General features: G+C 50.3%; 211 protein-coding genes and 5 tRNA genes (2 of these 216 cut by a window edge). 75 read left to right on the top strand and 141 right to left on the bottom strand.

What is annotated here, in order from left to right; translation table 11 throughout:
• Both CBR65_RS03145 and CBR65_RS03140 read left to right on the top strand, forming a co-directional pair.
• Positions 1 to 1331 carry the 3' portion of a DUF4118 domain-containing protein gene (locus CBR65_RS03145; protein ID WP_232461338.1) on the top strand. 187 nt of this gene lie to the left of the window's left edge, so only the last 1331 of its 1518 coding nucleotides appear in the window; its start codon lies beyond the left edge, outside the window; the stop codon is at positions 1329 to 1331.
• Positions 1328 to 2014, top strand: a complete 687-nt coding sequence (locus CBR65_RS03140) for a response regulator (protein WP_087465494.1) — start codon at positions 1328 to 1330, stop codon at positions 2012 to 2014. Before CBR65_RS03145 ends, CBR65_RS03140 begins: the two co-directional genes overlap by 4 nt.
• Positions 2015 to 2025: 11 nt before the next feature.
• On the opposite strand, the gene CBR65_RS03135 is transcribed toward CBR65_RS03140, so the two are convergent.
• Positions 2026 to 3012 (bottom strand): right-handed parallel beta-helix repeat-containing protein, encoded by a 987-nt coding sequence (locus tag CBR65_RS03135; protein ID WP_087465493.1) that lies wholly within the window; start codon positions 3010 to 3012, stop codon positions 2026 to 2028.
• A gap of 281 nt (positions 3013 to 3293) precedes the next feature.
• Here CBR65_RS03135 and CBR65_RS03130 point away from each other — a divergent pair, with 281 nt between their 5' ends.
• Positions 3294 to 3719, top strand: coding sequence for a Dabb family protein (locus CBR65_RS03130; RefSeq protein ID WP_232461337.1), 426 nt, complete (start codon positions 3294 to 3296; stop codon positions 3717 to 3719).
• Positions 3720 to 3768: 49 nt separating this feature from the next.
• On the opposite strand, the gene CBR65_RS03125 is transcribed toward CBR65_RS03130, so the two are convergent.
• From CBR65_RS03125 to CBR65_RS03115, 3 genes are all read right to left on the bottom strand, one after another.
• On the bottom strand, positions 3769 to 4170 hold the full coding sequence (locus CBR65_RS03125; RefSeq protein ID WP_087465492.1) for a hypothetical protein: 402 nt from the start codon (positions 4168 to 4170) through the stop codon (positions 3769 to 3771).
• A 37-nt stretch (positions 4171 to 4207) separates the two neighbouring features.
• Positions 4208 to 5023 carry a peptidylprolyl isomerase gene (locus CBR65_RS03120; RefSeq protein WP_087465491.1) on the bottom strand — a complete coding sequence of 272 codons (816 nt, stop codon included), beginning with the start codon at positions 5021 to 5023 and terminating at the stop codon, positions 4208 to 4210.
• A gap of 153 nt (positions 5024 to 5176) precedes the next feature.
• Entirely contained in the window at positions 5177 to 6154 is a 978-nt protein-coding gene (locus tag CBR65_RS03115; protein WP_087465490.1) for an HPP family protein, read from the bottom strand.
• Between the two features lie 182 nt (positions 6155 to 6336).
• On the opposite strand from CBR65_RS03115, the gene CBR65_RS03110 reads away from it, so the two are divergent.
• The 3 genes from CBR65_RS03110 to CBR65_RS03100 all read left to right on the top strand — a co-directional run bounded on the left by CBR65_RS03110 (position 6337) and on the right by CBR65_RS03100 (position 9536).
• Positions 6337 to 6705 carry a hypothetical protein gene (locus CBR65_RS03110; protein WP_157671954.1) on the top strand — a complete coding sequence of 123 codons (369 nt, stop codon included), beginning with the start codon at positions 6337 to 6339 and terminating at the stop codon, positions 6703 to 6705.
• A 94-nt stretch (positions 6706 to 6799) separates the two neighbouring features.
• Positions 6800 to 8212 carry a TolC family protein gene (locus tag CBR65_RS03105; protein WP_198300864.1) on the top strand — a complete coding sequence of 471 codons (1413 nt, stop codon included), beginning with the start codon at positions 6800 to 6802 and terminating at the stop codon, positions 8210 to 8212.
• The gene (locus CBR65_RS03100) at positions 8205 to 9536 is read left to right on the top strand and encodes a multicopper oxidase family protein (protein ID WP_087465487.1); all 1332 of its coding nucleotides are present in this window, start codon (positions 8205 to 8207) and stop codon (positions 9534 to 9536) included. Before CBR65_RS03105 ends, CBR65_RS03100 begins: the two co-directional genes overlap by 8 nt.
• Positions 9537 to 9605: 69 nt before the next feature.
• Here CBR65_RS03100 and CBR65_RS03095 read toward each other — a convergent pair whose 3' ends face one another.
• From CBR65_RS03095 to CBR65_RS03060, 8 genes are all read right to left on the bottom strand, one after another.
• Complete coding sequence (locus CBR65_RS03095) at positions 9606 to 10325, bottom strand: DUF6445 family protein (RefSeq protein ID WP_087465486.1); 720 nt, start codon at positions 10323 to 10325, stop codon at positions 9606 to 9608.
• A 40-nt stretch (positions 10326 to 10365) separates the two neighbouring features.
• Positions 10366 to 13134, bottom strand: a complete 2769-nt coding sequence (locus tag CBR65_RS03090) for a DUF2339 domain-containing protein (RefSeq protein WP_087465485.1) — start codon at positions 13132 to 13134, stop codon at positions 10366 to 10368.
• A gap of 108 nt (positions 13135 to 13242) precedes the next feature.
• On the bottom strand, positions 13243 to 14742 hold the full coding sequence (locus tag CBR65_RS03085) for a sensor domain-containing diguanylate cyclase (RefSeq protein ID WP_232461336.1): 1500 nt from the start codon (positions 14740 to 14742) through the stop codon (positions 13243 to 13245).
• Between the two features lie 36 nt (positions 14743 to 14778).
• Positions 14779 to 21240, bottom strand: a complete 6462-nt coding sequence (locus CBR65_RS03080; RefSeq protein WP_087465483.1) for a putative Ig domain-containing protein — start codon at positions 21238 to 21240, stop codon at positions 14779 to 14781.
• 227 nt (positions 21241 to 21467) lie between these two features.
• The gene (locus tag CBR65_RS03075) at positions 21468 to 22313 is read right to left on the bottom strand and encodes an efflux RND transporter periplasmic adaptor subunit (RefSeq protein ID WP_087465482.1); all 846 of its coding nucleotides are present in this window, start codon (positions 22311 to 22313) and stop codon (positions 21468 to 21470) included.
• Between the two features lie 73 nt (positions 22314 to 22386).
• Positions 22387 to 24537, bottom strand: a complete 2151-nt coding sequence (locus CBR65_RS03070) for a biotin/lipoyl-binding protein (protein WP_087465481.1) — start codon at positions 24535 to 24537, stop codon at positions 22387 to 22389.
• Positions 24538 to 24541: 4 nt separating this feature from the next.
• The gene (locus CBR65_RS03065; protein ID WP_087465480.1) at positions 24542 to 26296 is read right to left on the bottom strand and encodes an efflux RND transporter periplasmic adaptor subunit; all 1755 of its coding nucleotides are present in this window, start codon (positions 26294 to 26296) and stop codon (positions 24542 to 24544) included.
• Between the two features lie 255 nt (positions 26297 to 26551).
• Positions 26552 to 27433: a hypothetical protein gene (locus CBR65_RS03060; RefSeq protein WP_087465479.1), complete on the bottom strand. Its 882-nt coding sequence runs from the start codon at positions 27431 to 27433 to the stop codon at positions 26552 to 26554.
• A 348-nt stretch (positions 27434 to 27781) separates the two neighbouring features.
• On the opposite strand from CBR65_RS03060, the gene pabB reads away from it, so the two are divergent.
• On the top strand, positions 27782 to 29164 hold the full coding sequence (gene pabB, locus CBR65_RS03055) for an aminodeoxychorismate synthase component I (RefSeq protein WP_087465478.1): 1383 nt from the start codon (positions 27782 to 27784) through the stop codon (positions 29162 to 29164).
• Between the two features lie 59 nt (positions 29165 to 29223).
• Complete coding sequence (locus CBR65_RS03050) at positions 29224 to 29976, top strand: dienelactone hydrolase family protein (RefSeq protein WP_087465477.1); 753 nt, start codon at positions 29224 to 29226, stop codon at positions 29974 to 29976.
• An 87-nt stretch (positions 29977 to 30063) separates the two neighbouring features.
• Here CBR65_RS03050 and CBR65_RS03045 read toward each other — a convergent pair whose 3' ends face one another.
• The 4 genes from CBR65_RS03045 to thrH all read right to left on the bottom strand — a co-directional run bounded on the left by CBR65_RS03045 (position 30064) and on the right by thrH (position 35877).
• Positions 30064 to 30465 carry a PRC-barrel domain-containing protein gene (locus CBR65_RS03045; protein ID WP_087465476.1) on the bottom strand — a complete coding sequence of 134 codons (402 nt, stop codon included), beginning with the start codon at positions 30463 to 30465 and terminating at the stop codon, positions 30064 to 30066.
• A gap of 144 nt (positions 30466 to 30609) precedes the next feature.
• Positions 30610 to 33774, bottom strand: a complete 3165-nt coding sequence (locus CBR65_RS03040; RefSeq protein WP_087465475.1) for an efflux RND transporter permease subunit — start codon at positions 33772 to 33774, stop codon at positions 30610 to 30612.
• Positions 33775 to 33779: 5 nt separating this feature from the next.
• On the bottom strand, positions 33780 to 34889 hold the full coding sequence (locus CBR65_RS03035; protein ID WP_087465474.1) for an efflux RND transporter periplasmic adaptor subunit: 1110 nt from the start codon (positions 34887 to 34889) through the stop codon (positions 33780 to 33782).
• Between the two features lie 370 nt (positions 34890 to 35259).
• Positions 35260 to 35877, bottom strand: a complete 618-nt coding sequence (thrH, locus tag CBR65_RS03030; RefSeq protein WP_087465473.1) for a bifunctional phosphoserine phosphatase/homoserine phosphotransferase ThrH — start codon at positions 35875 to 35877, stop codon at positions 35260 to 35262.
• Between the two features lie 486 nt (positions 35878 to 36363).
• Here thrH and CBR65_RS03025 point away from each other — a divergent pair, with 486 nt between their 5' ends.
• Entirely contained in the window at positions 36364 to 37092 is a 729-nt protein-coding gene (locus tag CBR65_RS03025) for a phosphoadenylyl-sulfate reductase (RefSeq protein ID WP_087465472.1), read from the top strand.
• Between the two features lie 46 nt (positions 37093 to 37138).
• Here the strand turns inward: CBR65_RS03025 and CBR65_RS03020 are convergent, their stop codons facing one another.
• From CBR65_RS03020 to gyrA, 11 genes are all read right to left on the bottom strand, one after another.
• Positions 37139 to 38557, bottom strand: coding sequence for a mannose-1-phosphate guanylyltransferase/mannose-6-phosphate isomerase (locus tag CBR65_RS03020; RefSeq protein WP_087465471.1), 1419 nt, complete (start codon positions 38555 to 38557; stop codon positions 37139 to 37141).
• A gap of 82 nt (positions 38558 to 38639) precedes the next feature.
• Positions 38640 to 39533: a UTP--glucose-1-phosphate uridylyltransferase GalU gene (gene galU, locus CBR65_RS03015; RefSeq protein WP_087465470.1), complete on the bottom strand. Its 894-nt coding sequence runs from the start codon at positions 39531 to 39533 to the stop codon at positions 38640 to 38642.
• 60 nt (positions 39534 to 39593) lie between these two features.
• Positions 39594 to 40943, bottom strand: a complete 1350-nt coding sequence (locus CBR65_RS03010) for a phosphomannomutase (protein WP_087465469.1) — start codon at positions 40941 to 40943, stop codon at positions 39594 to 39596.
• Positions 40944 to 41077: 134 nt separating this feature from the next.
• The gene (gene cmk, locus CBR65_RS03005; protein ID WP_087468905.1) at positions 41078 to 41755 is read right to left on the bottom strand and encodes a (d)CMP kinase; all 678 of its coding nucleotides are present in this window, start codon (positions 41753 to 41755) and stop codon (positions 41078 to 41080) included.
• 30 nt (positions 41756 to 41785) lie between these two features.
• On the bottom strand, positions 41786 to 42490 hold the full coding sequence (gene pyrF / locus CBR65_RS03000; RefSeq protein WP_198300946.1) for an orotidine-5'-phosphate decarboxylase: 705 nt from the start codon (positions 42488 to 42490) through the stop codon (positions 41786 to 41788).
• A gap of 110 nt (positions 42491 to 42600) precedes the next feature.
• Entirely contained in the window at positions 42601 to 42912 is a 312-nt protein-coding gene (locus CBR65_RS22570; protein ID WP_087465467.1) for a helix-hairpin-helix domain-containing protein, read from the bottom strand.
• Positions 42913 to 43098: 186 nt separating this feature from the next.
• Positions 43099 to 44517 carry a sulfate adenylyltransferase subunit CysN gene (cysN, locus tag CBR65_RS02990; protein ID WP_087465466.1) on the bottom strand — a complete coding sequence of 473 codons (1419 nt, stop codon included), beginning with the start codon at positions 44515 to 44517 and terminating at the stop codon, positions 43099 to 43101.
• Positions 44518 to 44640: 123 nt separating this feature from the next.
• Complete coding sequence (cysD, locus tag CBR65_RS02985; RefSeq protein ID WP_087465465.1) at positions 44641 to 45549, bottom strand: sulfate adenylyltransferase subunit CysD; 909 nt, start codon at positions 45547 to 45549, stop codon at positions 44641 to 44643.
• A 214-nt stretch (positions 45550 to 45763) separates the two neighbouring features.
• A complete protein-coding gene (locus tag CBR65_RS02980) occupies positions 45764 to 46753 on the bottom strand; it encodes a prephenate dehydrogenase/arogenate dehydrogenase family protein (RefSeq protein WP_087465464.1) in 990 nt (329 codons plus the stop codon).
• Between the two features lie 7 nt (positions 46754 to 46760).
• On the bottom strand, positions 46761 to 47870 hold the full coding sequence (pheA, locus tag CBR65_RS02975; protein WP_087465463.1) for a prephenate dehydratase: 1110 nt from the start codon (positions 47868 to 47870) through the stop codon (positions 46761 to 46763).
• Positions 47871 to 47944: 74 nt separating this feature from the next.
• Positions 47945 to 50611, bottom strand: coding sequence for a DNA gyrase subunit A (gene gyrA, locus CBR65_RS02970; RefSeq protein ID WP_087465462.1), 2667 nt, complete (start codon positions 50609 to 50611; stop codon positions 47945 to 47947).
• Between the two features lie 318 nt (positions 50612 to 50929).
• Here gyrA and CBR65_RS02965 point away from each other — a divergent pair, with 318 nt between their 5' ends.
• From CBR65_RS02965 to CBR65_RS02950, 4 genes are all read left to right on the top strand, one after another.
• The gene (locus CBR65_RS02965; RefSeq protein ID WP_087465461.1) at positions 50930 to 52252 is read left to right on the top strand and encodes a TRZ/ATZ family hydrolase; all 1323 of its coding nucleotides are present in this window, start codon (positions 50930 to 50932) and stop codon (positions 52250 to 52252) included.
• 101 nt (positions 52253 to 52353) lie between these two features.
• On the top strand, positions 52354 to 53052 hold the full coding sequence (gene ubiG, locus CBR65_RS02960; protein WP_087465460.1) for a bifunctional 2-polyprenyl-6-hydroxyphenol methylase/3-demethylubiquinol 3-O-methyltransferase UbiG: 699 nt from the start codon (positions 52354 to 52356) through the stop codon (positions 53050 to 53052).
• Positions 53053 to 53086: 34 nt separating this feature from the next.
• A complete protein-coding gene (locus tag CBR65_RS02955; protein ID WP_232461334.1) occupies positions 53087 to 53827 on the top strand; it encodes an HAD family hydrolase in 741 nt (246 codons plus the stop codon).
• An 18-nt stretch (positions 53828 to 53845) separates the two neighbouring features.
• Positions 53846 to 54613, top strand: coding sequence for a YciK family oxidoreductase (locus CBR65_RS02950; protein ID WP_369825646.1), 768 nt, complete (start codon positions 53846 to 53848; stop codon positions 54611 to 54613).
• A 40-nt stretch (positions 54614 to 54653) separates the two neighbouring features.
• On the opposite strand, the gene msrA is transcribed toward CBR65_RS02950, so the two are convergent.
• The 8 genes from msrA to CBR65_RS02910 all read right to left on the bottom strand — a co-directional run bounded on the left by msrA (position 54654) and on the right by CBR65_RS02910 (position 61932).
• On the bottom strand, positions 54654 to 55295 hold the full coding sequence (msrA, locus tag CBR65_RS02945) for a peptide-methionine (S)-S-oxide reductase MsrA (protein ID WP_198300863.1): 642 nt from the start codon (positions 55293 to 55295) through the stop codon (positions 54654 to 54656).
• Between the two features lie 70 nt (positions 55296 to 55365).
• Entirely contained in the window at positions 55366 to 56463 is a 1098-nt protein-coding gene (gene sohB / locus CBR65_RS02940; RefSeq protein WP_087465459.1) for a protease SohB, read from the bottom strand.
• A 35-nt stretch (positions 56464 to 56498) separates the two neighbouring features.
• Positions 56499 to 57152: a cation/multidrug efflux pump gene (locus tag CBR65_RS02935; protein ID WP_087465458.1), complete on the bottom strand. Its 654-nt coding sequence runs from the start codon at positions 57150 to 57152 to the stop codon at positions 56499 to 56501.
• 16 nt (positions 57153 to 57168) lie between these two features.
• On the bottom strand, positions 57169 to 57984 hold the full coding sequence (gene nudC, locus CBR65_RS02930) for an NAD(+) diphosphatase (RefSeq protein ID WP_087465457.1): 816 nt from the start codon (positions 57982 to 57984) through the stop codon (positions 57169 to 57171).
• A gap of 2 nt (positions 57985 to 57986) precedes the next feature.
• Positions 57987 to 59690, bottom strand: coding sequence for a pilus assembly protein (locus tag CBR65_RS02925; RefSeq protein ID WP_087465456.1), 1704 nt, complete (start codon positions 59688 to 59690; stop codon positions 57987 to 57989).
• 219 nt (positions 59691 to 59909) lie between these two features.
• Positions 59910 to 60632, bottom strand: coding sequence for a DNA polymerase III subunit epsilon (gene dnaQ / locus CBR65_RS02920; RefSeq protein WP_087465455.1), 723 nt, complete (start codon positions 60630 to 60632; stop codon positions 59910 to 59912).
• A gap of 11 nt (positions 60633 to 60643) precedes the next feature.
• On the bottom strand, positions 60644 to 61081 hold the full coding sequence (gene rnhA, locus CBR65_RS02915) for a ribonuclease HI (RefSeq protein WP_087465454.1): 438 nt from the start codon (positions 61079 to 61081) through the stop codon (positions 60644 to 60646).
• A 2-nt stretch (positions 61082 to 61083) separates the two neighbouring features.
• Positions 61084 to 61932, bottom strand: a complete 849-nt coding sequence (locus CBR65_RS02910; protein WP_087465453.1) for a methyltransferase domain-containing protein — start codon at positions 61930 to 61932, stop codon at positions 61084 to 61086.
• Between the two features lie 88 nt (positions 61933 to 62020).
• Between CBR65_RS02910 and gloB the strand changes: the two genes are divergently transcribed.
• From gloB to CBR65_RS02880, 6 genes are all read left to right on the top strand, one after another.
• Entirely contained in the window at positions 62021 to 62800 is a 780-nt protein-coding gene (gene gloB / locus CBR65_RS02905) for a hydroxyacylglutathione hydrolase (RefSeq protein WP_087468901.1), read from the top strand.
• 130 nt (positions 62801 to 62930) lie between these two features.
• Positions 62931 to 64553, top strand: coding sequence for a LysM peptidoglycan-binding domain-containing protein (locus tag CBR65_RS02900; RefSeq protein ID WP_087465452.1), 1623 nt, complete (start codon positions 62931 to 62933; stop codon positions 64551 to 64553).
• 33 nt (positions 64554 to 64586) lie between these two features.
• Positions 64587 to 66473 carry an extracellular solute-binding protein gene (locus tag CBR65_RS02895; RefSeq protein ID WP_198300862.1) on the top strand — a complete coding sequence of 629 codons (1887 nt, stop codon included), beginning with the start codon at positions 64587 to 64589 and terminating at the stop codon, positions 66471 to 66473.
• Positions 66474 to 66495: 22 nt separating this feature from the next.
• Complete coding sequence (locus CBR65_RS02890; RefSeq protein ID WP_087465451.1) at positions 66496 to 67542, top strand: microcin C ABC transporter permease YejB; 1047 nt, start codon at positions 66496 to 66498, stop codon at positions 67540 to 67542.
• A 2-nt stretch (positions 67543 to 67544) separates the two neighbouring features.
• On the top strand, positions 67545 to 68585 hold the full coding sequence (locus tag CBR65_RS02885; protein WP_087465450.1) for an ABC transporter permease: 1041 nt from the start codon (positions 67545 to 67547) through the stop codon (positions 68583 to 68585).
• Positions 68586 to 68588: 3 nt separating this feature from the next.
• A complete protein-coding gene (locus tag CBR65_RS02880; RefSeq protein WP_087465449.1) occupies positions 68589 to 70184 on the top strand; it encodes an ABC transporter ATP-binding protein in 1596 nt (531 codons plus the stop codon).
• On the opposite strand, the gene CBR65_RS02875 is transcribed toward CBR65_RS02880, so the two are convergent.
• From CBR65_RS02875 to CBR65_RS02860, 4 genes are read right to left on the bottom strand one after another with little or no spacing between them, the layout of a single operon-like run.
• Positions 70165 to 71787, bottom strand: a complete 1623-nt coding sequence (locus tag CBR65_RS02875) for an ABC transporter ATP-binding protein (protein ID WP_087465448.1) — start codon at positions 71785 to 71787, stop codon at positions 70165 to 70167. The genes CBR65_RS02880 and CBR65_RS02875 overlap by 20 nt on opposite strands.
• Before the next feature lie 3 nt (positions 71788 to 71790).
• Positions 71791 to 72654: an ABC transporter permease gene (locus CBR65_RS02870; RefSeq protein WP_087465447.1), complete on the bottom strand. Its 864-nt coding sequence runs from the start codon at positions 72652 to 72654 to the stop codon at positions 71791 to 71793.
• Positions 72654 to 73589, bottom strand: coding sequence for an ABC transporter permease (locus tag CBR65_RS02865; RefSeq protein WP_087465446.1), 936 nt, complete (start codon positions 73587 to 73589; stop codon positions 72654 to 72656). The genes CBR65_RS02870 and CBR65_RS02865 overlap by 1 nt, the downstream gene beginning before the upstream one ends.
• 3 nt (positions 73590 to 73592) lie before the next feature.
• Positions 73593 to 75230, bottom strand: coding sequence for a peptide ABC transporter substrate-binding protein (locus CBR65_RS02860; protein WP_087465445.1), 1638 nt, complete (start codon positions 75228 to 75230; stop codon positions 73593 to 73595).
• Positions 75231 to 75512: 282 nt separating this feature from the next.
• Between CBR65_RS02860 and CBR65_RS02855 the strand changes: the two genes are divergently transcribed.
• Positions 75513 to 76133, top strand: a complete 621-nt coding sequence (locus tag CBR65_RS02855) for a histidine kinase (RefSeq protein WP_232461333.1) — start codon at positions 75513 to 75515, stop codon at positions 76131 to 76133.
• Between the two features lie 20 nt (positions 76134 to 76153).
• Complete coding sequence (locus CBR65_RS02850) at positions 76154 to 77116, top strand: GGDEF domain-containing protein (RefSeq protein WP_232461332.1); 963 nt, start codon at positions 76154 to 76156, stop codon at positions 77114 to 77116.
• A gap of 42 nt (positions 77117 to 77158) precedes the next feature.
• Here CBR65_RS02850 and CBR65_RS02845 read toward each other — a convergent pair whose 3' ends face one another.
• The 9 genes from CBR65_RS02845 to topA form a co-directional block, all read right to left on the bottom strand.
• Complete coding sequence (locus CBR65_RS02845; RefSeq protein WP_087465444.1) at positions 77159 to 79024, bottom strand: SurA N-terminal domain-containing protein; 1866 nt, start codon at positions 79022 to 79024, stop codon at positions 77159 to 77161.
• A 181-nt stretch (positions 79025 to 79205) separates the two neighbouring features.
• A complete protein-coding gene (locus CBR65_RS02840; RefSeq protein WP_087465443.1) occupies positions 79206 to 79478 on the bottom strand; it encodes an HU family DNA-binding protein in 273 nt (90 codons plus the stop codon).
• A 285-nt stretch (positions 79479 to 79763) separates the two neighbouring features.
• Positions 79764 to 82181 carry an endopeptidase La gene (gene lon, locus CBR65_RS02835; protein WP_087465442.1) on the bottom strand — a complete coding sequence of 806 codons (2418 nt, stop codon included), beginning with the start codon at positions 82179 to 82181 and terminating at the stop codon, positions 79764 to 79766.
• 168 nt (positions 82182 to 82349) lie between these two features.
• A complete protein-coding gene (gene clpX, locus CBR65_RS02830) occupies positions 82350 to 83645 on the bottom strand; it encodes an ATP-dependent Clp protease ATP-binding subunit ClpX (RefSeq protein WP_087465441.1) in 1296 nt (431 codons plus the stop codon).
• Between the two features lie 92 nt (positions 83646 to 83737).
• Positions 83738 to 84373, bottom strand: a complete 636-nt coding sequence (gene clpP / locus CBR65_RS02825; protein ID WP_087465440.1) for an ATP-dependent Clp endopeptidase proteolytic subunit ClpP — start codon at positions 84371 to 84373, stop codon at positions 83738 to 83740.
• Between the two features lie 181 nt (positions 84374 to 84554).
• Positions 84555 to 85871 (bottom strand): trigger factor, encoded by a 1317-nt coding sequence (tig, locus tag CBR65_RS02820; protein ID WP_087465439.1) that lies wholly within the window; start codon positions 85869 to 85871, stop codon positions 84555 to 84557.
• A gap of 79 nt (positions 85872 to 85950) precedes the next feature.
• Positions 85951 to 86035: transfer RNA gene (locus CBR65_RS02815), tRNA-Leu, on the bottom strand.
• Positions 86036 to 86210: 175 nt separating this feature from the next.
• Complete coding sequence (locus tag CBR65_RS02810; protein WP_087465438.1) at positions 86211 to 86744, bottom strand: DUF6586 family protein; 534 nt, start codon at positions 86742 to 86744, stop codon at positions 86211 to 86213.
• Between the two features lie 75 nt (positions 86745 to 86819).
• Positions 86820 to 89438, bottom strand: coding sequence for a type I DNA topoisomerase (gene topA / locus CBR65_RS02805; RefSeq protein ID WP_087465437.1), 2619 nt, complete (start codon positions 89436 to 89438; stop codon positions 86820 to 86822).
• A gap of 351 nt (positions 89439 to 89789) precedes the next feature.
• Between topA and CBR65_RS02800 the strand changes: the two genes are divergently transcribed.
• Positions 89790 to 90497 carry a hypothetical protein gene (locus CBR65_RS02800; protein ID WP_232461331.1) on the top strand — a complete coding sequence of 236 codons (708 nt, stop codon included), beginning with the start codon at positions 89790 to 89792 and terminating at the stop codon, positions 90495 to 90497.
• A gap of 9 nt (positions 90498 to 90506) precedes the next feature.
• On the opposite strand, the gene CBR65_RS02795 is transcribed toward CBR65_RS02800, so the two are convergent.
• Entirely contained in the window at positions 90507 to 91010 is a 504-nt protein-coding gene (locus tag CBR65_RS02795) for a hypothetical protein (protein WP_087465435.1), read from the bottom strand.
• 151 nt (positions 91011 to 91161) lie between these two features.
• Here CBR65_RS02795 and CBR65_RS02790 point away from each other — a divergent pair, with 151 nt between their 5' ends.
• Entirely contained in the window at positions 91162 to 91620 is a 459-nt protein-coding gene (locus CBR65_RS02790; protein WP_087465434.1) for a universal stress protein, read from the top strand.
• A gap of 27 nt (positions 91621 to 91647) precedes the next feature.
• Here CBR65_RS02790 and CBR65_RS02785 read toward each other — a convergent pair whose 3' ends face one another.
• The gene (locus CBR65_RS02785) at positions 91648 to 93582 is read right to left on the bottom strand and encodes an ATP-binding cassette domain-containing protein (RefSeq protein ID WP_087468897.1); all 1935 of its coding nucleotides are present in this window, start codon (positions 93580 to 93582) and stop codon (positions 91648 to 91650) included.
• A 416-nt stretch (positions 93583 to 93998) separates the two neighbouring features.
• Between CBR65_RS02785 and CBR65_RS02780 the strand changes: the two genes are divergently transcribed.
• Together CBR65_RS02780 and CBR65_RS02775 are read left to right on the top strand one after the other, a co-directional pair.
• The gene (locus CBR65_RS02780; protein WP_232461330.1) at positions 93999 to 96032 is read left to right on the top strand and encodes a transglycosylase SLT domain-containing protein; all 2034 of its coding nucleotides are present in this window, start codon (positions 93999 to 94001) and stop codon (positions 96030 to 96032) included.
• Between the two features lie 298 nt (positions 96033 to 96330).
• Positions 96331 to 97563, top strand: coding sequence for an EAL and HDOD domain-containing protein (locus tag CBR65_RS02775; RefSeq protein WP_087465433.1), 1233 nt, complete (start codon positions 96331 to 96333; stop codon positions 97561 to 97563).
• Here the strand turns inward: CBR65_RS02775 and CBR65_RS02770 are convergent.
• From CBR65_RS02770 to CBR65_RS02745, 6 genes are all read right to left on the bottom strand, one after another.
• Entirely contained in the window at positions 97560 to 97811 is a 252-nt protein-coding gene (locus CBR65_RS02770; RefSeq protein ID WP_087465432.1) for a glutaredoxin family protein, read from the bottom strand. The two genes, CBR65_RS02775 and CBR65_RS02770, sit on opposite strands and share 4 nt — an antisense overlap.
• A 71-nt stretch (positions 97812 to 97882) precedes the next feature.
• The gene (locus CBR65_RS02765) at positions 97883 to 99109 is read right to left on the bottom strand and encodes a DUF5610 domain-containing protein (RefSeq protein ID WP_087465431.1); all 1227 of its coding nucleotides are present in this window, start codon (positions 99107 to 99109) and stop codon (positions 97883 to 97885) included.
• Between the two features lie 77 nt (positions 99110 to 99186).
• Complete coding sequence (locus CBR65_RS02760) at positions 99187 to 100095, bottom strand: FHA domain-containing protein (protein ID WP_087465430.1); 909 nt, start codon at positions 100093 to 100095, stop codon at positions 99187 to 99189.
• Positions 100096 to 100229: 134 nt separating this feature from the next.
• A complete protein-coding gene (locus CBR65_RS02755; RefSeq protein ID WP_232461329.1) occupies positions 100230 to 100943 on the bottom strand; it encodes a sensor histidine kinase KdpD in 714 nt (237 codons plus the stop codon).
• Between the two features lie 22 nt (positions 100944 to 100965).
• Positions 100966 to 102597 (bottom strand): tetratricopeptide repeat-containing response regulator, encoded by a 1632-nt coding sequence (locus CBR65_RS02750; protein WP_087465429.1) that lies wholly within the window; start codon positions 102595 to 102597, stop codon positions 100966 to 100968.
• A 90-nt stretch (positions 102598 to 102687) separates the two neighbouring features.
• Positions 102688 to 104481, bottom strand: coding sequence for a bifunctional diguanylate cyclase/phosphodiesterase (locus CBR65_RS02745; RefSeq protein WP_087468894.1), 1794 nt, complete (start codon positions 104479 to 104481; stop codon positions 102688 to 102690).
• A gap of 136 nt (positions 104482 to 104617) precedes the next feature.
• Between CBR65_RS02745 and cmoA the strand changes: the two genes are divergently transcribed.
• The gene (cmoA, locus tag CBR65_RS02740; protein WP_087465428.1) at positions 104618 to 105355 is read left to right on the top strand and encodes a carboxy-S-adenosyl-L-methionine synthase CmoA; all 738 of its coding nucleotides are present in this window, start codon (positions 104618 to 104620) and stop codon (positions 105353 to 105355) included.
• Positions 105355 to 106326 carry a tRNA 5-methoxyuridine(34)/uridine 5-oxyacetic acid(34) synthase CmoB gene (gene cmoB, locus CBR65_RS02735; RefSeq protein ID WP_087468893.1) on the top strand — a complete coding sequence of 324 codons (972 nt, stop codon included), beginning with the start codon at positions 105355 to 105357 and terminating at the stop codon, positions 106324 to 106326. The genes cmoA and cmoB overlap by 1 nt, the downstream gene beginning before the upstream one ends.
• Before the next feature lie 4 nt (positions 106327 to 106330).
• Here cmoB and CBR65_RS02730 read toward each other — a convergent pair whose 3' ends face one another.
• Both CBR65_RS02730 and CBR65_RS02725 read right to left on the bottom strand, forming a co-directional pair.
• Entirely contained in the window at positions 106331 to 106873 is a 543-nt protein-coding gene (locus CBR65_RS02730) for a flavodoxin (RefSeq protein WP_087468892.1), read from the bottom strand.
• Between the two features lie 295 nt (positions 106874 to 107168).
• A complete protein-coding gene (locus CBR65_RS02725; protein WP_087465427.1) occupies positions 107169 to 107669 on the bottom strand; it encodes a Spy/CpxP family protein refolding chaperone in 501 nt (166 codons plus the stop codon).
• A 252-nt stretch (positions 107670 to 107921) separates the two neighbouring features.
• On the opposite strand from CBR65_RS02725, the gene CBR65_RS02720 reads away from it, so the two are divergent.
• The 3 genes from CBR65_RS02720 (at position 107922) to CBR65_RS02710 (ending at position 111262) form a co-directional block, all read left to right on the top strand.
• The gene (locus tag CBR65_RS02720) at positions 107922 to 108620 is read left to right on the top strand and encodes a response regulator transcription factor (RefSeq protein ID WP_087465426.1); all 699 of its coding nucleotides are present in this window, start codon (positions 107922 to 107924) and stop codon (positions 108618 to 108620) included.
• 6 nt (positions 108621 to 108626) lie between these two features.
• Entirely contained in the window at positions 108627 to 110021 is a 1395-nt protein-coding gene (locus tag CBR65_RS02715; RefSeq protein ID WP_087465425.1) for an ATP-binding protein, read from the top strand.
• A 323-nt stretch (positions 110022 to 110344) separates the two neighbouring features.
• Positions 110345 to 111262 (top strand): GGDEF domain-containing protein, encoded by a 918-nt coding sequence (locus tag CBR65_RS02710; RefSeq protein WP_087468891.1) that lies wholly within the window; start codon positions 110345 to 110347, stop codon positions 111260 to 111262.
• Between the two features lie 112 nt (positions 111263 to 111374).
• Here the strand turns inward: CBR65_RS02710 and CBR65_RS02705 are convergent, their stop codons facing one another.
• The 5 genes from CBR65_RS02705 to CBR65_RS02685 form a co-directional block, all read right to left on the bottom strand.
• On the bottom strand, positions 111375 to 112289 hold the full coding sequence (locus CBR65_RS02705) for a pseudouridine synthase (protein WP_087468890.1): 915 nt from the start codon (positions 112287 to 112289) through the stop codon (positions 111375 to 111377).
• A gap of 176 nt (positions 112290 to 112465) precedes the next feature.
• Positions 112466 to 113425, bottom strand: coding sequence for an SMC-Scp complex subunit ScpB (gene scpB / locus CBR65_RS02700; RefSeq protein ID WP_087465424.1), 960 nt, complete (start codon positions 113423 to 113425; stop codon positions 112466 to 112468).
• Positions 113422 to 114282, bottom strand: coding sequence for a ScpA family protein (locus CBR65_RS02695; protein ID WP_369825657.1), 861 nt, complete (start codon positions 114280 to 114282; stop codon positions 113422 to 113424). The genes scpB and CBR65_RS02695 overlap by 4 nt, the downstream gene beginning before the upstream one ends.
• Positions 114283 to 114466: 184 nt before the next feature.
• Positions 114467 to 115093: an L-threonylcarbamoyladenylate synthase gene (locus CBR65_RS02690; protein WP_087465422.1), complete on the bottom strand. Its 627-nt coding sequence runs from the start codon at positions 115091 to 115093 to the stop codon at positions 114467 to 114469.
• Between the two features lie 55 nt (positions 115094 to 115148).
• Positions 115149 to 115985 carry a PHP domain-containing protein gene (locus CBR65_RS02685; protein ID WP_087465421.1) on the bottom strand — a complete coding sequence of 279 codons (837 nt, stop codon included), beginning with the start codon at positions 115983 to 115985 and terminating at the stop codon, positions 115149 to 115151.
• Positions 115986 to 116067: 82 nt separating this feature from the next.
• Here CBR65_RS02685 and CBR65_RS02680 point away from each other — a divergent pair, with 82 nt between their 5' ends.
• The 7 genes from CBR65_RS02680 (at position 116068) to CBR65_RS02650 (ending at position 120791) form a co-directional block, all read left to right on the top strand.
• Positions 116068 to 116892: a VC0807 family protein gene (locus tag CBR65_RS02680; RefSeq protein WP_232461328.1), complete on the top strand. Its 825-nt coding sequence runs from the start codon at positions 116068 to 116070 to the stop codon at positions 116890 to 116892.
• A gap of 39 nt (positions 116893 to 116931) precedes the next feature.
• Positions 116932 to 117231, top strand: a complete 300-nt coding sequence (locus CBR65_RS02675) for a YciI family protein (protein ID WP_087465420.1) — start codon at positions 116932 to 116934, stop codon at positions 117229 to 117231.
• Positions 117232 to 117272: 41 nt separating this feature from the next.
• A complete protein-coding gene (locus CBR65_RS02670) occupies positions 117273 to 117974 on the top strand; it encodes a TIGR04211 family SH3 domain-containing protein (protein WP_232461327.1) in 702 nt (233 codons plus the stop codon).
• A 36-nt stretch (positions 117975 to 118010) separates the two neighbouring features.
• On the top strand, positions 118011 to 118652 hold the full coding sequence (locus CBR65_RS02665; RefSeq protein WP_087468887.1) for a peptidylprolyl isomerase: 642 nt from the start codon (positions 118011 to 118013) through the stop codon (positions 118650 to 118652).
• Positions 118649 to 119413, top strand: coding sequence for a pyridoxine 5'-phosphate synthase (locus tag CBR65_RS02660; RefSeq protein ID WP_087465419.1), 765 nt, complete (start codon positions 118649 to 118651; stop codon positions 119411 to 119413). The genes CBR65_RS02665 and CBR65_RS02660 overlap by 4 nt, the downstream gene beginning before the upstream one ends.
• Before the next feature lie 78 nt (positions 119414 to 119491).
• A complete protein-coding gene (locus CBR65_RS02655; RefSeq protein WP_087465418.1) occupies positions 119492 to 119905 on the top strand; it encodes a CBS domain-containing protein in 414 nt (137 codons plus the stop codon).
• A 118-nt stretch (positions 119906 to 120023) separates the two neighbouring features.
• Positions 120024 to 120791 carry an RNA methyltransferase gene (locus tag CBR65_RS02650; RefSeq protein WP_087465417.1) on the top strand — a complete coding sequence of 256 codons (768 nt, stop codon included), beginning with the start codon at positions 120024 to 120026 and terminating at the stop codon, positions 120789 to 120791.
• A gap of 74 nt (positions 120792 to 120865) precedes the next feature.
• Here the strand turns inward: CBR65_RS02650 and CBR65_RS02645 are convergent, their stop codons facing one another.
• The 19 genes from CBR65_RS02645 to leuC all read right to left on the bottom strand — a co-directional run bounded on the left by CBR65_RS02645 (position 120866) and on the right by leuC (position 144279).
• Positions 120866 to 122179 (bottom strand): ammonium transporter, encoded by a 1314-nt coding sequence (locus CBR65_RS02645; RefSeq protein ID WP_369825645.1) that lies wholly within the window; start codon positions 122177 to 122179, stop codon positions 120866 to 120868.
• A gap of 403 nt (positions 122180 to 122582) precedes the next feature.
• A complete protein-coding gene (locus tag CBR65_RS02640) occupies positions 122583 to 124589 on the bottom strand; it encodes a DUF3488 and transglutaminase-like domain-containing protein (RefSeq protein ID WP_198300861.1) in 2007 nt (668 codons plus the stop codon).
• Positions 124582 to 125580: a DUF58 domain-containing protein gene (locus tag CBR65_RS02635; RefSeq protein WP_087465415.1), complete on the bottom strand. Its 999-nt coding sequence runs from the start codon at positions 125578 to 125580 to the stop codon at positions 124582 to 124584. Before CBR65_RS02635 ends, CBR65_RS02640 begins: the two co-directional genes overlap by 8 nt.
• Positions 125581 to 125608: 28 nt before the next feature.
• On the bottom strand, positions 125609 to 126532 hold the full coding sequence (locus CBR65_RS02630; protein ID WP_087465414.1) for a MoxR family ATPase: 924 nt from the start codon (positions 126530 to 126532) through the stop codon (positions 125609 to 125611).
• Between the two features lie 28 nt (positions 126533 to 126560).
• Positions 126561 to 127754: an O-succinylhomoserine sulfhydrylase gene (locus CBR65_RS02625; RefSeq protein WP_087465413.1), complete on the bottom strand. Its 1194-nt coding sequence runs from the start codon at positions 127752 to 127754 to the stop codon at positions 126561 to 126563.
• 23 nt (positions 127755 to 127777) lie between these two features.
• On the bottom strand, positions 127778 to 129310 hold the full coding sequence (purF, locus tag CBR65_RS02620; protein ID WP_087465412.1) for an amidophosphoribosyltransferase: 1533 nt from the start codon (positions 129308 to 129310) through the stop codon (positions 127778 to 127780).
• A gap of 30 nt (positions 129311 to 129340) precedes the next feature.
• Entirely contained in the window at positions 129341 to 129841 is a 501-nt protein-coding gene (locus tag CBR65_RS02615) for a CvpA family protein (RefSeq protein WP_087465411.1), read from the bottom strand.
• Between the two features lie 103 nt (positions 129842 to 129944).
• Positions 129945 to 130520, bottom strand: coding sequence for an SPOR domain-containing protein (locus CBR65_RS02610; RefSeq protein ID WP_087465410.1), 576 nt, complete (start codon positions 130518 to 130520; stop codon positions 129945 to 129947).
• On the bottom strand, positions 130517 to 131806 hold the full coding sequence (gene folC, locus CBR65_RS02605; RefSeq protein WP_087465409.1) for a bifunctional tetrahydrofolate synthase/dihydrofolate synthase: 1290 nt from the start codon (positions 131804 to 131806) through the stop codon (positions 130517 to 130519). The genes CBR65_RS02610 and folC overlap by 4 nt, the downstream gene beginning before the upstream one ends.
• 20 nt (positions 131807 to 131826) lie before the next feature.
• On the bottom strand, positions 131827 to 132687 hold the full coding sequence (gene accD / locus CBR65_RS02600) for an acetyl-CoA carboxylase, carboxyltransferase subunit beta (protein WP_087465408.1): 861 nt from the start codon (positions 132685 to 132687) through the stop codon (positions 131827 to 131829).
• Between the two features lie 44 nt (positions 132688 to 132731).
• Positions 132732 to 133541: a tryptophan synthase subunit alpha gene (trpA, locus tag CBR65_RS02595; protein WP_087465407.1), complete on the bottom strand. Its 810-nt coding sequence runs from the start codon at positions 133539 to 133541 to the stop codon at positions 132732 to 132734.
• 40 nt (positions 133542 to 133581) lie between these two features.
• Positions 133582 to 134799 (bottom strand): tryptophan synthase subunit beta, encoded by a 1218-nt coding sequence (gene trpB / locus CBR65_RS02590; RefSeq protein WP_369825656.1) that lies wholly within the window; start codon positions 134797 to 134799, stop codon positions 133582 to 133584.
• Positions 134800 to 134815: 16 nt separating this feature from the next.
• Positions 134816 to 135445 (bottom strand): phosphoribosylanthranilate isomerase, encoded by a 630-nt coding sequence (locus tag CBR65_RS02585; RefSeq protein WP_087465406.1) that lies wholly within the window; start codon positions 135443 to 135445, stop codon positions 134816 to 134818.
• 95 nt (positions 135446 to 135540) lie between these two features.
• The gene (gene truA, locus CBR65_RS02580; protein WP_087468884.1) at positions 135541 to 136437 is read right to left on the bottom strand and encodes a tRNA pseudouridine(38-40) synthase TruA; all 897 of its coding nucleotides are present in this window, start codon (positions 136435 to 136437) and stop codon (positions 135541 to 135543) included.
• An 89-nt stretch (positions 136438 to 136526) separates the two neighbouring features.
• Complete coding sequence (locus CBR65_RS02575) at positions 136527 to 139505, bottom strand: FimV/HubP family polar landmark protein (protein ID WP_087465405.1); 2979 nt, start codon at positions 139503 to 139505, stop codon at positions 136527 to 136529.
• A gap of 354 nt (positions 139506 to 139859) precedes the next feature.
• A complete protein-coding gene (asd, locus tag CBR65_RS02570; RefSeq protein ID WP_087465404.1) occupies positions 139860 to 140969 on the bottom strand; it encodes an aspartate-semialdehyde dehydrogenase in 1110 nt (369 codons plus the stop codon).
• 51 nt (positions 140970 to 141020) lie between these two features.
• Entirely contained in the window at positions 141021 to 142100 is a 1080-nt protein-coding gene (leuB, locus tag CBR65_RS02565; RefSeq protein WP_087465403.1) for a 3-isopropylmalate dehydrogenase, read from the bottom strand.
• Between the two features lie 104 nt (positions 142101 to 142204).
• Positions 142205 to 142852, bottom strand: a complete 648-nt coding sequence (leuD, locus tag CBR65_RS02560; RefSeq protein ID WP_087465402.1) for a 3-isopropylmalate dehydratase small subunit — start codon at positions 142850 to 142852, stop codon at positions 142205 to 142207.
• On the bottom strand, positions 142852 to 144279 hold the full coding sequence (leuC, locus tag CBR65_RS02555; protein ID WP_087465401.1) for a 3-isopropylmalate dehydratase large subunit: 1428 nt from the start codon (positions 144277 to 144279) through the stop codon (positions 142852 to 142854). The genes leuD and leuC overlap by 1 nt, the downstream gene beginning before the upstream one ends.
• Before the next feature lie 163 nt (positions 144280 to 144442).
• Between leuC and CBR65_RS02550 the strand changes: the two genes are divergently transcribed.
• Positions 144443 to 145324, top strand: a complete 882-nt coding sequence (locus CBR65_RS02550) for a LysR family transcriptional regulator (protein ID WP_087465400.1) — start codon at positions 144443 to 144445, stop codon at positions 145322 to 145324.
• Between the two features lie 187 nt (positions 145325 to 145511).
• Complete coding sequence (locus CBR65_RS02545; protein ID WP_087465399.1) at positions 145512 to 146243, top strand: TIGR04219 family outer membrane beta-barrel protein; 732 nt, start codon at positions 145512 to 145514, stop codon at positions 146241 to 146243.
• A 55-nt stretch (positions 146244 to 146298) separates the two neighbouring features.
• Here CBR65_RS02545 and CBR65_RS02540 read toward each other — a convergent pair whose 3' ends face one another.
• The 4 genes from CBR65_RS02540 to prmB form a co-directional block, all read right to left on the bottom strand.
• Positions 146299 to 147072, bottom strand: a complete 774-nt coding sequence (locus CBR65_RS02540) for an amidohydrolase (protein WP_087465398.1) — start codon at positions 147070 to 147072, stop codon at positions 146299 to 146301.
• A gap of 11 nt (positions 147073 to 147083) precedes the next feature.
• Complete coding sequence (locus CBR65_RS02535) at positions 147084 to 148280, bottom strand: MFS transporter (RefSeq protein ID WP_087465397.1); 1197 nt, start codon at positions 148278 to 148280, stop codon at positions 147084 to 147086.
• A 77-nt stretch (positions 148281 to 148357) separates the two neighbouring features.
• Positions 148358 to 149458 carry a chorismate synthase gene (gene aroC, locus CBR65_RS02530; RefSeq protein WP_087465396.1) on the bottom strand — a complete coding sequence of 367 codons (1101 nt, stop codon included), beginning with the start codon at positions 149456 to 149458 and terminating at the stop codon, positions 148358 to 148360.
• 96 nt (positions 149459 to 149554) lie between these two features.
• A complete protein-coding gene (gene prmB / locus CBR65_RS02525) occupies positions 149555 to 150472 on the bottom strand; it encodes a 50S ribosomal protein L3 N(5)-glutamine methyltransferase (protein WP_087468883.1) in 918 nt (305 codons plus the stop codon).
• A 263-nt stretch (positions 150473 to 150735) separates the two neighbouring features.
• Here prmB and folE point away from each other — a divergent pair, with 263 nt between their 5' ends.
• Positions 150736 to 151275, top strand: coding sequence for a GTP cyclohydrolase I FolE (gene folE / locus CBR65_RS02520; RefSeq protein ID WP_087465395.1), 540 nt, complete (start codon positions 150736 to 150738; stop codon positions 151273 to 151275).
• Positions 151276 to 151336: 61 nt separating this feature from the next.
• Here the strand turns inward: folE and CBR65_RS02515 are convergent, their stop codons facing one another.
• The 6 genes from CBR65_RS02515 to CBR65_RS02490 all read right to left on the bottom strand — a co-directional run bounded on the left by CBR65_RS02515 (position 151337) and on the right by CBR65_RS02490 (position 156123).
• On the bottom strand, positions 151337 to 152281 hold the full coding sequence (locus CBR65_RS02515) for a DUF4892 domain-containing protein (RefSeq protein ID WP_087465394.1): 945 nt from the start codon (positions 152279 to 152281) through the stop codon (positions 151337 to 151339).
• A gap of 19 nt (positions 152282 to 152300) precedes the next feature.
• Entirely contained in the window at positions 152301 to 153158 is an 858-nt protein-coding gene (locus CBR65_RS02510; protein ID WP_232461325.1) for an alpha/beta fold hydrolase, read from the bottom strand.
• 54 nt (positions 153159 to 153212) lie between these two features.
• Positions 153213 to 153674, bottom strand: coding sequence for a phosphohistidine phosphatase SixA (gene sixA / locus CBR65_RS02505; protein WP_087465393.1), 462 nt, complete (start codon positions 153672 to 153674; stop codon positions 153213 to 153215).
• Positions 153675 to 153697: 23 nt separating this feature from the next.
• On the bottom strand, positions 153698 to 154087 hold the full coding sequence (locus CBR65_RS02500; RefSeq protein ID WP_087465392.1) for a DUF4389 domain-containing protein: 390 nt from the start codon (positions 154085 to 154087) through the stop codon (positions 153698 to 153700).
• A complete protein-coding gene (locus CBR65_RS02495) occupies positions 154084 to 155106 on the bottom strand; it encodes an NAD(P)H-dependent glycerol-3-phosphate dehydrogenase (RefSeq protein ID WP_087465391.1) in 1023 nt (340 codons plus the stop codon). Before CBR65_RS02495 ends, CBR65_RS02500 begins: the two co-directional genes overlap by 4 nt.
• 513 nt (positions 155107 to 155619) lie before the next feature.
• Positions 155620 to 156123, bottom strand: coding sequence for a flavin reductase family protein (locus tag CBR65_RS02490; protein ID WP_087465390.1), 504 nt, complete (start codon positions 156121 to 156123; stop codon positions 155620 to 155622).
• 212 nt (positions 156124 to 156335) lie between these two features.
• Here CBR65_RS02490 and CBR65_RS02485 point away from each other — a divergent pair.
• The 5 genes from CBR65_RS02485 to CBR65_RS02465 all read left to right on the top strand — a co-directional run bounded on the left by CBR65_RS02485 (position 156336) and on the right by CBR65_RS02465 (position 157497).
• Positions 156336 to 156412, top strand: a tRNA-Pro gene (locus tag CBR65_RS02485).
• 47 nt (positions 156413 to 156459) lie between these two features.
• Positions 156460 to 156536: transfer RNA gene (locus CBR65_RS02480), tRNA-Arg, on the top strand.
• 71 nt (positions 156537 to 156607) lie between these two features.
• Positions 156608 to 156683 (top strand) — tRNA-His (locus tag CBR65_RS02475).
• A 302-nt stretch (positions 156684 to 156985) separates the two neighbouring features.
• Positions 156986 to 157204 (top strand): hypothetical protein, encoded by a 219-nt coding sequence (locus CBR65_RS02470; protein WP_157671953.1) that lies wholly within the window; start codon positions 156986 to 156988, stop codon positions 157202 to 157204.
• A complete protein-coding gene (locus tag CBR65_RS02465; protein ID WP_087465388.1) occupies positions 157201 to 157497 on the top strand; it encodes a hypothetical protein in 297 nt (98 codons plus the stop codon). Before CBR65_RS02470 ends, CBR65_RS02465 begins: the two co-directional genes overlap by 4 nt.
• A 654-nt stretch (positions 157498 to 158151) precedes the next feature.
• Here the strand turns inward: CBR65_RS02465 and CBR65_RS02455 are convergent.
• Both CBR65_RS02455 and CBR65_RS02450 read right to left on the bottom strand, forming a co-directional pair.
• A complete protein-coding gene (locus tag CBR65_RS02455; protein WP_087465386.1) occupies positions 158152 to 158922 on the bottom strand; it encodes a hypothetical protein in 771 nt (256 codons plus the stop codon).
• Positions 158923 to 158960: 38 nt separating this feature from the next.
• Complete coding sequence (locus CBR65_RS02450) at positions 158961 to 159374, bottom strand: hypothetical protein (RefSeq protein WP_087465385.1); 414 nt, start codon at positions 159372 to 159374, stop codon at positions 158961 to 158963.
• Between the two features lie 167 nt (positions 159375 to 159541).
• On the opposite strand from CBR65_RS02450, the gene folD reads away from it, so the two are divergent.
• The 7 genes from folD (at position 159542) to CBR65_RS02415 (ending at position 164106) form a co-directional block, all read left to right on the top strand.
• Complete coding sequence (gene folD, locus CBR65_RS02445; protein WP_087465384.1) at positions 159542 to 160396, top strand: bifunctional methylenetetrahydrofolate dehydrogenase/methenyltetrahydrofolate cyclohydrolase FolD; 855 nt, start codon at positions 159542 to 159544, stop codon at positions 160394 to 160396.
• An 80-nt stretch (positions 160397 to 160476) separates the two neighbouring features.
• A complete protein-coding gene (locus CBR65_RS02440) occupies positions 160477 to 160788 on the top strand; it encodes a hypothetical protein (protein WP_198300859.1) in 312 nt (103 codons plus the stop codon).
• Between the two features lie 75 nt (positions 160789 to 160863).
• Positions 160864 to 161616, top strand: coding sequence for a tRNA pseudouridine(65) synthase TruC (gene truC / locus CBR65_RS02435; protein WP_087465383.1), 753 nt, complete (start codon positions 160864 to 160866; stop codon positions 161614 to 161616).
• Between the two features lie 2 nt (positions 161617 to 161618).
• A complete protein-coding gene (gene rsuA, locus CBR65_RS02430) occupies positions 161619 to 162308 on the top strand; it encodes a 16S rRNA pseudouridine(516) synthase RsuA (protein WP_087465382.1) in 690 nt (229 codons plus the stop codon).
• 1 nt (position 162309) lies between these two features.
• Complete coding sequence (locus CBR65_RS02425) at positions 162310 to 163359, top strand: methyltransferase (protein WP_087465381.1); 1050 nt, start codon at positions 162310 to 162312, stop codon at positions 163357 to 163359.
• Between the two features lie 231 nt (positions 163360 to 163590).
• Positions 163591 to 163666 (top strand) — tRNA-Asn (locus tag CBR65_RS02420).
• A 158-nt stretch (positions 163667 to 163824) separates the two neighbouring features.
• Entirely contained in the window at positions 163825 to 164106 is a 282-nt protein-coding gene (locus CBR65_RS02415; protein WP_087465380.1) for a pyrimidine/purine nucleoside phosphorylase, read from the top strand.
• A gap of 222 nt (positions 164107 to 164328) precedes the next feature.
• On the opposite strand, the gene CBR65_RS02410 is transcribed toward CBR65_RS02415, so the two are convergent.
• Both CBR65_RS02410 and CBR65_RS02405 read right to left on the bottom strand, forming a co-directional pair.
• Positions 164329 to 165780: an alpha/beta hydrolase gene (locus CBR65_RS02410; protein WP_157671952.1), complete on the bottom strand. Its 1452-nt coding sequence runs from the start codon at positions 165778 to 165780 to the stop codon at positions 164329 to 164331.
• A gap of 53 nt (positions 165781 to 165833) precedes the next feature.
• Complete coding sequence (locus CBR65_RS02405; protein WP_232461324.1) at positions 165834 to 166568, bottom strand: TIGR01621 family pseudouridine synthase; 735 nt, start codon at positions 166566 to 166568, stop codon at positions 165834 to 165836.
• A gap of 320 nt (positions 166569 to 166888) precedes the next feature.
• On the opposite strand from CBR65_RS02405, the gene CBR65_RS02400 reads away from it, so the two are divergent.
• A complete protein-coding gene (locus CBR65_RS02400; RefSeq protein WP_087465378.1) occupies positions 166889 to 167539 on the top strand; it encodes a DapH/DapD/GlmU-related protein in 651 nt (216 codons plus the stop codon).
• A 287-nt stretch (positions 167540 to 167826) separates the two neighbouring features.
• Here CBR65_RS02400 and CBR65_RS02395 read toward each other — a convergent pair whose 3' ends face one another.
• Positions 167827 to 168588 (bottom strand): hypothetical protein, encoded by a 762-nt coding sequence (locus tag CBR65_RS02395; protein WP_087465377.1) that lies wholly within the window; start codon positions 168586 to 168588, stop codon positions 167827 to 167829.
• Between the two features lie 172 nt (positions 168589 to 168760).
• On the opposite strand from CBR65_RS02395, the gene CBR65_RS02390 reads away from it, so the two are divergent.
• The 3 genes from CBR65_RS02390 (at position 168761) to CBR65_RS02380 (ending at position 171677) form a co-directional block, all read left to right on the top strand.
• On the top strand, positions 168761 to 170329 hold the full coding sequence (locus CBR65_RS02390) for an FMN-binding glutamate synthase family protein (RefSeq protein WP_087465376.1): 1569 nt from the start codon (positions 168761 to 168763) through the stop codon (positions 170327 to 170329).
• Complete coding sequence (locus CBR65_RS02385; protein ID WP_087465375.1) at positions 170322 to 170870, top strand: DUF3806 domain-containing protein; 549 nt, start codon at positions 170322 to 170324, stop codon at positions 170868 to 170870. Before CBR65_RS02390 ends, CBR65_RS02385 begins: the two co-directional genes overlap by 8 nt.
• Positions 170871 to 171029: 159 nt before the next feature.
• The gene (locus tag CBR65_RS02380; RefSeq protein ID WP_232461323.1) at positions 171030 to 171677 is read left to right on the top strand and encodes a TMEM165/GDT1 family protein; all 648 of its coding nucleotides are present in this window, start codon (positions 171030 to 171032) and stop codon (positions 171675 to 171677) included.
• 91 nt (positions 171678 to 171768) lie between these two features.
• Here CBR65_RS02380 and CBR65_RS02375 read toward each other — a convergent pair whose 3' ends face one another.
• Complete coding sequence (locus CBR65_RS02375; RefSeq protein WP_087465374.1) at positions 171769 to 172167, bottom strand: HIT family protein; 399 nt, start codon at positions 172165 to 172167, stop codon at positions 171769 to 171771.
• A 16-nt stretch (positions 172168 to 172183) separates the two neighbouring features.
• Complete coding sequence (locus CBR65_RS02370) at positions 172184 to 173020, bottom strand: 4-alpha-glucanotransferase (RefSeq protein ID WP_087465373.1); 837 nt, start codon at positions 173018 to 173020, stop codon at positions 172184 to 172186.
• Between the two features lie 103 nt (positions 173021 to 173123).
• Here CBR65_RS02370 and CBR65_RS02365 point away from each other — a divergent pair, with 103 nt between their 5' ends.
• Together CBR65_RS02365 and CBR65_RS02360 are read left to right on the top strand one after the other, a co-directional pair.
• Positions 173124 to 173570, top strand: a complete 447-nt coding sequence (locus CBR65_RS02365; RefSeq protein ID WP_087468878.1) for a YaiI/YqxD family protein — start codon at positions 173124 to 173126, stop codon at positions 173568 to 173570.
• A 517-nt stretch (positions 173571 to 174087) separates the two neighbouring features.
• The gene (locus CBR65_RS02360; protein ID WP_087465372.1) at positions 174088 to 175923 is read left to right on the top strand and encodes a DEAD/DEAH box helicase; all 1836 of its coding nucleotides are present in this window, start codon (positions 174088 to 174090) and stop codon (positions 175921 to 175923) included.
• A gap of 39 nt (positions 175924 to 175962) precedes the next feature.
• Here CBR65_RS02360 and CBR65_RS02355 read toward each other — a convergent pair whose 3' ends face one another.
• The 3 genes from CBR65_RS02355 to rapA all read right to left on the bottom strand — a co-directional run bounded on the left by CBR65_RS02355 (position 175963) and on the right by rapA (position 180087).
• Entirely contained in the window at positions 175963 to 176670 is a 708-nt protein-coding gene (locus CBR65_RS02355; RefSeq protein WP_087465371.1) for a hypothetical protein, read from the bottom strand.
• 87 nt (positions 176671 to 176757) lie between these two features.
• Positions 176758 to 177039 carry a hypothetical protein gene (locus tag CBR65_RS02350; RefSeq protein WP_087465370.1) on the bottom strand — a complete coding sequence of 94 codons (282 nt, stop codon included), beginning with the start codon at positions 177037 to 177039 and terminating at the stop codon, positions 176758 to 176760.
• A 111-nt stretch (positions 177040 to 177150) separates the two neighbouring features.
• Entirely contained in the window at positions 177151 to 180087 is a 2937-nt protein-coding gene (rapA, locus tag CBR65_RS02345) for an RNA polymerase-associated protein RapA (RefSeq protein ID WP_087465369.1), read from the bottom strand.
• 157 nt (positions 180088 to 180244) lie between these two features.
• Here rapA and CBR65_RS02340 point away from each other — a divergent pair, with 157 nt between their 5' ends.
• Entirely contained in the window at positions 180245 to 181171 is a 927-nt protein-coding gene (locus CBR65_RS02340; protein ID WP_087465368.1) for a D-hexose-6-phosphate mutarotase, read from the top strand.
• Between the two features lie 174 nt (positions 181172 to 181345).
• On the opposite strand, the gene CBR65_RS02335 is transcribed toward CBR65_RS02340, so the two are convergent.
• A complete protein-coding gene (locus tag CBR65_RS02335) occupies positions 181346 to 182329 on the bottom strand; it encodes a malate dehydrogenase (RefSeq protein WP_087468877.1) in 984 nt (327 codons plus the stop codon).
• 332 nt (positions 182330 to 182661) lie between these two features.
• On the opposite strand from CBR65_RS02335, the gene CBR65_RS02330 reads away from it, so the two are divergent.
• A complete protein-coding gene (locus tag CBR65_RS02330; protein ID WP_087465367.1) occupies positions 182662 to 183519 on the top strand; it encodes an AraC family transcriptional regulator in 858 nt (285 codons plus the stop codon).
• Positions 183520 to 183652: 133 nt separating this feature from the next.
• Complete coding sequence (locus CBR65_RS02325) at positions 183653 to 184336, top strand: hypothetical protein (protein ID WP_087465366.1); 684 nt, start codon at positions 183653 to 183655, stop codon at positions 184334 to 184336.
• A 789-nt stretch (positions 184337 to 185125) separates the two neighbouring features.
• Here the strand turns inward: CBR65_RS02325 and CBR65_RS02320 are convergent.
• The 4 genes from CBR65_RS02320 to CBR65_RS02305 all read right to left on the bottom strand — a co-directional run bounded on the left by CBR65_RS02320 (position 185126) and on the right by CBR65_RS02305 (position 188088).
• Positions 185126 to 185755, bottom strand: a complete 630-nt coding sequence (locus CBR65_RS02320; RefSeq protein ID WP_087465365.1) for a dUTP diphosphatase — start codon at positions 185753 to 185755, stop codon at positions 185126 to 185128.
• Positions 185756 to 185773: 18 nt separating this feature from the next.
• Positions 185774 to 186565, bottom strand: coding sequence for a TatD family hydrolase (locus tag CBR65_RS02315; protein ID WP_087465364.1), 792 nt, complete (start codon positions 186563 to 186565; stop codon positions 185774 to 185776).
• 91 nt (positions 186566 to 186656) lie between these two features.
• A complete protein-coding gene (locus CBR65_RS02310) occupies positions 186657 to 187010 on the bottom strand; it encodes a PilZ domain-containing protein (protein WP_087465363.1) in 354 nt (117 codons plus the stop codon).
• 52 nt (positions 187011 to 187062) lie between these two features.
• Positions 187063 to 188088: a DNA polymerase III subunit delta' gene (locus CBR65_RS02305; protein WP_087465362.1), complete on the bottom strand. Its 1026-nt coding sequence runs from the start codon at positions 188086 to 188088 to the stop codon at positions 187063 to 187065.
• A 102-nt stretch (positions 188089 to 188190) separates the two neighbouring features.
• Between CBR65_RS02305 and CBR65_RS02300 the strand changes: the two genes are divergently transcribed.
• Positions 188191 to 188829 (top strand): pseudouridine synthase, encoded by a 639-nt coding sequence (locus CBR65_RS02300; RefSeq protein WP_087465361.1) that lies wholly within the window; start codon positions 188191 to 188193, stop codon positions 188827 to 188829.
• 14 nt (positions 188830 to 188843) lie between these two features.
• Here CBR65_RS02300 and tmk read toward each other — a convergent pair whose 3' ends face one another.
• A complete protein-coding gene (tmk, locus tag CBR65_RS02295; RefSeq protein ID WP_087465360.1) occupies positions 188844 to 189467 on the bottom strand; it encodes a dTMP kinase in 624 nt (207 codons plus the stop codon).
• Between the two features lie 104 nt (positions 189468 to 189571).
• Between tmk and CBR65_RS02290 the strand changes: the two genes are divergently transcribed.
• Together CBR65_RS02290 and lpxH are read left to right on the top strand one after the other, a co-directional pair.
• Complete coding sequence (locus CBR65_RS02290) at positions 189572 to 190063, top strand: peptidylprolyl isomerase (protein ID WP_087465359.1); 492 nt, start codon at positions 189572 to 189574, stop codon at positions 190061 to 190063.
• Positions 190064 to 190159: 96 nt separating this feature from the next.
• Positions 190160 to 190888, top strand: coding sequence for a UDP-2,3-diacylglucosamine diphosphatase (gene lpxH / locus CBR65_RS02285; protein WP_087465358.1), 729 nt, complete (start codon positions 190160 to 190162; stop codon positions 190886 to 190888).
• 17 nt (positions 190889 to 190905) lie between these two features.
• Here lpxH and CBR65_RS02280 read toward each other — a convergent pair whose 3' ends face one another.
• The 4 genes from CBR65_RS02280 to CBR65_RS02265 all read right to left on the bottom strand — a co-directional run bounded on the left by CBR65_RS02280 (position 190906) and on the right by CBR65_RS02265 (position 193568).
• Positions 190906 to 191277, bottom strand: coding sequence for a hypothetical protein (locus tag CBR65_RS02280; RefSeq protein ID WP_087465357.1), 372 nt, complete (start codon positions 191275 to 191277; stop codon positions 190906 to 190908).
• A gap of 39 nt (positions 191278 to 191316) precedes the next feature.
• Positions 191317 to 191925 carry a tRNA-(ms[2]io[6]A)-hydroxylase gene (locus tag CBR65_RS02275; RefSeq protein WP_087465356.1) on the bottom strand — a complete coding sequence of 203 codons (609 nt, stop codon included), beginning with the start codon at positions 191923 to 191925 and terminating at the stop codon, positions 191317 to 191319.
• A gap of 55 nt (positions 191926 to 191980) precedes the next feature.
• Positions 191981 to 192448 (bottom strand): DUF1289 domain-containing protein, encoded by a 468-nt coding sequence (locus CBR65_RS02270; RefSeq protein WP_087465355.1) that lies wholly within the window; start codon positions 192446 to 192448, stop codon positions 191981 to 191983.
• 79 nt (positions 192449 to 192527) lie between these two features.
• Complete coding sequence (locus CBR65_RS02265; RefSeq protein WP_232461322.1) at positions 192528 to 193568, bottom strand: SMP-30/gluconolactonase/LRE family protein; 1041 nt, start codon at positions 193566 to 193568, stop codon at positions 192528 to 192530.
• A 435-nt stretch (positions 193569 to 194003) separates the two neighbouring features.
• Between CBR65_RS02265 and acnB the strand changes: the two genes are divergently transcribed.
• Entirely contained in the window at positions 194004 to 196622 is a 2619-nt protein-coding gene (acnB, locus tag CBR65_RS02260) for a bifunctional aconitate hydratase 2/2-methylisocitrate dehydratase (protein ID WP_087465354.1), read from the top strand.
• Between the two features lie 71 nt (positions 196623 to 196693).
• On the opposite strand, the gene CBR65_RS02255 is transcribed toward acnB, so the two are convergent.
• Entirely contained in the window at positions 196694 to 197860 is a 1167-nt protein-coding gene (locus CBR65_RS02255; RefSeq protein WP_087465353.1) for a glycoside hydrolase family 18 protein, read from the bottom strand.
• A 187-nt stretch (positions 197861 to 198047) separates the two neighbouring features.
• On the opposite strand from CBR65_RS02255, the gene CBR65_RS02250 reads away from it, so the two are divergent.
• The 4 genes from CBR65_RS02250 to CBR65_RS02235 all read left to right on the top strand — a co-directional run bounded on the left by CBR65_RS02250 (position 198048) and on the right by CBR65_RS02235 (position 200460).
• On the top strand, positions 198048 to 198884 hold the full coding sequence (locus tag CBR65_RS02250; RefSeq protein WP_087465352.1) for an SDR family oxidoreductase: 837 nt from the start codon (positions 198048 to 198050) through the stop codon (positions 198882 to 198884).
• A 140-nt stretch (positions 198885 to 199024) separates the two neighbouring features.
• Entirely contained in the window at positions 199025 to 199345 is a 321-nt protein-coding gene (locus tag CBR65_RS02245; protein ID WP_157671951.1) for a DUF2845 domain-containing protein, read from the top strand.
• A gap of 112 nt (positions 199346 to 199457) precedes the next feature.
• Entirely contained in the window at positions 199458 to 200060 is a 603-nt protein-coding gene (gene lexA, locus CBR65_RS02240) for a transcriptional repressor LexA (RefSeq protein WP_087465350.1), read from the top strand.
• On the top strand, positions 200053 to 200460 hold the full coding sequence (locus CBR65_RS02235) for a cell division inhibitor SulA (RefSeq protein WP_087465349.1): 408 nt from the start codon (positions 200053 to 200055) through the stop codon (positions 200458 to 200460). The genes lexA and CBR65_RS02235 overlap by 8 nt, the downstream gene beginning before the upstream one ends.
• 62 nt (positions 200461 to 200522) lie before the next feature.
• Here the strand turns inward: CBR65_RS02235 and CBR65_RS02230 are convergent, their stop codons facing one another.
• From CBR65_RS02230 to CBR65_RS02190, 9 genes are all read right to left on the bottom strand, one after another.
• A complete protein-coding gene (locus CBR65_RS02230; protein ID WP_087465348.1) occupies positions 200523 to 200783 on the bottom strand; it encodes a hypothetical protein in 261 nt (86 codons plus the stop codon).
• 74 nt (positions 200784 to 200857) lie between these two features.
• Positions 200858 to 201703 (bottom strand): TraB/GumN family protein, encoded by an 846-nt coding sequence (locus tag CBR65_RS02225; RefSeq protein WP_157671950.1) that lies wholly within the window; start codon positions 201701 to 201703, stop codon positions 200858 to 200860.
• Between the two features lie 85 nt (positions 201704 to 201788).
• The gene (locus tag CBR65_RS02220) at positions 201789 to 203216 is read right to left on the bottom strand and encodes a hypothetical protein (protein WP_157671949.1); all 1428 of its coding nucleotides are present in this window, start codon (positions 203214 to 203216) and stop codon (positions 201789 to 201791) included.
• Between the two features lie 137 nt (positions 203217 to 203353).
• A complete protein-coding gene (gene fadA, locus CBR65_RS02215) occupies positions 203354 to 204532 on the bottom strand; it encodes an acetyl-CoA C-acyltransferase FadA (protein ID WP_087465345.1) in 1179 nt (392 codons plus the stop codon).
• A 44-nt stretch (positions 204533 to 204576) separates the two neighbouring features.
• Entirely contained in the window at positions 204577 to 206724 is a 2148-nt protein-coding gene (fadB, locus tag CBR65_RS02210; RefSeq protein WP_087465344.1) for a fatty acid oxidation complex subunit alpha FadB, read from the bottom strand.
• A 210-nt stretch (positions 206725 to 206934) separates the two neighbouring features.
• The gene (locus CBR65_RS02205; protein WP_198300858.1) at positions 206935 to 207585 is read right to left on the bottom strand and encodes a helix-turn-helix domain-containing protein; all 651 of its coding nucleotides are present in this window, start codon (positions 207583 to 207585) and stop codon (positions 206935 to 206937) included.
• A gap of 69 nt (positions 207586 to 207654) precedes the next feature.
• Positions 207655 to 208326, bottom strand: coding sequence for an SDR family oxidoreductase (locus CBR65_RS02200; RefSeq protein ID WP_198300857.1), 672 nt, complete (start codon positions 208324 to 208326; stop codon positions 207655 to 207657).
• 30 nt (positions 208327 to 208356) lie between these two features.
• The gene (locus CBR65_RS02195; RefSeq protein WP_087465342.1) at positions 208357 to 208719 is read right to left on the bottom strand and encodes an MmcQ/YjbR family DNA-binding protein; all 363 of its coding nucleotides are present in this window, start codon (positions 208717 to 208719) and stop codon (positions 208357 to 208359) included.
• A gap of 543 nt (positions 208720 to 209262) precedes the next feature.
• The gene (locus CBR65_RS02190) at positions 209263 to 211011 is read right to left on the bottom strand and encodes an NAD-dependent malic enzyme (protein WP_087465341.1); all 1749 of its coding nucleotides are present in this window, start codon (positions 211009 to 211011) and stop codon (positions 209263 to 209265) included.
• Between the two features lie 308 nt (positions 211012 to 211319).
• On the opposite strand from CBR65_RS02190, the gene CBR65_RS02185 reads away from it, so the two are divergent.
• Genes CBR65_RS02185 through CBR65_RS02175 form a run of 3 tightly spaced genes read left to right on the top strand, consistent with a single transcriptional unit; the run spans position 211320 to position 212500 of the window.
• Entirely contained in the window at positions 211320 to 211688 is a 369-nt protein-coding gene (locus CBR65_RS02185) for a HopJ type III effector protein (RefSeq protein ID WP_087465340.1), read from the top strand.
• The gene (locus tag CBR65_RS02180; RefSeq protein ID WP_087465339.1) at positions 211685 to 212032 is read left to right on the top strand and encodes a hypothetical protein; all 348 of its coding nucleotides are present in this window, start codon (positions 211685 to 211687) and stop codon (positions 212030 to 212032) included. Before CBR65_RS02185 ends, CBR65_RS02180 begins: the two co-directional genes overlap by 4 nt.
• 33 nt (positions 212033 to 212065) lie before the next feature.
• Positions 212066 to 212500, top strand: coding sequence for a secondary thiamine-phosphate synthase enzyme YjbQ (locus CBR65_RS02175; protein WP_087465338.1), 435 nt, complete (start codon positions 212066 to 212068; stop codon positions 212498 to 212500).
• Between the two features lie 20 nt (positions 212501 to 212520).
• On the opposite strand, the gene CBR65_RS21970 is transcribed toward CBR65_RS02175, so the two are convergent.
• From CBR65_RS21970 to ffh, 4 genes are all read right to left on the bottom strand, one after another.
• Entirely contained in the window at positions 212521 to 212688 is a 168-nt protein-coding gene (locus CBR65_RS21970) for a hypothetical protein (RefSeq protein WP_157671948.1), read from the bottom strand.
• A gap of 193 nt (positions 212689 to 212881) precedes the next feature.
• A complete protein-coding gene (locus CBR65_RS02170) occupies positions 212882 to 213247 on the bottom strand; it encodes a DUF2956 domain-containing protein (RefSeq protein ID WP_087465337.1) in 366 nt (121 codons plus the stop codon).
• A 2-nt stretch (positions 213248 to 213249) separates the two neighbouring features.
• Positions 213250 to 213741, bottom strand: coding sequence for an META domain-containing protein (locus CBR65_RS02165; RefSeq protein ID WP_087465336.1), 492 nt, complete (start codon positions 213739 to 213741; stop codon positions 213250 to 213252).
• A gap of 221 nt (positions 213742 to 213962) precedes the next feature.
• Positions 213963 to 215351, bottom strand: coding sequence for a signal recognition particle protein (gene ffh, locus CBR65_RS02160; RefSeq protein WP_087465335.1), 1389 nt, complete (start codon positions 215349 to 215351; stop codon positions 213963 to 213965).
• Between the two features lie 262 nt (positions 215352 to 215613).
• Here ffh and CBR65_RS02155 point away from each other — a divergent pair, with 262 nt between their 5' ends.
• Both CBR65_RS02155 and CBR65_RS02150 read left to right on the top strand, forming a co-directional pair.
• Positions 215614 to 216423 carry an inner membrane protein YpjD gene (locus CBR65_RS02155; RefSeq protein ID WP_087465334.1) on the top strand — a complete coding sequence of 270 codons (810 nt, stop codon included), beginning with the start codon at positions 215614 to 215616 and terminating at the stop codon, positions 216421 to 216423.
• A 100-nt stretch (positions 216424 to 216523) separates the two neighbouring features.
• Positions 216524 to 217792, top strand: coding sequence for an HlyC/CorC family transporter (locus CBR65_RS02150; RefSeq protein ID WP_232461318.1), 1269 nt, complete (start codon positions 216524 to 216526; stop codon positions 217790 to 217792).
• A gap of 7 nt (positions 217793 to 217799) precedes the next feature.
• Here CBR65_RS02150 and CBR65_RS02145 read toward each other — a convergent pair whose 3' ends face one another.
• The 13 genes from CBR65_RS02145 to CBR65_RS02085 all read right to left on the bottom strand — a co-directional run bounded on the left by CBR65_RS02145 (position 217800) and on the right by CBR65_RS02085 (position 229241).
• Positions 217800 to 218018, bottom strand: coding sequence for a hypothetical protein (locus CBR65_RS02145; RefSeq protein WP_087465333.1), 219 nt, complete (start codon positions 218016 to 218018; stop codon positions 217800 to 217802).
• A 53-nt stretch (positions 218019 to 218071) separates the two neighbouring features.
• A complete protein-coding gene (locus CBR65_RS02140; protein ID WP_087465332.1) occupies positions 218072 to 218356 on the bottom strand; it encodes a rhodanese-like domain-containing protein in 285 nt (94 codons plus the stop codon).
• A gap of 165 nt (positions 218357 to 218521) precedes the next feature.
• Positions 218522 to 219919: a cysteine--tRNA ligase gene (gene cysS / locus CBR65_RS02135; RefSeq protein WP_087465331.1), complete on the bottom strand. Its 1398-nt coding sequence runs from the start codon at positions 219917 to 219919 to the stop codon at positions 218522 to 218524.
• 30 nt (positions 219920 to 219949) lie between these two features.
• Positions 219950 to 221671, bottom strand: coding sequence for a glutamine--tRNA ligase/YqeY domain fusion protein (locus CBR65_RS02130; protein ID WP_087465330.1), 1722 nt, complete (start codon positions 221669 to 221671; stop codon positions 219950 to 219952).
• 115 nt (positions 221672 to 221786) lie between these two features.
• A complete protein-coding gene (gene mltG / locus CBR65_RS02125) occupies positions 221787 to 222860 on the bottom strand; it encodes an endolytic transglycosylase MltG (RefSeq protein ID WP_087465329.1) in 1074 nt (357 codons plus the stop codon).
• A gap of 5 nt (positions 222861 to 222865) precedes the next feature.
• Positions 222866 to 223726, bottom strand: coding sequence for an aminodeoxychorismate lyase (gene pabC, locus CBR65_RS02120; RefSeq protein ID WP_087465328.1), 861 nt, complete (start codon positions 223724 to 223726; stop codon positions 222866 to 222868).
• Between the two features lie 95 nt (positions 223727 to 223821).
• The gene (gene fabF, locus CBR65_RS02115) at positions 223822 to 225063 is read right to left on the bottom strand and encodes a beta-ketoacyl-ACP synthase II (protein ID WP_087465327.1); all 1242 of its coding nucleotides are present in this window, start codon (positions 225061 to 225063) and stop codon (positions 223822 to 223824) included.
• A gap of 195 nt (positions 225064 to 225258) precedes the next feature.
• On the bottom strand, positions 225259 to 225495 hold the full coding sequence (gene acpP / locus CBR65_RS02110) for an acyl carrier protein (RefSeq protein ID WP_012487300.1): 237 nt from the start codon (positions 225493 to 225495) through the stop codon (positions 225259 to 225261).
• Between the two features lie 194 nt (positions 225496 to 225689).
• Positions 225690 to 226436, bottom strand: a complete 747-nt coding sequence (gene fabG, locus CBR65_RS02105; RefSeq protein WP_369825642.1) for a 3-oxoacyl-ACP reductase FabG — start codon at positions 226434 to 226436, stop codon at positions 225690 to 225692.
• A gap of 12 nt (positions 226437 to 226448) precedes the next feature.
• A complete protein-coding gene (gene fabD / locus CBR65_RS02100) occupies positions 226449 to 227390 on the bottom strand; it encodes an ACP S-malonyltransferase (protein ID WP_087468872.1) in 942 nt (313 codons plus the stop codon).
• Between the two features lie 43 nt (positions 227391 to 227433).
• On the bottom strand, positions 227434 to 228456 hold the full coding sequence (gene plsX / locus CBR65_RS02095; RefSeq protein ID WP_087465326.1) for a phosphate acyltransferase PlsX: 1023 nt from the start codon (positions 228454 to 228456) through the stop codon (positions 227434 to 227436).
• A gap of 27 nt (positions 228457 to 228483) precedes the next feature.
• Positions 228484 to 228666 (bottom strand): 50S ribosomal protein L32, encoded by a 183-nt coding sequence (gene rpmF, locus CBR65_RS02090; RefSeq protein WP_087465325.1) that lies wholly within the window; start codon positions 228664 to 228666, stop codon positions 228484 to 228486.
• A 41-nt stretch (positions 228667 to 228707) separates the two neighbouring features.
• Positions 228708 to 229241: a YceD family protein gene (locus tag CBR65_RS02085; protein WP_087465324.1), complete on the bottom strand. Its 534-nt coding sequence runs from the start codon at positions 229239 to 229241 to the stop codon at positions 228708 to 228710.
• A 114-nt stretch (positions 229242 to 229355) separates the two neighbouring features.
• On the opposite strand from CBR65_RS02085, the gene CBR65_RS02080 reads away from it, so the two are divergent.
• Positions 229356 to 229958 carry a nucleoside triphosphate pyrophosphatase gene (locus tag CBR65_RS02080; RefSeq protein WP_087465323.1) on the top strand — a complete coding sequence of 201 codons (603 nt, stop codon included), beginning with the start codon at positions 229356 to 229358 and terminating at the stop codon, positions 229956 to 229958.
• On the opposite strand, the gene CBR65_RS02075 is transcribed toward CBR65_RS02080, so the two are convergent.
• Positions 229936 to 230580 (bottom strand): HAD-IA family hydrolase, encoded by a 645-nt coding sequence (locus tag CBR65_RS02075; RefSeq protein WP_087465322.1) that lies wholly within the window; start codon positions 230578 to 230580, stop codon positions 229936 to 229938. The two genes, CBR65_RS02080 and CBR65_RS02075, sit on opposite strands and share 23 nt — an antisense overlap.
• 33 nt (positions 230581 to 230613) lie before the next feature.
• Positions 230614 to 230686 carry the 3' end of a 23S rRNA pseudouridine(955/2504/2580) synthase RluC gene (gene rluC, locus CBR65_RS02070; RefSeq protein WP_087465321.1) on the bottom strand. Its footprint extends 917 nt past the window's final position, so 73 of the gene's 990 nt are visible here — the last part of the coding sequence; its start codon lies beyond the right edge, outside the window — the gene reads right to left on this strand; its stop codon occupies positions 230614 to 230616.

The following is a 230686-nucleotide window of genomic DNA, read 5'->3' as shown; positions in this document are numbered from 1 at the left end:
CATTGATCAGTGCTGTTTCAGGATTCCTGGCATTTAATTACTTTTTTACCGAACCCTATGGTTCCCTGCTCATCACCCATCGTGAAGACATACTGAGTGTCACCTTCTTTCTGGTTACAGCCTTGGTCGTCGGCCACCTGGCGGCAAAGCTCAAGCTAAATACCGACGAAATACAGCGCCGTGAAGCCATGAGCCGCATTGAACTCGATATGCTTGAACATTTGTCCAAAGCCATTGATGTTGAGCAAGTCATGGCAGCGCTCGAACATGCGGTTAACGCATGGAATACCCGGTATCACATTGTTTACGCCGAGCATTTACAGCAAAACAGTTCACCTTTTCATGTCGATGATACGCAAACTGCAAAGCTTATTGCGTTGTTCAAGGCAAAAATGTCGCGCGATATTCAGGATCAATTGATCAACCTGGAGCGTGAGCTGGGCGGGTATTTTCTGCATAACACGAAACGGATTTTAGCGTTTATACAACTGCCGGAATGGAAGGAGACGCCGTTGGAGCGTGAGTTCTTTACACTGCTGCAACGCCAGGTAAACCAGTCCCTTGAGCGCATTCGCCTGGTGAGCGACCTGGCACAGGAACGCATGGCTAAAGAGAATGAATTATTACGTTCTGCATTGTTATCGTCGGTATCCCATGATTTTCGCACACCGCTGACAGCCATGATCGGTGCAGCATCCACCCTGCTTGAAATGGGTGATGACTTAACTAAATCCCAGACGCGCGAGTTACTTGCTACGGTCCTGGAAGAGGCTCAACGTCTGAACCGTTACACCCAAAATTTATTGGACATGACGCGACTGGGTTTTGGTGAACTCCGGCTGGAGCGGCATTGGATCAGCGTTGCAGAAATTGTGAGTGTTGTTAAAAAGCGTTTAACTCCCCTGCTGCAAGAACACACGTTGTCGATCAACCTGGCACCACAACTGCCGTTGCTTTACGTACACGCCGCGCTGATTGAGCAGGCTCTGTTCAACGTACTCGATAACGCGGTAAAGTTTTCTCCCCAAGGCTCAGCTGTTAAGCTGAATGGCATCCTGGAAGCGCACCGAATTGTGATCAGTGTTTGTGATTCTGGTTCAGGTATCGACGATTTGGAAAAAGAAAAAGTCTTTGAGCGTTTTCATACCGCAGGGCAAGGTGACCGACGCAAATCAGGTAGCGGCCTCGGTTTGACAATCTGCCGCGGGATGATCGCCGCACACGGTGGCAAGGTGTCGATCCATGACAATCCGAATATGACAAATACTCTTCAACGGGGTTGCTGTGTGAGGATTGAACTTCCTGTGGAAGAGGCAAAGGAAAAGACATGAGCAAGATTTTAATTATTGATGATGAACCGCAGATACGCCGTTTTCTTCACATCGGATTGAGCGCGCAAGGGTATCAGATCATCGAAGCAGAGTCAGGCCAACAGGGACTGGCTTTAGCTGCTCTGGAGGCGCCGCAACTGGTGATTCTTGACCTCGGTTTGCCGGACATGGATGGCCAGGAGGTATTACTGCAACTGAGGGATTTTTATCAACAACCTGTCATAGTGTTGTCTGTGCGCAGTCGCGAATCTGAAAAAGTACATGCGCTGGATAATGGTGCCAATGATTACGTAGTGAAACCTTTCGGCATACAGGAATTACTTGCGCGTATGCGCTCGCTGCTTAAGCTCTACGGCAAACAGATAACACCTACCGCGATTTATCAAGATGAACGTGTTTACATCAATTTGCAGGAACGAAAACTCGTTATCCAGAATGAACAAGTTAAATTATCGCGTAAGGAATTCGATGTACTCAGAATGTTGATGAATCACGCCGGACATATCGTGACTCAACAACAATTACTGAAAGAAATTTGGGGGAAATCCCATGTGGAAGATACGCATTATCTGCGTATCTTTATCGGACGTTTACGTACCAAGCTGGGCGATGATCCCAGCGCGCCGCGCTACATCGAAACTGAACCCGGCGTGGGTTACCGGTTTCTGCCGCTGATGGATTAACCCCATTCGACTTAACGACAAATCGTCCCCAGGTTGGCAACCAATGCCGGCGTAGCTTCGTAAATACAACCGGCGTTGTTATCAATCAGCTGCGCACCGGTTAATAAGGTATTGGTGCAGGATGCGTCATTGGCCACGACACCGTAACCACCGGCGCGCGCGACAACCAACCCGGTAAAGCTATTACCCGCTGCCGGTTTGGATGCATCATCGTCTACCTGAGCCAAAAAAATACCGTGCTGTTTGCTGTTGAGTATCTGTACGTTGCTAAACAGGTTGTCAAACGAGTCGCGCATAAAGATGCCCACGCTGCCGCTGTTGGTAATCAGTACATCGTTAAAGACATTATTGTTGAACTGGATATCAAACGAAAAACCAGCGGCCTCATTATCATAAAGATGAATCCCGCTGAATAAACTCTCTTCCGTCTCGTAACCGGCCAAGCCATCGAATTCGTTATTGTAGGAGGTGTAATCCCGGATGGTCAGTCGGCGACTGGTCAGTTCAGTGACGAGACCACCAGAGCTGGCACTGTGTACGGTCACACGCTCCACGCGGCAATCAAAACAATGGCGAATTGAGATGCCATTGTTGCGCAGAGGGAAAGCTTCGCTACAAGGTCCACCCATACATTCAGATGTCTGGTTTTGACGGTTACCGTCGATCAACAAATCACTGATCACAATATTCCGTCGCCTGGTATCAGGAATGGCGATGGACTGCCCCATAACGATAACCGGTGCATTGGCACCATCGGCCAGGCGCAGTACCGTACCAGCACCTTCACCGCGCAGGCTGACATTATCGCGATCAATCACAATCGGTTTATGACAGAGATAAATCCCATCCGGTATACGAACTTCACCGCCCACGGCGGGTAATTGATTGATGGTCTTTTGTATTGCGGCGCAATGTTTACCTTTTACTATCGCCGCCTGGGTGGTGCCGACAAAGGCACCGATAACACAGGCAAGGGCTAGCCATGAATAGCGAATCACGTTGTTACTCTCCTATTATTCTTACTGCTGGTCTATTATTCTTACTGCTGGTGTAAGCATAGTGCGAAAAAATAACCGTGATGAATAAATGCGCGCGATAGAAAAAAATGTTCCAGCGAATGGCTGATGCTGCCATTTGGGTTATTTGCAATAAGGGGTCTGGTACCCTGACTCAACCTACTCCCGGAACCGTAATTTTCCGTAAAAATGATTGCTTGTTAGCACTATCACTGTAATTTTACGAAGCTTCACTTATTTCTGATCAATACCACAGGGGAATCATGGCTATGGATCATAGCAATCGTCGACAATTTCTGGCCGGCACAGCACTCTTGGGTGTGGCGGCGACCGCTTCGCTTAATCTCAAGGCGGAAAAACCCAAGGCCCAACCTGAATTACCCAAGCTTATTCACAAAGTATTTTTCTGGTTAAAGAATCCGGATTCCAAAGAGGACCAGGCAAAACTGATTGCCGGTATCAAAGCGCTGGGCGCCATCGAAACGGTACGAGCGATCCATGTCGGTATACCGGCATCCACCGAAAAGCGCGATGTGGTAGACAACAGTTATCAGGTATCAGAGATGTTGTGTTTTGATGATGTGGAGGGCCAGAACATTTATCAGGCCCATCCTCTGCATCAAAAATTTATTGATGAGCATGCACACCTGTGGCGCAAGGTGGTGGTCTACGATTCTATTGCGGTGTAAATAATTTGCTAAAAAATAAAGCGAGGCGGGAAACCACCTCGCTTTATTTTTATTCGCTGATGACCGGCACGGCGGAACCGGCCTGGTTTTGAGCCTGGATACGGAAAGGATTGCAGTTTTTGATTACCACCTTGCCCTGCAACAAATTTCCCTTGGAATATTCATTGAAATGGCAGGTATTGGTTTGGGGATCGTAATTTTCGATCCAGAGGTTGTCATCTTTCCAGGTCGCGGTGATATGCATCTGGCCATCCGGCACGTTGATGGACATAACACCGCCGTAGCGTTTAACAAAGACTTGTTCAAAGTGGAAAAAGTACGCTGCCCATCCGACAAGCAGTATGATCAATGCGGCAATGAATCCCGCTTTCCATTTATTCAATCGGCCCAGCAACCACAAAACACCCATTGCTAACGCGATGACAACAGCCCAATAGAAATACGTAATCATTACCGCTCCTGTTCCTGTGTCGCTTTATGAAAGCGTGCTATGAAACCTGACGCCTCCGCACAAGCATCTTGCGAGCTGCCGCCAGGAAGCCAAGCAGTAGTATAGTCAAAAAGCCGATGCTGCCACCACCACCGCCGGAATCATTGTCGTCGTCATCATCTGATGACGTATTTTTTACCGGATTCAAACCGTCCGCAGTATCGGGGCTTTCATCGAGTACGACGATATTCTGAATCATCACAAAGTGCTCGTCTGTTACTTTGACATCATCTTCATGATCCTCGGTGGTGTAATTACGCAAGGGTATTTCATTTAATGCACCGCCTTTATTAAAGCGGCTCACGGCGGCCATCGCATCAATAATAGCCATGCCGTTACCGGTTACCTGACCGAAAACGGTGAAACCGCCGTTCTGACGATCCAGGTTACCGCTATTATCCTTGAGATTAAAAAACCATTGGTTGGTGGCACTGTTCGGATTATTACCGACTTTGGCCATGGCGATAGTGCCACGACGGTTGGAATAAACAGGTTCATTAACAACAGCAGCATGTGAAGTCACTGCTTTCAGCGGCAGAGTACCCGGGTAGTTATAACCACCACCTTGCACAATAAAATCCGGAACCGAACGATGGATAATGGTGTCTTCAAACGCACCTTCCTCGACGTATTTGAGGAAATTTTCAACGGTCTTGGGTGTGGTTTTGTCAAACAGGTTAACTTCAAAATCACCCATGACAGTTTGAAATTGCACGGTAGTGGCATGGGCACATACAGCCCCCATAAGGCCGATGGCCAATACACTTATCGTTGAATAGTGTTTAAAACCTGCACTGAAAATTTTCCCGTTCATTATTCGCTTTAGACCTCGTGTTATGCTGGGCATTGGCAGCTTGTTGAAACACGGGCATGGTAGCGTGGAAAATTTTCTCTCCCCAGAATAAATTTGTAGTAATTTGTAACAGCGGTGCAACAAAAAAATTAACGTCTTTACTGCGGATATTCATCAATCTTCATCTATTTTTACCCAGCGCCCCTGTTGCTGGACAACCTCGAATCGCGCCCACTGCTGAAATTCATCGCGCCGACAAATACCGGTTTCATAGGAGCCAGCGCCAGCTAATACCTTGTAAATAACCTGATCTTTGGCCGCATTTTTTTGTTCGCCCGATGCGTCGATCACTTGTCGTACACTCCACAGGTTGCCCAGTTTTCCGTTGCTGTAAAAATGGCCGGCGATAATTTCATCGGGGTGCGTAATATTTTTCTCGGCATGTTGTTTGGCCAACTCCAGGAGTTCGGTCAAACCTTCCGCAGTTACGTCCACGTAAGAATCCAGTTCCTGCATGGCAGCGGCAAAGTCTTCATGCGTTAGTTCAAATTGCCGCTCGGCGGGCTTGGTGGAGATCGCCGCTTTGTGCTTGCGCGCAAGATGCGCGGGGTAACGACGCCAGGCAAATAACCCGTTAAACACCAGCGCCATACCGATGATCGCTACCACATTGATCAATATCGGCATCACCAGATAGTGATAGCCCAAGGCATAGACTTCCGCACCGCCGATCACTGCCGCCAGGGCGGTAGCACCACCGGGCGGATGGATACAACGCAAATAATGCATGGCACCCACGGCCAAACCCACAGCCAACGCGCCAGTCCAGGCTTGATAGGGAAATAGTTGATGGCAGGTTACACCGATCAACGCCGAAATCAGGTGGCCACCGACAACCGCCCAGGGCTGGGACAAGGCGCCGTGAGGTACCGCAAACAACAACACCGCACTGGCTCCCATAGACGTCACCATCAGAAAATTCCCGGCGGAACTCATGTACCCATGGGGAAAGGTCCAGCGCGTAATCCAGTAGACCGCGAGGATACCCAGTACCGCGCCCAACGCCGATATCAATTTTTCGCCGTGACTGGTGGTATTGCGTTCGACGCCCAGCAATAGCCGACATTCATGGAGCAGTGATTTAAAAGTCATGCAGGATCTTCCACATCTGTTTGCACCAACAAGGGGCAGCATCCTAAGGGCTGGCGGCGCCAACTGCAATCCTGGCCAACATGATTCTTGACCATCACAATCTTTAAGGCTGCGGGGGTTGACCTTTCCCCGAGGGCAAGGTTTATGATGAGCGCGTCTTTCAGTGAGCAACCCGGCATAACATGAAATCCCTATCGCGACCTCATACACTGCTCGTGGCACTCTTGTGCCTGTGGCTGCCTATGCAAGCCGCCGCCGGGCTGTGGCTGCCCTGTCATTGGCTGGATAACGCCACTGCACCGCAAGGCAAGCAAGCTGTTCACCAGGGCTGTGGCGGTGCGGAGCAAACATCTGAAGACCTCGCCTCTGCAGCGGACAGCCAGAATACGTGTTACCACTGCCAGATCTCCTGTCACTTCAACAGCGCCGTCCTGTTGCCGCAAAGCTTGCCGGCGCCGACGGTCTTACCGACACATTACAACCGCCTCCCTACCCCTTCCTTGCATTCTGTCCTGCTCGACAATCCACATCGCCCACCCAGATTCACCTGATCACCCACAACTCATTACCGACGTCCAGCGTCGGCATGTTCGTGTGACTTTCCGGCCGGATGACCTTCGGCCGGCAGACTGACAGGCAATGAAAATGAACAATCTGATCCACAAAGCCGCCCTGGTGATGGCGGCCATGACGTTGGGCGCCTGCGCAAGCTGGGCGCCGTCAAATGAAAGTGCGGTGAACCTTGAACACCAACTGGCAAGCCGCCATCCGGATTTGCAGTTACGTGTTGCGCAACGCGATGCGGTGGTTGAACAGTTGCTACATCAGCCATTAACGCCGCAGACCGCCACGCAATTGATGTTATTAAACGCCCCGCGCATTGAAATGCTACTGGCCGAGCTGGGCATCGCCAATGCCCGACGGGCGCAGGCCGAGTTGATTGCCAATCCACATTTTGCAGTGGGCGCCCTGCGCCCGGAAGGCGGCGGACGCTGGCAACTGGACCTGGGGCTGAGCCAATCCCTGCTCGACCTGCTGACCCGCTCGTTACGCATAGACCTGGCGGATGCGGAGCTGGCTCAGCAACAATTGACATTGCAAGGGCGTCTCGATGAGGCAATCCACGAACTTCAGTCTGCGTACTTTGCCGCAGTTGCCGCACAGGAACAGCTGGCGATCGCCGAGCAATATCAACAAGCCAATGATGCTGCCTACGCTCTCGCGCAAGCGATGCGCACTGCCGGCAATTTGTCGCCAGCCAGTTTTCTGCAACATCAAGGTTCCATGCAGCAGATCAGCCAGGAGATCCGGCAAGCCCGGTTAGCAGCGGACACCAGCCGTTTACAACTGGCCTACCTGTTGGGATTGCAACCACAGCAGGCGTTTGATTTGCCAGAGCAATTGCCGAACATTCCTGAGGAGCACTTTGTCGCAACAGACTTGCTGATCCAGGCTCAACAACACCGTCCCGAGTTAGCACTCATTCGTCGGCAGCAGGATTTTCTCGCCGGTCAGCGCCCGCTGATTACTCGCAGCCGCTGGGCCGATATTACTGCCGGGATAAACGTCGAACGGGAATTTGATGGGACTATCAATGCCGGGCCGGAAGTGGAGTTTGGCTTACCGCTGTTTGATCGCGGTCAGGCAAAACTCGATCGGCTCAGTGCCGAGAGCGATGCAGCTCGCGCGCAAGAAGCGCATCTACTACGCAAGACCGAATACGAGATCGCCCTCGCATTGCGCCAACTGGACGATGCCCGCCAGGCTCATCAGGAGGTAATAGCCTTGCAAAAAACCGCCCACGAACAGGTAAAGGAAAGCCAGCGAGAGGTGAACTTCATGTTGGCCAGCCCGTTTGATTTATTGGCGCTCAAACAGCAGCAAATCCGCTTGGCCGCCGAGGATATCGAAGCGACCAAACACTATTGGCAAGCACGCACAGCCTTGATACTCGCCGTTGGCAAGAACCTGCCATTTGCCGAGCCAGCGGGCGATACGCCCCCCGCCAGACCGAGTGAGCCTCAGAACGAACACCACGGAGACCATCATCATGATTAATCGACGCGACTTATTAGTTGGCAGCGCCGCCGGGCTGCTGGTGGGAAGCCTCACCCGCCCAGGCTCAGCTCAGGCCGTTGAAGATCACAGTCACCATCAACACCACAACCAGCAGGCCACCGCAAAACCCGAACAGTTGGCTAGTGTGGCAACAACCAAAGCAGACGTGACTGCCCAGGGTTATCGGCCGGTCATTACACCGAATGCCCGCACCTTGCCCTACCGACTAAATAACGGGGTAAAGGAATTTCATTTGATTGCTGAGGAAGTGGAGCACGAGTTTGCGCCGGGTACGACCATCAAAGCCTGGGGTTACAACGGCAGCACCCCCGGCCCGACGCTGGAGGCGGTGGAAGGTGACCGGGTGCGAATTTATGTCACCAACAAATTACCGGAACACACCAGCGTGCACTGGCACGGCATCTTGTTGCCCTGGGGCATGGACGGTATCAGCGGCCTGACGCAACCGCCGATCAAACCCGGCGAAACCTTTATGTACGAATTTACCCTGCAACAGCACGGCACTCATATGTACCATCCCCACGCCGATGAAATGGTACAGATGGCGCTGGGCATGATGGGCATGTTTATCATCCACCCCAAGACGCCGACCGAACCGGCGGTGGATCGCGACTACGCCATCCTGCTGCACAACTGGGCTGTGCACCCTGGCACCTATCGCCCCGACCCCAGTGTCATGACCGAATTTGATTTGTGGACCATGAACAGCAAAGTGTTTCCGTTTATTGACGCCATGGTGGCGCAAACCGGGGAGCGTGTGCGTATTCGGGTGGGCAATTTATCGATGTGGAATCACCCGATTCACCTGCACGGTGTGCAGTTCGATGTGACCGGTTCCGACGGCGGTCGTTGGCCGGAGAACCAATGGCGCAAGGAAGTCACCGAGATCGTCGGCGTCGGCCAGACCCGCGACCTGGAATTTACCGCCGTTCCCGGCGACTGGGCGTTTCACTGCCACATGAGCCACCACACTATGAACGCGATGGGTCACGGCGTGCCGAATATGCTCGGCGTTAAGCAGCCGGAAGCGTTATTAAAAAAAGTACTGCCCGATTATATGCCCATGGGCGAACACGGCATGGCAGAACATCAGGTGCATACAGACATGGGCCATATGCCCGGACCGGAAAATACCCTGCCGATGATGATGGGCGAAGGCCGTTACGGCAAACTGGAGATGGGCGGCATGTTCACCCTGGTCAAAGTGCGCGACCAACTGGATGGCGATCCGGGTTGGTATTCGCCGCCGGAAGGAACGCTCGCGCAAAAAGTGGATGATGTGCCGGGGGATATTCCGGTGTAAAACCCAGTAGCCGAGTTTTGTGCCGTGTAGGTTTTGCGTCGTTTTTTAACGGGAATATCAGCGGTGCAACTATCGCGGTAAAAAATTTAAAAAAATATTTGCCGTTAATCTGCCAGTACGCGGATTTTTGTCGATATCGGCTGCAGGATTAATCAAGCCTGAATGCAAGAGATTACCGGGATAAATAATCATGCGATTGGGCCGGTATTCGACACTGCCCATCAACTCGAATTGGTCATTGCTTGCGGTGATGTAACTTTGCGGCGGATTGCCATGCAGCTGATCAAACTCCGCCACCGATTGACTGTATTGATTTTTTCGCTCTGGCGTTATGCGCTCAAAACCGGTTTGTTTATGTTTAAAAAAACCGGTACCGCCGTGCTCACCTGGCGACAGATACTGCATGATCGCCAGATAATAAGGCATAGCGGTATCACAATGGGGCCGGCACTGGGCGGGTAATAATTGCTCCGGCGGCGTCGCTACCAACGAGTAGTAAGCGCCGTCCAGAACCAGGCGGTGATGTTCAGGAACAGCAAAGACTTTGAACAAATGCCTCCCCAGGGTATTGACCACCAGCCGACAATAATCCTCACCGATTTTCGCCCTGAAACCGGGATAGTAGGTTTGCTTCTCCGCATCGAAATCAACATGTGCGCAAACTGAATCAACAAACGCGTCAAGATTGGCGAGAAAATTATCGATGATAATCACCGGCGTTTTCTCATCACCCACGTTCAGCACCAGGTTGGTGATATCCGGATGTAGTTGTAAAGTGTTCGATTGCATAAATATTTAAAACAAATTAATGAAAAATGTATTACCCGCTCTATGCCGAGGGATGGTCGGGTGCATTCGTGGTGGTTTTTGCCGGTATCGGCGATAGGTAGCCGATCAGCAACATCACTGCACCGACCACCATAAACGACACAACCCGTGCGAGTGTTCCGCTATCGGTAAGGTCCTTGGTGAATAACTTCAATACCACCAGTCCCAGCAGTGCAGCACCGGCAATCCACCAGTGGCGATCCTGCATGCGCCGCGACAGGTTCATCACAATCAACGCGCAAATAACCCATAAAATAGAGAGCGCCATCTGCACCTTGGCGGAATCCCATAAAGCCGGAATTTCGTAGGCAACTTCACCATAATGGTGAATTGCACGCAAGAGCACAAGATTAACCCAGACAAACCCGGCGCCTGCGATCAAGCCATGGCGAATATCAGCGGTGGCTTGGGCAAGATTAACCAGATTGGCTTTGAATGACCAGAAGAGCAGCAGGATAGCGGCCAACTGCGCCAGGTCAACTGGATTCAGGATGGGCACATACACAAACGGCACAGTGCCCGCAAAGGTACTGACTTTGATAAACCACAACAGCAATAAAAATAATAACGGCGCGGGAATGATATGGCGGTAATCATTGGCGTAAGTCGTAAACGGCCAGATGGTTTTTCCATTCAGTTTTATCAGCACAACCACCGGCAAGGCAAAACAGACGAACCATAAAACCGCGGCCGCAGTATCCTGCCAATTGTTTTGCTGCTGCAACCAACTTGCTTCCCAAAACAATAAACACAACAGAAACCACGCCGTCGCCACATGGTAAATACTGAGTAAGCTTGAGCGTGAATCCGCCCTGCTCCGCCAGAGAAAACGATACTGTACTGCAACAAATACCAACAATGCCATCCAGCCAAAACCTTGCGCAGGATGAAATGCCATTGATTCCAGTACCGACCAGCCATGGTAAACACCGGCCGAGAGTGCAGTTAGCGGCAACAACCAAAAACCTGTTCGCGTGAGTGATTGCCAGTGCACCAGGCGACTGAGCAATAACATGGCTAAGGTTGACAGCGCGAAAAATAAAATAGTCGTCGCAAATAAATATGGCTCGCTAACGTGTGCCGCTATTTCGTTGATACCTGCGATCAACCACCAACCCCAGCCGATCAACATGGCGATTAATTCCAGATACTTCTCATCTTTCAACAGAGCATCAAGGTGGCGATATAACAACCAGGCAATCAACAACGCCGAGGCAGCGAGTACAAACAGATTAATAAAATCGCCGATCAACAATGGAATGTACCCGGTTGTCAATTCACCTCGGCTCAGCAAGGTAACCGCCGCTGCTATATGCAACAGGTAACCTGCAACCCGCGACAACAACCGACCTTGTCGCAACCCAATCCAGATTAATCCGATCGCTTCAAGCGCCCAGGATGCCGAGGTCCAGGCGGCACCCATCGCCAAGGGAATGGCAAGGGTTGCAAAACCCACCGCCAGCGCAGTAAATGAATCAATCAATAATTGCTGTGTGGATTTATGTTTAACCCACAGCCAGCGCGCAACCACACCGTAAATCATTGCCAATATCACCGCGCTGATGGCCAAACCATATTCTGTGTGATGCAACAATTCCGCCTGCAAACCAAAGGCAACCAGCGGTAAACCAAAGATCAGCGTGCCGTCCACCAGGCCGGTAAGTTTCGGCGGTTGCTTGAGTGAAAACAAAACAGACAGTGCCAAATAAAGCAGAAAGAAAGCCAACAGAAACGGCTGGGTACTGGCGTAGAGCTGCGGTTCATAACGCAATACACCCCACACCACAGAAATCATAAACGTAAATATAAAGCCCACCCAATTCAGGGTCCGCCAGGTTTTAAACCAGGCCACCGCCAGAATGCCCAGGTTTAAGATTAAATAAAATGTAAACAAGGCAACATGATTGCCGGAACCGTCAGAGGTGAGAATGGGCGCGAGAAATCCACCAGCGGTTGCCATCAGGGCAAGAATCTGGGCGTTTTGCAGCACCGACAAAAATACCCCAAAGATCACCACGACTAACATCAGAGCAAAGGCAAACGCCGATGGCATCAAGGTATAAATTTTGGTCGCTGCAAAGATCGTCAGATAAAGCGCAGCCACACCGCCGCCTTGCAATACCAAACCATAGCCCCCTGCCCGGTTGCGGGTTTTCCAACCCAAAACAATTAAAGCGATGGCCACCGCAGCAACGGCGGTCAATCGCAATTCAATGGGCAGCAATCCCTGGTTGGAAGCGTACTTGACCAAAAAACTTAGCCCGAAAAACATGACCACCATACCAATGCGCACAATGACATTGCCTTCGGTAAAAAACCGGCGAATCGCGTGCGCCACTTTATCGAACGGATCTGGTTTTGCCGGGTGTGTTTGCTGCCGAGCTTGAGCCAGAGCGGCCACAGTTTGCGGTGGAGTATCCGTTTGTGGCGACGCAGCCAGAGGCGATGGCGAGTTCGGTACCACTGCTGTGTTGGATTGAGCAGGCGCTTTTTGCGTTGTTGCAACCAGCGGTTTTTCTGCTGCGGTTGTTGATGCCGGGAATGGTGTTTGAACCGGTTCGGCAAGGGGTTGCACCGGCACAGAGGTAGCCGGCGTTGAAGATTGTTTGAGCTGCACCACCTCGCGTTCGAGCTGTTTATGCCGATCAGATAAATTTTTGAGTTGGCCCGCAAGATAACCGATCACACCACCGGCAAGCCAACCGCCGTAACCGAGGCTAATCGCCCCCAGGATGATTCCAACCAGCGTCAGCACAATGGTGATGTTCATGAAAATAGCTTCCCTTATCGTTATTCATCGCTTGTCGCAAGATTCAGAGCGCAGAATAATCGGCTACAGGACCATTGTCCATGAACAGCAAGGCGTTTGTGCAGCGCGTCAAAATGCTTGTTGATTATCGGCAGTTTTATTGACAATGCGCATCGTCGGTTGCCAGTTGCTCACGCAATTACGCCCTTGTTCCTTGGAGTGGTACAAGGCTTCGTCAGCCTGGTGAATCAGCTCATTAGGCGTTTGCGCGCCCAGCCGAACAGATGAAATACCGAAGCTGGAGGTCACCTTGATTCCCTGACACAACTGCGCCGCAATTTTTTCCCGGCAGCGATTAGCAATCAAATTCGCCTGGGATATGGGCGCGCCCGGCAGGATAATGCAGAACTCCTCACCACCAAATCGCGCCAGAATATCGCCTTCGCGAATCACCTCGCGAATGGTATTGGCAACCATCTTGATGACTTCATCGCCCACACCGTGACCGTGGGTATCGTTGACCCGTTTGAAGTGATCAATGTCAGTCATGATGCAAGCATATTCAGCGTGACTTGAGCGCGCTTTATCAAAGGAGGCTGCCAGATAGTCAAACAACGAACGACGGTTATAACAATCGGTTAGCGGATCGCGCGACGCAAGGTATTTAAGTTCGCGGTTTTTGTTTTCAATCGACAGTTGCGTGGCTGCCAATGCCTTAACCATGTCTTCCAATTGGTGATTCTTTGCTTCCAGTTCAGAGATATCGTCAAAGCTGGCGATAGTCCCCTGGCTGTTGCCCTTGTCATCCAGAATCGGAACAGCGTTCACGCGGAAGATTTGTTTTTCCTGCTCATGGGTTTTCAGCTCTAACCGGACACCTACCTGTTTTTGGCCCGATGACAACGCCTGCAACCAGGGTAAGGCGGCGGCACTATCAGATTCATCCTGCTGCCAGCCTAACGAACTTGCTTTGCGTCCGATCAGGCTTTTTTCATCGCGTTGCAATTTTTCTGCGAGCGAGTGATTCACCAACACAATCTGTTCACGCTTATCGAGGATCAACACACCTTCTGCCAGAATATTTAATGCATTCCTCACCCGCGCCGGCACGACCGCACTTGGATCAAGGTGATGAAGCGCACGTTTGATATACAACCAGAAACCGACAAATCCTGTTACCGATACAAAAATAATTAATAAAACAAAACTCGGCAGACCGAGGAATGGGCTGTCTTCGTGGGTTAGTGGATGAAAAGTAATTTCAAAGTTGCCGCGCTTTTCACCGTTGATCAATAGCGGCAAGCGAATGTGTGTCGGCGTTGAATTTTCAGCGGAAGCATCATCCCAGAATTCCTCGTGTTGCGCCGTTTGCGCTACCACACCTTGATCATTGCGCCGAATACCGATCGACCTGACGTCCGGATTGCGCTCGATCACATTCTCCAGCATCGCCTGCAACAACAGCATGTCACCGCGTTTGATGGCCATGATGGTCTGCACCGCCAGGGTTTCTGCCAGCGATTGCCTGACCTTTAATTGTTGCCGCTCGGTGCCCGGCGCCAACCCTAGCGCCTGGGCAAGAATCAGGATGGACAAGGTGAGAATCACCAATCCGATGCTTAATCTCACTGCGGGTGTTATACGAAATTTTCCCACCGCTAACCTCTAGCTTTCTTTGTTGTCGTGATCGAACAGGTAGCCGACTTCACCGGCACGTCGGTCTTCTTTTGCTTTGTCCTTACGTTGTTGCTCCAGTTCTTTCTTGCGCTTATTGACCTCGTCCAGAATTGGCAAGGGATCAATGCCTTTCCATAAAGGCAGCATGGAAAAGAGTGTTAACAGCAAACTACTCGCCCGTAATGACCAGATTAAAATGCCCGTGGTAATAGAGAGCGTAACGCCGGCAATCATGGCGTGTTGTTGCTGTTCTTCTTCGAGCACACGATTCATGTCAGCGCGCGCACGATCAATTTCCTGATTGAACTCAATCAATTCCTGGGTATTAAGGTAGCCACTTTCCAGCGCAATTAAACTAGTAAGGCTTGCATAAGGGTTGGCCGCCTGACGCTGTTGCTCGTCAAATTCACGGCGTGAATCGGTCCACGTCGGACGGTTGCGATCATCTTCATCGTAACCTTGCGGAATGTCTGCCGGCGCAATAAAAACCGGTGGCTGGCCCAGATTATTGGTGAGAACACTGTCGGTGTTGTCCTTACTATTGATCGGTTCATCAACAGCGATGACATCACCCGGTGTTGCGATCGGCGTGCCGCCTTGATTAAGCGGTGGCGTGACGGGCGGTGACTCAATAACCGGCTCTTCCGTGGGCGACTTTGGTTGCTCTGGTACCGGATTTATCGGTACAGGTGTATCAACGGGTTCTTCCACGGGTGGCTCTATTGGCGGATCGATCGGTTCCTCGACAGGTTGCTCGACAGGCTCTTCAACAACGGGCTCTTCTTCAACCGGTTCTTCAACAGGGCTATTGCCAAGCGGCGCGCTAATGATTACATCAAAGGTTGTTTCAACCCAGGCGCCTTGTGCATCGGTAGCGCGAATCGTTAATGTTGTTTCTCCCGGTGAACCATTGGAAAACTCTAACGTCAGTGTGCCGCTGCTACTATCCAGTGCGGCAAGATCCGCTAATGCCGGATTGGTATTGGCCATCAAGGCGTATTGTAAATCTGTGCCATCTTCCGCATCGTCAAAGAAGTCATGTAGATTAATTTGCGTTGCCGGCGTCTCTGTTGTTGCAGAAACATTCTCCAGCCCACTGCTGGTGGGTGCGGTATTCAGCGGTACGATAGTAATGGTAAAACTGGTTTCAACACTGGCACCATCACGGTCAGTTGCGCGCAAGGTAATAACACTACTACCGCTTTGATCAGCAGCGTAATCCAGTTGCAAGCTGCCGCTGACGGGATCAATGTTTACATTGGAAAATAATGCGTTATTGGAATTCTCAACCACATTAAATATTAATTGCGCATCGCTGTCTTCTTCATCAGCAAATGCCTGGAATAAATCAATGGTATCGCTGCCACTGTTGGCATCGCGTGTAATATCCGCCACACCGGTTGTAGTGGGAGCACTATTAACTCGTTCAATCGTGAGATCAAAGCTATCACTGGTGAGTGCACCGCTGGCATCCGTGGCCGTCACCTCAATTGATAACGTACCCGTATCGAGATGTGTTGCTGTGCCACTGAAAGTGCGCGTCGCGGCATCAAAACTCAACCACGCGGGCAAGGCTCCACCACCCACGAGTTGCGCGCTGTATGTCAGCGTATCGCCATCCGGGTCCGCAAAGGTATCGGCCGGAATAATAAAATTAAATGGAATATCTTCGGTGGCCATTTGATCCGGCAACGGATTGCTTACCACCGGTGTGTTGTTGATACCCGACACTTCAAAAGCCAGGTCGCGACTCGGATCGGGAATACCGTTGTGATTGTGATACTCACCGCCACCATACACATTGGTATCGTGGATGCCGACATACACCAGAGGATCGGCATTATTACCGGTGGAACTGACTTTGATGAAATAGGTTTGACCGTAGGTCAACGCCAGGTTATTTACATCAAATGAATGCCAGGCTAATGCAGTTCCGAGTTCAGTGGAGGACAAGGTATTACTGGCAAGCGCAGTGCCATTAAAACTATCCAACACCGATACAGTAATCGTTTGCGGTGTTTGATCGGCGTCGGCGTTGCGGCGCAGCTGGACCGAAATATTATCCACCACATAAGTGCCGTTACCATTGGCTTCCACAAAACTTTGATACGCATCCTGCGCATCAGCTAAACCTGTGCCGGTCAACGCGGGCGGTGAAGATTCATACACAATATCCGCAGCAGCCGGCGCGGCATAAACCACTAACGAAAAATTATCGCTGGCCGCTGTACCACCCTGTCCATCATCCGCAGTGATTTCGATATCCAGTGTGCCGACATCCCCTGCCCCCGGCGTTCCACTGAAGGTACGTGTGACTGCATCAAAATTTAACCACGCCGGTATGGCACCACCACCGACAAGTTGCGCACTGTAAGTCAATGTCGCATCGCTATCGTCATCACCAAAGGCGTCGTTGGGAAGGGTATAACTGAACGCATTGTTTTCCGTAACGGCCTGGTCCACGAGCGGAAAACGAACAAAAGGATCATCGTTGGTGTTAACAATGGTGATGGTGAAAAACTCGGAGACAGATGCACCGTGATTATCGGTAGCGATAACTTCCACGTTGAGTGTGCCGATATCGTCGTTGCGAGGAATGCCGCTAAATGTGCGGGTGATCTCGTTAAATACCAGCCAGTCGAGGCTGCCACCGCCGGCCAATTGCGCGCGATAGGTTAATGTATCGTTCACATCCGCGTCGGAGAAAGTATTGGCAGGAATTGTATAAGTGAAGTTGTCGTCTTCATTAACCGTATGGTCCGGCAGTGGATTATCAACAACGGGTGCGCTGCTAGCGCCGTCTTCCTGACTGACTTTAAAAGCCAGATCCCAACCGGCACCATCCACAACACCATTTTGAATCATGGCGCCGTCTGGAAATAAATCTACATCGTGATGACGAATCAACACCGCATCATCGCTTGCATCGGTGCGGACACGAATCACGTAACTTTGATTGTCGTTAAGGGCCAGGTCAGTAAAACTGAATGAATGCCACTCAAAACCAATAGCACTAATCGCGTCGGATGAAATCGAGTCAGAAGCCAACACCGTACCGTTCCATGCATCGCGCACTTCTACAATAATCGTTTGCGGAACCGCAGCGGCATATTTTGCCAGTTCAATGCTGATTTCGTTAACGTTGTAAGTCGCACCGGGGCTATCGTAAAGAAAACTCTGGCCAACCTGGTTTACGGATGAGATCGGTGTCTCCCGGTTGCCACTCCCGGTATCAACGTAATGAGTATCGCCTGTCGTTATGACAGTTAAGTAAAATGTTTCTGTTGCAACGCCGCCATTGCTGTCATCAGCATTGACGGTAATGGATACGGTACCCACATCGCTGTTGGTGGGTGTGCCGGAAAATGTTCGTGTTGCTGCATCAAAACTGATCCACGCGGGTAACGCACCGCCACCGGCCAAGGTGGCCGAATAGGTGAGACTATCACCATCGATATCATTGAAGGTGTTCACATCAAACGCGAAATTAAATGCAGCGTCTTCGGTAGCAACCTGATCATCAATCGGGTTGGCAACGGTCGGGGCATCGTTGGTATTGGCAACGACGATATCAAAAGTATCACTGGCTAGTGTGCCGCCCTGCCCGTCATCGGCGTTGACGGTAATGGATACGGTACCTACATCGCTGTTAGTCGGCGTGCCAGAAAACGTGCGTGTCGCTGCATCAAAACTGAGCCACGCCGGTAATGCGCCACCGCCGGCCAACTCGGCGGAGTATGTCAACGTATTACCGGCATCTGGATCGGTGAATGCATTGGCGGGAAAGGTAAAATTAAACGCGCTGTCTTCCGCAGCAACCTGATCATTAATTGGATTACTAACGACGGGTGTATCGTTGGTATTGGCAACAACAATATCAAAGGTATCGCTCGCTAAACCACCCTGACCATCATCCGCGTTAACCGTGATTGATACCGTGCCCACATCGCTGTTGGTTGGTGTGCCGGAAAATGTCCGCGTCGCTGCATCGAAACCAAGCCACGCAGGTAATGCGCCACCACCGGCCAACTGCGCGGAATATGCCAAGCTATCACCATCGGCATCATCGAAAGCATCGGCTGCAAACGTAAAATTGAATGCCGTATCTTCAATTGCATTTTGATTAAGAATAGGATTGGGAACGAATGGATCATTGTTGACTCCCGCAACCTCAAAAGCCAGGTCACGCGACGGATCGGCAACACCATTGTTATTGAGATATTGGCCATTGTTATACACATTGGTATCATGAATGCCTACATATACCAATGGATCAAGGTTACTACCTGAAGCACTAACCTTAATAAAATAAGTCTGGCCGTAGGTTAAAGCGAGATTTCCCACATCAAATGAATACCAGGCTAATGTGCTATCCAACTCAGTAGACGACATCGTATTACTGGCGAGGATGGTACCGCCATAGTTATCCAAAACAGCGACGGTGACGATTTGAGGAGTTTGATCAGCAGCGGGATTGCTGCGCAGTTGCACTGACACATGATCAACAGTGTAATTTCCTACACCATCAAGATCAGCAAAACTCTGATAGGCATCTTGTCCACTCGCAACCCCCGTGCCGCCCAGTGTTGCACCCGACGTTTCATAGATAATATCGGCACTGGCTGCAGCATCATAAATCACCAGATCAAAAGTATCCGTTGCAGATGTTCCACCGTTACCATCATCGGCGGTGACTTCAATAGCAACCGTGCCAACATCACTTGCCGTGGGTGTACCACTGAAAGTGCGTGTTGCGGAATCAAAATTCAACCAAGTGGGCAATGCACCGCCACCGGATAATTGTGCGGTGTAAGTTAATTGATCACCCGGATCGACTTCACCAAATGCATTGGCTGGAAAGGTAAAATTGAATGCGACATCTTCCGTCGCGGCTTGATCCGCGATGGGGTTCGCCACAAAGGGGTCATCGTTTGTATTAATAATCGTTAAATCAAAATTGTCCGAAATACTCGCGCCGTGATCATCGGTGGCAGTGACCTCAATAGTGATAACGCCGACATCACCATTGTCAGGCATTCCCCAAAAGGTGCGGTTGGCTGCATCGAAATTTAACCAGGGCGGCAAGTTGCCACCACCGGCAAGTTGGGCGGTATACACCAGCGTATCGCCTTCATCACTGTCGCTGAAGGTGTTCGCAGGAAAGGCGTAATTAAAAGCAACCTGCTCAGTGGCAGATTGGTTGGTTATGGGGTTGGCTACGATGGGGGTTGCGTTAGTGCCATCGTCGTCAGTGACTTTAAAGGCGAGATCCCAACTGTCCGGATTATCTATGCCGTTTTCAATTAAGGTAGCGTTGTTATAGCGATCTTCCTGATGGTAAGAGACCATCACCAAATCATCATCAACATCGGAAGAAATGCGAATGAAATAGGTTTGATTGTCATTCAGCTCCAGATCGCCAAAATCAAATGTCTTCCATTCAAATTCGGCGCTGCTCAGGGAGTTGGATGATTTGGTATCCACACCCAATACTGTTCCGTTCCAGGCATCCAACAATTGAACGGTAATGGTTTGTTCCGCAGCGCCCACATCTTTCATCAACTGGATGCTGAGTTGATTAACGATATACGTGGGAGTGCTGCTGTCGTAGACAAAACTCTGCCCCACATTGTGGGAAGAAGAAAATGACAGCTCGTTAACGGCATCGTCTACGTGGATGTGATTCACATCCGCCAACACACCTTGCCAGTTTTGTTGCAGGTTCAGACTAAAAAGTGGCGCCGTTTCTATGTTGCCGGTGTTGATCTCCAGTTGCCAATCGCCGCCTTGTTGGGCATGGCCGGTCAAATCATTACTCGCGGCTACATCCGCCTGAGTCAGTGCCGCTAACTGCTCAATCAGTTGCACACCCTCGGCATTACCGGCGAGGTTACAGCCATAAATCATTAGATCCGCCGATTCACCCAGCGCATTACCCCAGGCCGTGACGTCTTCCTGGTATTCGCTGAGGCTGTGTTGGTTGAGCAGTGTATTGCCCAATTGCAACGCGCCGGCAGTGCCGTGCGAAATAATATGGATAGCGCCAACACCGGCGTAACTTTTTAATGCCTCAGTGATCTGCCCTACGCCGTCGCTGTCGGGCTCCAGCAAAACCACTGCAACATCTTCAGCGGATTTGTTCTGCAAAATGTCGTCGAGCAGTGATTGGTAATCGTCAACGCGGGTGTCAATAAAAACCACGTCTTGCGGGGTATTCTGCGGCGCGTCGATCTGGAGAATATCGGTAGAGGTATCAGCAAATCCAACAGGATCATGCGCCGTGTGATAAATCGCGTCCAAATCAGTGTTGGCCGCGGCCTGAATCAGGTAAGCCGTATCGGAATTGGCATCGTCCAGCACGGCAATATCCGCCGTAGCCGAAAAGAGTAATCTCGGCTCCAGGGGTTCAATGGTTGGACGGCGGTTACGCGGCGACTTTCGGTTGGGCATTGGGCGATGTAATCATTGTGATCGAGTGTTCGATGCAAATTAGGACACTGGTAAAAAGACCGGCAACACTCCCTGCCTTCTTAGTGTAGCCGGAGACGATGCTTATTGCGCCAGATATGCCTATTTGCTCTATCCCCTGTTTAAATCATTTTTATCTAACAAAATGGAAAGATGTCTTTATTGTTATGAGTGCATGGCTTTTATCGCGACCAAAAGCCAAGCGGCGATCAGAGTCCGCCGCTCAATAAATTATTTGGACTTTTTACGCCGGAGAACCGGACGGTGCACTTCAAACCGCTGGGTAATTGATAGTCGGGATTGGGGAAAGACAAACGAATACCAAAGGTGTTACTGGGCGCATCAATCACCTGATCAACCAGCACTACTTCAGCGATGTAGGTTTTTCTGGCGATAGCCAGTTCAGGGGTCACTGTGGCTTCCATGCCTTCTTTAATCAGCCCATACAAACTGGCCGGCGCAAATACTTCAACGCGGAGGGGATCGAGCTGTGCCAGTTGCAGCACCGGCTCGTAATCAATGTGTTCGCCGGGTTGTTTGTAGCGATCCACCACAATGCCGTCGATAGGGCTGCGAATCGTGCGGCGTTGTAAATCAGCCAGTGCGCGATTATGTTCCAGCGCGGCTTGCCGCTTGCGGTCATTGGCCTGCTGTAATTGTTGTGCGGCCAGGGCGTGTTCAGTCTTGGCTTTATCCAGCTCCGCAAAAGACGCCGCTTTTTTCTCATACAAGTTAGTAACACGGGTCAAGGCCCGTTGGCTGAAATCAAACGCCAGTTGCTGCGCGTCGACGTCGCTTTCCAACTCGGCCTGCACTTTGCGCAGCTCTGCGGTTGCGGTTTCAAGTCCTGCTTCCAGACGTGCCAGAACATCGCCCTGCTTCACGCGATGATTTTTATCAACCAGCACTTCGCTGATCAAGCCTTCCACGGCGCTGCTCACGTTAACGGTAACGTGGGGTTCAATGCGGCAATTCAGTTCGGTTCCTTCAGGTGTTTGTGCTACAGCCACAGTCGCAGATAGCGCCAGTAAAACAGCGGTAAAGATAAGGTGCATAGTCAATCTCTAATCATTGTTATTCAGCCTTACTATAGATCATGCTGTCGGAAGTCACAGGATTTCTCCCTCATCAATAATCAATGCGGGTGATAAACAATTGGCGCAAGCGACGCTGGAGCTGCGTCGCCAAAGGTTCGGCGGGGTGGCGGAATAACAGATAGGCCCGCTCGCCGTAGCGGCTGCCCTGGGCCAGTTGTGGCAGATGCACATCGAGCAGAAAAACCATCTGCGTTGCCTTGGTGCCGGCTTTGTCTCCACTGTCCACGGGCAACCGGCCCCCGCCAGCGGCACCCAATACCGGGCTGGGCAAATTGAAGGTAGCTGCCGGAACCTCACCGCTCACGTTACCCTGCAGCAAGTGCCCGATATCACCGGCCATGCGCACCTCCACAGCGGATGTCGACTGACGGACCAGGCCGACTTCCTGCTGCGTCAGGGCAGCGCGGATACGCGGCGGCTCATCCTGGATAATCAACCCGACAACATCGCCCTGCTCCAGGTACTGCCCCACCAGTGAACGGTGTTGAGTCAGGGCAAAACGACCTTCGGTTGCACTGCGAATCACCAGATTGTTTACCCGGTTTTGCAGGTGCTCAAGCTCGGCCTGTATCGCGCGGATATCTTCCTCGTAGAGTTGCGCTTGCACCCGATCCTCGTTCCACGCCTGCTGATAGCGCGCCCGATACTCATCGAGGTGCGCCTGCTTGAACGCCAATTCTGCCAGCAAGGACGGGTTGTGCAGTTGTATCAATACCTGCCCGGCGTCCACCAGATCACCGGGCTTGACCAATAGGTCTGCAACCTGCCCCGCTGTTTCCGCGCGCACCTGGGCATCATCGGGTAGCCAGAGCACGCCTTCGGTGTGGGTCGACAAGGGAAGCGGGACAAAGAAAAATCCGGCGAGCAAACACACCACCACACCCAGGGTGACACCGATTGATCGCCGACGTGTGGGTGCCAGTTTCTGGTCCTTGAGTAAAAAGCGCAGGTGTTTGCCGAGCGGCAGCAACAACTGGAAAAAAACCAGCCAACAACCCAATACCAGACCGGCGCGGGGAAAATGTTCGGCAACCAATAAAATAATGAAAGCCAGCACCAGTAACCGATAGAGAAATGCCGCACCGGCATAAAAGACCAGCCCGGCACTTTCCCGCCGCGTTGCTGCTGGTGAATGCAGACCTTGTACACCGTAGCCCCAGGTTTGCAGCAGATACGTCATCTGTTGATTGGCCCGGGTGGCAAGGTTGGGCGTATCAATGGCATCGCAAAGGATGTGGTAACCATCAAAGCGCATTAACGGATTACCGTTAAAAAACACGGTCGATACGCTGCCGATAATGATGACGTTGTACAGAAGATCGCGCAGTAATCCCGGCTCAATCGCCAACCAGACCAGCAAGGCGACAGCGGCCAGAAAAAGCTCCACTGCCATACCTGCTGCACCGACCATCATGCGCCGGGATTTTTCCGGAAAAGCCGTGGCGGCGGTGGCATCGACATAAGGCAGCGGCGTTGCGAGGACAAATACCACACCGTATTCATGTACATCGCCGCCCCAGGCTTTGGTGAACAGGCCGTGGCCGATTTCGTGAAGCACCTTGAGTAACGGATAGGTTAGCCACAGCAAGAGCAAATTGGCGGGGGACAACAATCGGTCCAGTTGCCCGCGCGTCAACTCCGACCAATGACTCCCCGCTTGCAGCAGTGCATAGCCCACCACCAACAGCCACACCAGGCCCATTGCCGGGCTCGTTAACAATCGGCCCAGCGGCAACAAACGGGTGAGGAATTTATCGGGATTGCCCAAGGGAAAGCGCCAGGTCAATGGATTGAGCAGCAAACGCATCCAGGTCTGGCGGGACTTTTGTTGTCGTCGGGCAAAGAGCTCGCGGGTATTGGGCGGAATATCGCAAATCAACAGATCCGCGACGTGCAGGTATTGCAGCAGTTCAATTAACTCTGCGCGTGTCGGTAATTCATCGGGTGATTCACAGCGGTCGGGCCGGGATGCGGTCTGCAAAATCTGATGCAGGCTGCGCCGGCCATCCATCAGGGCGATCAACCCATAGGCGGAAGGACTGAGACGGTGAAAACGGCCGGTGCTTTTATCGTGCAATACATACCAGAGTTCATCGCCGTAATGGCGACGCTGGATGTCGATATGACGCGGCAAGGAGGGTCGCAGGTGTTCCAGCCGTTGCCACAACAGGGATTCGCTCATGACATCAGAACCACAGGGTTAATCTGAGCCAGTGCCAGATATCGTGAAACCAGATCCATCCCAACAAGTGACGCCCCGCGAGAATACGGCCGGAGCCGGTCATCCCCGGTCGCACAGATAAGTTTTCGCCATCCAGTGAGGCTTCTACCCGAAAATAATTACGCCCGTCGCGCACCTCGCTCACCGGTGTGACATGGGTAACGGTGAAGGTGAGTGTGTCGCCGGGCAGGCTGGTGAGTTTCAGGTTGCCGGTCTGTCCCGGCGCGATGGCGGTGATATCCCGCTCATCCACATACAGTTGCACGAGATAACCGGCATCCGCCGCAATTTCAAATAACACCTCGCCCTGCTTTACGGGGGCGCCGAGGGACTGTCGAATATCGTCCGAGACAATCGTCCCGTCGATGGGAGCCGTCAGTTTGGTCTGGGCCAGTTGTTGCTCGATCAAACGCAGTTGCACGCTCGCCTGCTCCACCTGAGCGGCGGCAATAGCGGCCTGGGAACGATTAGCGGTGGCCAATGCGTTGTCATACTCCTGGCGATATTGCTGCAATTGGCTGGCGAGCTTGCGCCGCTCCAGGGTCAACTCCGCATCATTCAATTCCGCCAATAACTGCTGCTTCGTTACCCGCTCGCCGGGGCGCGCATTGATAAGCCCCAGATAACCGTCTTGCGGTGCGACCAGTACGTGCTGGTCAATATTTTCTACCACCGCATCGCTGTGCACGCGGTAATCCGCCGGAATCAAAAGCACCAACAGAAAGACAAAGAGTCCGCCGCTGACCAGCTTGCCTTTGAGATGCTGCGGCCCGAACCAGCGTTGCAGAAAACCGGTAGCCCCGGCACGCACGGCTTGCATGCTGCTGATGGATGCAGATTTCCTGAAATACAGCAACGGCGCCACCAGAGACAACAGCTGCTCAATCCACTGCTGGTCGGTGGCACTCAAGGGTGCAGCAGTCGGAACCTCCATCAACAAGGCACCGATAACCTGCTGTTTATGACGCAACAAAAAGGTATGAATCTCTACCGCCGGATTGGATTGTTGCAACGCCCGATGACAGCGCAACAGCTGAGCCGGATGGTCGGCGGCCTCCTCCTGCGCGGTGACGTGGATATCCTGTCGTTGCTCCACCGCCTCCTGCATCGCCGCCGTTAACGCTTGCATGACCTGGGTACGCCGATCGAAGTTGGCCGAAAAAGACACAGCCATCAACTCCACGCCGCGTTTGTCACACAACCCCAGACTGACGCGCTCACCCTGTTGACGTGTTGCCAGGCGGTTTACCAGGGTGATGGCGGCTTCTTCCAATGACGGTTCGCGCAGCACGCCAGCCAATAATTCCAGATGCTCCTGCCCGGCAGTTGACGAATCGCGTTGTTCACTGCCTTGTTGAAACAACAGAAACTGCAACCAGGTCATACCCCACTGCAACAATTTGAGCGTGGCCTGCAGATCAAGCTTTTCGCGCTTGCCAATGCGCAGCACCACCGCCCCCCAGAACGCGCCATCGACAACAACCGGCTGCCCCAGCAGCAATGCCTCACCGTCCGGCTGCAACTGTAAACGCTGCTTCGCGATGACCTGGCTGGCCAGCGCCAACAATGCCGGCTGCACCGACTCCTGCTCCGGCCAACGCACAACCCGATGATCGCTACCGGCGTCATCCTGACTGATCAACACGCCCGCTGACGTTGTCGCAACCATCTGGCACTGCAAACGCAGCCAATGTTTTAGTAAGGCGTTGATTAAGGGCATTGATGACTATTTGGTAAATTGAATCGGAGGTTTTATAACGAAATCGATTTAAGGATAGTTGAAACAATGAGAGAAGAACAAAAGAGTGTTGATAGGCAGCTATGAACTAGTGAGCTGAAGCTGGCACACAGGGAGTTTGTCATGAGGGTTTTTGTTTCGAAACCCTCAAGTCACGGACGACTTGAGGGAGCTACAGGGAGGTATCTATGCGCTTTCGAAACAAAAACCCTCATGACAAACGTATTACGAAGCAATTCATAAAGCCTTGATAATCACATCAACCTCAACGCGGTTAGGTTCAATGCGCGTAGCCAATCCGGTGATATCACCAAACAAGGGTGGCTGGGAATTTCCGCTGAGAGAATAGGATAAGGTTAACCGGTCTTTTTCCCCCGCCCACTGCAATCCGGGACGTAACTCACCGATCAGGGTGACGCCCGCTGCCGCATCTTGCAGCGCTCGAAAGGTATCCATCGCCACGTCTCTGGGCGAGCTTGTATCGCTGGGGGATGAGGTGGGTAAAGCAAAAGGATAGGACTCAAGTACATGCAGGTCCGGCGCCGGAAAGAGGTGCATGACCAGACTCTCCTCTACCGGCAATTCTTCCTCCACATGTGTCGCCGCACCGTTTACCGGTTGCGCGACCTTGGTGCTGTTCATCAGCATGTTGTAGCTGAGCAGGAGTTCAAATTCATATCCCTGCCCATAAAATGAGGGGCGCAGATTGGCAATACGCAGACTCTGGATGTCCCCCTGCCCTTGAGTTGTTTCCTGCAAATGGCTGTAGTTATCCGAGCCAGGTGAATCGATAGAGAGCTGTTTGCTGTAGCTGGCCTGTCCGCGCGGTATTGGCTGGGCAACCAGTGGTTTCATATAAACCGGTGAACGATTGAAGGCAGTACGGCGGTCATTGTCCGACGTGGTTGCCGGGATAAGTTGAGATAAATCCGGCGCTACGAGCACCTCCAGCAGACGCTGTGCACTCAGGTTAAACGACCACGCTATCGAGGTTTCGGTGCCGCCGCCAGCGGTCGTCTCTTCGCGCAGAGTTCCACCCTGCTCCACCATAACCCGGATTTCCAGAGTGCCGCGACGCCAGCCTTGCTCCAGCAACTCCGCCTCGGTCACATCCATCATCGTGCTGGAAATGGGTCCAGGACGAGGTTGATCATTTGGGGAGGGTGAACAAGCGGTCAATAACAGAAGTATCCCACTAACTGTCAGCCTGATATCGCCTAAGCGCATGGGATGCAACTCCTGAAAATCAATTAGCTACGCGAGGAGGCGATAATTTTAAAGCGATCAAAGGCTGCGTGGGTGGTACCAGTCGACGAAAACACATCCTAACCAGGCAGGAGATTGCGCACAAAATCACCTACGATTTCTAAAAAAGTGTTTATACGTCATGAGCAGGCTCAGGGTTCCCATCAGCTCCGCTGGTTGTATCTGCTAGAATGGCCACCTTTTTCAGGTCCTGATTTCTCCATGCCAGCCTCACCTGCTTTTCGTCGTATCCCTTATCTTGCTGACAGCGCGCTCTGGTACCGCGCCCTGCGCCATTTGCCCATGCCGATCTGGCTGGACAGCGGGCGCCCGCAAAGTAGTTACGGGCGTTATGACATCCTCAGTGCGGCACCCATCCGGCATCTGGAGACTACTGGCGATATCACCCGCATCGTTCAGGCAGACGGGCATTTCAGTGAGTCAACGGATGACCCCTTCGCGCTCCTCCAGGCACAGTTGCCTGCGCCGGTCTTGCCACTTCCGGGTATCCCTTTCTGCGGCGGGGCTTTGGGCTACTTTGGCTACGATCTTGGACGCCGGCTGGAAAAACTCCCCACCCAGGCTGTTCAGGATATTGAACTGCCGGACCTGTTTGTCGGGATCTACCTGTGGGCCATTGTGCAGGATCACGAACAGCAACAGGCATGGCTGGTCAGCCTGCCGGAGGCCAACAACCTCGATGAAATTCTCCGGATTATTGAGTTTCACGACTTAATGCAAAACCTTAAGAGTTATAAATTTTCCTTTGAAATCAATAAATTCCAGCGAGAAGTTAATGCAAAAAAATACGCCACTTCCGTTGAGCGTATTCAGGATTACATCCGTGCCGGCGATTGCTATCAGGTAAATTTCGCCCAGCGTTTCACTGCCGCCTATGAGGGCGATCCGCTCATAGCCTACCTAACCTTGCGTTCCGTGCTGCCCTCGCCGTTTTCCGGTTTTATGGAATTGCCGGGCGGGGCCATCCTGAGCCTGTCACCCGAGCGCTTCATCCGCATCGATGGCAACAGACAAGTGGAAACCCAGCCAATCAAAGGCACCATCGCCCGCGGCTCCGATTCGTTAACAGACCAAGCCAATGCCGCCGCTCTGCTGGCGAGCGAGAAAGATCGAGCAGAAAACCTGATGATCGTGGACTTGTTGCGCAATGACCTCAGCAAACATTGCACCCAGGTCAAGGTACCTGCCCTATTCAGCTTGCAAAGCTTCGCCAACGTGCACCACCTGGTCAGTACGATTACGGCCCACATGCAGCCTGATGTCAGCGCACTGGATGTCTTGCGCGATTGCTTTCCCGGCGGCAGCATCACCGGCGCACCCAAGATCCGCGCCATGGAAATCATTGATGAACTGGAGCCGGTGCGCCGCTCAGTCTATTGCGGCAGCCTCGGCTATATCGGTGCCGACGGGCAGATGGACACCAGCATCGCCATACGCAGCCTGGTATGCAGCCAAGGCCAAATCCACTGCTGGGGCGGCGGCGGCATCACAGCAGATTCTGATGTAGAGCGGGAATATCAGGAAAGCATCACCAAAGTGCAGTTATTGATGGACACACTGGAAACACATTTTTCAACCCGATAACCAGCGCACCTCAGCCTATTGTCGCGCGGGTTTTTACCACTCACCGAGGGAGATATGTCATGTTAATTCAAAACCACCAGGTGGACCTGGAGACGCCGACGGGGACCATGCGCGTTTATGTATACCGGCCGGTCAGCAACGGCAGTGCGGATGAGAAAAAATACCCCGCCATTTTGCTCTACTCCGAAATTTTCCAGCAGACCGGACCGATTCGGCGCAGTGCGCAGATCATGGCCGGCCACGGCTTTGTGGTTCTCGTCCCCGAAGTCTTTCACGAACTGAATCCTATCGGCACTGTGTTGGGTTATGACGATGCCGGGCGCGACAAAGGCAATGCCGACAAGGTGGCGAAGACGCTGGAAGCCCATGACACTGATACACAAACCATGATCGACTACCTGGGCACCCAAGCCTATTGCTCGGGCAAGATTGGTGCGATGGGGTTTTGTCTGGGTGGCGGCCTGGCTTATCGCGCCGCTATCAATCCGGCCATTTCTGCTACCAGCTGTTTTTATGCAACCGATATCCATTCCGGCCTGACACCCTCACAACCGGGCAATGAAAGCCTGACACGCACCGGGGAAATCCGGGGCGAACTGCAAATGATTTGGGGCAAACAGGACCCGCATATTCCGGCGGAAGGTCGCGCGCGCGTTTACAGCAACCTTGTCGAAAAAAATGTGAATTTTACCTGGCATGAATTTAACGGCGTCCACGCTTTTATGCGCGATGAAGGCGAGCGTTATGATGCGGAATTACAATTGCTGGGTTACCAAATGGCTATCGGTTTGTTTAAGCGTTGCCTGTATTAATGCAGATGATGTGAAGTGAATTTTTGCAAGGATACAGCATGCTCAACGCATGCTGTATCTGCCAACTTCCGTTTCGTTAACATTCAATCAATGCGGGCGAGTGCCATAGTAGGCATGAATATCCTGCGTCCATGAACGGTCCGCCATATCCGGCCAATCATCCTTATCAAAACCCGGCGCACTTTTCAGGCGATCTTTTTCAACATTCAAGATAAAACGCTTGTTGATGGTATCCAGCGTTAACGCACTCCAGGGTACTGCAAACAATTTTTCGCCCATACCGAGGAAGGAACCGAAGGACAACACCGCATAGGCAACTTGTCCCGATGACATATCCAACATAATTTCCTTGATATCACCAAGGTCTTCATCCTTGTGATTGTAAACATCGTTTCCGATCAAGGTGTCCGCACCCATCAAACGTGGACCTGGACCCTGGTTGTCATGACTTTTGTACATGCCGTAGGTATCACGTGTTTCGTAATTCATCGTTGTTCTCCTGTAATGCATTAATAAAATCCGTTCAACGGAAATTGATTTGCATCCTCAGAGTATGACTCGCCTCTCAGCGGGTCTGTTCGACGAAACACAGTAAATTCGTGCACGGAAAACCCTGATGCCAAAACCGTAAGTTTATTTTTCGGTAGCCGTTTCGCTGTGTTTTTTTGAGCGTTTCGCACGCCACTCCAACACCGCAACCAGGAGCGCCGGCAACATGGTTAAGGTAACCAGTGCCGCACCGATAATACCGGACATCACAATGACACCGACACCGCGATACAACTCACTGCCCGCACCGGGCAAAAATACCAGCGGAGCCAAACCGCAAATGGTGGTAATTGTTGAGATAGCAATCGGCCGCAAACGTGACTCAACCGCTTCGCGTGTCGCTTCTACCGGCGACAAGTTTTCTTCCATCATATTACTGATGGCACGATCCACAATCAGGATGGGATTATTAACCACCGTACCCATCAAGATTAAAAAACCCAACATGGAAATCATGTCGAAGGGTTGATGAAAACCACCCAGCCCCACAACGCCAAACAAAGCGCCGAAGAGATTAAAAATAGCCAGTCCAGCGATGCCGCCGGCAACCCCCAAGGGAATGGTGGTCATAATCAGTACCGGATAACCCCAATGACTGAAGATGGCCACCATCAACAAATAAATAATGGTTAATGCCACCAAATAATTACTGCTTAATGCAGCGCGCGTTGCATCCAGCTGATCGGCTGCACCGGAAATATTCATGCTCACACCCAGCGGCACCTGCCCGGTGTCACGCAGATGCTTAACCAGATCGGTACGCACGCGTTCTACACCGGTTTCCAGTGCAACGGAACGCGGCGGAATAATGTTTAACGTTACTGTGCGTCGACCATCAACGCGACGCACCGTACTGGTATCGACGGTTTCTTCAACCGTTACCAATTCGGACAGCGGCAACACACTACCAACCGGCGTGTGAATAAGAATACGCGATAAGGTTTCTACGCTCGCACCGGGACCGTCCTGGTTGTACAAGTACATATCGATCTTGCTGTCGTCGAGAAAAAATTCATTGACGTAAGCACCGTCAGTCAATGCCGCGATGGTAAAACCGATATCTTCAGCACTCAGCCCAACCTCCGCAGCCCGCTGCCAGTTTGGTCGCACCGCCAACAAGGGTTGCGCCAATGACAGACTGGATGGCTGCGACTGAATACTGGGTTCGTCAAAAATTTCTTCGGCCCGGTTGTAAGCAAGCTGCGCCACTTCATACAGCTTTGCCAAATCGGGGCCGGAAATATCGAGATTGACACTGCGAGTCCCGCCATCGTTACTGCTGATGATGGACCCGCGCGCGGCGAAGGCGCGCATGCCGGGATAGGTTTCATATTTGCGCACCAGCGCCGCCATCAAGGCGTCTATATGAGCTGGGTCTTTGGGTTCCGTAATAATGCGCAACCCTTGCGGCGATATGCGCATATTGACGTATTGCATGGCGGGCACATCGGCTTCACCGCGATCAAATGCTTCCGGCTCATCATCCACAAACGGCAGGAAATATGCTTGCACTTCGCGCCCGATTTCTTCCATGGTCGCCAGGTTATAACCCGGCGGCGCATTCATGGAGGCAAAAGTTTTTGCTTCCTCCCCTTCGGGTAAATATTCCGCCGGCGGCGTCAGGAACAGCGCAATAGCGCCACTGAGCAATACGGTAATGCCGATACAGGCACCCCGCCGAGCGGGCGTTTCAATTAACCAATTTACGCGGTTAGTGATTCCGCGATGCAATCGCTTACCCAATTCATAGTCTGGTGTTTCCCCGGAAAACGACATGCGCGCACTGGCCGTGGGAATGACCGTAATCGCCACCAGCATCGACACCAGAATGGATGCGGAAATGGCAATCGCCACATCGGAATATAATTGCCCGGCTTCTTCGGCAATAAACATGACCGGCAAAAATACCATCACCGTCGTCAGCGTAGACGCCAGCACTGCTGGCCAGACCTTCTGAACACCAACAATCGCGGCGCGTATGCGATCCAATCCTCGCCGCCGTTCAAGTTCAATACTTTCCAACACCACAATGCTGTTATCGAGCGTCATGCCGATAGCAAAAGCGACACCGGCCAACGAAATCACATTCACCGTGCGCCCCGCGATTAATAAACCGAGAAACGCCGCGATGGTACAAATAGGAATACCGACAACACCCAGTGCGGTCACCTTCAATGAGCGCATAAAGACATACATGATCATGGTCGCCAGCAGTGCACCAAGGATCAGATTTTTCCACACATTAATCACTGAAGCCTGGACATACACCACGTCATCGGCCGTTCGCTGTAACACCATCCCTTCGGGATTCAGTAATTCGCGGTTGATCAAATCAATTTCGCGCATCATGGCTTCTTTGATCGCGATCACATTGGAACCGCTTTCGCGCCGCACCGACATACTGATAACCGGCAGGCCGTCCACGTAAGACGTTTCGCGAATTTTAAAATGGTCCAGTTTGATTTCGGCTACGTCGCCTAACCGGATCAGGCTGTCGCCTTCACGACGGAGGATCAGGTTTTCAAGTTCTTCCACATCGCGAAATCGCCCGACAGTGCGCAATAGATATAAACGTTTGCCGCTCTCCAGTTCACCGCCGGAAATATCCCGATTGCGCGCCGCGATAGCCGCACGCACATCAGTCAAACTCAATCCGCGCGCAGCCAGGTGATCCGGGTTCACGCGAATATGAATTTGCCGCTCAGCACCGCCGCCCACATCCACCTGAGCAACACCAGCCACGCTCGACATACGCGGCCGAACATTGTCTTCGATGTAATCGCGCATCATGTCCATGTCGAGGCCACGTGGATTATCCGGCAGCGGCGAGACACGAAAATACATAAAAGCATTGGCGGAAAAAGAGGTGGCGAAGACTTGCGGCTCATCCACATTTTCCGGATAAGACGGCACCTGCGTCAGTGCATTGTTAACGCGAATGAGTGTTTCCGTGATATCGACACCGAAGGGAAATTCCAACTCGATCTCCGCCGAACCGGTGTTGGCAGTCGCAGTGAGTTCTTCCAGATAGGGAATATTACGCAGGTATTCTTCCTGCTCGATCAGGATTTCTTTTTCGATATCCTGCGGCGTCGCGCCGGACCAGCGCGTCTGGATACTGATAGTGCGCACGTCCAAATCAGGAATCATCTGCACGGGAATTCGCAACGCCGCCAGCGCGCCCAGCACACAAATAATCAGGACAGTGACGGTAACGAGGATGCCATGGCGAACGATATTATCAAACATGGCCGTTACTCATCGGTGAGGTTATCAAGCGTAACTGTCTGGTTCGCCTGCAATGATTCATTGCCCCGCACGACCACTTGCTGACCAACCTCAAGACCGGAGCGAATCTCTATCAGGTTGTTAAACGCTAAACCCAGCGTGACCTGCTGTTCGCGTACCTTCGCGGTTTTATCGGATGGATTAACATCTTCTACGATCCAGACACTCACGCGCCCATCAGGATAACGCAGCAACGCATCGCGCGGCGCAACAATCCCCTCACCATCCACCAGAAGATTCAAGGTGGCCCGCACCGACATGCCGGGAATTAATGCCGGCTGCTCTGTTTCATCCACCAGTACGCGCAATAAAAATGTGCGTGCACTGTTATCACTTAAGGGGACTTTGCGATGCACGCGCCCTTGAAATGTCTGCTCGGGATAGGCATCAAAACCCAATTGAATTGCCGTGTCATCGTTGATACGCGGATAAAAACGTTGCGGCACCTGAAAATCAATACGCAGATTGTTCGTTGCCACCAGTTCTACGACTTCGGCTCCCGGCGCTAACCACTCACCGACTTCAACCAATTTGCGACTGACCACCCCCGAGAAAGGTGCGTTGAGATGATGCCGTTGAAATTCTGCCGCCTGACGGCGTGCTTCGGCATCAGCGGCTTGCCAGCTTGCATTGTCAATCTCTACTTGGGCTTCAAGTGCGCGCACCTCACTGGCCGCGATATTTTTTTGGGCCACCAACGCCTGGGCATCTTCCAGTCGCTTTTTGGTTTCTTCCCAGGCTGCTCGTGCGCCCCGCGCAGCCGCACGGGCGCTGTCGCGATCTATCGCACTTAATTCACTATCCAATTCCAACAACAAATCACCAGCAGAAACCTGATCGCCAGCATCCACGTGCACGTTACTCACCAGTCCGGCCACTTCACTCGACAGCACGGAAATTTTTGGTGACGACACGGTTCCGGTAAGCGGAACTTCTTCTATTAACTCGCGCTGCTCGACCCTGGTCACAGCCACTTTTAACGTGTCATCAGCAGAAGATTCATGTGCGAGGAAGATCCCGCACATCATTAACCAGACAGGCGCGCGCAGCTGCGCCAGATAGTCTTTCGTCGACATAGAAGTCCCTTGAGATTAGGTAGTGGCGCACACGATGATTTCTCTGGCGAATATGCGTAGCACCAACTTATGGCAAGTATCAGCGAATGATTACGCATATCGGTGGTGTTTGGTTTTATATGCACCGCAAAAGTTTCGCTAAAAATTCCAGCAGAGCTACCTTAGCCACTTTCCGAGGTTAACCCTACACATCCTTACGGTTTTTTACAGTTCAGGAAATCGTGTTACCGAATCGGCAATTGTTTGATAGCAAACGAATTAAAAGCAGGAGCGTGGACAGGTGCAGGGAAAGGAGAGAAGTAGCACAACGGAAGGAAATGACAGACCAACGTCACGCGGCCCCATATCCAAGGATATGGGGCCTCATCACTTAAAGACTCAGATTGCGATTGCTGGCCTTGATGAATTCTTTTTTCAAATCTTCATAAGTATGCACAGCGGGGAATTGAGGAAATTGTTCAATAACATTTTGCGGTGCATGAAACAGAATACCCACATCTGCTTCGCCCAGCATGGTGGTGTCATTGTAGGAATCACCGGCAGCAATGATGCGGTAGTAAAGCGTCTTCAATGCCAATACCGACTGGCGCTTGGGGTCTTTCTGGCGCAAGGTATAGCCCACCACGCGGTCACGCTCATCCACATTCAAGCGGTGGCAAAACAGCGTGGGAAAGCCCAGCTGGCGCATCAGGGGTTGGGAAAATTCATAAAAAGTGTCTGACAGGATGATGACCTGGAAACGCTCGCGCAGCCAATCCACAAACTCTACTGCACCATCGAGGGGTTTGAGCGTCGCGATAACGTCCTGAATTTCTTTCAAGCCCAGGTTATTCTCCTCCAGAATACGCAGGCGTTGCTTCATCAGCACGTCATAATCCGGGATGTCGCGGGTGGTGGCTTTGAGTGATTCAATGCCTGTCGCCTTGGCAAATTCAATCCAGATTTCCGGAACCAATACACCCTCAAGATCAAGACATGCAATTTCCACATCAACCTCCAGTTAAAGAAGATAAATAAGGTGCGATAACGCGCACCAGACAAAAGTTGGCGGCAATCTACCCGTTTCTCCCATCGAAAGCAAACCTGAACGAACCTCCACCTTTTCACGTGGAACATATTCAAATAAGAGCTAATCAAATAATTATTTATTTCTATAAACAACAATAAATATCCCCTACAATATGCTGATTTTCCAGTAATTTAATCAACAATTTGTGCTTTGCTTGTTTATTAACCACCATATAATGTGTATTTTTTGCTCTCAATGTCTTTTAAATAGACATTGTTTCACGCTTATCTGTCTGATGAAAAATACCCATCCATTAGCGTTGCCTGCCTGAAAAGAAGGGTGTGTTAGGAAGTTAATCCGGCCTCTGGTATCCTTCGCGACCCGTGTTCAGGCTCGTTAATCGTAACTACATAGAATTGACAGCCGTAAAAACCTGCCGAAAAGTCCAGCAAGAGAAGATGAATTATGGCCAGCGAACTGATTAATCTGGTTGACCTGGATGCCGAACTGCAAGCCCAGTCACCACGCAAGATCCTCAAGCACGCCCTCGCCCATTTTGACAATATCGCCATTTCCTTCAGCGGCGCTGAAGACGTGGTGTTGGTTGATATGGCGGTCAGTATGAAACCGGATATCCAGGTGTTTACCCTTGATACCGGCCGGCTGCACCCCGAAACCTATCGTTTTATCGACAAAGTCCGCGAGCATTACGGCATCAGGATCGATGTACTGTCACCCGACGGAGAAGCCTTGCGTCGCTTTGTGGGTGAAAAAGGCTTGTTCAGCTTCTATCAGGATGGCCATCAGGAATGCTGCGGCATTCGCAAGATCGAGCCCTTACGCCGCAAGCTGCACACCGTGGATGCCTGGATTACCGGCCAGCGCAAGGACCAGAGTCCCGGCACCCGTGCCGGTATTCCGGTTATCCAGAACGACACCACCTTTGCCCGTCCGGGCGCCACCCTGACCAAGTTCAACCCCTTGGCTAACTGGAGCTCTCAAGACGTGTGGGATTATATTCGCGGTAATAACCTGCCCTACAACGAGCTGCATGATCGCGGGTTTATTTCTATCGGTTGTGAGCCTTGCACTAAGCCAGTGGGGCCCGGCCAGCATGAACGCGAAGGTCGTTGGTGGTGGGAAGAGGCCACCAAGAAAGAATGTGGCCTGCATGGGGAAAATATAAAGGCGTAAAGCATGATGCCGGACTGCCTGAGCTTGGCAATCCGGCATCTGTGCATCAGGAGCGACCGTAACTGTCCTCGTAACGAATAACATCGTCCTCTTGCAAATACGGACCAGACTGCACTTCAACAATTTCCAGCGGAATCTTACCCGGATTGCTCAAGCGGTGGCGGGTCCCGATCGGGATAAACGTAGATTCGTTTTCCGATAGTAACGTCACCTCATCACCCTTCTGCACCAGCGCCGTTCCTTTCACCACAATCCAGTGCTCTGCACGATGGTGGTGAAGTTGCAACGACAAGCTCGCGCCCGGTTTAACACGGATACGATTGACCTGGTAACGCTCTCCTGTATCAATGGCGTCATAACAACCCCAGGGGCGGTATATCTCACGGTGCTGCAGATGCTCACTGCGCTTCTGCTGGATAATATGTGCAATAACCGCTTTTACCTGTTGCGCCTGGGACTTATCAGCAACCAGCACGGCATCGGGGGTGTTGATGATCATCAGGTTTTTTACCCCGACGGTTGCCACCAATTTGTCCTGCGAGAACACCAGAGTATCCGTCGAGCCGATATCGATGGTATCGCCGATAAAACTGTTATTCGCTCCATCTTTGTCCGACAGGTCAGAGAAGGATTTCCAATCACCCACATCACTCCAGCCGGCATCCAGAGGCACACAGACAACCTTCTGGCTTTTTTCCATCAAGGCATAGTCGATAGAAATATTGGGCGCTTCGGCGAAAGCGTCACGATCGATACGAATAAAGTCGAGATCATGGACTGCCAGGGTTCTGGCCTGCTCGGTGGCAGCGATTACATCGGGGCTGTAATGCTCCATCTCGCTCAAAAACACGTCCGTGTTAAACACGAACATACCACTGTTCCAGTAGTAACAACCTGCGTCTAGATAAGCTTCTGCTGTCGGCAGATCAGGCTTCTCCACAAACTGTTCAACTGGAAAATAAAAGCCATCATCAGCGCCCTTCCCTGTCTCGGTTTTGATGTAGCCATAACCGGTTTCAGGATGCGTCGGTTGCACGCCGAAGGTTGCAATCCGCCCCTCGCCCGCCGCTTGCACAGCGAGACTCACCACCCGTTGAAATTCTTGTACGTCGCGGATCATATGGTCAGCAGCCAATACCAATAAAGTTGGATTGCTTTCCATTGAGCGGGCTTGCAGTGCGGCAAGCGCAATGGCCGGTGCGGTATTGCGTGCTACCGGCTCCAGAATAATGACGGCATCGCGTTGCCCGATTTCCTGCAACTGCTCGGCCACCATAAAACGATGCTCTTCGTTACAGACAACAATCGGCGATGCAACATCCGGTAAACCGGCAAGGCGCAACAAGGTTTGCTGAAGCATGGTTTTATCACCGAACAGCTTCAACAGTTGTTTGGGGTAATGCTGCCGGGAAAGAGGCCACAAGCGTGTGCCGGACCCTCCTGCCATGATAACGGGTATTATCAAGAGATCTCTCCACTGCTGTGTAAATGAAGGGAACCGCCCCTGCGTTGTTCCTGACGCTCAGGGGGCGGTCATAGAATAAAGATTACTTGCAGTAACGCTGACGAACAAATTCTTCGAACTCTTTGCCAATGGCATCGTGACGCGCGGCATAAATCACATTGGCCATCATGTAGCCTATCTTGGTACCGCAATCGTGACTGCGTCCGATTAGTTGATAGGCTTCCATGGTTTCCTGCTCCAATAATTCATCCATGGCGTCAGTCAGCTGAATTTCACCGCCGGCACCAGGCTGGGTTTTGGCCAACAATTCCCAGGTTTTCTTGGACAAGACATAGCGTCCGACGATAGCCATATCTGATGGTGCTTCATCAACCGGCGGCTTTTCAACCATCGCCTTGATGGCAGCGCACTCGCCCGGCCCGATCTCCACACCGGAACAATCCACTACACCGTATTTATCGATCTGATCGCGTGGCACGCGCTCGACCAACACCTGGCTGTTGCCAGTTTCCATAAAGCGCTTGGTCATGCCCGCTAGGTTATCTTGCCGCAGATTGCACTCAGCCCTATCGATCAAGACATCAGGTAGAAGCACCGCAAAGGGCTCATCACCCACCACCGGCCGAGCGCACAAAATCGCATGCCCCAAACCTTTAGCCTCTGCCTGACGGACAGAGATAACGGTCAAACCCGGCGGTGTAATGGAACGAATTTCCTGCAGTAGAGAACGCTTCAAGCGCGCCTCTAACTGCGCTTCCAATTCAAAGCTGGTATCAAAATGGTTTTCGATGGCATTCTTACTGGCGTGAGTCACCAGAACGATTTCTTTAATCCCGGCCGCTGCCGCTTCTTCAATCACATATTGAATCAGCGGCTTATCAACCACCGGCAACATTTCTTTGGGGATTGCCTTGGTCGCTGGCAACATACGGGTACCCAGACCCGCAACAGGAATTACCGCTTTTTTGATTTGCATTCAAAACTCCTTGGTTTTTAATTTGGTTGTCTCTCACGCGAATGATTCGACGCGAAGCAATTATGCGAGTAACGCCAGTACTTCGTCTGTCTTGCGCTTAACCAACTCGGCATCACCACGGCTTTCAACGTTCAGGCGCACCACCGGTTCAGTATTGGACATACGCAGATTGAATCGCCAGGTATCGAATTCAAGGCTGATACCGTCTGTGCGGTCAACCGACTTGGGTTGATCACCATAATGCGCGAGTACGCGTTCGATGGCTTCTTTAGGGTTTTCCACATGGCTGTTGATTTCACCCGGCGATGGGAAACGCGCAATGCAATCTTCGAGCATGGAGGACAAGGGCTGGCTTTTACGGCATAACAACTCCGCGACCAGCAACCAGGGAATCATACCGCTGTCGCAATAGAAGAAATCGCGGAAATAATGGTGCGCACTCATCTCACCGCCGTAGATCGCATCTTCTTCGCGCATACGCTCTTTGATGAACGAGTGGCCGGTTTTGGATTGAATCGCGGTGCCGCCGTTACGTTTTGCGATATCGATGGTATTCCACACCAGACGCGGATCATGAATGACTTTTTCGCCAGGGCTTTTAATCAAAAAGGCTTCCGCCAGTAACCCGACGATGTAGTACCCTTCGGTGAATTGGCCTTGCTCATCAAACAGAAAACAGCGATCAAAATCACCATCCCAGGCAATACCCATATCAGCGCCGTGCTTCAGGACAGCCTCGCTGGTGACTGGACGATTTTCAGGCAGCAAGGGGTTGGGAATACCATTCGGAAAATTGCCGTCGGGCTCGTGATTGATCTTGATAAATTCAAATGGCAAATGTTTTTCAAGCGCGTCGATAACATGACCCGCCGCACCATTGCCGGCATTGACGACCAGCTTCAGTGGTTTTAACTGAGTTACATCAATATACCCGAGCAGGTGTTGCACGTAAGCATCCAGCGTACTTTCCTGACGATAGCTACCGCGCTTTCCTGCATCAACCGGGGCAAAATCATTCGCTTCTGCAAGGCGTTTGATATCACTTAAACCCGTGTCATTACTGATTGGCTTCGAACCTTCGCGCACCATCTTCATGCCGTTGTAGTCAATCGGATTGTGACTGGCCGTAATAACGATGCCGCCGTCTCTTTTGAGATGACTGGTGGCAAAATAAATTTCTTCAGTGCCACACATACCGATATCGATGACGTCTACACCTTCATCGCGCAAACCATTACTTAATGCATTTTTTAATGCATTACTGGTCAAGCGCACATCGCCACCAACCACGACAGTTTTTGGACGTAAAAAAACCGCATAAGCACGGCCGATGCGGTAGACGATGTCCTCGTTTAATTCTTCTCCCAATTTGCCTCGAATGTCGTAGGCTTTAAAGCAAGTCAATGTCATGTCGAATATTCCATCTTTACACTGAAACAATCCGTCGGCAAACAACTACCGACATTATTTAATACTGCGGAGCAACATAGCTGCGCATTCTTACCGTTTGTTGACATCTCTCCATACAAACTATGATGTAGATATCAAGAATGCTTAGCGCCTTTCACCAAACTCAGCATAGCTTCCAATACTTCTTCGATAGTCATCTGTGTGCTATCCAACAATATCGCATCAGCTGCCGGTTTTAATGGCGAAACTGTGCGTTTGCTATCACGTTCATCACGTTCCTGAATATCTTTTATCAAGGCATTCATGTCGACACTCTCGCCTTTTTCGACGAGTTGTTTGTAGCGACGCTGCGCGCGCGCTTCTGCACTGGCAGTTAAAAATATTTTAATATCTGCATCAGGAAAAACGGTGGTGCCCATATCGCGACCGTCTGCTACCAGACCGGGCAACTGACGAAAATCCCGCTGACGCTTGAGCAGCGCTTCGCGCACACCGGGATAAGCGGCCACAACGGATGCATTCATACTGATAATTTCATTGCGAATAGCGCTGGTGACATCTTCACCGCTCAATAAAATGCGTGTGCTTTCATCGGTAATATCAAAACGAACATCAAGCTGTGCAGCAACCTGCTCGACTTGTCGCTCATCCTGAATATTAACGTCTTGTTTGAGCGCTGCCAGTGCAACCAATCGATAGAGTGCTCCACTATCGAGCAAATGAAAGCCAGTTTTTTTTGCGAGCAGCTGACTCAATGTTCCTTTGCCGGAACCACTGGGGCCATCGATCGCGATGACAGTAGGTGTGCCAATAGTAGTCAAATCCAGATTCCTTACATCCAATTAAACATTCAGCGAACGATTGATGGATTCACACACGGCAACCGGGTCAATAGCCTGGGTAATAGGACGGCCAATCACCAGATAACTGCTGCCCGCTTGTATGGCTTCCCCAGGGGTAAGCGTACGGCGTTGATCATCCTTTACTGAATCCGGCAAACGGATGCCAGGTGTTACCAGGCAAAATTCATTTCCCAAAGAAATACGCAAATCCCGTGCCTCCTGCGCCGAACAGACGATACCGTCAAGCCCGCATTGTTGGGTCAACCGCGCGAGGCGCGCTACTTGCTGCTGTGCTGATTCCTGAATACCGATAGCCTGCAAATCACTATCATCGAGGCTGGTCAGAACAGTGACGCCGATCAATAAAGGGCGCTTGCCTGATGCTTGTTCCAAAATTTCGCGGGATGCGCTCATCATACGCTCACCGCCCGAGGCATGCACATTGACCATCCAGACGCCGAGATTGGCGGCAGCCTTCACAGCTTTGGCTGTCGTATTGGGGATATCGTGAAATTTCAGATCCAGAAAGATTTCAAAGCCCATCGCCATCAATTGTTCAACAATGGCGGGGCCCGCAGTGGTAAACAGCTCTTTACCGACTTTTAATCGACAGTCCCGGGGGGATAAACGTCTGGCCAGTGCCAGACAATCGTTCACGTTGTCAAAGTCCATAGCGACAATTATTCGCGGCCCTTGCACTGGTATCATCACCACCTCACCTTTCTCCAGCTGTAAAAAAAGCCCGATCCTTGCGGATTCGGGCCGTCATTAAAGCAAATCTTACGGGTTTTCGCAGCAATTCTCGCTGTCAGATGTTACTGGAGGCGGAGATTATCGCGGTTCGCATCCAGAATCGCGACGCCAATACCTTTAACTTCCAACAGTTGCTCTACTGAAGTAAACCCTCCATTAGCCTCACGCCACGCAATAATGGCCTCCGCCTTTTTCGCACCAATCCCTTTCAGAGTTGATAGGGTATCAGCGTCCGCCGTATTGATATTGACAGCTTGTTGCAGCTGAGAAGCTTCCGCTGCCTTTTGAGCAGGTTTATTTTCTACAGCCAGAGCAAAGGAAGAGGAAAGGAGAACAAGTGCAGCAGCAAAAACACAGGAGACAAACGCTTTCATAGGAAAAATCCTTTTCTATTTAATAGATGATTGGAGTATGCATGCGATTCCTGCATGCGGCGCGTAGGTTATAAAGCGAGACGGGTTATGGCCAGAGGAAATGACTGAAAGTCGTGTAGGAGATGTCTTACAAGAAATATGTTCCACCACCGCCGGATATTCAGCGGTGGTGGATAGAAAATGGAATCAACGCAATAATTTACTTAAATCACGTGCGTCCCAATGGGGAAAATGTTTGCGAATCAGCGCATTTAATTCCAACTCAAACTCGCTGTAATTGACGGCAGTTGTCGTTGTTGCTTCCAAACGATCAATCACCATGCCAGCGCCCACCGTGAGGTTAGTCAGTCGATCAATAACGATGAAAGCACCAGTAGCACGATTCACCGGGTATTGATCCACAATAACTGCCTGATTCAACGAAACATCCACCACAGCAATATCGTTTAGTTGCAGGTTATCCACATGGGTGTGTTCCTGCGTATTAACATCGACGCGATAATCAATCTTTTCAACACTGCCGCTGACGACCTTGCTGGCGAATTTGAATAAATACTCTGTGTGTGTGCGGCAGGCTTTTTCGTTCATCCACACCACATGTGCTTTAAGATGATTGGTTTGCGGCACCTCATCTTTGGCCAACACAATCATATCGCCGCGACTGATATCAATTTCGTCTTCCAGCGTCAGCGTAACTGCCTGACCGGCAAAGGCTTCCGGCAGATCTCCGTCATAGGTGACTATCGCTTTTACCTTGCTGGTTTTGCCTGAAGGCAGCGCTTTAATCGCATCGCCGACACGTACCACACCGGAAGCAACATTGCCGCAGAAACCGCGGAAGTTAAGGTTGGGACGATTGACGTATTGCACCGGAAAACGGAAATCATCGAAATTTTTATCCGCTGCTACCGGAACCGATTCCAGAATCTCCATCAAAGTCTGGCCCTGATACCACGGGGATTTTTCGGAACGGTTAACGACGTTATCTCCCTCAAGTGCAGAGATGGGCACAAAACTGATGCCGTTCATACCGAGCTTTTCAGCAAAAACCAGATAATCTGCTTTGATTTTTTCAAATACCGATTCGCTGAAATCCAGTAGATCCATCTTGTTGATGGCGACCACGATGTGGCGAATACCCAGGAGTGAAGCGATATAACTGTGGCGACGTGTCTGCGTCATCACACCGTGACGCGCATCGATAAGGATAATGGCCAAGTCACAGGTTGATGCACCGGTTGCCATATTACGCGTGTACTGTTCGTGCCCCGGTGTATCAGCAATGATAAATTTACGTTTGGCCGTAGAGAAATAACGATAAGCCACATCGATGGTAATGCCCTGCTCGCGCTCGGCCTGCAAACCATCCACCAACAATGCCAGGTCAATTTTTTCGCCGGTGGTGCCGTGCTTGGTGCTGTCGGAACGCACCGCTTCCAGCTGATCTTCATAGATCATCTTGGAGTCGTGTAGCAGCCGCCCGATCAAGGTGCTTTTACCATCATCCACGCTACCGCAAGTCAAAAAGCGCAACAGCTCTTTTTGTTCATGCTGCGCGAGGTAGGCATCGATGTCCGTTGCAATTAAATCTGATTGGTGTGACATATTGGGTCTCTAGTCGCTAGTCGTGAGTAACTAGTATGTATTCGTTAAATGATTTCAAAATGCGGCGGATTAGTGGACGTAGTGCATGAGGCAAATCCACTAACCTTGCTTGCTCGCCCACTGCTAGAAATAACCTTCCTGTTTTTTCTTTTCCATTGAGCCAGAGCTGTCGTGGTCGATCACTCGCCCCTGGCGCTCGGACGTCGTGGTAAGGAGCATTTCCTGGATAATTTCCGGGAGCGTTGCCGCTTCGGATTCCACTGCACCGGTTAAGGGGTAACAACCAAGGGTGCGGAAGCGAACCATTCTTTCTTCCACTTTGTCATTCGGGCCAATAGGCATACGATCATCGTCTACCATGATCAGCGTTCCATCACGCTTGACCACCGGACGCTTGGCCGCGAAATACAAAGGAACAATCGGGATGTTTTCCAGATGGATATATTGCCAGATATCCAGCTCCGTCCAGTTGGACAGGGGGAATACACGAATGCTTTCACCTTTGTCGACACGACCGTTATAGATATCCCACAATTCCGGGCGCTGGTTTTTCGGGTCCCAACGATGGTTTTTATCGCGGAAAGAATAGACCCGCTCTTTCGCACGGGATTTTTCCTCGTCACGACGGGCACCGCCGAACGCTGCATCAAAACCGTATTTATTCAGCGCCTGCTTCAGACTCTGGGTTTTCATAATATCCGTGTGTTTGGCACTGCCGTGAACAAAGGGGCTGATGCCCATATCAACACCTTCCTGGTTGATATGCACAATCAAATCCCAACCCAGCTCTTTGACACGCTTATCGCGAAATTCAATCATCTCGCGGAATTTCCAGGTGGTATCAACGTGCATTAAGGGAAATGGCGGTTTTCCCGGGTGAAAGGCTTTCATGGTCAGGTGCATCATCACCGCCGAGTCCTTACCCACGGAATACAGCATAACCGGCTTATCAAACTCCGCCGCCACTTCACGAATGATGTGGATACTTTCCGCTTCCAGTTGTTTCAAGTGAGTCAGGTTGTAGTTGGACATTAACGACTACCAAATAAAAAGTGATTACTGACAGGCAGCAGGCTCGCTGGTCGCGAATTATAAATAACCGTCCGCCAATTGCTAATGATTAATTACTTCTATGTTTATGCCTGTTTGTTTGGCCAATTGAACAAGTGTCGGAAAAGACATAGCGACATTTGTCGTATTTTGCGCATGAGTCGGCCCTGTAGCACTCAAGCCGTAGCAGCATTGATCATGGTGAATTTCCAGGTATCTTGCTGTCCGGCTGTGCCGGAGTATCCACCGGCGAGTGATTATCTCGATCAAGGTCAGCTTTTTTAGCCAAGACGTTGGTGAAATGGTCACGCGCCGATTTTGCCCGGGTAAAAACCTCAAGCAGATATTCGCTGTTCTCCTGCTCAATACCACTACGCAGGCGCATCAGATTATCAATAAATAAATCCAGCGCATGCAGCACACTGGTTTTGTTGGCGCGCATAATATCGTGCCACATAACCGGATCACTGGATGCGATGCGGGTAAAGTCACGGAAGCCGCCAGCGGCATAGCGAAAGATATTGGGGTTACCAATGTCTTTCGCCAGGGTATCCACAAGAGAATAAGCAATCGCATGAGGCAGGTGGCTCGTAGCCGCCAATACATCATCATGCTCCGCCACCGACATACTTAACACTTCTGCACCCACGGCCTGCCACATGTGGGTGACCAGCTCAAGGTGTTGTGCGCCCGTGTTCTCCAGCGGGGTCAGGATGACGCGATGCTTTTCATATAAATCAGGATTTGCTGCGGTTACGCCACTTTTTTCCGAGCCGGCAATCGGATGGCCTAAAACCAATTGTGCAGGCACCTCGCCATAAACTGCTTCGGCTGCCTGCTGCACACTACCCTTAACACTGGCGCCATCGGTGACGGTTACCGAAGGCGAGACGGTATCTTTTATCTGTTGAAATACGGCGGCCACCGATAACGTCGGCACGGCAATAAAGATGACATCGCCCGCACTCAATTCGCTCGCTATCTCGGCGAGCTCAACATAAGCGCGATCAACAATACCCAAGGCTACAGCCTCTTCACAGATTTGTTGGCGACGAGCAATGCCGATCACTTCTTTGCAGACACCACGGGCCTTCAAACCGGTTGCCAAACTGCCGCCGATCAGACCGATACCGACCACGACGAGCTTGTTAATACCCTGCCAGCGAGACGTTGAAGAGAGAGTCATAACGGAATCAAAGAACCGCTTTGGGATAAGAGCCCAGCAATTTCAAATCCGCAGCGCGTTGCGCCACTTCTTTAAGAACCTTGCTGATCAGAGGATCATCAACATGACCGACAAAATCAATAAAGAACACATAGGTCCAGGCGCCGGTACGTGATGGACGGGTCTCCACGCGAGTGAGGTCGATATTGTGACGGTGGAACGGCTCCAGCAAATTATGCAACGCGCCCGGCTCGTTACGCATAGCAACGACGACCGACGTTTTATCCACGCCGCTGGCGGGAACGGTTTGCGTACCAATAATTAAAAAACGCGTGGAGTTGTCTGGCTGATCTTCAATTTTTTCGGCCAGTACTTTCAAGCCATAGAGCTCCGCCGCCATGCTACCGGCGATAGCCGCCGCGTTCCATTCACCCTTCAGGCGTTTGGCTGCTTCAGCATTGCTATTCACAGCGATACGTTCCGCTTTGGGATAATGCGCATCGAGCCATTTGCGACATTGAGCCAGGGATTGGGAGTGCGAATAAATACGGCTGATGCTGCCGACATTGGTGACATCGGACACCAATAAATTTTGGTGGATACGCAACTCTACTTCACCGCAAATTTTCAGGTTGGAGCCCATAAAATTATCGAGAGTATGATTAACCACCCCCTCGGTAGAATTCTCAACAGGTACCACACCGTAATTCACGGCACCGGCTTCCACCTCACGAAATACTTCATCAATAGCAGAAAACGGCAGAGCCACGGCTGAATGGCCAAAATGTTTCAAGGCTGCCTGCTGCGTGAAAGTACCTTCCGGCCCGAGATAGGCCACCTTGATAGGATTTTCCAACGCAAGGCAGGCCGACATAATTTCCCGAAACAGGCGTGCCATTTCTTCGTTACTTAACGGCCCGACATTCCGCTCCATGGCCTTACGCAACACCTGCGCTTCACGCTCGGGGCGATAGAAGAGTACTTGCGCTTCCGGTGGTAAGGTGGCCTTTTTCACTTCCGCCACGTCTTGCGCACATTTGGCACGGGCTGAGATCAAGCGACCGATTTCTTCATCAATCGCATCGATTTCGTTGCGCAGGGCCAGGAGTTTTTGCTCTTCGTTCTGTTCGGCTGACATGAGTTAACTACAGCGTGTTGTAGTGAAAAGAGAGACAAATAAAAACACAGCCTGATTGATCAGGCTGCGCTAATTTATTCATCGTTATCTGACGCCTCAGTTGAGTTGTCATCGGTTGGTGCGCCATCCGGTACTCCTTCATCACCAGCGTCATCAACGAGGTCATCACCAGAGGATTCAGCGGTTGCCAGCGCACGATTTGCGGTTTCATCAGCACTTTCTTCAATGCGCTCAAGCCCCTGCATACGCTCACCGGTTTTGAGCTTGATCAAGCGTACACCTTGCGTGTTGCGGCTCAACAATGACACTTCATCAACCCGCGTGCGTACCATGGTGCCCTGATCCGAGATCAACATAATCTCTTCACCATCAAACACTTGCACGGCACCCACAAGTTGACCGTTACGCTCAGTGGTCTGCATACCAATAACGCCTTGCGAACCACGACCTTTCGCCGGGAACTCGCTGACATCTGTGCGCTTTCCATAACCATGTTCACTCACGGTCAGCACATGACCGTTTTCCATGGGAATAACCATCCCTACAACACGCTGACCTTCAGCCAGGCGAATACCGCGCACACCACGTGACGTGCGTCCCATCGCCCGAACCTGCTCTTCGCGGAAGCGTGCGGCCTTACCGCTGCTGGAGAACAGGATGACATCACAGGAACCGTTGGTAATCGCTGTGCCGACAAGCGTATCGCCTTCGTCCAACTCAATCGCCCGCAAACCGACACTGCGCGGACGGGAGAACTGCGTCAACACGGTTTTCTTCACGGTACCGTTAGCGGTAGCCATAAAAATAAAGTGGTCGTCATCGTAGGTTCTCACCGGCAGGATAGAGGTAATACGTTCGCCCTCTTCCAGCGGCAATAAATTCACCACCGGGCGGCCACGTGACTGACGCCCCGCAACAGGAATCATATATACCTTCAACCAATAAACCTTACCGGCATTGGTGAAACACAAAATCGTATCGTGGGTACTGGCGATCAGCAGATGCTCGATAAAGTCTTCATCTTTAACGGCTGTGGCAGATTTACCCATACCACCGCGACGCTGTGCCTGGTAATCATCCAGCGGTTGACTCTTGGCGTAGCCACCATGAGAAATCGTTACTACGCGGTCTTCTTCATTGATCAGATCTTCGGTGGTCAAATCCAGCGTCGACGCAACAATTTCGGTGCGGCGGGCATCGCCGTAATCCACAATCACCTGCTCAAGCTCTTCGCGGATTACCGTCATCAAGCGTATGGGATTGCCGAGGATTTCGAGGTATCCGGCAATTTGCACCAGCTTTTCATCGTATTCGGCAAGCAACTTGTCGTGCTCCATGCCAGTCAAACGATGCAGGCGCAATTCCAGGATGGCTTGTGCCTGCGCAGCGGACAAATAGTATTTACCGTCACGCACGCCAAATTCTTCACCCAGATCTTCCGGACGACAGGCATCTTCACCGGCACGCTCCAGGAACGGCGCCATTTCGCGCGCATCCCAACCCCGTGCCATCAAGCCATCTTTTGCTTCGGCAGGACTGGGTGAGCGCTTGATCAGCTCAATAACTTCATCGATATTGGCAATGGCAACCGCCAGACCTTCCAGAATATGGCCGCGCTCACGCGCTTTGCGCAACAGGTAAACGGTGCGGCGGGTGACCACTTCGCGACGGTGACGAATGAACGCGTCGATCAAATCCCACAGATTTAAAATCTTGGGCTGGCCGTCATCCAGAGCCACCATGTTGATACCAAACACGTTTTGCAATTGTGTTTGGGCGTAAAGGTTGTTCAACAAAACATCGGCAGATTCGGTGCGCTTGACCTCGATAACGATACGCAAACCATCTTTGTCCGACTCGTCACGCAGTTCGCTGATGCCTTCGATTTTCTTTTCTTTTACCAGCTCGGCGATACGCTCAATCAAGCGCGCCTTGTTTAACTGGTAAGGGATCTCGGTCACGATGATGGTTTCGCGGCCGGTTTTTTCATCCACTTCGATATTCGCTTTGGCGCGCACGTAAATACGGCCGCGACCGGTACGATAAGCCTCCACAATACCTGCGCGGCCATTGATGATCGCGCCAGTGGGGAAATCCGGACCGGGAATATATTCCATCAGTTCATCGACGGTGATATCGGGGTTATCAATCATCGCCAGACAGCCCTGCACCACTTCCTTCAGGTTATGCGGCGGGATATTGGTGGCCATACCCACAGCAATACCGGAGGAGCCATTGACCAGCAGATTAGGAATACGGGTGGGTAATACAACGGGGATTTGTTCGGAACCATCATAGTTGGGCGCAAAATCGACGGTTTCTTTGTCGAGATCGGCCAACAGGTCATGGGCCAGCTTGGCCATCCGGATTTCGGTATAACGCATAGCTGCTGCGTTATCGCCATCAATGGAACCGAAGTTCCCCTGACCGTCCACCAGCATGTAGCGCAATGAAAACGGCTGCGCCATACGCACGATGGTGTCATAAACCGCTGAGTCACCGTGGGGATGGTATTTACCGATAACGTCACCCACGACACGAGCCGACTTTTTATAAGGCTTGTTCCAGTCGTTGTTCAACTCGCTCATGGCAAAGAGCACACGGCGATGCACTGGTTTCAAACCGTCGCGCACATCCGGCAATGCACGGCCTACAATAACGCTCATAGCGTAATCGAGATAGGACTGCTTGAGTTCGTCTTCGATATTTACGGGTAAAACTTCTTTTGCAAATTCGCCCATGGGTTTACAGCATTCCTTATTATGGTGACTGCTTGGGTTAATTGATCATTTTGTCAGCACTGGCGAGTGATCGACCGGCTTTTAACGACACACTGAACGGCCTTTTTAAAAACGGGTTTGGCTGCCACAGAAAGGCGGGAATACTACCACAAAATCAATTCGATAGGCATTTTTTAGGCCAGCTCGTGGAGCGCCTGAGCATTCATTGATCAACCCCCGATAGACCCGGTCGCTGCGCTGTGGATCACTGCCCATCAACACGCTTTGGGTTATACTGCGCGGCTCTCAATCTCGGGACGTTTTAACCCAGGAAAGACCATGCCTGCACCAGAAAGCATTCGTTTATTGATTAAAGCGCGGTGGATTGTCCCGGTTATACCGGAGGACCGCGTGCTTGAAAATTGTGCCCTGGCGGTTCACAACGGCGCTATCGTTGCTATTGTTCCCCAGGACGAAGCGGATAAACGCTTCAACGCCGAACAAACCATCAACCTGACTAACCACCTGGTTATACCTGGCCTTATCAATGCCCACGGTCACGCAGCTATGAGCCTGCTGCGTGGCTTTGCGGACGACAAACCCTTGCGCGATTGGCTCAACAATCACATCTGGCCTGCCGAGGATCAGTGGGTTAGCGAAGAATTTGTGCGCGATGGCACTGAGTTAGCCATGGCCGAGATGATCAAAAGCGGCACGACCTGTTTTGCCGACATGTATTTCTATCCCGAGCAAGCCGCCCAGGCTGCCCAACAAGCCCACATGCGGGCGCAAATAGCCTTTCCGATCTTCGATTTTCCTTCTGCCTGGGGCCAGGGGCCGGAGGATTATTTCGCCAAAGGTCTCGCACTGCATGATGACTTCCGCTCCAGTCATCTGGTGAATGTTGGTTTCGGACCCCATGCTCCTTATACCGTCTCCGACGATGTATTGGAGAAGGTGGCTGTGCTGGCCCAGGAAATGGATTCGCCGATTCATATCCACCTCCACGAAACACGTTTTGAGGTAGAGGAATCCCTGAGGAAACATATGAAACGTCCGGCTCAGCGCTTGATGGATTTGGGCGTGCTCACTCCACTGACACAATGCGTGCATATGACGCAAGTGGATGAGAGCGATATCGATTTGCTGCTCGAAAGTGGCGCCCATGTCATTCACTGCCCTGAATCAAATCTCAAATTGGCCAGTGGTTTTTGCCCGGTGCAGAAACTTTGGAATGCCGGCGTCAATATCGCCATAGGCACGGATGGCGCCGCCAGCAACAACGACCTGAATCTCTTGTCCGAACTTAAGACTGCTGCCCTTCTCGCCAAGGCCGTTGCCGATGATGCCGCGGCCCTGGATGCGCATCAGGCGTTACGCATGGCAACGATCAATGGCGCCAGGGCATTGGGAATGGAAGACCGCATAGGTAGCCTTGAAGTCGGCAAAGCGGCAGATATTACCGCAATTGATCTGGGCGAACTGGAAGCGCAGCCGCTGTACAACCCGGTATCTCAATTGATTTATACCGGTTGCAGCCATCGCGTCAGCCATGTCTGGGTAGGCGGTCGCGCGCTGATGCTCAGCCGCCAGCTGCAAACACTCAACGAGCGCGAGCTTATCGGCAAAGCCCGCTGGTGGCGCCAACAAATCGCAAAATAGAAAGCAAGCGGGCCGGAATAGCACCGCGTAATACGCCAAAACAATCAAGTGATACCGCTGCCAAAGATCACACCTAAAAACCTTTTAATGGGCAATGTTTTATGAGCAATGTAGACGCCGCCGAAATTGCTAAATTTGAAGCACTCGCCAGTCGATGGTGGGACAGAAACAGTGAATTCAAGCCGTTGCACGACATTAATCCCTTACGTGCTAACTACATCGATCAACGTTCTCCCGTTGCGCAACGCAAGCTGTTGGATGTTGGTTGTGGCGGCGGCATTCTGGCGGAATCCCTGGCGCAACGAGGCGCCGATGTGACCGGCATTGATATGGGCGAAGCGCCTTTGTCGGTGGCGCGACTGCACGCACTGGAAACCGGTGTGAATGTCGATTACCGAAAAATTGCTGCTGAAACACTGGCCACCGAAGCGGCTGGCCAGTTTGACATTGTCACCTGCCTTGAGATGCTTGAGCACGTGCCTGATCCCAGCTCCATCGTCAATGCGTGCGCACAATTGGTAAAACCGGGCGGCGATGTGTATTTCTCAACGATTAACCGCAATCCCAAGGCTTATGCCTTCGCCATTCTCGGCGCAGAATATCTATTAAAGCTGCTCCCCAAAGGTACGCACGAATACAGCAAATTTATTCGACCTTCGGAGCTGGCAAAATGGTTACGCCAGAGCGGTTTGGAATTGCAGGACATCACCGGCATGACTTATAACCCGCTAACTAAAAACTACAAGCTTGACCCACAAGATGTTAGCGTGAATTATTTGTTGCACGCCAAGAAAATCTAGCAAGCTACTGCGCTTTTCAACTCAGGATTTTTGCATGTCACCCAGCAAACCGATTCGTGCCGTCATGTTTGACCTTGATGGTACCTTACTGGATACCGCGCCCGATTTTATCGTGGTGTTAAATCAATTATTGGAAGAGAACCAACGCCCTGCTCTGCCCGCTGATCTGATTCGCGCGTCTGTATCCAATGGTGCGCGCGCACTGGTCAGTCTCGGTTTCGGCATTGACGATCAGGACCCGCATTTTGAGCGGTTACGTGTACGTTTACTTGAGCTTTATGCGTTGCACATTGCAGTACATACACAATTATTTCCCGGCATTAACGAATTACTCTCCAAATTACAGCAACACAATATTGCCTGGGGTATTGCCACCAACAAACCCTCGGCCTATACCCACCAACTGTTGAAAGCCTTGCCAATACAACCGCCTCCCATCAGCATCATCTGCCCGGAAGATGTTAAGCAACGCAAACCGCATCCGGAATCCATGTTTCTCGCCAGCCAACATGTCGGCTGCCAGCCTGATGAGATTGTGTATATTGGCGATCACAAACGCGATATCGATTGCGGCAGAGAGGCGGGGGCAATTACCATTGCAGCAGCCTACGGTTACATTGAAGCCGAGGATAACATCGACAACTGGCAAGCCGATTATTGTGTCAATCACGCCGATGAAATCTGGCCCATCCTTGAAAACCTGATGATTGCCTCCAGACAATTAGTCAGAAGCGATAGCGGAACGTCGGAAACTGCAGGTCATATGGAAAACTGATTGTCGGGACGCAAATTTATGATGCACATACCAAAAGATTACACTGCTGCGGCAAACGTATTACAGGATAAAATTATCCTGGTTACCGGTGCCGGCGACGGTATCGGGCGCGTAGCCGCAAAGACGTTTGCCGCACATGGTGCGACCGTTGTTTTATTGGGCCGCACCATGGCCAAACTTGAAATGGTTTACGACGAAATCGAAGCAGCTGGTCATCCTCAACCTGCTATTTATCCGATCAACTTTGAAGGTGCTGTTGAGAAAGATTACGTGGATTTGGGTAATGCCATTAACGATGCTTTTGGACGCGTAGATGGCATCCTGCACAATGCCGCTGAACTGGGCGAACGTACGCCCATCAGCAATTACAGCAGCACAACCTGGATGCGCGCCATGCAGGTGAATGTGAACGCACCTTTTATGCTGACGCGTGCACTACTACCCTTGCTCGATAAAGCACCCAACGCTTCTATCTTATTTACAGGCTCTACCGTGGGTATACAAGGCCGTGCGTTTTGGGGTGGATATGCCGCATCCAAAGCTGCTGCCGAAAATTTGATGCAAACTCTGGCTGACGAACTTCAGGAAACTTCGCGTATTCGCGTGAACAGTATTAACCCTGGCGCCACTCGCACCCGCATGCGGGCGGCGGCTTATCCAGCCGAAAATCCCACCAGCATTAAACCTCCGGAAGATTTAATGCCAGCTTATTTATATTTGATGGGCGATGATTCGATTGGAATATCCGGCCAGCAATTCGAATATGCTGAGGAAATATCGGAGTAGAATTATTGATAATGTATCGTCGGATTACGTCGCGTTGCGACTAATCCGACCTACTGCAACTCACACCAGTACCGCCGAGGCCGCAATAGCCATCGGGATTTTTCGCGAGGTATTGTTGATGATAATCCTCGGCATAGTAAAACGCGGTAGCCATTAAAATTTCGGTCGTAATGTCTCCAAAACCCGCTTCCGACAAGGCACCTTGATAAGCCGCTCGACTCACTTCCGCCGTCTGCTTTTGCATCTCATCGAGCGTATAAATACCAGAGCGGTATTGTGTGCCCCGATCATTCCCCTGCCGCATTCCCTGAGTTGGGTTATGAGATTCCCAAAACACCATCAGGATTTTTTCAAGCGAAATGATCGCCGGATCAAATACGACCAACACCACCTCGTTGTGGCCCGTCAAACCGCTGCACACTTCCTCGTAAGTCGGGTTGGGGGTGTAACCGGCCGAGTAACCTACCGCCGTGGTGTACACACCCTCTTGCCGCCAAAACCGACGCTCCGCTCCCCAAAAGCAACCTAACCCTAAAATAATTTGCTGCATATTTTCCGGGAAGGGTGGCTGGATAGTATGGCCGTTGACGTAATGGTTGTTTTTGACGGGCATGGGTTGAGAGCGCCCCGGCAAAGCTTGTTCGGGGCTCGGCATGTGGAGTTTTTGTGTACCGTATAACATCAGACGGCCTCCATTATCAGGAACAGAGCAATAAGGCATCGCGCCTGGATTTTTTAGCGCGATGTACCAATTAAAACCAACGGTTGTAGTTCAGTCGCTCCCACCAGGTCAACAGCAGGCGATCCACGGCGCCTTGCGCGGCGATACCCAATTTTTCCGGTAAGGATTTTTTGAAACTGTAACTCACTTCGTAGATGTCGGCATTGTCAGCTTGTGTGAGCAGATATTCATCACTGGTGTGCAAGCCATCCACCAGATTAACCTCCATTGCACGACGCCCGAACCAAACCTCACCCGTGGCAACCTTTGCGATATCTACCTGGGGACGATGTTCACTGACAAACTCTTTAAATAACACATGAGTGTCTTCCAGGTCTTCCTTGAATTTCTCGCGCCCCTTGTCGGTATTTTCACCGAACATGGTAACAGTGCGTTTGTACTCACCCGCCGTAAACATCTCGTAATCAATATTATTTTTCTTGAGCAGTTTGTGGAAATTGGGCAGCTGGGCAATGACACCGATAGACCCCAGAACAGCAAAAGGTGCAGCAATAATTTTATCTGCAACACACGCCATCATGTAACCGCCACTGGCGGCGACTTTATCCACACAAACCGTCAGGGGAATTTTTTTATTGCTGATACGTGCTAACTGACTGGCAGCCAAGCCATAGCTGTGCACCATTCCGCCACCGCTTTCCAGCTTTACAACGACCTCATCGGTCGCTGTAGCCAAACTGAGTACTGCGCTGATTTCTTCGCGCAGGTTATCGCAGGCAGATGCTTTTATATCCCCGTGGAAATCGAGGACAAACACACGTTTTTTATCCGTTGCCTTTGCGCTTGCATCGGCTTCGTCAGTGGTGCTTTCCGGTTTGGCTTTCGCAGCAAGCTTAGCGGCTTTTTTCTTTTCTGAACGCTCTGCTTTTTCACGCTTTTTCTCTTCCTTCATCAGCGTTTTTAGCTGCTCAGAATCAAGTGTTGCTTCTTTAAGCACATCGCGCATATGCTCAAATTTTTCATTGAGCTTATTGACTTCAATGTGGCCTTTATCGGTTTTTTTATGGCGCTGTCCCGCCGAAAAGACCAAGCCCACAATAACGCCAATCGCCACTACAATCGTGACTGTTTTAGCAAGAAACAACCCGTATTCCGTTAAAAATTCCAACTGACTACCCCATTTACCTTATTGAATAATAATTGCTATCGCCAGGCGCCTATCGCATCTTCAGCTGGCGCATTAAGTGGACGTGCCAGTAGCCCCGTATTGGACAGGGAAACTTCATAAAGTGCCCCGTCAGCCATAGGCAGATAAGTTGCGCTACCGTAAATCGCATCCACCACCGGAACCCATTCCGGATATTTATTAATCCAGTTCCAAACGTCCAGGTTGTACAGGCTTTCATTTAATGCATATACCGTGCGGCTGGCGGTGCGCTCCTGTTCAAGATCGTAATAGCGTCCGTTAATTCGATCCAGGCGATAGGCCGGACGCAGGCCAAAGGTTCCCAGATAACCCTTCCATTTGACGACCCGTGCATCCAGTTGCCATTGATCGCCGCGCAAGGTGTAGCGATGTTCATTGCCCTTGCTATCCACCAGCACCGCATCAAAATGCTGATCTTCTATCTTTTCAAAATTGATCGTGGCGATCACTTGCTCTTGCATAATCTGTTTATAACGAAAGATATCGTATGCAATCAGCCCGACCGCCAGGGCGACCGTTAACAGGATCAACCCGAACATGCCTCGCAGCCATCCCATGATCCAACTGCCGCGGAGCAGGATACTCAACGCCTTGTACGCGATTAAGCCACCTATCGTAATCACCACTAATGCTATGAGGGTGTATAACATGTTGCTCCCGGTCGGATTATTTTTGATTGGTTTGCTGTTGGACAAAATGCGCGATCAATTGACCCGCTAGAGTAGCGATTGGCGGCACCTGAGGCAACTGATCGTAGCGCCACCAACGTGCATCCACAATTTCATCGTTGTCGATCTGAATATCGCCGGAGGCATACTCAGCGTGAAAGCCAAGCATTAACTGATGGGGAAATGGCCAGGGTTGGCTATGAAAATAACGTGGCGAATGAACAGCGACTCCGACTTCCTCAAGGATCTCGCGGTGAATGGTATCTTCCAGGCGTTCACCCGCCTCTACAAAACCGGCGAGCGCGGTATAGATGGCCTGTTTTGAGCGGGCATGCTGCGCCAGCAAACATTCATCTCCGCGCGTTATCAATACGATAACGCAGGGGGACAAGCGGGGATAAAAGTGGATTTCGCATTGATGGCAGACTTTAGCGCGCTCATCATCATTGCTGACGGTAGGACGGCCGCAGCGTCCGCAGAACTGGTGATCCAGATGCCACTGGACTACCTGCAATGCACGACCGGCCAGCAGGAAGTACTCTTCATTTACCATCCCCAACAGGCTGCGCAAGCCCTGCCACTGCCATGTAGCCGTATCTGTTGGCTTTTCCACATCCACAGCCCAGCAGGCCGCGCGATCGAGATAGCCCATAAAGTGTTGGCTATTGATAACAAGATGGGTTGCAGCAAATTCAGCCTGAGAAAAAGGTCGCCAGGTGCTCCCGACAGGATTCACTAATTGACCGTTTGCGACGGGAATGTAGCAGGTCGCCGTGGCGACCTGGGCTGGCTGTGTGGCGGGAATAAAAACCATGGTTACACCCGATAACCTAATGCCTCCAGGCTCTCTTCGGCAATTTCCAGCACGCTGGTATCAGCATTTTTATCGATCTTGATACTGTCGAGGTAATATTCAAGGCTGATGATGGCGTCGGCAAAGGTTTCCAGCATATGTTGCACAGCCGCCATTTGCTCGTTGCGCAGCAGCGACACCTCGATAAATTCAATGCATTTTGCCAGCACCTTGGCTGCCCGGGATAAACCCAGCACAAACATACCGCCACGCACGCTGTCGAGCGTACCGACAATATTGTGGATATGCGCTTTGTCGTAATTGGATTCTATAAAAGAACTCAAGGCGCGTTTGACCATAGCCAGCCCGGACTCAGCCTCTTCGATAACCAGGCGCTCAGCCTCAGCGATCTGGCTGTGGGCCATGGCATCATCGCGGGATAACGCATTGATCTGCGCGAGCTTTTCGTCGGAAAGATTGACCTTGCCCAGACCTGAAATCGTACTTTCAACGTACAGCAAGGTGTCCGCTACACCCAATAATTCGTCCGGGCTCACCGGCTTTTTGGTTTTTTGCCAATGGGCAATCTTTTCGATTTCCTGTTTCAGACTGGTGCTGGGTGCAACCAAGCCGACTACCGACAGGATATCGGCCACCTTTTTCAGCGTATCCACCAGCTCGGGCGTTTCACTCAACAGTTCAGCACCGCCTTGGGCTGCCCGCTCCAGGATATTTTTTGTGCTGCGCAATTCATCGCTCAACACGGCCGCCATGGAATTTAAGGTATTGGCGCTCGGTCCTTTGAGGAACTCCATCTCACGAGCCAGCTCGGCATCGGTATAACGAACCGGTTTAATATCGTAAGCCGTCGCAACAGCCCTGACTTTGTCATCTGTCGCCCGGGACAGCGCCACAATGTACAACAGGTCTTTCAATAAATTCTTGTCCGGCTGACGCGCGAGAGACTGCTTCCCTTCCATCTGTAACCGTTTTATCTCGCGATCCAGGGCACTGAACAGCAACTTGCGCCCCTTGGTCAGCTGCATATCTTTGTCCGAGATCGCTGTAAAAGCCGCTGAGGCTACCCACCAGAGATTACCGAAAGGTGCTGTACCACTGGCAGCGTCCAAACGATCCATGGCGCGACACATCATGCCCAGAGAGGGTTTAACCTGTACACCCTGGAGCACCTTCAACAGACCGGTTTGGTACATGTGACGCAAACGGCGCACCAACGCCATTAAGTCTTCGTTCAATGGCGCAGCGGATGCCGGGCGTGCAACACCAGTCGGCGGCTCGTATTGGTAGAAATGGCTTTCGGGTACCAGAGGGGCTTTACGCGCCTGGCGCAACTCATTGATATGGGGGATCAGCAGCATGGCCATACTGCGGGAGGTTTGCGTGCAGTATTCAAGGTAGCGCGGCAGGATAAAAAAAGCCGAGGTCAACAACTCCAATTTACGATTGGTTTTGGTTTCCTCACCCAGGGTAATCTCGGTGATATGTTCCACCAACTCCTCCGCCAGCAGGTCTACACCTTTGAGCTGAATCAGACTCAATGTGCCGCGAATCTGCTTAATACCGTCGATACAATTTTGCAGCAATTCACCGTTATTGCGGTCATTGGCGAATTGCTCAAGCCCCACGGCAGATTGTTCAATAGTGGCAACCAATTCATCCTGAACCATCTTCAGGGAGGCTAGATTGAGAGTTTCGCTATTGCTCACGAGTACTTCCTTAACTGACAGTAAAAAGGCGCGATCGACAACCACACCGGGCTTGATTAGCTTAGCGCAAGATATTCCCTGTTGCTTACTTTGGGCTGGCGAATGATGGCAGCAATGTATACCAGGTCACGCCGCTTTTTGATGTTAAGTTAACAATTCTAATATGGATTTTATAAAAAGCCGCTAAGTCATTGTCATTATTGCTAATTATTTCGCAAATCACGCATCGGCAACTTGCAGCCAAACGCAATTGCCACCGCTGCTTTTGTCGATAGCCGCCAGTTTTTCTTCATGAGCCGTCAACTCGTCAAGAGTCGCGGCGATGACGGGCAAAGGCCGACGGCCGGGGTTCAGGCGGCGAATTTCGCTGACGGCAGCGGCGCCATCCCCCTTGGACTGGTTACCACTCAATGACAGCGCCGTTTGGCCGCCTGTCATTAGCAGATACACGTCGGCCAGAATCTCGGCATCCAGCAACGCGCCGTGGAGCTCGCGCTGGGAATTGTCTACGCCATAGCGTTTGCACAGGGCATCCAGATTATTTTTCTGCCCGGGGTGCTTACTTCGTGCCAACAGAAGGCTGTCGACCACATTGCAGCGGCGGGTTATGGATTGGTGGGCAGGATTAAGCTTGCGCAGTTCGTGGTCGATAAAGCCGATATCAAAGGGCGCGTTATGGATAACCAGTTCGGCATCACCGATAAAGTCCAGAAAATCCTCGGCAATTTTCGCAAATACCGGTTTGTCTGCGAGCATCTCATTGCTGATACCGTGCACTTCAAAGGCCCCTGCGTCCACCTCGCGTTCCGGGTTGATGTACTGGTGATAATGCCGCCCCGTCAGGCGGCGGTTGAAGAGTTCAACACAACCAATCTCAATGATCCTGTGATCCTGAGCGGTTTCAAGACCTGTGGTTTCGGTATCCAGTACAACCTGACGCATGCTTACCCCTGTTAATGTGAAAATTCATCAATGCCGCGATTGGCCAGCAGATCGGCCAGTTCATTCTCGCGATGTCCGCTGTGGCCCTTGACCCAGTGCCATTCCACTTTATGACGCTGGTTAAGTTCATCAAGCCGTTGCCACAGATCGGCATTTTTTACCGGTTGCTTGCTCGCAGTGCGCCAGCCATTGCGCTTCCAGCCAGCCAGCCATTCGGTTATTCCCTTGCGCACATATTGGGAGTCAGTGGTGATCACGACCTCGCAGGGCTCTTTCAAGGCTGAAAGCCCTTCAATGGCTGCCATCAGCTCCATACGATTATTGGTCGTCAGTTTCTCACCCCCGTGCAGGGATTTTTCTATCGTGCCAAAGCGCAATAACGCACCCCAGCCACCGGGACCAGGGTTACCCCGACAGGCACCATCGGTGAATATCTCAACATGTTTCAAACTTACTCTTCCCTATCGTTTTGATTGGTCTTCGCGACCTTGATGGAAGGACTTTTGACCCGCCCGTGAAGCTTGGTAATACCTAACCCCGGTACCGGTTTTAGCGTGCGCCATGCAGGCTTCAGGGGTGTCAACGCAATACGCTCCTTACGCGCCACAATCATGTAATAGCCACCCCAAGGCAGACGCAGCCTTTTACCCCAGCGCTCAAGCCAATGCAAATGTTTGATGGCGCCTGGATGCTGCAAGGGTAAACGATAGAAACCTTGCTGGATATCCACTGACTCGAAATCCAACAACGTCAGCCAGTCCAGAATCCGCCCCAGCCGCAAGGACTGATGGCGCCAGCGCGGCTTGCGGCTGAAGAAGCGGGCAAACCAACGGCAGGTGCCGAACACACTCCAGGGATTGAACCCCAGAATAACGAGATGCCCCCGCGGAATAAGCACACGGGCCGATTCCCTTAATAACTGATGGGGGCTTTGGCTGTAATCCAGGACATGATGCAGGAGTACGACATCAATCGACTCCTCCGGAAGCGGCAATTCGGCGAAGTCGCACAAGGCAGATAGACTGGGGTTTTCATCGGACACCGGGCTCAAGGAAAAGCGGTGGGTAATGCGACTGGAATGCCCCAGATCCAGTCGAGGACTAATGCTCATTTGCAATAGATGGTATCCAAACAAGCAATGCAAGGCTTGTTCGATAGATTCCCCCTCCTCACTCAACAGGGCTTCACCGAGCGGTGTTTCAAACCAGCTGACCATATCCCGGATTGACTCTTCTTCAGGCAAAACACCGAAGTGCTTTCGCCAGAACTGGCGCAGTGGCCCCAATGACTGATGCGACATGGTATGTCCCCGGTAACTTGTATTTTGAACTCGGAGAAGGCTAGGCTTGTCCCTTGCGGTACACCATCACCCTGCGAGCGATCCAATTGTGTTAACTGTTTACTCTATCCCGGCCCTTGAGAGCAATTATTTCTGGTTGCTGCAACCGGTGCCGGAAAAGCCGGACGCCTATATTCTCGATCCGGGCGATGCGCAGCCGGTTCTGGATTGTCTGCGACGGCACCAGTTGAATCTGGCTGGAATTATTATCACCCACCATCACTGGGATCACACGGATGGTATCAATGATTTATTGGCCCAGTTCCCCGTGTCGGTTTACGGCCCCGATTCCCAGCGAATTCCGCAAGTAACTCATAAACTGCATGGCGGCGATACCCTCGAATTGCCTGACCTGCAACTGGATGTATTGGCCGTACCCGGCCATACACTGGATCACCTGGCCTACCTTCACACCGACAGCGAACCGACAAAGCTCTTTTGCGGAGACAGTCTGTTCGCCGGGGGCTGCGGACGAATGTTTGAAGGCCAGCCAGAACAAATGCTCGCGTCACTTAACAAGCTCGCCGCCTTACCTGAGAACACGCTGATTTACTGCTCCCATGAATACACCCTCGCTAACCTGCAGTTCGCCCTCAAGATTGAGCCTGACAACAAAGCGCTTACGGACCGTTTGCAACAAACACAGCAGCTGCGCCAACAACACCTGAGCACCCTGCCCTCCACCATTGCACTTGAACGACGCACCAATCCTTTTTTGCGTTGTCATTTACCGACCGTCAAGGCCGCCGCCGAGCGCCATGCCGGCACCCTGTTAACCTCGGATGCAGACGTTTTTGGGGCAATCCGGCGCTGGAAAGATCAAGCCTGAACAGGCTACGCATGTCTCATCGCCCAGTATGCTTGATTGACCACTCTGGATGTTGCACATAGAATCACTTTCAACCAGTCGATTCCAGGGAGGGCGGCGCCGATAAATCCAACAAAATCAACGTGACTTAATGATAATGTTTAACCGCCACCCAAGCTTGCGACTATTTACCCTGTCCCTGGTTTTATTTTCGCTCTCCGCCTGTAACCTGCTCAAGCCCCAATCAACCACCGATACCAGCGGATTAACAGACTCCCTGCCCGATTTTGAATCTGACGAATACCACTTGGAACAACGAGCCAATCTCGAAGACAAGATCGTTGAGGAGGTCAATAAAGTTACCGAAATAGAGTATGTCGATATCTGGGCTCGTATCCGCAGTGGCTATGGATTACCGACTGTCAGTAATGCGAAAGTTGATGCCCATTTGAAATGGTATGCCAACAATCAAACCCATCTTGATCGGGTTACCGAGCGCAGCCAGCGTTACCTGCATTACGTCGTTTCCGAGATGGAAAGCAATAATATGCCCCTGGAATTGGCCCTCTTGCCGATGATTGAGAGCACCTACAATCCGTTTGCCTATTCACGTGCCAAAGCAGCAGGCATCTGGCAATTCGTGTCCGGCACCGGAAAAAGCTTTGGTTTGAAACAAAACTGGTGGTATGACGGCCGCCGCGACGTTGTTGCCTCAACGGACGCCGCCATTCGTTACCTGCAACGCCTTCACGCCATGTTCGACAACGACTGGTTATTAGCCCTGGCAGCTTACAACTCCGGGGAAGGACGCGTGCGACGCGCCATCGAAAAAAATCGCCGAGCGGGCAAACCCACTGACTTCTGGTCGCTCTCTTTACCCAAGGAAACCCGCTCCTATATTCCCCACCTGCTCGCACTCTCACAAATTATCCGTACGCCCGAAATCTACAATGTCAGTCTGCACGACATACCTAATGATCCTTACTTCACCATGATCAATCTCGATGCGCAGATCGATCTCATGCAGGCCGCCCGTCTGGCAGATATTGATTTAACCGAGTTGCAGCATCTTAATGCCGGCTATAACCGTTGGCTCACGTCACCGTCCGGTGAGCATGTTCTACTGGTACCCGTCGCCGATGCCGAAAACTTCACCAACCAACTTGATAACATGCCCAAGCTTCCGCCGATCAGCTGGAGCGAACATAAAGTGGTTAAAGGCGATGTCCTCGGCACCATCGCACGCCGCCATAAAACAACGGTAGATGCCATCAAATCCGTCAATCGTTTGAAAAACAACAATATCCGTATCGGCCAGGTTCTGTTGGTTCCCAGTGCCGCGATAACCATGCCCGAATACACCAGCTCTGAAGATCTGATGTATGGCTACGGCAAAAAGAAACCGGGCGCCGGAGCCCAATACCACAACGTGCGTTCGGGTGATAATTTGTGGACTATCGCCCGTCGCTATGACACAAGTGTTAAAAGCCTGACAAGGCTGAATAACATCAGCGCAAAGACCTTACTCAAACCCGGGCAAAAACTTTTGGTATCGAACAAGTCCAATGCCATTGTCGATAAAACTGTTGTTGCAGAGAATGGTCTACATAAACTCGTTTATCAGATTCAGAGCGGCGACACGCTGTACAGTATTGCCAACCGCTTTCGTTTATCGACCAAAGATATTCTCAGTTGGAATTCCGTGAAAGATGCGAGCTACATTCATCCAGGGCAATCGCTGACCTTGTATGTGCATGAGCAGCATATTAATTAAATATGAACGGTTAATTTATTTAGTGGAGCAAGTATGAAGCACACCCGGTTTTTCAACGCTCGTGTTGTTAACTATCTATCATCCTGCTTCTTGTTGATTTCCAGCGCTGTGATGGCCGCTGATGCTGCGGATAAAAAAGCTGACAAGGAATCCAGAATTGTCGAAGCTCACGCTATCGCCATGCATGGAGAACCCAAATACCCCGCCAATTTTACCCATTTCGAATACGCGTCGCCCAAGGCATTAAAAGGTGGCAGCCTCAGAGAACTTGCGATAGGCACTTTCGACAGTCTCAATTCGTTTATCACCAAGGGAACGCCGGCCAGCAATATTGCGCTGATCTATGACACACTCACGACGGCATCAATGGATGAGCCGTTCACGCAATATGGCTTGGTCGCCGAAAAAATTGAATATCCGGAAGACCGCAGCTGGGTGATTTACCATCTGAACCCCAAGGCCAGATTTCACGACGGCACAAAAATAACTGCTGATGATGTGGTGTTTTCGTTCAATACCTTAACAACCAAAGGCGCCCCACTTTACAGTTATTATTATGCCGATATCAAAACGGCTGAGGCGCTCGACAAGCAGCGGGTAAAATTCAGTTTTAAAAATACGACCAACAAGGAACTGGCACTGATTATCGGCCAGCTACCCGTATTACCGGCTCACTATTGGAAAGACAAACCTTTTGACCAGAGCAGCCTCGATATTCCATTAGGCAGCGGCCCCTATAAAGTCAAGCGTATAGACGCCGGACGCTCGATTGTTTTTGAGCGGGTCAAAGATTATTGGGGCAAGGACCTTGCGGTGAATGTAGGTCATTATAATTTTGATGAAATTATTGTCGATTATTACCGCGATGACACAGTAGCGATTGAAGCCCTAAAAGCGGGACAGCTGGATTTTCGGTACGAACGCATCGCCAAATCCTGGTTTACTAACTATGATATACCGGCAGCGAAAGAAGGTTTGTTAAAAAAACAAACTATTCGTGATTACAGCCCGCGCGGCATGCAAGCGTTTATCATGAATCTACGTCGCGCGCCGTTCGACAATATCAAATTCCGCGAAGCGCTTAATTATGCGTTCGATTATGAATGGACCAATCGCAATCTTTTTTACGACTCTTACACAAGAACCGACAGCTACTTTTTTAACTCTGACCTGGCCTCCAGCGGTGTACCAGAAGGACGGGAACTGGAGATACTCGCGCCGCACAAAAAAGAATTGCCTGCCAGTGTATTTAATGAGCCCTATAAAAATCCCGTCACCGATGGCAGCGGCAACAATCGCGCAAACTTACGCAAAGCTCAGCAACTGTTGGAAGATGCCGGTTACAAAATTGCCCAGGGTAAATTAATTGATCCCAAGACGCAGAAGCCGGTGGTTATTGAGTACCTTGAACGCGACCCTTCTTTCGAGCGGGTATTAAATCCTTATGTCCAAAACCTGAAGCGCCTTGGTATTGAGATGAATGTGCGAGTCGTTGACATGTCGCAATTTATTAATCGCGTACAGGGACATGATTTTGATATGACCAGCCTGACCATGGGGCAGTCGCAATCGCCGGGTAACGAACAGCGCGATTACTGGTCATCCAGCGCAGCCGACACGCAAGGCTCCAGCAATTACATGGGAATTAAAAACCCGGCAATTGATGCGTTGATTGAACTTGTTATCAATGCGCCTGATCGCGAAGAGCTTGTCGTTCGCACGCGCGCCCTTGATCGAGCGCTGTTACACCACCATTTCGTCGTGCCTCACTGGAATCTGATTGAACATCGCCTGGTTTATTGGGATAAGTTCGGGCAGCCAGAAATCGCGCCGGCTTTTGATCGAGTCTTCAGTACCGGTATTCTCACATGGTGGGTAGACCCGGAAAAAGCCAAGCGTATTAATGCCCGCAAAAAGTAATATACGGTCTTAACGGGCAATTATGGGCAATTATATTCTCCGCCGTCTGGCGTTAATGCTGCCAACATTGTTTGGCATCATGCTGATTAATTTTGTCGTCGTGCAGGCTGCTCCAGGCGGCCCGGTAGAACAAATGATCTATCGAATGCAGCATGCGAATATTGCCGGCGTACCTGCAGCACAATCTGACAATCACTCTGCGCGCGGCATTCCATCAGAAATCATAGAACGCATCCAAGTCATGTACGGCTTTGACAAACCGGCCCATGAACGCTTCTGGATCATGCTAAAAAATTATGTAACGCTGGATTTTGGCGAAAGCTTTTATCGAAATGCCAGTGTTCTGGATTTGATCATCGAAAAACTGCCAGTCTCCATCTCGCTGGGTTTGTGGAGTACTTTACTGATTTATTTGATCTCCATTCCCTTGGGCATTCGCAAGGCCATTAGCCACGGCAGTCATTTTGATGTGCTGAGCAGCACTATCGTCTCCATCCTCTATGCCATTCCCGGCTTTTTGTTGGGTATTTTATTGATCGTGATGTTCGCTGGCGGCACCTACTTTGACTGGTTTCCTTTGCGCGGCCTTACGTCAAGCAATTTTGATGAATTAAGTCTACTGGGAAAAATCGGCGATTACTTCTGGCACCTTGCCCTACCCTTAACGGCTTATACCATCAGCGGCTTCGCCACGCTGAGTATGTTGACCAAAAATTCATTTCTGGACGAGATAAACAAGCAGTACGTAGTAACTGCACAAGCCAAAGGTTTAAGCAAAAACCAGGTGTTGTATCGCCATGTTTTTCGCAATGCAATGCTCATTATTATTTCCGGCTTTCCCGCTGCTTTTATCAGTATTTTCTTTGCCGGTTCGCTATTGATTGAAGTTATCTTCTCCCTGGATGGCCTCGGCTTACTGAGTTTCGAGGCAGTGACAAATCGCGATTACCCGGTATTTTTCGGCACCCTGTTTATCTTTACCCTGCTTGGTTTGTTTATCAAATTAATCTCCGATCTGGTGTATGTGTGGGTTGACCCGCGCATCGATTTCCAAAGCAGGGAACATTGACGATGAGCTGGATTAATCGCTTGAGTCCTATCAGCCAGCGTCGGCTATTGACGTTTTATAAGAACCGGCGCGCCTATTGGAGCCTGATTGTTTTTGCAATCCTGTTTGTCATCAGTATGGGTGCGGAGCTTATCGCTAACGACAAACCGATACTTATCAGCTATCAGGATGAATTTTATTTTCCTGCATTTAAATACTATCCGGAAACCACATTCGGCGGAGATTTTGATACGGCTGCAGATTATCGCGACCCTTATATCAAAGATCTTATTGAAGCCGATGGTTGGATATTGTGGCCACTTATTCCCTACAGCTACAGCACCCATATTCACAACCTGCCGGAGCCCGCGCCGTCTCCGCCCAGCGCAAATAATTGGCTGGGTACTGACGACCAGGCACGCGACGTGGTTGCCCGCATTATTTACGGCTTTCGCATCTCGATTTTATTTGCCTTGATCCTGGCCTTTGGCAGTGCCTTGATTGGTGTAACAGTCGGAGCAATCCAGGGTTATTATGGTGGCAAGATTGATTTGCTCGGTCAGCGCTTCCTGGAAATCTGGAGTTCGTTGCCGGTGTTATTTTTATTGATTATTTTGGCTAGCATCATCACGCCTAATTTCTGGTGGCTGCTGGGGATTATGTTGTTGTTCAGCTGGACATCTCTGGTCGATGTTGTGCGCGCAGAATTTTTACGCGGCCGTAACCTGGACTATGTCCGTGCTGCTCGCGCATTGGGCGTCAGCAATCCCAAGATTATTATGCGCCACGTCTTACCCAACGCCATGGTCGCCACCATGACCTTTATGCCGTTCCTGCTAACTGGCGCCATTACCACGCTTACGTCATTAGACTTTCTGGGTTTTGGTTTGCCGCCGGGATCACCTTCGCTGGGTGAATTGGTAGCACAAGGCAAGAACAACCTTCATGCGCCCTGGTTAGCCTTAAGTGCCTTCGGCGTGTTATCGCTAATGCTCACCCTGCTGGTTTTTATCGGCGAAGGTGTGCGCGATGCCTTTGATCCACGATTGATCAACAAGCAGTAAAAAATGACTGAACCTATCTTAAATATAGAAAACCTGGATGTGACTTTTGGTCACGGCGCCCAAGCCCGTCGTGTTGTGGAAAAGGTCAATATCGCCCTGAACAAAGGTGAAACCTTTGCGCTGGTGGGTGAATCCGGTTCAGGAAAGTCAGTCACCGCCCATAGCATCCTGCAATTACTGCCCTATCCTTACGCATCTCATTCCGATGAAAGCGCGGTTTATTTCGAGGGAAAAAACATATTGCAGCTGAATGAAAGCGCCATGAATAAAATTCGTGGCCGGCGCATCGGTATGATTTTTCAAGAACCGATGACCGCACTGAACCCTTTGCATAGCGTTGAAAAACAGATAGGCGAAATTATAGGCCTGCATCGCGGTTTGCGCGGCGATGCATTACGTAACGAAGTATTGCATCAGCTTGAGCGCGTCAAAATTCCACAAGCATCCAACAAGTTGAAAGCCTATCCACACCAGCTCTCCGGCGGCCAACGCCAGAGAGTCATGATTGCCATGGCGCTGGCCAACCAGCCTGACGTGCTTGTTGCGGATGAGCCCACCACTGCCCTGGATGTTACGGTACAAAAGCAGATCATGATTTTGCTGAAGGAATTGCAACAGGAAATGGGGATGACGCTGTTGTTGATCACTCATGACCTTGGCGTTGTGCGTCACTTTAGCGATCGAATGGCTGTTATGCAAAATGGCAAGATTGTAGAGCAAGGTGCGTGCGAAAATATTTTCTCCGGACCTACAGAAGCCTACACCAAACTGTTATTGGAAAGCGAGCCTACCGGTAGCGCCATCGCAACACCACCAGATTCTGAAATCGTGTTAACGGCCCGTAACCTTTCAGTGCGCTTCCCGCTGCATAAACCTTTTCTGAGAAAGCCATCTGAATTTCTGGTCGCCGTTGATAACGCGCAACTGCAAATTACCAAAGGACAAACCCTGGGTATTGTGGGTGAAAGTGGTTCTGGAAAGTCGACATTGGCTATGGCATTGCTGCGTCTGATTAATGCAGAAGGCTCAATCATCTTTTGCGGAAAGCCGCTGCAAGAATTGAATCAAAAGGCTTTGCGCCCCGTGCGCCGGCAAATGCAAGTTGTCTTTCAAGATCCGTTTGCGAGCTTAAGTCCGCGAATGACAGTGCAACAGATTATTGCTGAAGGACTGGTTGTACATACCGACATGTCGCGGCAAGCCATTGAAGCGGCAGTGATAAAAAGCATGGAAGATGTGGGGCTTGAACCCGAATTGCGCCATCGGTATCCCCATGAGTTCTCTGGCGGACAGCGCCAGCGTATTGCCATTGCTCGTGCATTGATTCTGAACCCCGATATTATTTTCCTCGACGAACCGACTTCAGCACTGGATCGAGCGGTGCAAGTGCAAGTTATTCATTTATTGCGCAAGCTCCAGGAGCAGTATCATTTAACCTATGTGTTTATCAGTCATGACTTGAAAGTTATCCGCGCTATCAGTCACCAGGTTGTGGTAATGAAAAGTGGAAAGATTGTCGAGCAAGGGAGTACTGAGAAAATTTTTACCCAACCGGAACAGGACTACACACGCGAATTACTCAGTGCGACCTTGAGTTAGCCAGCGTCGGTATCGCGCTCAGCAAGGCGCGGGTATAAGGATGGCGCGGAGCAGCGAATAAGGCCTCGGTTTCACCCTCTTCCACGATTTTGCCTTTGTGCATCACAATAACCCTGTCACACAGATAGCGCACCACTGACATATCATGGGAAATAAATAACATCGTCAATCCATGCTTCTGGGTTAAGGTCAGCAGTAACTCCAATATTTGTGCGCGAATGGTGACATCCAGTGCGGATACCGGCTCATCGGCAATAATCAGTTTAGGCTTCAGCGCCAATGCGCGAGCAATGGCAATGCGCTGGCGCTGCCCACCGGAAAATTCGTGGGGATATTTACGGATAAATCGCCGTTCCAGTCCCACATCGTCCATCAGTTGGTTAACCTGCTCAAGCAAGGTTGTTTTATTCGCAACGCCATGTAACAGCAAGGGCTCTGCCAGCGTATCAAATACCGTCATGCGCGGATTGAGTGACGCATAAGGGTCCTGGAAAATCATCTGAAAGTGGCGTCGCTCCATTTTTAACGCATTCCCGGAAAGCTGACGTAGGTCTTTTCCCTGTAACAAAATTTCACCGGACTGACTATCCACCAAACGCATGATGCTACGGCCAAGGGTGGACTTGCCCGAACCGGACTCGCCCACCAAGCCTAAAATTTCACCTTGCTGGAGCGTAAGGGAAATGTCATCGACGCCTTTAATGAATTGAACTGTTTTCCGAAATAGATGACCCGCCCGCATAGTAAAACCAGTGTGCAGGTGATTCACTTGCAGAAAGGGAGGCTCCGTTGGCTGTACCGCACTGGGCACGGGCTTGGCTGTTGTCAGCACCGCGCCAAAAAGTTTTTTGGTGTAGGGATGTGTATGATGGTAAACGACGTGTTCTCTTGTACCCTGCTCGACCACCCTGCCTTTTTGCATCACGAGAATGTCATCCGCCATCATCGCAGCTACACCAAGGTCGTGGGTAATAAAAATAACGGCCAGGTTGCGTGTCTGTTGTAGTTGTTTAATCAACGCCAGAATTTGAGCCTGCACTGTTACATCCAAAGCCGTGGTGGGTTCATCAGCAATAAGTAATTCAGGTTCAGAAATCAATGCCATGGCAATCATGACCCGCTGACGCATACCTCCGGAAAACTGGTGCGGGTAATCATTAATGCGCGTTACTGCATCATGAATACCCACCTCTTCAAGTGCCGTTATAGCTTTGGCTTTTGCGTCTTTCCTTGACAGTTTCTTTTGAACAATTAACGGTTCAACCAGCTGGTCTGCAATACGCATATAAGGGTTTAATGCCGTCATAGGGTCCTGAAAGATCATGCTGATCCGATGGCCCCGGATCTTGCGCAAGGATTTTTCATTCATGCTCAGCAAATCATCACCGGCAAATAACGCGCGTCCGCTTTCAACTTTCCCCGGCGGAGAAGGGATCAAGCCTAATAAGCTGTAACAGGCCACGGATTTTCCTGACCCTGATTCACCGACAATACCCAATACTTTTCCCGACGCGAGAGAAAAATTCATGTTATCTACTGCGATTGTTATACCATTGCGGGTATGAAAACAAATGCGCAGGTTTTCCACTTGCAATAAGGTCATGAATTAATCTCCCGAGGCGCGCGGGTCCAGCGCGTCACGCAAACCATCGCCCAGAAAATTCAGCGAAAATAACGTAATAGACAAAGTCAATGCCGGGAAAACCAGCAACCAGGGATATTCCTCCATAGACTCAACCCCATCAGAAATCAGAGAGCCCCAGGAGCTTTCCGGCGGCTGAATACCCAGCCCTAAAAAGCTGAGAAAAGATTCAAGCAAGATCACACTGGGTATGGTCAATGTTGTGTACACAATCACTGGGCTCAGGGTATTAGGAATTAGATGACGCACGATAATTTTCCAGGGCGAAAGGCCCAAAGCCACTGCAGCTTCAACAAATTCCTGCTGTTTTAGTGTCAGCACCTGCCCGCGTACAATGCGCGCCATGGTTAACCATTCAACTGCACCAATGGCGAGAAACAACAGCAACATGCTGCTGCCAAAGATTACCGTTAACAAAATAATAAAAATGGTAAAGGGCAAGGCGTAGAGCACATCAACTGTACGCATCATAAATGCATCAGTACGCCCGCCGATATAGCCTGCTGTTGCACCCCACAAAACACCGATCAACAACGCTACGGTTGTTGCAATAAACCCCACCATCAATGAAATGCGGCTGCCGTACATAATGCGGGTTAATTGGTCGCGCCCAAAAACATCGGTACCCAACCAGTGCGCTACCGATGGTGGGCTGGCACCGAGATCAAGGTTCTGTGCATCATATTCATAAGGTGCAATTAAGGGGGTCAGCAAAGCGACAACAATCATACAAACCAGTATGCTCAAACCTGCCATGGCCATTTTATTTTTACGCAAACGACGAAAAGCGTCTTGCGTTAGCGACGTGCCTTTTTCAATTCCTTCCATCAGGCGTTACTCGCAAGTTGATGACGCAGTTTCGGGTTAAGCCATACGAGCAAAATGTCAGCCAGTAAGTTGAAAACAACAATCAACCCTGCATAAAAAATCGTAAAACCGAGAATCATGGTGTAATCGCGATTAAAAGCTGCCTGGATGTAATAACGTCCCAAGCCGGGGATTTGAAAGATGCTCTCTACCACAAAGGAGCCTGCCAGCAAGCCGGCCATGGCCGGCCCCAGGAACGAAACTACCGGCGCCAATCCACCGCGCAATGCATGAACCCATACAATCCGAAAGGACGACAAGCCTTTGGCTCGGGCAGTGCGAATATAATCCTGTGATAATACATCCAACATACCACCGCGGCTGATGCGCGCAATATATGCCGCGTAGGTAAAGCCTAAGGTTACCGAGGGTAAAATTTTATCGCTGGGTGTATAGCCCCAGCCGGAGACTGGAAGGTATTCAAGCCAGATACCAAATATGAGAACAAGCAGCGGCCCCAGAACAAATGACGGCAAACAAATACCCAACATGGCCGTCGACATGGGAACGTAGTCCTGCCAGCTATTCGGCTTCAACGCAGAAATAATGCCTGCCATCAAGCCCACACACATGGCAAACAACAACGCATAAAAAGACAATTCAAGTGTGACGGGGAAACCGAATGCAATCATCTCGTTGATGGTTCGGTTAGTAAATTTAAATGAAGGACCAAAATCACCGCGTAGCAAATTGCCAAGATAGTCAGTGTACTGCTGCCATACCGGTGCATCCAGGTTGTAACGGGCATTAAGATTTTTTAATACTTCCGGCGGAACATCGCGCTCATCATCGAAAGGGCCGCCGGGCGCTGCGCGCACCATAAAAAAAGTAACCGTGACAACGACCAACATAACCGGTATCGCTTGTAGGATACGTTTTATAATAAACATCCACATGATCTAGGGTTTCCTTGCAGCTGACGTGGCACCCGAGTCGAGATATACGTGTTTGTAAGACCAATAGTCCATAATGTTGTTATGCCACTCTTGCACGGATTCTGCTACCAATGCATTACTGGTGTAAGTGTAAATAGGCATGATCGGCGCGTCTGCTAACAAGATAGCCTCCGCCTGTTGGAATAACGCAAAGCGTTCGGCCTGGTTACTGGTTTGCTCAGCCTGCTGTATTAATGCTTCGTACTCGGCGTTCGCCCAGCCAGTGCGATTGTTGCCATTGTCTGGGCGAAACACATCCATAAAATTTTTCGGATCATAAAAATCGCCAGACCAGGAGCCTCGCACAATATCGTAGTTACCGGTTCGCTGGGAGGCAAAGAAAACCTTCCATTCCTGATTCTCCAGTTTCACCTGAATGTTCAGGGCTTTCTTCCACATCTGTTGAATAACCAACGCAATTTTTTGATGATCTTCGTCGGTGTTATACAAAATTGTTAGCGTCGGAAAGTTTTTCCCATCCGGATAACCAGCCTCCACTAACAACTCTCGCGCCCTTTCGATATCCTCCGGCATGGAAGCAGAAGAACGGTAGCCAGTTTGCATGGGGGGAATGAAAGACCTGGCCGCAGGCTGACCACCACGTGTCACCCGCTCCACAATTTGTTGCCGATCAATCGCATAAGCCAGCGCCTGACGTACTCGTCTATCATCCAGAGGCGGGCGACGGGTATTGAAGCGGTAAAAATACGTCGTGAAGTTGGGGTAAAACCGGTATACCTCCGGATGATTAGTCTGATAATGCGCTATTTTATCTGTCGGTAACTGACGAATAATATGTAATTGGCCCGCACGAAACATTCGCTCTTCCGTTGCCGCTTTATCAATGGGATAAAAATGAACTTCCTGTAACTTAACGGATTGTTCATCCCAATAGAAAGTATTCTTCTTCACAGCCACAACTTTATTGGGTACCCACTCTTTCATCATGAAAGGCCCATTTCCCACAAAGTTTTCCGGCTTGGTCCACGCGGTTCCACGATCGCCCGGAGCGCCAAATTTTTCAATGGTCGCTCTATGAACGGGGTCCATCGAATGATGATCAAGCAACTCAAGAAAGTAAGGCACCGGCCGCACAAGCTCAACTGCCAGCGTGTGATTATCCAGGGCCTTGACCCCAACGAGATTGAAGTCTGTTATTTCACCTTTGTTAAACCGTTCAGCATTTTTAATCCCAAAAAAAGCGTAGGCATATTGATTACCCAAACTGGGCAGCAACGCGCGGTACCACGACCAGACAAAATCTTCAGCAACAAGCGCATCGCCATTCGACCATCGGGCATCTTTACGCAAATGGAATGTGTAGCGCAGACCATCATCTGAAACCAGCCAGGATTCGGCAACCCCGGGAACAATGTCGAGAGTAGCTGAGCTTTTGGATACCAGCCCTTCAAACAACGCCAATTGAATATGGTTTTCCGGAACACCGGTTGTAATATGCGGATCGATATCGGAGGGCTCACTGCCGTTACCGATATGAAGAATCTGCCGCTCGTTTCCGATTTCCACCGCGCTACGATTGTCGTGAAAACACCCTGCCAATAATCCCAGGGCCACAATCCAGTAGGTTAACTTTATCTTCATCGGTGTGATTTCGCTTTTATCAAAAGATCAAACAGTGTTTGCGCGTATGCTCGCAAAAATTCACGGGTGTGTATGCGTGAAAGAACCCATAGTATCAATCACCTGTCGGGTCTGCATAACCTGTTTCAAAATTTGCCCCGGTTCCCCTTGTTCTTGTAACAAGCTCCCGTTGCTCTTGTAACAAGTCTCACTGCTCTTATAAAAAGTAGCCAGCGGACCAGACACTCCAGAGGATAGCTGCTAAGCTTCTTATACCCACCTCGGACATAACAAAGATAGCCAATGACCATGCTCGGAAACTTGCTAACTGAAGATCAACGCGATTGCCTGCAAGAAATCACCAATGTGGCAATGGGGCAAGCGGGTGATCGTCTGGCACGACTGTTAGATGTCTTTGTCGTTCTCTCCATACCCCATGTGAGTGTACTCAAGCCCACCGACATCGCTATGGCTCTTCAGTCACTTAACCGACAGTCAGACGAAGCCGTCTTTGGTGTTTGCCAGGGCTTCATCGGGGGCGGATTGGCAGGCGAAACCATGCTGATCTTCAATGACACAGATTATGACGACCTGGCCAGATTGCTGAAGTACGATAGTAATCCGGATGAAAAAGCGCGTTATGAGCTTTTAATGGATACCGCCAATGTGCTGAACGGCGCTTGCCTGAAAGGTCTGGCAGAACAGCTCGACATCCATTTCAGCTTCGGGCCACCCATGTTGTTAGGCCAACATTGCAATATTACCGACCTACTACAAAGTACCAACATGCGCTGGAAGCAGGCGCTGGTTGTAGAAATCAACTACGCTATTGAAAATCATCGGATTAATTGTGATCTTTTATTAGTAATCGCTGAAAACTCAGTTCCCGGACTGGTGGAAAAGCTGAATTACCTTCTGGATTAATTGGCGACGTTACCTGACGCATGGCTATCAGAGAAGATTTAAGTGCCTTTTTCAAGGATGTCCATTGGCTGATGGACATCCTGCAGAACATTGACGCCGGCCTGATAGTGATGGATAAAAACTATACTATCGAACTGTGGAATAGCTTTATGCAAAACCACAGCGGCAAACAGCCGGAAGATGTGCTGGGGAAAAACATCTTTGCTGTCTTTCCGGAACTCTCCGAGCGTTGGTTTCACCATAAAGCACAATCTGTTTTCGTTCTCCAAAATGCGGCGTTCACCACATGGGAGCAACGCCCTTACCTTTTCCGCTTCCCTCATTACCGCCCCATCACCGGCACCGCCGAGTACATGTACCAAAACAGCACTATCATCCCGTTAATTGACACTAAGGGACGCGTCGAGCACATCTGTCTGATTATCTATGACGTTACTGATACTGCCGTTAACAAGCTGGCCCAGCAAACCGCAAACCGACAACTTCAGGAGCTTAGCCGGATTGATCATCTGACCGGCTTGTACAATCGGGGATACTGGGAAAGTCGGCTGATTCAGGAGTTCAAACGCTTCGATCGCTATGAATTACCATGCAGCCTGATAATGCTGGATATCGATCACTTCAAACGGGTGAACGACACTTATGGGCATACCGTAGGGGACGATGTTATTCGCCAGGTCAGTCGAGCCATGCGCGCCCAGATACGGGATCTTGATATCGCGGGCCGTTATGGTGGAGAGGAATTTGGCATTATTTTGACGGGTACCAATGCCGAGGGTGCCTGTGTGTTTGCTGAGCGGCTTCGGCAAACAGTAGAAAACATGGTGGTTTACGCGGAAGGCCAGCAGGTTCAGTTCACCATTAGCCTGGGTATTAGCCAACTGACAGACCACGTAGAGGATTATCGCGCCTGGATCGAGAAAGCAGACCATGCGCTATACAACTCAAAGGAAGGCGGGCGTAATCGCTTTACCGTTATCTAATCCCGGAAGTAAAAAGCCCATCTTGCGATGGGCTTTTTTGTTTTAACGCTTGATGCTCGCATTCTCGCGAAGTAAATCCTGATAGCTCGCGTATTCGCCTTGGCCAGTCATATTCTTCAATTGTGCTGCGATAGCCGTTTTCTGCTCTTCGGGCAACTCCTGCCCACCCAGATTGACTGCGGTCAATGAAATCACCGCGTAATCCCCGGTCGAAGTTCGGGTTGAAGCCGTTACCGGGGTATCGCCCTGTGGTTTCGCCAAGCTGAAAGCCTGACGCAAAATATCCCGGTCTACATTGACATCATTCCGTTCCGCATCTTCAGCGGTTTTCACTTCATAGCCAGCGTCAGCCACAGCTGACTCAAGGGTCTGCCCTGCTGCCACTGCAGATTCAATTTCCTCGGCGCGAGCGGCCAATAAGGTTTGAATCTTATTGTTGCGAACAATCGTTGTAATCTGCTCTTTCACTTCTTCAAGAGGCTTGATATAGCTTTGCTTGTGCTCGGTCTTTTTCAGCACAACCACACGATTGGGCGCAAGCTCAATCACATCACTACTGTTGTTTTCCACCAGTACTTCATCAGAAAACGCTGCCGTAACAAACTGCGTTTCTGCGGTTATGCCCTCACCGGCACCTCGACCAAACAGACCTGTGTTCTTGTTTTCCAGCCCCAATTCCTCGGCAACCTCGGCAAGGTTCTCCGCGTTATAGGAGAGATCGCGCAACCGCTCAAGCAAATTGACAAACTGATTTTCAGCTTCAGCTCGCTTGAGTTGATCTACAATACGATTGCGCTCTTCTTCAAATGTCGGTGGCTCGGAACCACGTTCAGACACTAATTTAATGAAGTGTGTCCCCGCATCCGTTTTCACTGGGGCAGAGATCGCACCCACCTCTAATGCTGCCAATGCGCTTTCGAACTCTTCAGGAAAAGCTTCACCGCTGGTAAAGCCCAGATCACCGCCCTGATCACGGGTGCCGAGATCGTCAGAGTATGTTTTTGCCAGCTCCGCAAAGTCCTCACCAGCCGCTAATTTTTCCCTGACTTCAGCTATTTTGGCTTCATCATTATCTTCTATGAGGATGTGAGCCGCTTCCCGCTCCGTGCGTGCTTCAAATGCGGCAACATTTTGCTCAAACTGCTGACGGGCCTGCTCTTCAGTAATTTCAATTCCGTTCATCAAATCTGCGACGTTAAGATCGATGTAGTCAACGGCAACCTGTTCCGGATGAGTAAACGATTGGGTATTGGACTGGTAATATGCGTCGATTTCGGCATCAGAGACGTCAACACTCTCACCAATCTTTGCCGCAGGAATTACCGCATAGCTAAAATCGCGCGTCTGAAAACTCAAGGCAATAATCATTTCCAGCTCGGCTGGAGTAACAAAACTGCTCTCAATAACACCAGCGGTTAATTGGTTCACCAGCGAATCTTCCGCCAGGGCTTTTTTGTAATTTGCTGGAGTAAAACCTACCGTGCGCAGCAGCTGCTGATATACATTCGGATCGAATACGCCGTTGCTGCCCTGAAATTGCGGAGTAGATAAAATTTGTTGATTTACAAAACTGTCACCAACGGTCATACCTGATTCTTCCGCTTTTTGCGTCAGCACTTTTCGCTGAATCAGGTTTTCTATTACTGGTTGACGAATATTTTCATCACTCAGGAAGTCCGGCGGAAGAGAATCACCATATTGCGCAGCCATTTGTCGTCTGTAATTGGCACTGGCGCGAACGATATCTACCTCGGTAATGTCTTCGCCATTAACACTCACCACGCCTTTAGTCGCCGGGTCAAAATTGAATAACGACTCCGAACCGGATACCGCAAATATAATAACCAGGAACCCAATTAACATTCCCGCTATAACCCCTTTGGAGTTATCCCGAAGACTTTGCAACATGATGTGATCTACTCCTGACTTTCCAGCGATCTATTCTAATATTCAGGGGAAACAACCTACGCCCGATATTATCGTTATTAATGAAAAAAGCCCTGCTTCAATAAAAAAGGCGCACCGATGGATGCGCCTTTTTTACAACACCAGCACTGTTAGTTAGTTTCAACAGTACCTGATATTCGGCTTAATTGACGGCGTCTTTCAAAGCTTTACCTGCTTTAAAGCCCGGCACCTTGGCAGCGGCAATCTTGATCTCGGCGCCAGTTTGCGGATTGCGACCAGTACGTGCTGCACGCTCTTTTACAGAGAAAGTACCAAAACCCACAAGAACTACAGAGTCACCGTTTTTCAGGGCACCAGTAATGCTGTCAACGACTGCGTCCAACGCACGACCAGCTGCCGCTTTAGGAATATCCGCAGACGCGGCAATGGCTTCAATCAGCTCAGTTTTATTCACACTTAACCCCTTTTGATTTATTTGTTTCAGAAATACGTTAGTACAGGCAAATTGTTATCTTGGACATCTACCCTGCACTACCGGTGCAGCAAATGAACTGCGATTTATACCAACTGACACCATAAGGGTCAAGGAGACATTGTTGCTTTATAGCACAGAATAACTCAATTGCCTGTATTTTGGTCAATCGGGTTATTCAGCCAGCATCCATGCGGGTTGTAGCGGTTTCACCGATCCCGAATTGTTACTTGTAGAAACCGATGTAACCGCACAAGAAACACTCAATTAATGCGTACTGATACGATTGGCGTTATCGTCTTTTTGAGCCTGCTTTTGCAAAGCCTGATATTCTTCATCAGACAATGGCGTCGGCATATGCTGTAACGCAATTTGCAAAACATCGTCAATCCATTGCACTGGCTTGATAGTTAAATCCTCCTTGATATTATCTGGAATTTCCTTGAGATCGCGCTCATTTTCAGCAGGAATAATTACTGTTTTGATGCCGCCACGATGAGCCGCCAATAATTTTTCCTTCAAACCGCCAATACGTAAAACTTCACCGCGCAGGGTAATTTCGCCAGTCATGGCTACATCTGCTCTTACCGGAATACCCGTCAGCACAGAAACCAATGCAGTACACATCGCGATACCGGCACTGGGACCATCTTTTGGTGTAGCGCCTTCAGGTACGTGTATATGAATATCCACTTTCTCATGATAATCCGGCGCAACACCCAGGCTTTGAGCTCTGGATCTGACGACGGTTAACGCAGCCTGAATAGACTCCTGCATCACATCACCAAGCGAACCCGTCTTAATCATTCTGCCTTTACCAGCTACGGCCGATGATTCGATGGTTAATAATTCACCACCAACCTGCGTCCAGGCAAGACCGGTAACCTGGCCGATTTGGTCCTTGTTTTCTGCGCGGCCAAAATCAAACTTCCGCACACCCAACAGGTTCTCCAAAGAATCCGGCCCGATAACATCAACCTTAACGCTTTTTTTCTTCACATGACTGGTGACAACTTTTCGGCATAACTTGGCGATTTCTCTTTCAAGTCCCCGCACCCCTGCTTCACGCGTGTAGTAACGGACGATGTCCCGAATGGCGTCAGGCTTGATATTGATTTCACTTTCTTTCAGGCCATTAGCTTCCATTTGCTTGGGAATCAAATAGCGCAGGGCAATATTAAGTTTTTCATCCTCGGTGTAACCGGGAATGCGGATGACCTCCATCCGATCCAACAATGGACCAGGAATATTCATGGAGTTGGATGTGCAGACAAACATGACGTCTGACAAATCGTAATCAACTTCAAGATAATGGTCATTAAAATGATTGTTCTGTTCGGGATCGAGCACCTCCAGGAGAGCCGAGGCAGGGTCACCACGATTATCCATTCCCATCTTGTCAACTTCGTCGAGCAAAAACAGTGGGTTCTTAACTCCAACTTTGGCCATCTTCTGAATCAGCTTACCGGGCAGTGAACCGATGTAGGTGCGGCGATGACCACGAATTTCTGCCTCATCACGAACCCCACCCAACGCCATCCGCACGAATTCGCGATTCGTTGCTCGCGCAATTGATTCACCAAGCGATGTTTTACCCACACCCGGTGGTCCAACCAGACATAAAATAGGTCCTTTGATTTTCTTCACCCGCTGCTGAACAGCGAGATACTCAAGAATACGTTCTTTGACTTCTTCCAGGCCGAAGTGATCTTTTTCCAGCACCTCTTCAGCACGCGCAAGGTCATGGCGAACCTTGCTACGCTTTTTCCAAGGCACCTTCAACATCCAGTCGATGTATGCACGCAAAACAGACGCCTCTGCCGACATCGGCGACATCATTTTCAATTTACCTAATTCGGCTCGTGCCTTTTCTTCAACTTCTTTCGGCATACCCACTGCGTGAATCTTTTTCTCAAGCTCATCAATCTCGTTAACCTCTTCGCCGAGATCGCCAAGCTCTTTTTGAATGGCTTTCATTTGCTCATTCAAATAATATTCGCGCTGACTTTTTTCCATTTGTTTTTTAACGCGACCACGAATTTTTTTTTCAACTTCAATCACGTCAACTTCAGCATCCATTAAGTTCAATAGATGCTCAATGCGCTCACGCACACTCGCCATTTCAAGAATGGTTTGTTTCTGGGGAAGCTCAAGCGCCATATGTGCGGCAACGGTATCTGCCAGGCGACCCGGATCATCAATACCTGACAACGATGTAATGACTTCTGCGGGCACTTTTTTGCTGAGGTTTACATATTTCTCGAACTGATCAATTGTGGAGCGGATTAGAATATCCGCTTCTTTACCGGATAACTCTTCTTCAGCCATAGGCACAATACGAGCGCGAAAAAATGTATCGAGGTCGTCGACAGCTTCAATGTTTGCACGCTCTACCCCTTCCACCAGTACTTTGACTGTTCCATCGGGCAGCTTGAGTAACTGTAAGATAGAAGCAATAGTTCCTATGGAATACACATCCTCAGCAGTAGGATCATCTACCGAAGGGTTTCTTTGGGCGACCAAAAGTACTTGTTTGTCGCTCACCATGGCGCGCTCTAGCGCCTCTATGGATTTCCCGCGGCCGACAAACAATGGGGTAACCATATGCGGGTAAACCACAACATCCCGCAGGGGCAACAACGGCAACTCATTGGCATTGGAAACGGAAATATCTGATTGACTCATCAGGAATCCCTCATACTAGGAAAGACGCTGCACAGAGGGTGCAGTCATGTCTTAAGATTGGGGGCTATTTGCAAGAAATACAAGTTTGACTGGCTAAAAAAACGAAAAGAGCGCCGACTGGGCGCCCTTCTGCTAACTACAGCTGGTTTATGAAACAAGTGAGGGAAATTAATCCTCTTTAGCAACCTTAGCTGGCTTCTCAAGGTTTTCATATACCAGAATCGGCTCAGACTCACCTTTGATTACTGATTCGTCTACAACCACTTTTACTACATGCTCTTCAGATGGAATGCGGTACATGGTGTCAAGCAAAACAGACTCCATAATAGAACGAAGTCCGCGAGCACCGGTTTTACGTTCCATTGCGCGTAATGCGACTGCATCCAACGCATCCGGACGAAAATCAATGGCCACACCTTCCATATCGAACAACCGTGCATACTGCTTCGTCAGTGCATTTCTCGGCTCAGTTAAAATTCGCACTAAAGCCTCTTTATCCAGCTCATCAAGAGTAGCAATAACCGGTAAACGTCCAACAAACTCTGGAATCAAACCGTAACGCACCAAGTCTTCCGGCTCCAAATCGTGCAGAGTTTCGCCAAAGTTACGTTTGTCATCTTTGCTCTTTACTTCTGCGCTGAAGCCAATACCACCTTTCTCGGAACGCTCACGAATTACTTTGTCCAGACCAGCGAATGCACCGCCACAAATAAACAAAATATTCGACGTATCAACCTGCAAGAATTCCTGCTGTGGATGCTTACGGCCACCTTGCGGTGGAACTGAGGCAATGGTGCCTTCAATTAATTTAAGTAGTGCTTGCTGCACACCTTCACCGGAAACATCTCGCGTTATCGATGGGTTGTCAGATTTGCGGGAAATCTTGTCAATTTCGTCGATGTACACAATGCCTTGCTGCGCTTTTTCTACATCATAGTCACATTTTTGCAGCAATTTCTGAATGATGTTTTCTACGTCTTCGCCGACATATCCCGCCTCAGTCAAGGTGGTAGCATCAGCAATAGTAAAGGGTACATCCAGCAAACGAGCCAAGGTTTCAGCCAGCAAGGTTTTACCGCTGCCTGTCGGGCCAACCAGCAAAATATTGCTTTTGCCCAGCTCTACAGGCTCCTTGTCTTTGGTTTTATCGCCAACCCTGAGACGCTTGTAATGATTGTATACCGCTACTGCCAATACTTTTTTGGCCTTTTGCTGGCCAATAACGTACTGATCCAGAATGGCAGAAATTTCGTGAGGCTTCGGCAGCTTGTCTGAACTGCCTTCGATACTGCTCTCTTGTATTTCTTCGCGAATAATGTCGTTGCATAAATCAACACATTCATCACAAATGAATACCGAGGGCCCTGCAATTAATTTGCGAACCTCATGCTGACTTTTGCCACAAAACGAGCAATACAAGAGTTTCCCGTTTTTGTCGCCAGCGTCACTGGTGTGATCGGTCATTGAAACCACTCCGTCAAGTATTTCAGGATAACTATGCGTGCTTTACCCTGGATTTCAAGCTCTGCAGTTCTTTTATAACTCACTGCATGGATTTATTTGGTAATTATGCGCTTTTCAATTACTGCATCAACCAAACCGTATTCCTGGGATTGCGTTGCTGACATAAAATTGTCGCGCTCGGTATCTTTTTCAATTTTTTCTACCGGCTGTCCCGTATGGTGGGCCATCAGCTCGTTTAGACGTCCGCGGATCTTTAAAATTTCTTGGGCATGAATATGAATATCAGATGCCTGACCTTGCGCGCCCCCGCTAGGCTGATGAATCATCACGCGGGAATTCGGTAAACAGTAACGCTTACCCTTGGCACCAGCAGTCAACAAGAACGCTCCCATACTACAGGCTTGGCCAATGCACATGGTGCTTACATCCGGTTTAATAAACTGCATGGTGTCATAAATCGACATCCCCGCCGTTACCGAACCGCCGGGTGAATTAATGTATAAATGAATATCTTTGTCGGGGTTTTCGGCTTCCAGAAACAGCAACTGAGCCACAACCAGATTAGCCATATAATCTTCGACCGGCCCTACCAGAAAGATCACCCGCTCTTTCAATAAGCGTGAATAAATATCGTATGAGCGCTCACCGCGCGCCGTTTGCTCTACAACGATTGGCACCAGGCCACTGTTGATAATGGATGGGGCTGATTTGGAATAATCGTACGACATGTGCCTTCTTTTATCCTTGTGCCAGGGAAAGAAACAACTCAGATCAACCGCTTGCAGACCTGATATGACATTAGGGAGCTTAACCTGTGATGCGATTATATGCCAGTATCAAGCGCATTTGGGGAGAGAATTTGGGAGGAAGGAAGCCGCAAAACCAGCGTTTTGCGGCTTTTTTGAGCACTTATTGCTGCGGGCTACTGGACTTGATTACTTCGTCATAGCTCGATTGTTGCTCGGTGACTTTCGCCTGGGAAAGTATATAGTCAACGACCTGATCTTCAAGGACAGCAGACTCAACACCCGCCATTAACTCGCGATTACTATTGTAGTATTCAACGACTTCCTGGGGCTCCTGATAAGTTGAAGCAATATCCTCAATCATCGCTTTTACACGTTTGGCATCCGGCTTCAATTTTGCTGATTTAACGATTTCACCTACGATCAACCCCAAGGTTACACGGCGCTCAGCTTCCTCTTGGAACATGGTATCCGGCAGCAACGACTTGACATCAAAATTCTGCTTTTGGCCACCAAATCGCTGTAACATCTGTTCTCTTAATACATTGATCTCGTTCGCCACAAGCGCTTTAGGAACATCAGTGGAGTGGGACGCAATCAACGCATCCATCACCTGCCCTTTGACTTTAGCCTTGATCGCATTGCCAAGCTCACGCTCCATATTGGCTTTGACTTCTTTGCGGAATTGTTTTTCGCCGCCTTTTTCAACGCCAAACTTTTGGAAGAATGCCTTGTTCAACTCCGGCAGTACACTTTCGGTTACCTTGTGCACTTTGATAGCAAATTCCGCGTTGGCGCCCTTCAACTCTTCAGACTGGTAGTCTTCCGGGAAAGTCACCTTGATGACCTTTTCTTCCCCGGCTTTCATTCCAAGGATACCGTCCTCAAAACCCGGAATCATTGATTTGGAGCCCAATACCAGATCCTGACCTTCAGCTTTACCACCGGCAAACTCTACACCGTCTTTGGTGCCCACAAAGTCAATATTTACTTTGTCGCCATCAGCGGCAGCACGATCCACTTCAGTCCAGGTAGCCTGATGCTTACGCAGGACTTCAATCATATTATCAATGTCCGCCTCCGTGACTTCTGCTGCAATACGAGTGAGCTCGTAAGCGCTCAGATCACTCAAGGCAACTGTGGGGTATACCTCAAAAGTGGCAATGTATTCCAAATCCTTGCCTGCCGCCATTTGCTTGGGCTGGATATTAGGTTGACCGGCAGGTTTAACATTTTCTTTTTGTACGGCCTCGTAAAAAGAGCGGCTGATAACCTCACCCACAACCTCTTGACGCACACCGGCACCATAGCGGCGTTTAACTTCAGACAACGGCACCTTGCCTTTGCGGAAACCATTGATGCGCACATTGCGGGCAGCCTCTTTCAGGCGCTTTTCTACTTCGCTTTCTACTTGCTCAGCAGGCACGCCAATCGTCAGACGGCGCTCCAGACCAGAAGTCGTTTCAAGTGAAACCTGCATATTATCCTCGTGATATAACAAAGATTATTCAAATGGGAGTGGGGCTGCGGGAAGCAACTCGCTCATAACCTGCTCAAAATGGTGCGGTCGGAGAGACTCGAACTCTCACACCTTGCGGCGCCAGAACCTAAACCTGGTGTGTCTACCAATTCCACCACGACCGCATATGCCAAAACTTGATAAAGGTACTTGGCGATATAAAAAGCGCTAACCCTTTGATTTCTATCATTAAAATAAGAGATCAAACCGGCTCATGGGCGCGAAGGGTGCTGATTGTGCCACAGTCATTGATGGCGATCAACAGAAGGCTGCGGTTTGCCCCTTTCAAGCTTGATGAGCTTAATATTCGCTACTTGTTTCACGTTGACGAGCGACCATCGCGCTGAATGACGCCGCCCATGACTGAATTACATCCAGATCCACCTCTTGTGTCTCGTCAACAACATCTATTACTTTTACCGCGATAAGATTTTCCTGCTCTTCCTCTTTGCCTCGGTGCTCTGGTTCAGCTTTTGGTGTTGCCCATAAACTCTGATAATAGCGCTGTAATTGGCCGAGCCAGGACGCGTTGTCACCAACGAGCAACTGTAGCTCCAATGCTTCCGCAGGCTCTTTATCCATTGCGCTCAGCGCCGCCCACAAATTGGCGCAATCATTTACCGTTGCAACCTCCTTAACCTGGTACGTTTCAGCCACTTCCCGTAAGTAATGATTGAAACCACACATCAGATGAAAGACTGCAGCATCAAGCAGTGCTTGCTGTTGCAGTTTCTTAGTTGCGATGGCACCCCCTTCCGGAAAAGCCGCCTCTTTTAAGGTGGCACGGGCGTAAGCCAACTTTTGGTTTACAAGCGAAAGGCTGGAATTAGCCATAAACAGACCTTTATAAATAGCTGTGGCGCATTCGGGATGCGCCACATGACCGGAGACTTAAGAACATCGCAGAACTTATTTCGAGGGAACCCACTTTCCATTTTGGTAAAACGCCTTCCAGCCGGTAGCCTTCCCGTTAATCTCGGTTTGAACATATTGCTCTTTGGTCTTGCGGCTAAAGCGAATCACCGTTTTATTGCCATCAGGGTCCTTCACAGGTGCAGATAATAAGAAGCGATACTTGGGATCAATCTGATCCTTGTGGGGAAGCAGTTCAGCCACCAAGGGTGCTCGCGTCTCACGGTTCTTGGGGAATTGACTGGCGGCCAAAAACAATCCAGATGCGCCATCGCGCAACACATAGTGATCATCAACCTTTTCACACTTCAATTCTGGCATGGCGATTGGGTCGACTTTTGGTGGCGCCGCTTCACCGCTTTTTAGCAATTTGCGGGTATTTTTACACTCGCTATTGGTACAGCCAAAATACTTTCCGAATCGGCCGGTCTTGAGCTGCATCTCGCTACCGCACTTATCACATTCCAGCGTTGGGCCTTCATAACCCTTTAACTTATATGTTCCCTGCTCTATCTCATAGCCAGGACAGTCCGGATTATTTCCGCAGATGTGGATCTTGCGATGCTCATCAAGCAGGTAACTATCCATCGCGGAGTTACACAGTTTGCAGCGATGTTTGGCGCGCAGCTGTTTGGACTCGGCTTCTTCATCGGCATCGGCATCGATAACTTCGTGCCCTGAGACCAGATTCATGGTGTTCTTGCAACGCTCTTTAGGCGGTAGGTTATAGCCGGAGCATCCCAGGAAAACACCGGTGCTGCCCGTGCGAATTTGCATGTGGCGGCCACACAAATCACATTTCACATCGGTATCGGTCGGATCATTGGCACGCATACCCTTGCTTTTGCTATGGGCCTGCCGCAATTTATTGGTAAATCCAGCGTAGAATTCATCCAACAATTTACGCCAATCTTTACCGCCTTGTGCCACGACATCGAGTGATTCTTCCATGTTCGCCGTAAAGCTGTAGTCCATCAGATCATCAAAGCTCTCAACCAGGCGCTCCGTAACAATATCGCCCATTTTCTCGGCGTAAAAACGTCGATTCTCCAGACGCACATAACCGCGGTCCTGGATAGTTGAGATAATCGAGGCGTAGGTGGACGGACGACCAATACCACGCTTTTCCAATTCTTTCACCAAGCTCGCTTCGCTGTAGCGCGCGGGCGGTTTGGTGAAGTGCTGCGCCGGATTTAATTTAATCAACGGCAACACCTGCCCCACTTTCATATCTGGCAGAACGACGTCTTCATCTTTTTTAGCCAGTTGGGGTAAGACTTTGGTAAAACCATCAAAACGAATCACGCGGCCACGAGTGCGCAACTCATAGTCGGCAGCATTAACTACCACAGTGGTGCTTGTATATTCCGCCGGGCTCATTTGGCAGGCAACAAACTGTTGCCAAATCAGGGAGTACAGGCGTTCTGCATCGCGCTCCATACCGCTGAGATGGTTCGGCAACACAGAAACACTGGATGGGCGAATGGCTTCGTGAGCCTCCTGGGCTCCCTCTTTGCTGGAATAGGCGACCGGATTATCCGGCAGGTAACGCTTTCCATACTGATCCAGAATATAAGCGCGGCAAGATTCCACGGCTTCCTGGCTCAGGTTGGTTGAATCAGTACGCATGTAGGTGATGTAACCCGCTTCGTACAGTCGCTGGGCCATCATCATGGTTTTCTTTACACCATAGCCCAGGCGAGTGCTGGCTGCCTGCTGAAGTGTTGAGGTAATAAAAGGCGCAGAGGGTTTTGATTGGGTCGGTTTATCTTCACGACTGACCACTTCATAGCTGGCGTGTTGCAATGCCTTAACGGCCGCCATTGCGTCCGCTTCGTTTAGCGGCTTGAATGCTTCATCTTTATGCTTTTTGACTTCGAAGGCAGCTTGGGCTTTATCGGCTTTGAGGTCGGCAAATACAGTCCAATATTCTTCCGGGATAAACGCACGGATTTCCCGCTCACGCTCCACCACCAAGCGCACCGCTACGGACTGGACTCTACCGGCTGACAACCCACGCGCCACCTTTTCCCACAACAAGGGTGAAACCATGTAGCCCACAACGCGATCAAGGAAACGACGCGCTTGTTGGGCGTCCACTCGATCCTGATCTATCGGGCCCGGGCTTTTAAATGCATTTTGAATGGCGGACTTGGTAATCTCGTTGAACACTACACGACGATAGCGATCACTATCGCCACCGATAGCTTCGCGCAAATGCCAGGCAATCGCCTCTCCCTCGCGATCCAAGTCGGTTGCGAGATAAACCTGATCGGCTTTTTCGGCCAGTTTTTTTAATTCATCGACAACTTTCTCTTTACCGGGCAGGATTTCATAGTGAGCGGCCCAGTTATTCTCCGGGTCAATCCCCATACGATTGATGAGCTGTTGTTTGCTCTTTTGCTCCTGGTAGGCCGCTTTCTCTTCCGCAGACATTTTACGTGTGGCGGCAGCTTGCTTGGCCCGCTCTTTGGTATCCACAGGCTTTGATGTTCCGCTGGTCGGCAGATCACGAATGTGGCCGATGCTGGATTTGACGATAAAATCCCCACCAAGGTATTTATTGATTGTTTTAGCTTTGGCTGGTGATTCGACAATAACTAAGGATTTGCCCATAGCGTTCTTCTATAAATTCCAATAAGTGGTCTGGCGACTGCGCCAACGGCGGCGTATATTTCAACAATCCCTTGAGGCAAGTGTCATAAGACGGGCTAAAATGCCGACAAGGTGCGCATATATAAGTCTTGAATCTATCAGGGTCAAGGGGCTGTTCTGCGACTGGCTCGGTAAAAATGGTTATTACATGCTGGAACCGAGCATACGACTCCATCTTTGAGCGCCAACACAGAATAAAGCTAACCAATTGTTTTAATTGATTTTTTTAGAAGAAAATTTTACTTTATCGCCTTCCTTGCACACCGTTATGCAAGACACGGGTAATTTTTTAGCAAATATCACCGACTATTGATGATGACTCTTCTTTTTATACTCATTTTGGTTATTCTCGCAGCACTGGGTCTGGTCAGTTTCATCAACCAGATGCAGAAACGGGAGCGGACTCGCCGACTTCAGCAACGCCAAATGCGGTTACAGGTTGAGCTTCTGGAGGAAGTGGTCGACTGTTTATCGCAAACCCTGCCCAACCGACAAATTGCCAAACACGTCAACGATGAAATCCTTGATCATTTACAACGAATCCTGCAATTGGAGCGGCGCAACACCACCCACATTGAAACCAACATCAAATATGCCGAAACCCGTGGAAACGAGCTCGTTAATTTGCGATCCCGCCCCCACACCAGTTACCTCAAGGAGAGTGATGTCCAAATTGTTCAGGCCCAATCGCATTTGAATAAAGCCGCCCATGTGCTGCGCCATCAACATGTGTTAGGCCGGGTAAGTGATGAGGAACTGGATGTATATCTCAATGAACTCAACTGGGCGCATTTGATGGTCAGCGCCGTGTCATTTATCGGACAGGGGTATAAAGCCAGCAGCAGGGGCGACATATTTTCGGCCCAAGCCTATTATAAGAAAGCGCAATACTTATTGATTGAATCCAACCATCCGGACCCCAAACGGATGCGTATGATCCGGGAGCTGGGTGAAACTATCGCCGGTACCCGAAAAGTACTGAGTGAAGATCTGGTCCCTGAAGAGGCGGCCTTACTGTAATCGTGAAACTTAATGGGAACGGCGAGCCGCCTGTAATTGCTGCAACAAAGGCAGCAAGGTTTCGAGGCGGCTAATGCCCCCGCTTTCAGACCAATAGAAACCATGCCCCTGAACATTCCCCTCAACCGCACGAACAGAAGCAGGTAATTGCGGCAGAATGGCTCCAAGCGCCACCTGTTCCTTTGGCGAAGCACGACCGTTAGCATGCCATTGCCAGTTACCCATAAAGTGGGCTTCATGTGCATAAGGCGTGCGCATCAATAGCCATTCCGGACGAATTTCCTCCTCTGAAGGAGCCTCATCCGGGAGTGAATACACCGGCATGGCTGATGGTGTGTCAATATCAGTGTTTTGCCGCGGCAACGAGATAATCCGCACACGTAACCCCAGCTCCATTGCCCTGCGGCGTAATTGCTCCTGGCCCCGTTGCGCTGCGTTAGGCTGTAGCATCATAATCGGACCCAGTACCATCGCCACGACAGCAATCACAACAATAATTACCCAAAGATTCATTACATTCCTACCTGTTCGTTCTGTTAAAAGTCGAGTGTATTCAGGGTCTGGCCACGCTTACCAAATGGGACTAGTATTAGGAAACATCGCGTGCCTTGGGCTATTTCGACCGCACAATAATTAATCAAAGGTTTTACACGGGACAGCAATTATGACGCCGCTCTATCGCCACATCATTGTCGGTTTGGATTTATCAGAAGAATCGCCGCAGGTTTTATCCAAAGCCGTCGCCCTGGCCAAAGCCTGCGAAGCACAGTTAAGTGTGGCTCACGTTATTGAGCCGATTACCTTTGCATATGGCGGTGATATGCCGGTGGATTTATCGGAAGTTCAGGAACAATTGCAACTCAAGGCAGAACAGGAATTACAACGCTTGGCCAGCCAGGCCAATTTCCCGATCCAACAGGAGCATGTATTGGTCGGCCAACCAGCCACCGAGCTGCATTACCTCGCCAATCAACAGGAGGCCGATTTGATTATCGTGGGCAGCCATGGGCGCAAGGGTTTTGCACTTTTGCTCGGTTCTACCTGCAACAGCGTTTTACACGGTGCCATGTGCGATGTTCTCGCAGTTCGGGTAAACCCTCCTGACGATAAAAAATCCGCATAAAACGGTATCTACCAGAATTTAAGAGCCTTAATTCGCCTGCTGCATATCCTCCAGCTCAGCCCAGCGTTCGAAACATTGCTCCAGCTCCGCTTCGATACGGGCTAATTCCTGCATTTTTGCCTCAACAATTGCGGCTTCCTGGGCAAAAAAATCAGGAGCCGACACTTCCGTCTGCACCTCAGTTTGTTGCTGCTCAAGTTGCTCAATCCTGCCGGGCAATTCATCAAATTCCCGCTGCAACTTATAACTGAGCTTTTTGTTGCGCGGCGCAGGTTTTGGTTCTGACTGACTCGGAATCGCTTCCTGTTTGGCAGGTTGTGATGATGGTACTTCATCAGCAGGCAAATCCGGCTCGGTCCATTTCCCCCCCTGACGAATCCAGTCATCGTAACCGCCGACATACTCCAGCACATTGCCCCGCCCTTCGAAGGCGATGACACTGGTAACAATATTATTTAAAAATGCACGATCATGGCTCACCAGCAAGACGGTTCCATCGTAATCATTGAGGATATCCTCCAGCAGCTCCAGGGTTTCCACATCCAGATCATTTGTGGGTTCGTCGAGCACCAAAAGGTTGGCCGACTTGCTGAACAACTTTGCCAATAAAACGCGATTTCGCTCGCCACCGGACAATGCGCGCAAGGGTGTCCGTGCACGCTCACCGGTAAATAGGAAATCACTCAAATACGAGATGATATGAACATTTTTTTTATTTTTACCATCATCCACTTCGATAAATTCTCGCCCCTCGGCAATGTTATCGACGGCATTTTTATCCAGATCCAGTTGATCGCGTAATTGATCAAAGTAGGCAATATTCAGGTTGGTTCCCAAGCGTACCTGACCGCGCTGCGGTTGCAACTCGCCGAGGATCAGTTTTAACAGCGTACTTTTGCCGACGCCGTTAGCACCGACCAAGCCAATGCGATCACCGCGCATGATGGTGCTGGAAAAATCCCGCACAATAATTTTGTCGCCCCAAGCATAATAAACACCCGTTAACTCGGCAACCAATTTTCCCGACGCTTCGCCACTGGTCAGTGAAAAATTGGCTTTACCGATGAGTTCACGCCGCTCAGAGCGAACATTACGCAACTCTTTCAGCGCACGCACCCGCCCTTCATTTCGAGTACGACGGGCCTTGATTCCCTGGCGAATCCAGACTTCCTCCTGAGCCAACTTTTTATCGAACAGGGCGTTATGACGCGCTTCTTCAGCCAGCGCTTGTTCGCGGTACACCAGATAACTCTCATAATCACCGGCCCAATAGCGCAGGTGCCCGCGATCCAGTTCTGCAATATGCGTAGCGAGAGTTTGCAACAAGGAGCGGTCATGGGTAATAAAGACCAAGGCACCTTTAAAATTAAGCAGCTGCTTTTCCAGCCAATCGATAGCGGCAATGTCCAGATGGTTGGTCGGTTCGTCGAGTAATAACACATCCGGCTCGCCCACCAGGGCTTTGGCAAGCGCAACGCGGCGACGCCATCCGCCGGACAATTCGCGCATAAAGCGCTCTGCCGGCAAGTCAAGGCGGGATAGCACCGTCTCAACCTGCTGTTGCAAATTCCAGCCATCCCGCGCTTCGATTTGTTGTTGCAGCGCGGCCATTTTTGCCATCCCGGCATCGGAGATTTCCGCTGCGTGAGCCAAGTGGCGATATTCCGCCAGCAATTCACCCATCCCCTGAAATTGCGCAGCAACCACATCAAATACTTGACGGTCGTCTGCCTCCGGCAGATCTTGCTCCAGCCGCGCAATGCGCACGCCGCTTTGCCGGATGATATCGCCTTTATCCAGGTCAACCTCTCCGTCGATCACTTTCAGCAAACTGGATTTACCCGCACCGTTACGTCCAATCAAACACAACCGTTGGCCGCGCTCAATCGTGAGGTCAATCTGATCCAGCAATACTTGCAAGCCGTAACTCAGATACGCTTTTTCCAATTTAATCAACGACATAAGAAAATCATTCATCCACTATTACAAAATGCCAAAAGAGCCTTGGCTGACGAGGGTCCGCATGATACCGCTTTTATCTCCAACAACGCAGACTAAATTGCGTTGTAGGTATAGGCATAATGGTGACTGAAGCAAGCCAGAAAATGGAACCGGACCCAGGTTGAAACGTCGAACCAAACGAATACTTAACGATGCCGGTTACCGTCAGATAACTATAAAAACGGGTGAATAGGTGACAGTATTTTCTTACTTTATATCAATATGTTAGAAAATTTATCTCTATAGAAGATGAAGTTTACTCCGGCCACTGGCGAATCCGATAATCCACTGTTATTCTCAATGTATTCGCTATAAATGAGGCTGTCCGATAAAGCCAGAATTTTTCAAACCGCGTTAAGGCGTACCCGAGGTTTTCAATGCGCGCATGGTTGTTGTTTGCACTCCGCCCCATTTCTGCTGGAGTGTTTGGTAGTTTTCTAATGGTCTCCAGTGCTGTCGGCGTGGAAAAAGAACCTGTCGTTGCGCCTTCACCGGCCGCAAGCGAAGCGGTTGCAAGCGAAACAACTATTGCCACATTGGTTCAGGTTGATCGCACTGAGCAACGCAAGAATTACGCCGCAGCAAAAACAGCATTGAATCGCCGGCAAGTACAAACGTATAAAAAATTGATTGCCACCCTGGAAGACTATCCGCTCCTTCCCTACCTTGAGTATCAGGATATTGGCAACCGTCTGAATACTTTACCCAAAGCAGATGTCGCCGCTTTTTTATCTGAATATCCTGATTCCTATCTGAGTGATCGCTTATTGCACCGTTGGTTAAGAACCTTGGCGAGCCGCCAGCAATGGCAGGATTACAACACGTTTTACAATGCCGAACTGAATGACGCGGAACTAGCATGCAACAGCCTGCGTGCACGTTTGGAAACGGGCGATGAAACAGCCTATGAGGATGTAGCCCCGCTATGGAACATCGCTGAATCGCAATCCAAAGCATGCGATCCGGTATTCACTCGCTGGATAACCGCCGGCAAACTGACGCCTGCACTCTTGTGGGAGAGACACAGCAAGGCTGTGCAAGCAGGCAATACCGGCCTTGCCGGTTATCTGTCGCGCCAAATGGCGGAACCGCAGAAAAAGCTCGCCTTGCTCTTTCAGGAAGTCCGCCTGAATCCGCGTATCCTGGCGCAAACCTCACGTTTCAGTACCCAATCCTCAGAAATGCAGGAGATCATCCTTTATGGCTTGCAACGTCTTGCCTTACAAGATGCGTCCAAAGCGCTGACCCTGTGGCAAGGCTATGATGCGCAACAATTGTTTGAAGATAGCAAGCGGCTGGAAACCCAATACCACATCGCCACACGCCTGCTGCGCCAGGACAACCAGGATGCAGCAGAGAGTTTGCTGTCCTCGATATCCCAGATTACCAGTACTGACCTGACCGAAGCTTTGATTCGCGATTCCTTGCGCAAGCAAGACTGGGAAAAGGCTTATAACTGGTTGACCCGGTTACCCGTCGAAGCCCAGCAGACCGAACGCTGGTTGTATTGGCGTGCACGCATCATGGAAGAACTTGATATTAAGGAAGTCGATGGTCAAAGCGTTCAGTCGCTGTATAACCGCGTTGCGGCCACACGCAGTTTCTATGGTTTTTTATCCGCCGATAAACTGGGATATGAATACCGCCTGGTCGATAAGCCGATGTTAATTTCCCCGGAACTACAATCTCAGGTTGAACAGGCCGCGGGCGTTCAGCGGGCACGCGAGCTTTATATCCTGGGTGATATTTATGGTGCGAGCCGCGAGTGGTTTCACACTACGCGTCGCATGAAAACCGACGAGATCGTGGCAGCAGGTCGCCTGGCAGATCGTTGGGGCTGGCATCGTCAGGGTATCCAGGCAATGATTGACGCAGAGTATTGGGACGACCTGCAAGTTCGCTTCCCGCTTGCCTACCAGGAGCACGTGGCGACTGCCGCGAAAGCAACCTCGGTGAACCCGCTGCTTTTACTCGCCATTGCACGGCAGGAAAGTGCCTTCAGCCCGGATGCCCGTTCTCCAGCGGGCGCTTTGGGTCTGATGCAGCTGATGCCTGCAACGGCACTGCATACCGCAAAGCGAGCAGGCATCGCCTACTCCAACAAACACGATTTATTAAAGCCGGAAAAAAATATTGCGCTGGGTAGTCGTTACCTCAACCAATTATTGAACCAGTTCAATGGCAACCGCATCCTTGCGGCAGCAGCTTACAATGCCGGACCAACCCGCGTTAAACAATGGCTCAGTAAGGAGGACGCAAAGTTACCTTACGACGTCTGGATTGAAACGATTCCGTTCCATGAAACCCGAGGTTACGTGCAAAACGTGTTGTCATTTTCAGTCATCTACGGCTACCGGACTGGTGAAAAACAACCTTTTATTACACCGCTGGAAGCCAATAATTCGTTATAACTTTCGCACGAAAACGCAAGGCTCGACTTTGGCAAACAAAGCGGGCCTGTTATTTTTTTTGCGCGCTGCCCAACCGCCAAGACGGTTTACTATTGGCAACAAGGTGTGCAACCCACCTACTCTATCCAGCACGCAATCGGTGCAACTGATACCTGAAAAATCGGAACGAGGCCATACTCGCCCTGACCTGAGTTTTCATTTAGCCATATAAGTCATACAATGAAGGGCAGCTAGTTCAACATCATTGATGCCACCAGACTCGCATGGTTGATCAACGGTAAGGATTTCATAGTAGTCTATGTCCGAGTTATTGCCTTTGCTGGCGCGCCAGCCGATCTTCAATCGCAAGATGCAAGTGGTTGCATATGAGCTGCTATGCCGAAGTTGTGATTTGAATGAATACACAGCAGATGGCGGCGACATGGCCAGCTCACAAGTTCTGCTGCATACCTTTACCGAATTATCCATCCACAGTGTCGTCGGTCATCATCAGGCCTTCATTAATTTCACCCGCACCTTGCTTCTGACCCCACCGCCATTCGACCGACGGCAACTGGTTGTGGAAGTGCTTGAAGGTCAACAAATTGATGCACAAATGTTGCACAGTCTGCGCAGTCTGCGCGAGCAGGGTTACACCATTGCACTGGATGACTTTGAGCTGACCGATGAAACGCGAGACCTCATTCCCTATGCGGACATTATTAAACTGGATGTCCTGCAATTGTCGCCCGACCAAATCCGCGAACATATCGATTACCTCAAGCCCTTCGGCCTTACGTTGCTAGCGGAAAAAGTAGAAACCTACGAGATGCTCGAATACTGCAAGGATGCGGGATTTGATTTATTCCAGGGCTATTTTCTCGCGCGCCCCAAAGTGATCAAGGGACGCAAGATCACCGAAAATAAACAAGCAGTACTGCAATTACTGTCTGTTTTACACGACCCGGATGTCCCACTGGAACAGGTAGAACAGTTGGTTGCACGCGACCCCATGTTAAGCTACAAACTCTTGCGTTTGGTCAACTCCGCCGCCTTCGCCCTGCCACGCACAATTGAATCACTGCGCCAGGCCATTACCTTGCTGGGATTAAACATCATCAAGAATTGGGTAAATTTGCTGGCGATGGCGAATCTCGGCGATAAACCGATGGAACTAAGTATTGCCGCGCTGACGCGCGCCCGAATGTGCGAAATTATTGCCGCGACCATGAGCGGTAAAAAACGTCAGGATACTTTTTTTACTGTAGGTTTATTGTCGACCTTGGATGCATTTATGGATGCCCCCCTGGAAATTTTACTCAGCAATATTTCCTTAAGTGAACAATTGAACGAAGCCTTGTTACAACATTTGGGAGATGAAGGAAAAGTGCTCGATATCGTTGAGCATTATGAGCGCGCAGAATGGGATAAAATTGATTGGGATTATCTCGGCTCGCGCAATATCTCTCCGGATACACTATCCCATATTTATCTGGATGCGCTGACCTGGGTTACCACCACCATGGAAACCATGGGCTTTAATCCACGTTAACCCTGACTATGCTCGGCAATAAAATCCCGCGCTTGCTCCGCAACAAAAGGCCAGGATAATTCCGCAGCCGCCCCTTCAAATGCAACAACCGGGATGCGAATACCATACCGTTCAATGAGCGCATCTGACTCTGCAATATCAACTTCCTGCAAACGCAATCCGAACTCTGTCAGCAATGGCCACAACACGGTCTTGGCGGTGTCGCACAGGTGACAGCCCGCCGTGGTATAAAGAATAAGAGGTGACATAAAAAAACCTGCTACAAAAAAAGAATTGTAACAGGTTTTATTTATTCAGCACCTGGCAGGACTCAGGACCATCAAACAGGCTTCATACTGTGTAGCACCTGTTCAACAAAATCGCGGAAACGTTGAGCGGGAGATGACGTTTCATTTTCATCCGTTGCTACAATCTTTTCGCTTAAATCCAGCAACAAGGTTTCCGGCTCAGAAAAATTATTTGCCGTCTCCAAAGCATTCAACAAGTCACGAACAAATTTGCCGACGGGCAAGAGATGCTCACCAGGATTTTCCCCGATAGGTGCATCATTAAATTGTTGATAGGCCGTGCTCACCCGCTGTACTTCAACTTGGGTTAAATTCAGCGAGAAAGCCGTGATGTGTTGCTGATCATACCCCAGCGCCAAAGCCTGATTAAAAGCCTCGTCAAGATTGCCGTTGAAGAACTCACCGGCCAGCTTATTAATTTGCCCCAACAGTTCTTCAATGGCCTGCATCTCATCATCATTTAAATCGCCCTGGATTGACCAGCTGGATTCACGGGTAGAGCTGTAGGATGCACTCATCGTCTCAGCCAAGGTATAGCTCTCACTATTGCCCGCAACACCTCGCGCATATTGACCACTAAACGCTTGGGCACTGCTGGCAGAAATGGTGACTTTATCACCTTCGGCTGTCGTTAATTGAAAACTGAAACTGCTGGCACTGGCGTATTGATAGCTGCTACTGGCCAAGGCTGCATAAGCTTGCTGGCGCGTCGCCTGTGGGGTGGTCTCAGGTGTAGTTGTGGGTTCGTTTTTTACCAGCCCGCCAAGGAATTTTTCTCTGAGGGCATCAACACCGGTCAACACCAGATTGTAGGTTTTGCCAATATCTTGTTCAACGTCCGGCGATAGCATACTCAGCGCTTTCAGCTTTTCACTGGCTTCTGCAAAACCTTTCTTGAAACCCGCCAGTCCCGCTTCCAGGCGCGACGCCAGTTGCTCCTGGGTAGCACCTTCGGCGACATCCATCTGTAGACGACGCTCGATAAAGCCCAGGATATTACCCGCGACTTTTTCTGCCGTCAGTGGTTCAAGGGCCGCAAATTGACCCACTGCGCCCTGCTTGGCCTGTAATTTTTCATAGCCCATGGTCAGTGTGCGCTCAAAGAGCGCAAGCGCGTCTTGCCGGGAGGTGGCGGAAGAAACAGCAGGATCTCGGGAAATACCGGATTGCAAACGGGTATTGTCTGATCGGTTACCATCCGTCGTTTGAGCATGACTGCTCAAACGAAACGGTGACTGGGAAAGCGGTGGAATTTGCATTGAACCCCCATAACAGCTTAATCAACGTCGATTACTGAGGGTTATCGGCCAAAGTTTAATCAACTTTAGCCGCTTTTTTAACGGCGGGTGAAATAAAGTGCGGCAACCACTACCACGGCAATAATCACCAATAACGCCAGCCCCATCCGACCATGTCTGGGCGTATCTTCCTCGCGAGGCTGGGAAGGTCGCGCGTGAATTGAACGTTGACCGGCCGCTTTCACATCACCAGCAACATGTGCAGATTGGCGGGGTTTGGCGATAGGTTTGGTTTTCGGGATCGGCGTTGCATCCGGCACTTTTGATGCCGGCGAACGCACCGTGGTTTTGGCCAGGTCATCAGTCGTAGGGCCTATTACACCAAAACTGAGAGTATCAAAGCGAAGCTCGTCGCCGCGCTTTACCCTCGCCTCTGTTACTTGTTTTCCATTCACAAAGGTGCCGTTGGCGGACCCCAGATCTTTGACATAAAGGAGTCCGTCCAGCACTTGCAATTGTGCGTGTCGGCGGGACAAGTGTGCAGCGGCAAGACTGATGTCGCATTCGGTAGCGCGCCCCACGATGGTCATTTCCTTGATAGGAAAAACACGATTAGCCAGCGCGGTGTGATTAGCTTTCAATGCCCAACCGGTTGTCTTGGGTGTTGGTGTTCGTAGTTGGGTGACATTACCAGCTTCGACTACCGCTTCCTTGGGTTCGCGTTTGGGATCAATTACCTGAAGCTCTACTGCTCCAAGCGTGATCACATCATCCGGTTTCAATGTGCAAATACTGGAGACTTCCTCGTCATTCACCTTGACCGGTTTTTCAGGCACCAGATTTTTCAAGGTAAGTTGTTCGTGCTCGACCAGAACTTCAATGTGACTATCGGCAACGTCTGCATCATCGACAACCAGATCATTGGTTATAAGCCGACCAATGGATACCTTTGGTTCTACTAACCATACCGCATTATATTTATTGTTTTTGAAGCGGATTTTTAGCATATAAGGTTCCTTATTTAGAGAGCACCGGGTCTAGAGAGCACCAGGCCTAAAGAGCACCGGGTTAATTCGGAGGGCACCGCGGATAATGCTATAGCATGCGCCGCATTTCAACTGTGAATCACTTGGATAGATTACTAAGGCAACCAAAGTTGAAACACACCACCACCCAAAGGGCCCTGATTGGCCAGTTGAATGTAACCCTGCTGCTCGCGGGAGCGATGCAAAGCCGCAACACGATGCGCAAACAATAACCCAAGGTTAGTGCTACCGGAAGAAAATGATACGCCGGCATTTATCTCATGCGGTGCAGCTAACATACTGGCGGGATAACCCTGACCATCATCGGCTATGGCTATGCAGAGTTTATTGTCGATAATCTTGGCAGAAACCAGCAAAGTACTGCGACAGTAGCGCGCACAGTTCACCAGAATATTATTTATCACACCACCGATCAGCTCCCCGTCAAAATACCAACTCAAATCTTCGTCGCAATCCAGCTGCAAATGAATACCCCGTGTACGAAATAGCATATCGTTACGAGCCAGCTGTTCTTCAAGTACATCAATGACATGGTGCTCATCTATCTGCACTAACAGGTGTTCATGCTGCATCCGGTAAAGCGACAAGAGTTGAACCAACTCACTGTTGATTCGCGCGGCCTCATATTCCAGTACGGCATAGGTTCTGGTCTGTTCCGCATCTTGTGGTGGAGACTTTTCCATCATGGTCGCAAGCGTGTTCAGCAGCATCCCCAGGGAGTTCTTCATATCGTGAACACTGGACGCCAGCACAAAGGCGAAATCCAGAGGCGTGTCTTTGGCAGAGGTCATATCGTTATCATCAATCATATAAAACGCTCACAAAAATGGATCAACGTCGACGGTTGTTATCGAGGTTGCGCAACATGTCCTGCAATTGGCGAAAGCGTCGATATTGGTCATGGGTCGGCACGATTTTATCGTCGATCTGCGCCAGGGTATCGATTGCCAGATCCATGGAAGCGGCGTCAACATCCAGCTTTAATTTATCCACCAACGCTTGCACCAGATTTAAACGAATACCGATGTGGTTTGGGAAAGTTTGCAATGCATCTTTAAAGCATTGAATCGCCGCGTCATAGTCTTGAGACTCGTAACAAGCAATACCCTTTTTATTTATAGATGCCACCAGGGAGCGGTTTTTCTCACTGGCGGGCTCTTCCAGCAACGCATCCAGTTTTTCCAGGTCTCGCTCCGAACCTTTATAGCGTTCCAACAAGCTACGAGTCAGTTCATCCGCCATATTTTTTTGGCCGGTAGCGGTATAGGCCCGAACCAATTCCACCTCAGTATCAATGGGCAAGGCCTCAATGTTCGCACTCAAATTACGCGCATTTTGTAATAGCTCTTCTGCTTTCTTCGCTTCGCCATTGGATGCAAGCAGTTGCGATTCAATCAGTTGTGTTTCAACTTTTTCTTCGGGCGTTTTGCTGAAACGTTGTTCCAGTTCCGCCATCGTTTTCAGCGCCTCACGCAATAAGGGTTTGGCCAGTATTTTATCTTCACGGAATAACGCCAGCGTTGCCCGCGCAAAGCCCGTGTGATTCTCCAATCGATCATAATAAGAGTTTTCACCGAGGCGCACGGTTCGTCGATACGCGTTGGCTGCTGTTTCAGCATCATTATTCATCATGGCGATATCGCCCAATTGTTGTTGCCGCAAGATTGACAGAGGCGATATTTCCACGGCCTGCTGTAATACGTCCTGCAAGCGTTTATGCAGAGGCTGTTCGCGATAAATCTCAGCTTGAAGATCGTATGCTTTCATGCATAAGGGATTGGTACTCATCACGTCTTCAAGCCACTGCTGGGCGCTCACCAGATCGCCTTGCAATTTTTTAACCCGCGCCATCCCCACTTGCGCCCAATCCAGTTGTCGCACGTCCAGCACATCCCGATAAACTGTCTCGGCTTTCTCATAGTGGCCAGTGAGGATATAGAGCTGCCCCAGAAATTTTTGACACTGATTGGCATAGCGCCCACTGTCTTTGATCTCACGCAGGCACAAGGCTTCGGCAATCTCCCATCGTTCATCATCCATTGCCTGCATAATCGGCAACATGCGCGCACGCTGTGCAAACAAACGACCCAGGCGTTGCTGCAAGGCTTTGGTGGTGATGGGTTTGGTGAGATAGGCATCTGGCTCGTAATCATAGGCGGCCATGATGATACTTTTACTCGACTCCGCCGAAATCAATACAAATAAGGCATAACGGTTAAGGTGGCCATTCTCGCGCAAATCTTCCAAAACCTGCTGGCCGGTTTTCCCCTTGCCCAGGTTATGATCACACAGAATCAGATCGTAGGATTTATTCTTGCAGTGACGCAGGGCATCGGCACCATTAACGGCGCTGTCAATGAACTGAATACCGATGTCCTGCAACATATTACTGACAGTCACACGAAAGCTATCGAAGTCGTCTACTATCAAGGCGTGTAGCTTATGGTATTCCGCCTCAGCCATAGGGAGCCTCTCTCCAATCCAAAAAAGCTATTGTTGGAGCATAGTCCAATTTATCCGGGAGAAAAGTGCCAGAGCAAGAAAAATTGAGAATCAGGAAGGATAAGGTGTGCGACGGCGCGACTCGAATATACAGTTTCCATTACCTCGCTTGGCACTGTGTTTTGCATCGGCCAGAAGCAAGGAAACCTGATGGTGCGTCATACATGCCAGCGGATCGGGTTGAACACAACCTATTGCAAGCGTCAGTGGACCAAAACGCTGGCGGTTACCTTCGCGATCATGGCTCCAGTATTCACTCTGCGGTGTGGGCAGAACGGTGTGATAGACATCCGTAAACGACGCCAGAATATCTTCGCATCGCGCGCGCCAGTCCTCACTGCGAAATACAACGATGAAATCGTCACCGCCTACATGACCAACAAAATCTTTTTCCGTATCCACATTCGCCATCAGCAACTGCCCCAGTTTCACAATGACTTCATCACCATAACTATAACCAAAAGTGTCATTAAATGGCTTGAATTGATTGATATCGCAATAGGCCACCACAAATTCCGTGTAGCTGTTAAGCAGGTAATCAATCCATTCATACAGCGGGACATTACCCGGCAATTGCGTTAACGGATTACTGTGGCGCGCAGCGCGCAATTTTTCTTCCGTGATACAGCGCAAAAGATTCCGCACTGTACCTACCCCACGATATAACCCTTGCTCGCTGATAATAAAATCTACACTCAGGTTTTGCTGGGGATCTTCTGTGATCAGTTGGCCTGCTACTTTAAGTTCAGTATCAATTTCCAACGTCAGGGACAGTGGGCTGACAAACTCGGTAATCAATTTCGTGGAGTGCAACTCATGACCGTAGCGCTGCGCGAAGATATTCAATAATTCCACACGACTGACCATACCGATCGGTTGATTGCCGGCAACAACGGGGACACAGGTCAGGCGCACATCCGCGCGAAACATCTTGACGACGTCCGCCGCTGGCGTGCCGGGCGAAACGACTACCGAGTCAGCCAGTATGTCGCCCACGGTGCGGTGAAAAAAATCCGGATGACGGGGAAAGCGTTCGCGCTGAAAACCGGATAATACCGGGGGAGCCTGGCGCATTGGCTCTGCCATGGGCCGCGCCAGATAATAACCTTGCGCATACTCCACGCCCATCGCGATCAAGGTGCGCAATTCGGCAGCAGTCTCTATGCCTTCTGCGATCACTTTATTGCCCATGCGATGGGCAATATCGAGCATCGCACGAACAAATTCCCGCTTCACCGCATCCTGATCGATTCCGCTGATAAAGTGGCGATCAATCTTCACATAATCGGGTCGCAACTCACTCCATACCCGCAGGCCCGCGTAACCGGCTCCCAGATCATCCAGTGCCACTGCAAACCCTTGCCGCTTGAAATGGTCCGATGCGGAACGCAACAATTCGAACTCATCCAACGGCTGGTTCTCTGTCAATTCAAATACCAAGCGTTCTGCGTTTAAACCGACACGTTGGAGGATTTCCCGGGTTACACCATCGCGGTAATTACTGTCAGTGAAACTCAGGGGCGACATATTGAGAAATAACTTCCCGGGCAAACCCAGGCTCACGAACTGGTGACAGGATGCTTCGCGACACGCATATTCCAGGCTCGCCAGATGACGAGCCGAGCGCGCCGCAGCAAAGAGTTGATCAGGTGTATGCAGCGGGCTATTTTCCGGGCCGCGAATCAAGGCTTCATAGCCAAGAATTCGAAGGCTGTCGAGCGCAAAAATTGGCTGAAATAATGGCGTCAGCAAACGTAAATCAATCAAGCGCTGCAATTCTCTGTGCAGGTCCGGTTGCGCGGGAGAAAGAGCGTTTACAGAGGGAAGGGATTGGCGTGTATTCATCGCAATATCATCGTTTTGAATTGTGACGTTTTGATGAAATTGCATCGATACCAGGGCCGTTTTTACACAAACTTAACTACTCTGCCTGCCGCCAGAGCGTTACAATGCGCCCCCATTTATCAAACCGACAACACCTATGTCCGACCATAAACCCGACAACATTTATGCAAATCCCCTGGGCCAATCAGGGCCGTTTGTTTTTGATGAAACCGTCGTCAATGTTTTTCCGGATATGATCAAACGTTCAGTTCCGGGGTATGCCACCATCATCAATATGATTGGCAACCTGGCCGAGCGCTATGTTCAGGCGGACAGTGTCTGCTATGACCTCGGCTGCTCTCTGGGCGCAGCGACCCTGGCGATGCGTCATCGCATTCGGGCCGCCAATACCCGAATCCTCGGTGTTGATAATTCAGCCGCGATGATTGAACGCTGCCAACAAGTTATTGCCGCCGACAGCGGGGAAATTTCTGTAGAGCTGGTCTGTGGCGATGTGCAAGACATCAATATTGAGCGCGCCTCCATGGCGGTTCTGAATTTCACCTTACAGTTCATTCCGGTTGACCAGCGCCTGGCTGTACTAACGGCCATTTACGAGGGCTTATTGCCTGGCGGCGTATTGATATTGTCTGAAAAGGTTGCCTTTGAAGACCAGCCTCATCATGAACTGATGATCGAATTGCACCACAATTTCAAACGCAGCAACGGTTACAGCGATCTGGAGATTGCCCGTAAGCGCTCCGCAATTGAAAATGTGCTGATTCCCGAAACCCTGGCGACCCATCGCCAACGTCTGCGAGAGGCAGGTTTTGGCAGCGTGGATGTCTGGTTTCAATGTTTTAATTTCGCCTCCATGATTGCAATCAAACCATGATGGATTACCACGCTCTGCTCGCCGCCTTACCCCACACGCCCCTCGCCCCCTGGCTGCCCGATTTGCCGGCTCAAATTGCTGCAGGCCTGAGCGAACAACGCTACGGTGATCTGCCGGGCTGGAAACAGGCATTGATGCAAATGCCATCAGTTAAAGCGTCGCAGATCGATTTGCAGCGTGGCGTCGTCATCGGTAACACGGATGATTGTGATGAAACCACTCGCGCACAGCTGCGCGCGGCCCTCGAACAACTCATTCCCTGGCGCAAAGGGCCCTACCATGTCCATGGGATTCACATCGATACCGAATGGCGCTCGGACTGGAAGTGGGATCGGGTTTTACCGCATCTAACGCCGTTGAAGGATCGACTGATTCTGGATGTGGGCTGCGGCAACGGTTATCACTGTTGGCGTATGTTGGGCGCAGGCGCTTCACGGGTTGTTGGTATTGATCCCTCTCCGCGCTTCGTCGTGCAGTTCCATATGATCAAACAGCTGATTGACGCGCAGGCTCCGGTGGATGTGTTACCGGTAGGTATAGAAGACCTGCCTCCCAAACTTCAGGCGTTTGATACGGTGTTTTCCATGGGTGTGTTTTACCATCGGCGCTCGCCTATGGATCATCTGCGCGAACTGAAAGAAGCCTTACGTCCCGGCGGACAATTGGTGTTGGAAACGCTGGTTATTGAAGGAGAGATGGGCGAGGTGCTGGTGCCCGAAGGCCGTTACGCGATGATGAATAATGTCTGGTTCTTGCCCAGTTGCGCCACGCTGGTGTCCTGGCTGCGCAAGATGGGTTTTGCGAATCCGCGGGTGGCGGATGTCTGCCCTACCACTGCGGATGAACAACGCTCCACCCACTGGATGCGCTTCCATTCCCTGCCGGAATTTCTCGATCCTGAGAACCCGGCGTTAACGGCGGAGGGCCATCCGGCGCCGATTCGCGCCGTATTTCTGGCGGAAGCGCCCTGATTGATCAATCGTCCAGGGCTTGCAAGGGTGTATCCAAGCCAAACTCGGCGTGAACCTGGGCGCACCAGCGATTAAGGCGCTCTGCGGTCAGTTGTTCCTGCTGGTCTTCATCCAATGCGAGGCCGACAAACATGCCCGCACCGGGAATCTCGGCTTTGGATGCGTCAAATTCATAGCCTTCCGTGGGCCAGTGCCCGACGATGACCGGGCCGGACTGGATAATGACATCGTGCAGCATGCCCATGGCATCGAGAAAGTAGTCGCCGTAGCCAAACTGATCACCCAAGCCGAACAGGGCTACCGTCTTGCCAGCAAAATCCACGGCGGCGATGTCATCCCAGAATTCTTCCCAGTCTGATTGAATCTGGCCAAAATCCCAGGTGGGGATGCCAAGGATGATCCGGTCGTACTCGGCAAATTCCAGTTGGGTAACATCGGCAATATCCATCACATCCACCATATCTTCGCCGAAGCGTTTCTGGATACGGTAGGCAACACGCTCGGTATTACCTTCGTCACTGCCGAAAAACAGACCTATCTTGCCCACATTCACCTCGGGATTGCCGGAATATAAAGGAATCGAGTCGGCGGGCCGCTAGAGCCCGCCAAAAAGAGTGCGGATTTTCCCAACATTGTTTGTTGGGTGCAAGGGTCAAACTTCGTGATAAATACTACAAGGGTGCTTCGTAGTTCGTTTGTCATTAGGCTCTATGTTTCGAAAACACATGCATACCTCCCTGTAGCTCCCTCAATTCATCCCTGAATTGAGGGTTTCGAAACATAGAGCCTAACGCCAAACTTGCGTTGTGCTAATGTCAATTCAGATAACAGAAGGAAGCGGATCAGGCCCGGGTATCAGCCGCTTTTTCGCGCCAGTGTTCTTTACGCTTTGATTTCATCTGCTCCATTTTTTCTTTCTGTTCCGGTGTCAGGATGCTGAGCAGAAACTGTTTGTCCTTGGCCCGCGCGATCACTTGTTGTGCATTCAGGTCGCCCAGTTTATCCGCCAGTATGGCTACTTCTGCTTCATCCGCGTTGTTGGCAACCGCCTGATGTAATGCTCGCTGCGCTTCACGAACTTGCTGGCGCTGTTCACGATAGTTTGCGCGTTGCTCATCTTTATGTGCGGCTAATGTCTGTTTTTGTTCGTCGGTGAGTTCCAGCATTCTGGCCATGTGTTCAAATGGGCGGTCTCCTTTCATGTGTTGATGAAAGCTGTGTTTGCCTTTGCAATCTTTACCTGGGTCTGCGGTCTCTTCCGCCAGGGCGTAACTGCCCAAAGAAACCACCGCCAGGGTGGTAATACCAGTGATAAGATGACGCCAATTTTTCATCGTATTCATAATTGAATCTCCGAGGGTTAGTCGATCAGACTTGCTCTCTTGGCAACGCGACCTATCATTCAAGTAATACCCACTCAGGTCAGTTACCAACAGGTTTTTACGACGAGAGCCTGATGAAATGCTCTTGTTGTCGTTGGAGCCAGTATCTCTGATGCAATGTTAAGAAGGGTTAAACAATTCACAATAACCATGACACTTTGCGTGGCGCTGTAGCACACTTACTTCCACAGTATCTGATCAGATGGACTACCCATGAATAAATTGCTTTTGATCGATGACGATAAAGAACTCTGCCAATTACTGAATGAATATCTCTCCACTGAAGGCTTCGTCGTCGACATGGTGCACGATGGACAGCAAGCCGTAGACCTTCCCAACCACAATCAGTACGCCGCTATCGTTCTCGATGTCATGCTGCCCATCCGCAATGGTTTTGATGTGCTCAAACAATTGCGTCAGAAATGCCAGACGCCGGTACTGATGCTCACGGCTAAAGGCGACACGATTGATCGGGTGATCGGTCTGGAGATCGGTGCTGATGATTATCTGCCCAAACCCTGCGACCCGCGCGAGCTGGTTGCACGCATCCGCGCAGTATTGCGTCGGGCTACGCCAAACCAGGCTGCGCAACAGGCGGTGGAGCGGATCAGCTCAGACAAATTGACCCTTCATCTGGGCAGTCGCAGTGTGACCTGGGAAGACACTGATGTGCCTCTGACCGGTACAGAATTCAGTGTGTTGGAGTTATTGGTGCGCAGTGCGGGGCAAGTGATCAGTAAAGATGAAATGACGGAACAGGCATTGAATCGCAAACTGACCCCTTATGATCGCAGTATTGATGTACACGTCAGCAATATCCGCAAAAAACTAACCGCCGTCGGTGCCCACAAGGATTTGATTATCAATGTTCGCGGTGCAGGTTATATGCTTACATTGAACGATACCGAATAACCCTTCATGACCCGCCTGTATCTCAAGATATTTATCACCTTCTGGTTGATTACCGCCCTGATTATTGTGGCCACTAACGTCGTCGTGCATTGGTTCGACATGACACCGGACCGCATGCAACGCTCAATTGATCGCGACGAAGAGCCGGCCAAACGCCTGCTGTTTCAAATGACCGGTGCGGCGATCAATCGCAATACCAAACAGGTGATGCAGGACATGCGTAGCATGCCCGCATGGTCCACCCGTTTTTTCTATGTGGTGGACAAAGACAACCGCGATCTGCTGGATCGCCCCCTGCCTCCCGGCGTATTGGTTTTGTTGCCCAAACTCACCAGTCGTCATCCCTACGATAAAGTCCAGGATCGCAATCGCAAATTATTCGGTCGCTACATCACGCTTAACGATGGCAATAGCGTGAAGTTGATCACCATCTCCCCAGGCCGAGATGACGGCTCGGATCGCGACATCCTGTGGGAAATGTTTATCGAGAATATCTGGCCGTTGTTGCTGGTCTCAATACTGATCAGCGGCAGCGCCTGCTTCTTCCTCGCACGCCATTTCACGCGCAGCCTGAATACCTTGCAGAAAGCAACACAACAAATTGCGCGCGGTGATTTAAGTGTGCGGGTCGGCAAGCAATTCTCCGGGCGCAATGATGAAATTGCCGCGCTGGGCCGCGATTTTGACCACATGACCGAGCGCCTTGAAAAAGCCATGCTCGAACAAAAGCGTCTGATTAAAGATGTTTCCCACGAGTTGCGCTCGCCGTTGGCCCGCCTGCAAATCGCCCTGGGTCTCGCCCAGCAACGCAGTAATGGTAGCGTCGATAAGGAACTCGCGCGGATTAAACAAGCGGCAGATTATTTGAATAATGTGATTTCTGACATCCTCGCCCTGCCCGTGCTGGATAACGGTGAATGGGAGTTGGACGACGCGCTGGATATTCAGGTTCTCCTGGAAACCCTGCTGGAAAATTACCGTCAGGATGCCGAAGACAAGCACATTGATCTGAAGTTGAGCTCCACCGTCGACGAAGCACTGGTGCAAACCCACGGCAATATGTTGATCGGTGTGTTCGAGAATATCCTGCGCAACGCGCTGCATTACACCCCCCAGGGGGGCAGTATTACCCTGGATCTGCACTATCTGGACAGCGACCAACAATACATCGTCCACACTTGTGATAGTGGCCCCGGCGTACCGGAAAATGCCCTGGAGGATATCTTCGAGCCATTCTTCCGCACGGATCAGGCCAGGGACCGCGAAAGCGGTGGCTATGGCTTGGGTCTGGCTATTGCCCAGCGGACCGTTGCCCTGCACAAAGGCAAGATCAGCGCCCGCAATCTTATCAATGGCGGCTTGTGCGTCAGCGTGCAAATCCCCGCCGAGAAAAAAACCTAACCGCCCTAGCCAGTAGCCAGTAGCCAGTAGCCAGTAGCCAAACTTTTGACGAGCGGCAAATTCTTGCCGCCAATCAATGATTTATACGCCACAATCCCGTCGCAATCAGCTCACAAATAAAATTAATATAACCGTTTAATTGATTGATTTTATTAGCATTTTAATAGCTACAACGAAGCTGGCATACTTTTCGCTCACAACTCAATAAGCAAAGCCAGATCATTGGCGAAACCTGCCTGTAGCATCCTCAAGTATTTACTAAACGGATTGCTTGCGCAGCAACAAGAGTTGAATAACAGGTAAAGCATATGCGGGATATGACCATGGTGAAAAACGCACGGAGCGAAACTGCTCAGGGCGAATATTCTGCTGCCCCGTCCGCAATACCTCACCTTTCAGCGCCGGAGCTGCTTGAAGCGCGCAACAAACTTATGCAGGGATTACAAATCAATCAGGAGCCGCGCGAGATTATTGCTGTGTTCTTTTCTCACCTGGAAAACATTCTGGGTGCACAAGGGCTGCGTTATCACTTCAACCATGATGAAACACTGAAACTGGGTCGCGAGGCCGTTCATCATTGCGACTATCGATTAAATGTCGCCGAAAGTTATTTGGGTGAGGTTGTCCTTAGCCGCAGCAAACGTTTTGCGGATGAGGAACTTGCTTTGCTTGAGAGTCTTTTGGCTCATTTGGTGTATCCCTTACGCAATGCACTCCGTTACCAGGACGCCATCGCTTTAGCCCTGCAAGATCCATTGACCGGACTGGGAAATCGCATTGCCCTGGATAAAGCCTTGCGCCAGGAACTGCAACTGGCCGAGCGCTATGACCAGGATCTGTCATTATTGATGATTGATATCGATCACTTCAAATTGATCAACGACAAACATGGCCACAGTCGCGGCGACCAGGTGCTGCGAGAAGTTGCGAGTAGAATTCAAACTGTATGTCGGGAATCAGATATCACCTTTCGTTACGGCGGTGAAGAATTTGTTGTACTGCTGAGGAAAACCGGCGCCAGCGGTGCGTTGATTATCGCGGAAAGACTGCGGCGTGAAATTGCTAAATTGCGCTTCGGTGAGGAAAAAGACAGCTTTGCCACCACCGTGAGTATCGGTGTAGGAAGCCGGGGACGCGATAAAGAAAAAATCGATGCAATATTTGAGCGAGCAGACAAGGCGCTTTACTACGCTAAAGCCAACGGTCGCAATTGCATCATGAATTTGCAGGCGGCGAGCTGATCCAGCCCGCCCCACACTTCAAAAACATCAATAAAAAGCATGCAATATTGCGAACCGGCCGTGCAATCGGGGCCGGCGCTATTCAGTAAAAATTGCTCAGGTCAGTAAAAAATTATTCAGGCTGTTTTTTACGAGGCGGAACAACGGGCCGGCGCGGCGCCGAAGCGGCCCGCAAGCGTTTTTCATGGCGTTGGAGCTTGATGGCTTCGTCTCGTGTCGGCGGGGTGGGCTTGCCCAAACTGCCTTTATCAAAACCGGCCGTAAGGCACAAGTCGTAAATTTCCTTTTCAGTTAACTCCATCCACTGCCCGACGCGCACATGGGAAGGAATAAAAATATTGCCGTATCGCACGCGCTTGAGTCGGCTGACTTTAACGCCCTGGGATTCCCACAAACGCCGCACTTCACGATTGCGTCCTTCCATCACGACACAATAGAACCAGCGGTTGCGCGACTCGCCCGCACCCTCAACGATATCGGTAAAACGTGCAACGCCATCTTCCAGCAACACGCCTTCCAGCAAACGCTCTTTCATCTCGTCATCCACCGTTCCCTGAATGCGCACCAGGTATTCGCGGTCGATCACTGATGAAGGGTGCATCAGCTTATTGGCCAACTCACCGTCGTTGGTAAACAGCAGTAAGCCGCTGGTGTTGAAGTCGAGTCGTCCTACGGAGATCCAACGCTCGCCTTTAATGGGTGGCAGGCTGTCATAAACCGTGCGGCGCCCTTCCGGGTCTGAGCGCGAGCAAATCTCGCCCTCCGGTTTGTTGTAAAGAATAACGCGGCGGCGGGACATGTCGGTCCGGGTGGCGACCCGTTGACCATTAAAAAATATCTTGTCGGCGGGGGTGACCCGATCACCCAGTTTGGCAATCTGATCATTCACCTTGACCGCCCCGCCCTCGATCGCACGCTCCATCTCGCGTCGGGAACCCAGCCCTGCACGAGCCAATACCTTCTGAAGCTTCTCATCGCCGGCATTGCCAGTCGCCGCGCCACTGGCAGCCCCATGATCGACAGACACGGACTTGTCAGTTGAACGAGGTTTTGCAGATTTTGCTTTACCGGCACCAACCGGCGGTTGAGGGCGTGTTTTCTTGCTGTTTACGGGTCGATCGGACGCTGCCGGTTTACCTGATTTGCGCGGCTTGTCGGATGGATCTTGATGGGGATTTTTTACCATAGGCTAGTGCAACAAGATTAGTCGTTGCGAGGCTCCTCGTCCTCATTCGCGGCGTCTGCCGCAGGGTTGGTGTCTGTTGTGTCGCTCAGCGTCGCCTTGTCATCGACAAGGTCCTGGGGCGAGTCTTCAATCACTTCAAAGGCATCTTCACCTTCGACAAACTCTTCGAGACTGTCTTCGGTTGCGGCGTCTTCAGTAGCAGCGTCAGGGTTATCCGGGATAGGCGCATCGGTATCCGGCTCACCTAATCCTTCCTCATCGCCACCCAGATTGAGCACGGGGTTCATTTCATCCAGATCGCGAATTTCGCTTAAGGATGGCAGGTCTTCCAGGCTTTTCAGGTTGAAGTAATCGAGAAACTGGCGTGTGGTGGCATAAAGTGATGGCCGCCCCGGCACATCGCGATGGCCGACGACCTTGACCCACTCACGCTCCATCAATGTTTTCATGATGTGCGAACTCACCGCGACACCACGAATTTCCTCAATATCACCACGGGTAATCGGTTGACGATAGGCAATCAACGACAGGGTTTCCAGCAGCGCACGGGAGTATTTTTGCGGTTTCTCTTCCCACATACGATTGACCCAGGGAGCAAGCCCCTCACGCACCTGGAAACGCCAACCGGACGCGACTTCTTTCAGCTCGAAGCCGCGCTCCTCACAAGCGGTTTCTATCGCCTGCAAAGCAGCCAATACCTCTTCTTTGGTGGGTGCGACTTTTTCATCAAATAATTCCAGCAGCCGCGCCACGGTCAGCGGCTGACCTGCTGCGAGCAGCGCACCTTCGATAATCTTGCGCAATTGTTCCTGGTCAACGGAGAGCGAATGGGGGTTGACGGCGGGGCTGTCTTCCTCGCTACCTTCATCCACGTCCTCATCACGATCTTCTTCGCGACCGCTCTCTTCCAGGTTTTCATTGTCCGGCTCGAATTCGTCGAGTTCCGATGTAATTTCGTCAGTATTTTCTATGGTCATGACATGCGAGCTTTTACGTGTATTGGTCCAAAAGATTCACTCTGTACAATTTCTACCAGCGATTCCTTGATTAATTCCATCACCGCCAGGAAGGTCACCACAACCCCCAGGCGCCCTTCTTCAATCCTGAACAGACTGACAAAAGGAACAAAATGGTTGTGCGCCAGTTTATCCAGTACCTGGGCCATACGTTCACGGGTGGAGAGTTTTTCACGTGATACATGGTGACTTTCAAACATATCGGCACGCCGCAGCACCTCGGACAGTGCCAGTAGGAGTTCCTGCAATTCAACATCCGGCTCCGGGCGCGTAAGGTTACGGTCCGGTGCCTGGGCGGTAGCCTGATAGACATCGCGTCCGATGCGCGGCAACTTATCTACATCTTCAGCAGCCTGTTTGAAGCGCTCATATTCCTGCAAACGGCGAATCAATGAAGCGCGGGGATCTTCACCCTCTTCCTCTTCTTCCGCCGAACGCGGCAGCAACATGCGCGATTTAATTTCCGCCAACATCGCTGCCATCACCAGATATTCGGCAGCCAATTCAAACTGGTGCGCTTCCATGAGGTCCACATAGGCCATGTATTGACTGGTGATTTCAGAGACATTGATATCGAGGATATCGATGTTCTGGCGCCGGATCAGATAGAGCAGTAAATCCAATGGCCCCTCGAAGGCTTCGAGGAAAACCTCAAGAGCATCCGGCGGGATGTAGAGATCCTGAGGTAACTGGGTATAGGCCTTGCCGTGAACCATGGCAAAAGGCATTTCAGCCTGACTGGGGCGATGAGGAGTTCCGTGGCTATCTCCCGGTTGCGCTTCGGGCGCAGGCGGCGTGGAAGACGAATCGGTCGTCACTTCGCCAGCCTCGTCGAGGGTATCGCTGATAGGATTATTCACAAAGAGAGATCCACATTAACCACGGAAGCGCCCGAAACGACAAAAAACTACACACCCCGGGCGGATTGAGGGGGGCATTATAGCCATTATTACGCAGTGGTGACAGCACCGCGGGAAATCCCTAACAAGCATTTAAAATCAATTAATTAGCAGCGAAATCTGAGAAATCACCTTTACCCTGGCGAATCAGTTCCGGTGTATCCCCGGTCAGGTCGATGACGGTGGTGGGCTCTATGCCGCAATAGCCGCCATCAATAACCAGTTCAACGTGATGCTCCAGCGTATCGCGAATGTCGTAAGGGTCGCTCAGGGGAAATTCATCCCCGGGCAGGAGCAGGCTGCTGGTCATCAGAGGTTCGCCCAGCTCTTCCATCAAGGCCAGCGCAATCTTGTTGTCGGGAACACGCAATCCGATGGTTTTGCGTTTAGGGTGCATCAAACGACGTGGCACTTCGGCGGTGCCCTCCAGAATGAAGGTATAAGGTCCGGGCGTATGGTTTTTCAATAACCGAAAAACCCGATTATCAACACGGGCATAAGTCGCCAGCTCTGAAAGGTCGCGGCACATCAGGGTGAAGTTGTGATGTTTATCGAGTTGACGCATAGCACGGATGCGATCCAGCGCCATCTTGTCGCCAATGTGGCAGCCCACCGCGTAGGCAGAATCCGTCGGATAGGCAACCAACCCACCTTTACGGATAATATCTACCGCCTGAGTGATCAGGCGGGCTTGCGGGTTATCAGGGTGAATCTGAAAAAACTGCGCCACAGTTACTCCTTACATTTCTTCTTGTCTATTGTGTTTGCCGGCTGCTTGACGCAGCTTACGCTTGAAATCCCAACAGCTGCCATACCGGGCGGCAACGCGTGGGTAATACACCGAAATTGCCCAATTCCTGCCAGGGTTGGTCGGGCATATGAAAATCACTGCCGCAAGATGCATAAAGTTGATTCGCTTCAGCGATACGCGCTAGATCCTCTGCGACGCCGGCAGCCTGTTGACCGCTGATAACTTCCAACGCATCGCCCCCAGCAGCGGCAAAGTCACCGATCAGCGCGCACATCTTGGTTCGCGTCAGATCATATTTGCAGGGGTGCGCTAACACCGCAACCCCTGCCGCAGCGTGAATCCATTCAATAACAGTGGACATCACAGGCCACTGATATTTCACATCGGCAGGCTTTCCGGCACCGAGATATTTCTTGAATGCCGCATTCATATTAGCTACAGCACCGATATTCACTAACCATTGGGCAAAATGAGGGCGCCCCACCAACGCATCACCAGCCAAGGTTTGCGCGCCCTCCAGCGCATCGGAAAAGCCGGCTTTTTGCAGGCGTTCTGCAATCGCCAGCGCGCGTTGGGTACGGGCATCCTGTTGAGCGGTAATGGCATCTCGTAATGAGGAACTTGCAGTATCTACACCCAGTCCCACAATATGCGCGCCATTCCGGCCCCACTGGCTGGAAAATTCGATTCCATTGATAAGCTGCACACCTTGTTGACTGGCCGCTTGCCGGGCGCTCGCCAAACCGGCTATGGTATCGTGATCTGTCAACGCCAGTACGTCGACGCCTTTCGCTTTAGCCCTCGACAACAAGGCATCAGGGCTTAAAATACCGTCCGACTGATTACTGTGACAGTGAAGATCAAAAATCAAACCGAATTCCTTACACGTCTAGTGGTACACAGGGATGGAAGCAGGAGGCGGATCAGGTCAATAACAAGGGACAAAGCTTGTTATGACGCAACCTATTATGACACCGGTAATGACAATGACTGAAACCGTTTCTGACAACAAAGTGGAAAATACCGTGAATTCCGACAACTCTTCTCCAAATACCACGGGTTCGCCGGATAAAACCAACGCGCGCAAACCGAAAAAAGAAAACCTGCTGTTCAATATTCTGTTGAATATTGTGATTCCCACCTTGATCCTGATGAAACTCAGCGGCGAACAGCATTTGGGGACACAGTGGGCCGTGGTGGTTGCGCTCGCCTTTCCGATTACTTACGGTTTGCGCGACTTTTTCATCAATCGCAAATTTAATATTTTCTCAGCGCTGGGTTTTATCAGCGTGCTGCTTACCGGCGGCATCAGCCTGCTGCAACTGGACCCGCAATATATTGCGATCAAGGAAGCCGCCATCCCCGGCCTGATCGGCCTTGTGACATTGATTTCGATTAAAACACCCTATCCTCTCGTCAAAACCTTTCTCTACAACGACACCGTTCTGAAGGTCGACAAGATTGCGGCGGCGCTCAAGCAAAACGGCACCGAAGCAGCCTTCGAAAAAACCTTGAAAAACGCTTCCTTTCTGGTCGCCGGTTCGTTCTTTTTATCATCCGCACTGAACTATATCCTGGCGAAGATGTTGGTGGTCAGTGCGCCAGGCACCGAAGCCTTCAATGCGGAGCTGGGCAAGATGACAGCGCTCAGCTTTCCAGTTATTGCACTGCCGGTCACCATCTTCATGATGGGAGCAATGTATTACCTGTTCCGCAATATTCATCGGCTTACCCAACTGACGCTCGAAGACATTATCAACGATGGCAGCGCCAACTGACTCTTTTCGGCCAACTAATTTTTTATGTAAGGAACAACCATGCTTTACGCCATCATCAGCGAAGACGTTACCGACAGTTTGGCTTTACGCAAAAGTGCGCGCCCGGATCACCTTGCGCGCCTGCAAGCACTTAAAGATGCCGGGCGTCTTGTACTGGCTGGACCACACCCCTTGATCGATTCCGATAACCCCGGCGATGCCGGCTTTAGTGGCAGTTTGATTGTGGCTGAATTTCCATCCTTACAGGATGCCGAAGCCTGGGCCGCCGCCGACCCCTATGTAGCAGCCGGGGTTTACCAAAAGGTTATCGTCAAGCCGTTTAAAAAAGTTTTGCCATAACACATCATCTTCACCTCGCTGACAACAGGAACTGAATCGCCGTGAAAAAAAACCTGCTTATTCCGCCATCAATGCGCCTGGCTTTGATTTGCTCACTGATCTCGGTGGTGGTTTCACTGAATGTGTTTGCGCAAGCCAATGTGCGCTACATTTCTGACGTGATGTATGTGCCGCTACGTGCCGGCATGAGTAACAACACGGAAGTCGTAAAGGCGGCGCTGACCAGCGGAACACGTTTGCGTCTGGTTCGCGAAGAACAGGACGCGAGCAATGACGCCTGGGCATTGGTGGAGACAACCGATGGGGTACAAGGTTGGATTCGTACCCAGCACCTGATTAATGAACCGACAGCGGCCATTAAGCTTGAGCGGGTCAATGCCCAATTGGCTAAAGCCTCATCCTCGGCGAAAGAAGCTCTGGAACGCCAAAAAGCACACGATCAATTACAGGTCGAACATGAAACCTTGCAGCAGGAATATCAAGCGCTAATAGAGAACACAGAGAGCCTGCGTCAAACCTCCGCTGCGGCAGTGGATCTGGAGCAAGAAAACCAGCGTATCCACGAAAATAATCAGTTGTTACAAACGCGAGTGGATGTATTGCAAGCGGAGAACGAGCAATTGCGCGATGCTGAGCGCTACAACCAGTGGGTATATGGTGCGGGCTTGTTAATTTGTGGGGTCATTTTGTCTTTCCTGTTACAAGCGCTGGGCAAACGCAAGCGGCAGTCAGAATGGCGTTGATGTGAGATGTGGAGATTACTAATGAGTTACAAGGTTATGCAAAAAACAATGGCAATTTTGCTGCTAAGTCTGGTGTCTTCACTGGTGGCTGCACAACAAAACCCTCAGGTGTCTTTAAAAACCGATCTGGGCACTATTGTGATAGAACTTTATCCGAAGGAAGCGCCGATCACCGTGGCAAATTTCCTTGCGTACGTCGACAGTAAATTTTATGACGGCACCATCTTTCATCGCGTCATTCCCGGTTTTGTGGTTCAGGGCGGCGGTATGAATTTTGAATTTGCGGGGAAAGCCACCCGCGATCCAATAAAGAATGAATCCAATAACGGTTTAAAGAACGACTATAAAACCCTGTCAATGGCCCGCACTAACGATCCCGACAGCGCCACCTCGCAATTTTTTATTAACCTGCGAGCCAATCCTTCATTGGATGCCAAAGAAAATAAACCCGGTTACGCCGTTTTCGGTAAGGTCGTGGAAGGCATGGATGTTGTAGAAAAAATTGTGGCTGAGCCACGCGGGATGTTCCGCGCTTTTCCCGACGCGCCCAATTATGCAGTGCGCATCCTCAGCGCTACGCGCCTGGACAAAAGCAATCAAAGTGCAACAGGTCAAACGGAAAGGAAAGACCCACTGAAAAACAACAATGTCAGTGACGCGCTGGTGCCACGCTCATGAGCCGCACAGCATTAAGCGTTAACCTGAATAAGATTGCCTTAATTCGTAACTCTCGTCCGGGCAATTACCCCGACCTGGTGAGTCATGCCGAGATCTGTCTCGCCGCTGGTGCTGACGGCCTGACGGTTCACCCGCGCCCGGACCAACGACACATTCGTCCCGGCGATGTCTATGTGTTGTCAGAACTGGTACGCGACAAAGGCACCATCGAATTTAATATCGAAGGTAATCCTTACGCGGAATCGATGGGAAGCTTTCCTGGCTTTATTAAATTGGTGCGTGATACGCGACCACACCAATGCACGCTGGTACCCGATAACAATGATCAATTAACTTCAGATCACGGTTTTGATTTGCATAGGTCCGGCGCGCAATTGCGCCCTTTGATCCGGGAATTGCAGGACATCGGGGTACGTGTCAGCCTGTTTATGGACCCGGACATCGACCAAATCAGTTTGGCCAAGGATATAGGTGCAGACCGTATCGAGTTGTACACCGGCCCTTATGCCGAAGCATTCAAGCATCAAGATGCTGAATTCGACGTGCTTTTCAAACGCTATTTTGATGCCGCTGTTCACGCACAAAAAATCGGTATCGGCCTGAATGCCGGACATGACCTGAATCTGCAAAACCTGCCCATGTTTCGAATGGTCCCTGACTTGCTGGAAGTGTCTATCGGCCACGCATTAACTGTCGACGCCATCGCGATGGGATTGGACAAAGCCGTGCGTGCCTACAAAACATTATGTGAGGACGTATAACAAAGACTTGAATTACGGCGGAAATGTACGCGGTTGTGGTCTAAGCTTTTAACTGAGTACTCAGTGGAGGATCACGCAATGCCATCCATTCTTGTCAAAGATTATATGCAGCATAATGCGCACGCCATTCTCGTCTCCGCCAATGTAGAACAAGTCGTTGATCACCTGCTCACCAACAACCTCACCGGCGCGCCGGTTATTGATGCAAACCGGCAAGTTGTTGGCTTCGTGTCAGAACAGGATTGCATAAAGGAGATGCTTAATAGCGCGTTTTTCTGTGATGAGCCGCCCCCCGTCACCAGCATCATGCGCAAGGATGTTCTGACCGTCACACCGGACACGTCAATTCTTGAAATAGCTGAAACCATGTTGTTGAACAAACCTAAAAACTACCCGGTGGTAGTCAATGGCAAACTGGTGGGTCTTATCAATCGACGATTAATTTTGCACGCGTTAATGCACAACGATGAAGCGCGCTATGTGCGGTATTGATTAACCTGTTTTAAAATAAGAATCGCTGCAAGAACAAAAGCGCTGCTGAATCTTTCACGTCACACACCCTGATCGGGATATAATCCGCATCCCGATCACTTACACCCCTATAGCCTCCATGAACAAAACCGATAGCGAAACCTACCGCGACAAAAAACGTTTTTTTGAAAATCTGCTCACCGTATACGGCCGCAAGCCTGTGCTTGAAGCCTTACAAGACCCAGCGGTAGGCATTTATCGTCTGCATTTGGCAGACAGCAATAAGTCGGCAGATATTCTTGATGACATCATCGCTATAGCGCAGGAAAAAGGCGCTGAGATTGTTTATCACTCGCGCGCAGCGCTATCGCGTATATCCAAAAATGCGAAACAGGATCAGGGCGTAGCAGCTGATCTGGAACTGCGCGGCTACAAAACCTACGAAGCATTTATCAAGGAAAGCCCATCAACGTCTTTCACCTTACTGGCACTGGACGGCGTCAATAACCCGCAGAATCTGGGCATGATTATCCGCTCAGCCTGCGCGGGAAATATCAATGGCATTTTATTGCCACAAAAAGGCAGTGCGCAGATTGACCCACTGGTCATCAAAGCCAGTGCCGGCACCTTGTTTCGTGCGCCGATATTGCGTTGTAATAGCCTGGCAAGTGCGCTCAAGGATTTTCAACAACGCGGCGTGGATATCTGTTGCCTCTCATCCCATGCGTCTGAGACCCTGAAAGACTTTCACCCGAAGAGCGCGTGTATTTATGTATTAGGCAATGAGACTGAAGGTGTATCGCAAGAGGTTGAAAAACTCTGCAACCAGCGCGTGCGCATTCCGATGAATAACGGCGTGGAATCCCTGAATGTTGCCGTGACGGCAGCATTGATTGCTTTTCGCTAATGAGAATGCGATCCCCGGAAAACAAAACGCCATGACAACCGCCGGCTGCCATGGCGTTTTTTTATGCGCCTGTATTAAAGCTTATAACCATCCTCTTCGTGCAAGCTGATATCGAGCCCCACCATCTCTTCTTCTTTGGTTACTCGTAAACCAGCGGTCAATACACCCGTGATCTTCAGCAAAATATAGGTGACCACAGCGGTATAAACAAAAGTGACGATCACGCCGATAAACTGAACGCCCAATTGTTCACCGATGCTGTTAATTCCTTCCGCAAAACCTTGGCCGCTGAATACACCCAGTTCGGTAGAAGCAAATATGCCAGCCAGGATAGTCCCCAGAACACCGCCGACACCGTGGACTGGAAACACATCGAGCGAATCGTCGATCTTCCACACACGCTTGATCAATTGCGTCATAAAGAAACACACCACACCGGCACACAAACCGATAATCAAAGCACCGCCCGGGCCAACATAACCCGAGGCCGGGGTGATGGTTCCCAAACCAGCGACCATGCCGGTCACAATACCCAGGACGCTGGGCTTACGGAATTTGATCCATTCGATGGTCATCCAGGCCAGGGAGCCGGCCGCTGCGGAGATATGTGTGACCAGCATCGCCATGGTGGCATTGCCATTCGCTGCCAGTGCACTGCCCGCGTTAAAACCAAACCAACCGACCCAGAGCATGCCTGCGCCAGTGACGGTCATGGTCATGTTATGCGGTGGCATGGGCGTCGTCGGAAAGCCGCTGCGATTACCCATAACCAGCGCTGCCACCAGGGCGGCGACACCAGCAGTAATATGCACCACCGTACCACCGGCAAAATCCAGCAGCCCCATATTGAATAGCCAGCCATTACCGCTCCACACCCAATGGCATACCGGTACATACACGGCGAATAACCAGAGCGCGGAAAACAGCAACATGGAAGAAAACTTCATGCGCTCGGCAAAGGCGCCCACGATCAATGCCGGCGTAATAATGGCAAAGGTCATTTGAAAGGTGGCGAATAGACTCTCGGGAATGTCGCCCCACAAGGCATCCTCACCGACCGAAGCCAGAAATACTTTGCTGAAGTCACCGATATAAGCGTTGCCATCACCGAAACTGAGGCTATAGCCGGCAATCATCCACAACAACGACATCAAGCAGGCGATGGCAAAACATTGCATTAATACAGATAACACGTTTCTGACCCGCACCAGACCACCGTAAAACAATGACAGGCCGGGCAAGGTCATGAATAACACCAGAGCGGTGGCAGTGAGTATCCAGGCCGTGTTGGCCCCGTCAACGCCGTCCAGAGCCCAGGCGGCGGGAGCAGCCATGAGGATGGCGGCGAGGGTTGAGAAAGAGAAAAGCGCACGGGCGACGTTTTTCATGATCACTCCTTATAGTTGTATGCTCATCTGCTAGCAGCGAGCTGTAAGATCACCATAAATGCCCCACTTTGAATCACCAACGATAGCGATAAGGTTGAATAACCTGACAAGTTGTCAACAAATGGGTTTTATCGATTGATATTTTGGTTAAACGAGGTGCAAACCTCATAATTCCGCAACAGTTTTGTGCAGATAATTCGGCTCAGCAAGAATTACGCCAAATCAATAATTTATTTAAATTCAAAGACTTGCAAGATACGAGGATGAATAACGGCCCCAGGATCGCACCAAAATAAGACAGCTATCCATATGAATGCACAATAAAAATGCACATCAATAATAAGAAGCACAATATATGCGCAAGCAAGTGTGCATGCGCCCTGTTGATGCCCATTATGGTGAATCAGGAGGAAAGGCCGGGTCGAACCACAAAACGTGTAACGGCACGCTTAAGATCAACCAATGCAGCTTGATTGCCCGCATAGCTGGCCCATTCGTAAAGTTCGGTGATGGTATACAAAGGTGTCGATAAATCTGGTCGCTGCTGCGACACCCGCTGCGCAAAATCTCGCGGTGCTTCGCCCGGCTGCCGGGAGAACCCGGAACGGGCCAACTTATTACAAAAGCGTTGATAGTAACGATCTGCTGGATAATGGTACCGCTTGCGCTGCCCCCACAACAGAAACAGCATAATGGCACCGATGATCAGTGCACCCGCCACCAAAACAAACAACGCAATGCGCCAGATATCCATACCACCGAGCAAGCGCTCAAGGAATGCGCCCTGTGTTTCAGCGTTGTATCCCAGAACCCAGCGGCTCCAGAGATAATTAAAACCCTCCCACCGCAAGCGCAGGGTATTGAGTAGCGAAATCCCGCTCACGAAGGAATTGTCGAGTAGTTGGATATCTTCTTCCTCTAATGAAAAATCTACCCCCTGCTCTATGCGTTCAGGCGCCACGGCTGCCGTCGGATCAATCCTGACCCAGCCGCGTCCCGGCAACCATACCTCGCTCCAGGCATGCGCCTCACGCTGACGCACGGCGTAATAATTCTCCAGGGGATTGTATTCACCGCCTTGGTACCCCACGACAACTCGAGCGGGTATACCGGCGGCGCGCATAAAGAATACAAAACTACTGGCAAAGTGTTCGCAAAAACCCTTCTGAGTCTGCCAAAGAAACTCATCCACACTTTCCTGGCCAAGGATGGGAGGCTGAAGGGTATAACGAAAGCTGGCATTGTAATGCTGTAGTAACCGCTCAATCAGAGCTTCCGCCGAACCTGCCTCCCGTTGCCATTGTTCGGCAATTTCCCGGGTACGCGGGTTACTACCACCAGGTAATTGCAGCGCTTGCCGTCGTTGCCAATCCTCCAATTGATCCGCTTGGTAGCTGAAAGCCAAAGACGATGTGATGCGATACTGGATACGTTGGGTAATAGGCCTTTTGCGTTGCAGGTTTAGTTCTTGGGTTAATCCCGCCTCACTGTCCCATTGCTGAGGTGCCGTCAAGGAAAGCAACCAGGGTTGCTGTGTTGGCTCGATAATGACTTGATAACGATACTCTCTCCCCTCATACCGCAGCTCATCGCGCCAATCAGCCCGCTCCTGTTCCTGCCAGTTAATGTTGGCGCGGGATATCTGAGCGTTCGACTGCGACCAGCGGCGCCCGTCGAAATGGGAGAATACCAGTCCTCGCCAATACAGCTCGGACTGGGGTGGCACATCACCATCAAAGGTCGCACGGAATACCAATTCAGCCGAGCGGCTGAGCTGGCTGATATCACCAGGAGACATGGTATCGCTCATGCCGGTTTTAGCAGCACTCGAATTCACGGGCACTGCCCACAAAGGACCAACCCGCGGAGCAATTAAAAACAACAACAGCATTAAGGGTATTGCCTGCAAAACCAGCATGCCGGTCAAACGCAATGTGCGCCAAAAGCGGTGTTGGTCCAGGGATTGATGTGAAGCAAGCAAAGTAGCGGAAAGTACCGTCAGGGAAAGCAGCCCATAAAGCGCGGCAAAGACATTGGAAAAGAACAGAAACTGGGTGGCGATGACAAAGTAGCCCAGGTGACACAGGAGCAATAAATCACCGCGTTTGCGCATTTCGATAAGCTTCAGAATAAATCCTACGATCAGCAGCCCGACCATGGTCTGCACCCCGAAGCTGCCACGGTAGACAAGATATATACCTGCACTGCTGCTGGCCACCAACACCAGTTTTACCGCCCAACCGGGAAACCCCCAGGCGCCACGAAAGATCTGCCAGCGCCAGAACACCACAAACAACCACACACCCCAAATCCACAAGGGAACATGCACCACATGGGGTGCGAGGATGACGGCCTGGGCCAGTAACAACCAGGCAAGGCTGTTGCGCGGTATCTGGTCAGCTTCACGCATAGCCTCGACCTCCCGCATCCGGATCATCAACTTCGAACAACGCCAGTGCGCGCAGAACCCGATCCTGATGTGCACTTCCTACGCCCAACTCAATCGTCGTATCGGGCAAACGCAGGCCGAATTCGGTGTGGGTCTTTGCCAGTTCCAGGGCCCAATAACACAGTTGCGACAAACGGGTTTCCGTGTCCAACCCCGGCAAACCATCCCAATCCAACCAGACTTGTTGATTTTGATAACCCACATAATCTTTCAGGTGTAAGCCGGCGCCGCGCGCAAATTGTTTCCAGGCCACATGAGCTAAAGGCGCGCCCGCCTGATAACGCTGAAAACCCTGAAAGTCTTCACTGTTTTCTCTGGACAGATAATCACCCTGTTGCGAATTAGCCGGCTTCATGGGCGGTGCGGCAGAAGCCAGAGGCGCAGGATACACCAGCGCTTTAGCATCCAGTTGAATCCATGACCAGGCACGGATCAGCCCCAGGGGATAATGGCTCTTAACCGACAAGCGCCCAGGTTCAAACCAGCCACGCCGGTGGGTTTTAGCAGAGAGGTTTAGCCGCTGCTCTCCAGCCTTGGGAACATCCACAGCGATGGAGACATTCTCGTCGAGGCTGAGTTGGATGTTTTCATGATCGGTGCGCGGAGCTGCCTCCAGTAAAACATCAAAACGCACGTAATCACCGGCAAACACTGGCTGGCTACCGATAGCCGTAAAACGCAGTCCAGCCAAATTACGAAATGCATGAACCACTGAGACAATCATCATGCTCATCAATAGAAATGCTGCCGCCAGGATAAGATTATTTTCGTAGTTGGTACCCAATAGCCACATCAATCCCAACACAAAGATAAACAGCAAGCCTTGGCGGCCAGGAAAGACATAAATGGATTTGTGTTGCAGGGTTACAGCAGGTGCCTTGGGTGCACGCCGCGCCACCCATTGCCAAAACTTGTTGCGCAGCGAATTAACCAAAGAATGCTTGGTGTCCATGGCGCCTCGTCAGAAATGTTTCGGTAGTTTAACTGGCAACGACATCAATGGTATTGAGCAATTTGATAACCAATGTGTGTTCTCCCTGATCCCGAGCAGAAGACGCCGGCGCAATGCGATGCGTAACCACCGCCGGCAGCAGCGCCTGAATATCTTCGGGAATCACATAAGCACGACCATGCATAAATGCCCAGGTTTTCGCCGCGCGCAACAATGCCATGGCGCCACGCGGTGAAAGTCCGTAAGAAAAATCCGCGGATACACGAGTGTAATGAATCAGGCGCTGAAGATAATCAAGCAGGTTATCCGAGGTTTTAATTTTCTGCGTGGCTTGCTTGATGTCCTGCAACTGCGCCGGAGTGATACATACTTTTAAATCTTTTAAATGTTGTCGCGGATCGCCGCCCAGAAATAATTGTTTTTCCGCCGTCGCATCCGGATACCCCAAACTGATACGCATGAGGAAACGATCCAATTGCGACTCCGGCAAAGGATAAGTGCCCATTTGGGATTGCGGGTTTTGGGTAGCAATAACAAAGAAAGGTTTGGGCAAGACACGGGTTTCCCCTTCGATAGTCACCTGCCCTTCTTCCATCGCTTCCAGCAGCGCGCTTTGAGTTTTTGGCGTCGTACGATTAATCTCATCGGCCAGCAATACCTGGGTAAATACTGGACCAGGATGAAAAGTAAATTGGCCTTCTTTGGGATCAAAAACAGAAACACCGAGAATATCGGCGGGCAACATATCACTGGTGAATTGAATACGTTGGTGGGAAAGGCCGAGGACTTTGGCAAGAGCCTGGGACAGACTGGTCTTACCCATCCCCGGCAGGTCTTCAATCAATAAATGGCCGTCGGACAACAAACAGGTTAAGGCGAGTTTGATTTTATCTTCCTTGCCAAGCAATACGCGACCAACTTCAGAAACAATAACTTCTATAAAATCCCGCATAAGTCCTGGGTGCCTTTATTGTTGATCATTACAAGGAAGCCAACCCTCGCGCGAGATCCGCCTGTAAATCAGCAATATCTTCGAGGCCAACGGCAACACGGATTAAATTTTCCGTGATACCTGCTTCCGCTTTTTGCTCGGGACTCAAGCGCCCATGGGTTGTGGTGGCCGGATGCACTATCGTCGTTTTGGTATCACCCAGGTTGGCCGTCAATGACATAATGCGTGTTGCATCAATGACCTTCCACGCTGCTTCGCGATCACCTTTCACTCGAAACGATAGCACACCACCGTAAGCAGACTGCTGCTTGGTGGCAAGTTCGTAGCCATTGTGTGAAGGCAGTCCCGCATAAAAAACTTTTTCAACCTGCGGCTGCGCATCCAACCATTGCGCCAGTGCCAATGCATTGCGCGAATGTGCTTCCATCCGCAAGCGCAAGGTTTCCAAGCCCTTAAGAAATACCCAGGCATTGAATGGGCTCATGGTCGGCCCGGCACTGCGAATAAAACCGAGCACCTCATCAACCCATTTTTTTGGGCCTGCCACTACACCGCCGAGACACCGCCCCTGGCCATCAATATATTTGGTGGCGGAATGAACGATTAAATCTGCTCCGAATTCCAGCGGGCGCTGCAACGCCGGCGTACAAAAACAATTATCCACGACCAGTAACGCATCATGCTGATGGGTTATATCAGCAAGACGCTGGATATCGATCACATCACACAATGGATTAGACGGCGTTTCAACAAAAACCAATTTGGTTTTGGGGGTGAAAGCAGCTTGCCATGCAGTGTAGTCAACAGGATTTACGAAAGTGGTCGTGACACCGAATTTTTGCAAATATTTACTTAGCAATACCGTTGTCGTACCGAATACACTGCGAGAACAGACAATGTGATCGCCGGATTGCAGCAACGCAATACAGGTGCTCAAAATTGCCGCCATACCTGACGATGTACCTACAGCAGCTTCCGCTCCTTCCAGTGCAGCAATACGCTGTTCAAAGTTTCTTACCGTCGGATTGGTGTAGCGTGAATACACATTGCCGGGCTGCTCGCCGGAAAAACGTTGAGCAGCTTCACTTGCGCTACCGAAAACGTAACTTGATGTGAGAAACAAGGCTTCGCTGTGTTCGCCTTCTTGAGTGCGCACCTGACCGGCGCGGACTGCCAAGGTATCCAGCGCTGCATGATCCAGATAATTGTCAAACTCATCCATTGGTATATTCCCGCTGATCTTTGCTAACTATTGGCTACACCATTGTGCAAACCGATGACAGTATCTTCCGGCTTGAAAGTTTTTTTACCGGTTTTGGTTTTGGCATTGTCATTGCGTACTGCCGCCAACATATCGAGATATTCCTGCGTAACCTTTCCGGTAATGTACTCGCCGGTAAACACTGAGCAATCAAAATTGGTGACACGGCTGTTACCTTCCGAAGACGCGGCAATCAAATCTTCCAGATCCTGGTAAATCAACCAGTCAGCCCCGATTTCGCGACACACCTCTTCATGGGTGCGACCGTGTGCAATCAATTCGGAAGCCGTAGGCATGTCGATGCCATACACATTCGGATAGATGACCGCTGGTGAAGCGGAAGCAAAATAAACTTTCTTGGCACCAGCGTCGCGCGACATTTGAATAATTTGCTGACAGGTTGTACCGCGCACGATGGAGTCATCCACCAGCAACACATTTTTTCCTTTAAATTCGAGGTCAATAGGATTCAATTTCTGACGCACAGATTTTTTACGCTGCTGTTGGCCCGGCATAATGAATGTGCGGCCGATGTAACGGTTCTTCACCAGGCCTTCGCGGAATTTTACACCCAGTTTTTGCGCCAATGCCTGGCCCGCCACGCGGCTGCTGTCAGGAATCGGGATCACAACATCAATGTCGTGATCGGGACGCTCGCGCAGTATTTTCTCCGCCAGTTTTTCACCCTGACGCAAGCGGGCCTTATAGACCGAAATACCATCAATGATGGAATCGGGTCGAGCAAAATAAACATGCTCAAAAATACAGGGATTTAAACTGGGGTTTTCTCCGCATTGGCGACGATGCAGTTGCCCGTCCTCAGTGATATAGATGGCCTCACCCGGAGCAACATCATCCATCAACTCAAAGCCCAATACGTTAAGTGCGACGCTTTCCGAAGCCACCATATATTCTGTGCCCTCTTCTGTTTCACGCTTGCCGTATACGAGAGGGCGGATTCCAAAGGGATCGCGGAAAGCGACCAGACCATAACGCGCAATCAAGGAAACTATTGCGTAGCCGCCACTGACGCGACGGTGTACGCCAGACACAGCGGCAAAAATATCATCAGCGGTGGGCGTTAATTTTCCTTGCAATTGCAGTTCGTGTGCAAACACGTTCAAGAGAACTTCAGAATCTGAGTCGGTATTCACATGGCGTAAATCGGTCTTGAATAATTCTTCACTCAGTTGAGCCGCATTGGTGAGGTTGCCGTTGTGAGCCAGGGCAACGCCATAGGGTGAGTTTACATAGAAAGGCTGAGCAAGAGCCGGGCCGGAGCTGCCTGCGGTAGGATAACGGACGTGGCCAATCCCCATGTTACCCACCAGCCGTTGCATGTGACGCGTCCTGAACACATCCTGCACCAAACCATTTGCTTTTTGTTGCGCCAGTCTACCGTCCTGACAAGTCACAATCCCTGCGGCATCCTGCCCCCTGTGTTGCAATATGGTTAACGCGTCGTATAACTGCAAATTCACATCGCGTTTACCCACAATACCAACAATGCCGCACATAATTGCCTCACCTTTAAAAAATGTGTATTGCTACTTGCCGAACAAACCTGAAAACATTTGCGAGACGTCTGTGGCCGCAGAGCGAGCCCAGTCTTCAAATGATAAAAAATAGGGAATCAATCGTGATTCGTGCCACCAGCCATCTTCTTCAACGGGAATCAATGAGGGCAAGAAAATCAGTAATGCCATCACGATAATAAAACCACGGGCCAAACCGAACACCATGCCTAAAGTGCGGTCGGTGCCGGATAGACCGGTAATCCGCACCAACTCTCCAATCAGATAATTCACCATTGCACCGACCAATAAAGTCGCAATAAATAAAATGGCAAACGCGACAACCTCGCGGACTGAGGGAGTAGTAATTGAATCCGTTAACAGGACAGCCAGACGTTCGCTGAAGAATAGCGCAATAATGACTGCCAGAACCCAGGTGGCGAGAGAAAGGGCTTCCTTGACGAAACCCCGCTTGATACTGATCAAACTGGATAGAACCAAGATAACGACAATGGTCCAATCTGCCCAATTCATGCGCCAGGAATCTCCGGTTGATCAAGGAGGCGCATTTTAGCAGACCGGTCCTGCATCAGATACCCCGAAAACAAGGGAATAATGGTGGCCCGCCTCACCCACTTCAAGGCTTGAATCGCAGCACCATAGCATTCACTTTCAGGCGCTTGTCGACTTCGGCTTTTACTTTCAGGGCTTCCGCTTTATCCAGTTTTGGACCGATGAAAACCCGGGTTACCGAGCCATTTGCGGTAGTAACCGTCCGCACATAGGCCTTATGGCCTTCTGCCTGCAACTCATCGCGTAATTTGCTGGCAGCCTCTTTATTGCTAAGGCTCGCGACCTGTACCACCCAGGCTTCCGGAATTCCGTCAGCTTCCAATGGTAGTTCAGGAACCTCATCGGTGGTATCGGCAGGCTTGCTTTCAGCAGATGCCGTGGATGGGCTGGTCTCGTCGATTTCAGTCTTCGGTTCAGGCTCCGGAGGTAAAAACATGGTCTCCGGTTCTGGTGCAGGGGAAACTTCAGTCTGCTGCGGCGTTTCAAACGTGACGTGCGGCGAGGAGGGCTCAGTGGGAATTTGTGTGCGGGTTTCAACCTGGTGCCCTTGCTGCTCTTTAAAAAAGCCAGGCAAGAAGATCACACCGATAGCAGCCAGGACCACCGCGCCAACCAATCTTTGTTTCAAGGCATCTTTCACCGGTGACTCCCGCTCTCTGGCTCTAAAGGCTGCAAAACGGCCAGCGCAGCAGCCACAGTATAGAAAGAACCGAAGACGACGATTCGATCTTCAGCTTGTGCAACAGTCAGCGCTTGCGCAATACACTCTGCCACTGTACCACGACCGACAACAGGCACGGTCAGTTGTTGCAGGTCCTGCGCCAATTGGTCAGGCGTAGCGGCGCGCGGCAACCATGAGAGATCTGCCAGATACCAGGCGTTGATTAAATGCGTAAGATTTCCCAGGCTATTCGAGCGATCCTTGTCTGCCATCATCGCCACAATACCAATAATGCGTCCCGAGAAATCCTGGGCTTGCAGGCGCCGCGCAAGGTACTGCGTAGCGGCAGGATTGTGCGCAACATCCAGAATAAAATGCTGATTGAGATGGCGCAGTTGTTGAAAGCGCCCGGGAAGCTGTAAATTCTCCAGCACAGAGGCGCAGTCAATTTTACTGAGATCAATTCCGAGCAGATTCACCACTTGCAATGCAGCGGCAAGACTCGGCAAGGGCAACACAGGTAATGGCATCTGCTCCATAACAACGCGTTGATCTGCGGGGTCGAGCCCCCACCAATCCCATCGCATATGCCCTTGAGTAAAAGCAAAACTCTCACCCACACCGTGCCACACAGCAGATACATGTTGCGCTGTGTCCAGCACCGTCTTTGGTGGCACAGGATCAGCGCAAACAACCGGCCGATGCGGACGCATAATGCCCGCTTTTTCCTGTCCGATACTTTCTCGATCATTACCCAACCAGTCCTGGTGATCGAGATCGATACTGGTAATGACAGCAACATCGGCATCAATAATATTGACGGCATCTAGCCGGCCGCCTAGTCCGACCTCCAGCACTATGGCATCCACCTGGTGACAGCGGAATATCTCCAATGCAGCGAGAGTGCCAAACTCAAAATAGGTCAGACTGACAGCGTTACAAGCGAGATAAATCTTTTCGAATGCGTCACAAACCTCTGCCTCAGTGGCATTTACGCCATCAATACAGATGCGTTCGCAATAGTGCAGCAGATGGGGAGATGTATAAACGCCAACTTTTTTCCCTGCGGCGCGCAACAGTGCAGCCGTAGCCGCCACACATGAACCCTTGCCGTTAGTGCCGCCAACCGTGACAACCCTTGCGGAGGGATTCAACAACTGCAATCGTTGAGCGACAACGCGGATGCGCTCCAGCCCCAGGTCGATCTCCTGGGGATGGCAGGTTTCCAGCCACCCCAACCAGTCATTAAGTGATGAAAATTGCATCGAAGCGCAGGGCGAAAAGTTTAAACCGCTGCGCGACGGGTAAATTTCGCCAGCAAGGCAGCAACTTTATCGCGCATGTCACGACGGTGAATGATCATGTCGATAGCTCCATGCTCCAGCAAAAATTCACTGCGCTGGAAACCTTTAGGTAACTTCTGGCGAATGGTTTGCTCGATAATATTTGGACCAGCAAAACCGGCGCGCGCACCCGGCTCAGCGGCATTGATATCACCCAAAAGCGCCAGACTGGCTGACACACCGCCATATACCGGATCTGTCATGATCGAAATATAAGGCGTTCCCTGCATCTTCAAGCGCTCAATCACCGCGCTGGTTTTGGCCATCTGCATCAGAGAAATCAACGCCTCTTGCATGCGAGCGCCGCCCGTAGCGGAGAAACAGATCAACGGAATATTTTCTTCAAGGGCCACTTTGGCAGCGCGGGTAAAACGTTCACCTACCACATATCCCATCGAACCACCGTGGAACGCAAACTCAAAAGCCACTGCTACCACCGGCATACCCTTCAACTCACCCTTCATGGCAATCAAGGCATCTTTTTCGCCCGTAGTTTTCTGGGCTGAGGTTAAACGCTCTTTATATTTTTTGATGTCTTTAAATTTCAGACGGTCAATAGGCTCAACTTCCGTCGCCAATTCCTTACGATTATCTTCATCAAGGAATACATTCAGGCGCGCTCGTGCGCCCATGCGTTTGTGGTGATCGCACTTGGGACAAACATCGAGATTTTTTTCCAGTTCGGGCTTGTAAAGCACTGCATCGCACTTCACACATTTCTCCCACAAACCTTCAGGGACTTTGGTACTGCGCTTGCCTTCCGAGCGCACCACGTTAGGGATAATCTTGTCTAACCAACTCATCGGTTATCTTCTCTCGTTACAGTTTTCGACATTAAAAATCAGTTTTAGCGCGCATCAAGTGCCCGACGGATGCCGCCAACAATATCACCGACTGCCTGAGCAATCGCATCCTGGCCTTGGTCAGCCATACTGCCCATTTTTTCCACCAACACACTACCAACGACTACACCATCCGCGAGGGAGGCAATCGCCTTGGCTGTTTCAGGATCTTTGATGCCAAAACCGACACAAACCGGCAGATCGGTAAGCTTACCAAACTCATCCAGTTTGGCTTTTACCGCACCGACATCCAAGTGACCGGCACCGGTAACACCTTTGAGAGATACATAGTAGAGAAAACCACTGGCGTGGCTGGCAATTTTGCGCGCCCGCTCCAGGGTTGTTGTCGGTGCCAACAGGAAGATGTTATCGAGGCCCGCAGCATCCAAGGCATCCTTCAATACCACGACTTCCTCAGGAGGCAAGTCTACCGTCAACAAACCATCGACGCCTGCTTCGGCTGCAGCCTTGGCGAAAGCTTCGTAGCCAAAACGCTCTACCGGATTGGCGTATCCCATCAATACCAGAGGCGTGTGGTTATTGGTTTTACGAAACTCACTCACCACTTCCAGGGTATTTCTCAAACTGATGTTATGGGCGAGCGCCCGCTCATGTCCTTTCTGGATAACTGGCCCTTCGGCCATCGGATCGGAAAAGGGAACACCCAGCTCGATGACATCAACCCCTTGCTCCACCAGTTTATGCATAGCGGGCAAAGTGGCTGCCGGATAAGGATCGCCATTAACAATATAAGCTACCAATGCTTTACGATTATTGGCCTTAGCTTGACTCAAGACTTGCGAGATTCGACTCATCAATTGAAATTCCTAGACGACTGATAGTGCCCGATGGCGGTTAAACGGTGATTCCATCGATTTCGGCAACAGTGAGAATATCCTTGTCACCCCGGCCGGAAAGATTGGCAATGATAATTTGATCTTTGCCCATGGTAGGTGCAAGTTTCTCCACATAAGCCAAGGCGTGACTGGACTCCAGCGCTGGCATAATGCCCTCAGTCCGCGTTATTTTGCGGAAAGCAGCGAGCGCTTCATCATCATTAATTGCCACATAGTTTACGCGACCAATGTCCTTTAACCAGGAGTGTTCCGGACCTACACCAGGATAATCAAGACCAGCAGATACAGAATGCGTCTCGATAATTTGACCGTTTTCATCTTCCATCAGATACGTGCGGTTGCCATGCAGGACACCGGGAATACCTTTGTTTAAAGGAGCTGCGTGTTTGCCCGTTTCGATACCCAGACCCCCGGCTTCCACGCCGTACATCGCCACCGATTCATCGGTCAGGAATGGATGGAACAAACCAATGGCATTTGAACCACCACCGACACACGCCACCAGGGCATCAGGTAATTTCCCAGCTTGCGCCAGAGATTGTTCACGCGCCTCACGGCCGATTACCGCCTGGAAATCACGCACCAGTTGAGGGTAAGGATGAGGACCCGCGACGGTGCCAATGATATAGAACGTGTCATCCACATTCGTAGCCCAGTCACGCATCGCTTCGTTCATGGCATCTTTTAATGTGCGTGAGCCCGACGTGACGGGAAATACTTCCGCACCAAGTAACTTCATTCGATAGACGTTCAAAGACTGACGTTTGACATCTTCTGCGCCCATATACACTCGGCATTTCAAGCCAAGCCGAGCCGCGACTGTGGCGGTAGCGACGCCGTGCTGCCCTGCCCCGGTCTCGGCGATAACCCGGCCTTTACCGGTAAATTTGGCCAGAAGCGCCTGTCCGATTGTGTTATTAACCTTGTGCGCACCGGTGTGATTAAGATCTTCACGTTTCAAAAATATTTGCGCGCCACCCAGTTCCCGGGTCCAGCGCTCCGCGAAGTACAGCGGAGAAGGTCGGCCTACATAATGGGCCAGATCTTTGTCAAATTCGGCTTGAAAGTCAGGATCATCCTTCAGACGGGTGTAAATAGTGTTTAACTCATCCAGCGCGTATATAAGGGTTTCCGAAACAAAGCGGCCACCATAGGGACCAAAATGACCTTCGGCGTTGGGAAATGCGCTGTAATCAATTACGGAAGACTGCTTGATATCACTCACCGTTTCTTCACCTGTTCGAGCCATGACTGGCATTGATAATAAATTCTCTTACCTTGGCAGCATCTTTCTTACCGGGGGCTGATTCAACACCGCCGCTTACGTCCACCCCATAAACCTTCGTGGTATGAATGGCGTCAGCAACGTTGGCTGCAGTCAATCCACCTGCCAGGACAATGGCTTTATCGGGATTCTTCGGAACCCGCTGCCAATCAAAGGTTTCACCGGTGCCTCCGGGAACTCCGGGGCGGTATGCATCCAGAAGAATTGCTGCCGCTGAAGGGTAGCCCGCTATTGCCGATGTAATATCCAGGGCCGGACGCATACGAATAGCTTTCATGTAAGGTCGACCAAAAGACTCACAATAGGCAGATGTCTCATCGCCATGAAACTGCAATACATGCAATGACACTCGACTCAACACCTCACTCACATAAGCCGGTTCCGCATTAACAAATAAGCCGACAGTTGTAACAAATGGCCCAACGGAACGGGCTATTTCCTGAGCGAGGTCAACATCGATGGCTCGCGGGCTAGGCTCATAAAACACCAGACCAATTGCATCGGCTCCCGCTTCTTGCGCAGCCAATGCATCAGTTACCGAGGTAATACCACAAATTTTTATTCGGGCTCGTGCCACTGTCCAAACCGTTAAGAAAATAAAGCGCCGATACTAACAGAAAACTACCTCAAAAACTGTACCTTGCCGGTTTTTGGCGTCATCACCGATCGATTCTATGGTGCTATAAAACCACCCACCGGTTCGGCTAAAAATAAAGGGCCCGGCGATATTTCGGGCAATGCAAAATGCTCTGGATAACCAACTGACACCAGATACAAGCCAAAGGGCCTTGCGGTTACACCGCCAGCACTGCGATTTTTTGCAGCGAGTACTTCCGCCACCCATGAAGGTGGTACATCGCCGACACCGACCGCAATCAATACGCCCACAATGTTACGCACCATATGATGTAGAAATGCGTTGGCCTGCACCTCCAATACGATCAAATCACCGCGGCGGACGATATGCAGATGATTAATTTTTCGCACTGGGCTGCGCGCCTGGCATTGCGAAGCCCGGAATGATGTAAAGTCATGCTCGCCCACCAAACAAGCGGCACCTTCCCGCATACGGTCCACATCAAGCCGACGGTTTGACCAGGTCACCCGATCATGGGTCAGACTGGAATAGCTCTCTCGATCCGATAGCAGGTAACGGTATGTACGCGCATGTGCGCTGAAACGTGCGTGGAATTGAGGGGCAACATTTTTTGCCCAGCGCACGGCCACACTGGGCGGAAGATGAGCGCGTGTACCCAGTGCCCAGGCACGCTCCGGGCGCTGTGCCAATGTATCAAAATGAACAATTTGCGCAGTGGCATGAACACCTGCATCCGTACGTCCTGCGCATACCAGGGTAACAGGCTCAGCAGCTATGGTTGATAGAGCCACCTCCAACGCTTGCTGCACTGTACTGACACCATTAGGTTGTGTCTGAAACCCATGAAATTCAGCGCCGTTGTATTCAACCGCCATCGCCACCCGTTGCATACCCTCAGGCCAAATAGTGTCAGCCACCACTTCGCCATTGCGGGTATAAACTTTACTGGTAGGGACGTAATTCTCACTCATGTGCGCAATTTCATTAAGAAAGCTAACAGCCACAAATAACAAAGCCTCATGCACCGAAGTGCACAAGGCTTTATTGGCACATCAACAAATCAGGCGTCTATTCGGCCAAGTAAACCTTCAGCTTCTTCGCGCTGCTGGGCATTACCTTCCTGAACAACTTCGGAAAGGATGTCACGCGCACCGTCAGTGTCACCCATATCAATGTAAGCACGCGCCAGATCGAGTTTGGTTGCTGCCTCATCAGTATCGGCAAGGAAGTCCAGCTCGGCATCCATATCAGCCTCAGACATAGTACCAAGCTCGGGCATATCTTCAGCCTCCTCATCCGGAAGTTCAGATAAGGCCTGCTCAAACATATCATCGTCAGCATCAGGCAAATCAGTCGTTGTCAGTGAAGGCTGTTCATCTTCCAGCTGAGCATCGAGATCCGCAAATGCCTTGTCATCGGTCTCACCAAACTCGGCGTCAAGACCTTCCATTTCATGGTCCAGACTTTCCATTTCATGATCCAGCGCTTCCAGATCCAGATCGCTCATGTCCATGTCTGGATTAAAGTCGTCGGTATTATCATCATCTAACGCACGTACTGGCTTTTCTTCCTGCTCTGGCGCGGCTTCGCCAAACGCAATTTCATCTTCTGTGTCTTCTGCCAGTTCAGTTTCTTCAAAGTCGAAACTGAAGTCATCATCCTCCACCGCAGTAGATGTTGGCGATGCCGCTGTTTCTTTGAGCGGAGGCTCGTCATCTAATTCGAACGAAAGCTCTCCCAGGTCATCATCGAAAGAACTGGTTTCTTCTTTCTTTACTTCTGTTTCATCGGTGGCAACAGAGAAGTCATCATCAAGGTCCAGAGTAAACTCATCTTCACCCGCAACCGCATCAGTATCCTGAGGCTCTTCAAATGAGAGGTCGTATCGGGTATTAGCCGTACCTACATCAGACTCTCTTGACAGAGTTTCACCCAATGACAAAGGCTCTGACGACTCTTCTTCCAAATCCAGATCAAAACTGAAATCATCATCGGTGGTAGATGCCGAGGCTTGCTGGGTATCCGCCGGCTCGCCGTACAAATCATCGTCCAGGCCGAAATCAACAGTGTCATCACTGGAAGATAAATCAATGCCATCCTGTGCCGACAGATCGAGGCCCGAATCAAACTCGCCCGCGCCGGGGATGCTTTCGCGCAACTCAGCAGCTCGCTGCAGCTCTGCATGGCTCGCATCACCCAATAAACTGGCATAGTGTTGATCAAACTTGTCGACGTTTTCTGTCTGGGAGTAAACCTCCAGCAACTTCATTCGAATGGGCACTGAAGAGGGCTCTCTTGAGAGAGCTGTCAATAGCATCTCTTCTGCCTGATCGAACTTGCCGTAGGCTATATAGATATCAGCTTCCGCAACCGCATCGCCTGTCTCGGCCTCGGCCGGAAGATCATCTTCATCAAACAGCGGCATCTCATCTTCCGCTTCGCCAGGATAATCTTCCTGATACTCTTCGTTGTATGCTTCTTCATCAGCCGGAGGCATGCTGAAGAAATCGTCTTCTTGTGCAGTTTCCTCTTCCATCGCTTGTTCATTGCGACGGCGGATCAGTGCATAGGCAGCCAACAATAACACCAGCAAACCCGCGCCAATCCAGATAGCGTTATCCACGATGTGATCAACAATGGTGGGCTTGGGTGCGGATTGCACCACACGATTAGGGTTTACCGGTGCAGGCTTCGCTTGTTCGGGCTCCACTACCTGCGGCGCAGGCGTTTCAGCCGGCTCACTTTCAACTGGCGCCTCAAGCTCAGACTCTATGGCAGGCTCTGGCGTTACAACATCACCAGCTACTGGTTCATCCGGTTGCACTTCTTCGGGCTGAATTGCATCCGGCGTTGTAGTTTCAGTTGCCTCGCCCTGCGTTGCGGCTTGTTGACTAGCCGCCAACTGCATCGCGCGAAGCTGCTCATTACTGACATCGACCAAACGCTCCATCGTGTCGATTTGCTCTTCCAGATCCTGAATCCGTGAATTCAGATCGGAATTCTCCATACGCGCTTTGTCGAGTTCTTCCAAAGTAGCAGCCAGTTCATTTTCCAAACCACGGCTGTCGCCCGCATTACTGCCGCTACCCTGTCCGCTGCCATCATAATCGCTGCCGGGTGATGCGAGTCGAACCTGCCCGCTCACATCCTGGGACTCGCGACGCGTAGACACTTCGCGACGCGACGCATTCAACTGAGCCCCCATGGCATTTCCAGACCATTCCTGGTTCTGCATTGCAACCTCAGCAACAGCATCACCACGAGACATGGAGCGAATTTCATCGGCCGAAGGCAAGCGCAATACTTGCCCTTTACGCAGCAAATTGATATTGCCGTTAATAAATGCGTCGGGGTTCAATCGCTGGATAGCCAGCATGGTCTGGTGTACTGACAATCCGCGCTCCGGACGAACATCCAAAGCGATCTGCCACAAGGTTTCATTACTGCCAACAGGCCCATAGGAGTCAGCCCCGGAACGGCGACCACCCGAAGGAGCTTCAGGCTCTGGGCGAGGCGTTGTTTGGGAATAATCGGATGAGCTGGAACGCGTCGGCGTCTGTACCGTGGGGCTGGTACGCGGTTGCGTCATGGGCTGGGGATACGATGTAGCAGATTCAACAGGCGTTGAGGGCGTATCGGCAAATGTCGGCAAGTCCATCAGCAAGGTGTACTCGCGCAACAGCCGACCACTGGGCCAACGGGCCTCTACCAGGAAATTGAGATAGGGTTCACGCACGGGATTGCGTGTTGAAACACGAACAACGGCACCGCCAGGTTCATTTAATAAGACCTGAAATTCGAGCTCCGTGTAGAAGTAGAGGCGATCAACACCATTGCGCTCAAAATCGGCTGGAGAACCAAGTGCTACGATGACTTGATCCGCACCGAGATCGCGAACATCCAGCAATTTGATTTCAGCATCCAGCGGCTGATTCAGAGCTGAATTTAGTTTGATTTCTCCCAACCCCAAGGCACTGGCGTAATTTGCCAAAAACGCTATGGCAAATCCACAGACCCCAACCAGCTTTCGAAGATGCATAGGACTATCCTTTTATTATCTCCCCCCTGGTTTCAAGCACCTGACAGGGATGGCAACATTTTGTCGGTCAAAAATATCGGGTACTTAAACCTGGACATTGTATGCAGAGGTTATAAAACCTCGAATAAATCTTCACTATCTTTCGTAAGTATTCATTATAAATAGCTTTTTATCAACACTTCAGCCCTTAACAAGCAGCCAAGCTGGCAGATTTTTAAACGTTTTTGGGCATATTCCACAAAATTAAGCGGTAGATTTTACCGCCCGCCGGGTGAAATTAACGCTCCGACTAAAAAAACGCCTCGATTCTGGTATAAGAATCGAGGCGTTGATTCTGCACGCATTAGCTCTTTATCAGGCTTCCTTAAGTATGCGCAACATCCGGCGCAAAGGTTCTGCTGCGCCCCACAACAGTTGATCCCCGACGGTAAAAGCTGACAGATACTGCGGCCCCATATTCATCTTGCGCAAGCGCCCTACCGGTATTGACAATGTGCCGGTTACGGCTGTCGGAGTCAGATCACGCAAACTCGCATCGCGCTCGTTTGGTACAACTTTAGCCCATTGATTCGCTTCTGCCAGCATCGCTTCGATATCAGCAACTGGAACATCTTTGTTTAGCTTGATCGTCAATGCTTGACTGTGGCAACGCATTGCACCAATACGAACGCAGAGACCATCCACCGGAATGGGGTTTTCACTACGACCCAAAATCTTGTTAGTCTCGACCTGCCCTTTCCATTCTTCTTTGCTTTGGCGGCTTTCCAATTGCTTATCGATGTAGGGCAAAAGGCTGCCAGCCAATGGGTGCCCGAAGTTATCACGAGGAAAGTCAGCGCTACGCATGGTTTCAGCCACCTGACGATCTATCTCCAGAATTGCCGAAGCCGGATCGGCCAATTTATCAGCGACCGAAGCATGGATAGTGCCCATCTGGCTGATCAGCTCTCGCATATTTTGCGCACCCGCACCTGAAGCCGCCTGGTAAGTCATCGAAGAAACCCAATCCACCAAGCCAGCGCGAAACAAACCACCCAAGCCCATTAACATAAGACTGACAGTACAGTTTCCACCGATGTAATTCTTAACGCCCTTGGCGATACCATTCTTGATGACATCCAGGTTTACCGGATCGAGGACAATCAGAGAATCCTTATCCATACGAAGGCTGGATGCAGCATCAATCCAATACCCGTTCCAACCTTCACTGCGCAGCTTGGGAAATACATCATTAGTGTAATCGCCCCCCTGGCAGGTGATGATAACGTCCAGTTGTTTCAGGTCAGCAATAGAAAAAGCATCCTTGAGCGCTGGCAGGCCACTGGCCACTGCCGGCGCTGCACCACCCACATTGGATGTGGTGAAAAAAATCGGCTCGATATCAGCAAAATCATTTTCCGCTTGCATGCGATCCATTAACACAGACCCCACCATGCCACGCCAACCTACAAAACCTACTCTCATGACTGTTCTCTCTGATTTACTATTAACTTGTTAATAATTTCTTTGCTTCATTTAGCGACTTAATGCCGCAACGACCGCATCACCCATCTGCGCCGTAGACACACGGGTTTTACCCTCCGTATAGATATCCGCCGTACGCAGACCGTCATCGAGCACCTGCCCTACGGCAACCTCTATAGCATCCGCCACTTCCGGCATTGATAACGAATAGCGCAGCATCATGGATACCGACAGAATAGTTGCCAAGGGATTAGCAATCCCCTGCCCGGCAATATCCGGCGCAGAACCATGGCAAGGTTCATACATACCGCGACCGTCTTTATCCAGTGAGGCCGATGGTAACATACCTATGGAGCCGGTGAGCATCGCCGCCGCGTCGGACAGAATGTCACCAAACATGTTTCCAGTGACGATGACGTCGAATTGTTTGGGTGCACGCACCAGTTGCATAGCTGCATTGTCGACATACATGTGCGACAGCTCAACATCGGGATATTCCGGTGCCAAAGAGTCCATGACTTCACGCCAGAGCATGGTAGCTTCCAACACATTGGCCTTGTCTACCGAACAGACCTTGCGATTACGCTTGCGCGCCATCTCGAATGCTGTTCTCCCGATACGCAGGATTTCACTTTCCGAATATTTATAGGTGTTATAACCCTCGCGCTCGCCATTTTCCAATACGCGAATACCGCGCGGCTCACCGAAGTAAATACCGCCCGCCAGCTCACGCACAATCAAAATATCCAATCCTGATACCACTTCAGGTTTCAGCGAGGATGCATCAACCAATTGTGGATAAAGCAGCGCGGGACGCAGGTTGGCATACAAGCCTAATTGCGAGCGAATCTTCAGCAACCCTTTCTCGGGACGGATAGCGCGATCAAGCTTGTCCCATTTGGGGCCACCGACTGCACCCAGCAATATTGCATCCGCCTGACGCGCTCTATCCAGTGTTGAGTCGGCCAGCGGAACGCCGTGAACATCAATAGCACAGCCACCCATCAGTTCATTTTCAAATGTCAGGCCCAGCTTGTATTTGGCGTTAACACAGTCCATTACCTTGCGCGCCTCGGCAACAATCTCCGGACCAATGCCATCACCCTCAAGTATTAAAATATGCTTACCCAAATCCCTACTCCCCTAAATATTCAATTTCCGTGTGGATAGCACCACACACGCATAAAAATATAGGCGCGAATGCCAATGGCACCGCGCCTTGATAAACCGGCGGATTATTTAACTGCATCAAACAGCCAAGGCGCCTCTGCCCGTCGCTTTGTTTCATAGGCACGAATGGCATCAGCATGTTCGAGCGTCAAACCGATGTCATCCAGGCCATTTAATAAGCAATGTTTGCGGAACTCATCAACGTCAAACGCAAACGTTTCTCCTGATGGGGTTTGCACGGTCTGCGCAGCAAGATCAATGGTTAACTGGTAACCTTCCGCTGCATACATTTCCTTAAATAATTGATCGACAATTTCATCGCTTAACACAATCGGCAACAAGCCATTTTTAAAGCAGTTGTTATAAAAAATATCCGCAAAGCTTGGCGCAATCACGCTGCGAAAGCCGTAGTCATCCAATGCCCAAGGAGCATGCTCACGGCTGGAACCGCAGCCAAAATTTTCACGCGATAATAAGATTGTTGCACCTTGATAGCGGGGGAAATTTAACGGAAACTCTTTATTCAAGGGACGGCCCGTACATTCCTGGTCCGGCTTTCCCTCGTCCAGATAACGTAACTCATCAAATAAGTTTTTGCCGAAACCCGTGCGTTTGATGGACTTCAAAAACTGCTTCGGGATGATCATGTCCGTGTCGACATTCGCGCGGTCCATCGGCGCCGCGATACCGGTAATTACTGTAAAACTTTTCATTATGCGTTCCCCCATTCGCGTACATCGACGAAATGACCGGCAATGGCTGCCGCTGCGGCCATTGCCGGACTCACCAGATGCGTGCGCCCACCATAACCCTGCCGCCCTTCAAAATTGCGATTGGACGTCGATGCGCAATGTTCACCAGCCCCCAACTTATCAGCGTTCATCGCCAGACACATGGAGCACCCGGGCTCGCGCCATTCGAGACCCGCCTCAATAAAAATATGATGCAAGCCTTCCGCCTCAGCTTGAGCTTTCACCGTACCGGAACCTGGCACAACAATAGCTTCCTTAACACTCGCAGCTTTGTTACGCCCTTTGACTACAGCCGCAGCAGCGCGGATATCTTCGATGCGAGAGTTGGTGCAAGAACCGATAAACACACGATCAACATAGATGGATGTCATCGGTTGATTTGCTTGTAAGCCCATATATTGCAACGCACGCAACATACCTTCGCGCTTCACCGGATCGGACTCGCTAGCGGGATCGGGAACCTTCTCATCCACCGCAACCACCATCTCCGGAGATGTACCCCAACTGACCTGAGGTTTGATGTCATCTCCACGCAATTCAACAACTGTATCGAAATGCGCGCCGTCATCGCTTCTAAAGTCACGCCAGGCAGCAACAGCCTTGTCCCACAAATCACCCGTGGGGGCGTAGGTCCGGCCTTTTACATAATCAATCGTGGTTTGGTCTACCGCCACCATACCGGCGCGAGCACCTGCTTCGATGGCCATGTTGCATACCGTCATGCGCCCTTCCATGCTCATATCGCGAAACACCTGACCGGCAAATTCCATCGCGTGGCCGTTGCCACCGGCAGTTCCGATTTTGGCGATAATTGCCAAGACCACATCTTTGGGCGTAACACCAGCCCCCAATTTTCCATCGACCGTGATCAACATGTTTTTCATTTTTTTGGCGACGAGACATTGAGTCGCCATCACATGTTCAACTTCGCTGGTGCCAATACCATGAGCCAAAGCGCCGAGGGCGCCATTGGTGGCCGTGTGGGAATCGCCGCAAACAATAGTCATCCCCGGCAAGCAGGCGCCGGTTTCCGGGCCGATCACATGCACAATGCCTTGGCGGCTGTCATTGATCTTAAACTCTACAATGCCGAATTCATCGCAGTTGTCGTCCAGGGTTTGCACCTGAATAAGGGACACCGGGTCCTGAATACCTTTCACGCCGAACGCGCGCTCTTTCTGTGTGGTTGGCACATTATGGTCAGGCGTTGCGAGGATGGAATCAATACGCCAGGGTTTGCGCCCGGCCATACGCAGTCCCTCGAATGCCTGGGGTGACGTCACTTCATGAACGATATGGCGGTCGATATAAATCAATGCCGAACCGTCATCGCGTTGCTGGACAAGGTGGGCATCCCAGAGCTTGTCATAAAGAGTTTTTGCGGCCATGGCTAACCTCTTGGGGCACGATTACTTGAATAAGGGTTACTTGAATCAGGCTCAAGCCTGTTTTTGTGAATGTGAGCGTTATTTTACGGACCACAAACCTATAAAACAAATTTATAATTTTTATAGATTGCATTCCAAATAAGAATAGATATAGTGACTGCCAATGGATACCCAACACCTACAGGCTTTTCTTGCCATTGCCGAAACCGGTTCGTTTTCTGCGGCCGCATTGCGCCTGCACCTAACGCAACCAGCGGTGAGCAAACGCATTGCTATTCTTGAAGAACAACTCCATACCACTCTGTTTGATCGCATCGGGCGCCAGGTGTCACTGACCCAGGCGGGATTGTCGCTACTGCCAACTGCGCGAAATATTCTCCAGGAGGTGGCCGCCGCCCAACGTGCCATTGCGGACTTGAAAGGCGATGTTCGCGGTCAATTAAGCATCGCGACAAGCCACCACATTGGCCTCCACCGTTTGCCGCCCTATCTACGTGATTACTCACGCAGCTACCCCGAGGTAAAACTGGACCTGCATTTTCTCGATTCTGAACAAGCTTTTCAGGAAATTATCCAAGGGCGCTTTGACTTGGCCATCATCACACTCGCCGAAGAAATGGATTCGCGCATTGCCGCCGATGTGATCTGGCGGGATCAGCTGCGTTTTGTTGCAGCACCGGCGCATCCGCTAGCCAAAGCAAAGACCTTAACATTGAAGGATTTGACGCCGTATCAAGCCATCATGCCGGATATGAATACCTACACCACACGTCTGATTCGAACCGTGTTTGATCGGCAGCAGCAAGTGCTGGATATCACCATGGTGACTAATCACCTCGACACCATCAAGATGATGGTGGCTATTGGATTGGGCTGGGGCGTTTTGCCGGAAACGATGATCGACGAAGAGCTGCAAATATTACCGGTACAACACCCGCCACTGACACGCCCTTTGGGCTGTATTTCCCACCGCCAACGCAGCCTGAATAATGCGGCGCGCGCATTTCTTGAACTGCTTAAGCGCGATGGATTACATAGTGTTTAAAGATGGCTACTCGTTCGCACGATGAATGACTATTCTTTTTTCAAAAAACCACACTGAGAAACACCGTGTGTTATGCCAAGTATTACCGCAAACTATGTATTTTCATCTACACTTTGTAACGATCAATTTATACACTTAGAGCCTGACATTTTCGTCGCGTTAACATCACCATCGAGGGACACATATCATGAAAAAACTGACTCTTGCCACAACCCTGGCGCTTCTCTCTCCTTTCGCAGCAGCCGATACTATTCTCGGTGTGTATGCGGGAGCTGGCCAATGGCAGGGAGAATACAGCGGTAACGCTGGCGACCCGAGCATTGATGTGAAATCCCTGGGCATGGATGAAGAAGACAACAACTACTATTACATTGCGCTAGAGCATCCGGTACCGATTATTCCGAACATCAAGCTGCAAAAAATGGATATTACCAGCGAACAAACCGCAACCATTGATCAAACTTTCACCATTGATGGCACTACCTTCGTCGCCGGCACTGAAGTCGCCTCTGACTTCGATCTCAGCCATATGGATATCGTGCTTTACTATGAATTGCTCGACAATTGGGTGAACCTGGACGTTGGTTTGAATATTCGTAAATTCGATGGTCACGTGACCGCCGTGAGCGAATTTACAGCTGAATCAGTGGAACTGGATGAAGCCATCCCGATGATTTATGCAAAAGCGCAATTCGATTTACCCCTGACCGGATTTTCTGTAGGCCTTGAAGGCAACGCGATCAATTATGAAGACAATCGCCTGACCGACTACAGCGCCAAATTGCAGTATATGTTTGATTCAGCATTGGATATCGGCCTGGAAGTTGGCTACCGTGAAATGTCATTGGAAGTTGATGAGGATGTAACGGCCGATATACAACTTAAGGGCCCTTACGCTGCACTGCTGTTCCACTTTTAATTACATCACGTGAACTAAAAATACCCCGGCAATGCCGGGGTATTTTTTTAGAACATCAATCGCGCAACTCAAAATTATCCGCATCCATATGCGCCGGAAATACTGTGCGATACTCCTGCAATCGCTGCGCGCTCAACTGCACAATAAAACAGCCGTTAGCTGTTTTTGCCTGAAGTAACTCAATACCATCAGGACCATAGACTGACGAGTCACCACCATAATGCTGTTGTTTTTCATCGACACCAATACGATTCACACCCGCGACGTAACTTAAATTTTCGATAGCTCGCGCCTGCAATAATCGATTCCAATGCAATTCCCGCGCACTCGGCCAGTTGGCAACATAAATCGCCAGATCATAGTCACCACGGTTACGCGACCACACCGGAAAGCGCAGGTCATAACACACAAGCGATAAAACTCGCCAACCCTTGACTTCAACCACCACGCGTTTATTTCCACTGGCGTAGCGAGTGTGTTCACCAGCCATGCGAAACAAATGGCGTTTATCATAATGAGTATGGCTACCATCAGGGCGCATCCAGACCATCCGATTAAAATAATTTTCACCGTCCTTAACAACCAGACTTCCGGTTATGACTGCACCCAGCGCGTTCGCTTGTCGCGCCATCCATTCGTATGCTCGCCCATCGACCGCTTCGGCATAGTTGCGCGCACCAGCACAAAAACCTGTAGTAAAAACCTCCGGCAAAATCACCAGATCACAACCGCTGGCAAGTTTGATTTCTTGCGCAAACACATCCAGATTATGTTGCGGATTATTGGGCAATATTTCGTGTTGAATTAATGCAATACGCAAATCATTCACAGCGATCTACCTCAAGAGTCAGATGATTCGATAACCGTATGCGCTTTGGGGAAGACGCCCAAATATGCAATCAAAAAAGCCAACAAAGCACACATGCCACACAGATAAAACGTCAGCTCGGCACTATAATCCCACAAGATGCCGCCCAACAATGCACCCAGAGCGCCTCCGGCACCAAAGCTAAGGGAGCTGTACAAGGCCTGCCCCTGGCTTTGGTGAGCACCACCAAAATAACGCCGCACCATTTCGATAGATACTGCATGAGCCACACCAAAGCTACCCGCGTGCAACAGCTGGGCAAAGACCAGCATCGGCCAATATTCTGCAAAGGCGGCAATCAACCACCAGCGAATACTCGTCACTAACAACACCCACAACAGTAAGGTGCGCAACGAAAAATGTCGCAGCAAGTGGTGCATCACGATGAACACCACTACCTCAGCCATCACACCCAGGGCCCATAACAACCCGGTAACACCACTGCTGTACTGGTGGTTATCAATCAGATACAGACTATAGAAAGTGTAGTAAGGCCCATGACTGAGCTGCAACAAAAAACTCATCAATAAAAAACATAGCATCGTCGGCTGACCGACAACTCGCCAAAAACCACCAGATTTATTATTCGATACCTGTGGCGCTATCGGTTTCAAACTGATGCTGGACAAGCCGATCAACAACAAAAAGGTAAAGATAAATACCGGCAAGTAGCGGACCGACAATATATCGAATAGCCAACCTAACAACATCACTGCCGCAATAAAACCCACGGACCCCCATAAGCGAATTTGCCCATAGCGATGGTGGTCTTTTGCGAGATAGCTCAGTGTGATCACTTCAAATTGTGGCAATACGGCATGCCAGAAAAACGTATAAGCACTCACCACCACGACCAACCACACAAATGACTGATCGACAAAAACACCGGCAAAGAATGCACAGGCAGCAAAACTACCGAGGCGAATAATCTGCAAACGCTTTTGCGTTCGGTCTGCCAACCAGCCCCAAAAGTTGGGAGCAATAATGCGCGTAGCCAGGATGATCGCACCGATAATGCCGACATCGCGCGAACTGTATCCCAGGGATTTCAGATACACGCCCCAATAGGGAACCATCGCACCAACGACGCAGAAATAAAAAAAATAGAAACTGGATAATCGCCAGTAGGGCAACGCCGGCGACGTAACAGGTGACAGGGAGTCAGACATAACAGTTGCGGACAACGCCGGGGAAACAGAAAAAAGATGATAGCGGCCGAACCAGAGTCGACCGCTATCGCACAGGATTATTTAACGCGCGCAGGAATTACCGGTACATCGTGTTTGACCGCACCGTTTTGACCGCGATGACGAAGCAGGTGATCCATCAACACCAACGCCAACATCGCTTCGGCAATGGGCGTCGCACGAATACCGACACAGGGATCATGGCGGCCTTTAGTGACCACCTCCACCGCATTGCCGTGCACATCCACACTGCGGCCGGGAATATGCAAACTGCTGGTGGGCTTGAGCGCAATGTTCGCCACAATATCCTGGCCCGAGGAAATGCCGCCGAGGATTCCGCCCGCGTTATTGGACAGAAAACCTTCCGGCGTCATCTCATCACGGTGCTTGCTGCCGCGTTGATCCACCACACCGAATCCTTCACCAATTTCTACACCTTTGACCGCATTGATGCTCATCAACGCGTGGGCAATTTCTGCATCGAGACGATCAAAGATCGGTTCGCCCAAACCCGGTGGAACACCCGTCGCCACCACAGTAATTTTGGCACCGATGGAGTCGCCCTCTTTATTGAGGACTTTCATAAACTCTTCCATCTCGGGCACTTTACTGGCATCAGGACAAAAGAAAGGATTTTGTTCAATCTGATCCCAATCCACGGTTTCAATTTTGATCGGACCTAACTGCGAAAGATAACCGCGCACTTCAATGCCCAATACATCCTTCAAATATTTTTTTGCAATAGCGCCCGCCGCTACACGCATCGCCGTCTCACGTGCAGACGAGCGACCGCCGCCGCGATAATCGCGCACACCGTATTTTTGCATGTAGGTGTAATCGGCATGGGCCGGCCGGAACTGGTCTTTGATATTGGAATAATCTTTGGAGCGCTGATCGGTGTTTTCAATGATCAACCCGATGGGTGTACCGGTAGTCTTGCCTTCAAACACACCGGAGAGAATCTTCACCTCATCCGCTTCGCGGCGCTGGGTGGTATAGCGGGATTGACCGGGCTTACGACGGTCCAGATCTATTTGAATATCCGCTTCGCTGAGTTCGAGCCCCGGCGGGCAACCGTCTACGATACAGCCCAATGCCAGGCCATGGCTCTCGCCGAAGGTGGTGACGGTAAATAATTTGCCATAACTGTTACCGGACATAATGCTCTCTTGCGTCAAAATAGATGTGGAAAACTCAGGAAGCCGGCGATTATACGTGAGTGACCGGCAGGCAGCACCCCTTCTCGGGAATCAGCATTAAAGCAACCCTTGCGCCGACGCCTCATGCAATTGCGCGGCCGTCAGCAGAAACACACCGTGGCCGCCACGCCTGAACTCCAGCCAGGTGAAAGGCAACTCGGGGAAAGCCTCTTCCAGCGCGACACAACTGTTGCCCACCTCGACGATCAATACGCCCTCTTCTGTTAAATGATCAAGCGCTTCCCGGAGCAGGCGGCGGGTAAAGTCGAGCCCATCCACACCGGACGCCAAGCCCAATGCCGGCTCGGCTCGGTATTCCGCCGGCATCTCGGCCAGGTCTTCGGCATCCACATAGGGCGGATTGCTGACGATCAAGTCGTAGCGCAACTCTGCCAATTCATTAAACAAATCCGATTCGATCGTACGCACGCGGTGGCCGACTTCATGGATATCGATATTACGTTGCGCCACCGCCAAAGCATCCACGGAGATATCGCTCAAATCCACGGCGGCTTCGGGAAAGACATAGGCACAAGCAATCCCGATGCAGCCACTGCCGGTACAAAGGTCGAGGATATATTCAGGTTCGCGCAGCAACCAGGGCGCAAATTGATCCTCAATCAGCTCGGCGATAGGCGACCGTGGCACCAGGACGCGCTCGTCAACTTTAAAGGGTAAACCGGCAAACCAGGCGGTGCCAGTGAGGTAGGCGGCAGGAATACGTTCATCCATACGCCGACGCAGCAGTGCAATAACATCCTTACGCTCGGCCAAGGCCAAGCGGGCATCAAGCACCTCGGGGTTCAAGGGCAACGACAGATGCAAGGCATGCAGCACCAGTTGCAAGGCTTCATCCCAGGCATTGTCAGTGCCATGGCCAAAGAATAGCCCTGCTGCATTGAATTGACTGGCACCCCAGCGGATGTAGTCGCGTATGCTGATTAAATCACTGCAGACATCGTGCTTTTGTCCAATACTCACATCTCTACCCTATGCTGTTTTGGTTAGCTCGGCATTCTACCGGGATATCGAAAACTTTAAATGAAAAAGCACCGCCGCCGGAGGGTACCAACCCGCCATATTGGCATAAAAAGTACTTTACGATTTTGCCGGCATCACGTAGGGTGAGCGCCCCCAGCGCGGCCCGGTTAGCGAAGCATATCGTTAGCCTTGCGGTCAGTTTCTGATGAGAGATCCGTCTGACGAGAGACGCCCTGATTATGGCGAGGACTACGGTTATGAAAGAACATTTTGCCCACATCATTGCCGGCATCGGTGAAGACCTGAACAGACCAGGGTTGGTTGACACCCCGGAACGTGCCGCCAAGGCCTTTCAATTCCTGACGCGCGGCTACAATCAAACCCTGGATGAGGTGGTAAACGGCGCCCTGTTTCCGTCCGAGTCCAGCGAAATGATTATGGTGAAGGATATCGAGCTGTATTCATTGTGCGAGCATCACCTGCTGCCTTTCATCGGCAAAGCCCATGTGGCTTATATACCAACCGGTAAAGTGCTCGGGCTATCCAAGGTAGCGCGAATCGTGGATATGTACGCGCGCCGCCTGCAAATCCAGGAACAACTCACTGTTCAGATCGCCGAGTCAGTGCAACAAATTACCGGCGCATCCGGTGTCGGGGTCATTATCGAGGCCAAGCACATGTGCATGATGATGCGCGGCGTGGAAAAACAAAATTCCTCCATGAAAACCTCGGCCATGCTCGGCTCTTTCCGCAGCAATCAGGCAACCCGGACCGAGTTCCTGTCACTGTTGCGCTAACCGCCCATAAACAAATGCCCACACAGGTGGGCATTTTCGGATATCTCATCCAGCAGCCGTATCAGTTGCTCAACTTTACCACTTCCACGCGCGCACTTAGATTGCCCCGCCCCGCCGGAGCAAGGCTACCCAAGCCGTGAGTGGTGATACGGCTCGCCGCAATACCTTCCTCGACCAACGCAGCCTTAAGTGATTCAGCATAACGGAGTGAATCATGCTGCTGATTGGCCGGTGCATTGCCTCGATAATCGTGGCCAACCAACGCAACCTTCCATTGTGCTTGTCGCTGCAACACTTTAACCAGCGTTTTGACATGCTCCGGTTTGATCAGCAGATGGGACTGCCCCGCCTCATCATCCGCAACTGCACCGGGGAAGACGTAAAACCCCTGGGTTTGAAACAAACGCAGCAGTGAGTCAGGATCAGTAGCAATACTTTCTGCCGGCGCTTTATCGCTTTGCAGGATATCAAGCTGCACCAACACGCGTTTGTTGCCACGCAAAACCGCGTAGAGAGAAACGTAATAGGGTGCTTTTTTCTCCTGTATTATTTCGTAGGCTGCATAGTGTTGGTGCTGATCCAGCCCGTACAACTGAATAACTTTAAAATGGTTGTTGGCCCAGCTGTTGCTCGGCCCACATTCACGACCATCACAACGGTATAACTCGCGTGCGCTCAATTTTTTTAATTGCCGGGCATAAAAATGAAAACCATCTTCCGCACTATGGGTTGATGGTAGTTCCAGCGTCATACGTGTCAGTTTGCCGCTGAGCCGTTGATGGTGATCAACACTCCACATACCTTCCGTTTTCTTGAAACTACCCAAAGCCAGGACGTAATCATCATCCTCAAGCTGACTGCGAAAGACAATTCGCGCATGCGGATATTCTTCAAGCCCCAGATCAGTCTCCGGCGTTTGGGCAACAACCCACCCGCCACTACATAGAAATAAAAGGATTACCCATGCACATAATTGACCGCGAGACGTTGGAGCAGATAAAAACAAGGAGTTTTCCTCACTAATTTTATAGGGGCGTTTTTTCAAAGAAACGATTCAATGAGGCCGCAACGGCATCAACCTCGCCTTCCATATGTAAGTGGTGTCCGCCAGGCATAACCTCAACATCAACCTGGGGAAATACCGACACTTCACGCTGAAACCCGGAGAACATTTTGGGGATACCGCCCTCCGCCAGAATCAATTTTATCGGTGCGGTAATACGTGCAATAAACGCCTGCACATGTTCACGAGTCAATTTGATGGCTGACGGAGCCAGTAAGCGTTGATCTGTACTCCATTGATAACCCCCCGGTACACCTTTGACACCGCGCTCGGTTAATGCGGCAGCGGCGGCATTACTCAAGGGAAACATTCCCCGCTCGCGGGCTTTGACCGCCGAAGATAAATCTTTGTAGAGGGATAAGGGCTTGCTGGCCTGAGTGCGCAAACCCAGGATCGAGCGCGCCAATTGTTCCGGCGCATCTTCCATTTTTGTAGGTTCGGGCAGAAGCCCCTCTATGAGCGCCAGCCGCGAAATCCGCTGAGGGAAAGTACCTGCCGCCAGCATACTGATAATGGCACCGCGCGAATGTCCCAACAGGGTAAATTGCTCCCACGCCAGTTGATCCGCGATAGCAAAGATTTCCGCAACATCCTCCCAAATATTGTAGGGAGCGCCGCCAGGACGATGTGAACTTTGCCCATGTCCAGCCATATCGACTGCAACCAGATGCACATCATGAAGACGGGGCGCCAACGCATAAAAGCTTGCGCTGTTATCCAACCAACCATGAAGCGCAAGGATGGGCTGCTTACCCGGCTCGCCCCATTCCTGGGCTGCAAACGTTAATCCATCAATCTCAAACGCCATTTCACGTGGCATGCTCAATCTCCATTAGCGACTCACAAAAAAGCGTGGCTGAAGAATCGGCAGTTATCAAGTCGATGAATGGCGTAACCAGCGCAACTTGCCCATGTCGGCAGCAATGATGTCAATGTCCACACACGCCAGTGAGGCCGTGGCCATATCATGGTAGCCGTTAGCGGTGCCGCAGAGCGTATCGAGAATTTTACTGACCAGAGGCTGGTGACTAACCAATAACAACCCCTGGCATTCACTGAGTTGCAACTGGTTAAAGAGCAATTGGGGATCGGCATCGGGGCTTAGCAGCTCTGTGGTGTAAGGCTCCATATCACCGATCAATTCACCGGCGATTTCAGCGGTCTGCTGAGCACGCACCAAGGGGCTGACCCAAATGTGAGTCAACTCGCCCAAATCTTCCAATGAAGATTTGATCATTCTGGCCACATCAGCACGCCCCTTATCGGTCAACTGGCGCACATCATCTGTGGTCGTTCGAGGTTCCGCTTCACCATGTCGCAGAATAAACAGCTCCATATCCACCTCCCGGGCTAATAGCGTTATGAATTGTCAGGTTGTGTATCGTTATCGTTTTTCTTTTGCGCAGCTTTGGCTCGTGTGCGAGCGCGCGGTTTTTCTGCGATGACCACCTCTACTACTGGCGGCTCCTCGTCAATTGTGGGCCAATCTGCAAAGGGGAAAGGTTTTTCTTCGCTACTGTAGGTGAGGAATTTCAATGTTTGATAGATATAAGTAGAAAGCGAATGTCCGAAGCGCCGCAGGTTGATATTGTCCTGCCCGGTAATTAACGAGAAGACGAACTGCAACACCACCAATACCCACATGATAATGCTGGCAACTTGCAATAATGCTGCGAAGAGCAACATAAACACCAGACGCAACCAATGCCTGGACGAAAGGAGATTTGACTTTAGTTCTTCATTATTCATGATCGTTTTCCTGCGTATTCCACATCATAATTTTGTTCGCCCAACATCAAACCACGCACGACGTCTGCAATTTTTTTCTGTTCAAACAAAATACCATGTAAGCCCGATACAAGCGGCATATAAACACCTAATTCATCCGCTTTTTGTTTTACCTGACGCAAAGTATTGACGCCTTCTGCAACCTGCCCCAAACCGGAAACCACTTCATCCAGTGGCTTACCCTGCCCCAACGCATAACCCACGCGATAATTACGACTCAAATCAGAAGTACATGTGAGAATTAAATCGCCCACACCGGCCAAGCCTAAAAATGTCATTGGATTAGCGCCCATAAGGCTGGCAAAACGCCCCATCTCGGCAAGGCTACGCGTCAACAACATCGCCTGGGTATTATTGCCTGCGCCAAGCGCCGCAGCCATACCACAAATAATTGCATAAATATTTTTTAGCGCCCCACCCAATTCCACACCATAGCGATCATTGTTTGCATAAACGCGAAAGGTCGCAGAACTCAAGGTCGATTGGACACAACTGATAACCGACTGATGTTCACTGGCGATAACACTGCCAGTTTGTTGTTGCTGCACAATTTCTTTAGCAAAATTAGGACCACTGAGCACACCGATCCGATGTGAAGGCAACTCTTGCTCAAGAATCTGGCTCATCAAGGTAAAGCCTTCAGGCTCAATACCTTTGGCGGTACTGATGATAATTGCCTCTGGTTTGAGATAAACCCGCATCTGACGGGTTACTGCGCGAAATGAATGACTGGGAATTGAAACAAATATCAAGTCACTGACGGAGACAGCCGCTTCAAGATCAGCGGTAATACTCAGGCTGTCATGCAAGCGATAGCCGGGAAGGTAACGCGTGTTTTCGCGCGCAGATTGATATTCCGCTGCCTGCTCCGGCGAACGCATCCATAAACTGACGACGTGTTGATTACAGGCAATGATATTGGCAATAGCTGTGCCAAAACTCCCGCCCCCCAGTACTGCAACCTTTAATTTTTCACTCATAGCATTCAAATCCAAACAACGGCGTCATTAATGACAGGAAAACTGTAGCAATTCTGGTGGAGAAAAGTGATACGCAAGAGTAACTGTAACTTTTTTGCACAATAAAATTCACATTTAATTTGTCCACATTTTCTGTGGATAACTTAGTGGATACATTTTGGGAAACCATCGCCAAGCCGCAAAATATCTGGCCTAACTACAAATTGTGCATTTTTTGACCTTATTTATTTTTCCCTTATAAATCAATAAATTACAAACATTTATCCGAGCAAAAACAGGTTTTAGTGCAGTCTTCAAACAACTTGATTAATTCCGCACCCAAGGTGTGCATAAAAGGTTAGTGGACATTAACCGCGAACCGACCGTAGCCACAAAACTTTCATAATACAAGAGCATAATCACGTTAATTTTTGCTGCGTTTTACAGCAAACAAATGGTTAGCAGAAATTAAAAAATGCCCGGTTATTACTCATCGGCCAAATCTGCGCACCAAAGGTGAATTGAAGGATTTCTTTATTCAGGACGCGCCAGTAAACCGTAGCGGCCATCAACGTATAGCAAGGGATTAACATCATCCTCACCCACTAATACCTGGTGAATCTTGCCCACAACAATGTGGTGAGTGCCGTATTCCATTACCTTATCCGCCTGACAGAAAAAAGCTGCCTGGGCGTCGGTTAAATACGGCACACCGTTTTCGTCTTGCTGCCAGGCGCCAATGCTGAAGCGATCCCGCCCCTGCTCACGCCCGGCACACAGATTGGAAAGGTCCTGCTGACCAGAGTTCAAAGCGTTAATCGCAAAATGAGTGCCCGGGGTTGACAGGTAATCGTGCTGCGAAACTGTCTTATTGATGCATACCAATAAAGAAGCGGGATTGTCCGATACGGATGTGACAGAAGATACGGTCATGGCAAACAACTCGCCATTTTCTGTGCGCGCTGACAAGATACATACGCCAGAGGCAAGCCGACGCATCCCCAACTTCATTGCAACGCCTACATTATTGTTTTGCATACAAACTCCCAACGGACTGACGCACTATTCTGACCACAGACCCGCGTTGAAACAAGAGCAAGGCGTCATTGCTGATCATTAAGCCAGCGAGACGCAGATAATCTGCTCAATAGATCCAGATTATTTCAACGACTTAATCCTTTTTCGTTGACGATCCCTGAGCGCATGGGTATCATGCGCACCTCTCGAAATCAGGTGCTCCTGGTTTCATTCGGAGTGTAGCGCAGTCCGGTAGCGCGTCTGCTTTGGGAGCAGAATGTCGGGGGTTCGAATCCCTCCACTCCGACCACTTTACCTAGCTATAACGGGAACCTGCCAGGGTTCGACTTCCAGTATGCGCCCGTAGCTCAGCTGGATAGAGCATCCGCCTTCTAAGCGGATGGTCGCAGGTTCGAGTCCTGCCGGGCGTACCATTTGTTTGAAGCATTGGTGTCATTACCAAATAGCTGGTGAGTGTGTTAAAAAGTTTGTCTGCAATGCTACGGTGGCTGTAGCTCAGTTGGTAGAGCCCTGGATTGTGATTCCAGTGGTCGTGGGTTCGAGCCCCATCAGCCACCCCACTCCCCGTCCGTTAAACACTCCTTGCTAACTCAAACGCCAAACTATTGGTGTTTTTCGATAATCCTTCCCAAACTGCATCGCACCCTTTTTCTCCCTAATAAATGCTTGATACTGCTTACAATACAGCCGTGGCCAAGTCGCTAATATGCCCACAAAGCCGGAAATGACGTCCAAACGCTAGTGCAGACGATTAGGAGTAAAGGATTACCTGTTTTCACCATGTAAGCACTGGGTTATACCGCATGACCAAATGGGGCTTTCATTTTCCGCCCACTGGCAGCACCTAAAAGATAAGTACAGAATGAAAACCAAACATGCCGATGGCAAAGCGGTGAACGTTTATTGGGTACTGGAAGCCGCTGATATTCCTAGCGGTCTTGCATTCGTCCAGGACAAACGAGAAAAGCAGCATTATCTGTTAACCGTGACAGAACAGATGACTGTGTATACGCTCGCAAAGAAACTAGCATGGGTTGCGGACAGGATGAGCAAAATTACCGATGCGAGGAAAGCATTATGATTGAATACAAATTTGAAGAAGAAAAAGATTTCATTCTTCACTACGCACGAAAGCTTGATCGTCCAATAGTAATTAAAGTCATTGAGGCTGGCCAAGCCGTATCATCAGAAGAAGCCGATGCACTGGCCAAATTTTTTTGGGATATGGTCGATGAAATTGTAAAAGACAAAAAGAAAGGGGAAGTTGTAGCAGGGCAATCAGACCTTGAGGCCTGGAACGAGTACGTTTTTGAAAGTATTCGGGCATACCTCAGAAATAGCGGATATGAATCGGAATGGGAAAAACACGCATAACCCACATTTGTATTAGCAACTTCCATCTTCGATGGACAGAAGTTTTCATAGTTCTGTCCCCAATAGGCAATAGACCTATAAATGACGCCACTCGCAAGGAAGCGGGCAACACCAATAACCCAGTAATCACTGCCATAGGAAAATTTAGCGCCACAATCAGAACGTGAGAATGGCAGTAAAATATGGAACGATTATGGCTGACAAAATTGTCAACGGAATCGAAACAAACAGGAGATTCCTAGTATAGCAGAGCCATATAGAACTGGTGTCGTCGACATCATGCAATAGATATGAGACACCTGGCATGTAAATAACTCGGTAAATATCCTCTAACTTCCCACAAAATTCATCTTTGAATTTGTACCAAGTGAAAAATTCTTGTCCAGTAAAACAGAAATCCGAATCTTGCTCCACCAAAAAGTATGCTCCACATTCAGCCGCGTAACTTGCCAAGTTCAAAGCATTCCAGTTTTCATCGTTCATAAAATCACGCAGCGTCTTATAAAATATCACTATAGCCTCTCGATCCTTGCAAATTCTTTCACTACCATCTGTGTTGCTCCAGCAGGTCATTCGCCCAACAAATGCAAACCTTACCGTTCTTCCTCAGGAAGATAATCGTAAGAATAACTGAGTCGCAATGTATTGTGAAAATTATGCTTCCAACTTCAAAAATTGTTGCGTTGGATACATTTTCTCAGCTGCTTGTCGAATCTCAACAAATTTTTTGCTTAAGCCGATATCGGCAGCAGCTGTATTTTCAATCATTATTTGCGCAGCATCTATTGCCCCTCTGAAAGCGTATTCAGGTAAAGCGCGCTGATACTCTTCCAATGAGCAGGAGCGACCTAAAAGGTCCGCTTTACGCATCTCTGGCTGCAACACATTAGAATAGAACTTATTACGCTCGTAGACAGACTTAAGTGTTTGAATAAATCCATCTTGCTCGATGCTAAGTTCAAGCAGCAAATCTGGAAATTTTGTTAGCACCAACGACAGCTCGCCCACATCTACCCGCGAACCATCATGGAAATTTTCCACAGCCCGCATACTGAATGCAATAGAAAAAAAGTGATCTTGTTTTTGTAGCGTAAAAACAATATTTTTTATGGTGTTTAGCTGCACTGCCAAATTTACTAACGCCTTATTTATCAAAGCTACGTTTTTTTCGGTTTTTGTGTCTTCCTCTTCTTTACGACGTCTAGCTTCAATTCTATCGCTAAATTTGAAAGCAAAAAAAGCGCCTGCAAATGCACCCGCTACGGCTGTAAAAAAATCGGAAAGGACGCTGGTCCATGCAGGCAGCACTGCTTCAACTATAGCTAAGCTCGCGAAATACCAAAGCACTAAAGCACCGATGGCGATAAGAATGCCCACAATAATAGGATCGTTTTTTTCTCTGGTCATTATTACCTTGTCCTCCATAAACTCGGCTCCCGAAAAACCCAATTAACACAGTATACCTAGATCTCGATAATTGGATCTAGCCGGAGCTTCAAGGTGACCCCCAGCTCCTTTTCACTACTGAAAGCACTACTTTGGTTCGGAGCTTGAGTATTCATCGGTGAACCATTATCGGTATAAGGATGCGTGTGTAATGAAGCGGTATTCGCCACATCCACCGCCTGAATTAAATCACTGAGGATCTGCAACACATTCACCGATTCACTACCCAGCCACACCTTGCCACCGCCCTGCATTTTTATCAGTTGTTTGGCCACCGCCAACGAATCAACGATATTGCCTATCCGCCGCTTCAAGTCGCATCCAATTTTATTGCTTTGATCGCTGGCGGTGGTGATGTTGAGGTTATCCACGGCGGTGATATTCGCAGTGCCGGCGCTTAACAGTTTGAGTGTGCCCAGGGCTTCAATCACTTTTGCACCTAGCACCTGTTCGGTGCTTTGTGATAGCTATGGCGCGTCGCAACATTCCACCCCTACCCTTTTTCTTTACCTCAAAAGCTCCCCATTTAACCGTGCCTGTGGGACAATGCCGCCCTGTTTTCCCTTATAAGATCAACTGTCTAAGGTAGCTTGAACCCATGTCTGCAATGGTCCTCGATGGCAAGGCGCTTGCCGAAAAAACCGAACAAGAACTTTCCCAGCGTGTTGCGGCGCTTAAAGCCAGCAGCAACGGTCAAACCCCTATCCTCGCCACCATTCTGGTGGGTGATGATCCCGCGTCGGCCACGTATGTGAAGATGAAGGGCAACGCCTGTAAGCGTATCGGGATGGATTCGTTGAAGGTGGAGATGTCCAGCCAGACGACCACCGAGGAGTTGCTGGCCAAGATTAACGAGTTGAACCAGAACCCCAATGTCCATGGCATTTTGTTGCAACACCCGGTGCCGGAACAGATTGATGAGCGCTTGTGCTTTGATGCTATCGCCGCCGAAAAAGACGTTGATGGCGTGACCTGCCTCGGTTTCGGCCGCATGAGTATGGGCGAAGAGGCTTACGGTTGCGCAACCCCGAAAGGCATTATGCGATTGCTGGAAGCCTACAATATTCCCCTATCTGGCAAGCACGCCGTGGTCGTGGGTCGCAGCCCGATTCTGGGTAAACCCATGGCGATGATGCTGTTGAACGCCAACGCCACCGTCACGATCTGTCATTCCCGCACGCAGGATTTACCGGCATTGATCAAGCAAGCCGATATTATTGTTGGGGCCGTGGGTAAACCCGAATTTATTAAAGCTGAGTGGATTAGAGACGGCGCAGTCGTTGTGGATGCCGGTTATCACCCCGGCGGTGTCGGCGACATTGAATTGAAGCCCTTGGTGGATCGAGCTGCTGCCTATACACCCGTGCCGGGTGGCGTGGGCCCGATGACCATCAACACCCTGATTTATCAAACCGTTGACTCGGGTGAAAAGAAGATCCGTTCGTCCAAATAACCCTTTCTTTGGTTGATGTTGTCATAACTGCACTTTATGGTGGCCTAGTGGTAACCCTGAAAGATAACAAGGAGCAAGCAATGCGTAAGATAATCTTTTTTGTAATGACAGCCTTACTCACCCTGAACGCAATGGCCGCTGACAATATCAAGTACAGCTGTACTCTCGATGGCGTTGAGCGCGTGATTGAAGTGGTGTACCCAACAGCAGGTGAGAAGTTGCCCTGTGAAGTGCACTACACCAAAGCGGGCGAGACCGAAGTCTTATGGACTTACACCAACGAAATTGACAAATGCGAAGTTCAGGCAGAATCGTTTGTGCAAAAGCAAACAACCTGGGGCTGGCGATGCAGCAATGAGTCTGACCCGGTTGTGGATACCGCAACTGAATAAGTATTACCGCTTGAACAACACACATCAGGCGTTAGTGCGCCTGATGTGTTAACACCCTTCCCCATTAGTCATTCCATGCCTGAAACACTCGATATTCTTTATCGCGACGAGCACATCATTGCTATCAACAAGCCAAGTGGATTATTGGTTCACCGCAGCGCTATTGACCGACATGAAACTCGCTTTGCCTTACAGATCGTGCGCGATCAAATCGGCCAACATGTATACCCGGTCCATCGCCTGGATAAACCGACTTCAGGTGTTTTGTTATTTGCGTTATCAAGCAATTGCGCACAAAAACTCGGTACGCTGATCGCCGCCAATCAGGTGCAAAAAAATTATGTCGCTATCGTGCGTGGTTATGCTCTGGAAGAAGGAACTATTGATCATCCTTTAACGGAAGAACAGGATGCCTGTACGGATAAAAAAGCGCGAAGAGATAAACCGGCACAGGATGCACTCACACATTTTCAGCGCCTGGCTTGCATCGAATTACCTGTGCAGGTTGATAAGTACCCTCAAAGCCGATATTCACTGGTATCGTGCCAGCCTGTGACCGGTCGCAAGCATCAAATTCGTCGTCACATGAAGCACATCAATCACCCGATCATTGGAGACGCCAAGCACGGCAAGGGCAATCACAACCGCTTTTTTCAAGCGCATTTTAATGCGCATCGTTTATTATTAGCGGCAACCGATATCCGATTGCCCCACCCCTTTACAGAACACCCACTACATATTTCTGCGCCGCTGGATGAAACCTTTATGCAACTACTGGAACGTTTTGCCTGGCGCTCTGCCGTTCCCGCAGCCTGGCTGGGAGAATAACCATGAGACTGGATAAATTTATTGGCAACTCCACCGACCTGACACGCTCACAAATTCATCAGCTTATTCGGCAGGGCGCGGTATCCATCAACCATGCAACAGCTCGAAAAGCGGCACAACATATTCAAGCGAATGACGTCGTTAGCGTTAATGACGAGGTCATTGAGCGGCTTAGTGTTCGTTACATCATGCTCAATAAACCGGTTGGTTATATTTGCGCAAATCACGATGGTGAACATCCAACCGTACTGGATTTGTTGGACGAACCCAATAAAGCGAATCTACAAATCGTCGGCCGTCTGGATATTGATACCACCGGACTGGTGTTGCTGACTGATGATGGCCAATGGAATCACCAGATCACCTCCCCGCGCCGCGAGTGCAGCAAAACCTACCGGGTTACCACAGCAAATGCGATTGATGCGCAGACCGCCGATACCTTCCGCGACGGCATTTTGTTGCATGGTGAAAAAAAGCCGACTCAACCCGCAGAACTGCAACTGCTCACCAGTCATTCAGCGTTGCTGACGATTCGCGAAGGGAAATATCACCAGATAAAACGCATGTTTGCCGCTGTCGGCAATCATGTTGTGGAATTACATCGGGAACGTATCGGCGAAATAGTACTGGATGACAATCTACTGCCGGGTGAATACCGCCCCCTGACCAACCTGGAAATCGCGAGCGTTTAAGATGAATGATGCTGCCCTCACCTGGCTTACCCGGATGATTGTTCAGGAAAATGCTGCTGAAGCCTTGTGGTGCAGCGATGAAAACGTCTTAACGTCATTACCAACCATTGGTCAATGGCCTAACAAACCCTTCTTGATGACCAACCGTTGGGATGTTGCTCAACAAGCGGAGCAATTGGGATTCCACCATCGGTTCTGCGATTTCGATTTCAGTGAGATAAAAGCCGCCTCGCTAAGCCATGTGTTTTACCGCATCTCTAAAGAAAAACCGGTTACGCATCACATCATTAATCAAGCACATCGATTGTTGATACCGGGTGGTAAATTATTTCTCTGCGGGCAAAAAAATGAGGGAATAAAAACCTACATTGATAAAGCGGGAAAACTTTTTGGCTGCAAGGTATCGGCGCAAAAAAATGGCATGGTGTATACCGCCGTATTGGAAAACTTGATGCCACAGAATGATCAATGGCTGGACGACAATGTTTACCCGCAATTACGCCCTATCGATTCGCCTGATGGCGTACCTATCCATAGCAAACCCGGCTTGTTCGGCTGGAACAAGATCGACCAAGGCAGTGAATTTCTGATTCAGGCATTGCCTGCACTCTTGGCGCAATTACCTGAGCAACCCACCCGACTGCTGGATCTGGGCTGCGGCTACGGATACCTGACCCTGATGACCGCCGATCTGCCACTGGAACAGCGGACACTGACCGACAATAACGCAGCGGCGCTCCATGTCGCACGCCACAATTGCGAACTGAATAACATCACCGCCGACGTCATTGCGGCCGATGCAGGGGACCAGATTCAGCAGACCTTCGACCTCATCCTCTGTAATCCGCCGTTCCATCAAGGGTTTAGCGTGGACGGCGACCTGACGGACAAATTTATCATCAGCACCAAGCGTCTATTGGCCCGACACGGCACCGCTTTATTTGTCGTGAATCAGTTTATTCCCTTGGAAAGAAAAGCCCGGCAGCATTTCCGCCAGGTGAATATCCTGGCTAACAATGGCAGCTTCAAGTTGGTGACCCTCGGCCATTGATTCAGGTTATTTACTCAACCAAGCCCTTTTCAAATAAGCAATATTTACAGGATACCCATCTCAGCCAAACCCATTTTGCACAGTCTTAATACAGCTTGGGGAATATTTGAGCGGACAGGTTTCAATGCCGCCTTTAACAGCGCTAGACCCATGATTTTTTTGAAAAAAGGGGTTGACCGAGGGGGGCTTCGACTATAGGATACGCACCACTTCCGAACAGGAAGCCGTAAATCCGCCTTAGCTCAGTCGGTAGAGCAAATGACTGTTAATCATTGGGTCGCTGGTTCGAGTCCAGCAGGCGGAGCCAGATTAAAGATGAAAAAGGCCGCATAGATTGCGGCCTTTTTTATGCCCGTTTGGTGGAGATCCGCGTGATGGTCGTTATAGGAAGTTATCAGACACAGCGATCTTCGCATCCGCCATTAACCACCCTCTTGGGTCCAGATGCTATTGGGAGACCAGGCCATGTTTAAAGTTAACGAGTACTTCAACGGCGCCGTAAAATCCATCGCCTTTCAAACCGAAACCCTGCCCGCCACCGTTGGTGTTATGGCAAAAGGTGATTATGAATTTGGCACCAGCCAGAAAGAATACATGACCGTCACCAGCGGCAGCCTGACCGTTATCCTCCCTGGCAACGAAACCGCACAAACATTTAAGGCTGGTGAAACGTTTGAAGTTGAAGCGAACCAACGTTTTAAAGTGACTGCTGATGTTGAAACAGCTTATTTGTGTTTGTACGAATAAGGTGGATTTGTTTTTGGCACGCTGTAGCCCGTTTGTCATTAGGCCTTTTGTTTCGAAAACGCATGAATACATCCTTGTAGCTCCCTCAAGTCGTCCGTGACTTGAGGGTTTCGAAACAAAAGGCCTAACGCCAAACTTGTATTGTGCTAATGACGAACTATTTAAATGCACCTCGTCATACCAGTGAAAAATCTAGCGCTTATCAAAAGCACTCTAAAAAGATTATTCCCCACAAAAAACTACCGGTTTAGTCGGCTCATCCAAAAAAGATCGCAAAGATTGATAAACACAGTCATCGCTGTTAATTACTGCATGGCCGGTGTTCGGCACTACATGCAACTGGCTATTCGGCCACTCGCGGTGTAACGACTGCGCCCACTCTACCGGGGTAATTGGATCAAGTTTACCCGCCAAGATTAGTGCAGGTACATCCGGTAATGCCAATGTCGAAGCAACGGTCACCGATCCTTCTGATAAAAAATGACACGCCTGGTATTGCCATAAATCACTCGTGTACTCACGCCAACGCGGATATTTTTCCAGCTCCTGCTGATAGGCTTCGCGGGATGATATGCCGTGGTCCCGGCAGTCCACCGCCATAAATACCAGGCTGTAAAAACCGTCATCCAACGCATTCTCAACAAAGGGCTCCATTAATGACAGGAGTGCTCGGTTGTCATTGTCGATAACAGCGTTGATAGCGTTGGGAATACGCGGCCATTGATGCTTGCTGTAAAGCGCTGAAAAAACGGCTGATATAAAACGGTGATCATTAACCACCAATTCTATCGGAATGTCGCCATTGTGTCGTGCTACTGTCAAGGTTACTGGCGTTTCGCGAAGTTGACTCAGCGCAGCATCCAGAGCGAGTTCAATTGGCAGGTCTGTTGCGCAGGATTCGGTTGCTTCACACCACTGGAAAAAATTCGCAAATGCCCGGTCAAGCACGGCGGGGAAACTCGTTACGCCACCGCGGTTGGCTGGATAAATCGAATCCAGAATTAGGCTGCGCACCGGATTGTTCTTTGATCCTGCATGCACGTTTGCTGCTTCTATGGCAACGCGGGTTCCATAAGACACACCCAATAAATTCCATTGCTCGTAAGGCAATAATTTCATCAATGCCCGCACATCCTGCGCGTGGCGTTGAGTACCGTAATGCTCGGGATTAAACGGTGGTTTTGCCTTGCGCAGTTGTGCAAAACAACCGTCCAACACCGTGTAGCCCTCGCGCAACTCCTCAAGCACAGTAGCATTACGCTTTAACACTGCAAGGCTGAGCTCGTCGTATTCCCGACATTGAAGCGCTGGGCGGCTGCGTCCGGTACCACGCGGGTCCATAAGAATGAGATCACGCCCCAGCGCCATGTTGTCACGCCAACGTAACCAGTAGGCGATGCCTTCATCATTCAAGCCGGCACTCGCCCCGGGACCACCTTGCAAATAAAAGACAGCATCCGGTTTTTTGTCATAACCAGGATCTTCAATAATCACCACCGGCAATACAAAACTGCCCGTCGATGCCGCGGTGTGCAACTCACCGCAGCGAATATTTTCCTGCCATGGGACTTCGAACCAACAGTTTTTAAATAAAAAGCGATATTCGTCAAGAGTCGAAGATGACGGCGTTGATTGCTCATTTGACGGTGTTGTCGGATGAAAAAAAATTATCACAAGCAAAACGGCTGACAACAAAATACAGGCTGTAAAAATGGTAGCGCGATATCTCATAACGCTGGCCAGGCCAAAGTGTCAGGGTGCATAAAATCTTGCATCGCTTCAATGAAGCGTGGTTGCAAAAATACGTCTCCATGGCGCGGCATAACCTGATAGCAATAGGTCTTACTATTGAGCGGAAAACGCAATTGAAAAGCATGCAAGTAAGTGCGATCTGCATGTACATCCTGTCCACCATAAAGTTCATCGCCCCAGATAGGCGCGCCGATGCTTTTTAAAGCGACGCGGATTTGATGGGTCTGCCCTGTATAAGGCTTTACTAAAAATAAACGCTCTCCGTCGCCGAGCGATTTACTGAAGAATTGCGTAATGGCAGGATTACTCTGGTTAATCGTTAATTTCCAGGCACCACGTCGAGCTCGCTCCATATCACCTTTAATCAAGCCCTGCTTTTTTCGGGGCTTGCGTTTGCTGACGGCCAAATAATATTTTTCTACCTGGCGTTGGGCAAAGGCTTCCCCCAACATACGATTGGCCGTGGCTGTTTTGGCCATAATTAACATGCCGGAGGTGACTTTATCCAACCGATGGACAGGATAAAGTTCATTAAGCATCTGCTGCTGTTTTACGGTTTCAAATAATCCCGCCTGGTCGCCTTCACGGTGAAAACTGACACCGGGATATTTATAGATGACGATAAAATCTGCCGTGTCGTCGAGCAAGTCATACATAAAAACAATGCCGCTAGTAAGATCGATAAAATTCTGCTTGAGCATAACAGTCATATACTCATTCAACCATATGAATGCATGGGTTTGCGCCGCAAAAAACTATCCAGGCCATAGCATCTGACGGGCGAAAGTTTATACTAGCTTCAAGTGTCCGCTGTTGGTTGCATGAACGGGACCCATATTTCATTACCCTATGAGCGCCTATTGCGGCGCCCCGGATGACGTTAGATCTGCTCAATCATGGACGATACGAGGTAAGACCAGATTAACGTATCACATGATTACCGGCAGCCAACGCGGACACCCTCTTCCCTTCAACAAGGCTTGCGTATAATCTCACGCTTTCTTCGGTAAATACTCGATAAGCGTCCTGCATGACCACTGAAAAAACTCCTCCGCACGTCAGCGAATCCCATCTCGAAAAATATCGCCAGCAACATCAGTTGCGTTTGAGCTATATGCCCTGGCTATATGCGCGGCTAAAACCGAGCCATCGTGTCTGGGCACAAGCCTGGCAAGATGAGTGGCAAGCATATTTGCAAGCGATGGAAAATATTGTGATCGGCAAGAATTGTTTTATCGCACCGGAAGCGCGTTTATTTGCCGAACCTGGGAGAACCATCGTGATAGGCGACAACAGTTTTATCGCCGCTGATGCAGTGCTTCACGGGCCGATCACTTTGGGCAGCAATGTGTCCATTAATCATCATGTCACGCTGGATGGCGGCAGCAAAGGCATTGTCATCGGTGATGATTCACGCCTGGCTGCTTATTGCCATCTGTATGCTTTCAATCACGGCATGTCCTCCACGAGATCTATCAGTGACCAGCCGGTCACATCCAAAGGCATCACCCTGGGCTGCGATGTCTGGTTAGGTGCACATGTCGGCGTTGTCGACGGTGTCACTATCGCTGATCACGCTATTGTCGGTATGGATAGCGTTGTCACGCACCCCGTAGAGGCCTTTGCTATTGTGGCGGGTAATCCGGCGCGCCCTATCGGTGACCGCCGGAATAAATCATAAAAAAGCCCGCAGGCATGCACCGGCGGGCTAATAAACAGAAGATTGTGGAAATCCCTACTCCAAAGAACAGGGATTTCATGAAAAGTATAGCGGCTTAAAAAATTTCCGGTATGCGACGAATTGTCGCAAGGCACAAAATAGCTAGAGGCCATCTCAAAAATCGGCTGGCGAGACTCAGGCAAGGCGAAAAGCTGGTGAGGAGCGGAGTTTACTCAAGTAAATGAGCACCGGAATCAGCTTTTCAACGCAGCATCAGGTCGTCAGATGATTTTTGAGATGGCCTCTAGTTATTTGTCCAGCCAGCTTTTGAGTTTATCCAGCTTTTGCTTGTCGTCATCAGAAAGATTTTCTTCCAGATTTTCCTGTAACTTGTCTTTAGCCTCTTTGCGCAATTCATTGTTTACCTTTTTACGCGCCGCATCGACAACCGGTGTCAGGAGTACATTGGCCAGTTCTTCAGCGGACAACCCGGTTTGCCTGTCACCCAGGTTAGTTAAATGGATATCCTCCATCGCCAACTGCCGCTCACCAAATTCCGATGACAGCAGATCGAGAGACATGTTAGTAAAACTGACTTTTTCCAGCATAAAACGTATATCCGGGCGCGCGGTAGTCGGCGCAGACTCTTTAGGGGCTTTGCCGCTGTCGGCCGTAATGTTGTCGTAAATCTGCTGCAAATTAATATCGGCAAGGCCTTTATGCTCCGCGGTTAATGTCGCCCCATCCACAGTAAGCTCCTTGATGACCACCACATCATCGGCCAGGGATGCGGGCTCGATCTGCAGCAGAATCTGGCCAAGGTGTATGGCATTTTCGGATGAATAGCCGGCAGGATTTTTGACGGCGATGCCCTGGATTTCACCGCGTCCTTCGGTTAATTCGATATTGACCTGATCAACCGCAACAACGGTTTTGGTCACATCAGCGCCCACGCTCTCGATGGCCATTTCAACCAGCGAATCCAGATTCTTCAGGCCGATAAAGATCGCGATGGCGAGTACTACAGCCAAAGCAATTACAATACCGATAATAATTTTCATGGCTTTCATAGAGCTGTCCCTTGTGGTGGTTCAGGTGGCAATTGTTGTGTTAAAAGCGCTGGTTTGCGCGATGTTTTAACGGATAACAATGCTGCCGGGAAAAATAATGCGTCATAGGCAATAAAAGACAAAAAGCATATCATAGCCAGCGAAACGATAGTGGCCAGGAGCTTTTTGCGCGATGTTTACTGATGCCTTTGCATTAAAAATACTCAATTTTCTTGCCCTTGGCTTTATTACCCTCACAGGTTTGGTGGTGTTGGCAATTCTGGTGATGTATATCATTGATATCACCCAACACACCCACACCCTGCGTCGCAACTACCCTGTGATCGGTCGATTCCGCTATTTGTTCGAACACCTGGGCGAATTCTTCCGGCAGTATTTTTTTGCGATGGATCGGGAAGAAATGCCATTCAATCGCGCCGAACGCGCCTGGGTTTATCGTGCAGCCAAAAATGTCGACCTTAATTCCGGCTTTGGCTCGACCCGCGAATTGACACCCACCGGAACGGTTATGTTCCTTAACGCCGCCTTTCCGGTGCTGGAAAAAGATGCGTCGCTGCCATCCCCCGTGACCATCGGCCCCTTCTGCCGCACGCCCTACACCACCAGTTCGCTGTTTAATATTTCCGGGATGAGTTACGGGGCCATTTCGCGCCCCGCCGTGCTGGCGCTGTCACGCGGCGCGGCCAAAGCGGGATGCTGGCTCAACACCGGCGAAGGCGGCCTGTCCCCCTATCACCTCGAAGGCGGCTGCGATCTGGTCTTTCAGATAGGCACAGCTAAATACGGTGTGCGGGATCTTGAGGGCAACCTGAGTGAAAAGCGCTTGCAGGAATTGGCCGCTATCGAACAGGTTCGCATGTTCGAGATCAAATTGAGCCAGGGCGCAAAGCCGGGTAAAGGCGGCATATTGCCGGGCGAGAAAGTCTCCGCCGAGATCGCCGCGATTCGCGGGATTCCGGAAGGGCATCCATCTATCAGCCCCAATGGTCATCCGGATATCCGTTCCGTCGATGATCTACTCGACATGATCGGCCATATCCGCGCTATTACTGGCAAACCGGTGGGGTTTAAAGCCGTGATCGGCGAAAAAACCTGGTTAATTGATTTGGTTAAAGCCATCCGCGTGCGCGGCATTGAACAGGCACCGGATTTTATTACGCTCGACAGCGCGGATGGTGGGAGCGGTGCGGCGCCGCAGCCATTGATGGATTATGTTGGATTACCCCTGAAAGAAAGTCTGCCCTGGGTGGCAGACCTGCTGCGCGAGGCTGGTTTGAAAGAGCGCATCAAATTGGTTGTGGCCGGCAAGTTGGTCACGCCCTCTATGGTGGCCTGGGCCTTGGCCACCGGTGCAGACTTTATCAACAGTGCGCGGGGTTTTATGTTTGCGCTGGGCTGTATCCAGGCCATGCAATGCCACAAAAATACTTGCCCGACAGGCGTTACTACCCATAACCCCAAACTACAAAAAGGCCTGGACCCTACCGACAAAGCCCAGCGCGTCGCCTTCTACCATAAAAACCTCACCTATGGCGTAGGCCTGATTGCCCACGCCTGCGGTGTCAACGAGCCGCGCCAGCTGCGCCGGGATCATGTGCATATCGTCATGGCTAATGGCATCTCGGCGCCACTGAGTGAACTCTATCCTGAACCGATAGTCATTCTCGGAGATGACGAAACCAGCCACCCTGCCAACACCAACCGCTATTCTTCCGCCGTTGAGGTAAGCCCCAATGATTAAGCCCCGTTATGTGTTATTCATCCTGTCCCTGCTGATCTGCTCACCAGCGGTGACAGCCAACTCTTTCAGCGACGCCCAAAATAAAGGGGTGACGATCGAAAACCTGGGTTGGTCTGATCGCAACTATCTGGAGAAACAGGTAGCCACCATTGATGAAATCGCACGCACACAAATGGGCACCCAGGTACGGCAGAATCTGGACGATCTCGACCTGCTGCAAAAGATTGTGGACCGTGGATTGATTCCGCAAAACGATACACAGGATCTGCAAGCGATGGGCGCGGTGCTCGGTAACGTCATGATCGCTGATATACCCGCACTGGAATGGAAAGTGTATGAAGATTCCCTCGGCCGCAGCCGGGCGCTTTGTGTAAAAGGTATGCGCGAATGTCTTTTTCCTATCACTATGCTGTCCCGCCGCATGGAGAAAGGGCTAAAGCCTGATGTTAAAAGAGTCTATGAAGAGGCGCTTGAACTGATGGCCGACCACCTGCCCCAATATCCCTACGGCGGCGGTACCATGCGCAAATTGCGTCATTGATTTGCCGGTTGTCACATGAGAGCCACCTCCCTATAATGCGCCCACTCTCTCAGGGGAGTAATCTGCTGGCAAAGGCCTGAACGGCCCGGATCAGCGCTGTTGTCAACAGACTTGCACACCGTGCATGGCAACAGCGTCCTCGCTCAATGCGCTGGATTGATGAGACCTGAGGTATTGCTGCTGACCATGCGGGACAGCGGCAGTGCCTCTGGTTTCGGTATCCCGCAGGATTCATTCATGGAAGCTTTCCTCAGTTCTACCCTCGCCGTTGCTATCGCCGAAATCGGCGATAAAACCCAACTCCTGGCTCTGTTCCTCGTCTCCCGTTACGGGCGCCCTTACGTCATTAGCCTGGGCGTTCTCGTTGCTACCATCCTTAATCATGCCCTCTCGGCCTGGCTGGGCGCCTGGCTGGCCGACGTGATTCCCGAAACCTGGATACCCTGGTTAATCAGCGGCAGCTTTATCCTGGTGGCACTCTGGTTATTGGTGCCGGATAAAGAGGAGGATGACATGGGGCGCTTCGCTAAATACGGCCCGTTTATGGCCACCTGCGTATTATTTTTTCTGGCGGAAATTGGTGATAAAACCCAGATTGCGACGGTTATCCTCGCCGCAAAATACAGCGAGACTTTGTGGATGACCATTGCCGTTATTGCCGGCACGACTCTGGGGATGCTGCTGGCGAATGTGCCCGTAATTTTCGCCGGGCGCTGGCTGTTGGAACGCTTGCCGTTGGACTACGCGCGCAAAGGCGCGTGTGTACTATTCGTGGCGCTGGCGATAATTACATTGGTTAACGCTTAAAGGCGCCGCCCAAAAATACTGGTTCTCACTCATCAGAATGTGCAGAAATCCGTTTGCATGCCCTCAGCAAATGGTTTTCTGCACATTATCTTTATACTTTTTCTAAAGCCATGCGAATCTTGTCTGCCGCCAATGCCAGGGTTTCCGCATCGGCATTTTTTGCGAAGCCGAAATTCAGGTCATTCATGGAATCCATCGGCACCAGGTGAATATGGGTGTGCGGAACTTCCAACCCGGCGATCATCAAACCGATGCGTTGTGCGGTGTAGACACGTTTCAGCGCATTGCCAATCTTGTGGCTGACCTGCATCAGGTGATGGGCCAGTTCCACCGGCAGGTCAGTCCACTGATCAATTTCCGCCTTGGGAATCACCAACACATGGCCCGCACGAATCGGCTGAATCGTCATGATGGCCACGCAGTGGTCATCGCGCCAGACAAAATGTCCCGGTAATTCACCCGAAATAATTTTGGTAAAAACACTTGCCATTACACCTCTCCTTTCATCAATAAACCGCGATGCCATAGCGCAAGAGTGCTCGCGCCAGCACGTCATCTAACTGAGGTAAATCCTCATCTTTCAATTCAATGAATGGCACCTTGTACTTTTTGTAGAGGGCCTGTTTATCCAATTGTGTGGCCAATATTGAGGCCTGTGCATTGCCCGGCCAGTAATCGATACACAACCTGACTTCAGGAATATAAAAATGGCTCTCCAGCGACTCATCACCTAACTGCAAGGGGTAGTTGTGCGCATGCACTACTCCGGCCACATACAACCAGTTATTGATCATTCGTTCGGCCCGATGGTTCACCCGTCGTCCGTCCAACGTCGGTAGATCGTCCGATACATCACCGTGCAATTGCGCTACGGCGGCGAGCAACCCGGGATGATCCAACACGCTTTCCGGCCAGGTTACAAAGGGAATACCGGACTGCTCACTTTCCTGTTGCTGACCACCGAGTTGTTTGCCCATCGGGGTTACGAGCCAGCCGCGAATATGTTTGGTAATCCAGCCGCGCTCAGCCAGCAATAAATTCATCTGCCTTGCCGGGAGTTTTAATTTGTTGCCCAGGTTGGTGGCAGTCAGCGGCGCTTCCGGTAGCAACATAAACAACGGATGTTGATGAACAGACTCCGGCCAGGCAATGTATTCGCCGTATTTGGGATGGTTGACGTATATGCCACCCTCGAATTTACCTTTCTCGGTAAGCTGCCAATGATTATCCACTTTGACAATCCAGCCACCACCGGTAAGCAGGATAAACAGCTCTTTACTTTCTTTTCCCAGCAAGCGCGCCAGCGCTGTCGTCGAGATATGTTTTTCAGTGCGCGATGCCATGCCTTACTATCCTGTACTTTTTGCCGTCGCTGAAGCGGCAACCAGTCTAACCCAGCGCTTGACCGCTGTGTATAATGCCCTTCCTTTTCTGCGGAATCACGCCATGCATATCTGGGTCGATGCAGACGCCTGCCCCAAACCCGTCAAGGAAATACTGTTTCGCGCCGCCGTGCGCGCCCAGGTGCCAGTGACGTTGGTTGCCAATCAATATCTCGCGGTGCCACCTTCCCCCCTTATTCGTACTGTGCAAGTCAGCAGTGGCTTTGATGTGGCGGATGATCATATAGTGCAGTCAGCACAAGTGGGCGACCTCGTTGTGACGGCCGATATCCCGCTGGCAGCAGAAGCCATTGCCAAAGGTGTGGCGGTTATTAATCCACGTGGTGAACGCTACACCCTCGATAACGTGCGCCAGCGTTTGAACATGCGCGATTTTATGGAAACCCTGCGCAGCAGTGGTATTCAATCCGGCGGACCGGCGCCTTACAGCCAGCAGGATAAGCAGGCATTTGCCAACGCACTGGATCGCTTTCTCGCGGCAGCGCGCTAATTTTTTGTTACAAAGTTCGCATTCCGCTGGCTTAAAACAGTCGAAGCCCCTATACTTCGCGCACTTTCAGTAAAGCCTCCTTATTGCGAAGATGTCGTTACGGGGTGATGCTGAACAGACAGGATGTCTGAGGGCTGCCCATGATCTATCGCAGATACATTCCATCGCCGACATGAGTGTCGCGACGTCCAGCCTGCCAAAAGTGATACAACCAACAACGAGCGAACCGGATTGCTCAATGGTTGTGAGGTGCAATTGCTGATTTCATAGTTTTGACCAGCGCACCAGGGAATCGTTGATTCAAATCGCCGTCACTGCGCATCGCGCCGGTTTTATTTGCTCGGGCTACACGCCGACACAACCACCAGCGACCAAATCATCGCTCCCGCCTGAACGCATCGGTTTTCTTCGCCGGCGCACACACATTTATCAAAAAATAATAACAACGCGACTCATGGTTTATCGCCAGGATTTGTGTTGTTGAATTTTTATATTGCTCCTATTGCAAGGTTTACGCATGTCATCAAACATTTTATTTGCCGATCTCGACCTCTCTGAAAACGTTCAAAAAGCTATTCAAAAAGTGGGCTACGAACAGCCATCACCTATCCAGTTGGCCGCCATTCCCATCCTCCTGGCCGGTGGCGATATTATTGGTATGGCACAGACAGGTACCGGTAAAACTGCAGCCTTCGCGCTGCCGCTCTTGTCACGCATCGATATCAAACAAGCCGACCCACAAATTCTTGTGCTAGCGCCTACACGCGAACTGGCCATTCAGGTGGCGGAAGCATTCCAGAAATATGCCAGCGAAATTCCCGGATTCCATGTACTGCCCATTTATGGCGGCCAGGACATGAGCAGCCAATTGCGCCAGCTCAAACGCGGCGCGCACGTTGTCGTAGGCACACCCGGCCGCGTTATGGATCACCTGCGTCGCGGCAGTTTGAATTTAAATAATCTGAAAAGCCTGGTGCTCGACGAAGCTGACGAAATGCTGCGCATGGGCTTTATTGATGATGTTGAATGGATTTTGGAACATACGCCCAAAACCAGGCAAACCGCTCTTTTCTCCGCCACCATGCCGCGTGAGATTCGCCGCGTAGCCAACAGCTATCTAAACGAGCCCCAGGAAATCAGCATCCAGAGTAGTACATCGACTGGCGATAACATTGAGCAAGTATATTGGATGGTCAGCGGCACCAATAAATTGGATGCGTTAACACGTATTCTTGAAGTTGAACCTTTCGACGGCATGATTATTTTTGTGCGCACCAAAACCGCTACCGTCGAGCTGGCCGAAAAACTGGAAGCGCGCGGTTATTCTGCATCAGCACTTAACGGCGACATGAACCAGCAATTACGTGAACGCACCATTGAACGTTTGAAGTCCGGCAAACTGGACATTGTTATTGCAACGGATGTCGCTGCACGCGGTATTGACGTGGAGCGTGTAAGCCACGTGGTGAACTACGATATCCCCTATGACAGTGAAGCCTATGTGCACCGTATCGGTCGTACCGGTCGCGCTGGTCGTACCGGTAAGGCTATTTTGTTTGTGGCACCGCGTGAAAAACGTTTGCTATACACCATCGAAAAAGCAACCCGCAAGCCGATTACGCTGATGGAATTACCCAGCGGCGCTACGGTTACCCGCCATCGTATCGATCAGTTTACCCAGCAAATTACAACCACGCTGACTGAACAAACGGATTTGTCTTTCTTTAACGATCTGTTGGCTGAATACAGCCACAAGCATGATGTATCACCGGAAGAAATCGCTTCCGCCCTGGCGTTCCTGTTACAAAAAGAACGCCCGTTGCAAGTGAAATTTACCGATGTGAAACCCGATCGCAGTCCGCGTGAAGATCGCGAACGCGCTCCGCGTGGTGATCGTAGTGAGCGTGGTGAGAGAAGCGAACGCGGTGGCCGTGAACGCCGTGAACACGGCAATGACGAAAACATGCAACGTTATCGCATTGAAGTGGGCCGCAACCATGAAGCACGCCCCGGTGATATCGTCGGCGCGATTGCCAATGAAGCCGGCATTTCCAGCAGCAACATCGGCCACATTAAATTGTTCGATGAGTTCTCCACCGTTGACTTACCGAAAGGTTTAGCGCAGGACGTGTTAAATCAATTGAAGAAAGTCAGAGTGCGCAATCGTCCGCTGGAGATTAGCGTTGACCAAGGTGGTCAAGGCAAGCGCGAATCAGGCGAAAAACGTAGTTTTTCTGATCGCCCTAAGCGTGATAGCGATGCACCGCGCGGCAAACTCAGCCTGGGCGCCAAACCCAAGGTGCGTGATCGGGATCAGAAAAATAAAGGCTATCGCGGGAAAAAATCGGATTAATGATTTTAATTCTTTAGGTCGGATTACGGCGCAATGCGCCTAATCCGACCTACGGGATGTCCGCTGATTAACCCTTTCCAGCATTAATTCCCCTTCTGTTTTACCGTTATTACAATGCGTGAAATACCAATCGCTGGCACGGGTCAAACTGTTCTTGCGAGCGTCGCTCGACATGCATCGCCCTTCATCTAACATCACCACAGTTTCACCATGAATGGTAATGGTCTCTATCGGCGCAGATACCGCTCTTGTTCGCTTGCTTTCGGCTGCTCGGAGTTTTTCTCGCAAATGCGGATGAAAAACGGCGTCAACATTGGCGGGCTCCATCGAAGGCCGTGCTAAATCTTCCTGCGTCAGCCGGTATTTATCAGGAATAACCGATGTGCGGCGAATGGTGGTTTGAAGATCTTTCGATGGCGGCGACGGTTGATCTGTGACCGAACTGGATTGTCCAGGCGGATCGGGTTCGGATACTGTTTGTGGTATTGCAGGTGGAACGGTGGAAAGCACAGGCTCAAATGGCTCAACAATCTTTTTGGCGGGAATCAGGCTGATTCGTAATGATGAATCTTTCGATTGAAGCGTTTGGGTTAAGTTTGTCGGCACAGGTTTGTACCATGCCATAATCACAAGATGCAGAATCAACGAGATAAGAACAGCAATTGAAAGTAAACGAGGTGATGATGAATGGCTACGTCGCTCCGCCAATGAGACGGTAACATCCTCAACCCAATATATCCCTGCCATATCCCCTAAGCCTTTCAGCGCTCATCGACAGCAGGGATAGACAATCAACGCTGAAAGTAGTTCGCAAATCGCATGAATCTAAAAGGGTTACTCGTCAAACATCTGGATCATATAACCGGTTTTGACCGCCTCACCCATGGCTTTATCGGCGGTGACTACACGCTCATCTTTGACCAGATGGCTCGGCACCAGTTTACGTTTTTCAATTTCGATATCGGTGAAACCCGCACGTATCAAATAGACTTTGCACAACTGTTCTGCACCAAATAAATCAACAAAATTAATATACACAATAAACGGCACGCGCTGGCCTTCTTTCAGGTGTTCGCGCGCTTTTTTGGCGGTGGCATTTACCGAAAAGATATACATAACCAAATCCCCTGTAGGTCGGATTAGCCGCACAGCGGCGTAATCCGACAAGTGTTTGAATTCAGTGTCGGATTACGCTTACGCTAATCCGACCTACGAAAGCCACAGCTGCTAGACAATCATGATGACCCGCAGCGCATCCAGACGCAGTTTTGCCTGCGAGAGATAATGCTGACTTGCCGCCAAACGTTGTTGCACATAATCAATTTCCGATTGACGCACATTAGGATTCACTTGCATCAACGCTTTCATCCGCTCCAACTCGTTATTGAGCTGTTCGCTCACTTGAGCCTGCGCGGCAGCAATTAACTCTGCCTGCTTTGAATGCGTCTTTTCTTCGGCCTGCTGCAACATCGTACTTAATAATGGGCGCGCCTGACGTACCACTTCCTGCGCATTATTGCGCGGCACTTTTTGCAGCAGCTTGCCCACTTGATCTATACCCAGGACAGCGCTGAGGTCTTTGCCATTGCTATCAAGTAATACTCTTATCAATGATTGTGGCATATAACGGAACAACTGCAATTCTGCGGGAGCCGGACAGTGCAGGACAAACAAGGCTTCCAGCATCACCGTGCCCGGCTTCAACGGCGGCAATTTAAGAGTACAAAATGCCGTGTTGCCGAATTCGTTTAAAGCGATCAGCTCCTGGGCGCCGCGTACCAACGGATGCTCCCAGGTTAAGAACTGCATGTCCTCGCGCGATAATGCCTGCTGGCGCTGGAAGGTTACGGTAACGCCGTCCTCCGATAGCCCCGGAAAGTGCGGCACCCGCATATGGTCACCGGGATGAAGTACCAGGCTGTGTTCGCTATGCCGTTCAGAGTCCACGCCGAAGGCTTCAAAGATTTCTTCCAGATAATGAATTAAATCCGGGTCATCATCCCGCTCGGCTAAATGTTCCACCAGTGCCGCCGCCTGAGCTGGCTTACAGGAATTTAATTCCAACAACCGGTCACGTCCCTGCTGAAGTTGCACGCGGAGCCCTTCAGCAAATTGACTCGCGTCATCCAGCAATTGTTCAAAATCTTTTGCGTTGTGCTGTACCAATGCAGGCAATAAATGTTCACCAAAACGATTCATTACCGCCTGGCCAATAGCGCAGGTTTTTTCAAAGGCATTTAATCCCTGGTGATACCATTGCAATAAACGCTGCTGCGCGGTCGCCTCGTAATAAGGTACATGAATATTAACGTCCTGAGTCTGACCAATCCGGTCCAGGCGACCGATGCGTTGTTCCAACAGATCCGGGTTCAAGGGTAAATCAAACATTACAAGGTGATGGGCAAACTGAAAGTTGCGCCCTTCGCTACCGATTTCCGAACAAATCAACACCTGGGCACCCTCTTCCAGGTCGGCAAAGTAAGCAGCCGCGCGATCCCGCTCAATTAAGCTCAATCCTTCATGGAATACAGCGGACAAAACGCCTTTACGCAAACGGAGGAATTCTTCCAGCGTTTGGGCCGTATCAGCATCGGCACAAATGACCAGAACTTTTTGTCGGCGATTTTGCTTTAACCAATCACTCAGCCACTCCACGCGCGGATCTTCCAACCACCACCCCTGGGTTGCCTCGTGCTGCCAGAATTGCTCAGCCCGGATTTGCTCTTCCAGTGAAAACTGTTCAAAGACTTCGTCCAAGGGTGCAGGTAATTGCAGCGGGTGCTCATGCAGTTTACGCTCGGGAAAACCACTGACAGAGGTACGTGTATTGCGAAACAGAACGCGCCCTGTGCCGTGCCGATCGAGCAAATCATTTATTGTGTGATCAATAGCAAGCGTCACATCTTCCACTGTGCCCTGGCGTAAGCTGGCTATTTTTTCTTGCGGCAAAAATGCTTCCAGATCTTTCAGCACATTAGCTGGAATATCGGCACCAGTTTGTTTGGCATTAAGCAGTGCCTGTACCAGATCATTGATAGGTTGATAGGCTTGTTGCTCTGCCTTGAACTTCTCCAAATCGTAATAGCGATCAGGATCAAGCAAACGCAAACGGGCAAAATGGCTATCCAAACCCAACTGTTCCGGTGTCGCGGTCAGCAGTAACAAACCTTTGGCTATACGAGCTAACCCTTCAATACAGCGATATTCCAGGCTGGGATCAGTTTCGCTCCAGAGTAAATGGTGCGCTTCGTCAACCAACAGCAAATCCCACTGGCAAGCCAGTGCCTGTTCATAACGTTGCGGATGCTGTGTCAGAAAATCCAACGAGCAAAGAATCAACTGCGCCGATTCAAAAGGATTGTCCACATTAGTATCGGTAGACTCACTATCGTCATCGCGAAAGTCATCGATATAATCCACAGAGATTTCATCGCTGTCCAAACCTGTCAGCGCCTGACAACGGGCTTCATCCAATAGTGTGAACGCGAGATTAAAACGACGCAGCATTTCCACCAGCCACTGGTGCTGCAAGCTGGTCGGCACAACAATCAGCGCTCGTTGGACGCGTCCACTGATCAGTTGCTGATGCAAAATTAAACCGGCCTCAATGGTTTTACCCAAGCCCACTTCATCGGCAAGCAAAACCCGGGGCGCATGGCGCGCAGCGACTTCACTGGCAATATATAACTGATGCGGCAACAACTGTACACGCGGGCCCGCCAAACCATATACCGGTGATTGCTGATGTTTATGTAAAAAATTCAGCGTGTGATAACGCAACGAAAAGTGCGTGTGCTTATCAATCTGCCCGGCAAACAAGCGATCGCGTGGTGTACTGAACTGCACGAAACTATCGAGTTCAAATTCGGGGAACGCCAACTCGGTTTTATCAGCCGTCAGCCCGAAATATAACAAACACCCTTGTTGTTCAACGACACGGGTAATGGTGATGCCAACACCATCATGACGACGCACTTTCTCACCAACCTGATAGATCACACGGCTGACTGGCGCATTATCCATGGCATAGGTGCGACGTTCGCCGGCAGCGGGAAAACTCAGGGTCAAGCGCCGGTTGGCGATATCCAGCACAATGCCCAAACCCAATTCAGCTTCCGACTCACTGATCCAACGTTGCCCGATAACATATTGCACTTTACTCACACACGCCTCTTAACTCTGTGGTTCTGCTTTATTTGTAAGGCGCGCATGATACTGGTTTCAAGCCGATAAACCAAAGTCAGGCTGTGCGATGAGGCAATATTCGTTAGAATCGCAACTATTCCGCTGTTTAATCCCTGACGCCGATTAAGGATGCACCATGTTGACACCCACCACAGAATTACAGACGCTGCTCGACCAACACCCTGCCCTGCAATTGATTTCCAGCCATGCACGATATCCAGACGCTGTCGGTGAAGGTTTGCCGCTGCTTCATCTGAAAACAGATGTCTGCGAAGCCGTTATTGCCCTGCAAGGCGCGCAATTACTTGAATTTAAAACTATCGGAAGTTCACCCTTGTTATGGTTGAGCCCGAACTGCAATTTCACGCCAGGCACAGCCTTGCGCGGTGGCATTCCCATTTGCCTGCCGTGGTTTGGTCCCAATGAACAAGACCCCAAAAAACCGAAACACGGATTTGCGCGCAACCGGAACTGGGCTCTTCAACAGGCAAAGCAAGATGCTGATGGCAGCTATGAATTGCTATTCATATTTCACAGCACAGCAGATGCGTTATTTGCGTTCGATTTTTCAGCACAATTGCGCATGACTCTGGGCACATCGGCCAAACTGGAACTGAGCGTCAGCAACGAAGACCAACGCGCGTTTGACTGTAGCTGGGCTCTGCATTCCTACCATCCCGTCAGCTCATTGGCCGATGCACAGGTGATCGGTTTGGCTGAGCGTACTTATCTCGATAATCTCGAAGCCCATGCCGCCAAACATCAACAGGGTAACCTGCGCTTTGTCGGTGAGGTGGATCGGGTATTTCCCGGTGTCGCCAATGCACTGACTATTGATGGCTCGCCCGCGATCAACATCACGCACGAGAACTGCCCCAGCGTCATTACCTGGAATCCAGGTGCAGAAAATGCCGCAAAGATTGCTGATATTGGTGCAGGCCAGGAGCAGCATTACATCTGCGTTGAGCGCGGTGCCGTGCTGGATGAAAAGTGGCATCTGGAACCCGGCCAAAACAAAACCGCCTGGCTGGAAATCAGGGAAACACCCAGTAGGTCGATTTAGCGCAGCGTAATCCGACACCAGATTCACCTGAGCCACCACAACCAGATCCCAGAATTGTTGGATTACGTCGCGCGTTGCGCGTCTAATCCAACCTACGGAGCTCACAAAATTCCCCTCGCCACAAACAAAAAAGCCACCGCAAGCGGTGGCTTTTTCATACAAAAATAACTGCAATTACGCGGGCAATAATTCCTTAACCGCGTCGCGCTCTTCCTGCAATTCTTTCTCAGTCGCTTGCATCTTCCCACGAGAAAAGTCGTTAACAGAAACGCCTTGCACGATTTCCCAATCGCCGTTTTTACATACGCACGGGAATGAGTAGATCAGGCCCTTCTCAATGCCATAGCTGCCATCGCTGTACACGCCCATACTGACCCAGTCGCCATCCGGTGTGCCCAACGCCCAGTCGCGCATGTGGAAGATCGCTGCGTTGGCCGCAGAGGCCGCAGAAGATGCACCACGTGCAGCAATAATAGCCGCACCACGTTGTTGAACGGTAGTGATGTAATCCGCTTCGTACCACGCCTGGTCAATCAAGCCCATAGCGTCTTTGCCATCTACTTTGGCTTGATGCAGGTCGGGATACTGGGTCGACGAGTGGTTGCCCCAAATGGTCAACCTGGTGATGTCGTTGATGCTCTTGCCAGTCTTGGCAGCCAGTTGGCTCAAGCCACGATTGTGATCCAGACGGGTCATCGCAGTGAATTGACGAGGGTCGATATCCGGTGCATTGCGTTGAGCGATCAAGGCGTTGGTGTTAGCAGGGTTACCCACGACCAGCACTTTAATGTTGCGTGAGGCATGATCATTGATAGCCTTGCCTTGTACAGAGAAGATGGCGGCGTTGGCCGACAGCAGGTCTTTACGCTCCATGCCCGGGCCACGGGGACGAGCACCGACGAGCAATGCGTAGTCAGTATCTTTGAACGCTACGTTAGGGTCATCGGTACAGATAATATCGGTCAGCAATGGGAAGGCACAGTCGTCCAGCTCCATCGCTACGCCCTGCAGGGCTTTCAGCGCCGGGGTGATCTCCAGCAATTGCAGAATCACGGGTTGGTCCTTGCCCAGCATATCGCCAGCAGCGATGCGGAACAGGAGGGAATAGCTGATTTGGCCAGCAGCGCCAGTGACGGTAACTCTTACGGGTGCTTTCACAGTGGGACTCCGTTTTGTGGGTAAAATCGGTTGACTAAACAGAAGGCCGGCATTTTGTGCCGTTTGACGGGCGGGCATTATATAGCTATTTGGGAATAAATTTCATCTGCTGGTCACCAGCGCCGATTTACCACCAAAACTGTTCAAAATTCAGACACCACTGAATAGCTAAAAATATACTTTTCACGCAAACAATAATACTTTCTATGCATTTTGTGAGCGGAGCCAGAGGCCAGGAAAAGTAGCTGGGATAAGATGACATCGTTGTATTCAGGTATAAAAAGGTGGTTCTAAAACGCTAATAAATCCCGCGCGCGTCGCCGAGGCTCTCCATGAAACCCATGTACGAGAAGGTGCTACCCACAGAAAATTCCTCCTGGCGCTACTGGTTATACGCGCTCGATGAAATCCCTTTTAACTGGCACTACCACCCTGAATATGAAATCTGCCTGACGCTCAACAGCCGTGGACAACGTTACATTGGCGACAACATTGCCAACTACGATGACCTGGACCTGGTCCTGCTCGGCCCCAAACTGCCTCACACCTGGTGCTCCAAAACTCTGATCGAACCCGGCCAACACCTCACCTATGTAGCGCAGTTGCCAACGCAATGGATAGAAGCGGTGGCGCAGATGCCGGAACTGCAATCTCTGGGTGATCTGCTGACAAAAAGCAAGCGAGGAGTAGAATTCAGCCGGGAGACGGCCCATGCATCGCGCGAGCGCTTCATGGCCATGGCCGACGCCTCGCCCATGCAACGCCTGATCTGGTTACTCGAAATACTGCAACTTATGGTCGATGACAGTACATCACGCCCCATCTCCAGCGACGGCTATGCCCCCGCCAGTTTTCCCGACTCCGCCACAGAAAAAATCGACAAGGTCATCGCCTACATTCACAAGCACTACACCAGCGACCTCTGCGCCGAACAAATGGCCAGCCTCGCACATATGAGCACCAACCACTTCCATCGTTTTTTCAAACAACGTACAGAACAGACGTTTACGGAATATGTAAATCAATTGCGGATCGGCAAAGCCTGCTCCCTGTTGCTGACAACAGACTTGCCGATTTCAACGGTGAGCTATCGTTGCGGGTTTAATAATATTTCCAATTTCAATCGACGGTTTTTGCAATTAAAGCGGTTTACGCCGAGGGAGTTTAAGCGGAATTATCATCAGGGTTAACCTAGCGTCATTAAGCCCCAACTCTGGGGCAGCAACACCCCCAATGATACAAACTATCACCAACAAAACAAATTGTTGATATTTATTTTCATAATGATATGCTCTCCCTGCCATATAAGAGGGAGTCTTTGATATGAATAAAGCGATATTTCTTTTTTCAGTCGTTATCGCCGCTGGCGGTGGTTATTGGCTGGGGAAAAATAACATCCCGGATAATACTGTTTCCTCTGCGGTATTTATCGAACCAGAAAATATCGTGCACCCTACCGTTGTAAACCTTTCACAGACTAATATTGAAAGGGATTTTCAACAGAGCATAGCTCTAGCTAATGAAACAGAGCTTTCGTCTACCCCTCAAAAGTCTACTGTTGTAGAGCAGTCAACACGGCGTCAAATTGATGCAATCAAGACTGAATACGAACTCAAACAGCGCTCAGAATCCTTTACGAATTGGTTTATCAAAAATCAGGAAACCAAGCCCTGGTTTGATATCGGGATTGCAATGCGTGGACGATTTGATGCTGAAGAAGTTGATCATGATTGGGCCAGCACTGAAGAGGGTCACCTTCGATCAATTTTCACTCAAGAACAAGCATTGGCGGGGATAGCAGTTAAATCTACCGTATGCAGATCAACACAATGTCAAATTACCATCGGCGTGATAGATCACGACCATGCCAACGAAACAAGCATGGCAATTATTGAAGCACTGAGCGCCGAGAAATTTTCACACATTATTATTGATAGCCAGGTAAAACAGGGCGAGACCATTTTTTACGTATCGAGTAACGAGAAAGGATTTGAGTTGAATCAGTAGAATTGCTGCAATTAACTCAAAGTATCTGATTGCAAAATCAGATTTCATATGTGATCTGTAAGAGCAACTTGCAAAGAAAAGCTCGAGCGGATCGCAAAAGGATAGTTGTTTAGTTAATAAAATTTGGAGACGTTATGAGTATAGTAAAAATGCTAGGAGCTGCCCTGTTGAGCTACATTGCTTTAATGTGCGTGAGCGCAAATGCACAGCAAGTGCCGGTATCTTGCACTTGGTCTGTTGTCAGCTCCTACGGTCCACCGGATAACTCATGGAGAGATATCGTTCGTCAGTGTAAGGAGTCTAACGGTACGTTGGTTGCCACCCAGAGTTTCCGTGGGTTTCCTAATGGGAGTATGTCAAATTGCTCTTTATCTCTAGCAAGCAATATTGGCTATACCGGTGCCTGTGCAACACCAAGTTTCTACAGAACGACAAGCTCATCCAGTTCGGCGCAAAGCTCCAGTGCAGCATCAAGTGTTTCTACATGTACTACTCCGGGATTACGCGTGTATGGTGCTTGCGCCAGCTCCTATACCCCAGCCTTATTGACACAACCTAATATTGTGGCGAGATGCGGTACAGGCTGTACTTTGGTATATCAAGAATTGGGTTGGACAAGTGCATGTCCCAATATGTATGAAGGCCGTAGCCCGGAGTTTGGTCTTTATTGTAATTAGTAGAAAAGCCCATTGTTGCATTGCGATAATGGGCTCATTTCAAGGTACCGAAAAAAGGACACCGATTCAAAATTAGAGGAGCAATATTGAACCACTTTATGAACGTATTTTCTTATTGTGCATGGTCATACCGCGCTTTTAATGCCTCATACAACTCATCCTTAAAACTCAACTTCGCCGCATCCAGACTCTGCAACACGTCGACCAGATGCTCGTTATCTTCACGCCCATCGTGCCAATGCTTGCGGTAACTGCCGTCTTTATAACCGTTATCCTGGCGGAAAAAATTCAGCACATTCTTGCCAACGTAACCGCGATAGAGTTGATCAAAACTCATATCCACACCCGCCATCAAACGGCCGAATAAATCAATGTGAAATTGACGATCCGCGAGGGTTGCGCCGGCGAAGGCTTCGAGGTCAAGGCGGAAGTCTGGCTGCTCAGTGACAATGCATAAATTATTCTGTACGCGCGCAATGATGGCGTCCTGGGTTTCACCGGACTGCAATAAAATACTCAAACCAAAATGCCAGATATCAATTAATTCCAACGCGACTTGCTCAGTATCCGGCGTTTGTTTTTTCCACCATTTCCAGCCGTAATGATCCATCAATTCCGCACACTCGACCCAAATTGCGCGGTACCATTCGTATCCCTGTTCGCGCCAGTTGGCGGTGACTTTGGTGTTCATGCTGTCTTGTAATTCGAGCATGATCTGAATCTGTTGTGCTTGTGCGTTCATCAATGTTTCTCTTCAGGATTAATGGGGCAAATATTGTTTTGCGCGTGTGAACAAACGATAAAAATTGTCGGTGGTTTGTTGCGCAAGATCTTCAAACGCCATGCCGCGCACCTCGGCCACAAACTCGGCCACTTCGCGCACGTAACGCGGCTCGTTCGGTTTGCCGCGATAAGGGACAGGCGCCAGGTAAGGTGAATCGGTTTCAACCAGCAAACGGTCAATGGGCATCTTGCGCACGACATCGCGAATTTGCTCGGCATTTTTGAAGGTGACAATGCCGGAGATGGAAATGTAATAATTCAAGTCCAGAGCACGTTTGGCCATATCCCAATCTTCGGTAAAACAATGCAGCACGCCTGCATGTTCGAGACTGCCGTGAGCTTTAATTAAATCGATAGTATCGTCACGCGCTTCGCGTGTGTGCACAACAACAGGCAATCCGGTTTTACCACCCACCTCCAGATGCAGGGCGAAGCTTTCATGTTGCAGCGCTTTGCTTTCCGTTTCGTAATGATAATCCAGGCCGGTTTCCCCCAGCGCAACCACTTTGGGTTGTTGCGACCACTGCAGCAATTGTTCTGCGCTGGCGGTACCTTCTTTTACATCGCAGGGATGCACACCGACTGAAGCCACTACGCCGGGATGCTGCTGCGCAATATCAATAACGGTCTGGATATTTTCCAGGCTAATGCCGATGCACAGCATTTGTTGGATACCACGCGCATGCGCGGCCTGGATTGCACCGGTCAGTTCCCCGTCGTAAGGCGTCAGGTTAATACGGTCAAGGTGGCAATGGGAGTCGACTAACATAATGCTGAACCTTGGTTAATACGGATGGGTTAATACGGATGTAAAAAAGCCAGGACTGGCCTGGCTTCCCGGGTGCGATTGTAACGAATCTTTACATGGTATGGGTGGGTCGGTCGGAAGAGAGCGAACCAGCCAGATAGGTTTCGATCTTGTTCACGGCGGTATTGTCCTGGTCACTGAACTGCACTCCGATACCCGCCGCACGGTTGCCCTGCGCACCCTTGGGAGTTACCCAAACAACCTTACCGGCCACCGGGATTTTCTCCGACTCGTCCATCAGACTGAGCAACATAAAGACTTCATCGCCCAGTTTGTAGCTTTTGCTGGTGGGGATAAACATGCCACCGTTTTTCACAAACGGCATATACGCGGCGTAAAGCACCGCCTTGTCTTTGATGGTCAGAGAAAGAATGCCATTGCGGGCACCGCCGCCAATCGCTTGCATAGGACTACCTGTTTAACCGAAAACAATGAAAGAACACTAATAGATTAGTCTACTACTGTCCAGCCGCCAGCGGCCGATTCGTGCTGGCGCGCAACAAAGCACCCCAATCGAGAAATAATTCCTCTAATAACAACTGTTTATTGGGGTTCGCCCCGCTCAGCAGTTGCTTTTTATTGGTCAGGATTTTCTCGATATAACGATGCAGCAGTGCCGGCACTACATACGTCAGACGCTCGCGAAACTCCGGTGGCAGTGCCTTGATCTGCGGATCATCCATGCCGACCCGCCAACGCGCCAACCCGTGCAGCCAACCCAGAAACCATTCGATGATCGCCACTACATCATCACCATGCCACTGCTGCGCAAGCTCAATGGCGGAGAGCTGGCCAAGCGTCAAACGCGCCAGGTTATCCTGTAATTGCTGGTAGCGCTCCAGTGCATCGCCTTCCAACAACGCCAACGCGGTCAGCGGCGCGCCACGAGCGACGAACAATACCTCTTTCGGTTGAACACTTGAGCCGGTCATCAACGGCGTAAGCCAATGCAAAACCTGCTCTTCGCGCGGCATAGCCAGCAATCGTAGCTGACAGCGACTGCGAATAGTGGGTAAAACAGCACTTGGGGTATGGCTGACCAGAATCAATAATGTATTGTCCGCCGGCTCCTCCAGAGACTTGAGTAAGGCATTGGCGGAGTTGATATTCATGGCCTCCGCCGGCTCCAGCACGAGAACCTTGTACCCTCCCTGCTGCGCCGTTTTCCCCAGAGATTCGATCAGGCCGCGCACCTGATCTACCTTGATAGCCTTGCTGCCCTCTTCCGGCTCAAGCATCAGGAAATCAGGGTGGGTTTGAGCGTGATTTAATTGGCAAGAACGGCATTTACCGCAGGGCGTGCCCTCAACAGGCGAAAGACACAACAATAAATGGGCAAGAGCTTCTGCCAGGTGGCGCTTACCGATACCTTTAGGCCCCGCGAGCATCAGCGCATGGGGTAACTTATTCGCTGCCTGTTGAGCGCAAATCTGCTGCCAATCGCCTTGTTGCCAGGGATAGGGTAATGCGGGGAAGTCACTCATGCCGGAAAAGCTCATTGGAAAAATCAGTTAAAAACATCAATTCGGGCGCAAGCTTAGCAATTATTTGCGATAATCGCCGCCTTTTTAGCGAACCAGCCGATTATGACTGAGCACACTCTGGACATTCTTTACCGCGACGACGATCTGCTGATCCTCAACAAACCTGCCGGGTTGCTCACCGTTCCCGGTAAGGGGCCGGACAACCAGGATTGCCTGATTCGCCGGGCTCTTGGCCCATTTCCCAATGCCCGGGTTGTACATCGGCTGGACCAGGGCACCTCTGGCATTGTTATGTTTCCGCTTAACTACATCACCCTGCGCACCCTCACCAAGCAGTTTGAGACGCGCGGCGTGCATAAGCGTTATGTGGCGGTGGTGTCCGGCCTGATGGAGCAGGATGAGGGAGAAGTTACATTGCCCTTGATTTGCGATTGGCCAAATCGCCCGCTGCAAAAAGTGTGTTTTGAGCAAGGCAAAGCGGCACATACCCGTTATCGCGTGATGGAACGGGATGCGGATACACAAACCACCCGGGTATTACTGGAACCGGTCAGCGGCAGGACACATCAATTGCGCGTTCATATGCTGGCACTGGGGCATCCGATTGTGGGCGACAGGCTCTACGCGCCGGTGGACATCCAGGAACAGGCCCCTCGCCTGCTGCTACACGCGCAACAGATTTTCTTTGATCACCCCATTACCAATCAACCGGTGAACATACACTGCCCGCCAGCTTTCTGATGTGCTAACAACGGCTAGCCAAGCAACGCTTGCAACACCCGATCAATATCCTGCTGCACAGCGACTAATGGCTGCCCCGCATTAACCACCGCATAACGTGCCGGGGCTGCCTCAGCCAAGGCGCGATAAGCTGCCCGCACCCGCTCAAAAAAGGCAACAGCCTCACTCTCAAAACGATCCAGCTCTGCCCGCTGACGTGCACGCTGCAAGCCCAATTCCACATCAATATCCAGCACCAGCGTCAGATCCGGTCGCAAATCGCCTTGAACCAATTGCTCTAACTGCGCGATAGTTGCCACATCCAAACCACGACCACCACCCTGATAGGCATAAGTCGCATCGGTAAAACGATCACACAACACCCAGGCGCCACGGGCCAGCGCCGGCTTGATAACCTGCTGTAGATGCTGCGCGCGCGCGGCGAACACTAATAAGAGCTCAGCGGTTTCATCAACCAGCTCTTCACGCTTGGCCAACAGCAAAGCACGAATTTCCTCCGCCAGCGGCGTACCGCCCGGCTCGCGCGTGACCATAACGTCAACGCCACGATTCGTCAGCCACTCATGTACATAAGCCAGGTTAGTGCTTTTGCCGACACCTTCGGTGCCTTCAATCGTTATAAATTTGCCGTATGCCATAGGAGTCTCATTGATAATCTGCGAATGCGTTTTAGGGTTCCTTCACCCCCGGCGAGCGCGTATCATAACCGCTTTTTTAGCCTTTGCTTTCACTGGAGACGAAGATGATTACCCTGCATACAAACCACGGCGACATAGTAATCGAACTGGATTTTGACAAGGCACCTAAAACGGCAGCCAACTTTAAGCAATATGCCGAAGAAGGCTTTTACAACGGCACTATCTTTCATCGCGTGATTGACGGTTTCATGGTTCAGGGCGGCGGCATGACCGAAGATATGGAACAGAAAAAAACGCGTGAGCCTATCGAGAACGAAGCCGATAACGGTTTAAAAAATGTCGTAGGCAGCCTGGCTATGGCGCGCACCAATGACCCGCACAGCGCCACCGCACAATTTTTCATCAATGTTAAAGATAACAGCTTCCTCAACCACAGCAGCAAAAACGCGCAAGGCTGGGGCTACTGTGTATTTGGCAAAGTGACCGACGGCATGGATGTGGTGAACAAAATCAAAGGCGTAAAAACCGGCACGAAAGGCTATCACCAGGATGTCCCGGTAGAGGCTGTTATTATAGAAAAAGTGACTGTAGCCTAATCTGCAAGACGGTCTTTGATATTGAATTCAAAGACCGTCTTATTTGCGTTATGCATTTAATACTTCCGATAATTAGCCAACTCTGCACACGCCCTGATGACCACACTGTTTATTTCTGATCTGCACCTGCACGAATCCCGCCCGGCGGCGACCAACGCTTTCTATCAATTTTTGGCGGAGCGCGCTCAAGGCACAGAAGCACTTTATATTCTGGGTGATTTTTTTGATGCCTGGATTGGTGATGACGATGATGCGCCATTAAATGCAGCGGTTGCGCAACACTTGCGTGCATTATCCGATCAAGGCACCGCCGTTTATTTGATGCACGGCAATCGCGATTTCTTACTGGGCAATGATTTTGCTAACGCTGCCGGAGCAAGTCTGATTGTCGACCCCACACTCATTGATTTATACGGCCAACCGACTTTACTGATGCACGGCGATACGCTGTGCACTCGCGATACTGAATACCTTGCATTTCGTCAACAAGTTCGCTCTCCCGCCTGGCAACAACAAATACTCTCACAACCGCTTGGTGCACGCCGTGCGTTGGCCGCACAAATTCGTGCCCAGAGTAAAAGCATGAACAGTATCAAAGCCGAAGATATTATGGATGTTACGCCAGAAGAAGTTGTGCGGGTCATGCAAGCCCATGGTGTACGACAATTGATTCATGGCCATACACACAGACCAGCGCGACATCCATTGACTATTGACGGTATGGCAGCTGAAAGAATTGTGCTCGGCGATTGGCATGATTCCGCATGGTGCATCTATGCCGATGCCAGTGGACTTGAGTTACGCCACTGGCCGATGACTGTTTAATTTACATTTAAATCGCATCAACGATTGGTCATCATGGATAAACCACCAAGGATGACAAATACCGGCCACCAGGTAAAAAATGACAGATCAATCAGAAAAATTAATGCAATGAAAATAATAAACGCTGCTGATACCAGGGAGTTGGCCATCGAAGCACCAATACCTTCGCGCCGATAAGCCACAAAGGCTTGCTGCAAAGGCCCCACCGATGCCACCAGAATAAACAGCGCCCACCAGTTATCCAGGTGCAGGAAGAAAAAATCTACCCCCAGATTTCGCGCTAACAAAACGACACCAATCAATATAATGGCTAAACCCAGCGGCCAGGTGCCGGAACGGATTTTGGATTTTTTGGGTACATCCTGTTGTTCTATCTTTTCAGGATTCATCACTTGTTCTCCCTTAAGTTTAGCGATATTGGTCGCTGGTTACGCCGCCAGCACGCCTGAATGGAAACGGAATTCGGTATCCGGGCTTTCAATCAAGCTTTTTTCCAGCTGCAAAAAAACCTCAATGCGATCATCAATACTCTCACCACCGGCCGCCTTGCGCGCAAGATGCAGATAATCCTCGTAATGCCTCGCCTCTGATTTCAGCAGCGACAGATAAAACTTTTGCAGTTCTTCGTCCAGATGCGGTGCAACCTTAGCAAAGCGCTCGCAAGAGCGTGCTTCAATAATGGCGCCCACGATTAGCGTATCGATAAATCGAGCTGGCTCATGAGTGCGCACAGGCTTGCGTAACTCCGACGCATAACGACACGGCGTAATTTGTTCATAAGCGATACCGCGAGTTTCCATGATGGCCATCACTTGTTCGTAATGGCGCAACTCTTCACGGGCCAAGCGCGACATCTTATGCATCATCTCGAAATCACCGACATAGCGGTACATAAGCGTTAAGGCCGTTGATGCAGCTTTCTTTTCACAGTTAGCGTGATCGAGCAACAAAAGTGCTTGATGCTGTAGTGCGCTTTGTACCCAGGCATCCGGGGTTTCACATAATAAAAATTGATTGATTCGGGTTAGTGCATTCATGGGTTTATTGATACATTTTTTAAGCTGATGGCGGATTACGCTTCGCTAATCCGACCTACCTGGTTTTTGCCGGTAGGCCTGGTTCTATATAGCGTTCATAGTAGGCACAGGAGAGTGCGTAAAAATCCTGGTCGATTGCATCACGGACTTCCTTTAGCGATGCATCTCGCCAAGCGGGTTGCAAACGCAAACCATAGGTTTCCAGATCTCTAATCTGGCTCGCCCCAGCACGCAACAAATCGAAAACCCAGCAATAAGGATTCTGCTCTTCCTTAAATAAAATTTGTTGGTGTTTGATTTGCTGCAACAATAAAGGCGCATCAACCACTTCAATAATGTTTTCTACGACTTGCGCCAAAAAAGATTCAAGGCGTTGGGCAATAATCAACCGTTGCTCATGGCTATAGGCATTCCAGTCAATCACCTCATGTGCGAAACGCTTGCACCCGCGACAGACGCTGTCACCAATGCCCGTCGAGCAAATGCCTACACAAGGTGTTCTAACAGGTTTAAAAAGGCGCATCAGAAATTGGATCGTTAATCGTTAGAATCAGGAAGCAATATACTTCTTGGACATCGCTTCCTGATTGTCAGGAGAAGAATTAATAAGGGAAGCCCGCAACATCCAGGTCAATCGACCAGACTGCACCGGCTCCGGTTAAGTACAGGGTTTTACCCGCAGCGCCACCGAAAGCGGCGTTAGTAATATTGGCATCGACACTAATCGTCGCCAGATGCTCACCCGCTGGTGTAAATACACGAACGCGCTGTGCCGTATGCTCCGTCACGTAAATATTGCCCAGACAATCGATGGCCATGCCATCGGGAACCTGGATACCCTCAACCAGATTTTTTCCTTCACCCGGCTGGCCGTCAACAATAGGATAAGCACGCAGAAATCCCTTTTCACCACCGCCCGCAACATAGAGCGTATCCTGTGCTGGCGACAAGGAAACTCCATTGGGGTTGCTGATGCTATCGTCGACAACCATCACACTGCCGGACGCAGATACACGAAACACTTGGGTTTTTTCCTGCCCGCCCGGCGCTGCACTGCGCTGAAAATCCGGATCGGTAAAATAAATAGTGCCGTCGCGCGCCTCGGTTAAATCGTTGGGCGAATTGAACGGATTGTCCTGATACTCACCCACAATTTTTTCACGCTCACCGGATTGCAGATCAAAACGTGAAATGGTTTTATCGGCATGAACACCACCGATAAGAAAGCCTTCACTGTCGAGTGCTAAACCGTTAGTGCCGCTATTCTCAATCGCGGTTTCCATCGATCCGTCTGCATTAAGACGTTGAACTCGCGATGGAAATCCTTCCTGAAAGGTAAAATCAGAGAAATACAAAGCACCGTTCAGCCAGACAGGCCCTTCATAAAGGCCGGGTTCAGTGCGCCGCGAATTGGCCGTCTCTATTCGGGTAGCAGTCAAATCACCCGAAGGCGCCTTGCCTGGATTTGCCGGACAGGTCCACGATGAATAACGGGGCACCACCGGCACCTCTTGTTTGGGGATGGCGGCGTCCACCATTTTTTGCTCTGCCTGGGGTTCCTGCTGTGGGGTTGCTGCCTCTTCGCAAGCGACCAAACCCAATATTGTTATGGCACTGATAACGGGATAAATAATTTTTTTCATTAAAGCGCGCTCCATATTTTTGCCGTCGATCATTCGCGGACCTTTTATTTACCTACATCTAACGATTGCGTGTTCCAGATGTGTTGAGATTTTTTGCTGCATAAAATGAGGCAGCCAACATAGCACAGCCGCCCATTAAAAACGTGGTTTACCTTGGAAAAATCCCTGCTAAGCCAGGCTTTCAGACCACAATGTCTACGAATTGATCATTTCACCTGACTCATGTATCCCTCAGTACAGCCTATTTTACCGGCGGGTATAACGCGCCCGCCCTTCTCCGGATTCGGGTTAACAGTTTATAGGGGTTCATGTATAATTTGCGCCCAATTTACACCCCCTGCCAGGGTTGTGGATTCATCCATGTAGGTCATGGATAGTCTCCGGACGCAGAGATCCTGCCGAAGGAGTAATCTCACAAATCAGAGGATATAAACCGTGCTTGAAGCCTATCGCAAACATGTCGCAGAACGCGCAGCAGAAGGAGTTCCACCCAAACCACTTAATGCCGAACAAGTCGCAGGTCTGGTGGAATTACTGAAAACCCCTCCCGCTAACGAAGAACAAACCCTGCTCGACCTGATCACCAATCGCGTTCCCCCAGGCGTGGACGAAGCAGCCTACGTTAAAGCCGCTTTCCTGAGCGCCATCGTCAAAGGCGAAGCCAGCTCCCCCCTGATTGATAAACCCCACGCGATCAAACTGCTCGGCATGATGCTTGGCGGATACAACATTGAAACCCTGGTCAACGCACTCGACGATGCTGAACTCGCTTCACTGGCTGCCGAACAACTCAAGCACACCCTGCTGATGTTTGATGCCTTCCACGATGTGGAAGAAAAAGCCAAAGCCGGCAACGCTAATGCACAAGCTGTATTGCAATCCTGGGCCGATGGCGAATGGTTCACCAAACGCGACAAGGTACCGGAAAGTATCAAACTGACCGTGTTCAAAGTCACCGGCGAAACCAATACCGATGACCTTTCCCCCGCACCCGACGCCTGGTCGCGCCCCGACATCCCACTGCACGCCTTGGCCATGTTCAAGATGGCCCGTGAAGGCCTGACACCGGACGAGCCAGGCACTATTGGCCCGATCAAACAAATCGAGCAACTTAAAACCAAAGGTTATCCATTAGCATTCGTGGGTGACGTGGTCGGTACCGGCTCTTCCCGTAAATCTGCCACCAACTCTGTGCTGTGGTTTATCGGTGACGACATTCCCGGTGTACCCAACAAGCGCACTGGCGGTGTGTGTATTGGCAGTAAAGTTGCGCCGATCTTTTACAACACCATGGAAGACGCGGGTGCATTGGTCTTTGAAGCACCGGTAGACAACCTGAACATGGGCGATGCTATTGAAATTCGTCCTTATGAAGGCAAGATCTTTAACATCGAAACCGGTGCTGTAATTTCCGAGTTCAGCCTGAAATCCGATGTACTGCTGGACGAAGTCCAGGCCGGCGGCCGTATCCCGCTGATTATTGGCCGTGGTTTGACCACCAAAGCTCGTGCATCTCTCGGATTACCTGCCAGCACTTTGTTCCGTTTGCCCCAGGCACCGGCCGATAGCGGCAAGGGCTTTTCTCTGGCACAAAAAATGGTGGGCAAAGCTTGTGGTACTACCGGTATTCGCCCGGGTACTTATTGTGAGCCCTACATGACCACCGTGGGCTCCCAGGACACAACCGGTCCGATGACTCGCGATGAACTGAAAGACCTGGCCTGCCTCGGCTTCTCCGCCGACCTGACCATGCAGTCCTTCTGTCATACCGCAGCTTATCCCAAGCCGGTGGACATTGAGACCCAGCACACTCTGCCGGATTTCATTATGACCCGTGGCGGCGTCTCCCTCCGTCCCGGTGATGGCATCATTCACAGCTGGCTGAATCGCATGTTGCTGCCCGATACGGTCGGCACCGGCGGCGACTCTCACACTCGTTTCCCTATCGGTATCTCTTTCCCGGCCGGTTCTGGCCTGGTGGCCTTTGCCGCCGCAACCGGCGTTATGCCGTTGGATATGCCGGAGTCAGTGCTGGTACGCTTCAAAGGCGAGATGCAGCCTGGCATTACCTTGCGCGACCTGGTTAATGCCATTCCGCTGTACGCCATCAAACAAGGCTTGCTGACCGTAGAGAAGAAAGGCAAAAAGAACATCTTCTCTGGCCGCATTCTGGAAGTAGAAGGCCTGCCAAAACTGAAAGTCGAACAGGCGTTTGAAATTTCTGATGCATCTGCTGAACGTTCTGCTGCTGGCTGTACCATCAAGCTGGATAAAGAACCCATCATTGAGTACCTGAATTCCAACATCACAATGCTGCGGTGGATGATCGAACAAGGTTACGGCGATGTTCGCACCCTTGAGCGTCGCGCACGCAAGATGGAAGAATGGCTGGCGAATCCGGTACTGATGGAAGCCGATGCCGATGCGGAATATGCAGCGGTTATCGACATCGACCTGGCTGACGTGAAAGAACCGATCCTCGCCTGCCCCAATGACCCGGATGATGTGAAAGTGTTATCCGAAGTTGCTGGCGATAAAATTGATGAAGTCTTTATCGGCTCGTGCATGACCAACATCGGCCACTTCCGCGCCGCCGGCAAATTGCTCGATGCCACCAAAGATGAATTGTCTACCCGTCTGTGGATCGCTCCACCGACCAAGATGGACGAGCATCAATTGATGGAAGAAGGCTTCTACAACATTTACGGCCGCAAAGGTGCACGTACCGAAATGCCCGGCTGCTCATTGTGTATGGGTAACCAGGCGCGCGTTGCACCTAACTCCACTGTGGTATCAACCTCAACCCGTAACTTCCCCAACCGTCTCGGTAATGGCGCAAATGTTTACCTGGCGTCGGCTGAGTTGGCGGCGGTAGCGGCGGTGTTGGGCAAGCTGCCTAACTTCGACGAGTACATGCAATACGCGCAAAAACTCGACAGTATGTCTGGTGATATTTATCGCTACCTCAACTTCAATGAAATTGAGAGCTATCAAAAATCAGCGGATGAAGGCAAGCGTATTGCTGCCGTGGAAATTCAAACAGTCGCCGTTTAAACGATTGTTTTGCCGCAATAAAAAACCCGCTTCGGCGGGTTTTTTATTGGTCGATATTTGAGAAAGCGCTTTTACGGCACCGATTTCTCGCGATAAATCGTCTCCACCAGACCGTCATTATCGCTGTCGTGTGGCAACTGCCAAAACATAATACCGCCGAGCTGATGGGTCTTTATGTAACCCACTTTAGCCGAGATAGAACGTTTGTCATCGAAGGTAGCGAAAATCTTTTTCTTCTCATTATAAATAATGGGTGCCTTGGCGATATTATCCCAATAGTAAACATAGCCCTCCTCCGGCACATAGACTGTTGCGTAATCTTTAAACTTTGCACCTTCGACATGTTTGCCGGGCTGATATAAACCCAGATTCACATTCTCGACATTCTCCCAGGAGCGCGCATAAAACGCGGCACCGATAACGATCTTTTCCGCCGGCACACCTTTGCTCAATAAGAATTGCACGGCGTTATCCGTAGAGTCTTTTTGTTCCGGTGTGGAGTAAAGCGCAGTGTGATGCCCCGTATGCGGTGTCGCGCCGTTAACGATGTCGTAACTCATCAGATTGACGTTATCAAACAGCGGCATGATTGCATCCCAATCCACTGCATTCTGCAAGAAATTATCAAAACCACCGGCCGCAAAACTTAACTCATAACGATCACCAAAGCTATCGCGCAATGCCTGGGTTAATGCCGTGAAATTATCTTTATCATAATCCGCGTAGGGGTGACCCGGATGACCGGGAATTGTTGGATACTCCCAATCCAGATCGATACCGTCTGCACCGTATTCTTCAATAATTGCCAGAGTGGATTGCGCAAACGCCTGCCGATTTTCTGCATTGTTAAAAACGGCGGAACAGGTTTCACAGCCACCCCAACCACCGAGTGATAACATGACTTTAAGATGTGGATGCTGATTTTTTAACGCAACAAGGCGTTGCAACGCCAGCTTATCTGCATCTGAATCAAAGCTGAGTTGATTGCCGTTCAAGTGCAGGAAACTGTAGATGATGTGGGTAAGATGATTGAAGTTGTAGCGCTCCAGGTCAGAACCATCCCCCATGTAATAGGCAATCACTTTAAAATCATGCAAAGGTGGTTGTTTCGACATGACAGCGGTGTCACTCTCTGTTTGTGGTTGAACAACGTCAGAAGAAGATGCGCCATCATCCTGACAACCCAGCAACAGGATTGCCAACAGCACACTGCAACAACAAAGGAAAAAGGATTTCATAAATAGTGGACCCCGTATTGAAGGAATATCATTGCCAATATCATTTTATTTTTTCGGGCACTGCCCGGCCAAGCAAGGTTATAGTGCTATAAACAGCGACCAATTAAAAAGGAAGTTTTGTTAAGGAGTGCTTAACCCATTCGCTTTTGCATTGCTAATAAGATTTTCTTCGTGAAGGGTTTCCCACATGAAAGGTAATAAAAGTGTTCTGATCACTGGCGCCTCCACGGGTATTGGCTACTACTGCGCAAAAGCCTTGCAATCCGATGGCTACCGGGTGATCGCCTCCTGTCGCAAACTGACCGATGTTTCACGACTACAGGCCGATGGATTAACCTGCATCCCGTTGGACTTAAATGATTCCGGAAGTATTGAGCGTGCAGTCGCACAAACACTGGAACTCACCGGCGGCGAGCTTTATGCGTTATTTAATAACGGCGCCTACGGTCAACCCGGTGCCGTGGAAGATTTAAGCCGGGATGTCTTGAGAGAGCAATTTGAAACCAATGTATTTGGCTGGCTGGAGCTGACAAATAAAATTTTGCCTATCATGATCCGCCAAGGCTATGGTCGTATCATTCAAAATAGCTCGATCCTCGGCTTTGCTGCCATGCCCTTGCGTGGAGCTTACAACGCCAGCAAATTTGCGCTGGAAGGGCTGACCGATACATTACGACTTGAACTCAATGGCACAGGTGTTCACGTCAGCCTGATTGAACCGGGTCCAATCCTGAGCGATTTCCGTAAAAATGCGCTCGGCGCTCTGAAAGCCAACATCGATATTGAAAAAAGTCGATTTGCCGAACACTATCAATCGGCGATTCAGCGGCTCGCCAAACCCGGTGCAGCGGCTCCCTTTACTCTCGGACCCGATGCTGTCTACAAACGTCTGAAACATGCCCTGGAAAGTGATTTGCCCAAACCGCGCTACTGCGTTACTTTTCCAACTTATCTGATGAGTATCCTGCGGCGCCTGTTAAGTACGCGGATGATGGACAAGGTGCTACGACGGGCTGGCCGTTAAGCTTTTATTAATCCGGACTTGGTAACATCTAAAATGCGTGCCACAGGAATTACTACCTTGGTACCGAGTCAAAAAAGCCACAAGAAACCAATAGCCTTTCATTCATTTACATGGTGCACCTGAACTGTCGAGGTAGTGATATGAGAATCTGCGCTTATCTTGCGCTGTTAGTAGGCGGCTTGTATTTACAGCCAGCACTGGCAGACTCCATGCGCTGTAGCAATTCCCTGGTGCAAACCGGAGATACCAAATCAGATGTGCTTGACCAGTGCGGTGAACCGGTATTTACCGATAGTTATTGTGAACCTATCACCATCGTAGGCCAGGCAAACACCACCATCATCGTTCCCTGTGAAGAAGTGGATCTCTGGACTTACCACCCCGGCTCCGGTCAGTTCGTCCAACACCTGTATTTTAAACGGGGGAAACTCCAGGCCATCAAGAATGGGCGACGGCTTTAATCGGTATCTTATTGGTGGCTTCTCCGCCCCTTAAAATAGGGGTTGCGGATGATGAAATACTGTATATAATCACAACAACTGTATAAATAAACAGATTCATCTGGAGCGCCCCATGGCCAATCTGACCTCCCGCCAGGAACAAGTCTTACAGCTAATCAAGAGCTACACCGAAGAGACCGGTTATCCGCCCACCCGCGCAGAAATTGCCCGCATTCTCGGCTTTAAGTCTGCCAATGCAGCGGAAGAACATATCAAAGCTCTGGCGAAAAAAGGGGCTATCGAAATTATCGCTGGTGCTTCTCGCGGCATCCGCCTACCGGATTCCCAAAACGGTATTCCCATCGTAGGCCGGGTTGCAGCAGGTAACCCTATCCTTGCCCAGGAACATATCGAAGATTACTGCAATATTCCCTATAGCTTTTTCTCCCCCAGTGCAGATTACCTATTGCGTGTTCACGGTCTGAGCATGAAAGATGCCGGTATTCTCGATGGCGATTTACTCGCTGTGCATCGAACTGATCAAGCACGCAACGGCCAGATCGTTGTAGCGCGGATTGGTGACGAGGTAACCGTCAAGCGTTTCAAACGCATTGGTAACCGCGCACAGGTGGAACTCTGGCCTGAAAACCCTGATTTCAAAGTGATTGAAGTCGACCTGCGAGACCAGGATTTCAGCATCGAAGGTTTGAGCGTAGGGGTGATTCGCCGTGACTAATACAGTGCGTATAGATGAACAACCCGGCGGTGAGCCCCGTTATAACAGCGGCGTGACTGAACTCGTCTTAACCAGCCATTCCCCGGAACAAGCTGCCCTTCTACTACCCATGCTCGCCTATCTCAGCAAGACCTGCCATGACCGCTGGATTACCTGGATTGCGCCCCACAACATTACACGGCAATCACTGGAGAGCTTTGGAATTGATACTCGTCTGATTCGCCTGATTCATTGCCATGATCAACAAAATACCTTGTGGATTACATGGGAAGCCTTGGCCGCAGGAAATAGCCATACCGTTATCGCCAGTCCTGGCAAGCTGAATGACAAAGAATTGAAGCAATTGGAATCTGCGGCCGCCCAAGGCCATTGTCAGGGTTTATTGTTGCGGGTACGTTAATTACTGAGGGATATCAAAAGGAATCGGAGGTACATAGGGGTTTATGGATAGCCCCATTGATATTAATGCAGAATCGGTTTTTCAAACTCGGGAAGCCCCTCAGAAAACTCATCCAGATGATCCTGGTCTGCCAACTCAGTAGCAGCTTCCATTCCGGCTTCAATCATTGCCTTAGCGACTTCAAATTTTCCTTCACCCATAAAAGCCAGTGATTCCGCAGAAAAGCTGAGCCGAACCAAAGGCTCCCCGCCCTCATCATCGACTTTTCTCAGCACGACATCGCCGTTTGGTAATTCGGCGATTTCATATAGCGTTGATGGCATACTAACCTCTATTGTTTTGCAGGGTTGAACTGCAAATGGAACACGGCTTTATTCTAACATTAACCCGCTCTTCATCAATCTTTCTGCGCCGTATTAACCTGCGTAACCCGGTATCCCCGCCCTTCAAGCAGTGACACCAGCCCATCATCACCCAGCATATGACCAATACCCACGACGAGAAAAATTTTTTGTGATTCTTTCAGCTGTGCATCAATAGCATTCAGCATATTCTTATTGCGTTCAACAAAGATAGACTGATAAAGCTTTTGCCCTAGCTCGCGCTTGCGAAATGCGCTGAACACCAAGGTTTGCAAAACATCTTCATCGCCGCGATACCATGCATCGGCCAGCTTGTTCAGGCTTTCTTCCGCCTTCTCATGTTCGTTCAAGGTTGTTTGTAAAAATTCCCGCTGCTCAATTTCACTTAACTGATTGAACAATTGCATTTGTTCATCGAGGGATTCCAGTTCCAGGACAACTTTTTGATTGCGAGCTTCAGATAAAAAATATTTATCCAGACCGAGCGACTGCTGATAATCGCTGAGCGCTAGCTGCCTGTTGGTTAGTTGCATTGCCGCCAACCAGGGCTTGAATTGATTGAGCCGCTGAACATCGACATCCAAGGTGTTGGCCACATTTATCAGTGATGTCCATGTTTGCGAATCCAGGTCAGTTTGCAAGTTTTTTTCACCGGCATAATAGCCATTCTGCTCAAGTGCAGTTCGCACTTTTCGGCCATCCAGCGCATCAATATCCAATTCAACCGCTAAAATATCTGAGTCCCGATAAGCTCGAAGCACAGCATCCGGCAACGGATAAAATTTTTCATCGCCGTAATGTAGCGAACCGAATAGATATAGGCGAACCCGGGACTCTTTGTCTTGCACCTGCCACAACAAAGGTTGCGATGCAGCCTGCACAACCGAGCCGTAAAGGCAGATGAGAGCAACCGATAAACATGATGCAAAATAACCGTGCCTTGCTGAGCGTGTGTGATTGTGCATATCACTCATTCCCAACGTAGCGGCTAATTTCAGTAGGCACTGCCAGCAAGACTATCGCGCCTTCATCTCCAGCCTCCCATTCAGTTTGCTGAAGAGAAACAGGCAACAACACAGCCTGCGAAGATAAATAGTGTTGTGTATGAGTATATTTTGCCTGCGAAGGCATCGACGACTCAGTTGCATAGCACACAAGGCTACCGGATATCACCATCAACAGCCGATAAGTGGAACACGCTGACAGGTAATAATGAGATCCCGCCGCCAAACCTATCCTCAAGACTTCAAAATCATCAAAGGTGACAACCCGCTCGACTACAGCATCTGCTGTCGAGTCAATCTCCTCCAGCGCGGGAAGAGCTGGAATAGCCAGCGATATTTTTTCAAGCGCTTCTTTTGTATCCCAATGCGTTTGGGTTAACACTTTTTGTGTAAAGGACAGAATTTTTCTTTCATACACTGGCGTTTGAAACTCAACCGTACGCACACCATGCTGCAATGCATGAGGTGTAAAACAGGGCACCTTCACAACATCACCCAGCTGCAAATCCTGCATGGCAGTGTAAGCATGCATGACTGCGCGCTTTTCACTTTCCAGGATTAATAAGTTTTGTGGCAGTTCGCTCAACCAGGCATTAAGCGTAGCGGCATCGACCGGATCATCCAATGCGATATCATGAGCAAGACGCTGCTGATCAAGTTGCCGATCAATTTCACGCCTGACCGTTTCATAATCGCGAACTGCTGTCAGATAGGCGTCCTTAAATGCGGCATCATCAGTAAACTCACTACGCTTGTGCTGATTAAATCCCAGGCGAATTCCCCCCACACCATCAGGCCAGGCTTGGGAATCAATGTGCGTAACAACATATACTTCCTGTTTTTGCTCATGCATCTCAAAATACAGATCACCGTAACGCTCGTCAGCTAGTGGATCGAGAATTTTTAACAGGATGATATGTTCAGCAGAGCCTCCGACCAGAAAGTCAGGCATTAAGGACAGCAGCCAGGGCAAAGGTACCTTATGGCCTTGCGCTGTCACACTGGACTGACCGCGCACTTCGATGCCCGTATACCAGATTTCCTGCCCCCAAGGCTTGGGAATATAAACAGGCTCCAGCACCAGCGGTGCTGATAAGTTCAGCCAAGGTAATTCATGTTTATCTGCAAACGCGGCGAGACTTTCAACCTGGTCATCCAGATGACTTAATCGGTCGCGCAATTCAGTGGATGCTGCGGACAGCGCGACATGAAGCTCATGGTTACTCACCGCCACCAAGGCAATCAGCGCGATCTCAGGCTGGGACGGAAGATAATATTGACGCCACACATATTCCAGAGCAAAACACCGACTTACCTCACCTGACGTCTTCAGATGAGCTATCTGGGTGCTGATAAACGACTCAGGATTGGATACAGCGTGGACAATCACCGCTAGCCTCTGGGATGGCATGACAAGAAGGTCGGCAGTCTAGCAGATGCGGTTAAAGCTGACAGCCTGTAAGGCCTGCTCAAATAAAAACGCCGAAGCTACAAAGCTTCGGCGTTTTCAGGTTTCGAGGTGTTAAATCAATTCAAGCGTTCAAGTACCGTAGTGATCCCCTGTCCCAACCCAATGCACATGGTGGAGACACCCAAGGTCGCGTCTTTTTCTGACATCACTGTCAGCAGTGAACCGGTTATACGGGTTCCAGAGCAACCGAAGGGGTGTCCCAGGGCGATCGCCCCGCCGTGCAAATTCACTTTTTCATCCATTTCCTCAAGCAATTTCAGGTCTTTTAACACGGGTAAAGCCTGAGCGGCGAATGCCTCATTCAATTCCACGCACTCAATGTCATCGATGGCCAGGTTAGCTTTTTGCAATGCTTTTTCAGTAGAAGGCACCGGGCCATATCCCATAATGGATGGATCAACACCAGCCAAGCCGAGAGAGATAACACGAGCAATCGGCTTCATCCCTAGCGATTGAGCCCGCTCAGCCGACATGACCAGCATGACGGAAGCACCGTCAGAAATCTGGGATGATGTGCCCGCCGTCACCTGACCATTTTTAGGATCAAATACCGGCGGTAGTTTGGATAGAGCTTCTACTGTAGTTTCCGGGCGAATGGTTTCGTCATCTTCCACCATGATGGGGAAACCATCCGCGTTGTGACCCGCCACCGGGATAATCTCACGCTTAAAGAGACCCTCGGCGCGGGCCTTAGCCGCCAGTTGGTGGGAGCGCGCACCAAATTCATCCATCTGTTGACGGTTGATGCCGTGTAATAAAGCCAGGTATTCGGCCGTCATTCCCATATTGCCGGCCGCCTTGGCGACTGATAATCCCAATAACGGATTAGGGTTAATGGATTCATACATGGGTAAATGCCCCATATGTTCCACACCACCAATCAAGTAAACGTCACCCAGGCCAGCACGGATATTGGCCGTGGCCGTATGTAAGGCGGACATTGAAGAGCCACACAGGCGATTGATCGTCTGCGCCGGTATGGTATGGGGTAGGCCCGTTAACAGCAGGATATTACGCGCGATATTAAAGGCCTGCTCTTCGCGCTGCATAACGCAGCCCCATAGCAGGTCATCAATAGTCGCCGGGTCCAATTGTTCATTTCGGGCCAGCAAACCTTTGATAATGGCGGCAGACATATCATCTGCACGAACATGGCGGAAGCAACCATTCTTGGATCGCCCCATGGCGCTGCGGGCATAATCAACGATAACGGCATCTCTTGGATGTAGACTCACGGTTTCTCTCCTTTAAAGACTCAAGGCGCTGACGAAGCGCACGCTTAGCCGTAAAATTTCTGGTTGCTGGCTGCCATTTTTTGCAGGCTGACGGGCGGCTCATAAAGCGCACCCAGATGACTATAGCGCTGTGCCATCTCGCAGAATGTGCTGACACCGATAGAATCAATCCAGCGGAAGACGCCGCCTCGGAAAGGTGGAAAACCGGTGCCGTAGACCAGCGCCATATCCGCCTCAGCCGCTGTTTCCACAATGCCCTCCTCCAGACAACGAGCCAACTCAGTGGCCATGGGCACCATCATCCGCGCAATAATGTCATCATCCGTTACTTCAACCGATCCGGTGACATAAGGTTTGATGATGTCCATGACAGTTTCATTGAAAACCTTCTCGGGTTTGCCCTTTTTGTCTGTCTGGTAATCGTAAAAACCTTTCTGGTTTTTTTGCCCCAACCGCTCTGCAGCAAACAACGCGTCTGTGCAGGAGGTAAAATCACGTTTCATGCGCTCGGGAAAACCTTCTGCCATGACTTTTTCTGCATGAACCGCCGTGTCGATACCGACCACATCGAGTAAATAAGCCGGCCCCATGGGCCAGCCCCAGGTTTCCATCACTTTATCAATCTTGCGGAAATCAACTCCGTCACGCACCAGCATTGAGAAGCCGGCGAAATAGGGAAACAGCACGCGATTTACCAGGAAGCCCGGGCAATCTTTTACAACAATCGGTTTTTTCCCCATCGCATTGGCATAAGCCACAGTGCGAGCAACGGCAGTATCCGAGGTCCGGTCACCGCGAATAACCTCTACCAACGGCATCAGGTGTACCGGGTTGAAAAAATGCATGCCGCAAAAATTTTCAGGGCGCTGTAAAGCTTCCGCGAGATAGGAAATCGAGATGGTGGAGGTATTGGATGCGATAATGGTGTCAGGGCTCACCCTGGATTCAACTTCGGCCAACACCGTCCGTTTGACTTTGGGATTTTCTACCACCGCTTCAACCACGATATCAACCTGGTCAAAGCCATCGTATGTCAATGCTGGCTCAACACGATTCAGTACATCGCCCATCTCAGCCGGCGTCATTTTTTTGCGTTCCACGCGTTTGCTCAGCTGTTTATTGGCCTCAGATAAACCCAGGTCAATACCTTTCTGGGCCACATCTTTCATCTTGATGGGAACACCCTTCAGCGCCGATTGATAGGCAATACCACCGCCCATAATGCCCGCGCCAAGCACCGCTGCGCGCGCAATTTTCTTATCCGCTTTTTTCTCCCAACTTTTGGCTTTTTTGCTGATCATTTGCTCATTGATAAAGATGCCAACCAAGGATTGAGCCGTCTCGGTCTGGGCAACTTTAGCAAAAGCTTCAGCTTCAATTTGCAATGCCTCATCACGGCCTTTATCTGCTGCTTTCTGCATAGCTTTGATGGCCGTAACCGGTGATGGATAGTTGCGTCCGGCCTGGGCACCCACGAAGGCTTTTGATGTCTCGAAAGCCATCATCGCTTCAATAAAATTCAACTTGAGTGGCGCTTTCTTCTGCTCGCGGCGTGCAGCGTAATCGAACTTACCGCTAATGCATTGTTGCAAGGTAAATATGGCTGCATCACGCAGTTTCTCCGGCTCTACGACCGCATCTACTACACGAGCGGTCAATGCACTTTGCGCATCATTTTCTTTACCGGAAGCAATCCACTCTACCGCCGTCTCCAAACCGGCAACACGCGGCAAACGTACCGTGCCACCCCAGCCGGGCAGGATTCCCAATTTGGTTTCAGGCAACCCTAGTTTCGCCTTGGTGCTCGCGACGCGGTAATCACATGCCAAACACAATTCCATACCGCCGCCCAAGGCAAACCCATTGATGGCCACGACCACCGGAAAAGGCAAATCCTCAATGCGGCAATTATTGCGATTGTTGTTCTTCAGGTGTTCAATGATGCTGTTTGCACCGGCGGCAAAGACTGCACCAAATTCCATGATGTCTGCACCGACAATAAAGACATCTTTGGCACTGGTGATCAACAGCCCTTTGATATCCTGACTTTTTTCCAAAAGGGTCAACGCCTCATCCAGCTCGCTGACAGCCTGCAGATTAAATTTATTAACCGACTCACCCTGCAGATCAAAGATCAATTCCGCAATACCGTCTTGCAACAGGGCAACTGATATGGCTTTTCCTTGGTACATAACAAGTCTCTCTCTAGTGGAATATCAGAGGAACAAGAACCTCTAATGCTGATAGGCAAGCAAGCTGAATCGTGCAAGCCATACATGAAACACAAATAAACAATGAGATTGTAATGAGATTAGCGTGAGAACGTTGCTGAACGATTAAGATTTTATAGCGTGTTATTGCCTGTCAGTGATTCGTACATACTGCATTGGCAACAGTATCCGTTAATGTTGTAACACACTTAAAACAATGACTGCCGCCGTCTCTTTCCGATTGCGGATGCGATAAGGTTGATGGGCCGCCAAATAAAAAGCATCCCCTTCCTGTAATTCATGAACCTGCATACCGGCAGTTAATTCTATCTGTCCGCTCACAACCCAGCCGCTGGCTTCCGCTTTATGACGCAGGGGCTCGCTGCCAGTATCGGCACCAGCCGCGTATAAATGGCGTCGCATGGATATTTTGCGTTGTGTTTTCTCTGTGGCCAGGTATTGAATAACTACGCCGTTGGGGAGCTGTACCTGATCCGCTTCCAGCGTGGCGGCCGGATAAACCACCTGACCGACGTCTACTTGATCACAGGCAAAAAACTGAGCCAGAGTCATCGGGATGCCGCTGAGTACTTTGGCTAATGAATTAACCGACGGACTCACAAGGCCCTGTTCGATCATTGAGATATTACTGTTAGTTATACCGGCCCGTTTGGCCAACTCTCTCTGGGAAAGTCCATTACGTTCTCGGATTAACTTAAGACGCACGCCGATATCCGGTGCGAGGTCAGGTGCAAAATCGACGATAGATGCGGGTTCCACCTCATCTATAACGAGTTCAGCAACCATATCATGACTCATTGACGCATCAATTTTTGTGGCCATACCGCAAACCTGTTGAACGCAAACTTATTATTAACATTTATGCGTATGTTGATGTTTCAGTTGAGAAAACTACCAAGGCAAACGCTCGCCGTTAGCGTGCCAAAAACTACCCGAACTTTCCAAAGTCAGTTCGTCGATCCGGGCAGCCAAACGTTCCGCAGCAACAGCGGGGGTAATATCACCCGCAAAGCCGACCATATCCGTTTGAACAAAGCCCGGGTGTAACAAGGCAACCGCAATTCCACGTGAGCCGAGGTCGCGAGCGAGGCTCACGCCCGCTGCATTCAGCGCAGCTTTACTCATGCGATAACCATAATAGCCACCAGAGGAATTATCTGTGATAGAGCCCATTCGGCTGGTAATCATTGCTACTTTGGAACCGGTCTTTAAATTTTCAGTTAAAGCCTCAGTTACCCTCAGCGGCCCGACTGAATTGACCTGAAATTGATGGTCAATGTCCGCATAAGCCAAATCGCCGAGCTTATCTGATTCGAGCACGCCAGCATTGTTAATCAGAATATCAATGGATTTTCCTGCCAATGCACTACGCAAGTTGACGATGCCATCATCGCGGGAAACATCAACACCCTCGATAGCAATCACGCCAGAGTCAGATAGTTGATACAACGCAGCTGATATTACACGACACGCTGCATAGACTTCATGGCCTTGCCGCGCAAAATATTTGCACAGCTCCAAGCCTATGCCACGACTTGCACCGGTAATGACAATGCGGCTCATAATCTCCCCCCCGAAGAACCCGATCCGTGATCAGGGTTTACTGGCAAGTAAACGTGCGAGTTCGTCACTAGGCAGGTTATTGATAACCAACTCATATGAATTGTCAATCATGCGTTGAATTTCGTTATCCGGGATGGTGCTGTCAAGAAACACTGTATTCCAGTGCTTTTTATTCATATGGTGACCGGGCTGAACGGCGGGGTATTTAGCGCGTAATGCAACCGCCTCTTCCGGGTCACATTTTAGATTCACACGCGCCACACCTGACTCCTGAGTGAGCGTTGCAAACATCTTATGGCAAACCTTATAGACGGCAACATCCGGACCGGAAGGAAAGGTTTCCTTCGCCTGGTGTTTGGATAACAAGTATTTTTGAACTGAAGAAAAATCCATGGTTTAGTCCTTTAGCAATACGACTGAATGGTTTTTACTACGACCGCTAATATACATAATCATTCACTCACAACAATCTCACGTAAGCGCGCTTACCTGAATGCAAGGGACCTATACCACTGACTAATTTTCCTCCCTGTTTTAGTCAAGCGGCCCGCAGGTCGCCTTCATCAAGAAACACACCGCTATACCAGCACTTCACAGCAATACATCAATGCTCGGCTTAAGCGCAACACATCTACTACTTATAATCTGACAGATTGGCTATTGCCTCACTTTAGCAGAGTCCCACCAGTTTTGTGTAGCAACCCGACAATGATCGCGATGATAGTTCGCCAACAACAGCTATACAATCGTTAAAATACGACCGACGCCTCAAACGCACTCCTTGACGTTTGTATTTGAGGTTTTCGCTGATCAAATAGTCAGCGATTAAATCATAAGTTGTTCAGCCAAAACTTATCCGTGCCCCAAGGCACAAACCCATGTACAACGGCCTTTACCTAACAGCGGCGACCATCAATGGCGGTCATTTCGGAACCCCTAGAAGGATGTACGACGATAATCGCGATACTCAGGCGTCCAGAAATTGCCCTCTATTTTTCCATTGATCAATTCTTCTGGCACAGGAACAGCAACACCATCGGCAACGGCTTGTTTAAATACTGCACGGGCAATGACTTTACTGACGTCACGAATATTTTTCAGAGAAGGAAGTAAAGCACCCTGCCCTTGTTGGACCATTGGTGATGCATCAGCCAGCGCCCTGCTCGCCGCCATCATCATTCCATCGGTTATCCGTGATGCTTTGGCTGCAATCACACCCAGACCAACACCTGGAAAGATATAACTATTATTGCATTGGGCAATTTCATAGCGCTGATTGCCAATATCCACAGGCGGGAATGGACTTCCAGTCGCCACGATTGCTTTACCACTTGTCCAGCGCAGGATATCAACCGGTAACCCTTCCACCTGAGAAGTCGGATTGGACAAGGGTAGTACAATAGGACGTTCGCAGTGTACCTGCATTGCTTCAATCACCGCTTTGGTAAACAACCCCGGTTGACCAGATACACCGATCAAAACAGTGGGACGTGTGTTTACCACAACATCCATCAGATTGATTATTCCGTCTGCTTTACTGTGCGTTAAAGACCATTCCGCCACCACATTGTCATTGACCGCCAAGGGTTTTTGGAAATCATAAAGATTGGGTGAACTTTCTTGCAATAAACCGGATTTACTCAACAGGAATATGCGGCTGCGTGCCTGTGCCTCAGTTAAACCCTCGGCACACATTTGCCGCACCACTTGTTCAGCTATTCCACAACCAGCCGAACCCGCACCGGCAAATACCACGCGCTGTTGTGCCAACGATTCGCCCTTGGCAAGACACGCTGCCAACAGCGTTCCCACTGTCACAGAGGCAGTCCCCTGAATGTCATCATTAAAGCAACAAATATCATCACGATAACGGTTGAGCAACGGCGTCGCATGATCCTGGGCAAAATCCTCAAACTGCAACAAGGCATTGGGCCAACGCACCTTAACAGCCTGAATAAACTCGTCAACAAACGCGTAATACTCTTCACCGGTTATCCGGGGATGCCGCCAGCCCATATACATAGGATCGTCAATTAAAGCTCGGTTGTTACAACCGACATCAAGCGTAACCGGTAGCGTATAAGCAGGACTTATTCCGCCACAGGCGGTATAAAGTGCCAATTTACCAATGGGAATCCCCATACCACCAATGCCTTGGTCCCCCAACCCCAAGATACGTTCACCATCGGTTACAACGATCACTTTGACGTTCTGCTTGGTGGCATTTTGTAACATATCATCGATGCGATCCCGGTCGGGGTACGAAATAAACAGACCCCGCTTGCGACGATAGATCTTGGAGAACTGCTGACACGCCAATCCCACGGTCGGGGTGTAAATCAGTGGCATAATTTCCTGTAGGTGATCCGTCACCAACCGAAAATACAAAGTTTCGTTTGTATCCTGGATATTGCGCAGATAAATGTGTTTATCGATATCCGCTTGAAATGAAATAAGTTGCTGATAGGCGCGCGCCTTTTGCTCTTCGATAGTTTCAATGTTGTAAGGCAACAACCCTTCCAGATTAAACTGTTGCCGCTCCTGTTGGGTAAACGCACTGCCTTTATTCAACAAAGGAGCTTCCAGCAAGGCCGGGCCGGCGAAAGGAATATAAATCGGGCGCTTTTTCACGACGGTACCGTTTTTGATGATTGAAAGAGGAAGAGGCTGGGAAGATATTAACATAGACCACAGAAAGCCAAGCGGCCAGTGCTCCCCGTGAACGATAAGGGTGCAATAGTTCAACCAGGCCGGGTTGTATTGTGATACGACCCGATTACAATAGCCGACATAGCACTGTCAAAAGATCAAAAAGCGCACAAATCAAACATTCAAATTTAGTGGAGTGAAATTTTATAAATATCTTCCTGCGTTTTGGTAAGAGCGATTAATGTATAAGAACTGTCGACGACAGCAAGTCAACACCATAACGCAGCTTCCATCAGCACCCGAGAGCCAGAGACTAGAAATCTCGAACAACACCTGAGAAACCTATGACGACGATAGACAAATTCCTGCAACGGCTGCAGGAAAACCCCACGGAAATCCAATTCAACGACACCATGGCCGCTATTGATGCCCATTACAGCTTCACACCTACCGCTTTCCAGAATGGCGATCAGTTAAATGCAGCAGGAGAAAACGCCGGCTCCTGCAAGCTATTCGCTTTTGCGCACATGCATCAATTATCCTCAGAAGCTACGTTGCAGTGTTTTGGGGCGTTTTATCGTGAAGATGTGGTAAAAAATCCTGATGGCGACGACCACCAGAATATTCGTAACTTTATTCGCACAGGCTGGAATGGCGTTCGTTTTGAGAACCAGCCACTCACCCCACGCGGCCCGACCGGAGAGTCAGAATGAAGCAATCCACATTGCTAGCCCTGCTTTTATGCTTCTTCATCAGTGCATGCCAGGAAAAAAACGAGCAGGCGCAAACCGATAAATCCGAGCAGACAGAAGAGTCAATGCAAACCTTGATTCAATGTCCGGACAACCGCCCCGAGGTATGCACCCAGATATATCAACCCGTATGCGGTCTGGTCGATACCGGTATCCGCTGTATCACGACCCCATGCCCCAGTGCTGAATACAAAACTTTTGGCAATGCCTGTACGGCCTGTAGCGATAAAAATGTCACCGGCTATAGTGAAGGTGAGTGTCCGAAAGATGATGACAAGGAAGAAGAAAAGAGTCCGGCCGAATAACGAGTGCCAGATACAGCAATGCGAGGAACGATTATGTGGTTACAAAAAGAATTTCGATTGCGCGCTAAAAGTCGCGGATTTCATTTAATCACCGACGAAGTCATCGCTGCATTGCCGGAGCTTAAACAAATTAATTGCGGGCTCCTGCATTTATTCATTCAACACACATCCGCCTCTTTGAGCATCAACGAAAACGCAGACCCCACTGTGCGTGAAGACCTTGAAAATCATTTCAATCACCTGGTACCCGAGGGGGCACCTTATTATCGCCATGATTACGAGGGGGACGATGACATGCCCGCACATATCAAGAATTGTATCCTTGGCTCCAGCCTGACGCTCCCCATTACCGGGGGTAAGCTCAACCTGGGGATTTGGCAAGGCATTTACTTGTGCGAACACCGTAATAAAAGTGGGTGGAGAAGCCTGGTAGCCACACTTCAGGGTGCCGCGTCGGACGAATCCTGACGGAACCCTGGAGCACGTTATCAGTGGCGGAATTTGCGACGGGACACCACAAGTCCCAACAAACCAATAGCAAATAAGGCAAACAATGGTGAACCGTCCTGAAGGCTGTCACCCATGGATGCAGCAGCGGGAAAAGTGAGCAAGGCAAATAATAGAGAAGCCAATAAAGCTGTGCTGAATACTTTCATGATCAATTCCTTTGATTCAACGAATGAGGCGAAAGGGGGTTATAAAGCGATATTAACTATCGACCACCTGAAGAAAGCAAATAATAAGCCAAGGATTTTTTCAAAAAATAATCTACAAAAATCAAAGCCTTAATATCACCCGCCAAATCAATCATCGCTCCACACGTAAACTTTATCGACAAGAATGGATGAACTACCGCGAACCCCACCAGACATAAGCCACAAAGAGAATCCAGGAAATAATTAATAGCACCCAAGGCAACCGGGACACATTCATTGATGTATGTGCCACGACTTCAGTATCTGCTGCCGATTCCGGCTGCTGATGGCTTACAGCCAGACGCTGGACTTTTTTCATACGCTTGTCCAGCTCTCGGGCTTTCTCATTTTGTTGACGCAAAAACTGCTCCATGCCCCGCTGTATACCCGAAGCAATCAATCGGGTCTGTTCCCGGGTTTGCCCGTCGATATGTTGGCTATTAGCGATCTTTAACGCTTCTGCACGAATATCGCGCGCATCCTTTTTACTTTTGTCTTTATTTTTGTTCGGACTGGTCATGATTATTGAGATTCGTCGCGGGAGGCTTTGATAACCTGGTTACCCCGGGCATCACGCAGAACCAACAAGCCGTTTAGTAAACTGGCTTGCACCGCATTGGGCAAATGTTGAAATAAGCGTTGCTCTTGTTCCATCAATGCGGGCAGACACATCATCTTGGTTGCACCAAGACTTTGCGGAATCACAAGCTTTTTATCTGAATAGGTGTATGAACCAAAAAAGCGATTACAACTGGCGTTGCCGTTAATGGCCCCATCTTCCGTGAACTGGACGCGCGCCGGGCTTCGGTCAAGCACGGGTCGGTCACCAATATATTCGATGTACCAAGTGCCTGATAATTCTTGCTTCGTTGCCGCTCGATAAGCGGGAGAAAGCTCATTCGCTACAGGTTGTTTGTCTGCTTCAGGGGTTGCGTGAGGCTGTCCAGTTTGTTGGCAGGCAATTAATAGCAGAAAGGCCGATATAAGCAGTGTAAAAAACATCATTGATTTCATAATCAATTCCTGCGCGGTATTCCCGCGATTGTTATTGTTGAAATATTATTTTTTTATGAATGCTGAATCCATCGTGGCAATACAGTGGATTCTTTCATCAGAGGTTGCAGGAAATTAAAAATTCCACGGCATGTGTAAAAAATCGTAATTCCAGTGCCATAGAATGCACCAAAGAAGCCTGTAAAAAAAGCGCCGCAATGCGCGACGCTTTCAGCTATTTGTCAACGGCGAAATCCCGGTGGTAATCCGCCACCTGGAGGCATACCGCCCGGCATCATTCCCCCCAAGCCACGCATCATCTTGGACATGCCGCCACCTTTCATTTTTTGCATCATTTTAGCCATCTGCTTGTACTGCTTCAGCAGGCGGTTCAAGTCCTGGATTTGTGTGCCGGAACCTTGGGTGATACGACGTTTACGGGAACCATTCAGATCTTCCGGGTTACGGCGCTCTTCCGGTGTCATGGAATTAATGATGGCTTCCATCACTTTGAACTGCTTGCCCATATTGGACTGCTGAGCCATCTGCGCCATATTACCCATGCCCGGCAGCTTATCGAGCATGGAGGTCAAACCACCCATGTTCTGCATTTGTTGCAGCTGATCACGTAAATCTTCGAGATCGAACTTTTGGCCCTTGGTAACTTTTTTTACCAGCTTGTCGGCTTTTTCTTTGTCGATGCTCCGCTCTGCCTGCTCGATCAACGACAGTACATCTCCCATACCGAGAATGCGCGAGGCAATACGTTCCGGATGGAAAGGCTCAAGCGCATCAACCTTTTCCCCCATCCCGAGGAATTTGATCGGCTTACCGGTGACATGGCGGACAGATAAGGCCGCGCCACCGCGGGCATCACCATCAGCCTTGGTTAAAATCACACCGGTTAAGGGCAATGCGTCATTGAAAGCCTTGGCTGTATTTACCGCATCCTGACCGATCATGGCGTCGATAACGAATAGGGTCTCCGCCGGTTTGATGGCCCTATGCAAATCCTGGATCTCACCCATCAGCTCATTGTCGATATGCAGCCGTCCAGCAGTATCCACAATCACGACATCAACAAATTGCCGCTTGGCATGTTCGATAGCGCCACGCGCGATATCTACCGGACGCTGCTCTGCTGTGGAGGGGAAAAACTCAACGCCAACCTCCTGCGCGAGGGTCTGCAATTGCTGAATAGCAGCCGGGCGATAGATATCCGCACTGACAACAAGGACTTTTTTCTTTTCACGTTCCTTAAGGTAGCGCGCCAATTTGGCCACTGAGGTCGTTTTACCGGCCCCCTGCAAACCGGCCATCAGGATCACAGCGGGCGGCTGCACCGCCAGCTTGAGCCCTTCATTGGCCGATCCCATTACGCTGATCAATTCATTCTCTACAATCTTGATGAATTGCTGGCCGGGGTTGAGCGCTTTACCGATTTGTTGCCCAAGCGCACGGCTGCGGACCTGGTCAATAAAGGCTTTAACCACCGGTAGGGCAACATCCGCCTCCAGCAGCGCTTTGCGGACTTCGCGCAGCGTATCCTTGATGTTGTCTTCACTTAAGCGGGCCTTGCCGGTCATGCTTCGCAAGGTGTGGGAAAGACGATCTGTTAAATTCTCAAACATAAGCTTTCTCAGACAATCGTTGAGTAATGATGCTATTCATGAAAATGCCGAACCGTTTCTTCGTATCGGTTAACGGAATCAGGCGGCGATTATACCCTCAAATGACCGGCGAATTGCCAGCATCCTCGGGAGTTAACCCCTTGATACATCAAGGATCTATCCAGCGCTTCTATTTGCGCTCATCCTGTGACAAACTTTGGCGCTACTCTATCACTCGAACGCGCCTCATTCGCATTTAGAGGCTCTTTCCCCGGACGTTTTCATGGACCAGGCAGAAACAATGACACTTTATGCGAATCTTGCAGCGATCCTTTTTTATGTCATAGCCGGTCTTTATTCAATCCACTGTTTTGCCCGTCAACAAGCCATTCACCGCACCGGTTTATTTGCCTTGATCGGCGCTGCGCTCGTTTTTCATGGCGGCGGCATCTATGGGCTCAGTGCCGCCCATACCGGGGTACAGTTGGGTTTTTTTTCGGTGTCATCGCTCATCTTTTGGGTCATCAACCTGATTGTGCTGCTCAGCAGCCTCAAGAAGGCTCTGCATAATCTGTTTATTCTGTTGAGTCCCCTGTCCGTTCTGGCGGTGGGAGCTTCCATTGCCGGAAACGATGCAGATGTCCAGATCTCCTATCAACTGGCCAGCCACGTCATCCTGTCCATCCTGGCGTACAGCCTGCTGACTATTGCTACCCTGCAAGCGCTTTTGCTGGCTTATCAAAATCACCAATTAAAAAACAAACACACCATTGGTAATGTGCGTTTATTACCGCCCCTACAAACCATGGAGTCATTGCTCTTTGAATTGTTGTGGGCCGGCGAAATCCTCTTGACCTTGTCCATTCTCTCCGGCATGTGGTTTCTGGAGGATATCTTTGCCCAACACCTGGCACATAAAACTGTTTTCTCTATTGCCGCCTGGGTCATCTACGCTCTGCTACTTTGGGGTCGTCACCGTCTCGGCTGGCGTGGCTATACGGCGATTCGCTGGACGCTCGGTGGTTTCGCCCTATTAATGCTCGCTTATTTTGGCAGCAAACTGGTGCTTGAACTGATCCTCCAGCGCATCTGATGAAGGTTAATCCGGGTTATTGAAGCCGCCCTCCGTTATTGATTAACCCCAAAAACTTCGTCAAGATACCCAGCCATTTCGCAATACAGGCTCCATCGCTTTGGACGACGTTTCGCTAGAATTTCTGTTTGCCTTGCTGTTCGGCATGCTAATCCTGTCAGCCTTTTTCTCCGGTTCCGAGACCGGCATGATGTCAATCAATCGTTATCGGTTGAAACACCTCACTAAAAAAGGTGACCGCGCTGCGCTGCGGGTGGCTAAATTATTACATCGCCCGGATCGTTTGATTGGATTGATCCTGATTGGCAATAACCTCGTCAATAATATTGCAGTGACTATTTCAGCCGTCATTGCTATCCGGCTTTATGGTGATGCCGGCCCCTACATTGCCAGTATCATTCTTACTTTTGTGATGCTGGTATTTTCCGAAGTCACGCCAAAGACCATTGCTGCGCTCTATCCCGAACGAATTTCCTTTGTCTCCAGTTGGTTCCTTCGTCCCCTGTCCTACTTACTTCATCCTGCTGTACTGGCGGTTAATTTATTATCCAATGCAGTGGTGCGATTGTTTGGCATTGATGCTAAAACCCACAAACACATTGAACATCTTGACCCAGAGGAGCTTCGCACTGTCGTTGACGAAGCAGGCGATCTATTACCCGACCAACATCAGGGCATGTTGTTGAATGTGCTTGATCTGGAAAAATCTACCGTGGAAGACATTATGATTCCACGCAACGAGGTTGAAGGTCTTGATCTGGAGCTGGATGTTCCCGAGCTTTTACAACGCATCCGCACCAGCGAATATACTCGCCTGCCCGTTTATGAAGGCGACATCAACAAAGTCGTTGGTATATTGCACCTGCGCAATGCGGCGCGTTTTATTCAGGGCGATGACAGCACCGTGACACACGAGGCGATTCGTCGTTTTGCGAGTGAGCCTTACTTCGTTCCCGAGTCCACCAAACTGAATACGCAGTTACTGAACTTCCAACAGCAGAAATGCCGCATGGCATTGGTGGTCGATGAATACGGCGAAGTACAGGGCATTGTTACGCTGGAAGATCTATTAGAAGAGATTGTCGGGGAATTTACGACCAACAGTGCTGAAGAAGAATCCAGAGATATCGTGCCACAGGAAGATAACTGGTTTTTGATTGATGGCGGCACGTTTGTACGTGACATCAACAAAACACTGGACTGGGAACTTCCTCTTGATGGGCCCAAAACGCTTAATGGACTGGCTATGGAATACCTGGAAAATATTCCTGATGCGGAGATCGGTTTTGAAATCGGGAGTTACCGTTTTGAAACAGCACAGCTGACCGACAAGATGATTGCATGGCTCAAGGTTAAACGGTTATCGTGATCACTGATCACTGATCATCATGACGGTGACTGATTTTGCGCAATATAAAACCCGCAAGCACAGCCAGCCCGACCACAATCATCAAGCAAGCCACCAGTATCCAGAAATAACGCAGCAAATCTGCTACAGGCAGTCCCCAGCCATAAACCGCCAGGGCTAAAAAAGCGGCGCATGCGATCATGTTGATTGCCAAGCCGCGACTCTTGAAATATTTTCGCAAAGACATACCACTTATCCGACTAGCGCAGTTTAAAGATTCTTGCCTGACGCTATCGATCCTTAATCGTCACTTTTCTGCTGTTGTGTTATCGCCAAGGCATTTTCGAGGGAGCCATGATTAGTTACGCGGGTATAACCCATTTGCAGCAATATATCGCGCGCAACATCGGCCCGGCGACCGCTACGACAATACAATTGAATGTCCGCGTTTTTATCAGGAACCTGTTCACTGATGAGCGCAGCAATCTGGTCATGGGGCATCAGTAATGTTCCATCCACATGGCCTGCAGCGTGTTCCTCGGGGGTGCGAACATCAATCCAGACTTCATCAGCAACTGCACTCATAGAAAAACCTGTAATGAGAAAAGATAAAAGAATACTAACTGCACACAGACATTTACTGATGTGCCGAGTCATGATAAGCACCTCCGCAGGATTGTTCGTTTGCCAATAACGTTGTTACAACTCCGTGCTGACAATCCACTAACAAACCCCGGATAGCCGAAAGCACTACTCGCGGCGCCACTGCGTGCCCCCATCGCGGGAATCCTCAAGCACTACACCTTGCTCCAGCAAACTCTTGCGAATCTCGTCAGCGCGCGCGTAATTTTTGTTGCGTTTAGCTTCGATACGCTCGGCAACCAATTGTTCAACAGCCTCCGCCGAAATCGCATCATGGCCAGCTGATTGAAGGAACTGTGCGGGATTATCTTGCAAAATGCCCAAGACATTCCCCATAGCCTTTAACTGTGCAGCGAGCTGTCGTGCCTGTGCGGGGTTGGATTTTGCATTATTCAGGTCGCGCACCAGATCGTACATACCGGCCAGTGCCAATCGGGTATTAAAGTCATCATTCATGGAAGCAACGAAAGCCTGATAGTAAGAACTCTGTTCTATATCCACCAGGGGTGCCGCCGCAACATCAGCATAATCGCGCAAAGCACTGTAAAAACGCTCAAGTCCAGAACGGGCCTCAATCAGGTTATCTTCCGCATAATTAATCGGGCTACGGTAGTGGCTGCTGATCAGTAAAAAACGCACAACCTCAGGATGGTACTTTTCCAGCACATCGCGAATGGTGAAAAAATTGCCCAGAGACTTGGACATCTTCTCACCATCAACACGCACCGCACCAGCGTGCATCCAATAGTTTACGTACTTACAACCATTGGCAGCTTCGCTTTGGGCAATTTCATTCTCGTGGTGAGGAAAAGGAAGGTCGGGACCACCGCCATGGATATCAAACGTAACACCGCAGCAGTCTTTGCTCATGGCGGAACATTCAATATGCCAACCGGGACGCCCCTGCCCCCAGGGTGACGCCCATGCAGCCTCCCCAGGCTTTACCGCTTTCCACAATGCAAAATCCCGCGGATCTTCTTTCACCTCATCCACTTCAATACGCGCGCCGGCTAACAGCTCATCAGGATTCTTATTGCTTAATTTACCATATTCAGCAAAATGTTTAACCCGATAGTAAACATCACCGTTTGGTGCAGCATAAGCAAATTGCTTTTCAACCAAGGTGTTGACCATAGCGATAATTTCATCGATATAGGCGGTCGCACGCGGCTCGATGTCCGGAGGAAGAATACCCAAACGGGCTTCATCTTCGTGCATATAATCGATAAAGCGTGAGGTAAGGTCAGTGTAAGCCTCACCGTTTTCCTGAGCACGTCTGATGATTTTATCGTCGATATCGGTAATGTTACGCACGTAGGTTACATCCCAGCCCTGAGACCGCAAAAACCGTGTCACAACATCAAAGGTCACCAATACGCGGGCATGGCCAACGTGACAGAAATCGTAGACGGTAACACCACAGACATACATGGAAATCTTGCCGGGTTTGATCGGCTTAAACGCTTCTTTTTGGCGAGTCAATGTGTTGTAAAGGTGTAGCGTCATGGTCTATTCCGCAGCATATAAAATCAAAAATTATTCCTGATCATCCATCTTCGCCCAGCTGTCCCGCAGGCCGATTGTGCGATTAAATACCGGCTTGTCCGGTGAGTGGTATTTACTGTCCAGACAAAAATACCCCTCGCGCTCGAATTGAAAATGATCCTCTAGCGTTGCTTTCGCCAAACTGATCTCTGCCTTGCAGTTATGCAGTATTTCGAGACTGTTGGGGTTAATAGAATCGAGAAAATTTTTCCCGCCCGCATCCGGCGCCTCGTCAGTAAACAGACGATCATATAACCGCACCTCACAATTCAGATTACGAGTTGCAGATACCCAATGAATAACCCCCTTGGGTTTAATGCCATCAGCAGGATCTTTACCCAAAGAGTCCTCAATGATATGCGCAACAATTTCGGTGATATTGCCCTGTTCGTCCCGAATCGCCAGATCCGCCTCAATCACATACGCATTGCGTAAACGCACCCGTTTACCCAACACCAGGCGTTTGTATTTTTTATTAGCTTCTTCACGGAAGTCATCCTGCTCGATATACAAGGTGCGCGTAAAGGGCAATAAGCGTTCACCCAGGTCGTCACGATTGGGATGGCATGAGGCAACCATTTCTTCCGTCTTTTCTTCCGGGTAATTTGTCAGCGTAACTTTCAAGGGGCGCAGCACGCACATGGCTCGCGGAGCATTTTTATCCAAATCATCACGCACCGAGAATTCCAACATGCTGACATCCACCATGCTGTCGGAGCGCGTAACACCAATGCGTTCGCAAAAATTGCGCAAAGCTGCCGGCGTATAACCGCGACGCCGCATACCCGAGATAGTCGGCATGCGCGGGTCATCCCAGGCATCAACGTGTTTCTCATCAACCAACTGTTTCAGCTTACGCTTACTGGTCACCGTGTAATTGATGTTTAACCGCGCGAATTCATACTGGCGAGGTTTCGCCGGCACCGGTAAGTTTTCAATGAACCAATCGTACAAGGGGCGATGGTCTTCAAACTCCAGTGTACAAATTGAATGTGTAATACCTTCAATCGCATCACTTTGCCCGTGTGCAAAATCGTACGAGGGATAAATACACCATTTATCACCCGTTTGGTGATGATGTGCTTTTTTGATACGGTAGATAATCGGATCGCGCAAATTCATATTCGGCGCAGCCATATCTATCTTTGCCCGCAATGAGCAACTACCTTCAGCGAACTTACCCAGACGCATTTGTTCAAATAACTCAAGATTCTCAACCACACTACGATCGCGGTAGGGGCTATTTTTTCCCGGCTCGGTCAGGGTACCGCGATACGCACGTGCTTCGTCAGGCGACAAGTGACACACGTAAGCCAAGCCGTGTTCAATTAAATGAATCGCCCATGCATGTAGCTGATCGAAATAATCCGAGGTATAACGAACCTCGCCATCCCATTGAAAACCCAACCAGGCAACGTCACGCTTGATAGAGTTAACAAACTCTTCGCTCTCTTTTTCCGGATTGGTGTCATCAAAGCGTAAATTACATACACCACCAAACTCATCGGCCACACCGAAGTTCAAGCAAATGGATTTCGCATGCCCAATATGCAAATAACCATTGGGTTCCGGAGGAAAACGCGTGACGATTGTTTGGTGCATACCATCTTCCAAATCTTTGCGGATGATTTGTTGAATAAAATGCGCAGGCTTGGCAGCTGTTTTTGCATCAGCGTTGTTGGATGTCGTATTGGAAGCTGGATGTTCAGTCATACGGGATAACGTCCGGTTAGTCACTGTGTCAGTCGATGATAAGCCGCCAGTCATGGTCGGCAAAAGAAAGCATTGTAACGACTCGCCCTGGCTTTTCCTACCGCAGCCGACGTGGTCACGGATTAACCAACTCCTCCGCCGATTGGCCTGGATTTACAGTGGAGCGATAATCTGAGCGGCGATTTAATTGATAACGTCGCACCGCCCGATTGTGCTCCGCCAAGGTTGCAGAAAAGTGTGTGGTACCGTCTCCTTTAGCGACAAAATAAAGCGCGTTGCCATCCGCCGGGTTCAAGGTCGCCTGAAGTGCTGCACGACCGGGCAAGGAAATAGGCGTGGGAGGCAAGCCTTTGATCACGTATGTGTTATAGGGCGTAGCCTGCTGTAGATTTTTTCGCGTTATCTTGCCTTTATACGCCTCACCCATTCCATAGATCACAGTGGGATCTGTTTGCAGACGCATCCCTTTCTGTAAGCGGCGGACGAAGACACCCGCGATCTGATCACGCTCCCACTCCGCACCTGTTTCCCGCTCTACGATCGATGCCATGATCAATGCTTCGTATGGACTTTTGTAGGGCAGATTATCGGCCCGAGCCTCCCACAGTTCTTGCAGCAATTGTTGCATTTGCAAATATGCCCTACGCATAATTTCTACGTCCGTGGCATCGCGAGGATATAGGTATGTATCAGGAAAAAACCAGCCTTCGGGATGGTCGATCGGTAACTCCAGCAGCGCCAACTGCTCCGCTTCCGTCTTGTCCTGTAGCAAAGGTTTGACGGTGTCCTTTGAATGAAGCAACGCTAAGGCTTGCCGAAATGTCCATCCCTCTACAAGCGTTACCTGGTATAAAACCACTTCACCTTTACGCAGCTTCTCCAGCAATTGTTGTGGCGTAACGCCGTGAGGCAGAAAGTATTCTCCCGCATGAACCTTGGTCGCATTGGAAAAACGTGCATATAAGGTCAGCAAACGTGGATGCTGCAAAAAACCCTGTTGAGCCAGATCATGAGCCAGATGCCCCAATACTCGCCCCGATTGAAGCTGGTAAGTATATCCGGCTTGAGGCAGTGCTAAAGGTGTCGTCAACCAGTGCTGGACATAAAGCCAGGTTGATACGCCAACCAGTACCGTTAATACCATCAATACTCGTAACAATCGCATTATTTTTTTTAGCATCTTGCGCATTCACATTAATCCACTTCAGATGATATATCGCGCAACAATATCGCCAACTGATCTCGTAAGCTGTGCGTTATTTCATGGCGAGAAAAACGCGTAGGCGTTTCGCCATCCAATGCGGCTACCGACACAATGCCCCTGATACTGTTGCAGATGAACATTTCATCTGCACGCTGCAATTCGACTGGCATAATTTTTTTTACTGTCACCGCTAAATTCAGGGCCGGAGCGAGGCGCTCAATAATGACCCGCCGCATGATACCCGCAACACCGGCAAACGAGAGATCAGGCGTGAAGAGTTGGCCGTCCTGCACCATAAAGACATTACTGGCAGTGGCCTCAATAACACCCCCCTCATCATCAAGCATCAGGCCCTCAGCATAGTCGTTTTTCCATTCTGCACGCGCCATAATTTGCTCAAGGCGGTTGAGATGTTTAAGTCCGGCCAATACGCGATTATTGGAAAGTCTCTGCTTACAAACCCGCAGTTTTATATGTTGTAAATCGTCCGGTAAAGCATCGAAAAATATAACGCAAATGGTTGGTGACACCGATTCAGGAAATGCATAACCCCGGCCACCGCAACCGCGTGTCACAATCACTTTAACTACCCCATCTGAAACACCGAGATGCTGAGCCTGCTGAAGGATATCGGTGATGTATGTCTCCAGGCGCGCTGTATCGAGCGGGATCATTAGCAATTTACACGCGTCAAGCAGACGTTGACGATGAAATTCCCACAAGGGCACAACGCCCATCCGATAGAGACAGGTCTCGAAAAGGCCGTCGCCATAAGCAAAGCCTCGATCCAGCGGAGACACTGAAGCGTTTATAACACCATTGACGGAAATCAGGGGAAATTGACTAGGCATCGGCGGAGTCTATACAAAATCTGACACCGATACAAAAACGCCGAGCTGTATATGGCTCGGCGTTTTTGATGTCTCAATAGCTAGTAAAGGTAGCATCAGGTTAACTTGCGAAAGATAAGAGAACCATTGGTCCCACCGAAACCGAAAGAGTTAGAAAGCACGGTTTCTATTTTGCGCTCCTGAGCGGTGTGAGGCACAAGGTTAATGTCACAGCCTTCTTCCGGATTGTCCAGGTTGATGGTCGGCGGAGCCACCTGATCACGAATGGCCAACACGCTGAAGATTGCTTCCACCGCGCCAGCCGCGCCCAATAGATGCCCAATCATGGACTTGGTAGAACTCACCGCCACCTGATCAACAGCACTACCCATGACTGATTTCACCGCCTGGCATTCGGCTTTATCGCCAGCCGGAGTAGAGGTGCCATGAGCATTGATGTAATTGACCTCGCTGGCAGGAATTCCCGCATCCCTGATGGCATTCACCATCGATGCGGCCGCACCTGAGCCATCTTCCGGCGGTGAGGTCATATGATAGGCATCACCGCTCATACCAAAACCGATCAGTTCGGCGTATATTCGAGCTCCACGCGCTTTAGCATGCTCATATTCTTCCAGCACCAACACGCCCGCCCCATCACCCAGAACAAAGCCATCACGGTCTTTGTCCCAAGGACGACTGGCGGCCTGGGGGTTGTCGTTACGTGTTGACAAGGCTCGCGCAGCGGCAAATCCTCCCAAACCAACGGGCGTTGTTGCCATTTCGGCACCACCTGCAACCATAACATCTGCATCACCGTACTGAATCATACGCGCGGCAAAGCCGATGCTGTGGGTTCCGGTGGTGCACGCGGTCGTGATGGCGATGTTAGGACCACGCAACCCATACATAATGGAAAGATTGCCAGAAATCATGTTAATAATGGCGCTGGGAACAAAGAAAGGAGACATACGACGCGGTCCCTTATGTTCCACTACCAGAGTGCCTTCCTCAATCGTACCAATCCCCCCAATACCCGAGCCGATAGACACGCCAATACGACCGGCATTAGCGTCAGATACTTCAAGGCCCGCATCGCGAATAGCCTGAATACCGGCCACCATTCCATACTGAATAAAAGGGTCCATCTTACGTGCATCTTTTCCGGAAAAATAATCGTCGATCACGAGATTCTTTACGGATGCGCTGAATTGCGTGGTAAAAGCCGAAGTATCAAAAGCGGAGATTGTTTCTACGCCGCTTTTGCCATTCACAATGCCATGCCAGGTATCAGCCACGGTATTACCCAGCGAGCTGACCATACCAAGACCAGTTACAACCACTCTTCTACGCGACACGTTAGGGATTCTCCAAAACAATAAGGAATTGGCGGGATAAAACTTCAAAATGCTCAGGGACAGGCATTTAGTATATCGCGCTGATTAAACAGCTACTGACAGAATTTATGTAATAAAACTGGCAAAAGAAAAAGCCGTACTATTTCGCAATAATACGGCTTTTTCATGAAGACAGATAATCAGCGACTTTGAAGATTACGCCAGGTTGGCGTTAATGTAATCGATAGCCAGCTGAACTGTGGTGATTTTCTCAGCTTCTTCATCGGGGATTTCTGTCTCGAACTCTTCTTCCAGAGCCATAACCAGCTCTACGGTGTCGAGAGAGTCAGCACCCAGATCTTCTACAAAAGAAGCTTCGTTTTTAACTTCTTCTTCTTTCACACCCAGTTGCTCAGCAACGATTTTTTTTACGCGTTCTTCAATGCTGCTCATGATGCTATTTAACTCCTAGTGGTAGTATCGACGAAACCGTCACTTGTGAAACCACGAAGGTGGTTCCTTCATAATGTTTCGGCCAAAATCGACGCGCATTTTACATCTATTTTTGCCGTGTTGTAACGCATCCTGCCAAAATTCTTCGTTTTTTTAGTGAATTCCCAAGAAAAACAAAGACTTAAATCCAATTATTAGCTCATATACAAGCCGCCATTGACGTGGATAGTCTCGCCGCTGACATAAGCTGCCGCATCACTGGCCAAAAAAACCACAACCGCAGCAATTTCTTCAGGCTTACCCAAGCGCCCCACTGGAATGTTGGACAGCAATCCTGCCTTTTGTTCCTCTGGCAACCCTTTAGTCATGTCGGTATCAATAAAACCCGGTGCAACGGTGTTAACGGTGATACCGCGCGACCCTACCTCTGCAGCCAGTGAGCGTGCAAAACCCGATACGCCAGCTTTGGTAGCAGCATAATTCGATTGCCCGGCGTTGCCCATAGCGCCGACAACGGAACTGATGTTAATAATACGGCCCCAGCGAGCTTTCATCATTCCGCGCAACACAGCTTTACTCAAGCGATAAATTGAACTGAGGTTGGTATTGATAACATCAAACCACTCATCATCGCTCATGCGCATCAGCAAATTATCTTTAGTAATGCCAGCGTTATTGACAAGAATAGCCGGCGTACCAAATTCTTCCTGAACACTTTTCATTAACTCGGCTACCGAATCGGCATCAGTAACATTTAATACTTTTCCTGTGCCACGAATACCCAATTCCTGCAAGCGAGCAGATATTTTTTCCGCTCCGGATTCACTGGTCGCCGTACCAATAACGGTTGCTCCGGCAGCGCCTAATTGCTCCGCAATCGCAGCACCAATACCTCGACTGGCACCAGTAACCAAGGCAACTTTATCGTTTAAATTGATCATCGTCTTCACCCATTAATTAAAAGTTTCCAACGCCCCAAGAAGTTCTTCTGGGGTTTCGATGGAGAGCGTATTCAAATCCTTGTTAATTCTTTTGTTTAATCCTGAAAGCACTTTACCTGGACCACATTCGATCGTGGTAGCAATACCGCGCGCAGACAAAGTATTGACACAATCAACCCAACGCACCGCACTGAAGATCTGTTCGATCATAAGCGCTTTGATTTTTTCCGGATTACTTTCCGGCTCCGCCGTAACATTATGTACAACAGGGATATCCGGAGTAGAAAAAGATGTATTGTAAATTTGTTCTGCCAATTTTTCCGCAGCTGGACGCATGAGTGACGTATGAAACGGTGCACTCACAGGCAAGGGAAGTGCTCGCTTCGCACCCGCCTCTTTGCACAATGCGCTTGCGCGCTCGACAGCGCCAGCAGCACCGGCAATCACAACTTGCCCCGGCGAATTGAAATTTACCGCGGCGACAACTTCACCTTGTTCTGCCTGCTTACACGCATCAATAATTGACGCATCATCCAAACCAATAATAGCCGCCATAGCACCCTGCCCTGCCGGTACAGCTTCCTGCATAAATTTGCCGCGCTGCTGAACCAGTTTTACTGCATCACCAAATGCAACCACCCCGGCACAAACCAAGGCCGACCATTCACCCAAGCTATGTCCGGCCATCAGCGCCGGCTGCGCACCACCTTTGTGTTGCCATACGCGCCAAATCGCAACACTGGCAGTGAGCAATAACGGCTGGGTACGCTCAGTCAAATTAATGTCATCCTGACTGCCATTCTGAACCAAATCCCATAGATCATAACCGAGCGCAGAAGATGCTTCTGAAAATGTCTCCGCCACAAGAGAATACTGGCTGGACAAATCTGCCAACATACCAATCTTCTGGGAGCCCTGCCCAGGAAAAACAAAAGCAAGATGAGATTGAGTCATAGGAACTTCGCTTGTATTGATAAGAAAATTAATAATCGAAAATTTATGGTTGATTTTTTTGCATTGCATTTAACGCACACTGAATACGCGCTGGCACCTTCTGCACAACCTGCTCTTTTGCAACAACCAAAGCCTGATAAAAAGCATCTTCGTCAGCGCTGCCATGGCTTTTCACTACAGGTTTCTGTAGCCCCAGGAAGCATGCTCCATTATATGCCCCCGGATTTAATTCACGCCGCCATTGGCGCAAAACAGGTCGCATAAACAACACCAACAACTTCAGATACCAATGGCGAGCAAAACTTTTTTCAATCTTTTTAGCTATCAGGCGCGCTACCCCTTCGCTGGATTTAAGCGCGACATTACCGCTAAAGCCATCGCACACAATCACATTGACCCTACCAAGATATAACTCATCACCTTCAATGAATCCGATGTAATTAAGTTGTTCATCCTGTGATAGCAACACATGACTGTGCTTGACCAAATCGGTTCCTTTAGTTTCTTCCGTGCCCACATTCAGCAAAGCTACGCGAGGCTTTTCAACTCCTGCGGAAGACGCCAATACACTACCCATTAATGCAAATTGATGCAGCTGCTCGGGCGTACAGGTGAGATTCGCCCCCAAATCCAACATGAAGCTATTGCCTTGCTCCACGGGCATCGACTTACAAATGGCAGGCCGATCAATTCCCGGAAAAGTCTTCAGGAGATGCTTACTCATCGCCATCAGGGCTCCGGTATTACCCGCACTGACACAGGCATCGGCAAATCCATCCTGAACCTGTAACAACGCCTGCCACATGGACGAATTTTTTTTATGGCGTAAGGCAGTTAGTGGATCTTCGTGCATTGCAACGACATCAGTAGCGTGATGAACGCGAATGGCTGGGGATACAGGAATACTACTTGATGAAAGTAAGGACTGAATTTGATCCTGATCACCGACCAGCAACAGCTCTACTTCAGGGGAGGTCGCGACAAAACGAATGGCCGCTGTAATAACAACGCGGGGACCTAAGTCCCCGCTCATAGCGTCAACCGCTATACGAATTTTTTCAGACAATGTTAGATCGTCTTTTTGCCTGACAAATTATTCGTTAACACCTTTGTCAATCACTTTACGGCCACGGTAAAAACCGTCAGCAGTAACATGATGACGTAAGTGCTTTTCACCGCTGGTTGCGTCGACGGACAATGTTGGTCCAGTCAAGGCATCGTGTGAACGACGCATGTCACGCTTGGAACGGGATTTTTTGTTTTGCTGTACGGCCATGATGATCTCCTGATTACATACACACTGGAACCGAGGCGCCTCTATTTTTTCGGCGAGCTCTTGAGTTGCTCCAGCACTTGAAACGGGTTTTTCTCTTGCTTGACTACCACCGGCTCACCACTCTGAAAGAGCTTGGGGTCAACACACTGCTCCTCGTGATAAGCCACCGGGGGCAGATTCAGCAACAACTCTTCTTCGACCATATCGAAAAAGTCTGCACTGGCATCCTCAACAATCCAAGGGTCCAGATGCTTCGGCAACATCTTGGCATCCTCTTCAGTCCACACAATTGCCAGTGAAATATTGCATTCGACGGGCTTTGCGACTGGAGACAGACAACGCTGACAAATCAACATCAGATCTGCATGCGCCTTGCCAGACACAACCTTTTTCTTCTCCTCACTGATACCAAAGTCCAGTCTGACAAAGACCTGACCTTCAGTTCCCTCAAGCGACTCTGCTAAACGCGACAAGGCGGCTATAGGGATAACACCCTCCAGAGAAATACCCTGTTGGGCAAATTTCCGCGGATCTCCCTGCCGAGGCAAGGTTTTGTGTGAGGGGGCTGAAAACATAAGCGCGCAATAATAGGGATCTGCTCTACTTCTGTCAAAGAAAATGTATGGAAATGGCGCTATTTAGTGCTTGCGGCATAGAATAGCCACCTTATCTATGATTCTGAGGGTTTCATGCAAGACATCATTCTGGCCTCCAGCTCCGTTTACCGGCGTCAATTATTGAACAAATTGGGAATCAACTACCGATGGCAGGCACCCGATGTAAATGAGACCTCTATAGACGGTGAATCTCCTGCGGACCTGGTTAAACGGCTGTCGAGAAATAAAGCGGTGGCACTGGCGCCACACTACCCGAGTGCACTAATCATTGGCTCTGATCAGGTTGCTGCGCTTGAGAATAGAATCCTGGGAAAACCCGGTAATCACACCCATGCCAAAACGCAACTACAGCTGGCGAGCGGCAGGCAAGTGACCTTTTTTACCGGGTTGACTCTTTATAACGCCACAACAAGAACCACTCAGACATGCTGCGAACTTTATCAAGTTACTTTTCGTCAATTGACCGATGCACAAATAGAGAATTACCTGCAACGAGAGCAGCCCTACGATTGTGCTGGCAGCTTTAAATCCGAAGGATTGGGCATTGCCCTCTTTGATGAACTGGAAGGCAGAGACCCTAACACACTAATCGGCCTCCCTTTAATTGCACTGATCAAGATGCTTAATAATGAAGGGATTGATGTGCTAGATGCTAAACAAGACGCTGCCATCTGAGTAATTCGTCAAAACGGTCCATACACAGCTCTGGCTCATACGGATGCAAGCGCTCCACATGATGAGCCCCATAACTTACCGCAATACGCGGCATGTTTATTGTGCGCGCCATAGCCATGTCGTATTCCGTATCCCCAATCATGACGGACTCTGCGGAGGGCACCGAGAACTCATTCAACAGCTGCTCCAACATCAATGGGTGCGGCTTGGACGCCGTCTCATCCGCACAGCGCGTCGCATGAAAGAACGAAGACATTCCCAGACCAGTTAAAATTCGATCCAGCCCCCGACGACTTTTACCGGTCGCGATGGCAAGCTGATGCCCTTCTGTCCGCAGATGCTCCAGAGTTTCCTGAACCGCAGGGAAAAAAGCCGACGGGCGCTGTTGATCCAGAGAGATAAAATGGGCCGCATAGCGTTCACGGATGTCTTGGCGCTCCGCCTCACCGAGCAGCGGAAAGAGCTGGGCGATGGCTTCAGGCAACCCCAAACCAATGATGTTGTGAACCTCACTGTCCAGCGGTATTTCCCAACCCAAATCTTCAGCGGCCATTTGCATGGCCTGGGTAATCTTGCCGGTTGAATCACTCAGGGTTCCATCCCAATCAAAAATTAATAACAACTATTTATCTCCCACAACGCAATGCTCATGAGCCTAGTTTTTAGGCAGCCTCGACAGCGGCCCAGCCAAATCAGTCGCCAAAGGAGCCCTGACTATCGTTAACTCC

This window comes from Cellvibrio sp. PSBB006 (assembly GCF_002162135.1).
GTDB lineage: Bacteria > Pseudomonadota > Gammaproteobacteria > Pseudomonadales > Cellvibrionaceae > Cellvibrio.
The sequence above is the reverse complement of the archived record's forward strand: the minus strand, read 5'-3'. Positions and strand labels throughout refer to the sequence as shown.

What these genes read in the sequence shown, in the direction of transcription:
- CBR65_RS02640 (WP_198300861.1), bottom strand. Translation starts at nt 124,589, where the DNA reads ATGCGTGAAGCTGACCAGATACCGCGCAACAGCCTTGCCTGGTTGTTA.
- CBR65_RS02250 (WP_087465352.1), top strand. Translation starts at nt 198,048, where the DNA reads ATGAAAGGTAATAAAAGTGTTCTGATCACTGGCGCCTCCACGGGTATT.
- acpP (WP_012487300.1), bottom strand. Translation starts at nt 225,495, where the DNA reads ATGAGCAGCATTGAAGAACGCGTAAAAAAAATCGTTGCTGAGCAACTG.
- CBR65_RS02425 (WP_087465381.1), top strand. Translation starts at nt 162,310, where the DNA reads ATGAATGATGCTGCCCTCACCTGGCTTACCCGGATGATTGTTCAGGAA.
- CBR65_RS02510 (WP_232461325.1), bottom strand. Translation starts at nt 153,158, where the DNA reads ATGCCACGTGAAATGGCGTTTGAGATTGATGGATTAACGTTTGCAGCC.
- CBR65_RS02375 (WP_087465374.1), bottom strand. Translation starts at nt 172,167, where the DNA reads ATGGCAAGTGTTTTTACCAAAATTATTTCGGGTGAATTACCGGGACAT.
- CBR65_RS02140 (WP_087465332.1), bottom strand. Translation starts at nt 218,356, where the DNA reads ATGAGTGCAGTTGCTGATGAAGTCTGGATTGATGTTCGCACCCCCGAG.
- CBR65_RS03100 (WP_087465487.1), top strand. Translation starts at nt 8,205, where the DNA reads ATGATTAATCGACGCGACTTATTAGTTGGCAGCGCCGCCGGGCTGCTG.
- CBR65_RS02145 (WP_087465333.1), bottom strand. Translation starts at nt 218,018, where the DNA reads ATGTCTTTGCGAAAATATTTCAAGAGTCGCGGCTTGGCAATCAACATG.
- CBR65_RS02575 (WP_087465405.1), bottom strand. Translation starts at nt 139,505, where the DNA reads ATGCATCTTCGAAAGCTGGTTGGGGTCTGTGGATTTGCCATAGCGTTT.
- CBR65_RS03125 (WP_087465492.1), bottom strand. Translation starts at nt 4,170, where the DNA reads ATGATTACGTATTTCTATTGGGCTGTTGTCATCGCGTTAGCAATGGGT.
- CBR65_RS02955 (WP_232461334.1), top strand. Translation starts at nt 53,087, where the DNA reads ATGTCACCCAGCAAACCGATTCGTGCCGTCATGTTTGACCTTGATGGT.
- CBR65_RS02870 (WP_087465447.1), bottom strand. Translation starts at nt 72,654, where the DNA reads ATGGAAGGAATTGAAAAAGGCACGTCGCTAACGCAAGACGCTTTTCGT.
- tig (WP_087465439.1), bottom strand. Translation starts at nt 85,871, where the DNA reads ATGCAGGTTTCACTTGAAACGACTTCTGGTCTGGAGCGCCGTCTGACG.
- CBR65_RS02280 (WP_087465357.1), bottom strand. Translation starts at nt 191,277, where the DNA reads ATGAATCCTGAAAAGATAGAACAACAGGATGTACCCAAAAAATCCAAA.
- CBR65_RS02900 (WP_087465452.1), top strand. Translation starts at nt 62,931, where the DNA reads ATGATAATGTTTAACCGCCACCCAAGCTTGCGACTATTTACCCTGTCC.
- gyrA (WP_087465462.1), bottom strand. Translation starts at nt 50,611, where the DNA reads ATGGGCGAATTTGCAAAAGAAGTTTTACCCGTAAATATCGAAGACGAA.
- CBR65_RS02875 (WP_087465448.1), bottom strand. Translation starts at nt 71,787, where the DNA reads ATGACCTTATTGCAAGTGGAAAACCTGCGCATTTGTTTTCATACCCGC.
- CBR65_RS02340 (WP_087465368.1), top strand. Translation starts at nt 180,245, where the DNA reads ATGTTGACACCCACCACAGAATTACAGACGCTGCTCGACCAACACCCT.
- CBR65_RS02800 (WP_232461331.1), top strand. Translation starts at nt 89,790, where the DNA reads ATGATGACTCTTCTTTTTATACTCATTTTGGTTATTCTCGCAGCACTG.
- folC (WP_087465409.1), bottom strand. Translation starts at nt 131,806, where the DNA reads ATGCAATTTTCATCACTTAATGACTGGTTGGGGTGGCTGGAAACCTGC.
- CBR65_RS02615 (WP_087465411.1), bottom strand. Translation starts at nt 129,841, where the DNA reads ATGAATTGGGCAGATTGGACCATTGTCGTTATCTTGGTTCTATCCAGT.
- CBR65_RS02205 (WP_198300858.1), bottom strand. Translation starts at nt 207,585, where the DNA reads ATGGCCACAAAAATTGATGCGTCAATGAGTCATGATATGGTTGCTGAA.
- CBR65_RS02330 (WP_087465367.1), top strand. Translation starts at nt 182,662, where the DNA reads ATGAAACCCATGTACGAGAAGGTGCTACCCACAGAAAATTCCTCCTGG.
- CBR65_RS02085 (WP_087465324.1), bottom strand. Translation starts at nt 229,241, where the DNA reads ATGTTTTCAGCCCCCTCACACAAAACCTTGCCTCGGCAGGGAGATCCG.
- CBR65_RS02625 (WP_087465413.1), bottom strand. Translation starts at nt 127,754, where the DNA reads ATGGATGAGTTTGACAATTATCTGGATCATGCAGCGCTGGATACCTTG.
- CBR65_RS02455 (WP_087465386.1), bottom strand. Translation starts at nt 158,922, where the DNA reads ATGGAGGACAAGGTAATAATGACCAGAGAAAAAAACGATCCTATTATT.
- CBR65_RS02470 (WP_157671953.1), top strand. Translation starts at nt 156,986, where the DNA reads ATGAAAACCAAACATGCCGATGGCAAAGCGGTGAACGTTTATTGGGTA.
- CBR65_RS02655 (WP_087465418.1), top strand. Translation starts at nt 119,492, where the DNA reads ATGCCATCCATTCTTGTCAAAGATTATATGCAGCATAATGCGCACGCC.
- scpB (WP_087465424.1), bottom strand. Translation starts at nt 113,425, where the DNA reads ATGACCATAGAAAATACTGACGAAATTACATCGGAACTCGACGAATTC.
- CBR65_RS02355 (WP_087465371.1), bottom strand. Translation starts at nt 176,670, where the DNA reads ATGGCAGGGATATATTGGGTTGAGGATGTTACCGTCTCATTGGCGGAG.
- CBR65_RS02405 (WP_232461324.1), bottom strand. Translation starts at nt 166,568, where the DNA reads ATGACTGTTATGCTCAAGCAGAATTTTATCGATCTTACTAGCGGCATT.
- CBR65_RS02245 (WP_157671951.1), top strand. Translation starts at nt 199,025, where the DNA reads ATGAGAATCTGCGCTTATCTTGCGCTGTTAGTAGGCGGCTTGTATTTA.
- pabC (WP_087465328.1), bottom strand. Translation starts at nt 223,726, where the DNA reads ATGCCTAGTCAATTTCCCCTGATTTCCGTCAATGGTGTTATAAACGCT.
- CBR65_RS02645 (WP_369825645.1), bottom strand. Translation starts at nt 122,179, where the DNA reads ATGAAAAACGTCGCCCGTGCGCTTTTCTCTTTCTCAACCCTCGCCGCC.
- CBR65_RS02185 (WP_087465340.1), top strand. Translation starts at nt 211,320, where the DNA reads ATGACGACGATAGACAAATTCCTGCAACGGCTGCAGGAAAACCCCACG.
- CBR65_RS03070 (WP_087465481.1), bottom strand. Translation starts at nt 24,537, where the DNA reads ATGAGCGAATCCCTGTTGTGGCAACGGCTGGAACACCTGCGACCCTCC.
- cysD (WP_087465465.1), bottom strand. Translation starts at nt 45,549, where the DNA reads ATGTCCAACTACAACCTGACTCACTTGAAACAACTGGAAGCGGAAAGT.
- purF (WP_087465412.1), bottom strand. Translation starts at nt 129,310, where the DNA reads ATGTGCGGCATTGTTGGTATTGTGGGTAAACGCGATGTGAATTTGCAG.
- CBR65_RS03010 (WP_087465469.1), bottom strand. Translation starts at nt 40,943, where the DNA reads ATGACATTGACTTGCTTTAAAGCCTACGACATTCGAGGCAAATTGGGA.
- CBR65_RS02545 (WP_087465399.1), top strand. Translation starts at nt 145,512, where the DNA reads ATGAAAAAACTGACTCTTGCCACAACCCTGGCGCTTCTCTCTCCTTTC.
- CBR65_RS02795 (WP_087465435.1), bottom strand. Translation starts at nt 91,010, where the DNA reads ATGAATCTTTGGGTAATTATTGTTGTGATTGCTGTCGTGGCGATGGTA.
- CBR65_RS02415 (WP_087465380.1), top strand. Translation starts at nt 163,825, where the DNA reads ATGTTTAAAGTTAACGAGTACTTCAACGGCGCCGTAAAATCCATCGCC.
- CBR65_RS03060 (WP_087465479.1), bottom strand. Translation starts at nt 27,433, where the DNA reads ATGATGGATGTGACCGAGGCGGAGTTGCTGGAGCAAGGCTGGCGTCGC.
- CBR65_RS03110 (WP_157671954.1), top strand. Translation starts at nt 6,337, where the DNA reads ATGAAATCCCTATCGCGACCTCATACACTGCTCGTGGCACTCTTGTGC.
- truA (WP_087468884.1), bottom strand. Translation starts at nt 136,437, where the DNA reads ATGAGTGAGAATTACGTCCCTACCAGTAAAGTTTATACCCGCAATGGC.
- CBR65_RS02305 (WP_087465362.1), bottom strand. Translation starts at nt 188,088, where the DNA reads ATGAGTGACTTCCCCGCATTACCCTATCCCTGGCAACAAGGCGATTGG.
- fadB (WP_087465344.1), bottom strand. Translation starts at nt 206,724, where the DNA reads ATGTACCAAGGAAAAGCCATATCAGTTGCCCTGTTGCAAGACGGTATT.
- CBR65_RS02465 (WP_087465388.1), top strand. Translation starts at nt 157,201, where the DNA reads ATGATTGAATACAAATTTGAAGAAGAAAAAGATTTCATTCTTCACTAC.
- clpX (WP_087465441.1), bottom strand. Translation starts at nt 83,645, where the DNA reads ATGACCGATCACACCAGTGACGCTGGCGACAAAAACGGGAAACTCTTG.
- dnaQ (WP_087465455.1), bottom strand. Translation starts at nt 60,632, where the DNA reads ATGCGTCAGGTTGTACTGGATACCGAAACCACAGGTCTTGAAACCGCT.
- CBR65_RS02765 (WP_087465431.1), bottom strand. Translation starts at nt 99,109, where the DNA reads ATGCAAATTCCACCGCTTTCCCAGTCACCGTTTCGTTTGAGCAGTCAT.
- CBR65_RS03040 (WP_087465475.1), bottom strand. Translation starts at nt 33,774, where the DNA reads ATGTTTGATAATATCGTTCGCCATGGCATCCTCGTTACCGTCACTGTC.
- CBR65_RS02175 (WP_087465338.1), top strand. Translation starts at nt 212,066, where the DNA reads ATGTGGTTACAAAAAGAATTTCGATTGCGCGCTAAAAGTCGCGGATTT.
- trpA (WP_087465407.1), bottom strand. Translation starts at nt 133,541, where the DNA reads ATGAGTCGAATCTCGCAAGTCTTGAGTCAAGCTAAGGCCAATAATCGT.
- CBR65_RS02380 (WP_232461323.1), top strand. Translation starts at nt 171,030, where the DNA reads ATGAGACCTGAGGTATTGCTGCTGACCATGCGGGACAGCGGCAGTGCC.
- CBR65_RS02885 (WP_087465450.1), top strand. Translation starts at nt 67,545, where the DNA reads ATGAGCTGGATTAATCGCTTGAGTCCTATCAGCCAGCGTCGGCTATTG.
- CBR65_RS02495 (WP_087465391.1), bottom strand. Translation starts at nt 155,106, where the DNA reads ATGAGTGAAAAATTAAAGGTTGCAGTACTGGGGGGCGGGAGTTTTGGC.
- CBR65_RS03025 (WP_087465472.1), top strand. Translation starts at nt 36,364, where the DNA reads ATGGCCAGCGAACTGATTAATCTGGTTGACCTGGATGCCGAACTGCAA.
- CBR65_RS02910 (WP_087465453.1), bottom strand. Translation starts at nt 61,932, where the DNA reads ATGTCGCATCAGTCATTGGGGCCACTGCGCCAGTTCTGGCGAAAGCAC.
- CBR65_RS02865 (WP_087465446.1), bottom strand. Translation starts at nt 73,589, where the DNA reads ATGTGGATGTTTATTATAAAACGTATCCTACAAGCGATACCGGTTATG.
- rpmF (WP_087465325.1), bottom strand. Translation starts at nt 228,666, where the DNA reads ATGGCCGTACAGCAAAACAAAAAATCCCGTTCCAAGCGTGACATGCGT.
- CBR65_RS02770 (WP_087465432.1), bottom strand. Translation starts at nt 97,811, where the DNA reads ATGTCACCTCTTATTCTTTATACCACGGCGGGCTGTCACCTGTGCGAC.
- CBR65_RS02360 (WP_087465372.1), top strand. Translation starts at nt 174,088, where the DNA reads ATGTCATCAAACATTTTATTTGCCGATCTCGACCTCTCTGAAAACGTT.
- CBR65_RS02720 (WP_087465426.1), top strand. Translation starts at nt 107,922, where the DNA reads ATGAATAAATTGCTTTTGATCGATGACGATAAAGAACTCTGCCAATTA.
- CBR65_RS03130 (WP_232461337.1), top strand. Translation starts at nt 3,294, where the DNA reads ATGGCTATGGATCATAGCAATCGTCGACAATTTCTGGCCGGCACAGCA.
- CBR65_RS02490 (WP_087465390.1), bottom strand. Translation starts at nt 156,123, where the DNA reads ATGCAAAACAATAATGTAGGCGTTGCAATGAAGTTGGGGATGCGTCGG.
- mltG (WP_087465329.1), bottom strand. Translation starts at nt 222,860, where the DNA reads ATGCGCAAGATGCTAAAAAAAATAATGCGATTGTTACGAGTATTGATG.
- CBR65_RS02775 (WP_087465433.1), top strand. Translation starts at nt 96,331, where the DNA reads ATGTCCGAGTTATTGCCTTTGCTGGCGCGCCAGCCGATCTTCAATCGC.
- CBR65_RS02080 (WP_087465323.1), top strand. Translation starts at nt 229,356, where the DNA reads ATGCAAGACATCATTCTGGCCTCCAGCTCCGTTTACCGGCGTCAATTA.
- CBR65_RS02860 (WP_087465445.1), bottom strand. Translation starts at nt 75,230, where the DNA reads ATGAAGATAAAGTTAACCTACTGGATTGTGGCCCTGGGATTATTGGCA.
- CBR65_RS03035 (WP_087465474.1), bottom strand. Translation starts at nt 34,889, where the DNA reads ATGTCGACGAAAGACTATCTGGCGCAGCTGCGCGCGCCTGTCTGGTTA.
- CBR65_RS02265 (WP_232461322.1), bottom strand. Translation starts at nt 193,568, where the DNA reads ATGAAAAAAATTATTTATCCCGTTATCAGTGCCATAACAATATTGGGT.
- CBR65_RS02290 (WP_087465359.1), top strand. Translation starts at nt 189,572, where the DNA reads ATGATTACCCTGCATACAAACCACGGCGACATAGTAATCGAACTGGAT.
- CBR65_RS02790 (WP_087465434.1), top strand. Translation starts at nt 91,162, where the DNA reads ATGACGCCGCTCTATCGCCACATCATTGTCGGTTTGGATTTATCAGAA.
- CBR65_RS02155 (WP_087465334.1), top strand. Translation starts at nt 215,614, where the DNA reads ATGGACCAGGCAGAAACAATGACACTTTATGCGAATCTTGCAGCGATC.
- fabG (WP_369825642.1), bottom strand. Translation starts at nt 226,436, where the DNA reads ATGATCAATTTAAACGATAAAGTTGCCTTGGTTACTGGTGCCAGTCGA.
- CBR65_RS02895 (WP_198300862.1), top strand. Translation starts at nt 64,587, where the DNA reads ATGAAGCACACCCGGTTTTTCAACGCTCGTGTTGTTAACTATCTATCA.
- nudC (WP_087465457.1), bottom strand. Translation starts at nt 57,984, where the DNA reads ATGGTTTTTATTCCCGCCACACAGCCAGCCCAGGTCGCCACGGCGACC.
- CBR65_RS02715 (WP_087465425.1), top strand. Translation starts at nt 108,627, where the DNA reads ATGACCCGCCTGTATCTCAAGATATTTATCACCTTCTGGTTGATTACC.
- CBR65_RS02660 (WP_087465419.1), top strand. Translation starts at nt 118,649, where the DNA reads ATGAGCCGCACAGCATTAAGCGTTAACCTGAATAAGATTGCCTTAATT.
- cysN (WP_087465466.1), bottom strand. Translation starts at nt 44,517, where the DNA reads ATGTCACACCAATCAGATTTAATTGCAACGGACATCGATGCCTACCTC.
- CBR65_RS02755 (WP_232461329.1), bottom strand. Translation starts at nt 100,943, where the DNA reads ATGATTGATGATAACGATATGACCTCTGCCAAAGACACGCCTCTGGAT.
- CBR65_RS02635 (WP_087465415.1), bottom strand. Translation starts at nt 125,580, where the DNA reads ATGGACACCAAGCATTCTTTGGTTAATTCGCTGCGCAACAAGTTTTGG.
- CBR65_RS02350 (WP_087465370.1), bottom strand. Translation starts at nt 177,039, where the DNA reads ATGTATATCTTTTCGGTAAATGCCACCGCCAAAAAAGCGCGCGAACAC.
- truC (WP_087465383.1), top strand. Translation starts at nt 160,864, where the DNA reads ATGCCTGAAACACTCGATATTCTTTATCGCGACGAGCACATCATTGCT.
- CBR65_RS02650 (WP_087465417.1), top strand. Translation starts at nt 120,024, where the DNA reads ATGAACAAAACCGATAGCGAAACCTACCGCGACAAAAAACGTTTTTTT.
- CBR65_RS03115 (WP_087465490.1), bottom strand. Translation starts at nt 6,154, where the DNA reads ATGACTTTTAAATCACTGCTCCATGAATGTCGGCTATTGCTGGGCGTC.
- CBR65_RS02195 (WP_087465342.1), bottom strand. Translation starts at nt 208,719, where the DNA reads ATGGATTTTTCTTCAGTTCAAAAATACTTGTTATCCAAACACCAGGCG.
- CBR65_RS02750 (WP_087465429.1), bottom strand. Translation starts at nt 102,597, where the DNA reads ATGGCTGAGGCGGAATACCATAAGCTACACGCCTTGATAGTAGACGAC.
- CBR65_RS02320 (WP_087465365.1), bottom strand. Translation starts at nt 185,755, where the DNA reads ATGAACGCACAAGCACAACAGATTCAGATCATGCTCGAATTACAAGAC.
- CBR65_RS02780 (WP_232461330.1), top strand. Translation starts at nt 93,999, where the DNA reads ATGCGCGCATGGTTGTTGTTTGCACTCCGCCCCATTTCTGCTGGAGTG.
- lpxH (WP_087465358.1), top strand. Translation starts at nt 190,160, where the DNA reads ATGACCACACTGTTTATTTCTGATCTGCACCTGCACGAATCCCGCCCG.
- CBR65_RS02880 (WP_087465449.1), top strand. Translation starts at nt 68,589, where the DNA reads ATGACTGAACCTATCTTAAATATAGAAAACCTGGATGTGACTTTTGGT.
- CBR65_RS02665 (WP_087468887.1), top strand. Translation starts at nt 118,011, where the DNA reads ATGCAAAAAACAATGGCAATTTTGCTGCTAAGTCTGGTGTCTTCACTG.
- topA (WP_087465437.1), bottom strand. Translation starts at nt 89,438, where the DNA reads ATGGGCAAATCCTTAGTTATTGTCGAATCACCAGCCAAAGCTAAAACA.
- CBR65_RS22570 (WP_087465467.1), bottom strand. Translation starts at nt 42,912, where the DNA reads ATGAAAGCGTTTGTCTCCTGTGTTTTTGCTGCTGCACTTGTTCTCCTT.
- tmk (WP_087465360.1), bottom strand. Translation starts at nt 189,467, where the DNA reads ATGGCATACGGCAAATTTATAACGATTGAAGGCACCGAAGGTGTCGGC.
- CBR65_RS21970 (WP_157671948.1), bottom strand. Translation starts at nt 212,688, where the DNA reads ATGAAAGTATTCAGCACAGCTTTATTGGCTTCTCTATTATTTGCCTTG.
- CBR65_RS02710 (WP_087468891.1), top strand. Translation starts at nt 110,345, where the DNA reads ATGGTGAAAAACGCACGGAGCGAAACTGCTCAGGGCGAATATTCTGCT.
- cysS (WP_087465331.1), bottom strand. Translation starts at nt 219,919, where the DNA reads ATGACGCTACACCTTTACAACACATTGACTCGCCAAAAAGAAGCGTTT.
- CBR65_RS03090 (WP_087465485.1), bottom strand. Translation starts at nt 13,134, where the DNA reads ATGAACATCACCATTGTGCTGACGCTGGTTGGAATCATCCTGGGGGCG.
- ffh (WP_087465335.1), bottom strand. Translation starts at nt 215,351, where the DNA reads ATGTTTGAGAATTTAACAGATCGTCTTTCCCACACCTTGCGAAGCATG.
- CBR65_RS02550 (WP_087465400.1), top strand. Translation starts at nt 144,443, where the DNA reads ATGGATACCCAACACCTACAGGCTTTTCTTGCCATTGCCGAAACCGGT.
- sixA (WP_087465393.1), bottom strand. Translation starts at nt 153,674, where the DNA reads ATGGAGCTGTTTATTCTGCGACATGGTGAAGCGGAACCTCGAACGACC.
- CBR65_RS02130 (WP_087465330.1), bottom strand. Translation starts at nt 221,671, where the DNA reads ATGACTGAACATCCAGCTTCCAATACGACATCCAACAACGCTGATGCA.
- CBR65_RS02255 (WP_087465353.1), bottom strand. Translation starts at nt 197,860, where the DNA reads ATGAAATCCTTTTTCCTTTGTTGTTGCAGTGTGCTGTTGGCAATCCTG.
- CBR65_RS02180 (WP_087465339.1), top strand. Translation starts at nt 211,685, where the DNA reads ATGAAGCAATCCACATTGCTAGCCCTGCTTTTATGCTTCTTCATCAGT.
- galU (WP_087465470.1), bottom strand. Translation starts at nt 39,533, where the DNA reads ATGCAAATCAAAAAAGCGGTAATTCCTGTTGCGGGTCTGGGTACCCGT.
- leuC (WP_087465401.1), bottom strand. Translation starts at nt 144,279, where the DNA reads ATGGCCGCAAAAACTCTTTATGACAAGCTCTGGGATGCCCACCTTGTC.
- CBR65_RS02725 (WP_087465427.1), bottom strand. Translation starts at nt 107,669, where the DNA reads ATGAATACGATGAAAAATTGGCGTCATCTTATCACTGGTATTACCACC.
- CBR65_RS02630 (WP_087465414.1), bottom strand. Translation starts at nt 126,532, where the DNA reads ATGCGGGATTTTATAGAAGTTATTGTTTCTGAAGTTGGTCGCGTATTG.
- CBR65_RS03080 (WP_087465483.1), bottom strand. Translation starts at nt 21,240, where the DNA reads ATGCCCAACCGAAAGTCGCCGCGTAACCGCCGTCCAACCATTGAACCC.
- CBR65_RS02810 (WP_087465438.1), bottom strand. Translation starts at nt 86,744, where the DNA reads ATGGCTAATTCCAGCCTTTCGCTTGTAAACCAAAAGTTGGCTTACGCC.
- CBR65_RS02745 (WP_087468894.1), bottom strand. Translation starts at nt 104,481, where the DNA reads ATGAATACACGCCAATCCCTTCCCTCTGTAAACGCTCTTTCTCCCGCG.
- CBR65_RS03065 (WP_087465480.1), bottom strand. Translation starts at nt 26,296, where the DNA reads ATGCCCTTAATCAACGCCTTACTAAAACATTGGCTGCGTTTGCAGTGC.
- CBR65_RS02315 (WP_087465364.1), bottom strand. Translation starts at nt 186,565, where the DNA reads ATGTTAGTCGACTCCCATTGCCACCTTGACCGTATTAACCTGACGCCT.
- CBR65_RS02850 (WP_232461332.1), top strand. Translation starts at nt 76,154, where the DNA reads ATGGCTATCAGAGAAGATTTAAGTGCCTTTTTCAAGGATGTCCATTGG.
- pabB (WP_087465478.1), top strand. Translation starts at nt 27,782, where the DNA reads ATGCCAGCCTCACCTGCTTTTCGTCGTATCCCTTATCTTGCTGACAGC.
- fabD (WP_087468872.1), bottom strand. Translation starts at nt 227,390, where the DNA reads ATGACTCAATCTCATCTTGCTTTTGTTTTTCCTGGGCAGGGCTCCCAG.
- accD (WP_087465408.1), bottom strand. Translation starts at nt 132,687, where the DNA reads ATGAGTTGGTTAGACAAGATTATCCCTAACGTGGTGCGCTCGGAAGGC.
- aroC (WP_087465396.1), bottom strand. Translation starts at nt 149,458, where the DNA reads ATGTCCGGTAACAGTTATGGCAAATTATTTACCGTCACCACCTTCGGC.
- CBR65_RS02200 (WP_198300857.1), bottom strand. Translation starts at nt 208,326, where the DNA reads ATGAGCCGCATTGTCATTACCGGTGCAAGTCGTGGCATAGGCTTGGAG.
- CBR65_RS02190 (WP_087465341.1), bottom strand. Translation starts at nt 211,011, where the DNA reads ATGTTAATATCTTCCCAGCCTCTTCCTCTTTCAATCATCAAAAACGGT.
- CBR65_RS02760 (WP_087465430.1), bottom strand. Translation starts at nt 100,095, where the DNA reads ATGCTAAAAATCCGCTTCAAAAACAATAAATATAATGCGGTATGGTTA.
- clpP (WP_087465440.1), bottom strand. Translation starts at nt 84,373, where the DNA reads ATGTCGTACGATTATTCCAAATCAGCCCCATCCATTATCAACAGTGGC.
- CBR65_RS02675 (WP_087465420.1), top strand. Translation starts at nt 116,932, where the DNA reads ATGCTTTACGCCATCATCAGCGAAGACGTTACCGACAGTTTGGCTTTA.
- CBR65_RS03045 (WP_087465476.1), bottom strand. Translation starts at nt 30,465, where the DNA reads ATGAATTACGAAACACGTGATACCTACGGCATGTACAAAAGTCATGAC.
- rsuA (WP_087465382.1), top strand. Translation starts at nt 161,619, where the DNA reads ATGAGACTGGATAAATTTATTGGCAACTCCACCGACCTGACACGCTCA.
- cmoA (WP_087465428.1), top strand. Translation starts at nt 104,618, where the DNA reads ATGTCCGACCATAAACCCGACAACATTTATGCAAATCCCCTGGGCCAA.
- CBR65_RS02400 (WP_087465378.1), top strand. Translation starts at nt 166,889, where the DNA reads ATGACCACTGAAAAAACTCCTCCGCACGTCAGCGAATCCCATCTCGAA.
- leuD (WP_087465402.1), bottom strand. Translation starts at nt 142,852, where the DNA reads ATGAAAAGTTTTACAGTAATTACCGGTATCGCGGCGCCGATGGACCGC.
- CBR65_RS02935 (WP_087465458.1), bottom strand. Translation starts at nt 57,152, where the DNA reads ATGTTATACACCCTCATAGCATTAGTGGTGATTACGATAGGTGGCTTA.
- ubiG (WP_087465460.1), top strand. Translation starts at nt 52,354, where the DNA reads ATGAGCAATGTAGACGCCGCCGAAATTGCTAAATTTGAAGCACTCGCC.
- CBR65_RS02365 (WP_087468878.1), top strand. Translation starts at nt 173,124, where the DNA reads ATGCATATCTGGGTCGATGCAGACGCCTGCCCCAAACCCGTCAAGGAA.
- CBR65_RS02390 (WP_087465376.1), top strand. Translation starts at nt 168,761, where the DNA reads ATGTTTACTGATGCCTTTGCATTAAAAATACTCAATTTTCTTGCCCTT.
- lon (WP_087465442.1), bottom strand. Translation starts at nt 82,181, where the DNA reads ATGAGTCAATCAGATATTTCCGTTTCCAATGCCAATGAGTTGCCGTTG.
- CBR65_RS02385 (WP_087465375.1), top strand. Translation starts at nt 170,322, where the DNA reads ATGATTAAGCCCCGTTATGTGTTATTCATCCTGTCCCTGCTGATCTGC.
- CBR65_RS03095 (WP_087465486.1), bottom strand. Translation starts at nt 10,325, where the DNA reads ATGCAATCGAACACTTTACAACTACATCCGGATATCACCAACCTGGTG.
- CBR65_RS03140 (WP_087465494.1), top strand. Translation starts at nt 1,328, where the DNA reads ATGAGCAAGATTTTAATTATTGATGATGAACCGCAGATACGCCGTTTT.
- CBR65_RS02845 (WP_087465444.1), bottom strand. Translation starts at nt 79,024, where the DNA reads ATGTTGCAAAGTCTTCGGGATAACTCCAAAGGGGTTATAGCGGGAATG.
- CBR65_RS02230 (WP_087465348.1), bottom strand. Translation starts at nt 200,783, where the DNA reads ATGCCATCAACGCTATATGAAATCGCCGAATTACCAAACGGCGATGTC.
- CBR65_RS02890 (WP_087465451.1), top strand. Translation starts at nt 66,496, where the DNA reads ATGGGCAATTATATTCTCCGCCGTCTGGCGTTAATGCTGCCAACATTG.
- CBR65_RS02300 (WP_087465361.1), top strand. Translation starts at nt 188,191, where the DNA reads ATGACTGAGCACACTCTGGACATTCTTTACCGCGACGACGATCTGCTG.
- CBR65_RS02270 (WP_087465355.1), bottom strand. Translation starts at nt 192,448, where the DNA reads ATGCGCCTTTTTAAACCTGTTAGAACACCTTGTGTAGGCATTTGCTCG.
- CBR65_RS02370 (WP_087465373.1), bottom strand. Translation starts at nt 173,020, where the DNA reads ATGGCATCGCGCACTGAAAAACATATCTCGACGACAGCGCTGGCGCGC.
- CBR65_RS03075 (WP_087465482.1), bottom strand. Translation starts at nt 22,313, where the DNA reads ATGCACCTTATCTTTACCGCTGTTTTACTGGCGCTATCTGCGACTGTG.
- CBR65_RS02395 (WP_087465377.1), bottom strand. Translation starts at nt 168,588, where the DNA reads ATGAAAGCCATGAAAATTATTATCGGTATTGTAATTGCTTTGGCTGTA.
- CBR65_RS02680 (WP_232461328.1), top strand. Translation starts at nt 116,068, where the DNA reads ATGACGCAACCTATTATGACACCGGTAATGACAATGACTGAAACCGTT.
- CBR65_RS02325 (WP_087465366.1), top strand. Translation starts at nt 183,653, where the DNA reads ATGAATAAAGCGATATTTCTTTTTTCAGTCGTTATCGCCGCTGGCGGT.
- folD (WP_087465384.1), top strand. Translation starts at nt 159,542, where the DNA reads ATGTCTGCAATGGTCCTCGATGGCAAGGCGCTTGCCGAAAAAACCGAA.
- asd (WP_087465404.1), bottom strand. Translation starts at nt 140,969, where the DNA reads ATGAGAGTAGGTTTTGTAGGTTGGCGTGGCATGGTGGGGTCTGTGTTA.
- CBR65_RS02500 (WP_087465392.1), bottom strand. Translation starts at nt 154,087, where the DNA reads ATGAATAATGAAGAACTAAAGTCAAATCTCCTTTCGTCCAGGCATTGG.
- CBR65_RS02785 (WP_087468897.1), bottom strand. Translation starts at nt 93,582, where the DNA reads ATGTCGTTGATTAAATTGGAAAAAGCGTATCTGAGTTACGGCTTGCAA.
- CBR65_RS03120 (WP_087465491.1), bottom strand. Translation starts at nt 5,023, where the DNA reads ATGAACGGGAAAATTTTCAGTGCAGGTTTTAAACACTATTCAACGATA.
- CBR65_RS02440 (WP_198300859.1), top strand. Translation starts at nt 160,477, where the DNA reads ATGCGTAAGATAATCTTTTTTGTAATGACAGCCTTACTCACCCTGAAC.
- CBR65_RS02855 (WP_232461333.1), top strand. Translation starts at nt 75,513, where the DNA reads ATGACCATGCTCGGAAACTTGCTAACTGAAGATCAACGCGATTGCCTG.
- CBR65_RS02980 (WP_087465464.1), bottom strand. Translation starts at nt 46,753, where the DNA reads ATGACTCTCTCTTCAACGTCTCGCTGGCAGGGTATTAACAAGCTCGTC.
- cmoB (WP_087468893.1), top strand. Translation starts at nt 105,355, where the DNA reads ATGGATTACCACGCTCTGCTCGCCGCCTTACCCCACACGCCCCTCGCC.
- CBR65_RS02275 (WP_087465356.1), bottom strand. Translation starts at nt 191,925, where the DNA reads ATGAATGCACTAACCCGAATCAATCAATTTTTATTATGTGAAACCCCG.
- msrA (WP_198300863.1), bottom strand. Translation starts at nt 55,295, where the DNA reads ATGTTATACGGTACACAAAAACTCCACATGCCGAGCCCCGAACAAGCT.
- lexA (WP_087465350.1), top strand. Translation starts at nt 199,458, where the DNA reads ATGGCCAATCTGACCTCCCGCCAGGAACAAGTCTTACAGCTAATCAAG.
- folE (WP_087465395.1), top strand. Translation starts at nt 150,736, where the DNA reads ATGAAAGAACATTTTGCCCACATCATTGCCGGCATCGGTGAAGACCTG.
- CBR65_RS03050 (WP_087465477.1), top strand. Translation starts at nt 29,224, where the DNA reads ATGTTAATTCAAAACCACCAGGTGGACCTGGAGACGCCGACGGGGACC.
- CBR65_RS02170 (WP_087465337.1), bottom strand. Translation starts at nt 213,247, where the DNA reads ATGACCAGTCCGAACAAAAATAAAGACAAAAGTAAAAAGGATGCGCGC.
- CBR65_RS02310 (WP_087465363.1), bottom strand. Translation starts at nt 187,010, where the DNA reads ATGCAAGCGATTGGCGGCGGTGCCCGCAATGGCATTCTTTCTCTGACC.
- pheA (WP_087465463.1), bottom strand. Translation starts at nt 47,870, where the DNA reads ATGTCAGCCGAACAGAACGAAGAGCAAAAACTCCTGGCCCTGCGCAAC.
- CBR65_RS02165 (WP_087465336.1), bottom strand. Translation starts at nt 213,741, where the DNA reads ATGAAATCAATGATGTTTTTTACACTGCTTATATCGGCCTTTCTGCTA.
- CBR65_RS03105 (WP_198300864.1), top strand. Translation starts at nt 6,800, where the DNA reads ATGAACAATCTGATCCACAAAGCCGCCCTGGTGATGGCGGCCATGACG.
- CBR65_RS02535 (WP_087465397.1), bottom strand. Translation starts at nt 148,280, where the DNA reads ATGTCTGACTCCCTGTCACCTGTTACGTCGCCGGCGTTGCCCTACTGG.
- CBR65_RS02950 (WP_369825646.1), top strand. Translation starts at nt 53,846, where the DNA reads ATGATGCACATACCAAAAGATTACACTGCTGCGGCAAACGTATTACAG.
- CBR65_RS02965 (WP_087465461.1), top strand. Translation starts at nt 50,930, where the DNA reads ATGCCTGCACCAGAAAGCATTCGTTTATTGATTAAAGCGCGGTGGATT.